Raw genomic sequence first — 226,621 nt, 5'->3', positions numbered from 1 at the left:
GCGACCAGTACACCTGGAAAAGCGATTCCTCGCAGTTGCTGCGCACCGGCAGCCTGCGCTGGGGCAGCAACCTGTTCCACATCGGCGTGCTGTTCCTGTTCTTCGGGCATTTCGTCGGCATGCTCACGCCGCACTTCATCTATGAGCATTTCATCGGTGCGGGCGCCAAGCAACTGATGGCGATGGTCAGCGGCGGCATTGCCGGCGTTCTGGGCATCATCGGCCTGTCGCTCCTGCTGCATCGCCGCCTGACGGATCCCCGGATCCGTGCGACCTCCAAGACCAGCGACATCGTGCTGCTGTGGCTGTTGTGGGTTCAGCTGGCCCTCGGTCTGGCCACCATTCCGCTGTCGGCGCAGCATCTGGATGGCTCCATGATGATGCGCCTGGCCGAATGGGGGCAGCGCATCGTCACCTTCCGCACGGGCGGTGTGGAGCTGTTGGCAGGAGCCGGCTGGGTCTTCAAGGCCCACATGTTCCTGGGCATGACTGTGTTTCTGATCTTCCCGTTTACCCGCCTGGTGCACGTGTGGAGCGGATTTGGCACGCTGGCCTACGTGCTGCGCCCTTACCAGTTGGTGCGTGCACGCCGTTTGAATCTTCCCGCAGGGCACAACCAGCCTGCGGCCAAGTAATCGATCTTGAGCGACTCTTGAGGAGAAACCCATGAGTGGATGTGGATCAGGCGGTTGCGGCTGTGCAACCACCGCCCCTGAAAAAACCAACCCGCTGACACCCGAGCAGCAGGTCGCCTACGACGCATTGGTGAGCAGTTTGGCGGCTGCGGCCCCTCTGGCCGAGCCTGCGGCGGCGACCCGTGTGGAGCCCATGGGCCATGGGCCCGTTGCGCGGGTCAATGGCGTGAGCTTGCATGAGGCAGGCCAGTTGATCGACCCCGAAATGCTGCGCCAGCGCGCCTGCACCGAGCTTCTGCGCCAGGCTGCACAGGAGGCGGGCTTGCTGTCTGCACAAGACCTGCCCGCGACCGATGGCACCACCAGCGAGGCCGCGGCAGCGGCCATCGAGCAGTTGCTGGAACGCGAGCTGCAGGTGCCCGATCCTTCCGAGGAAGCCTGCCGCCGCTACCACGAAGCCCATCCTGGTGCCCATGTGCAGGGAGAGCGCGTGCAATTGCGGCACGTGTTGTTTGCCGTCACGCCTGGCGTTGATGTCAAGCAACTGCGCTTGCGTGCCGAAGCGCTGCTGCTGGAGCTGCGCTGTGCCGACGATGGCGGAGCTACCTTCCAAACGGCTGCGCAGAAGTGGTCCAACTGCCCCAGCGGAGCGCAAGGCGGTGAGCTGGGCTGGCTGACGCGCGCCGACTGTGCGCCCGAGTTTGCACGGGAGGTTTTTGGCGGTGTCGAGATTGGCGTGCTGTCCCGTTTGGTGCACAGTCGTTTCGGCCTGCATGTCGTGGAAGTGGTCGCGCGCGAGGCGGGCGAGCAGCCTTCGTTCGAGCAGGTTCGGGGTGCTGTGGCGCTGTCCCTGCGCCAGCAGACCTGGATGAATGCCTTGCGCCAGTACCTGCAATTGCTTGCCGGTGCGGCCACGCTGGAAGGCGTGGATATCGAAGGCGCAGACACGCCACTGGTTCAATGAGTGGGTCGCCCGCCCGGCTTTGCCGGCGGGCAGAAAGCCGGCCATGCCCGATGACGATCTATTGGAGCGCCTGCGTAGCTTTAACCAGGACGCCTTTCCGCAGTACCGGCAGCAGTTCAAAACCCTCGTCGATGAGGGGCAGCATCCGACCACGCTTTTCATAGGCTGTTCGGATTCCCGCTTGGTACCGCATCTGCTGACGGGTGCGGGGCCGGGAGAGCTGTTCCTGGTGCGCAATGTGGGGGCGTTTGTGCCGCCCTACGACGGATCGTATGGCCTGCATGGAACCGCTGCCGCCATTGAGTTCGCGGTGTTGAGTCTGGAGGTGAGCCGTATCATTGTGTGCGGGCACAGCCATTGCGGGGCCATCAAGGCCATCTATGGAGAGGTTCCCGCCGAAGCGCACAACCTGCGGCGTTGGCTTGATCTTGGACGCAAGGCGGCACTGCCGGTGGTGCCCGGCCCCGAGGCCCTTCGCCGCACCGAACAGCGCGCGGTGGTGCTGCAACTCGAACGTCTGATGGACTACCCCATGGTGCACAGGCGAATCCAGGACGGGAGCATTACCTTGCACGGCTGGCATTACGTGATCGAAGACGGCGAAGTGCATGTCTTCGATGTGCAGACCGGGGGGTTTGTTGCCGCTTCGGTGGCCACCACCTGTGGCACGGGCCCCTATCACCCCTACGTGGAACACGATGGTCAGGTGTTGGGCGATGAATAGCCCGGATGCCGGGCTGGGGTATCGGAGTCGTAACAATAATTTACACTTGGCGCAGAACAAGGCTGGACGCCAGATGGGCGCAGGCGGCAGGTAAACCCCTGACGGTCTGCTGGAATCAAGGCGCTACACTGCCGACTGACTGGCACCCGGCCGATCCGGCTTGGGCCTGCCGCACCTCCGAGCCGCGTGGCTACAGCGAGGTCTTGTCTCCAGCAATATCTACGGGATTGGCACCATGAAGCGAGAAAACCTGGGTCGTGCACACGATCTGACGGCAACCCAACCCATCAGCCTGGATGTGTTGAAGGAAAAATACCTCAAGGCGGGTGAAACCAGCGCCGAAGACCTCTTTCGCCGCGTGGCGCGCGCGCTAGCGTCGGTAGAAGCCGAGGCCGACCGCGAAAAATACGAGGGCTTGTTCCTCGCCAACATGCATGCCGGTGCCATTGGTGCCGGGCGCATCATGAGTGCTGCCGGTACCGACATCCAGGCGACGCTCATCAACTGCTTTGTTCAGCCCGTGGGCGATTGCATCCAGGGCATGGACGACGAAGGTTTTCCCGGCATCTACGAGGCCTTGCGCGAAGCGGCCGAAACCATGCGCCGGGGCGGTGGCGTGGGCTATGACTTCTCACGCATTCGTCCCCGCGGTGCCGAGGTCAAAGGCACGCACTCGATGGCCTCGGGCCCGTGTAGTTATATCAATGTGTTTGATCAGTCATGCTCCACCGTCGAGAGCGCGGGCGCGCGCCGTGGCGCGCAGATGGGCGTGCTGCGCATCGACCATCCCGATGTGCTCGATTTCATCACCGCCAAGCGCACGCCGGGCCGATGGAACAACTTCAATGTGTCGGTGGGTGTGAGCGATGCTTTCATCCAGGCAGTGCAGGACGACCGGCCTTGGGAGCTGGTGCACAAGTCCCGTCCGGGCATTACCGTGATGGAGCAGGGGGCCTACCAGCGCGCCGACGGTCTGTGGGTGTACCAGAGCCTGCCCGCGCGCGAGCTGTGGGACACCATCATGAAGTCCACCTACGACTTCGCCGAGCCGGGCATCCTGTTCCTGGACCACATCAACCAGGACAACAACCTGCGTTACTGCGAGAAGATCGCCGCCACCAACCCCTGCGGCGAGCAGCCTTTGCCGTCCTACGGCTGCTGCGACCTCGGCCCCATCATCTTGACGCGGTTCGTGCGCAACCCCTTCGGTTTTGACGGTGCTGCCGCTTTTGATTTCGAATCGTTTGCGAAATCGGTCGCGCTGCAGGTGCGTGCGCTCGACAACGTGCTCGACGTGACTTTCTGGCCGCTGCCGCAGCAGGACGCCGAGGCCAAGGCCAAGCGCCGTATTGGCGTGGGTTTTACCGGCATGGGCAATACCCTGGCCATGCTGTGCCTGCGCTACGACAGCGATGAGGGGCGCACCATGGCTGCACGCATCGCCGAGCACATGCGCGATTGCGCCTATGCCGCATCGGTGGAGCTGGCACGCGAGAAGGGTGCCTTTCCCCAGTTCAACGCCGACGGCTATTTGGCCGAAGGTACCTTCGCCAGCCGTCTGCCCGCGGCGCTGAAGAAACAGATCCGTACGCACGGCATCCGCAACAGCCACCTGTTGTCGATCGCCCCGACCGGCACTGTGAGCCTGGCCTTTGCCGACAATGCGTCGAACGGCATCGAGCCACCGTTTTCCTGGATGTACAAGCGCAAGAAGCGCGAGGCCGACGGCAGCATGGCCGAGTACGCGGTGGAAGACCACTCCTGGCGCCTGTACCGCGAGCTGGGCGGCGACGTCAACAAGCTGCCCGAGTACTTTGTCTCGGCGCTGGAGATGTCGGCACAGGACCACATCGCCATGATGAAGGTTGTGCAGCCTTTCGTGGACACGGCCATCTCCAAGACGGTCAACATCCCGGCCGACTATCCCTACGAAGATTTCAAGGGGCTGTATTTGCAGGCCTGGCGTGCGCGCCTCAAGGGTCTGGCTACCTACCGCCCGAACAGCATTCTGGGCTCCGTGCTCGAAGTGCACTCGGCGCCGCAGGCCGACCATTCACCAGCCGCTGCGCTCGACGCGCCGCCGGTCGACCCCATGCGAACGGTGATTGAAAGCCGTCCCAAGGGCGCCCTTTCGGCCGTGGCCGAGAAGGTGGACTACTGGACTCAGGAAGGCCAGAAGCGCCTGTACCTCATCGTCTCGTTCTTGCCGGTTCCCAATGCCGAGGGCACCGGTACGGTCGACCGTGCCATCGAATTTTTCATGCCCGTGGGCCAGAGTGGCGAATCGCAGCAATGGGTCACGTCGAGCATGCGTCTGCTGTCGCTGGCCGCACGCGGCGGTTTCCTGGAACGTGCGCTCTCCGACATGCGCAAGGTCGCCTGGGACCGTGGCCCCGTGCGCCTGGGGACGCACCAGAAGGACGACGGCACGCAGGTGCCCAAGTGGCATGACTCCGAAGTGGCCGCGATTGCCTACGCCATCCAGAACATCCTGGCCCGCCGTGCACGACAGCACGGCCCTGTTGTGCAGGAGTCGGTGCAGGGCGATGCGCCGCTGGCCGCCATGCCCCCTGTCATGGCCGGCAAGAAGTGTTCAGAGTGTGGCGCCCATGCCATGATCCGCAAGGACGGTTGCGACTATTGCACCCAGTGCGGCCACCTGGGAACCTGTGGGTGAGTGAGCGGCCGGTCATTCCGGTGCGGCCCGTTGCGGGCAAACCCTCCGCCGAAGCAGTGGCGCAGCAAGATCGGCTCTGGCGTTGGCGTTACTTGATGCTCGCACCGCACCGGCTGGGGTTCTTCCTGGCTATGGTGCTGCTGGTGGCTTCGGGCGCATGGTGGACGCTGGTACAGGTCTCTCGTGTCTCTTCTTGGCCAACGCTGGCCTACCCGCTCTCTCCCTCGGTGGTGCATGCGGCCGCCATGGTGTTCGGTTTCATTCCGCTGTTTTTTTCCGGCTTTCTTTTTACCGCCGGGCCCAAATGGCTAGGCGTTGAGCCCTGGCCGACGCGCACCCTGCGCGCTCCTTTGGTGTTGCAGGCAGTGGGTTGGCTGACCTGGCTGGCTGGCGCGCACCTGTCGGCCGCGGTGTGCCTGCTGGGCGCGGCGCTGGCGTGGTTGGGGCTGACCTCCATGGGTGTGCTGTTCTGGCGTCTGGTGCTGCGCAGCCGGGCCGAAGACCAGGTCCATGCACGGGCGATTGGCGTGGCCACGATCGTCGGCAGCTTGAGCCTGCTGGGCCTGTGTGCCAGCCTTGTGTGGGACGCCCAGGACACCGCACGGGTATTCGTTCTGACCGGGTTGTGGGGCTTTGTGCTGGTGGTGTACGTCACCGTAGCGCACCGCATGATTCCGTTTTTCACCTCCAGCGCGATGCCGCTGGTGACGGTGTTCCGCCCGCTCTGGCTGTTGTGGCTGATGCTGGGGGCCGCGGCCTTTGAAGCAGCCGCCGTCTGGGTGGAATTTGAAGGGCCGCTGCGCGGCCCCGTGGCGCCCGTCTGGATGCTGCTGCGCGGCGTGCTGGAGCTGGGCGTGGGCGCTGTGCTGTTGTGGTTGGCCGGGGTGTGGGGGCTGGTGCAAAGTCTCAAGAACCGTCTGCTGGCCATGCTGCACATTGGTTTTCTCTGGTTGGGCCTGTCCTTTGTGCTGGCCGGTGCTTCCCAGTTGCTGGGGCTGGTGCAAGACACGCCTTTCCTCGGCCTGGGGGCGCTGCATGCCCTCACCATGGGGTGCCTGGCGTCGCTGATGCTGGCCATGGTCACCCGTGTTTCGTGTGGACACAGTGGGCGCGCCCTGGTGGCCGACCGCATTGCCTGGTCCTTGTTCTGGGTGTTGCAGGCGGCCACCGTGCTGCGTATCGTGGCAACCCTGCCGACGGCTTTCTCGGGCAGCCTGCTGCTGGTTGCAGCGCTGCTGTGGACGGGGACCATGGGCGTTTGGGGCGTGCGGCTGGGCATCTGGTATGGGCGCTTGCGCGTGGATGGGCGTCCGGGCTGAGGCCGCACGATGGAAAAACAGGCCTTCACGCAAGCAATGCCGTTTTCGGCAGATTTCGCCGCCATGGCGGCGACGCTCATGCAGGCGCGGCAGACGATTTTGCCCAAGCGGCTGGGCGATCCAGGGCCCGATGCGCAGCAGCTCGACCGTATCGTGGCTGCGGCAGCGCATGCGCCCGACCACGGCCAGTTGCTGCCCTGGCGATTTGTGCTGGTGCCACAGGCGCAGCGCACATTTTTGGCGGATGTTTTTGCCGATGCCTTGCAGGAGCGCGATGCGATGGCCTTGCCCGAACAGTTGGAGCAGGCGCGCGAAAAGGCGTTCCGATCGCCTGTGCTGCTGCTGGCCGTGGTGGATGGCCAACGTGGTGATCCCGAGGTGGATCTGTACGAGCGCCTCATCTCCACCGGCTGCGCCCTGCAGAACATGCTGCTGATGGCCACTGCGCTGGGCTTTGGGTCTGCGCTGACGAGCGGCAAAGCGCTCAAGTCAACGGCTTTACGCCGACTTTTCGGCCTGCAGGAGAGCGAGCATGCCCTGTGCTTCGTCAGCCTGGGGACGGTACTCTCGCGCAAGAGCGCGCGGGTTCGGCCGAGCCCAGCCGACTATGTGCGCACACTGGGCGATCCCCCGCCTGCTAGTGCGGCCCGCTGATTTTTTGGATACCTGGAGTGACCATGGAAATTGCAAGTTTTGATGACCTGTTGCACGCGGCCCGTGCGCAGCCCGAACCCCAGCGGCTGTTGTTTGTTTTTGCCGGTGTGGAACTGCCCGACGACGCCACTCCCGCCCAGCGCGAACGCTTTGCCGCAGGGCAAGGGGGCGCGCTGGTGCCCATGATGTGCGTGGACAAGCGCCCCGAGGAGATTGCCTCCTTCCAGGCGCTGGCCGAAGAGTCTGGCCAGTTCGGGCACGAATGGGCCATGGTGTTCGTTGCCGCCATGTCCGGCACGCTGGACAAGGCGCCCACCAGCGAAGAGGCTGAAGCCCCCCTGCAGCGCATGGTGGACTCCATCAAGCAGGGCGCGCACAGCGCCTTTATCCCGTTCAACCGGCAGGGTGAGCCGGTGCGCTTTGGTTAAGCCACCATGGCCAGCACAGTGCACCTGCCTGGCTTTGGCGCAGCCGCCGTCGGGTTTGATACGCCGTTTGAAATGCTCGAAGCCTGCCACGAGCGCGTGCAGCGCTCGCTGGACTTGCTGCAGCGCCTGACCGACTACCTGCACACCCATGCGTGTGACGACTCGGCCCGCCAGGCTGCGCGCGACGTGCTGCGCTACTTCGACATCGCGGCCCCCTTGCACCATGAGGACGAAGAACTCCACGTCTTTCCCCTGTTGCTGGAACGCGGCACCGCCGAGGTCGCTGCGATCGTGCGGCAGCTACAGGGCGATCACGTTCGCATGGAGACCCACTGGAAGGCTGCGCGCGGGCTTTTGCAGGCGCTTGCTCAGGGTGAAATTGAATGCTGGAGCGTGCAGGACGAAGCCGTGCTGGCCCGGTTTGCGCAGGGTTACGACGCCCACATCCGCAGCGAGGAAGACGTGGTGTACCCGGCTGCCCGTGCGCTGCTGGCACCGAATGCCTTGCAGGCCATGGGGCAGGAAATGCGCCTACGCCGCGGTGCTGCGGCGTAGGTTGCTACTGAATAAATAGCTGCTGACGCTTGTCAGTAGGGCGTTTGGGCCTGTTTTTGCCTAAAATCCACGGACATTCAATGCACCACCACCGGGTTCTGGGCCAGGCCGGTGTAGCTGTCGAGCGTGTCTTCCACCTCCTCCTGGGTGGGGGCGTCGCGTTGCCAGGCGATGATTTGCTGCTGGAACATCTCGGCCCAGGAGCCGTCCAGGTACACCTCTTTGCCTGAGCGCTTGTCCACGATCTCAAAGCCGTGGCGTGCCAGTTGCGGCGGCGTCGGTACGGCGTCCTGGGTTGAGTGGGCGTGGGGTGCAATGGCGTCGGGCAGCATGTGCACCACTACAAAAGATTCCGAGTCGTAGAGCATGTGCATGGTGTGGGTCTCCCTGGTCTGAGTCCTTGTCAGATGGCCGCAGTGGCGGCAAGTTCAAGGCCTGTATGTCTACCGGGCCCAGTATTCCACGAAAACCAGGGATCTGCTGCCGATCAGGGCGCAGCGCGTTCGCGCAGGCTCAGCTCGGCATAGTCGCCGTTGGACTGCGTGATGCGGATGCGCACCGGCAGGTAGCCCAGTTCCGGCGCCAGCCAGAGCTGGGCTTTCTGGTCGTAGTCGCGCCGCGGCAGGCGCTGCAGCGGCACCGCGCGGATGTGGCCCATGGGCAGGTCAAGCTGCTCCGTTTCGCCCACGGTAAACACCCAGGTGTCGGCGGCGCGCGCGCTGACCGTGGGGATGCTGATCTGCGTGCCCGCTGGGTAATGCTCAGGGGCGGCGGCGAGCATGGCGCCCAGTTGCACGAAAACGCTGAGCCGGTCCTGGGCGCCCGGCGCAATGGGCGCTGAAGGCGTGTTGGCGCTGAAGCTCACCTGACCCTGGGCAAAGTCGAAGTGCGCGGCCTTTTCGCTGCGCGAGCGGTCGCCAAAGCGCCGGGGCTGCAAGCCCAAGGGTGTGAGCTCGCCCACGCTGGTCTGCGACCGCGAACCCAGAAACAGCACGCTGATCTCCTGGCGCGCCTGGTATTGCTGGCCGTCGTGCTGCCACACCAGTTCGGCCCTGGCGCTGTACTGGAAACCCTTGGCCTGGCCCGTGACATCGAACCCCAGGCGCGCCGGTGCGGGCAATAGCACCGGGGCAGGCTGGGTGCTTCCCGGGGCGTCGTCCGCACCGGGGGGCGCAATGGCGATGGCACTACCGGGTGCAGCCTTGGCAGCGGGCGCTTCGTCGGCGGGTGCGCTGGCTGCGGCAGCAGCCGGGGTTGCCACGGCTTCCTCGTGGGGCATGCCGGGCGTTTCAAGGTCTGCCGCTGCAACGACCTCGGGGCTTTCCAGTGCCGTGGAGGGGGGCGGCGGCAGGCTTGTCTCTTTCGCATCGGCAGAGGCGGGTCGCGGGGTCGCGGGGCGTGGTTTTTTACGCACGGCGCGCACGGCGGTCTTGGTCGTCTGTGCGGTGGTCTCAACTGCGGCCGGTGCCGCAACGGGAGCGGGCGCAGCAATGGTGCGCGTCATAAAACGCGGAATGGGGGCCGCCTGGCTGGCGCCCCAGTCGGGCAGTGCAACGCCCAGTACCAGGGCGTGCAGCGCCAGCACCAGGGCGAAAATGGTCAGCAGGGAGCGGCGCGGAATCATGGGCAATGCATCGAAAGAACAGGCCAAAGGTTAACCCACGCCCCCGGGCATCGCCCGGACACGGCGCGTATGCGCCCTCGCTGCAGCGGGACATGCGGCGCCCGCTCTGTCCTAGAATGCGCCGTCTGCAACCCGGTGCCCTGGCGCCGCCGCCTTCTTCCACGAACACTCCGCCATGAAACTTGCCACCTTGCAGGACGGTTCTCGCGATGGCCAGTTGGTACTCGTCTCGCGCGACCTGGGCATGGCCCACTACGCCACCGGCATCGCCAGCCGCCTGCAGCAGGTGCTGGACGACTGGGGTTTTTACGCACCGCAGTTGCAGGACCTGTACGACAGCCTGAACGCGGGCCGCGCACGCCACGCCTTTCCTTTTGACCCCCGCCACTGCATGGCGCCCCTGCCGCGCGCCTACCAGTGCCTGCAGGGCAACGCCTACCTGCACGCCACTGAACTGGAATGCAAGGTCCGCAACGTGGAGATGCCCGCCAGCCTGCGCCGTGAGCCGCAGCTGCAACAGGCCGTCAGCGATGCCAGCCTGGGCCCGTGTCACGACATCGTCGTTCCCAGCGCCGCCATGGGCATCGACTTTGGTGCGGGCCTGGCCGTGGTCACGGGCGATGTCGAGCGCGGCTGCACGCCCGCGCAGGCGCTCGATGGCATCCGCCTGCTGATGTTGGCCAACACCGTGTCGCTGCGTGCGCTGGAAACCATCGAGAGCGAGCGTGGCCAGGCGCCGCTGCTCAGCCGCCCCGCCATTTCTTTCAGCCCTGTGGCCGTTACGCTCGACGAGCTGGGCGCTGCCTGGGACCAGGGCAGGGTGCATCTCACGCTGCAGACCACCTGGAACGGCCGCAAGGTGGGTTTGTGCGATGCCGGGCCGGAGATGGGTTTTCACTTCGGCCAGCTCATTGCCCAGGCCTGCACCACGCGTCTGCTGCGCGCGGGCAGCATTGTCTGCAGCGGCCCGGTCAGCAACCCCGCCGTGCAGGCCGCCAAAGGCCGCAACGATTGGCCCCGGGGCTACAGCAGTATTGCCGATAAACGCACGATGGAAACCTTGCAGGACGGCAAGGCCGCTACCCCTTTCATGCAGGAGGGCGACACCATCCGCATCGAGATGAAGGGGCGCGATGGCCACAGCCTGTGCGGCGCCATCGATCAGAACGTTGTGGTGTCGCCCGAACGCATTGCGGCAGGAACGCGGGACGCATGCTGAGAGGCCTTCGGCGCCGCTGTTGGCGTCCTGCAAAAATTCAAGCGAAATAAGGCTTGAACGCTTTCCCAGCCAGCGCAAGCAGCTCCTGAAAACGGAGTGCGCTAGAGCGATAAACGCTTTCGCAAAGGGGGCTTGTATCGGTTGAGCGCGGGTGGCGTACGCCGCGCGCTACAGTCCAGCGTCGATCAGAACAGGATCGTTTCCATGTTCCACGTCGGCATTCTGTCCCCACGATCTTCTCAAGGAGAAAAACATGGCCGATACCTGGTTGCCCTCGCTCATCACCGCCACGCCGCAAGAAGGCTTTGAACTGGCCATCACGCTCAGCCGCCGTGGCGTGAAGTACACCCAGCCCGACATGGAGACGCTCAAGCAGCTGCGCCCCGAGTACGCCCAGTCGGCCGACGGTCTGACGGCCGCTTCGCAGGTGATTGCCATCAACTTCCAGACTGTTTCGGCCGCCAACAACTACTGGCGTGGTTGAGTCGATCGCCTGGAAAAATATGAAAAAATGGCTCTGGCGCTTATTGGGTAAGCGCTAGCAGCTATTTAATTGATAGTATTTTGGGGCGCTGTGTCGCGCTCCACTTCCACCAGGCAATCGTAGAAGGTCGGGCCGCGCCCCAGGTCGGTCAGCGCCTGGCTGGTGAGCTGGTTCACGTTGGTGCCGTCCAGCCCCATCTTGCGCCACCAGATGCCCAGGCCATTGACCACACCGGGCCGGGCGCGCTCGCTCACCGTGGCGTGGCAGCGGTAGCTGCCCCGGTCGTTGAACACGCGCACCACGCTGCCCTCGTGAATGCCGCGCGCGGCGGCGTCTTCGGGGTGGATCTCCAGCAGGGGGCGCTTCTCGATGCCCTGCAGGCTGGGTACGTTCACGAAGGTGGAATTGAGAAAGTTGCGCGCGGGCGGTGAGATCATCGCCAGCGGGTACTGTGTTGATGTGCCCGCAGCCTCGTGGTTGGGCACATGGTCCGGCAGTCCGTCCAGGCCCTGTGCGGCCAGGCGTTCGCTGAAGAATTCGCAGCGGCCCGAAGACGTGGGAAAGCCGCCTTCGGCAAACGGCGCGTCCGGCCCGCCCAGCGGGGCGAAGCCCTGCGCCAGCAACCGGTTGAAATCTACCTGGGCGCCGTAGGCCTGGCGGCACAGGTCTTCGTCGCTGTCGGCGAAGCACGGCTCGGTGAAACCCATGTGCGCCGCCAGGTCGCGGAAGATGTGCGCGTTGCTGCGGGCCTGGCCTTGCGGAGCAATGGCCGGCTGGTTCAGCAGCACGTCGGTGTGGCCGTAGGCCAGGTGCACGTCCCAGTGTTCGAGCTGCGTGGTGGCGGGCAGGAGGTAGTCGGCGTAGTCGGCGGTGTCGGTCTGGAAATGCTCCAGCACCACGGTGAACAGGTCTTCGCGCGCAAAGCCCTGCACCACCTTGCCCGACTCGGGCGCCACGGCCACGGGGTTGCTGTTGTAGACCACCAGCGCCTCGATCTTCGGGCCGAAGGCGGGCGAGGCTGTGCGCAGCAGGTCATCGCCAATCGTCACCATGTTGATGGTGCGCGGGCTGCGGCCGGCCAGCAAATCTGGGCGCTGCAGCGCGGCGCGGTCCACGGGAAAACTGCCGGAGCTCGACAGCAGCACGCCGCCCGCGCGGTGGCGCCAGGCGCCCGTGAGTGCGGGCAGGCAGGCCACGGCGCGCACCGCGTTGGCGCCGCCGTGCACGCGCTGCATGCCGTAGTTCAGGCGGATGGCGGCGGGCCGCGTGGTGCCCCAGTCTCGGGCGAGCTGGCGGATCTGCTCCACCGGCACGCCGCACACCTGCGCGGCGCGCTCGGGCGGCCATTGCAGGGCGCGTTCGCGCAGCAGCTCCCAGCCCACGGTGTGGCGGGCGATGTAGTCGTGGTCGAGCCAGTCGTGCGTGATGAGCTCGTGCATCAGCGCCAGTGCCAGCGCCGCGTCGGTGCCGGGCAGGAGCTGGATGTGCTCCTGGCATTTCTCGGCGGTTTCGCTCTTGCGCGGGTCGATGCACACCAGCTTGGCGCCGCCCCGCTTGGCCTGCTGGGCGATGCGCCAGAAATGCAGGTTGCTGCCAATCGAGTTGCTGCCCCAGATGAGGATGAGCTTGGCCTCGGCGAAGAACTCCACCTTCATGCCCACCTTGCTGCCCAGCGTGTGCACCAGGCCCTCGCCACCCGCCGTGGCGCAGATGGTGCGGTCGAGGAACGAGGCGCCCAGGCGGTGGAAGAAGCGCCGGTCCATGCTCTCGCCCTGCACCAGGCCCATGGTGCCGGCGTAGCTGTAGGGCTGGATGGCCTGCGGGTCGCGCGCGGCGATCGCGCCGAGGCGCGCGGCGATGTCAGAAAGTGCCTCGTCCCAGCCCACGGGCGTGAACTGCCCGCTGCCCTTGGGGCCGCTGCGTTTGAGGGGCGTGAGGATGCGCTCCGCATGGTAGGTGCGCTCGGGGTATTTGGAGACCTTGGCGCACAGCACGCCGCCCGTCTGCGCGTGCGCGGGGTTGCCTTGCACACGCACGGCCATGCCGTTCTCCACCGTGGTGAGCAGGGCGCAGGTGTCGGGGCAGTCGTGCGGGCAGGCGCCGCGCACCTGCCGGGACGGTGTGATGGGGGCGATGTTTTCGCTGGCGGTCGCAGGGGCCGGGGCGGCGGGGGCTTGCACGAGGGTCATGGCGCCATGGTAATGATTCTCGTCCTGGGCCGTAGAATCCCGGGGCTTTCCCCATGACTTCCCGCCTCCACGCCGCTCCCCCTGTGCACTTTGCGCTGCTGCGCCGTGCGGTGTGGTTGTGGCTGGCCGTGTTGCTGGCGGTGTTTGGTGCGCTGGGCTCGACCGTATCGCACGCGCTGGCGCCCAACCGCACGCCGGTGGGCATGGAGATTTGCACCAGCATGGGCATGCAGTGGGTGGATGCGTCGGGTGCATTGGATGCGTCCTCGGGGCAACCGCTGACGGAAATGCCGGTGGACTGCCCGATGTGCCTGCTCTGTGCCGATCGCCTGGCACCCGTGCCCGCATCGTCGCCCTGGAGCCTGCAACGGGCTGCGCTGGGCGCTGCTCCCTTGCCGTCCTACACACCCGTGGCCGCACTCGCGGCGGGCCGGGTCACTGTGCCGCCGCCGCGTGGCCCGCCTGTGCTGTCCTGAACTATCGTTTTTATAGCTGCTTGCGCTCATAAATAGGGCGTCAGAAGCTTTTTTGACTGGTATTTCTGGAGTGCATTCGTGCGAAACCCTCGTTTTTCTTCCGGCCCGGCCCTGCGCCTGGCCCCTCTGGCTGCCGCCCTGGCTTTGTTCCCCGCCTGGGGCCTGGCCCAAGGCATTGCCACCGAATCCCAATTGCAAACCATCAGCGTGACCGAAACACGCTCGCAGCTGGACCCCAATCTGCTCAACAGCACCGCCAGCAAAACCGCGCAAGAGCTGGAGGCGCAAAACATTTTCAACCCGGAAGATGCCGCCAGCCTGCTGCCCAGCACCACCGTGCGCAAGCGCTACCTGGGCGACCGCAATGCCAACATTGGCGGGCGCAGCTTTGGCACGCTGCAACCGGGCCGCGCGCTGGTGTACCTCGATGGCTATCTGATTTCCAACTTTCTCGGGCGCTTTGACGCACCGCGCTGGAACATGATCAACGTGGAGGCCATCGAACGGGTCGATGCCTTGTACGGCCCGTACTCGGCCATCTACCCTGGCAACTCCATCGGCACCACCATGGTGGTGACCGAGCGCAAGCCCCGGGGGCTGGAGGCGTCGGCCAGCATCAAATACAACCGGCAATCTTTCGACGAGTACGCCACCCACGAGAGCTACGGCAGCAAGCAGTTGTCGGCGCGCATTGCCTCGCGCCTCGATTCCGGGCTCTGGGTGGCGCTGGGTGTGCAGCACCAGGACAGCGCAGGCCACCCCATGGGCTACGCCAATGCGGTGCGGGGCGCCACCAGCGGTGCCTTTGCCGCGCCCACCACGGGCACCCCCGTCACAGGCATCCGCTACGACCGCGACCCGCAGGGCCGCGAGCGCGCCATTTTTGGCGCCACAGGCAGCGACCACAGTCTGCAGGACACCGTGAACCTGCGCATGGGCTACGACATTTCTGCCACCCAGGAGATCGAAGGGCGCGTGTCGCTGTGGCGCAGCGACAGCACGGTGCGCAACATGACCTACCTGCGCGACGCCGCAGGCAAGCCCCTCTGGAGCGGGGTGGTGAGCGATGGCGTCAACCGTTTCAACGTGGCGGCCAACGCTTTTGCCCCCAGCCAGCGCGATGAACGCCACCGCCAGCTCGGCGCCACCTGGAAGACCAAGCATGCGACGGGCTGGAATGCCTCGGTGATGCTGACAGATTACAAAATGCTCAGCGATGCCAACCGGCAGGCCGATCTGGCGCAGCCCCTGGCCGATCTGGGCGGCACGGGCACGGTGACGCGGCGCGACGGCACGGGCTGGAACACGCTGGAGTTGCAAACCACCTACACCCCCACGGCCGGCGATTTTGGTGCGGGTCGCCATGCCCTGGTGTTTGGACTGCACCGCAACCAGTACCAGTTGAACAACGTGGTGCACCTGGCCAGTGACTGGCGCACGACCGAGACGACCCTGGACCAGCGCTTCTACGGCACCACCACCGTGACGGCCTTGTATGGACAGGATGCCTGGCGCCTCACGCCCGACCTGGTGCTGACCTCCGGCCTGCGGCTGGAAACTTTTGAAGCAACCGATGGCTCGCAGTTCTTTGCTGGGCCGCCCGTGGCGCAGCAGAACTTTGCCCGGCGCAGCCTGCACTCCACCAGTCCCAAGCTCTCGCTGGCCTGGACGGTGGCCGACGACCTGCTGCTGCGGGCCAGTTATGGGCGCGGTGTGCGCTTTCCGAATGTGGACGAGCTGTTCAACGGCGCCAAGACCGGCAGCAGCATCACCACCAGCGACCCCCACCTGCGGCCGGAAGTGTCGCGCTCGTTCGAGCTGGCGGCAGAAAAATACTGGGGTGAGCACTGGCTGCGCACCAGCTACTTCCGTGACGACGTGAAGGACACCATCTTGCGCCAGACCGACGCCACCGTCACTCCGGGCATCACCCGCGTGAGCAATGTGGACCGCGTCCTGACCCAGGGCATCGAGATGGTGTGGCAGGCACGCGATGTGGGCATCCGGGGCCTGGACATCGGCGGCAGCGCCACCTGGACGGACGCTGTGGTCAAGGCCAATGCCGCCAACCCGGCGCAGGTGGGCAAACAGTGGCTGCGCATCCCCAAGCAACGCTACGCCGTACAGGCCAGCTACCGGCCCAATGCGCAATGGCTGCTGGGCGCCGCCTGGCGCTGGAGCGGCCGTGCGTACAACACCGAGCTGAACATCGACAGCAACCCCGATACCTATGGCGGCGTCTCGCGCGTGAACCAGCTCGATCTGAAAGCCGTGTGGAAGTTTGCGCCGCACTGGGAATGGGCGCTGGGCGTGAACAATGCCACCAACCAGCCATCGTGGCAGGCGCACACCCTGCCCCAGCGTTCGGTGCAGACCGAGCTGCGTTACAGCATGAAGTAGGAGCGGACATGAATCGATCGAAATCGGCTTTGCAATCCCCCGGGCGCTGGGTTTGTGGCCTGGCCCTGGCGCTGTGCTGCAGCGCCGGCGGGGCCCAGCATATGCACTCTGCAGCAGCGTTGGCCGCGCCAGCGGCCAACGCTGCGCCCACCGCCGCAGCCACACAGCGCGTGGCCCGCAAGCCCCGCACGCCGTTGGGGGTGGGGGTCGCGATGGCACCCGATGGCGCGTTGTGGCTGGCAGGCCTCAATGGCCAGGGGCGCCTGTTTGTGCAAAACGCCCCGGCACCGCAGGGCACAGCGCCTTTGCGCTGGAGCGCACCGCGCGTGCTGGATACGGCGGGCGATGCGGTCTCGGCCGACGGCGAAAACCATCCCAAACTGGTTTTTGGCCCCCAGGGCACGGTGCTGATTGCCTACACCCAGCCGCTGGCCAAGCCCAATACGGGCTATGTGCGGCTGCTGCGCTCGGTGGACGGGGGGCAGCATTTTGCGGCGCCCGTCACAGTGCATGCCGACCGCCAGACCATCACCCACCGTTTCGAGTCCATGGGCTTCGACGCCGAAGGTGTTTTGCACACCGTTTGGATCGACAAGCGGGACTTGGAAGCGGCGCCCAAGGTGGGCGGCAAATCCAGCTACCGGGGGGCCGCCATTTACCGCAACATCTCGCGCGATGGTGGTGCCACCTTTGGCCCGGACACCAAGGTGGCCGACCACTCTTGCGAATGCTGTCGCATTGCGCTCGGTGTAGGCAGTGATGGGGCCATGCGGGCCCTGTGGCGGCATGTGTTCGAGCCCAATGTGCGCGACCATGCCTTTGCCGTGCTGCGCGGGGAGGCCCCGGCCGACGTGGTGCGTGCCACCTACGACGAGTGGCGGGTGGATGGCTGCCCGCACCACGGCCCGGCCTTGGCTGTGGCGGCCGATGGTTTTCATACGGTCTGGTTCGGTATCCGCCAGCAAGGCGAGGACAAGGTGCCCGGTGTACGCTATGCACGGCTGGCCCCTGACGGTAAGCCCCGGCTGCAAACGGTGCGCATGCTTCCGGATGCGCGCGCTGAACATGCCGACGTGGCCGCGCAGGGCGAGCGGGTGGCCGTGGTCTGGCGCAGTACCGATGGCATGACCAGCACGCTCAAGGCCTGGATTTCCCTCGACGGGGGGCAGACGTTCCGCGAGCAGGTGCTGGGCCAGGTCGATGGAGACAACGATTTTCCGCGCCTGGTGCAGCAGGACCAGCGCATGGTGGTAGTGTGGCGTAACGCAGCAGAGGTCAGAGTCCATGAAATCGAGTTCTAAACAGCGGCGCAGTGCCTGTGTGACCCTGGCGGTCGGGGCATTGTTTTTTGGCTTCAATCTGCCTCTTGCGTTTGCCAGGTCGCCATCAATAGCTATCAATTCAGTAGCGCATTTTGACAAAACCACCTGGGCCCGGCTGGTGGAAAAAGGCCCACGGCCTGCGGCGTACATCTTCACCACCACTTACTGCTCCACGTGCCCGGACGCCTTCGAGAAGCTGCGCAGTTTTGTCATGGATGCGCACCGGCCAGTCGAGCTGGCGGCCGTGATGATGGATGTGCAAGGCGTGCGCGCCGTGGAACATGCCCGCCACTATCTGGGGCTGACGCGGCTGTATGCCTTTGAGGGGTTTGAGCCCGCGATCCGGCAAAGCGTAGACCCCACATGGCCCAACGTCACGCCCTACGTCGTACTGCTGGGCCGCGATGGATCGGTGCAGCGCAGCATTGGTGCGCCCGATGCTGCCCTGCTGAAAAAATGGCTGCCTTGAAGCGACCAGCGCACGCAGCGGAGTAAAGTGTTGTTACGAGGCCGTGCGCCGCACTGCCCGGGGTTTTTCACCACGACGAAGAGGAGTCTGCATGTTTCCTGAATTCCGCGAACTGATCACCCAGCTCAAGACCACGGACCGTCATTTTGTGCGCCTGTTCGATCAGCACAACGAGCTCGACCAGAAAATCAAGAACATGGAAGCCACCATTTCACCGGCCTCGCACGACGAAATTGAAACCCTGAAGAAGGAAAAGCTGCAGATCAAGGACCAGCTTTACACCATTCTGAAAAAAGCCGCCTGAGCGGCTGCCGGGGCGCAGGGGCTGGTCGTCAGACGGTCTTGCGCCGCGGCATCTGGCTGGCATCGAGCAGGTTCTCGATGCGGGCAAATATTTCGAAGCGCGAGAACGGCTTCTTCATGAAATCGTCGGCCCCGATGCGGTTGGCGTAGAACTGTTCCGTGGCGTGTTCGTTGCCACTGATCATGATGACCGGAACGTGCTGGGTGGCCGGGTTCTTGCGGATCAGCCGCAAGGCGTTGAAACCATTCATGCCGGGCAGGATGATGTCCAAAAAAACCAGATCGGGCGGTTCCTGCTCCATCAGCGCCAGCCCCTTCTCGGCGTCCAAAGCCTCCAGGGTGTTGTAGCCGGCAGAGCGCAAAATTTTGCGCAATGCGGCCACGACGGTGGGCGAGTCGTCAATGATCAGCGCTTTGATGCCTTTGCGCGCATCCTTGCGCTCGCGCTGGCGCCGCTCCACCGTTTCTGCCGGTTCCATGCCGTGCACCGGTGCGCTGGCCGGTGTGCTGGCGTCAGGCTGGGGGGCGGGCTTGCGCGAGGCGCCCCAGAGCCGGTCAAAAATACCCATGGTGCAGTCTTGCCTTGTATGGTCGGTCGATAGTGGCGATTGTCCGCCAAGCAGGGTGGTGGTGGGAAGCGCCCTGTTGCACGGCCACAAATTCAGCCCAGGGCATCGTTCACCTGGTCATTGAATTCCGCCAGGCTTACGGCGTCGCCGATCTCGCGTGGTAGGGCGTCGCGCACCGAAAAAACGCCGAGGATCTTGTCTGCAGGCGACACTATGGGCAGGTGCCGAAAACCCCGCTCGATCATGATCAAAACCGCCTCGGAGACCTTCATGTCCGGGCCCACGGTCTGTGGATGGGGGGTCATCACATCGCAGACCAGGGTGGTTTCGGGGCTGAGCGCCTTGGCCAGCACCCGCGTCATCAGGTCGCGCTCGGTCAGGATGCCCAGCAGGGTGCCCAGGGTGTCGAGGATGAGCACGCTGCCGCAGTTGGCGCGCGTCATCACGCAAGCCGCCTCCCACACGCTGGCCTGGGGCCCCAGGCTCACCACGTGGCGCTGCGAGATCGACTGGAAGACGGTGCGTTCGGCCATGGCAGGGCTCCTTTTGCAGCGGGGCGGTAAGGTCAGCGCAGCGATGCGTTGAGTTTTTCCAGCACCTTCGAGCCGGGGCAGAGTTGGGTCGGCCCCAGGCTATTGAGCGGTGCGTCGCTGGTGTTGAGCGACAGGTGCAGGTCGGTGGCCTGCGGGTCGAGGTAGAGCAGGCCCGTCACTACCTCGCCGCGCGCCTGGTGGGCGTTCATGTAGCTGAGCGCGGCGTAGCGGTCGGTGGGGTCGTAGTCGGTGTGCAGCTTGCGCAGGCGCAGCAGGGCGCCGTCGTGCTGCTGCACGTCGATCACTTCGCCGGGCGCGTACTGCGCCGTGATTTCGCTGTGCCGGGGCATGAAGTCGATGCGGCTCACGGCCTCGTTGTGCTGGCGCACGTAGTCGTAGCTCTTGGTGCTGCCGCCGTGGTTGTTGAAGGTCACGCAGGGGCTGATGACGTCGATGAACGCCGCGCCGCCGTGGCCGATGGCACCTTTGATGAGCGGCACGAGTTGCTCCTTGTCGCCCGAAAAGCTGCGCGCCACATAGGTGGCGCCCAGTTGCAGCGCCAGGCCCACCAGGTCTACCGGGCTGTCGTTGTTGACCACGCCCTTCTTGCTGCGCGAACCCCGGTCCGCCGTGGCCGAGAACTGGCCCTTGGTCAGGCCGTAGACGCCGTTGTTTTCGACGATATAGGCCATGCGCACGCCCCGGCGCATGGCATTGGCGAACTGCCCAAGGCCGATGGAGGCCGAATCGCCATCGCCCGAGACGCCCAGGTACAGCAGGTCGCGGTTGGCCAGGTTGGCGCCGGTCAGCACCGAGGGCATGCGCCCGTGCACGGTGTTGAAGCCGTGCGAGGCGCCCAGAAAGTAGTCTGGCGTCTTGGAGCTGCAGCCGATGCCCGAGAGCTTGGCCACGCGGTGCGGCTCGATGTCGAGCTCCCAGCATGCCTGGATGATGGCGGCCGAGATGGAGTCGTGCCCGCAGCCCGCGCACAGGGTAGAGATGCGGCCTTCGTAGTCGCGCCGCGTGTAGCCCACCTTGTTGTGGGTCAGCGTGGGGTGGTGCAGCCGGGGCTTGGCGAGGTAGGTCATGCGGCCTCCTTGATCAACGCCTGGGCGCCTTGCAGATGGGTCTGAATCGCCTGGGTGATGAAGCGCGCCGTGATCGGCGTGCCGTCGTAGTGCAGCACCTTGACGAGGCGCGCTGGGTCCACGCCCAGCTCGTTGACCAGCAGGGCGTGCATCTGGGCGTCGCGGTTCTGCTCCACCACAAACACCTGCTCGTGCGTGGCGATGAAGCGGTCCACCGAATCGGGGAAGGGAAAGGCGCGCAGGCGCATCGCGTCGATGTCGGTGCCGGAGGCCGTCAGAACGTCCAGCGCTTCCTGCATGGCCGGGCTGGTGGAGCCGAAGTAGATTACGCCCAGCGGCGTGGCATGCGCCGCGCTGCGCAGCACGGGCTGGGGCACCAGGTCAGCGGCAGTGCGGAATTTGCGCAGCAATCGCTCCATGTTGTAGATGTAGTCCGGCCCGCGTTCGGAGTAGCGGGCATAGGGATCGCGCGTGGTGCCGCGTGTGAAAAAGCTCCCCTTGGTGGGGTGCGTGCCGGGGTAGGTGCGCCAGGGAATGCCGTCGCCGTCCACGTCCTTGTAGCGGCCAAAATCCTTGCCCGCCTCCAATTCTTCGGCGGTCATCACCTTGCCCCGGTCGTACTGGCGGCTATCGTCCCAGGCAAAGGGCTTGCACAGGCGTTGGTTCATGCCGATGTCCAGGTCGGTCATGAGAAAAATGGGGGTTTGCAGCTGGTCGGCCAGGTCCAGTGCCGCCGCCGCGTGTTCAAAGCATTCGTACGGGTCTTCAGGGAACAGCAGCACATGCTTGGTGTCGCCGTGCGAGGCGTAGGCGCAGCTGAGCAGGTCCGACTGCTGGGTGCGCGTGGGCATGCCGGTGGATGGCCCGCCGCGCTGCACGTTGATGATGGTGACCGGAATTTCGGCAAAGTAGGCCAGGCCGATGAACTCCGTCATCAGCGAGATGCCCGGGCCCGAAGTGGCCGTGAAGGCGCGGGCGCCGTTCCAGCCGGCACCCACCACCATGCCGATGGAGGCCAGTTCGTCCTCGGCCTGCACGATGGCGAAGTTGCTGCGGCCGGTGTCCGGGTCGATGCGGAACTTGTCGCAGTATTTCTGGAAGGCCTCGGGCACCGACGACGAGGGCGTGATCGGGTACCAAGCCGCCACCGTGGCGCCGCCATACACGCAGCCCAGGGCGGCTGCGCTGTTGCCGTCGGTGAAAATGAGGTCGCCCACTTCGTCGGCCCGGCGCACGCGGATGCCCAGGGGTGCCTGGAGGTGGGCTTTGACGTAGTCGCGCCCTAGATGTAGGGCGCGCACGTTGGAGTCGAGCAGCATTTCCTTGCCCTTGTACTGCTCGGCAAAGAGCTTCTCAAACACCTCTGCCTCCACGTCGAGCAGCACCGAGAGGGCGCCCACGTAGATGATGTTCTTGAACAACTGGCGTTGGCGCGGCTCGGTGTAGGCGTTGTTGCTGATCTCGGTCAGCGGGACGCCAATGACGGTGATGTCCGTGCGGAATTTGGACGCAGGAATAGGCCGGGTGCTGTCGTAGAACAGGTAGCCGCCGGGCGAGATTTCGGCCACGTCGGCGTCCCAGGTCTGCGGGTTCATGGCCACCATCATGTCCACGCCGCCGCGTCGCCCCGAATAGCCGTGCTCGCACACCCGGGCCTCGTACCAGGTTGGCATGCCCTGGATGTTGCTGGGGAAGATGTTGCGCGGGCTCACCGGAACGCCCATGCGCAGGATGGCCTTGGCGAACAGCTCGTTCGCCGAAGCCGAGCCCGAGCCGTTGACGTTGGCGAACTTGATGACAAAGTCGTTGACGGCTTCAATGGGCTTCATGCGGCCTCCAGCGTGTGGCGGGTGATCTGGGCATCGCGGCATTGCGGGCCGGCCTGGGTGGTATCCAGGCGGAACTTCTGCATGTCCCAAGCGCCGGTGGGGCAGCGCTCGGCGCACAGGCCGCAGTGCAGGCAGACGTCTTCGTCCTTGACCATGACGCGCCCGGTTTTGAGCGGCGCGGAAACCATCAACGCTTGCGTCAGGTTCCCGGCGGGGGCCTTGAGCCGCTTGCGCAGATCTTCCTCTTCGCCATTGAAGGTGAACGTGATGCTGTCCATGGGGCAAATGTCCACGCAGGCGTCGCACTCGATGCAGGTGGAGCGGTTGAACACCGTCTGCACGTCACAGTTCAGGCAGCGGCTGGCCTCTTTGAAGGCGGTGGCGGCGTCGAACCCCAGCTCCACTTCCACCCGGATGCTGGCCAGTGCCACCTCGGCCTTGGCCCATGGCACCTTGAACCGCAGGTCGTTCGAGATGTCGTTGTTGTAGCTCCACTCGTGGATACCCATTTTGGTGGACATCAGGTTGGTGTGCGGTGCCGGGCGCTGGCGCACGTCTTCGTCGTGCAGATAGCGGTCGATTGACACCGCCGCCTCGTGCCCCTGTGCCACGGCGGTAATGATGTTTTTCGGGCCGTAGGCCGCGTCGCCGCCGAAGAACACCTGGGGCAGCGTGGACTGGAAGGTGCCCTGTGTGAGCTGCGGCAGGCCCCAGCGGTCGAAGGCAATGCCCAGATCGTCCTCGATCCAAGGAAACGCGTTTTCCTGGCCCACGGCGATCAGCACCACATCGCAGGGCACGCGCACCTCGGGCTCGCCCGTGGGCACCAGGCTGCGGCGGCCTTGTGCGTCGTACTGGGCCTGCACCACCTCGAAGGTCATGGCGGTGAGCTGACCGTTGTCGTGCTCAAAGGCCTTGGGCACATGGAAGTTCAAAATCGGGATGCCCTCGTGCAGGGTGTCTTCCTTTTCCCAGGGCGAGGCTTTCATTTCGTCGAAGCCGCTGCGCACAATGACTTTGACGTCGGTGCCGCCCAGGCGCCGCGCCGAGCGGCAGCAGTCCATGGCGGTATTGCCGCCGCCCAGCACGATGACGCGCGGTGCGATGCGGGTGATGTGCCCAAACGACACCGAAGCCAGCCAGTCGATGCCGATATGGATGTTGTCGGTGATATCGCGCCGACCTGGAATTTCCAGATCGCGCCCGCGCGGTGCGCCGCTGCCCACAAACACCGCGTCGTAGCCTTGCTGCAGCAGCGCGCGCAGCGAGTCCACGCGTTCCTGGTTGCGAAACTGCACGCCCATGCCGAGGATGTAGCCGGTTTCTTCGTCGATCACCGATTCCGGCAGCCGAAAACGCGGAATCTGGCTGCGAATGAAGCCGCCCGCCTTGGCCTCGGCGTCGAACACCGTCACCTCGTAGCCCAGCGGCGCCAGGTCGCGCGCCACGGTCAGGGACGACGGTCCGGCGCCCACGCAGGCCACGCGCTTGCCGTTGCGGGGTGCGAGGGCGGGCATGCGCGCCTTGATTCCGCTGCTCTTGTTGTCGGCTGCCACGCGCTTCAAGCGGCAGATCGCCACGGGCTCGGGGTGGGCTCCATTGCTTTCTTCGACCCGGCCGCGCCGGCAGGCAGGCTCGCACGGCCGGTCGCAGGTGCGGCCCAGAATGCCGGGAAACACGTTGGATACCCAGTTGATCATGTAGGCGTCGTCGTAGCGGCCCTGGCCGATCAGGCGGATGTATTCGGGTACGGGGGTGTGGGCAGGGCAGGCCCACTGGCAATCGACGACCTTGTGGAAGTAGTCCGGCTGCGTGGTGTCGGTAGGTTGCAAGGCAAGCTCCAGTCCTCGGGCCTGCGGCCACGGCGGCGCAGGAATCCACAGTCTATGACCGCGATGTGCGAACGCGCCCTCAGGTGAATCCCTCAGATGCGGCGCCTTGCGCAACAATGTTGACTACGGTCATGCCAACGCAACAGGGAGGGGAGGTGCCGATCAGCAATCAGCGCTTGCGGGCCATGGGATCGAGAGGGCGCTGTGTTGTCTGGCTACAGCCCGCATAATGGCCTTTCGCCGGAGATCGCCGTCATCGCGAGGTGATCCCGCCCCTTACTTAGACCGAGCCGCGATGCAAGCCCGACTACAGAATATTCCGATTGGACAGCGCATTGCGTTGGCGTTGGCTTTGCCGATGGCCGGTTTTCTGTTCTTTGTGGTGTGGGTGCTGGCCAGCCATCAGCGCACGGCCAACGACATGCGCAGCCTGCGCGAAATGGCCGAACTGGCCTCATTTGCCGGGAGCCTGGTGCACGAGGTACAGCTTGAGCGCGGCCTGTCGGCGGCCTATCTAGGTTCGGGCGGCACCGATTTCGTCCTGAGCCAGGCGGTCCGCCATGCTCGGACGGACGAGCAACTGGCTGCGCTACAGCAGGCGCTGCAGCAGCTGGATCTGGACCATTACGATGACCGCCTTCGTTCGCGCATCGAGGATGCGCGGGTGCAATGGAATGCCTTGCCTGCATGGCGCAGGGAGGCGGCGGCACACGATGTGACACCCGAGGTGCAACTGGCGCGTTACAGCGCCGCTATTCATGCGCTGATTGGCATCGTTCAGGAGATGTATTTTTGGGGCGGCGATGCGGATATTTCGCGCACCATCTATGCCTTTGTGAATCTCATGCAGGCCAAGGAACTGGCAGGCATGGAGCGTGCGTTGGGCGCCACCTATTTCGCGGCCCCCCAGGTCAATGCACTTTCGCGCCAGGTGTTTGTTGCGCAGGCCGATCGGCAGGCACATTTTCTGGAGCAGTTCCGTTTTTTTGCCGATGCGGCATCCATGCAGCAACTGGAGCAGTTGCTGGCCGACATGAAGGCCGCAGAGATCGAGCGGTTGCGCGGCTGGATTTTTCAGCGGATGCCAACGCGGCAGGAATCTGCAGAAGGCACGACGGCGCACTGGCTGGCCGTGATGACCTGGAGAATCGACCAGCTCCGCCTGGTAGAAGACCGCATGGCGCAGGCGCTGATCGTGCAAGCGCGCAGCGCCGAGGAGGCGGCGCGCCAAACCGTTTTCTGGAGCGGTGCTGTCGCCTTCGCGGGGATCTTTCTGACGGTGCTGATGGCGGGTGCGTTGGCGCGGGGCATTATTTTTCCGATGGAGCGCATCACCCGCGCCATGAACCGGCTGGCAACGCAGAAGGCCGGAGACACCGATGTCGAAATCATCGACCACCAGCGTGGCGATGAAATTGGCGAGATGGCGCGGGCCACCTTGGTGTTCCGTGACAACTTGGTCCGTATTGCACAGGCAGAAGAGCGACTCAAAAATGAAGACATCTTGCGGTTGCATCACAAGGCGCTGAGCTCCATCTCTCAGGGCGTGCTGATCGTCGATGCGCAAGGCCTGGTCACCTTTGCCAATGCAGCGTTGGGTGAAATCACAGGGTATTCCTCCGGCGAGATTCTGGGCCGGAATCCGGATTTTTTATGTGCGCAGGCGCAGGACAGAGCCTGTCTGGACCGCGGGGACGGAACCCCGTGCATCCTGGAAGGCCAGCGCCGCGATGGGCAGTCGTTCTGGTTCGAAGCCATGGTCAGCCCAGTACAGAATGGAGAGGGCGTGGCCACGCATCGCGTAGTGGTGCTGCGGGACATCACCGAAAGTCGCCGGGTTGAACAAGAGATGCGCATCGCCGCTACGGCATTTGAATCGTTGCACGGCATGATCGTGACCGATGCCCGGGGCACCATCCTGCGCGTCAACCGCGCCTTCACCCGCATGACCGGCTATGGGGCCGACGAGGTGATTGGGCGCACACCGGCCATGTTCAAGTCCGGGCGCCATGACGCGGCGTTTTACGTCCAGATGTGGAAGTCGCTGGCTGACCGGGGTGCCTGGTTTGGTGAAATCTGGGATCGACGCAAAAGCGGCGAGGTGTACCCCCTGCTGCAGAGCATTTCTGCAGTACATGGAGGTGACGGCCAGATCACGCACTACGTGGCTGCGTTCTCTGACATCAGCGAACGCAAGGAAGCCGAGGAAAAGATTCGCCACCTGGCCTTCTACGACCCCCTCACCCACTTGCCCAACCGGCGTCTGCTGCTCGACCGGTTGCAGCAGGCGATGGCCTTGGGCGAGCGCACGGGCGGGCGAGGGGCGTTGCTGTTCATCGACCTGGACCAGTTCAAGGCCCTGAACGACACCCTGGGCCACGATGTGGGCGATTTGCTGCTGGTGGAGGTGGCCCGGCGCCTGCAAGATTCCATCCGTGCCAGCGATACGGCCGCACGCCTCGGGGGGGATGAATTTGTCGTCATGCTGGAGGAGCTTGCCCACGATGCGACCGAAGCGGCTGAGCAGACGCGGGTGGTTGCAGAGAAGGTGCTCACAGCACTCAACCAGTCCTATGTGCTGGCAGGGCATGAACTGCGCAACACGCCCAGCATTGGTGTGACCCTCTTCCATGGGCAGGCGGCCACTGTCGATGATCTGCTGCGCCAGGCTGATTTGGCGATGTACCAGTCCAAGTCGGCGGGGCGCAACGCCCTGCGCTTTTTCGACCCGCAGATGCAGGCCGTCGTATCACAGCGGGTGCAGCTCGATGCGGATTTGCGCACCAGCCTGGAGCAGGGCCATTTTCGGTTGCACTACCAGGCGCAGGTTGACCGCCACGGGCGCATGACCGGCGCTGAGGCGCTGCTGCGCTGGGAGCATCCGCAGCGCGGCACCGTGCTGCCGGGTGATTTCATTCCACTGGCCGAGGAGACCGGCTTCATCCTGCCGTTGGGTGACTGGGTGCTCGAGGCCGCCTGCCTCCAACTGGCTGAATGGGCCGCGAGCCCGACCACCGCAAGCTTGTACCTGTCGGTCAACGTCAGTGCGCGCCAGTTCCAGCAATCGACGTTTGTTGATGGCGTTTTGGCTGCGCTGCGGTTGACCGGCGCCAACCCGCTTCGTTTGCGGCTGGAGCTGACCGAGAGCCTGTTGCTCAGTGACGCTGAAAACGTCATCGCCAAAATGCTGGAACTCAAATCCCACGGCATCGGGCTTGCGCTCGATGATTTCGGCACCGGCTATTCGTCCCTGGCCTACCTTCGGCGCCTGCCGCTGGACCTTCTCAAGATCGATCGCGCCTTTGTGCACGACATTTTGATCGACCCGAATGTCGCCGCCATTGCCCGCACCATCGTGGCATTGGCCCACAGCCTGGGGCTGACCGTGGTCGCCGAAGGTGTGGAGCAGCAAGGACAGTTTGACTATCTGGTGGAACAGGGTTGCACGGGCTACCAAGGCTACCTGTTTGGTCGGCCTGTGCCCGTACAACAACTCATTTCGTCGCGATTGTCCTGAGGCGTTCCGGGGGGAAAGCCTTATCCTCGGGGCTTGCTATGAACCAACTTCAACTCTTTTTACCCTGCGCCGCTGGCGTGGAGGGTTTTCTGGCCGACGAGGTGCACCGTATCACTGGCCTCACGGGAAACGATCTGCTCACCGGACGCGGCGGCGTGCTGCTGCGTGCGTCCTGGCGCGATGCGATGCTGCTCAACCTGCACAGCCGCCTTGCGCAGCGTGTGCTGGTGCAGCTGGCCCACCGCCCCTACCGCAACGAAAACGACCTGTACGAAGCGGCCAGCAGCGTGGCCTGGGAAATCTGGTTTACCACGCGCCAGACCTTCAAGGTCGAGGTGACGGCGCAGCACAGCCCGCTCACCAGCTTGAACTTTGCCGGTCTGCGCGTGAAAGACGCGGTGGCGGACCGTTTCCGTGCCAAGAGCGGCGTACGCCCGGACGTGAACACCCAATGGCCGGACATACGCATCCACCTGCACCTGACCACAGAAGAGGCCACGGTCTATATCGACACCTCGGGCGAGCCCCTGTTCAAGCGCGGCTGGCGCGAGGACAAGGGCGACGCACCGCTCAAGGAAACCCTGGCCGCCGCCATGATCGCCGCCAGTGGCTGGGATCCGCATGGCGATGCGCCCATGCCACTGTATGACCCTTGCTGCGGCAGCGGCACCGTGATCATTGAGGCGGCGCAGATCGCCTGCCGCATCGCGCCGGGCCTGCGTCGCCGGTTTGCTTTTGAGAAACTTCTGCCTTTCCAGTCCCATGTCTGGGGTGCTATAAAAAATGCAGCACATAACGAAGAACAGAAAAGCGCTGTAGCCATTTTTGGCAGTGATGTATCGCACCGCATGGTCGATTTTTCCCAGCGTAACGCCGAGCGTGCGGGCGTGGCTGGTGCCATACAACTGCGTGGCGGTGACGCGCTGCAACGCATGCCACCGTGCGATGCACCAGGCCTGATGCTGCTGAACCCGCCCTACGGTGAGCGTATTGCGGCCGCTGGCGCGGCGGGACAGAACGCCTCTGAGCGTGCTGCCCAGCGCGCCCAGGGCGACGCCGTAGGACGCGAGGCGGCGCACACCGACGATGGCGGCGAATTCTTCAGCCAACTGGCCGCGCACTGGAAGAAAAATTATGCAGGTTGGACGGCCTGGATGCTGACGCCCGACCTCAAGCTCCCCAGCAAGATGCGCCTGAAAGAATCGCGCCGCGTGCCCATGTGGAACGGCCCGATCGAGTGCCGCCTGTTCCGTTTCGACATGGTCAAGGGCGCGGTGCGCGCGCCGCGCGCCGGGCCTGGCGATGGGGGTTGAACTGCAGCAGCTGACCGTGGCAACTTCACAAGGGGTCTCGCGCGCCTTGGTGCTAGATACCAACGTCGTGCTCGACTTGCTGGTGTTTGCCGATCCCGCCACCGCGCTGCTGTCCGATCTGCTGGCTTCTGGGGCGCTGCGCTGGATAGCCACCTCCGGGATGCGCAGCGAACTCTCCAGGGTTCTCGGCTATCCACAGATTGCACCCCGTGTCGCGTTTTACGGCCTCACGCCAGAGGCGGTACTCGCACGCTTTGACGCCGCTGTGCAAACCGTAGGGCCCGCACCGCGCGCCAGTGCTATTTGCAAGGACACCGACGACCAGCCTTTCATTGACCTGGCTGCAGCGCACGAGGCGATTTTGCTGTCCAAGGACAAGGCTGTGCTGTGTCTGCGCAAGCGCCTGAGTGCTTACGGCGCTGAAGTTTCGACGTCCATTGCGCTCATTGGCGCGGTGTGAGCGGGCTCGATTGCAGAGAGCCTTGCTTCACTCAGCGAATTGAAAGTCAGCAGCGGCGTTGAGCTGCCAGGCACCGTCGTCCTTGAACTCCAGCACATGGCTGTGGTACTGCAGCACCGCATGCCGGTGCGCAATGCTCACCAAGGTGATGCCGCTTTCGCGCAGCCGCTGGTAGAGCGCGGTTTCGTTGGCACTGTCGAGCGCGCTGGTGGCTTCGTCCAGAATCACCATGCGGGGACTGCATGCCAGCACCCGCGCAAACGCCAGGCGTTGCTGCTCACCGGTGGACAGCAGTTTTTCCCAATCGTGCACTGCATCGAGCCCGCCGACCCGCTCGGCCAGCGTCTCGAGGTGCACCGCCTGGAGCAGTTCCAGCAGCCGCTCATCTGCAAGTTCGGTCGTGGCCGCCGGATAAACGATCTGGCTGCGCAGCGTGCCACTTTGCATGTAAGGGCGTTGTGGCAAAAAGAACATGTCTTCGATAGGCGGGTGCTGCACCATGCCGCTGCCGCTGTTCCACAAGCCGGCAATGGCGCGCAGCAGCGAACTCTTGCCACAGCCGCTCGGGCCTGTGATAAGTAGCGCCTCTCCGGATGCGATGTGCAGCGACAAGTTCTGTATCAACATGCGGCGGAAATCGGGCGTATACAGTGTGAGCCCCTCGATGGCCAAGGTGTCGCCAGCGCGCCTCCCAATCGTGGGCGAGGGATCTGTCTTCATGACGGCTGCTACCCCGTCCATCGCTGGTGGCTCGGCCCAAGGTGTTGGAGCGGCCGGGGTTTTGAGCACTACCTGCGAGAGCGCGTGCAGCCGGTCAATACCCGCCACAAAGCGGCTCAAGCTCTCGAAGTTGTCCACGATGAGCGAGACGGCCGCCAGCACCGCAGTGAAAGCGCCCGCCGCCTGCACCGCGCGGCCCACTTCCATTTCGCCCGCCAGCACAGCGCCTGCCAGCACGACGCTGGGCACTACCAGGGTGAGTTGGCTGAAGGCGCGCTGGAACAGGTTGAGCGAGAGTTGCTTCTTGATCATTCGGGCAAAGTTGCTGAATGCGGCGTCAAAGCGTTGATTGAGCTGCGCGCGCTCTTGTGCTTCACCGCGGTAGAAGGCTATCGATTCAGCGTTCTCGCGCAGTCGCATCAGGCTGAAACGGAAATCAGCCTCACGGCGCAACTGCCAGAAGTTCAGGCGAATGAGCGGCGTACCGAACAAGTACAGGGCGCCGAAGGTTCCGAGAAAGGCGTAGACAGCCAAGATGGCGACCAGCGTGTGCGAAATGGACCAAAGTACGGCGCTGAAGGCGACGAGTTGCATCAGGGAGCCAATGAAAACCAGCAGAAAGTGGGTGGAGCGCCCGGTGAACGTGTTGATGTCCTCGCTGATGCGCTGGTCCGGGTTGTCGATGTCGCCGCGCGCGCCAATTTCGTAGTACTTGCGCTCACCCAGGTAGCCATCCAAGAAACGCAGCGTTAACCAGCGGCGCCAATAGTTGGAGAACGCATCGCGCATGTAGTAGTAAAACGCATAAACCGGTACCGCAAAGGCCAGCACGTAGAGCGTGGTGCGCACCGCAGCCCAGAAGCGATCCGCATCCCTGCTGGCCAGCGCGGAGGTCATTTCTCCGCTTTTGTCGACCAGCATGACCGCTAACTGCGTCTCGAAGACCATGAGGCCAATCAGCAACGCCAACAGCCCCCACGCCGTGCGTTTCTTGTCGCCCTGCCAATAGGGTCTGGCAACGCCCATGAACTGCTTCCAGGCGGAAAGCGACAAGGCTGGCGTGCGCCTGGGCCGGATTTTTGGGGGTTTTGAGGGATCGCCTGCGCCACGGCCGTCGGGAGGAGTGCCCGACGAGGCAGAGGTAGATAAGGGTGTGGGCATGAAGGTGTGCGGGGACGCGAAGCGAAGAGGATCTCCGGCCGCAAGCGTAGGGCCAACGCCAGCGCCGTGCTGTAGGCCGACGCATGAGGCCTTGTAGTTGATGGCGCTTCCTGTTCAGGTGGGCCCGCACGATCAACGCCGCTGTTGGAGCAGTATGGCCTTGTTTGAGGGGCGCGTGGTTCTTGGCGCTGCTCAAATGATGCGATCAGGGCAGGAATTTGCGCTTACGCATATCATCCAAGACCAGTTCGCTGGCCCAGGCAGCTATGTGGTTGTCATCCCAGTACAGTAGTTTTTTGTCGCGCAAGCCGTAGCAACGTGCGGCGTCGCAGAAAAAATCGATCGGATCGTATACCCTAAGTGCTGGATTGTCGCTGCGAATCTGCTCCACCAAGTCACGGTACACCGCCTGCCTGGCGACGACCTTGGATTTGTCCTGGGTGCAGGTGGAGACGGGTTTTTCGAGAATCGAAACGGGCCGTCTGAACAGGCAGCCTTTCGGATCCTCGCCCAATTCCGGCGGGTCGATGACGAACACTACGTCCTTCTTGCGCAGAAGCAGTTCTTTCACGAACTGCGAATAGCCTTTGCGGAACATGTCGGTCTGGCTGGCCTTGGTGCCGTCCAGCGCGAAAATGGAATAGGTGCTGGGGCCTTCAATGCCGTAGCCATGACCGGAAAAGTACAACGGCCCGCGTGTGGCAAGGGCCACCGTGTGGATGGACGGATAGCGGTCAAGGACCTTGAACGCCTGGTCTGGCAGGGCATTGCAGCCCTTGTTCAGCTTGCCATCCTGAACGGAGTACCCCATGAGGGGAAGGCAGCCGTGGTTTCCGATCAACATCGTCTTGATGGGAACTTTCCCCAATAAGGCGGCGCTGTTCAAAGCCATGGCGTGGCTGTCACCTACCACGAGCACTTCAGGTGCAGCACTGTTTGTTAGGCAGACCGCGCCAGGCCCCATCGCGAAATTGAGAAGTTTTTCGCAGGAGCCATCCGAAAGCTGTGTGTTCGATGGTTCGACGGTCTGGTCCAGCAGTGCCTGGCTGATTTGCGACTGCATGCGAAAGCTCAAGCCGTTCTGGCGGAAGGTGTAGTAGCCCAGTGCGCCCATACCGGCCATCAAAACACACAGGGTGGCAATTGTGAGTCGGTTGTGTGTGCCAAACCGGATGGGTCTCTCGACCAGGCGGTAAGTCAACCAGGCGAACACAATGGCCAGCAGCACAGCCCCCAGACGGATGTCCGCGCGTGGCAGCCCTTCTTCCATGATGCGGGCAAACGAGAGCAAGGGCCAGTGCCACAAATACAGCGGAAAGCTGATCAGACCGAACCAAACGGCCAATCGGCTGGACAGAACGACGCGGTTGAACCAGGCCCCCTGGCCGGCGGAGATGATCATTACGGCGCCCAGCACCGGGGCAATGGCCCATTTGCCGGGAAAGCCAAGCTCCGCTCTGATCTTCAAAAAACCCAATGCGAGCAAAGCCGCTCCAGCCAGGGCCAATGCGTTTGCCAGCGCCGTGCCGTTGCCAGGAGGCAGGCTGCGGTACAGCATGCGGTGAATCCAGCGATCCAGAGTGCTTTTTAGCGCGACTGCCTTGGGGTGGGGATGAAGCGAAGCCCACGCCAGCAGGCTCCCGCAGAGCAGTTCCCAGAACCGGGTTTGGGGCGAATAGAACGTGGCGGTTGGATTTTTTGCTATGCCCTTGAGATTGAGCGCCATGGAGATGGCGCCAAACGCCAGCGTCAGGGTCAAGAGGTTGTACTTCCTCTTCCAGGCCAGCACCAGGAGCACGGGCCAGAGAATGTAGAACTGCTCTTCAATTCCCAGGCTCCACAAATGAAGCAGGGGTTTGGTTTCCGCTGCAATGTCGAAATAGCCGGCTTCGCTCCAGAGCGCAAGGTTAGAGACAAACAGCGCCCCGGCAGTGATGTGCTTGCCAAGTTGCGCGAATTCGCCCGCCAGCAATACCCACCAGCCTATGGCGTACGTTGCCATGAGCACCAGCAGCAGTGACGGAAAAATGCGCTTGATGCGTCGGGCGTAAAACTCTCGCAGGCTGAAGGTGTCGTTCTCCAGATTGCTGAAAAGAATCGTTGAGATCAAGAACCCGGAAATCACGAAGAAGATGTCGACGCCGATGAAGCCGCCATGAATCCAGTCGGGCGCGGCGTGGAAGGCGACCACCGACAGAACGGCAATCGATCGCAGTCCATCAATATCGGCGCGGTATTTCGGGTGCGACAAAGCGTGAGGGGTAGCAGGCATCAGGGTTGTTTTTCTCGGGACGCCTGCTGCGCTTGCCTCAGCAACGCAAGCAAGAGTCTTGCAAAGCGTGCAAGCGAATCATCCAGTGCTAGAAATTCGTCGATTTTATCGGGCACTTGGCGCACACAAGTGACTCCTTCAGTCGTGGCGAAACCCGCGCAATTCGACAAATTCCTCAAACGGCGCGCGCGGCGTGCGTATCTGGTTGATAGGAGCCAGTTCGTCAGCGTAACCCAAGGCAATGCCTGCAAACAGTGTCTGGCGGGCTCCCAGGCCCAGGAATGCCTTCACCGGTTCAGAGCAGAATGCCCAAAACTCTTGCGGGCAGGTGCCAAGGCCTTGCTCTACCGCGAGCAGCATCACATTCTGCAGATAGCAGCCCAGGTCGGCCCATTGCGGCGCGCCCATGTCACGGTCGATGCTGAGAAAAATACCCACGGGCGCGCCAAAGAACCGAGCATTCTTCGCCATCTGCTGCAGGCGTGCGCTCTTGTCTTCGCGCGGGATACCGAGCGTGGCGTAAAGCTGCTCGCCGTTCTCGAACCGTCGGGTGCGGTAAGGCTCCCACAGGTTGGGTGGATAGACCGCATATTCGGGCTTTGCCTGCAGCGGCGCAGCGGCCACCTTCGCCAGCAGCTCGGCCAGGGGAGTGCCGGTGAGCGCATGCACGCGCCAGGGCTGGAGGTTGCCGCCCGAAGGGGCGCGTGCGGCGGTTTCCAGAATGCCGCGCACGGTGGCAGCGGGTGGCGCCTCTGGGCGAAAGGCGCGCACCGACATGCGCCGGGTGATGGCGTCGGTCACCTTCATGGGCGATGCGGGGCGGTGCTGGCGCCAGGCTCCAGCTGCACGGCGCGTTGTGCTGCGGTGTTGACGGCCAGCTGGAACACGTCGGGCCGCGCGTAATGGCCCACGGGGTCGAAATCCATCTGCGCGCGGGGAATGTCGTCGAGGTCGATCTCGGCGGTCAGCAGTACATCCTCACCATAGACTGGCCCGGCCAGCACCTTGCCTGCGGGGCTGATGATGCAGCTGCCGCCACGCATGAGCAGCGTTTCGGGGTCGTCGGGGAGTCGGTTGTGCATCGATGCGCTGGGGAACTGGGCGCGGCGCAGGTGCTGGCAGCTCGACAGCACAAAGCAGCGCCCTTCCATGGCGATGTGCTGCATCGTGCTGATCCAGCTGTCGCGGTCGTCGGCCGTGGGCGCGCAATACAGCGCCACGCGCTGCTGGTACATGGCCATGCGCAGCGCGGGCATGTAGTTTTCCCAACAGATCACGGCGCCGAGCTTGCCAAAGGGGGTTTCCACTGCCTGCAGGGTGGAGCCGTCGCCGTAGCCCCACACCAGGCGTTCCAGTGCCGTGGGCATGAGCTTGCGGTGGTGGCCCAGCACGGTGCCCTCAGGCCCCAGGTACACGGCGGTGCAGTACAGCGTGCCGCCCTCGCGCTCGATGATGCCGACGCAGACGTAGAGCTTGTGCGCGCCTGCGGCCTGGGCCAACTGCGCAATTTCGGGGCCGTCCAGCGTCACGGCCGCCTCGTAGTATTTGAGAAAATCCTGGCGCCCTTCGGGAGTGCGTGCGCCGATGAAGATGTGAAAATCGGCCCCCTTGGGGTAGCCGCCGATGAAGGCCTCGGGAAACACCAGCACCTGTGCGCCACGCGCTGCGGCTTCTGCCATCAGGGTTTCGGCCTTGGCCACGGTCGCGGCGGTGTCGAACATTACGGTGGCGGTCTGCGCCACGGCGGCAATCAGTTTCATCGGGTGTCTCCTATGGGTTGGCAAACGCCAGTGTGCCGCCGTATGCGCACACGGGCTGTCATGCGGGTATCACTGGCGTCAAAAGGGCGTACGCGGCGCGTGCGCGCTGCAGGTCACGCCCCAGGCGACGATTTTGTGGCAGATGGCGCAGCCAGGCCAGGCGTGCAATGCTGTGGTTCAGTGTGGTCTGCACGCTGGCGGGCTGCTGCGCCACCCAGGCCGCCCATAGCAGGCGAGCCGACTCCAGCGCGCCGCTCTCGCGCAGATAGAGGGCGGTGGAATGCACGAAGCACAGCGCGTCGCGCACCTGGCAGTGCGCCAGGGGCAGGGCACTAGTGGGGTCGTCCTCGAAGTCGATGAAACCCACCACACCGTCGGGGCAGCGCACGAGGTTGCGCGCAAAGGCCTGGCTCAGGCTGGTGCCCGTGCTGTGCACCTGTTGCAGTGCTTCCAGGCCCTGGCGCCACAACTCCTGCACGGCCGCAGGGCCCTGCGCAATGGCTGCCTGCATCTCGTCGCCCAGTGAGGGGGCCGGTTCGCCCGGGCGGCCCAGATGGCGCAGCAGCAGGCCGTCATCCTGGCGGGCCAGCAGCACGGGAACCCGCAAGCCCCGCGCTGCCAGGTCGTGCAGGCGCCGGGCTTCGGTGACGATGGCCGCCGTGCCACCCAGATTGGGGACAGGACGCAGCACCTCCAGTTGCGTCCATCGGGCCAGTGCGCCCAGCACGCGGTAGCGCCCCATGCCGTGGCGTGCACCAGCCTTCTTGAGCCAGACCTGCTCTTCGCTGAGCATGTAGCGCGCCACGGTGGGTTGCTGCAGGGCCAGTTGCTGGCGCAGGAAAGCGGCGTAGTCGGGGCGATGGGGGGTGTCGGTGTCGTGCGGCATGGGCAGTGCAATAGGGGGGCGGCCAGCGGGCGTGGGGCGCTACACTTGCCGCCGTGCGCGGGCTGGCCCTGCGCGCCTGCCCCCACGGCGCTGCCATGTGGCACCACCCAGGGCATCATAAAAGCCTTTGCACCATGAACGGAGCCCCCCATGACTGAACCCACCACTCCCGACGCCGGTGCACCGGCCCTTGGCCCCGACGAGCTCGATGAACTCGACGTGCTGCTGGACGATTTGCGCACACGTGGCGAAGAGATTCCGCAGTGGGAGTTTTGCGACGGTTTCATGGCCGCGCTGGTGTGCACTCGGCGGCCCATTGGTCCCGCAGAATACCTGCCCATGCTGTTGGGCGACGGTGAAGCCCTGGAAGTGGCCGAGGGCGAACCCCTGCCGCTGCTGCCGGTGTTTGCCGATGCGGCGCAGCAGGCACGTTTTATCGAACTGTGGATGCTCCGGTGGAACGAAGTGCAGCAGCAACTCGATGCCGATGTGAAGTCGCTGGACGAAGACCAGGCCTACGCCCCCGAAGCCATGGATATGCGCGGCGCTGTGGCCTGCTTGCCCGAGGATGAGCGTGCTGAACTCGAAGGCCAGGAAATTCCCTCTTTTGCCCAAGTGTGGGCGCTGGGCTTCATGTTTGCCGTGGAAAACTGGCCCGACGAATGGGCCGCGCCGCGCGACAAGGAAGCCGCGCAGTGGCTCGATGATGCGATGGGGCACATCGTTGCGCTGACCGAAGACGATACCGGCAAGCCCGAAATCTGCATGTACAGCGACGACGGCCCGCCCAGCACCAGCAAGGCCCGTGTGGAAGCCTTTGGCGAAGCCATCTGGGCCGTGTACGACCTGCGCCAGATCTGGAAAAGCATGGGCCCGCGCGTAGAAACCTTGCGCAAGCCGCCCGAGCCCGGCCGCAACGACCCTTGCTGGTGCGGTAGCGGCAAGAAGTTCAAAAAGTGCCACGGCGCCTGAGGCGCCTTGGCCTTTAGGATGCCATCGCTAGGTTGCGCCCCGCACCTTTGGCTTGGTAAAGCGCCTTGTCTGCGCGCTCGACGATCGCATGGGCGTGGGTGTCGGTGGGGTTCCATACGCTGGCACCGATGCTGACCGTCATGTGGCCGATTTCCGGGAAGTCGGCTGCGGCGATGGCCGCGCGTATTTTTTCTGCCGCCGCCATGCTGCCCTCGCCCCCTGGGGTGTGTGGCAGCAGCACTGCGAATTCTTCGCCGCCATAGCGGGCTACAAAATCGACCGCACGGGTGTTTTCATCCAGCAGGTGCGCCAGTTGTTGCAAGACGGCGTCCCCTGCAGGGTGGCCGTGGGTGTCGTTGACCTGCTTGAAATGGTCGGCGTCGAGCAGCAGCACGGCAAACCCCCTGCCGGTGCGCTGGCTGGTCTGGAAGCATTCGAGAAGCTTGGTATCGAAGTGCCGCCGGTTGTGCACGCCGGTGAGCGGATCGCGGGTGGCCAGCCGTTTGAGTTCGAGGTTGGCGGTTTCCAGCGCTTTGGTGCGCTGCAGCACCTGGGTTTCCAGCGACTGGTTGACGGTGGCCAGTTCGCGTTCATGGGCCAGCAGCGCCGTGGTCATCGACTGGAGGGACTGGCCCAATTGTTCGACTTCGGCCAGGCGATGGTCCACCGGAAAGTCGGCATGGCGGTCGCCCCGCTCGATCTGACCCGCGGCCCGCGCCAACTGCTCAATGGGGCGGCTGAACGAACGGGCCAGCCACAGCGCCACCAGGCTGAACACCATGGCCGCCAGCAAGCCCAGCGCCAGCAGCCTGCTGCGCAGCGCGTGTGCCGGCTGCAGGGCCTGCTCCAGCGGCTGGCGCACCACGATGCGCCATCCCAGACCGTGGGGCGTGCGGGTGTCAACCGTGACCTGGCTGGTGAGGTATTCCTGGCCATCGTCCCAGCGCAGCCGAGCGTAGCGTGCGCCCGTACCCTGGGGCGCTACGGGGGCCAGGTGCGAGTGGTGGACCAGCGACTGCGGGTAAAGCACCTCGCCGTCGGCGTTGGCAATCAGAATCTCGGTGCCCTGGTCCCGGGCGTGCTGGTCGAAGGCGGCCTGCACCGTCTGCGTGACCCAGCGCCAGTGGATGTGGGCGCCCACCACGCCGACCAGGGTGCCTTCCAGGTTGCGGACAGGGGCGGCAATGTCGATGAAGCGCAGCGGTTCGGAAGACGCTTGCTGCGGCAGCAGCTTTTCCAGCAGCAGGGCCTTGTGTACATCACCGGCATAGATCCGCTTTTTCCCTTCAATAAACCAGGGCCGCTGTGCAACGGATTGGCCTTGCAGAATACCGTCCACCGCCTGCACCACGGTGCCTTGGGGGCTGACCACGCCCATCCAGGCATATTCCTCGCGCAGTTGGCGCCGTTGCTCCAGCGAACGCAGCACGGCAGGCTGGGTCAGCTCGCCGCGGGTGAAGTGCGGGGCCAGGCTCAGCAGCACGATGTCGAGCTCGTGTTCGCGCAAGCTGGCCCCCAGCAGATCGGCGGCGGCGCGTGCGGTGGCGTGAATGGAGGCGCCCGCCGTGGCAGCCACCTGCTGTGTGGTCAGCCGACCCACATACAGGCCAACGCTGAGCAGCGTGAGCAGGGAGAGTCCGCCAAACCACAGGGCCAGCTGGCCCCGAAGGCTGCGGAAGAAAAAAAGACGAGCGCGTGGCATCCAGTGCAGCTGTGTGATCACCCTGTCTCCCGCACCGGTTCTGTGCCGCAAGGTGTGCCGGGCGGGGGCGAAGGCCCATTAAAGCAAGTGTGGCGCTGAATGCAAGCGGGTTGCCCCCCAGTGCGTAACCGCTCGCTACGTGTCGCTAGGAGTCTGTTGGGCTTGGAGCGTCGAAAGCGAGAATGGACCGCTGCGGCCGATGTGCAGCCGACGATTTCCAAGGCCGACAGGCTTCTAGGGCCCCAGCAGGTGCGCCAGCTGCACCAGCGCATGCCGCACGGTGGCGGCGCGTACGGCGGCGCGGTCGCCTGCGAAATGCTGGTGCTCGCTGTAGGTGCGCCCGTGCACACACCACGCCAGCCACACCGTACCCACGGGCTTGTCAGCGCTGCCGCCTGTGGGCCCGGCCACGCCCGTCACGGCTACGCTGGCCTGGGCGGCAGAGTGCGCCAGGGCCCCTTCGGCCATGGCGCGGGCCACAGGCTCGCTCACGGCGCCGTGCTGGTCGATGAGCGTGCGGGGCACGGCCAGCATCTCGGACTTGGCGGCGTTGGAATAAGTGACGAAGCCGCGCTCGAACCACTGGCTCGAGCCGGCCCGGTCGGTGCAGACCCCAGCAATCAGGCCGCCCGTGCAGCTTTCGGCCGTGGCCAGCATCTGGTTCTGGGCCAGCAGGAGATCAGAAATATTGGTCAAAATGGCCTCTAGCGCAATACCATCAAGCGCTAGTAGCTCTTCTTTTGATAGTAATTGGTGGTGTGGGTTCACCAGAACCTCCACAGTGCAATCACCAGCAGGGTGCAGAAAGCCGCGACAAAGTCATCCCACAAAATGCCCCAGCCGCCGCGCCAGCCAAAGCCTTTGAACAGACTGTCGGCCCAGCCCACGGGCCCTGGCTTGGCGGCATCAAAGAAACGGAACAGTGCAAATGCCACCAGCTGGCCCCACAAGCCCATGGGCATGGCCAGCCACAGCACCAGCCAGAAAGCCACCACCTCGTCCCAGACGATGCTGCCGGGATCGGACACGCCCATGTGGCGCGCGGTGACAGTGCAGGCCCACCAGCCGCCCAGCGTGCTGGCGGCGATCAAAAGGCCCATTTGCAGTGGCGTGGCAAACCACGGCTGCAGCACCAGGAATGCCAGCCAGGCCCATAGGGTGCCCACCGTCCCGGGCGCCTTGGGCGACAGGCCCGAGCCAAAGCCCAGCGCAATGAAGTGCGCGGGGTGGGCCAGCAAAAAGCGCACCGTGGGGCGCAGGGGGAGGGCGCTGCTCATGGGCGTTCCAGCAGTTCAATGTCCTTGGGGTAGCGGATGGTGTGCTCGGCGCTGAACTGCGCCGTGGCCCCGGCCGCCAGGGGCTGCAGCCAGGCGATGGTGCCTGGCTGCTGGTTCCAGGCCAGGCTGGTGGGCTGCGGCTGGTAGCGCGATTCCACCTCGATTTTTTCGTTGCGCGAGACCGGTGTGGCGTGCAGCACCTGCAGGTCGATGCTGCTCTTGTGGCGGTTTTCTATCTGGTAGCTGCGGCGTGTCTGGCGCTCGGTGCGCGAGCCGGTCAGGCCGGTGGTGCTGGTCATGTCCTGGGGCACCTCGGTGCGCACCAGTACCAGTTCATCGCGGCCAAACGAAAGGCTGATGGTGGGCGGCGCGCCCGGCGTGCGGGCGGCGCTGGCGCTGAAATCCAGGCGCCCGGTGCCCACAAAGGCGCCGTCGCGGTACAGGCCCACGGCGCCAGGCGGCCAGACGCCTGGCGGTGGCGCCATCTCGGCCACCAGGTAGGCGGCTTCTTCCACGCCCGGTGCGGTGCGGGTGAGCAGTTGGGCACTGGTCAGCTGCGTGCCCAGCGCCAGCGTGACGCGCTGTCCGTTCGAGGGCACGGTGATGCGCTGCGGCACCGCAAATTCGGTGGCAAAACCCTTGTCGAGGGTGCTGACGTCAAAGCTGGGCATGGTGTCGGGCACTGCGTTGCCGCGCTCGCGCATTATCGGTGCCGGTGTGGCGGGTGCCATGGCCATCGCCTGGGCTGCCCTCTGGGGCGGCGGTGCCACGTCCAGGGTCCAGGGGTGGGGCAGGCGGCCCTGCGTGGCGCGGTTAGGTTGGCCGGTGGAGAGCGTGAGCTGCACATTGCTCCAGTCCTCGCCGGTGTTTTGCGCCACCAGCGCCAGGCGATCCAGCTTCACGCTGGCCTTGGGGGCATCGAGCGTGGCGCGGTAGCTGGGTTGCCAGCCGGGGCCGCGCACCTGGTAGGTCAGGCGCAGTTCGGCGTCGCGCTCGGTGGCCAGGTTGACGGTGACCGATACCACACGCGTGCGCTGGCTGGCCACGCGGTCGCGCTCGGCCGCCAGGGGCTTGAGCGCCAGTTCCAGCGCCTCCTGGCGGCGCTTGAGCTGGTGGGCGCGGGCCAGCGCATCCTGGCCGGATTTGCGCAGAACATCGGCGGTGGCACTGATCTGCGCCGGGGTGGCGGGCAGGGCGCGGCCCCCCGCGGCGGCCTCGCCCGCGCTGCCAGCGGCAACCCCTTTGAGGTAGCTGTCCACCAGTTGCAGCGCGCCCGATTCAGCCTTGACGGCAGCGATCTGGTCTTCAAGCTCGCGGATGCGACCGTCGAGTGGGCTGGCGCAGGCCGAGGCGACGTCGCGGTCTTCGGTCAGCACATTGAACTCACCCACGCGCACGCCCGCTTCGGCGCTGATCTGCAGGCTTTGCGGGTCCAGTGTGGCGGGCAGGCAGGCCATGGTCAGGCTGCGTGCACCCGCAGCCACCTTGGCGACACGCTCTACGGTGGCGCTGCCAGGGTAGACCGTGACACGGGCGATGCGCGAGGCGCTCTCTTGGGCTGCGACGGCGCCTGCGCTGCACAGCAGCGCGGTGCAGGCCAGTGCGGATACCAGCGGCTGCGGGGAAAACGATGGGAGGTTCACGGGGCGCTCCTGGGATGTGCGGAGTAAAAACTTGCCGCACATGCTACCCCGGGTCATACCTTATTGGGCTGCGGCCCGCGCGGCAGTGGCCTTGGCCTTGGCTTCATCGGCTTTGCGTTGCAGCTCCTGGGCTTCTTTCTCGGCGGCCTGGGCTTCGGCGGCTTTGGCGGCCTTGGCATCCTTCTCGGCGGAGCTGCCACTGGCCAGCGCATTGCCGGCCATGGTGCCGGCCACCGCGCCCACAGCGGCTGCGCCCATGGTGCCCATCATTCCCGGGCCGCGTGCGGCAGGAGCCGCTGCCGCTGCCGGTGCTGCCGCAGCGGCCGGGGCTGCAGGGGCCTTGGGCGCCACCGGGGCCGCAGGGGTGGACGGTGCCTTGCCGATGCTGGCCGGAGGAATGGAGCGTGCTTTACTCCCACCCATGCGTTTGGCGTGCGCCAGCGTGGGGGCGGCCAGGGCGGCGACGGTCAGTGCGATGACAGCGGTAGTGGTGCGGTAGGTGTGGGTCATAAAGGTTCCTTGGGGATTAGTCGTTGCTGCCGAAGCCGAACAGGCTCAGCAGGCTGGTGAACAGGTTGAAAAGCGAGACGAAGAGACCCACGGTAGCCAATACGTAATTGGATTCTCCGCCGTTGACGATGCGGCTGGTCTCGAACAGGATCAGCCCGGCCGACAGCAAGGCCACCATGGCCGATACCGCCAGGCCCAGCGCCGGGATCTGGAAGAACATGGCCGCCAGCCCGGCCAGGATGGCGATCACCATGCCGGCGAACAAAAAGCCACCCATGAAGCTGAAGTCGCGCCGGGTGGCCAGCACCCAGCCTGACAGGGCCAGGAAAGTGGCGCCTGTAGCGCCCAGCGCCAGGGCGATGGTGTGTCCGCCGCCCGGCAAGGCCAAGTGTGCCGAGAGCACCGGCCCCAGGGTATAGCCCATGAAGCCGGTAAGCGCAAAGACGGCCCCCAAGGCCCAACCGCTGTTTTGTACCTTGTGCACCAGGAACAGCAAGCCGAAATAGCCCGCCAAAGTAAGAATCAAGCCCGGTGCGGGCAAACGCAGGGCGACGGCTGTGCCTGCGACGGCGGCGCTGAACAGCAGCGTCATGGACAACAGGGCATAGGTATTGCGCAGCACCCGGTGTGTCGACAGGGTGCTGCCCAGAGAGCTACGGGTGGTGCTTCCCTGGTAGGTGGCAGGATGGTTCATGGGGATTTCCAAAGTCAGAAGAAATCGGAGGATAGAGGATGTGTGATTTCTAAAAAAGCAGATTGAATATGAGATTCACTTCTGTAATATCGGAATATGAGCGCAAACTTCAATTACCGCCATCTCTACTATTTCTGGATGGTGGCCAAGGCGGGCAGCATGTCGCAGGCCGCTGTGCGGCTGGATATGGCGGTCCAGACCGTGAGCACCCAGGTGCGTGAACTCGAGCGCGACCTGGGTTGCCAACTGCTGCGCCCGGCGGGCCGCGGGCTGGCGCTGACCGAGGCGGGGGTGGTGGCCTTGCGGCAGGCCGAACAGATCTTCCAGTTGGGCGAGGCCCTGCCTGAACTGGTGCGCGCCGCCGCCCAGAGCCCCTCGGTACGGCTGGTGGTGGGCATTGCCGATGGCCTGCCCAAATTGGAGGTGCAGCGCCTGTTGCGGCCCGTGCTCCAGGTGGATGGGCTGCGACTGGTGTGCCTGGAGGGTGAAATGCCCGATCTGCTGGCCGAACTGGCTGTGCACAAGCTGGATGTGGTGTTGTCCGACCACCCGGCGCCCTTCAATCCGCGGCTCAAGGTGCACAACCACCCGCTGGGCAGCTCGGCCATGGGCTGGTATGCGGCGGCGCAGTGGTGGGCACAGGCGGTCGAGGGGTTTCCAGAGTCGCTGCAGTCGCTGCCCGTGCTGTTGCCCACGATGCACTCCATCGTGCGCAATCCTATTGATCAGTGGCTGGCCCAGAAGGGCCTGCGCCCGCGGGTGGTGGGTGAGTTCGAGGACAACGCGCTGCTGGAGGCGTTTGGTGGCACCGGTCTGGGCGTGTTTCCTGGTGCGGTGGCGGCCCAGGATGAATTGTTGCAGCGCTGCAAAGTGCGGCTGGTCGGCGCCTGTGACGGGGTGGAAGAGCACTATTACGCCATCAGCACCGAACGCAAGGTGGCGCACCCACTGGTGCTGCAACTGCTCAAGCACTCCCATAGACCTGGCTCTTTGAAATGATCCGTGCGTAGTGCGCCACAACCGGGCTCGGCCCCCGGTGTCCTGGGTCTTAGCCATTGACCGCGTGGGCCGGTCATCCGATACTGAAATGAGCAGGGCCAGCAGGGCTTTTGGTTTTCTTCCACGGCAGGTACCAGTCATCCAGAAACCATGGCAGAACAGCAGCACACACATATCGGTGTTCGCAGGCGCGAGTTGGCATGCCTGATGGGTTTGCTGTGCGGCGGCTGGCGCTTGGCGGGTGCGACGGGCGGGCCGGTGCGCATCCTCACGGAAGAGTTTCCGCCCTATAACTACACCGACGGCGGCAAGATCACCGGCCTGGGTACTGAGGTGGTCGAGGCCGTGCTTCAGGAATTGGGCTTGCAGGGGCAGTTCCAGTCGATGCCCTGGGCGCGCGCCTATGAAACGGCCAGCAACATCCCCGACGTGCTGATCTATTCCATGGTGCGCACGCCAGAGCGTGAAAAGCGCTTCAAATGGGTGGGCGTGATTGCACCGTCCGAGTACTACCTGTTTTCTTTGGCGGACAAGGCGCTCTCCCTTTCGTCGTTGGAGAAAGCAAGGGGCTTGCAGATCGGCACAGTGAACCAGAGTGTGGGCGAACAGTTCTTGCTGTCCAAGGGATTTGTCAAAGGCAAGAACCTGCAAGCCAGCGCCAAGAACGAACTCAACTACGAAAAACTGCGGCTGGGCCGTATTGATTTGTGGATCATGAACCAGCTCACCGCTTATCACCTGGTGCGCCAGGCGGGCCAGAACCCGGAAAAAGCACTGCACAAGGCCTTGGCCATTCCGGAGCTGAGCTCGCAGAGCTACTACATGGCGTTCGGTGCCCAGACGTCCGATGCCACTGTGGAGCGCTTTCGCAAGGCGCTGGAGTCCCTCCAGCGCAATGGCAGCTTTGACAGGCTGCAGCGCAAGTGGCAGTGAGCCCGCCGCCAGAGACGGGCGCGCCCCCTGCACCGGTGCGCCAGCGCTCCCTGGGATGGCGGCTGGTGTGGGCCACGCTGGTGTTTTGTGCCTTGTTCATCCTGGCATCGGTCATGGCGCTGACCTGGTCGGCATGGAATGAAGGCCTGAGCCGGATGGATGCCGAACTGGCGCAGATCGAACAGATTTACGGTGACACCCTGTCCAAGGCCATCTGGGAACTTGACCGGGAGGCACTGCAAGCACAGGTGCAAAGCGCCAAGGGCATTCCGGCAGTGGGGAAAATCGTGTTGAAGGTCACTCTGGCGAATCGTCCGCCTGAAATTTTCGAGAGCGCGCACGAAAGCTGGTCCGGCCTGGGCTGGGCGCCAACGCGCAGCATGCGACTGACCTATTCTCCCTATCCCGGCGCCCGCGAAGAGGTCGGTGAACTGGTTTTGTACGGCGACAAGCATGTCTTATGGCAGCGTCTGCGTAGCCAGTTGTTCACCATCGTGGTGGCGCAGTTGCTGCAATCCCTGATGCTGGCGGGCCTGATCATGCTGGTGTTCAATCGCATGGTTACGGTGCATGTGCGGCGCATCGCATCGCATTTGGAGGGCGTGCGTCCCGGTAACCTGGGTACCCGCCTGAGCCTGCAGCGCAACAGCCAGAACCAGGACGAATTGACCCAACTGGTCTCGGGTGTCAACCAGTTGCAGGGCAGTCTGGCAAACCACCTGGAGCGCCAACAGCGCTATGAGCAGGAACTGGCCGAGCACCGGGATCGATTGGCCCACTTGGTCGATGAGCGCACCGCCGAGTTGCAGGCGGCCAATGGCCAGTTGCAAAGCCTGGCGCGCACCGACCCGATGACGGGCCTGCCCAACCGGCGGCATTTCGACGAAGCCCGAATCATCGAAATGCGCCGCGCTCGGCGGGAGCAACAAAGCCTGGCCCTGCTCATCTGCGATATCGATGATTTCAAGGACTACAACGACCACTATGGCCACGCCATGGGCGACCTGTGCCTCGTTGCCGTGGCCCATGCTTTACAAGCGCAGCTGGGCAGAGCGGGTGATTTGGTGGCGCGCATTGGCGGCGAAGAGTTTGCTGCGCTGCTGCCCGCGACGAGCGGCTCTGCAGCCTTCAAGATGGCCGAGCGCATGCGCGCCGCCGTAGCGGCGTGCGCCATCGAACACCTGCATTCGCAGGCAGCCCAGGTGGTGACGATCAGTTTCGGGTTGGCTGTACTGGAACCCGGCGCGGACCGTGACTTCGAGGCCTTGTTCGAAGAGGCGGATCAGGCGCTGTACCGCGCCAAGGCTGCGGGGCGCAACCAGGTTGCCGGGCCCGATGTGTCGGCACCTTCCGACCCTGTGGGAGAGACCGCATGAAACGTGCCATTCTGTTGTTCTGGATTTTCTGGGCGGGTGCGGCAGCATGCCAAGCGCCGCCCATCCGGGCGGTGACCGAAACGACGCCCTACACCTCCATAGAGGGCGGCAAGGTGGTGGGGAGCGCCACCGAAGTGGTCGAGTTAACCTTGCAGCGCGCCGGTCTCAAAGACTACACAGTGCACCTGTACCCCTGGGCGCGGGCCTATGACATGGCGCTCAAGGAGCCCAATGTGCTCATCTTCCTGATAGCACGCACTCCGGCCCGTGAATCGCAGTTCCGCTGGGTGGGCGAGATCATGAAAATCCAGTACCACCTGTACCGGCTCAAATCCAACGTGCTCAATGTCAGTTCCCTGGAATCGGCCAAGACGTTCACGATTGGCGTCATGCGGGACGATGTGCGGCAGCAGTATCTGCGCGCCAAGGGGTTCAAGCAGCTGGTGGTCTCGGCCCAGCCTCTGGACAATTTCCGCAAGCTGCTGAGCGGCCAGGTGGACCTGGTGCCCCTGACCACCGGCGATGCCCGCCTGATGTGTCAGCAGGCCGCATTCGACTGTGCCGGCCTGGAGCGGGTGCTGACACTGGAGGAAATCTCTGCCGGGCTGTACATGGCCTACAGCCTGCAGACCCCGCTGGAGGTCGCGCAGCGCACGCAGCAGGCCTTCGACCGGCTCAAAGCCGAGGGGCTGGTGCAGCGTGCCATGGCGCGCACGCCCTGAGATTGTGCTGCTCCCCATTCGCGGGGTTGTCAGGCAAAGTGGTCGAACGAGGCGTAGCGGTGGAGCACCGGCTGCCCCTGGCCATCGATCAGACGCACACCGGGTTCGGCCTCGATACGGCCGATGCGTGTGACCGGTGTGCTGCAGGCTTGGCCCGCCGCGGCCACGGCGGCACGGGCGGCAGGGGGCGCGGTGAACAGCAATTCGTAGTCGTCGCCACCAGCCAGGGTGCACTGGTGCAGAAATTCAAGGTCAAAATGGCTTGAAACGCTTTCTGATAAAGCGCTACAAGCTATCAAATTAATAGTTATTGAGGTATCTACACAGGCCCCGACACCCGAGGCGCGCAGGATGTGGCCCAGGTCGCCCAGCAGGCCGTCGCTCACGTCCATCGCCGCGCTGGCCACGCCGCGCAGCGCCAGGCCCAGGGCCACGCGCGGCGTTGGTGCTTCCAGGCGCAGGCGTGCGGCGGTGAGGGTTTCGGCGGGCAGGGCGGCTGCGTCTTGCAAAGCCTCCAGCGCCAGGCGCGCATCGCCCAGCGTGCCGCTCACATAAATGTCGTCGCCGGGCCGCGCACCGCTGCGCAGCAGCGCCTGGTCGGCCGGCACTTCGCCAAAAATGGTGATGCAGATAGTGAGCGGCCCCTGCGTGGTGTCGCCGCCCACCAACTCACAGCCGTGCGCATCGGCCAGCTGCAGCAGGCCGCGCGAGAAGCCCTCCAGCCAGGCTGCGTCCACCTGCGGCAAGGCCAGTGCCAGCGTGAACGCCAGCGGCCGCGCACCGCAGGCCGCCAGATCGGACAAATTGACGGCCAGTGCCTTGTGGCCCAGGCGCTCGGGGTTGGTACCGGCAAAAAAATGCCGGCCCTCAACCAGCATGTCGCTCGACACCGCCAGCTGCATGCCCGGCGCGGGCGCCAGCAGCGCGCAGTCGTCGCCCACGCCCAGGGCCACAGCACCATCGGGGCGCACCGGGCGCGTGAAGTAGCGTGCGATCAGGTCAAATTCACCCATGGGTACGGATTGTGCGGTGTATCGGCTGCAATGCCTTGAGATCGTCAGCGGGGCTTGCAACCGACGCGGCCCAGGCCAGTGGACGCCGCGCAAGGGCCGCCCCGCCGCGCTGGCGGCGTCCCCTGGGGGAAGGCGCGAAGCGACTCAGGGGGAGTCAATTTGTCCCGCGAAAACGCAGCGCTGCCTGGCGGCTGACCTCGGCCAACAGTTGCTCTTCGCGCTGGCGCTCGCGCAGCCAGCGCGCGTCGTTCTGGCCCGCCTGGGTTTCATTGCGCAGCAGGTGCAGCGCCCCGGTTGCGCCATGGGCGGCGGCGTGTCCTGCGATCTGGTCCATGGTCTTGAGGATGTGCTCACGCAGCGGCATGTGGTCGCCCGTGGCCGGGTCGACATACACCGCATCCATGCCGAAGCGGCAGGCCTGGAAGCGGTTGTAGGTGTAGACAAGGTAGTCGTCCTCCTGCGGCAGGAACGGCTGGTCGGCCAGGAACCAGGCGCCCAGCGACTGCACGAAGCCCGACAGCGCGGCGGCGCGTTCGATGGTCAGCGGGGTGTCGAATACGCGGATTTCGATGGTGCCGAATTCGGGCTTGGGGCGGATGTCCCAGTAAAAATCCTTCATGCTCTTGACCACGCCGGTGCGTGTCATCTTGTCGAAATACTGCTCGAACTCGGTCCAGGTGAGCACGCAGGGCGCGCGGCCCGAGAGCGGGAAGGCAAACACCGAATTGAGCCGGGCCGAATCGAAGGCTGTGTCCTGGCCCTGCACGTACGGACTGGACGCCGACAGCGCGATGAAGTGCGGGATGTAGCGCGACATGCGGTGCAGCATGAGCAGGGCGGCGTCGGCGTTGGGGCAGCCAATGTGCACATGCTGACCGAAGATGGTGAACTGCTTGGACAGGTAGCCATAGAGCTGTGAGAGCTCCTGAAAGCGCGGCTTGTCGTAGATGCGCCGCTCGTGCCACTGCTGGAACGGGTGTGTGCCGCCGCCGACCACGGCGATGTTGAGCTTGTCGGCGCTTTTCACCAGCGCATCGCGGATCTGGCTCAGCTGCCCCAGCACCTCGCTCGAAGAGTGGCAGATGCCGGTGGAGATCTCGATCATGCTGTTCGTCATCTCGGGCACCACGCTGCCGGGCAGCGGCGTCTTGTGCATGAGCCGCAGCATGTCCTCGGCATAGGGTGCCAGGTCGTAGTCGTGCGTATTGACGAGTTGCAGTTCCAGCTCGACACCCAACGTCAGCGGTTCGGAATGGTTGAAGGCTTCAAGACTCACGGTTGTCTCCCCGGTTGCCACGGGCCAAAGGCGCCCAGGGCTTGGAACTTTCTCCCGCACGGTAGATGGCCACTGTGGCAATCACCGCGCCCAGCACCTCCATCAGCAAAATGGCGGGCAGGGCCACGCGCGCAATCAGGTGGCCTGTGGAAGGTGAAGCCAGCACAAACTGCGAAGCAATCAGCAGCGCGATGGCTGACATGGGTGTCATCGCACAGCCTACCCACAGTGCCTGCAGCCAACTCGAACCGCTGCCCACATTGCCCACGGCCACACCCAGCGCCTTGGCCAGCAGGCGCACCACGATCAGGGCCAGTACAGCACCGACCACAGGGCCGCTCCAGTCGGCCTGTGCGGCCACGGTGGACACCAGCACGAACATCAGCATGGTCAGCAGCGACGAGGCATTGCCCAACTGGCGTGGCCAGGCCCAGGGGCGTGGGTTGAGCTGCTTGAGCAACATGCCACTCAGTAGCGCGGCCAAGGGCGCGGACCCGCCCATGTGGGCGGCCACGGCAGCCGCAGCGGCGATCAGGGCCAGCAGCAACATGGAGGTGTTCTCGCTCGTCGGGCTCATAAAACGCAGTGCCATGCGCAGCACCAGCGCCAGCACGGCGGCCACGATGATGGAGACGCCCAGCACCACGACGACAGGGTAAACCGTGTCCATGAAGGTGATGCTGGAGCGGTTGATGAGTTCAGCCCGGGCGCTGCCCAGTGTCAGCGCATACAGCGTCGAGAGTGTGGCCAGAACGATGGCGCGCTCTGTCACCGGGCCTGCGGCCCCGGTGTCGGCCACCACGCGGGTCAGCACGGCAGGCGAAGCCGCCAGGGCCACCAGAGCCAGCGGGCCTGCGACCCGGGCGGGCACATCGAGCCACAGCAGCACCCAGTACACCGCGAAATAGGTCAGCGCAGATTCGGCCACGCTTTGCACCAACACCATGGGGTTGTGGCGGAACCAGCGCAGCGGAATCCGTCCACCGCATTCAAACAGCACGATGGAGATGCCCAGCTCCAGCAAGAACAGGCCAATGCCCTGCAGTGGCCAGACCGCACCGCTGAAACCGGCCAGCCCGGCCACCGCGCCCACCAGCGAGTAGCCCACCACCTTGGGCAGGCCGGTGTGGCGCTGCAGCAGATAGCCGGTCATGGCCGCCACGGCGAGCAGCAGCGACCATTGCACCGTGGGTAACCCTGCCGAAGGGCGCAGCCATTGCGCCCAGAAGCTCAAAATCTCGTTCATGTCATGGATTCCTCTCGATCAGGCGGTCAGTCGGCTGCCATGGTGGGGCCGTTCGCCAAAGGCATGTGTTGCGGCCGACATTGCCGGACACCAGCGAATTTACCGTTAGATACTAAAGACGCTTGTAGGACTGTGACACAAGCGGTCGTGGCCCCGTGGCGATCTCTGGATCAACTCCGGAGAAGCCTTTGCGCAGGCTGTGGAGTATCGCCGCATGCCGGAGATCATCGCCCATGTGCCACCAGGGCGCCTCTGGCATGGATATTTTCAACGGGGCCGCGCAGGGGATGGGGTGGGCCCGTCAGCGGATCTCAAGGCGCAGGAACGTCGGGCGCGCTGGCGATTCCATGTGCGCAGACGTCGCCCGTGTCCGGCGCAGGGGTGTTGTCCGCAGCGCCATTTGCGTCGAGCCGATCTCCAGACCAGCGCAGTGCACGGGCCGCGATGGGCGGCCCTATTGTTTCCAGAATGGCCACGGCCGCAAGCACGGTGGAGCCCACAATCAGCCCCTCGTTAGGGAACAGTGTCGTGGTGGTATTGACGAGACCGATGGCGAGACCGGCCATGGGCATCAGCAGGAGGCCGCTGGTGGCCGCTTGTCGCAGGGGCGTACGGCATGCAGACGCGGCCAGCGTGACCCCCAGCCACTTGGCGCCGCTGCGCGCAAACACAAACGCCAATGCAGCGGGCCAGTACTGGAGCATCTCCGACACATGCATATTGGCGCCGGCATAGACGAAGAGAACAATAAAGAACAGTTCGAACGAGGGGCCGAACTCAATGTCTGCCACCAGGTTGGTGCGCTCCAGGCTGCGTACGACCATACCGAGCATCAAGGGGGCGAACAAGGGGGACAAATTGAGCACGAGGGCGGCCCCCACTGTCATCATCACGGCGCCGATCACGAGAGCGAGCTGGTATTGGTGCGCTGCTTTGGTTTTGCGCGCCGCCACGTGCAGGGCCCACCCCATGATGGCACCGAGCGCCGCCGACCCCAGTACCTGGTAGAGCGGCGCGCCGATCATGATGGACACGGGCGCTTCGGCCTGCCCGTACAAGGCTGGCAATACCGCAGCGAAGGCCATGAAGGCGATGACGTTATTCAAGGCGACCAGCGACATGGACCGATTCGTCACCGGCCCGGATGCACCCAGCTCGTGGGCGACGTGGATCAGAACCGCAGGCGAGGAGGAAATGGCGATGGTCGAAATCACCGCTGCAGGCAGCCCCGAGATGCCGATCCATTCCAGGCAAAAGTAGACGGCCACAAAGGTGAGGGCGCTCTCCGCTACAGAAATCACCACCAGAGAGCGGTCGTTGATGAAGCGCTTGACGTCCAACGAAAGACCCAGCCGGTACAGAATCAGCGCCAGCGCGACATCCACAACGATGCGCGATTGCGCCAGCGCCTCGGGGCTGATCAGTCCCAATACGTTGGGGCCAGCGAACAGCCCCACCACCATGAACCCCGTGATACTGGGCAGCCAGGGCCAGCGGTGGGCCACATATCCACCCAGCGAGCCGCAAAAAAGCAAAAAACCGAAAAAAAACAGGGTGTTGACCGGTAGCGGCCAGACAGGGAGGAATTCCATGGGAAACGTGGAAATCAGTGCAATACGTGGGGCTTGGCGCTGTCCGAGGCATCCAGGTAGAAGCGCTCCACGGGCACCTCGAAAGGGGTGCCTTCTTCTGTCACGAAATGAAAGCTCCCGCGCATGGTGCCCGTGGCGGTGCGAAGTCGGCAACCGCTGGTGTATTCAAAGGCCTGCCCGGGCTGCAACAGCGGCTGCTGGCCCACCACGCCCAGGCCCTTGACTTCCTCGACATGCCCCAGCGCGTCGGTAATGATCCAGTGGCGGGAAATCAACTGCGCCGGTGTCCCACCGGGGTTGGCAATCTCGATGGTGTACGCAAAGTGGTATTCGCAAGCATCGGGATCGGACTGCTCCGCCAGATATTCGGGGCGCACGTGAACGTCGATGGTAGGTTTCGGCATCCCGGAATGGTAACTGCGACAATGGCGGCATGAGCCGTACCTTTCGCATTGCCCCTTCGATCCTCTCTGCCGACTTCGCACGTTTGGGTGAAGAAGTGCAGAACGTCGTCGCCGCCGGCGCCGACTGGATCCATTTCGACGTGATGGACAACCATTACGTGCCCAACCTCACTTTTGGTCCCATGGTGTGCCAGGCCCTCAAGCCCCATGCAAAAACGCCCTCGGGTGTCGCCGTGCCTATTGATGTGCACCTGATGATCCAGCCTGTGGACGCTTTGGCGGCGGCCTTTGCCGAGGCAGGCGCTGATTACGTCAGCTTCCACCCGGACGCATCGGGCCATGTGCACCGCAGTATCCAGGCGATCCGCTCCAAGGGCGTCAAACCCGGGCTGGTGTTCAACCCTGCCGAGCCGCTGGATGTGCTGGACTGGGTGATTGACGACATCGACCTCATTCTCATCATGAGCGTCAACCCCGGTTTTGGCGGCCAGAGCTTCATCGACTCGGCGCTGCGCAAGATCGAGGCCGTGCGCAAGCGCATCGATGCCAGTGGCAAGGACATTCGCCTGGAGGTGGATGGCGGCATCAAGCAGGACAACATCCGCCGCGTGGCCGATGCCGGGGCCGACACTTTTGTGGCGGGCAGCGCCATTTTCGGCAAAACCGACTACCGTGGTGTCATCGACGCCATGCGTGCGCAACTGGCGGCTTGAGCCGCTTTGATCCCGGGCGCTGAAACGCCAGCGTTGCTGCCCGGTCTGCCCAGCGGCATTCAGATGTGCCGCGCCATGCTGTGGCCAGCAGGCCCGCAAGGACATCCACAGTCCAGCCGTGATTGCACACCGGCCGCCCGGGCGCTGACTGTCTTTGTCGGGGTGAGCAAAAAAGACCCGTCCGACGAAGACCAGAGCGCCTACAACGACGCGGCCATGCAGGTGGGTGTCGTGCGCTGGGCGCGGATCCGGATAATCCATCACCGTATGAAAAAAGACCTCTATGACGCCGCCATCATCGACCTTGATGGCACCCTGATCGACACCCTGGGCGACTTTGCAGAGGCCCTCAACCGCATGCTGCGCGAACTGGAACTGCCCGGCATTGCTGCGCAACAGATCGAAACCATGGTGGGCAAGGGCTCCGAGCATCTGCTGAATTTAGTGCTAAAACATGCTCTAGGGCAAGCAGGGAAAGCGCTGTCAGCTATTGAAATAGAAGCGTTGTATGCGCGTGCATGGCCCAGCTACCAGCAGCACTACCTGGCCATCAACGGCCACCACGCCACGGTTTATCCCGGTGTGGTCGAAGGGCTGCAGGCGCTGCGCGCCGCAGGGCTGCCACTGGCCTGCCTGACCAACAAGCCCACCGCCTTTGCGCTGCCGCTGCTGCAGGCCAAAGGGCTGGACGGTTACTTTACCCAGGTGTTTGGGGGCGACGCTTTCGAGCGCAAGAAACCCGACCCGCTGCCGTTGCTGAAAACCTGCGCGGCCCTGGGCACCCTGCCTGCGCGCACGCTGATGGTGGGTGACTCCAGCAACGACGCCCAAGCTGCGCGCGGCGCAGGCTGCCCTGTGGTGCTGGTGACCTATGGCTACAACCACGGCCAGCCGGTGACGGCCGTGGATGCCGATGGCTGGGTGGGCTCGCTACAGGAGCTCGTGCTCGCTTGAGGTTGTGCCGCAGCGGGCTCGCGCCCGCGTGTGGCTTATGGGGTGCTGTTGCCGAGCTGGCGCTGTGCCGGACGGCCCTGCACGCTGCGCGGCGCGGCGGCACGCGCCACCGGGGCACCGCCTGCCAGTGACTGCACGGAAGCGCTGCTGCCTGTGCCGGTGTGGAACACCGACATGGCCTGCACCAGTTGTGCGGCCTGCGTGCGCAGGCTGTCTGCAGCGGCTGCGCTTTCCTCGACCAGCGCGGCGTTTTGCTGGGTGGCCTGGTCCATTTGCGTGATGGCTTCGCCGACCTGGCCTACACCTGCGCTCTGCTCGCTGCTGGCAGCGCTGATTTCGCCCACGATGTCGGTCACACGGCGGATGGCCTGAACCACCTCGGTCATGGTGGCGCCAGCGCGATCGACCAGGGCCGATCCCGCCTCCACACGCTCCACGCTGGCGCCGATGAGGGCCTTGATTTCCTTGGCGGCATCGGCGCTGCGTCCGGCCAGGCTGCGCACCTCGCTCGCCACCACGGCAAAGCCCCGGCCCTGCTCGCCCGCGCGCGCTGCTTCGACGGCCGCGTTGAGCGCCAGGATGTTGGTCTGGAAGGCAATGCCATCGATCACGCTGATGATGTCGGCAATCTTCTGGCTGCTGTCGTTGATGCCCTTCATGGTCTGCACCACCTGGGCCACCACCTCGCCCCCCTGTGCTGCGACGGTGGACGCGCTCACGGCCAACTGGTTGGCCTGGCGCGCGTTGTCGGCGTTCTGGCGCACGGTGGAGCCCAGTTGTTCCATGGAGGCTGAGGTTTCTTCCAGCGCGCTGGCCTGCTGCTCGGTGCGTGCGGACAGGTCGTTGTTGCCGTGGGCGATCTCGGCACTGGCAGTTGCCACGCCTTCGGCGTTGCGGCGCACGTTGTTGACGATGCCTGCCAGCTTGCCCTGCATGGTGGCCAGGGCTTGCAGCAGTTGGCCGGTCTCGTCGCTGGCGGTGGTGTCCAGCGGCTGCGTCAAGTCGCCGTCGGCAATGCTTTCTGCCGCTTTGCGGCCTTGCTGCATGGGCAGCACGATGGAGCGCGTGACCAGGATGGCCAACAGAGCACCCAGGGCCACAGCCACTGCGGCGCCCACGCCCAGCAACATTTGGCTGGCCGACGCCAGGCTGTTGGTGTTGCGCTGGCTCTCGGCCAACTGCGCCGCCATGAAGCTGCGCAACCCGTCCAGAGTTTGCAGGTATTTGTCGGCCAGTGGGCGCAGATCGTTGTCCACCATGGTGGGTACGCTGGGTTCGCCGCCGCGGTGCAGATCGCGGATTTCGTTCAGCTTGGTACTGTAGGTGGTGCGCGCAGCGGCGATATCGGCCAGCAGGGATTTGCCTTTGTCGCTTTGCAGCAGTTCTTCGATGCGCTTGGCCTTGGTCTCTGTGGCGGTCGAGGTGGCCTGGGTATCCGCGGTGAGCTTTTCCATGTAGCCGGGGTCGATGGCCTTGAGGAAGGCTTCAGTGCGCACCCAGTTCAGCCGTACGTCGGCAGCCCATTCGTCCACCAGGGTGTGCAACTCGATTTCGCGTGTTGCCACCTGTTCGCTGGCGTCCTTGAGCGCGCCAATGCGCCAGATGCCCGTCAGGGCAAGCAATGCGGTAATGAGCAGGATGGCGCCAAAACCCAGGCCCAAACGGGGGCCGACACGGAGGTTGCGGAATTTCATGGTGGTCTCAGAGCGCAAGGGGTGGCAGAAAAATCGACGGCGGTATCTCAGGGCGCTGCGAAAGCGGGTGTGGGGTGACCACGGTGGGGGAGGGGCGAAGGTGCAGCCATTGCAAGGGAGAGGTGTGTCCCATGCAGATGCGGATCAGCGTAACCCAAGGGGCACGCTGGCGGCATAGGCGCAGTCCTCTAACTGTCGGGTCGGTGACAGCCTGTCCTTGCACAGGCGTCTCACCCAAAAGGCAGACGGCCCTATGCGGGCCGCGCTGCATCACTTGATGCCGAGCATCTGATCCTTGAGTTTCCAGTCCGCCGGGGTGTGGCCGAACCAGATGGACATCAGTGCGCGGAAAAAGGCAGGGTCCTTGAAGGGTTCGGCCTGCAATTTGCCTTTGGCCCAGATGCTCAGGCCCTTGGCAGGGTCCCATTCCAGGGCGCAGACGTCGCCTGTCTCAAAGGATTTGTTGGCAGCAAAAATTTCCCCCATTTTGATCATGCCGGGAATGATTTTGGAGAGGTCGCTCTTGCTGACGTTGTCCTCGATGCCGCGCGTGAGCAGTTTGCCGAAATCAGCGGAATTGATTTCGCGCAGAAAAGTCATGGACAGTCGTTTGGGGCCCGGAGCCGCCATCAGTTCATCCAGGGATTTGACCGGCTGGGTGGTGTAGAGGTCGCCCACATAGACCTTGAAGGGGCCTTTGTAGCGGATGCCTGCGCCGTTGAGCTGCAGCTTGGCTCCCGCGATGGTGACAGAGTCTTCAACCTTGACCCCGGCGAGCTCCACCATGGAAAAGGCCGCGGTGCTCACGCACAGGCCAGCAGCAATAAACAGGGTGCGCAACGTCTTGATCATGTCACTCCTTACAAAAAAGAACGATCGTTCGTAAACTGCAACAAATTGTGCCGCTGATGGCGGAAAACCACATCAGGGTTTGCCCATGGGTTTTCCCGGGGGGGAGCGCCGCAGCCTTTGCGCAGGCGCAGGCGTGTATTTGCTACACTTTATGGCATGTTCATTCACCGCGTGTTCATTACAGGTCGCAGCGACCGGGGGGCCTGGCCCTGGCGTAAGCCTGTCTGCCTGAACACCTGATGGCACCTGGGGTACTTCCCGGCGTGCAGTTTCTGCCCCTGCCAGGGGGCCCGTCCATGAACAGCGGCGCCTGACCCCACCCTTGCGGTTTGCGCGCCACCCCAGCAGGGAGTCTCCCCCGTGATCACCGAACTTGAATTTCAGAGCCTGGCGCGCGAAGGCTACAACCGTATTCCGCTCATGGCGGAAGCCTTCGCCGACCTGGAAACCCCGTTGTCGCTCTATTTGAAGCTGGCACACACGCGCGATGGCGGCAAATACAGCTTCCTGCTCGAATCTGTAGTGGGTGGCGAGCGCTTTGGCCGCTACAGCTTCATCGGCCTGCCTGCGCGCACGCTGCTGCGCGCGCGCGGCTTTGGCGCCGCCGCCGTGACCGAGGTCGTGACCGACGGCCAGGTGGTGGAAAGCGCGCCGGGCAACCCGCTCGACTTCGTGGCGGCTTACCAGAAGCGTTTCAAGGTGGCGCTGCGCCCCGGCCTGCCGCGCTTTTGCGGCGGCCTGGCGGGTTATTTTGGCTACGACGCGGTGCGCCATATCGAGAAGAAGCTGGAAAACTCGTGCCCGCCCGACACCCTGGGCATGCCCGACATCTTGCTGCTGCAATGCGAAGAACTGGCCGTGATCGACAACCTGTCGGGCAAGCTCTATCTGATCGTCTACGCGGACCCGGCGCGCCCTGAGGCCTATAGCAACGGCAAAAAACGCCTGCGCGAGTTGCGCGAACAGCTCAAGTATTCGGTCAGCGCGCCCCAGGTACAGGCGACGCAAGGCCACCCGGCGCAGCGCGATTTTGCCAAGCAAGATTATCTGGCCGCCGTCGAGCACGCCAAGGAGCTGATTGCCGCCGGTGACTTCATGCAGGTGCAAGTCGGCCAGCGCATCCACAAGCGTTACACCGAGTCGCCGCTGTCGCTGTACCGCGCGCTGCGCGCGCTCAACCCCAGCCCCTACATGTACTACTACCACTTTGGCGACAGCCATGTGGTGGGCGCCAGCCCCGAGATTCTGGTGCGCCAGGAGAGTACGCCCGAGGGGCAGAAGGTCACCATCCGCCCGCTGGCGGGTACGCGCCCGCGCGGTGCCACGCCCGAGCTGGACAAGGCCACCGAGGTGGAACTGGTCAACGACCCCAAGGAACGTGCCGAGCATGTGATGCTGATCGACCTGGCGCGCAATGACATCGGCCGCATCGCCAAGACCGGCAGCGTGAAGGTGACCGAGGCCTTTGCCGTCGAGCGCTACAGCCATGTGATGCACATTGTGAGCAACGTCGAGGGCATTCTCAATGACGGCATGACCAGCATGGATGTGCTCAAGGCCACGTTCCCGGCGGGTACGCTCACAGGTGCGCCCAAGGTGCACGCCATGGAAATCATCGACCAGCTCGAACCCACCAAGCGCGGCCTGTATGGCGGCGCCTGCGGCTACCTCAGCTATGCCGGTGACATGGACCTAGCGATTGCCATCCGCACCGGCATCGTGAAAGACGGAACACTCTACGTGCAGGCTGCCGCAGGCGTGGTGGCCGACTCGGTGCCCGAGATGGAGTGGAAAGAAACAGAACACAAGGCCCGCGCCCTGCTGCGCGCCGCCGAACTCGTGGAAGAGGGCCTGGAATGACGCGCGCCATTGACAACACACAGTACTGCGCCACCATGGAAGACGTGCGTCGCCACATCGATGCGCTCGATGATGTGCTGGTGCCTCTTCTGGTTACGCGCGGCGGCTACATGACACAAGCCGCGCGCATCAAGCAGGATGCGGGACAGGTGCGCGACGAAGAGCGCATCGAAGCCATCATCCAGCGGGTGCGCTCCCGCACTGCGGCAGAGGGCGGCCAGCCCGAGGTGCTCGAAGCCATCTACCGCAGCATGATGGAAGCCTATATCGATTTTGAACACCGCGAGTTCGCGCGCCTGCGCGCGCCTGCGCAAGGGAGCCAGCCATGAAGCTCTTGATGGTCGACAACTACGACAGCTTTACCTGGAACATCGTCCAGTATTTCGGTGAACTGGGTGCGCAGGTGGAAGTGTTCCGCAACGATGAAATCACCGTGGAAGGGATCGCCGCACGCGCCCCCGACCGGCTGGTGGTATCGCCCGGACCGTGCTCGCCGTTGGAGGCGGGTATCTCGGTCGCGGCCATCCAGCACTTTGCGGGCAAGCTCCCCATCCTGGGGGTGTGCCTGGGGCACCAGAGCATTGGCGCGGCCTTTGGCGGCACCATCGTGCGCGCGCAGCAGCTCATGCACGGCAAGACCAGCGTCATCACCACCACGCAAAAGGGCGTTTTTGCAGGGCTGCCAGCGCAGTTCACGGTCAACCGCTACCACTCGCTGGCCATCGAGCGCGCCACCTGCCCCGCAGTGCTGGAAATCACCGCCTGGACGGATGACGGCGAGATCATGGGCGTGCGCCACAAAGAGCTGGCCATTGAGGGCGTGCAGTTCCATCCGGAGAGCATCCTGACCGAGCACGGCCACGCCATGCTCAAGAACTTTCTCGAGCAGGCGGCATGACGATGGAGGCGCACCAGCTACTGCTATTCATCGCAGCGGGCTGGTTGCTCAACCTCACGCCCGGGCCGGACGTGCTGTATATCGTCTCGAACGCGCTGCGGCATGGCGCGCGGGCCGGGGTCGTGGCGTCGCTGGGCATTGCACTGGGCTGCATGGTGCATGTCGCCGCCGCCGCCGTGGGTGTGGGTGCGCTGCTGGCGGCATCGGCCACGGCATTCACGGTGCTCAAAGTGCTGGGCGCAGCCTACCTGCTGTGGATGGGCGTGCGCATGCTGCTGTCCCGGGCGTCGGGGGGTGGCAGTGGCGCGGCGCTGGCTGCGGCGCAGGCCGAACCGGTGACAACGCCTTCGCTGGCCCGTGTTTTCATGGGCGGGTTCTGGACCAATGTGCTCAACCCCAAAGTCGTCATTTTCTTTTTGGCCTTTGTGCCGCAGTTCATCGCACCGGGCACCACCAACAAGGCGCTGGTCTTCGTGCTGCTGGGCGTGTTGTTCAGTGTGAATGCGATTCCCGTCAATGTCGGCTGGGCGCTAGCCGCTGCGTGGATGGCGAAGCGCGCAGGTGCAGTGCAGCGTGGCATGCACTGGCTGGACCGCGCCGCCGGTGCCCTGTTCATCGGCTTCGGGCTCAAACTGGCCTGGACGGACGCGCCCTCGGCCTGACTCTTATGGAGAAAAAAACCATGTCCATCACCCCCCAGGAAGCGCTGCAGCGCACCATCGAACACTGCGAAATTTTCCACGACGAAATGCTGCACCTGATGCGGCTCATCATGCAGGGCGAGCTCTCGCCCGTGATGACGGCGGCCATCATGACCGGCCTGCGCGTGAAGAAAGAAACCATCGGTGAGATCACGGCCGCCGCGCAGGTGATGCGCGAGTTTTCCACCAAAGTGCATGTGCACGACCGCACGCACATGGTCGACATCGTGGGCACGGGCGGCGACGGTGCCGGTACCTTCAATATCTCCACCTGCGCCACCTTTGTGGCTGCTGCTGCAGGCGCACGGGTCAGCAAGCATGGCGGGCGCAGCGTTTCCAGCAAGAGCGGCAGCGCCGACGTGATGGAGGCGCTGGGCGTGCACATCAACCTCAAGCCTGAGCAGATTGCGCAGTGCATCGACGAAATCGGCATCGGCTTCATGTTTGCCCCCAACCACCATCCGGCCATGAAAAACGTGGCGCCGGTGCGCAAGGAGCTGGGTGTGCGCACCCTCTTCAACATCCTGGGGCCGCTGACCAACCCGGCCGGCGCGCCCAATATTCTCATGGGCGTGTTCCACCCTGACCTGGTGGGCATCCAGGTGCGAGCGCTGCAGCGCCTGGGCGCTGAGCATGCGCTGGTGGTCTATGGGCGCGACGGCATGGACGAGATCAGCCTGGGCGCCGCCACGCTGGTGGGTGAGCTCAAGAATGGCGAGATCACCGAGTACGAAGTCCACCCCGAGGACTTTGGCCTCGCCATGGCCAGCAACCGGGCGTTGAAAGTGGAAACGCCCGATCAGTCGCGTGATCTGCTGCTGGGCGTGCTCAAGGGCGAGACCGGCGCAGCGCGCGACATCGTGTGCCTGAACGCCGGTGTCGCCCTCTACGCCGCCAACGTGGCTGCGACCATGCTGGAGGGCATTGCCCAGGCCCGCGCGGCCATCGACTCCGGCGCAGCGCTCGCCAAGCTGGAGCAGCTCGTTACGCGCACCCATGCGCTGGCTGCTGCGTGAGGGAGAGAGTGATGCAACCGTCTTTCTGGACCTACCCTGGCACCTGGATTGTCATCGTCTTCACGCTGCTGCTGGTGGGCGGCGGTATCGCCTTGGCCGTGGTGCTGCGCCGCGTCCTGCGCAAGCCGCCGCAGGAGTCCCATTTGCCCCCTTCTTCCCCTGAAAAGAACCGCCCCCATGAGTGACATCCTCAACAAAATCGTGGCCGTCAAGCACGAAGAAGTGGCCGCCGCCAAAAAGCGCCTGCCGTTTGACGCCATGCGCGCCGATGCCGAGAGCCGCGTGCTCACGCGCAATTTCGAGGGCGCGCTGCGGGCCAAAATAGCCAAGGGCCAGGCGGCGGTGATCGCCGAGATCAAGAAAGCCAGCCCCAGCAAGGGCGTGCTGCGCGCCGACTTCATCCCGGCCGACATCGCCCAGAGTTACGCCGACGGCGATGGCGCCGTGAGTGCGGCCTGTCTCTCCGTACTGACCGACCGGCAGTTTTTCCAGGGCAGTGTGGATGCCCTCAAGCAGGCGCGCGCCAGCTGCCAGCTGCCGGTGCTGCGCAAGGATTTTCTGGTCGACCCGTACCAGGTTTACGAGGCCCGTGCCATGGGCGCCGACGCCATTTTGCTGATTGCCGCCTGCCTGGACGATGCGCAAATGGCAGACTTTGAAGCCATCGCCCGCAGCCTCGATATGGCGGTGCTGGTGGAGGTGCATGACCGCCCCGAGCTGGAGCGCGCATTGAAGCTCAAGACGCCGCTGGTCGGCATCAACAACCGCAACCTGCGCACCTTCGAGGTCACGCTCGAGACCACGCTGGGCATGTTCAAGGATGTGCCCGCCGACCGCCTGCTGGTGACCGAGTCGGGCATTCTCAAGCCTGCGGACGTGAAGACCATGCGCGACGCCGGTGTGCACGCCTTTTTGGTGGGCGAGGCCTTCATGCGTGCCCCAGAACCCGGCCTGGAGCTGGCCAAGCTGTTTGCCTGAATATCAAAAACAATAGCTGCTTGCGCTTTATGGGTAAGCGTTGGAGGCCATTTTGACCATAAATATTGTTCAAGGCGGTACCGGGCTTGCACCCACGCAGTTGCAAAGTGCCGACCCCGCCGACTGGCCTGTGGCGCCCGGTTGGCAATCGCTGGCACAAGATTTTTTTGCCAGCACAGAGGGCCGCAAGCTGCTGGACTTTTTGCAGGCACGGCTGGATGCTGGAGCCACCGTTTTTCCGCCGCGCCCCTTGCGTGCGCTGGAGCTCACGGCGCCTGAAGATGTGCGCCTGGTCATCCTTGGCCAGGACCCCTACCACGGCCGGGGCCAGGCCGAGGGGTTGGCGTTTTCGGTCGCGTCCGGTGTCGCATTGCCGCCCTCGCTGCGCAACATTTTCAAGGAAATCGAGCGCGACCTGGGCCAGCCGCCGCCGGCGTTTCCGGTGCCCGGCGGCAGTCTGGTCGCCTGGGCCGAGCGCGGCGCCTTGCTGCTCAACACCACCCTCACCGTCGAAGAAGGCCAGCCCGCCAGCCACGCCCGGCGCGGCTGGGAGCTGCTGACCGACGCGCTCATCGCCCACGTCGCCGCACAGCCCCAGCCGGTGGTCTTCATGCTCTGGGGCGCGCACGCGCAGTCCAAGCGCGTGCTCATCACCGCACCGCAGCATTTGGTGCTGTGCGCCAACCATCCATCGCCCCTGTCGGCCCTGCGTCCGCCCGTGCCTTTTATCGGTTGCGGGCACTTCGGCCAGGCACGGGCGTTTCGGCGGGCGCATGGGGGCTGAAGGCACTGCGAGTCCGTAGGATCTCAGCCCTCGGGGCAGTCTGGAAACCGTTGTTTCAGATCTGCTGCGGACATGGTTTCGGCCAGATCCATGTTGCGCACGATAGGGATGTATTCGCCCGGCTCGGTAAAGCGGATCAGGGTGGTCACGGTCCGGTTGTGAGCGCCCTTTTGTTGGCAGCCAGCCAGTTCCAGCCCCAGACCCAGCGCGCGTTGCCCGCCATCCGTTCCTTTCCAGCTCAGCGCTCTCGCACGCAGGGCCTGCAGCCGGGGCAGGGCGGCGGGGTCGACGCGCCAGATCTGCGTTGTGGTCTGGGGGCTGTCGTACTCTGCCAGCAGGCTGCGTTCGGCCGTGCTGCGCAGCTCCTGCAGGGGAAGTTTCTCTTCCAGTTGCTCGGTCACGGTGCCGCCGTTGGGCTGGCGCAGCTTGCGCGACACGCTCACGGTCAGCACCAGGCCCTGGCCATGGAGTTGCACGCCGGGCTGGTGCACCACCGCAGCGCGCAGCGCTGCGGGGTCCAGCGTCTCCAGGTTGAGCTTGCGCAGTTTCCACAGCGAGGTTACGGGTACGCTGCCACAGGCGGCCAGCACGGCCGACGCCATGGCAAGCGCTGGCAAGACACGCCAGAGGGCGCGCAGCGCAGAGGCAGTCTGCCGCGCGGGCGGACGCTCGACGCGATCGGGTGGGGTGAGCAGGTCCAAGGCCATTGTTCGATGGTATTTCTGTAAAACAGTATATTATTATTGTTTTACAGAAATTTCATCAGGTGCACACCATGTTTCCTTCCATGGCCTCTCAAGGTTCGCCGGTGCAGGATCCCTCGTTTCGGCGCCTCGCCTGGGGTTTGCTGGTTGCCAGTTGGGTGTGTGCGCTGGTGTCGTTCGGGATTTCTCTGGCGCGCTGGGCGGCGATTGGGCAGGAGGGCGGCTGGAGTGGCTGGATGCCCCTGACCGTGGTGCCTGCACAGGCCTTGCTGGCCGGCCTGACGCCACCACAGTCCATGGACTTGCCATGGCGCTGGGTGGGGGTGGGGCTCGAGTGCATCCCCGCACTGGCCATGTTCTATGCCGTGTGGTGCGTGCACCGTATTTGCCGTGCCTTTCTGGCCGGAGAGGTGTTCGGGCCCGTGGTGGTGCGCGGATTTCGTGGTGTCGGCTGGGGTTTTCTGGCGATGTTTGTGACCTCGCTGCTCTACCAGATGGGGGTGACGGTGCTGCTGTCGTGGCTCGCGTCCGGGAAGAACGGCGGGCTGATTGTGCTGGGCCTGGGTTCGTTTGAAATGAGCATGCTGGTGGTGGGGCTCATGATGATGCTGCTGGCCCATGTGCTGGCCGAGGGCTGCCGCCTGCAGGCCGAAGCCAACGCGTTTGTGTAATTCATCCAAGACACCCACCCATGGCGATTGTTGTCACGCTGGATGAGATGCTTGTGCGTCGCAAGGTCAAGTCGCGGGATCTCGCGGCCCATGTGGGCATCACCGAGGCCAATTTGTCCCTGCTCAAGAGCGGCAAGGTCAAGGGCGTGCGTTTTGAGACCCTGTCCGCCATCTGCAGCTACCTGCAGTGCCAGCCAGGGGATCTGCTGACCTGGATTCCCGATGAAGGGGCGGCGCCACCGGCCGCTCTTGCGGGTGCTTCTTAGCAAGAGTAAGCCGGTGTGCGCTGCCCCGGTACGCCAGCGCCTGGTCGGGGCGGTGGCTGGGTCACTGATGCTGCATGCCATCGGGCTGGCGGTGCTGTGGCGGACGCTGGTGCCCCCGCCCGTCCTGCCGACGCCATCGCAGGTGCCGCTATCGGCCATGCTGTGGGTGGCGCTGGCACCCACGCCCACGCCTGTGCCCGCACCGGCTGCCGGGGTTGTGCCGGGCGAAACTGGCGAATCGGCCGGGGCGCGCTCCGTAGCGCCGAGGGCCATGAGGCGTGCCACGGTGGCCATCGTCCGGCCGCTTCCAAGGGGGCGCGTGCGCCAGTCCACCGCAAGCCCTGAGAGGGAGCGCCAGTTGTCGCCGCCGCTGCGCCAGCGCCAAGCCTGCCCGCTTCTGCTGCGCAACCGCAGGCCGTTCTTCGGCCGGACGTAGTGGCGCTCGCGCTGGCGCGGGAGAGGGCCTGGCAGCGCCGGCAAGGGCTGGTCCATGCGCCACAGACCTGGGCAAGGGAGGCGCCCGTCACCATGGGAGCGGAGGCTGTAGTGCGCGACCTGCGTGGCCCTGGGGGCTCACGCACCACGAAGGTGTCGGGGCCGTGGGTCGACTATTGTGTGGAACTGCCTTCCGCCAACCAGCCTCCCGCCATGGGGGCGGTGCCCCGCATGGTTCCTGCGCGTACCTGTCGTTGACGCGCCGTGCACCGTAGGTGCGCCGAACCCATAGGACATTCGCCAGCCAATCCCATCCGGGACCGTGACTCGCGCCGCATCAAGTCCGGACATAGAGGTGCAATCTTTTCCTTCTGTGCATCAAGTGAATGAGGGATTGGCATATTCGGCGTGTCAATGCGTTCTGCGTCCGTCGCAGGGCCCTGCCAAACGGACAGGAAGTGTTCAAAGGGTTGCTCCGGCCGACTTGTCGCAGCCATCCAGCGGATCTTCCTCGTGGCGGCGACACCTGTCGCGTCGCGCTGCGACAGGTGGAGCAGATGTCGCAATGCCATGTCGCATTGCATGGCTCCCACCGGGATCAGCCATGCCAGAAACCCGCTCTGGCTGACGCCAAACAGCGTCTTTTGACCCTTTTGTCTCAGGGTTTTCCCGCCAATTTGACCTGTTGGCTGCAGATGGCATGCCCATTGCGTAGTCCTCTGTGCAGAACACGGGCACAGGCCCTTTCAGCGCACTGTCTCCGCCGGTAAACGCGTGCGGGGAATCCTTAGACAACGACACGGAGATCTCGATATGAATGCGACTACAGAGCAACAACTCTGGATGTACGAAAAAATGATAGAGATCCGGGAATACGAAGAGACGATGGCCCGGATCTATCTAGAAGGCAAGCTGCCCCCGCACATCCAGAAGGGGCTGGCTTTTGATATCGGCGCCGGCCCGATACCCGGTGAGATGCACCTGGCCGCCGGGCAGGAGCCTGTGGCCGTGGGCGTCTGCGCGCATCTGCACGACGATGACACGGTGGTGGGCTCGCACCGTCCTCATCACTTTGCCATTGCCAAGGGCGTTCCGCTCAAGCCCATGACGGCGGAAATATTTGGCAAGGATACGGGTTTGGGGCGTGGCAAGGGGGGCCACATGCACCTCTTCGATCCCGCGCACAAGTTCAGTTGCAGTGGCATCGTCGGTGCCAGCATGCCGCCGGCCTGTGGCGCGGCCCTTGCGGCCAGGAAGCGTGGCAAGAACTGGGTGGCTGTGGCCTTTTTCGGCGAAGGGGCGGCCAACCAGGGCGCCTTTCATGAGTCCATGAACCTGGCCGCGCTGTGGAAGCTTCCGGTGCTGTTTGTGTGCGAAGACAACAAGTACGGCATCTCAGTCGAGAAGTCTGAATCCACCTCAGTCGCCTGGAATGCCAGTCGCGCCGCCGCCTATGGCATGCCTGGTGTGCTGGTGGAGCAAAACGATGCGCTGGCGGTGTATGCAGCGGCTGGTGCCGCGATTGAGCGGGCGCGGCGCGGTGAAGGTCCGACCTTGCTTGAGGTGAAGACCGACCGCTATCTCGGCCACTTCCAGGGTGATCCAGAAACTTACCGCCCTAAAGGCGAGGTGGAGTCCTTGCGCCGCCACGACCCTATTCCGCTTCTGGGTGAGCACCTGCGACGCGCAGGGCTGTTGGACGACGCTGCGGACAAGGCGCTGCGAGCGCGTGTCGGCGTACGCATCGCAGAGGCCTACGAATACGGTCGCACCAGCCCCTATCCCAAGGCGGAAGACGCGCTGATGCACGTCTTCTCCTGACACCGCCATCACTCAGAACAGGAGACGCGATATGACTACCCAGACAGCACGCAAGCTGACCATGGCGCAAGCCATCTCAGAGGCCATCGATCAGGAGATGGAGCGCGACAACGAGGTCTTTGTGATGGGCGAGGACGTGGCCAAGTACGGAGGCATTTTCAGTGCCACCGGTGGCCTGCTCGCCAAATATGGCAAGGACCGCATCATGGACACCCCGATTTCGGAGACAGCGTTCATCGGTTCGGCAATTGGTGCCGCAGCCGAAGGCATGCGCCCGATTGCCGAGTTGATGTTTGTCGACTTTTTTGGTGTGTGCATGGACATGATCTACAACCACATGGCCAAGAACACCTATATGGCGGGCGGCAACATCCGCCTGCCCATGGTGCTCATGGCTGCTATCGGCGGGGGCTACAACGACGCGGCGCAGCATTCGCAATGCCTGTACGCAACGTTTGCGCACATGCCTGGCATGAAGGTGGTGGTGCCCTCAAACGCCTACGACGCCAAGGGGCTGATGACCCAGGCCATCCGCGAAGACAACCCGGTGGTGTTCCTGTTCCACAAAGGGATCATGGGGCTCCCATGGATGTCGTATTTCGAGGGCAGCACAAATGCGGTTCCGCTGGAACCCTACGTGATTCCGTTCGGTCAGGCAAATGTGGTGCGCGAGGGCCGCGACCTGACCATCGTGACCCTCAGCCAGATGGTGCAGAAGTCGCTGATTGCGGCGCAACAGCTGGCCGCTGCCGGCATTGAGGCCGAGGTGATTGATCTGCGCACGGTCGTGCCGCTTGATCGTGAGGCCGTGCTGCGGTCGGTGCGCAAGACGGGTCGCCTGCTGGTGGCCGATGAGGACTACCTGAGCTTCGGCCTTTCCGGCGAAATCGCCGCGTTGATTGCCGAGAACCTGGACACGGTGAAGCTGAAGGCCCCTGTGTACCGACTGGCAGTGCCCGATGTGCCGATCCCCTACAGCCGGCCATTGGAGCAGTTTGTGATCCCGCAGGTCGAGGGCATCGTCGTCGCCTCGCAACGGCTGATGGGGGCGCCCCAGCTTGAAGGAGCGTCCGCATGACCGCAATTGTGCTCAACGCTGACGCCTGGCAGGACGTAGAGCCAGGCACCGAAGCCCTTGTAGAGGATTGGCTGGTGAAAGAGGGGGACCACGTCAGTGCAGGGCAGCCAGTTGTCAGCGTGGTGGTCGTCAAAGCCAATCATGAAGTGCTGGCGCCGATGGATGGCGTGATCGGGAAGATTCTGGTGGCCGCAGAAGAGACCTTCAAACCAGGCCAGGCACTGGCGACACTGCAATGAGCGCAGTGGCCACCGATACCGAATCTGCTGAATCTGCCGAATCCCGGCAGCCTGCGCCGTTGATTGCGCTCAAGGGCCTGCGCGGCAGCATCGCGCGCAACATGACGGCGGGCTGGCAGGCGCCGCGCGTTGCCATGGGTGCCGAAGTTGATCTGTCGCACGCCTTGGCGCTGCTGGCAGAGCGCCAGGCGGCGCCCGGTGCGCCGCTGCGCATGACGGTCACTTCGCTGGTGCTGCGCGCCGTGGCGCTGGCGCTGCGCGAGCACCCTGCGCTGAATGCCTGGATGCGTGAGGGTGGCATTGAGCGGGCAAGTGCGATTCATCTGGGTCTGGCGGTAGCCTTGAGCGACGGCCTGGCGGTGCCGGTGATTCGGAATGCCGACACCCTGTCCATCGAGCAGCTGGCGACGGCGTCACGGGAGCTAGCCCAAGGCACCCGCGACGGCCGCTTGCCGCCCAAAACTTACCAGGGTGGCAGCTTCACCGTCACCAATCTTGGCATGACGGGAATCGACTGGTTCACGCCAATCCTGAACCCGCCCCAAGTTGGCATCCTGGGCCTGAGCCGCGTGACGGACCGGCCTGTTGTGCGCAACGGGTCGCTTGCGATCGCTCCCATGAGTACCCTAACCTTGGTGTTTGACCACCGGGCGGTGGACGGCCATCCCGCGGCGCTGTTCCTGCGCAGTGTGCGTGAGTACTTGGAAACCTGCGATGGACTATGAGCGTGCCATAGGCGACCTCCCCATGGCCGTGCATGAGCAGCTATGGAATGAGCAGCAACTGGCCGAGCCGGTACAGCTGCCTGCCTGGCGCCTGTGGCGCTATGCACAGCCGGTGGTGGTGCTGGGTTGCTCACAGCGGCGCCTGCTCTCCGGCGCCGATGAGTTGGTGGGTATGCCGGTACTGGTTCGTGCCTCTGGTGGTGGCGCCGTGCTGACGGGGCCCTGGATGCTGGGGTTGTCGGTTGCTCTGCCGCCGGACCATCCCCTGGCTACCTCGGGCCCGGTCGGCAGCTACCGGTGGCTGGGCGAAGACCTGGCACAGGTGCTGCGTGGTGCCGGCCTGGTTGGTGCACACGCGGTGTCACCCGAGAGCCTTCGGGCAACCGGTCCGCCGCAGCGGCCACAAGGTGTGGACTGGGCTTGCTTCGGTGGCCTATCGCCTTGGGAAGTGCTGACAGCCGATGGCCGCAAGCTGGTCGGGCTGGCACAGGTACGCAAGCGCACGGGCGTATTGCTCGTAGGGGGCGTGCTGCTGGAGGCTTCTCCCTGGGCGCTGCTGTGCCGCACGCTGGCACGCGGTTCTGGCGATGCGCAGCAACTGGCGCAGCTCACCAGCAGTTGCCGCGAGGAGCTTGACGCCAGCTTTGATGCACAGGCGCTGGAGCGCTCGGTGGCAGAGGCTCTCAGGAGACGGCTTGAACGCCAGAACTGCACACAGTGACGTAGCGATTTTTACAACAAGGAGACATTCATCATGACCCACGATTCCCGTCTAACCGTTGCCACCGCGCCGGAGACCGTGTCGCCTGCGGCTGTGCCCATGCGCATGCTTGACAAGCGGCCCCAGATCGCCCGCCGCAGCTTTCTGCGTGGCAGCGGGCTTGGCGCCCTTGGCGCTACGGTGGCGCCGCTGTCGGTACTTTCGATGGCGCCCGCGAGCGCGCAGGCGCAGTCTTTCCCGGTGTTGGGCGCCGAGACCGGGAACACCCTGGTACGCATGGCCCGCGACATCTTTCCGCATGACAAGCTGCCCGATCGGTACTACCTGCATGCCGAGGCCCCCTACGACGCAGCGGCGGCGAAAGACCCGGCGCTGCATGCCCTGCTTCGCGACGGGGTGGCAGCGCTCGACGCGAGCGCCATGAAGCTCTACGCAAAGCCCTATGTGCAGGTGCCCACCGAGCCAGAACGCGTGGTGCTGCTCCAGGCAATAGAAGGCACCCCTTTCTTCAAAAAAATACAGGGCGACCTGGTGACCGGCCTCTACAACAACAAGGAGCTGTGGCCGCTGTTTGGTTACGAAGGCTCGTCCTGGCAAAAGGGCGGCTACCTCACGCGCGGCTTCAACGACCTCGACTGGCTCTGAGCCAGCACCCTTAGCAGGAGACACAACATGGCAAAAGAAACAAAATTCGCCTTCGACGACACCAGCGTGGTGGTAATCGTCGGCTCGGGCGCCGGCGGCGGAACACTCGCCAACGAACTGGCGCAGCGCGGCGTCAAGTGTGTGGTGCTTGAAGCGGGAAAACATTTCACACAGGCTGACTTCGAGAACGATGAATGGGGCATGTTCAACAAAATTTCGTGGCTGGACAAGCGTATCTCGGCAGGCGGATGGCACCACACCAAGACCTATCCCAACCTGCCGGCATGGATCGTCAAGGGCGTGGGTGGCTCCACCATCCATTGGTCCGGCGTGGCACTTCGGTTCCAAGAGCACGATTTTCGGACACGCACCCACTACGGCACCATAGAAGGGGCCAACGTGCTGGACTGGCCCATTACCCTCAAGGATCTTGCGCCTTACTACTTCCAAGCCGAGAAGAAGATGGGTGTGACGGGAACCCAGGCCAGCGGTCTGCCCGCCATGCCGCCCAACAACCACTACAAGGTGATTGACGTTGGCGCACGCAAGGTGGGCTACAAAAAAATCATTCGCCCGGTCGCATCCAATTCGATTCCCTATGACGGGCGACCGGGCTGTCAGCAGATCGGCTTTTGCATGCAGGGCTGCAAGATCGGCGCCAAATGGTCCACGCTCTACACCGAAGTTCCCAGGGCATTGGCTACTGGCAACGTTGAGCTTCGGCCGGAGTCGATGGTGCTGCAAATCGTGCATGACAAGTCGGGCAAGGCCAGCGGCGTCCTGTACATGGACAAGGACGGCAAACGCCAGTTGCAGAGTGCGCGCGTGGTCTGTGTGGCCGGCAACTCTATTGAGTCACCCCGCCTGCTGCTTAACTCGGCCTCCAGCATGTTCCCTGACGGTCTCGCCAACTCCTCGGGCCAGGTCGGCAGGAACTACATGAACCATGCCACGGCAGCAGCGGTCGCCATCCACCGCAAGCCGGTTTATATGTACCGTGGGTTCGACATTGCGGCCGTGGTCGCCGACGAAGTGGCCCCAGATACCCAGCGAGGTTTCTTCGGCGGCTACTACCTTGAAGGCCTGGCGCTGCACCTGCCCTACACCGCAGCGTTCATGAAGCCCGGCGGCTGGGGCCGTGATGTGACGTCGGCACTCGAGATGTACGACCACATGAGCTGCGTCTGGGTCTGTGGCGAAGACCTGGCGCGCGAGCAAAACAGCATCACGCTGCACCCGACCGAGAAGGACCAGTACGGCCTGCCCATACCGATCGTCACCAAGACCTACCATGCAAATGACGACCGGATCACGGCGCACGGACTGGTGCAATGGCGCAAGCTGTCGGAGGCAGTGGGCGCCACGCGCGTGGTCGATATGCCGGCCTATCCCGCCAGCCACAACATGGGCACCAACCGCATGAGTGCCAAGGCGCGTGACGGCGTGGTCAACCGGTGGGGCCAGTCGCACGATGTGAAGAACCTTTTCGTCTCCGACGGAAGTCAGTTCACGTCGAGTTCCGCGGCCAATCCGACCTTGACGATTGTCGCCCTCGCAATCCGCCAGGCCGAGTACATCGCCGGGGCCATGAACCGGCGTGAGCTCTAAGGGCAGCGGTGGGTGGCGGGTCTGCATTTCCCCCGGTTGCCAGCCATCCGCCGGTACGGCTTGCCTGGCGCAGCTATGGCGCAGGCCCACCGGTGCTACTGCTGCACGGCCTGTTTGGCTCGTGCGCGCAGTGGCACCACATAGCCGTTCCGCTGGCGCGGCGCTACCGCGTGCTGGCGGTGGATTTGCGCAACCACGGTGCATCTCCCCACACAGCGCGCATGGACTATGACCTGATGAGCGAGGACCTGCGTGAGCTGCTTGATGCCCATGCCATAGAGCAGGCAGCCCTGGTGGGCCACAGCATGGGCGGCAAGCTCGCAATGGCCTTTGCGCTGCGCTACCCGCAGCGCATAAGCCGCCTGGCGGTGGTGGATATTGCCCCAGATATCTACCCTGACAGATTCATGCCCCTGATCCATGCCGCACTGCGACTTGATCTGTCCAGCGTCACCAGGCGCGAAGATGCGCACGCACAATTGGCCCGCTACCTGCCGTCGGAGCGTCTTCGTGCGATGCTGCTGCAGAACCTGGTGCGTTGCGGCGCTGGATGGGCATGGCGTATCCACTGGCACAGTATTGCCGCAAGCATGCCGGAACTGCTGCGCTTTGCGGTGCCGGCGCGTCAGCGCAAATCCCGGGTGCCTGCGCTGTTCATTGCCGGAGCCTCTTCTTGTTACCTGCGTGAGCATCACATGCCGCTGATCCGTACGCTGTTTGCCGATGCCGTTTTTGAGAATATTGCCGGTGCTGGCCATTGGGTGCATGCGGACCAGCCGGCGGCGCTTGTTCGGCAGCTGGACGACTGGCTAAGTCTGACGCATTGCTCTGTAGCGCCGCCCGTGTCGGTTTGAAGGGGGCGGCGCTTCCGAGGTTGCGGAAGGTGATTGCCGTAATATGGGGCAGCATCCATGACAGCAGACGCAAGATGATGTGTGGGCCCACGACGCCCACCGCAGGAGACAGAACCATGGCCCAGGCCTCTCGCTTCACGGCCTTTGCTCGGCCGGACAACCCGCCGATCAATGTGTCGATAGACGCTGATGACGTGATCATCGAACGTTCGCGGCAACGTTCGATCAGTCTTTACCAGTTGGACCCGGGGCGCTGCGACCCTCCGCGCGTGCTGCCCGTCAGCGCCGTGCGTGAGCACCGCACACCGATAGAGCCACTTCTCGCGGTGGCACAAAGCGGCACCGAGTCGCTGTTCATGCAGATTCGCGATGCTGGCTATGTTGTGCTCCTGACCGATGCGCAAGGGGTGACGGTGGATTTCATCCACAACCCAGTCATCGATCGTGATCTGCGGCGCGCGGGCCTCTACCTGGGAAGCTGCTGGTCTGAGGAAAAGGAAGGCACTTGTGCCGTGGGTTTGGCGACCACCGAACGACAGCCGATCACGGTGCACCAGACAGAGCATTTCAGGGCACTGAACCATGCGTTGACTTGCAGCGCGGCGCCCATTTTTTCGCCCAACGGCGAGCTTCTCGCAGTGCTTGATGCCTCGGCCCTGCAGTCCCCTGGCGACAAGCGCAGCCAGTACCTGGTGTTGCAGATGGTCAAGTACACCGCACGCATGGTGGAGAACGCGAATTTCCTGCGTCAGTACGAAAGCCTCCTGGTCTTGCGTATCTCCAGCCGGCGGGAGTTCATGGAAGTTGCGACCGAGGGACTAATCGCATTGGACGAAGGCGGGCATATCGTGGCAGCCAACCAGCGGTTTTTGCAGGACGTGGGGGCAACACCTGCCTCCTTTGCGCAGGCCCATGTGGAGGACGTGTTTGGAATTCGCTTCGACGCCCTGGAGGCTCTGACACAGTCAACGCTTGATCCGTTCGCATTGCGCTTGCTGCACTCGGGGAGCCAGTGTTTCGCCTTGGCACGTCAACCGCGCCGCCGCCCGTTGGCGAACCTATCCGCGCCGATTTTTACACCGCAGCGTGCAGACTCCTCAAGCGCCGCCCTGAGGCGGCTGGCAGGCGACGATGCCCGTATGGAGCGCAACGTCCAGCAGGCGCTGCGTGTGCTGGGTAAAGGGCTGCCTGTACTGTTGCACGGCGAATCGGGCACCGGGAAAGAGGCGTTTGCCAAAGCCATGCACGAAGCCAGCGAGCGTGCTGCCCAGGCCTTTGTGGCACTCAACTGTGCCGCCATTCCTGAGACTCTGATCGAGAGCGAGCTGTTTGGCTACCGGGATGGTGCGTTCACCGGAGCCCGTTCCAAAGGGGTGCGTGGCCAGATACTTCTGGCGCACAAGGGCACCTTGTTTCTGGACGAAATCGGCGACATGCCACTGGCCCTGCAAACGCGGCTGCTGCGGGTGCTCGCCGAGCGCGAGGTGATGCCCCTGGGTGCCGAGCAACCCACGCCCGTGGATCTGCAAGTCATTTGCGCAACCCACCGCGATCTTGGGGATCTGGTGGCATCGGGAGCGTTCCGCCTGGACCTGTATTACCGGCTTGCGGGGTTCACGCTGGCGCTGCCTGCCTTGCGGGATCGGTTGGACAAGGAATCACTGATTCAGGCGGTTTTGCATGCCGAAGCCAGTGACCTGGGTGGCTGCACGCCAGGTTTTTCCGCGGATGTGCTGCCCTTGCTGGTCGGCTATGCATGGCCGGGCAATATCCGCCAGCTCAAGAACACCTTGCGGGCCGCGCTGGCCTTGAGCGGTGGTGAGGCCATTGGTGTGCAGCATCTTCCCGCCGAAATCACCGGGACGGTCTGCACGGCACTGCCACCGCCCAGGCTGTTGTCGCTGGGTATCGATCCTGGCGTGCCGACCTATGCGTCCTCAACCCCCGAGAGTGCACGAGACGTACTTCTGCGGACCTTGCGCCAGTATCAGTGGAATGTGACGGAAACTGCCCGCAGTCTTGGTATGTGCCGGGCGACGGTCTACCGCCGGATGCAAAGGTACGGCATCGTTTCGCCTAATCAGCGTGAATGAGGGTGTGGCGTGATGGTGTCGATTGCGACAAACATCCCGTGTTCGTACGCGGTTCGTCGTCGCGAGAGATCTCAAGCTTTGTGAGGCGGAATCAATAACACCTAGCTGGCAGAACTGCGCCCACAAAAAGGCCCTAAGATTTCACGGTTTTTTTACCACACAGAGGGACATCGCATGGCACAGCAGTTTCTGGAAATGCCCGACAGTCAGGGCTACTTTGGCGAGTACGGCGGGCAAATTCTTCCCCCCGAGCTCAAGGCCGTGATGGACGACATCAACGTCGCCTATGAAGAGGTCCGCAAGACCCCGGCCTTTCAGGAAGAACTGGCAGATTTGTACGCGCACTACGTGGGTCGGCCCAGCCCGATTTTTTATGCCAAGCGTCTGTCCGATCGCCAGGGCGGCGCGCACATCCACTTGAAGCGCGAAGACCTGAACCACACCGGGGCGCACAAAATCAACCACTGCCTGGGCGAGGCGCTGCTGGCCAAGCACATGGGCAAGACCAAGGTGCTGGCCGAAACGGGCGCTGGCCAGCATGGGGTGGCGCTGGCGTCGGCCTGTGCGCTGGTGGGTATCGAGTGCGAAATCCACATGGGCGAGATCGACATCGCCAAGGAGCACCCCAACGTCACCAAGATGAAAATTCTGGGCTGCAAGCTGGTACCCGTGACGCGCGGTACGCGCACCCTCAAGGACGCGGTGGACAGCGCCTTCGAGGAGTACATGAAAGACCCGGTCCATTTCTTCTATGCCATCGGCTCGGTGGTGGGCCCGCACCCGTTCCCGAAGATGGTGCGCGACTTCCAGAGCATCGTCGGGCGCGAGGCGCGTGCGCAGTTCCTGGCGCAGCACAAGCGCCTGCCCGATGTGGTGACGGCCTGCGTGGGCGGCGGCTCGAACGCCATGGGCATCTTCACGGAATTCCTGCCCGACGCTGGTGTGCAGCTCGTGGGTGTCGAGCCGGCCGGTCGCGGCTTGGACACTCCCGACCACGCGGCTACCATGACGCTCGGAACCAAGGGCGCCATCCATGGTTTCATTTGCTACAACCTGCAGGACGAAAAGGGCGAGCCGCTGCCGGTGTATTCGATCGCATCAGGGCTCGATTACCCCGGTGTCGGCCCGCAACACTGCTATCTGAAAGATGTAGGCCGCGTGCAGTACGAGGCGGTGACCGACGACGAGTGCCTGGACGCCTTCATGACGCTCTCGCGCACCGAGGGCATCATTCCGGCACTCGAGAGCGCCCACGCCGTGGCCTACGCCATGAAGGTGGCAAAAACCATGTCGCCCGATCAGAATATTCTGGTCAACCTCTCGGGCCGGGGTGACAAGGATGCCGATTTTGTGGCGCAGCACCTGGGGCTGTAAAATTTAAGCAAAAAAGGCTGCTATCGCTTGATGCATAAACGCTAGCAGCTATTTTTTTGATAGTAGCAATGCAGCCCTGAGCGCGCAATGCCGCTACAGGCGGGCCGTGGGCGCTCCGCGCTCCAGCAGCATCGCATCCCCGTAGCTGAAGAACCGGTACTCCTGCGCAATCGCATGGCGGTACAGCTCCATCACCTGGTCATAGCCCGCAAAGGCGCTCACCAGCATCATCAGCGTGCTTTTGGGCAGATGGAAGTTGGTGACCAGCAGGTCCACCACCTGGAACGCAAACCCCGGCGTGATGAAGATATTGGTGTCACCCGTCGCCAACCCCGAGCGCGCCCACGATTCGAGTGTGCGCACCGTCGTTGTCCCCACGGCCACCACGCGGCCGCCACGCTGGCGGCAGCGCTCCAGCGCGGCCAGTGTGGGCAACGGGATCTCGTACCACTCGCTGTGCATCTGGTGCTCGGCCAGGTTCTCGGTCTTCACCGGCTGGAAGGTGCCGGCGCCCACATGCAGCGTCACGCTGGCGCGCTCGATGCCCTGCGCAGCCAGGTCGGCCAGCACGGCGTCATCAAAGTGCAGCGCCGCTGTGGGCGCTGCCACGGCGCCCGGTGCGCGGGCAAAAATGGTTTGGTAGCGCTGGCTGTCCTCGGCGGCGTCGGGGTCGTTACCGGTGTTTTGCTGGCGCTCGATATACGGGGGCAGGGGCAGGTGGCCGTGGCGCTCCATCAGGTCCCAGGGGCTTTCTTGTGCGGGGCCATGCAGGGCGAAGCGAAACAGGGGCCCCTGCGCGTCGGGCCAGCGGCTCAGCAGCGTGGCATCAAAACCACCGGCGCTGCGGCCGCCGGCCATGTGCACCGTGCTGCCGGGCAGGGGTTTTTTGCTGACCTTCATGTGGGCCACCACCTCGTTGCCGGTGAGCACGCGCTCGATCAGCAGTTCGAGCTTGCCGCCGCTGGCTTTCTCGCCAAAGAGGCGCGCCTTGACGACGCGGGTGTCGTTGAAAACCAGCAGGTCGCCTGCGCGCAGCAGGCCGGGCAGTGTGTGGAAGATGCGGTCCACCGGGGGCCGGTTGCGGCCATCGAGCAGGCGTGAAGCGCTGCGTTCGGGGGCAGGGTGCTGGGCGATGCGTTCTGGGGGCAGAACGAAGTCGAAGTCGCTGAGGGTGAAAGTGCGGGGCGCGCTGGCGGGTAGATCGGTCATGGGGTTTGAGGGCGTATTTGCGATTTTTTCATGGTGCTCGCAAGACAACAGAACTGCCGTTTTCAGAAGACGACGGTACGTAAATTCAGAAGGGGCTGCACTTACAGGCTGCTGAAATGCTGGTCCCGTGCGGGAAATTCGATTGAATCAAGAGTATCCACTCGGCAGGATGCGCGATAAAAGCGGGTGCAGCACCTTGCGCGCTGTGTAGATCAGATGAAACTCCTCCTGCACTTCGTTGCAGCTACCGATCAGCTCCAATTTGTGGGTCTTCAGCAGGTCTTCGTGGATGGACACTGGCGCCGGAAAGACGCCCATTCCGGCTGCTCCAAAGGTCATCAGCAGCGCACTGTCCTCAAACTCCCCTGTGATCAGTGGCCTGATGCGCTCACGCTCCAACCAATGGTCGATGCGCAGGCGCACGGCAGAGTGCGGTGTCGGTAACAAAAGGGGAACGGTAGCAAAGCTGTGCGGAAAATCGCTACGCGCCGCCTCCAGCCATTTCTGGGGTGCGTACCAAGCGACAGGGCTGCTGGTGAGCAATTGGCTAGTAAAGCGCAGCTCCGATTTGGTGGGTGCCGCGCGGTCGGACAATACGGCATCAAGCTTGTGCAAAGCCAGCTCCGCCAGCAGTTGCCCAAACTCCCCATCGTGGCACAACAGACGCAGCTTGGGCTCAGCTAAAACCGGTGCCAGCATGCGGTGCACGGCCAGCTTGGCAATGCCGTCCGAGATGCCAACGTTAAAGCGCACGTTGCTTCCACTCACGGCCTCTCGTACACGATGCGGCAGGCCCTCACCCAAAGAAAATATCTGATCGGCCTCGCGCATGGCGGCTACACCGGCCTCGGTCAGCACCAGGTTGCGGCCCTGGGCTTTGAGCAAGCTCACACCCAGTGACTTCTCCAACTCGCGCACCTGGGTGCTAATGGTGGGCAGTGACATGTCCAGCCGCTCTGCAGCGCGGGCCATGCCGCCCTCTTTGGCGACGATCCAAAAATAATAGAGATGGCGGTAGTTGAAGGTTTGGCTCATGGGTTGGCGCTGCAAATAGTAAGGTATTTGCTTTCCAATAGAAAGATATTACATGCTTTTTTCTTTCTATTATGGGATCTACATTCGACATCTGCAGACATTGAACACCCTCACCTTTGGAGCCAACCATGCAAATTGTTTTTGACGCCAAGCCCACCGAGGCCAAGCCCCTGAAAGGCATTGCCACGGAACGTTTGCGCTTTGCCCTGCGCCGCATGGCGCAGCAGGTGAGTACGGCCAGGGTGAGCTTTACCGACGTGAATGGCCCGCGCGGCGGGGTAGACAAGCACGCCCAGATTCAATTGCACTTGGAATCCCACGGTACCGTGATCGTTGGTGCAACCGCCAGCAACTGGCGCACAGCCTTGGAAGACGTTCTGCGCCGCATTGTCGCCAAGATGGTCAAAACACTGACCAAAGCCAAGCGGCCCAAACGCCAGTCCATGAAAAAACTGGTGCAGCCCCAGAGCGACGGGTGAACCCAACCTAAACCTTCGGAGAAAACACCATGAACGACTCAACCCGACACAACCAGGACCGCGCCATCGCGTGGCCCGGATCCGATGTGCAGCAGTCCGAACACAGCCACGGCGAAGGCCAGACTTCCCCTGCGCTGCAAAACCGTGTGGTGCGCAACACCTATGCGCTGCTGGCCATGACGCTCTTGTTCAGCGCTGGTGTGGCCACAGCCGCTATGGCGCTGCAGGCGCCAAGCCCCGGCATCATCATTACGCTGGTGGGTTACTTTGGCCTGTTGTATGCGGTGCACAAACTACAAAACAGCGCCTGGGCCTTGGCGGCCGTATTCGGGCTCACCGGATTCATGGGCTACACCCTGGGGCCGCTATTGACCCGCTATAGCGGATTGCCCAATGGCGGAGAGGTGATTGGCATGGCGCTGGTCGCCACAGGTGTGACGTTCTTGGCACTCTCGGCCTATGTGCTGACCACCCGCAAGGACTTCAGCTTCATGGGCGGCTTTCTGTTCGCTGGCATGGTCATCGCCTTGCTGGCGGGTGTGGGTGCCATGGTGTTTGAGGTGCCCGCACTGGGCTTGGCGGTGTCGGCCATGGTGGCTTTGCTGTCGGCAGGATTGATCCTGTTCGAGACCAGCCGCATTGTGAACGGCGGCGAAACGAACTATGTGCTAGCCACCGTCGGCCTGTTCGTATCCCTTTTCAATCTATTCACCAGTTTGCTGAGCTTGTTTGGCTTTGGCAGCAGCGACGACTAACTTTACAAAGGAAAAAATATGAAATGCCCCACCTGTACTGATGTGGCTCTTGTGATGGCCGACCGCCAGGGTGTCGAAATTGACTACTGCCCGCAATGCCGCGGCGTGTGGCTGGACCGTGGCGAACTCGATAAGCTGATCGATCGTGCAGCCACAACCACGGCACCAACCGCTGCTGCTGCCGCGCCCACACACCGCGGACGCCCTGATTTTTCGGACTCCGACTATGGCCGTTCGCAGGGATACCCCCATAAGCGCAAGAAGTCCTGGCTCAGCGAGATCTTTGACTAAAGGATGACGATGGAAACGATAGGAACGTGGTGGATGTGGGTGGGCTTTGCCGTCTTTGTGGTGGTGGCCATTGCCGTTGACCTTCTGGCCATGGAGAAGCAAGGATCCCACAAAGTCACCATGAAGGAAGCCGCTCTGTGGAGCGTCCTGTGGTTTTCGTTATCGTTTGTGTTTGTGGGCTTGCTGTGGTGGTACCTCAATGACTCGCAGGGGCGCGAAGTCGCCAATACGGTGTCCATGCAATTCATCACCGGCTACCTGGTGGAGAAGAGTCTGTCGATCGACAACATCTTTGTCTTCCTGATGATCTTCAGCTACTTTGCCGTGCCTGAGCAGTACCAAAAGCGTGCGCTCATCATCGGCATCATCGGTGCCATCGTGTTGCGCGCAATCCTGATTCTGGCAGGCGCCTGGCTGCTGGCGACCTTCCATTGGCTGCTGTATGTGTTCGGTGCTTTCCTGGTGATCACCGGCGTGAAGATGTGGATTGCAGCGGGCCAAGAGCCAGATATTGCCGATAACCCCGTGCTGAAATTTTTGAAGAAGCACATCAAAATCAGCGACCGCTTTGACGGCGAAAAACTAACAACGGTGGTAAACGGAGTCAAGCTCTATACCCCCTTGTTTGTGGTGCTCGTGATGCTTGGTGCCACTGATGTCATTTTTGCAGTAGACAGCATCCCTGCCATCTTTGCCATCACCAGCGATCCGTTCATTGTGCTCACGGCCAACATCTTTGCCATCCTGGGCCTGCGCGCGCTGTACTTTTTGTTGGCCGACATGGCCAGCCGCTTCCATTTGCTGGCCTATGGCTTGGCGCTGGTTCTGGTGTTCATCGGCGGCAAGATGCTTCTGGTTGATTTTTACAAAATCCCGATTGGTGTCGCGCTGATGGTGACTGCGGGCTTGATCATCGCGTCTGTGGTTGCATCGGTGGTGAGCAGTCGATCGGGACACAGTACGCCCTCTAGGCCTCAGACAATGGGCAGGGTACGCGCAATTCCACCGTCACGCAATGAACAGCGCGATAGCGACGGTCGGTTGATCGCTGTGACATTGGAGTCTGAGCGACTCCCTGCCTCCTTGCCTGCGGGTGCCTGTTGGCTTGTCGCACTCGACGGCTCAGGGCACGCACTGCATGCGCTGACCCAGGCCATGCGCCTCGCCAAAGAGTCCGGTGTGCCTGTGCTGGACCTTGTCAATGCGCAACCTTGGCTGAGCAAGGAGGCCTCCGAATCCCATTTGGCCCAGTACGGCTGGGCTGTGGCGACTGATGCGTGCGCCATCCTTGATGCCAACGGAGTAGGGTGGCGACTCCATGTGCGTATGGGAGAAGCGGTCGATAGCATCGTCCAACAAGCCGCTTCTTTGAGTAGCCGAGGTATCGTCATCGGTGCGCGTGGTCTGAGCACCACTGAAAACCTGCTGCTGGGCTCTGTCGCGCAGCAGGTGATTCATGCCGCACAAGGGGTGGTGCTGGTTGTGCGCGCCCCTTCTGGCCTACGCCCTTGCACCGCAGAGGGTTCATTGGTCAATGCAAATTTTTGACGGCATGAGCCAGGCGCGTCGATTCAGGTCATGGCTGAGGCATCTGGAGCCCCGCGTTCTGGATAGTTTGAATAATCGCTGGCTGGGCAGGCTACGCCCTTGGCTAGACCAGCACGATGTCTTCAGCTTCACCCGCGAGCCACTGGCCCGGGGCGTTGCCATTGGGATGCTTTGCGGTCTCATCCCGGGGCCTTTGCAAATTCTGGGCTCTTTGGGAATCTGTGCCTGGCTGCGGGGTAACGTCATCGCCGCTGTCATCGCGACGGCTTACACCAACCCGTTGACCATCGTCCCCTTGTATTGGCTCGCCTTTCAGATCGGGGCATTCCTCTTGCCGGGGCAGCAGATCATGCCGCCGTTTGTTGCACCAGAGGGGGGCATGGGCGACTGGGCTGTGGGGCTGGGTGCGTGGATGAGCGCGTTGGGTTGGCCATTGCTGGTGGGGCTACCGGTTTTGGCCTGTTTGCTGGCAGCCAATGCCTATGCGCTGGTGCAAATCTTCTTCTTGACGCCCGTGATTCGGCGGGCACGGCGCATGGGCTCCAACATAAAGCGCTGCAGCCCCGATGTTCTACCGCCGCATTGAGCACGATGGATTTTCCCTCGGCCATGTGCGCGTCGGACTCGGCTATTTTTATGCAAAGCGGCAGCAGTTGCTTGCGCAGTGCTGGCGACTGTAAGTAGCCCATGAGTTGCGCCAGCGTTGCATTGTCCACTGGGCATGCTTCTGCAGCGTTGCAAATCCTCGCCGGGCCGCCAGCCCGGCTGTAACTTTCGCCTTGCATTCACCACCTTTGCGGGGCAATGATCGCCAAGAGAAATCGTAGACACGTTCTGATGGCCGAACAGGCACGTTCCCAGGAGGTATGAAAGGCGGCATTGTGGCATTGCCACCCCCCGCACGCGCGGATGCGCGTAAGCTAAAGCCTGTTCACACCGACTTGCGAGGACAGCAGCAATGGATGCTTTTGTATGGGATCAGCATTTCATCACCGGCGTGGAGGATATGGATGACCAGCACCATGCGCTGGTCGATCTGTTCAATGAGCTGAGCAAAACCTTCTACAGCACCGAGCGCAACCGCGACGAAGTCCTGGCGGCCACGTTTGTGCGGCTGGTGACATACACCGAATACCACTTCCATGATGAAGAGGCCCTGATGCGGGGCGTGGGTATCGACCCGCGCCACATCGCCTTGCACAAGGCGCAGCACGACCAGTTTGTCGAGCAGATCAAGGCCATCTGGACGGTGCGCGAGACGCTGCCCAACGCGGCCGAATCTATCGTGGGATTTTTGACCTCATGGCTGGGTCTGCACATCCTGGGCACCGACCAGTCGCTGGCGCGCCAGATCGTGGCTATCACCGCCGGGGCCACGCCCGAGCAGGCCTGGGACAGCGAGGCCAGCGCCGGGGCCAGCAACAGCACCCAGGCGCTGCTCAAGGTGATTGCGCGGCTCTACCACGCGCTGGCCAAGCAGAACGCCGTGCTGATCGCTGCGAACCAGGATCTGGAAAAACGGGTGACGGATCGCACAAACGCCCTCGCGCGCACCAACGCTGAGCTGCGCATCGCCAACCAGCAGCTCGAAGCCTTTTCGCGCACCGACGGCCTGCTAGGGATTGCCAACCGTGCCTACTTTGACGAACGCCTGGCGCAGGCTTGCGCAGCGGCCTTCCGGCGCGAGCAGCCGGTGGGCGTGTTGATGATCGATGTGGACCATTTCAAGCAGTTCAATGACCGCCATGGCCACCCGCAGGGCGACGCCTGCCTGCAGGCCGTGGCCCGGGCCGTGGAGCAAAGCATGGTGCGCAGCACCGATATCGTTGCGCGCTATGGCGGCGAGGAACTGGTCGTCATCCTGCCCGACACCGATGCTGCGGGGGCCGCAGTCGCTGCGGCGCGGGTGGTCGAAAAAGTGGCTGCCCTGGAGCTGCCGCATGGCGACTCGCCCACGGCGCCGCAGGTGACCGTGAGTGTGGGCGTGGCGGCGCAGGTACCCATGTCGCGTGATGGTGGCGCCGCACTGGTGCAAGAGGCCGACGCCGCTTTGTACGAAGCCAAGGCCGCAGGACGCAACCGCTGGGTGATGGCGCAGCATTGAGGGCGCCCGCGCCGGTTTATCCCGGCTGCGGCAGGTCTGTGGCCCGGTCAAACTGGCGCCGCACCTCGGCGGCATCGGCCAGTGCCGTGCCCGGTGCCAGCAGGGCTGCCGCGCCACCTGCCAAGCCCCAGCGCAGTGCGGTGGGCGCAGGGTCTTTGCGGTCCAGCGCCGACACCAGCGCGGCCAGAAAACAGTCCCCTGCACCCGTTGTGCCCTTGGTGGCCTGCACGGGCAGGGCGGGGGCTTGCCACACACCGTCGGGCGTTGCCAGTACAGCGCCTTGCGCACCCACCGACAGTGCCACGACCTGCGCCTTGTGTTGATGCACCAGGGCTTGCGCTGCGGCGTTCCAGTGCGCGGCATCGGCCAGGGGCTGGCCGGTGAGTTCGCGCATTTCACGCAGGCTGGGCTTGACCAGGTACACGCCTTCCTCCAGCGCGGCGGCCAGGGCCGGGCCGGAGCTGTCGAGCGCCATGCGGCTGCCCTGCAGGCGGGCGATGCGCGCCAGCCGCGCATAAAAATCATCGGGCACGCCGGGCGGCAGGCTGCCACTGGCCACGATCCAGCGCGCTGGTGTGGCCTGCTGCGCCACCGCGTCCAGGCAGGCCTGCCATTCGGTGGTGGCCAGTGAGGGGCCGGGCATCACGAAGCGGTACTCTTCCCCGGTGCCTTGCTCCACCACCGAGAGGTTTTCCCGCGTTTCGCCCGCAATCGGCAGGCAGCGCTCGGGAAGGGCTTCGGCTGCCAGTAGCTGGGCCAGTTGTGCGCCTGCCAGACCACCCGACAGATGCCAGGCCTGCACCGCATGGCCCAGGCGGTGCAGTACCCGCGCTACGTTGATCCCGCCACCGCCCGGGTAGCGCTGCAGGGTGGCGCAGCGCAGCTTGTGCGTGGGCTCCACCCGGGCGGTGGTGGTGGCCAGATCGAGCGCGGGATTGGGGGTGATGGTGAGGAAGTCGGGCATGACCGCACTGTAATGCCGCGCAGATGAACTACAGTCCCCCGCAGAGTTTTCGCCACATGCCATGCCCCCTCCATCGTTTGACCGTTCCCCCCTGCAAACCGGCCTGATTGCGCTGCACAGCAACCGCACCGAACAGCTGGCCGAGGCCACTCTGGCGTGGCTGCGCCAGAACCCGCTGGCGCCGCTGGAGGACGAGGTGGTGCTGGTGCAAAGCAACGGCATGGCCGAGTGGTTCAAGATGGAAGCGGCTGCCCGCAGCGGCGTGTGCGCTGCCATGCGGGTAGAGCTGCCGTCGCGGTTTTTGTGGCGCACCTACCGCCAGGTATTGGGCCGCGCCCAGGTACCCACACGCTCGCCGGTCGACAAGGATGCCCTGGCCTGGCGGCTGGTGCGCTTGCTGCCGGGCTTGCTGCACGAGCCCGGCTACGAGCCCATCGCCGGGTTTTTGGCGGCGGGCGATGACCCCGACCGGCTGTTCCAGCTTGCCACGCGCCTGGCCGATCTGTTCGACCAGTACCAGGTCTACCGGCCTGACTGGCTGGGCGATTGGGCCGCAGGGCAAGACCGCCTGGCTGCGCCCGATCGCCCCCCGCTGGAGCTGCCCTCTGACCAGCGCTGGCAGCCCCTGCTGTGGCGTGCCGTGCTGGCCACGCTGGACGAACGTGAGCGCCAATGCACCCGCCCGCACATCCACCAGCGTGTGTTGGACGCGCTGCATGGTGACACGCCGCTGGCCAGCCCCGTGGCCCGCCGTATCGTGCTGTTCGGCATGGCGCATGTCCCTCTGCCGGTGCTGCAATTGCTGGCGGCGCTCGCCCGGCACAGCCAGGTGCTGCTGGCCATACCTAACCCTTGCCGCTTTCATTGGGCCGACACCATCGACGGCCGCGAGCTGCTGCGCATGGCGCAGCGCCGCCAGCCGCTGCGGGCCGGGCGCGACTTGGCTGCGCTGCCGCTGGAGGAAATGCATGCCCATGCGCATCCGCTGCTGGCCGCCTGGGGCCGCCAGTCGCGCGATTTTGTGCGCCAGCTCGATGCTTTCGACGATGCCCAGCAGGCCCAGGCCCGCTTCGGCCTGCCGCGGGTTGACCTGTTCGACGAGCATGAGCGCGCCGACGCACCGCTGCTGCTGCAGGTGCAAAACCGCATCCGCGACCTGGTGCCGCTGGCCGAGCACGACCGGCGAGCAGCCCTGGCGTCCGACCGCTCCATTGTTTTTCATGTGGCGCACAGCGCGCTGCGCGAGGTCGAGGTGCTGCACGACCAGTTGTTGCACCTGCTGGCCCAGCCCCCCGGCGGTGCGCCGCTGCAACCGCGCGACATCGTGGTCATGGTGCCCAGCATTGACACCATGGCACCTGCCATCCGGGCCGTGTTTGGCCAGTACCCGCGCGGCGATGCGCGCTATATCCCGTTTGACATTGCCGACCTGAGTGCGCGCGCCAGCCACCCGCTGGTGGGCGCGCTGGAATGGTTGCTGCGCCTGCCGCAGCAGCGCTGCACCTTGAGCGAGCTGCGCGATCTGCTCGATGTCCCCGCCATCGCGGCGCGTTTTGGCGTGGACCCGGGCTCCATGGCGCGCCTGGCACAGTGGATGGCTGGCGCGGGGATCCGCTGGGGGCTGAACGCGGCGCAGCGCGACCACCTGGGCCTGGGGGCGTGCGGTGACCAGAACACCGGCGCCTTCGGCCTGCGCCGCATGCTGCTGGGTTATGCCGGAGGCGATGCGGCGTTTGCCGGCATCGAGCCCTACACCGAAGTGGGCGGGCTCGACGCTGAACTGGCGGGCGCGCTCGCCGGTCTGCTCGAACAGCTCGAGCACTGGTGGCGCACGTCGCTCACCCCGGCCACGCCCGAGGGCTGGGCCGTGCGTTGCCGCGCGCTGCTGGCGGGCATTGCCCAGGCCACCAGTGAGGACGACCGCCAGGTGCTGCAGGCCCTCGACGCCGCGCTCACCACCTGGCAGGAGACCTGTGCGCAGGCCGGTTTTTCGGAGGAGCTGTCCCTGGTCGTTGCACGCCAGGCCTGGCTCGATGCCTTGCAGCAGCCTTCGCTGAACCAGCGTTTCCGGGCGGGTGGTGTCACCTTCTGCACGCTCATGCCGCTGCGCGCCATTCCGTTCGAGGTGGTCTGCCTGCTGGGTATGAACGACGGTGACTACCCGCGCCGCGCGCCGCGCAGCGACTTCGACCTGATGGCCCTGGGCGGCCAGGCGCGCCCTGGCGACCGCTCGCGCCAGAGCGACGACCGCCAGCTCATGCTCGAAGCCTTGCTGTCGGCGCGGCGCGTGCTCTACGTGGGCTGGACCGGGCGCAGCGTGCGCGACAACAGCCTGCAGCCCCCTTCGGTGCTGGTGTCGCAGTTGCGCGACTACCTGGCCGCAGGCTGGAGCGGCGAGGTGCTGGCCCAGCGCACCACCGAGCACCCGCTGCAGCCCTTCAGCCGCCGTTATTTCGAGGGCGATGCCGCGCTGTTCACCTATGCGCGCGAATGGCGCGCAGCGCACAGCGCCGAGCCGTCTGCACAGCCCCCCGCGCCACCGTTGCCCGCGTTTGTGCCCGATCCACGCGTACCGCTGGGCGTGGCCTCGCTGGCCGCGTTTTTGCGCAACCCGGTGCGGGCTTTTATGCGCGAGCGGCTGGGCGTGGTGTTTGACCCGGCGCAGGACGAGGGCGACGACGATGAGTCTTTTGGCCTGGCCGGTCTGGAGGAGTACAGCACCGTGCGCGATCTGCTGGACGGTGTGCTGGCTGATCTGCAGAGCACGCCGGGCGATGCGCCGGTGGATGCTTTGCTGGAGCGCCGCCTGCAGCGCCTGCGCCGTGCCGGCAGCCTGCCCCTGGGCGGCCTGGGGGATCGCGCCCAGGCCCGGCTGGCAGAGAGTCTCTTGCCTTTGTTGCATGCCTGGCAGCAAGCGCAGGCCGACCATCCCCATGCCACCGACCGATTGCCTCTGCACTGCACGACACAAGAACAGAGTGCTATTGAAGTAGTAGCTGTTGGCGCTTTGCCAGTAAGCGCTAGCGGTGCTTTTTATTCAAATTCTGAACAAACACCTGTCGTGCTGGAAGACTGGCTGGAGCACCTGCGCCATGGCCAGGATGGCTTGCCCGTGTGGCTGGACCTGACACCCTCGCGCCTGCTGCAGGACGCCAGCAATGGCACGGTGCGCGCCGATGCGCTGCTGGTGTCCTGGGTGCGCAGCCTGGCGGCTGCCGCCAGTGGTGCCCGCGTGCACGGCCTGCTGGTGGGGCGCGATGCCGCGCTGCACTGCACGCCCCTCGCGCCCGACAGCGCGCGCGCCACCCTGGTGCACCTGCTGCAGGTGTGGTGTGAGGGCATGCAGGCGCCGCTGCCTTTTGCATTGCGCAGTGCACTGGCCTGGGTGAGCGGGGGCGACGCAGCCAGCACCTACGAAGGCGGATTCAACCGGGAGGGCGAAGGCACCGAGCCCTGCCTGGCGCGGCTCTACCCCGATTACGAGGCGCTGATCGACGACGGTCGCTTCGAGGCCCTGGCCGCGTCCGTGTGCGGGCCGCTGGCCGAATGGGCCCGAGAGCAGGTGCAGGTCCGCATCCACCCCGAGGCGGGCAGCCCTGCTCACGCCACCGGAGACGCCGCATGAGCCCGCCCCTGGACAATGGTGCCGACAGCACGGCGCTGCACGCCATCGATTTCCCGCTGTGGGGCAGCCGCCTCATCGAGGCCAGCGCGGGCACGGGCAAAACCTGGACCATTGCTGCGCTCTACCTGCGCCTGGTGCTCGGCCACGGGGGCGGGCAGGCCTTTGCCCGCCCGCTGCGCCCGGCCGATATTCTGGTGATGACCTTCACCCGCGCCGCCACGCGCGAACTGTCGGACCGCATCCGCGCCCGCCTGATCGAAGCGGCGCAGTGCTTTCGCGGCGAGGCGGTGGTGCCCGCGCACGATAGCTTTTTGGCCGATCTTCTGGCCGCCTACCCCGACGGCGCGGCGCGCACCCAGGCCGCCTGGCGCCTGGCCCTGGCCGCCCAAGGCATGGACGATGCGGCCGTGCACACCATCGACGCCTGGTGCCAGCGCATGCTGCGCGAACATGCGTTTGACAGCGGCAGCCTGTTTGACGAAGAACTGTGCGCCGATGAAACCGCCGTACAAACCGAAGCTGCGCAAGACTACTGGCGCCAGCAGTGCTACCCCTTGGACGGCCCCACGCTCGACGCCGTGCTGGCCGTGTGGGGCGGCGTGCAGGCATTGGTGGACGACATGCGCGGCCTGGCCGCGCAAGACCTGCCGCCCGGTGCCGGCGCGGGCACGCTGGCCGAATGCGTGCAGCAGGCCCAGCAGGCGCGCTGCGACGCCGTAGCCGCGCTGAAACACGGCTGGGCCGGGCGCGCGCAGGAAATGCGCCAGTGGCTGGACGACCAGACCGCGCCCAAGGAATGCGACTGGAACCGCACCCGGCTCAAACCGGCGAGCTACGGTAAATGGCTGGACCAGATCGTGGCGTGGGCCGACAGCCCCGAGCCGCAGTTGCTGGAGCTGACCACCGCTGCATGGAGCCGTCTCACTCCCGAGGGCCTGCTGGATGCGCGCAAGGACGGCGCGCCGCCCATGGCCTTGCCCGAACACTTCCAGGCCCTGGCCGATCTGCTGGCGGCCCAGCAGGCGCTGCCCGACCCCACCGTGGCGCTGCGCCTGCATGCCGCCGCCTGCGTGCAGCAGCGCGTGGCGCAGCTCAAGCGCCAGACGGGCAGTTTTGGCTTTGCCGACATGCTGCAGCGGCTCGACCAGGCCCTGGCCGGGCCGAATGGCGAACGCCTGCGCGCGCGCATCACGGCGCAGTACCCGGTGGCGTTGATCGACGAATTCCAGGACACATCGCCGCTGCAGTACCGGTTGTTCGACCAGCTCTACCGCACGCAGGAGCACTGCCCGGAGACGGCGCTGCTGCTCATCGGCGACCCGAAACAGTCCATTTATGGCTTTCGCGGCGCCGACATTCACAGCTATCTGGCGGCGCGGCGCGCGACCGCCGGGCGGCATTACGTGCTGGGCACCAACCACCGCTCCACGGCCGCGCTGGTGGCGGCCGTCAACCACGCCTTTGTGCGCGCCGAAGAGCGCCTGGGCGAGGGCGCTTTCCGTTTCCGCACGCCCGGCGCGGCGCACAACCCGCTGCCCTTTGTCGCGGTGCAGGCGCGCGGCCGTGCAGAGCAGTTCCAGACCGCAGGCGGCCTGGTGCCGGCCCTCGCCATCCACCACGACCTGGAGCTGCTCAGCGCGGGCGAGCACCAAAAGCGCGCTGCCGCACGCTGCGCCGAGCACATCGTTGGTTGGCTGGGTGATGCGCAGGCGGGTTTCGCGCAGCCGGGCCAGCCCTTGCAGCGCCTGCGCCCGGCAGACATCGCCGTGCTGGTGCGCACTGGACGCGAGGCCGAGGCCATTCGGCGCGAACTGCACCGGCGCGGCGTGGCTTCGGTGTATCTGTCCGACAAGGATTCGGTGTTTGGCAGCGACGAGGCGCACGACCTGTGGTACTGGCTGCAGGCCGTGGCTGAGCCGCTCGATGCCCGCAAGGCCCGCGCCGGCCTGGCCACGCGCACCATGGGCTTGGCGCTCGAAGAGCTGGCCTGGCTGGCGACCAATGACGAGGCTTTTGATGCCCGTAGCCTGCAGTTGCGCGCGCTGCACAGCGTGTGGCAAAGCCAGGGCGTGCTGACCATGCTGCGCCAGACCCTGCACCAGTTCGGGCTGCCCGCACGCTGGCTGCAAGAGAGCGGGGGCGAGCGCCGCCTGACCAACTATTTGCACCTGGCCGAACTGCTGCAGGACGCCAGCGCCTTGCTCGATGGCGAGCACGCACTCATCCGCTGGCTGCACGATCAAATGCAGGAAGGGCGGCCCACGGGCGACGAGCAGATCGTGCGCCTGGAAAGCGATGCCGATCTGGTGAAAGTGGTCACCGTGCACAAAAGCAAGGGCCTGGAATACCCCGTGGTGTGCCTGCCGTTTGCCTGCAGCTTTCGCGCCATGGCGCGCCGCTCCAATAGCTTTGTCCGCCTGGTGGATGCGGACGGCCAGCGCAGCCTGCACCTGCAACTGGACGCCGCCGCACTCGCCCAGGCCGACCACGAACGCCAGCGTGAAGACCTGCGCCTGCTCTATGTGGCGTTGACCCGCGCTCGCCATGCGTTGTGGCTGGGTTTTGCGGCGCTGAAGGTGGGCAATGGTGCCCAGTGCCGCACCCACCAGAGCGCGCTGGGCTATCTGCTCAGTGGTGGCGCGGCCCTGGAGGCGGGCGATTGGCTCGCCCCCCTGCAGCAGTTGGCACAGGGGCAGAGCGGCATCGTGCTGCACGCAGCCCCTGCCGAGGTGCCCCGCACACGGCTGGCCGCGCGCGCGGCGCCTGCGCCGCTGCACGTGCAGGCCGCCTATGCCGCCGTGTTCGAGCGCCGCTGGGGCATTGGCAGTTTCTCGCAACTGGTGCGACCGAGTTCCGCCGCGGCCCCTGCGCTGGCGCCCACACAGGCCTTGCGTCCAGCCGACGACGAGCCAGGCCTGGCGGCACAGGCGACGGGGCCGCTCAGCGCTCCCGCATGGGCCGCCACGCCGCCGCCCGAGCATCCCCGGGGCTGGACGGAGGACCTGTTCGCTTCGCCCGTACCTGCGCCCGATGCCGCCTGGCACCGCTTTCCGAGGGGGCCGCTGGCGGGCAATTTTCTGCACGACCAGCTCGAATGGCTGGCGGACGAAGGCTTTGACCTCCAAGGCACGCCCGCACTGGCCGAACGCCTGCGCCGCCGCTGCGAGCGCGCGGGCCATGGCGAGCGTGCCGACGATGTGCTGCAGTGGTTGGGCGCCGTGGTGGGTACACCGCTGCCGGGTGTGGGCGCGCCCCTGCAGGCGCTCGGAGCCTTGCTGCCCGAGATGGAATTCTGGCTGCCCGCCCACGCCTTGCGCGCCGCCGACGTCGATGCGCTGTGCTGCAAACACCTTTTGCCCGGCCTGGAGCGGCCTGCGCTGCCCGAGCGGGAGCTGCGCGGCATGCTCATGGGATTTGCCGATCTGGTGTTCGAGCACAACGGCCGCTACTGGGTGCTGGACTACAAGTCCAACCACCTGGGCGTCAACGGCAGCGCCTACACCGCGCAAGCGCTGGACGCGGCCATGGCCGCGCACCGCTACGACGTGCAGGCCGCGCTCTACCTGCTGGCACTGCACCGCCTGCTGCGCGCGCGTTTGGGCGCGGCCTATGTGCCCGCACAGCACCTGGGCGGCGCCCTGTATTTCTTTTTGCGTGGCATCGACGGCCCCGTGCAGGGCGTGCACCCTGTGCCGCCGCCGCTGGAGTTGCTCATCGCGCTTGACGACTTGCTCGCCCTCGCGGAGGACCGCGCATGAAGACCACCTTGACAATCCTGCGCCAGTGGAGCGACGCAGGCTGGCTGCGCCGGCTCGACAGCGCACTGGCCGCCCTGGTGGCCGAACTGGACCCGCAGGCCGCGCCCGAGGTACTGGTCGTCACGGCCCTGCTGGCCCACATGGAAGGGCGCGGCCACACCTGCCTTGCACTGGCGTCCCAGCTGCGCGACCCCGGCGCGCTGCTGGGCTGGCCGCCCGATGCGCAAGCCGCCTTGCAAGACTTTTGGCACACCCTGCCCGATGGGCTGCAAACCTGGGTCGCTGCACTGCAGGCCAGCCCTGCTGTGCGCCAGGCCGGGCTGCAGGCCGATGCAGGCCAGCCCCTGGTGCTGGGCGGCAGCCCTGATGCACCGCTGCTTTACCTGCGCCGCTACTGGGTCGACGAAACCCGGGTGGCCCAGGCCCTGCGGGCGCGCACCGCCGCACCCTTGCCGGTGGACGAAGCGCTGGCGCGCCAGTGGCTCGATCGTCTCTTTGCCTCTGATGCACCGGTACCCGATCGCGGTGTGGACTGGCAGAAAATCGCCTGTGCGATAGCGCTGCGTTCGCGCTTGTCCGTCATCACCGGGGGGCCGGGTACGGGCAAGACCTATACCGCCGCACGCCTGCTGGCGCTGCTGGCGGCGGTCGACGCACAACCCGAACGCTTGCGCGTGGCCCTGGCTGCGCCCACGGGCAAGGCAGCGGCGCGCCTCAAACAGTCCATTGATGCAGCCCTGGAGGAATTGCAGCAGCGCCTGGGCGATACCCTGGACCTGCATGCTTTTGCCCGGCGCATGGGCGCGGCGCGCACCCTGCATGGCCTGCTGGGTGCGCGGCCGGATACGCGGCGCTTTCGCCGCCACGCGGCCCATCCGCTCGATGTGGATGTGCTCATCGTGGATGAAGCCTCCATGGTGCACCTGGAAATGATGGCTGCGCTGCTCGACGCACTGCCCGCCCGTGCGCGTGTGGTGTTTCTGGGCGACAAAGACCAACTGGCCTCGGTGGAGGCCGGTGCGGTGCTGGGCGACCTGTGCCGTGATGCGCAGGCCGGACGCTACAGCCCGGAGACCGCGCGCTATGCGCTGCAGGCCGCAGGTGAGCGCATTCCGGCGCCGTGCCTGCAAGCCCAGGGCACGCCGCCCGCGCTGGCCCAGCACACCGTGATGCTGCGCGAGAGCCGCCGCTTTGGCGGTCCCATCGGCCAACTGGCACTGGCGGTGAACCGGGGCGATGGCGCTGCGGCCCGCCAACTGCTGGCGGGCGACGCCACCCTCGCCGTGCAGGCGCTGGAGGGGGTGGATGCCGTGGCGGTGGTGCGGCTGGCGCTGCAGGGGCGTCCCGGCGCACCCGCCTGTTACCGTGACTACCTGGCCTGCATGGCGCAGCCGCCCACGGATGCCTCAGCAGGCCTTGCGCACGAGGACTGGGTGCGCAGCGTGCTCACTGCGTTTGAGCGCTTTCGCCTGCTGTGCGCCGTGCGCGAGGGCGAGTGGGGCGCCGCTGGACTCAACCGCGCTGTCGAGGCTGCGCTGCGCGCTGCAGGCCTGCTGGGTGGGCGTGGCGAGTGGTATGCCGGGCGGCCCGTCATGGTCACGCGCAATGATGCGGCGCTGGGGGTCTTCAACGGCGACATTGGCATTGTGCTGCCTGGCGCCAGCACGCAGTCGGGTCTGCGCGTGTACTTTGCCGACGGTGCGCAACTGCGCTCGGTCGGGGTGGCGCGCCTGGCGCATGTGGAAACGGCCTTCGCCATGACGGTGCACAAAAGCCAGGGCTCGGAGTTTGAACACACCGTGCTGGTGCTGCCGCCGCGCGCGGGTGCGGTGCTGGGGCGCGAACTGGTCTACACCGGCATTACCCGCGCACGCCAGGCCTTCACCCTGGTGGCCGCGCAACCAGGCCTGCTGGCCCAGGCTGTGCAAGCGCGCACCTATCGTGCCAGCGGGCTGCGCGAGCGGCTGGAGCGACCGCTGGAGCCAGACGGCGGATGCTGACCGCGCAGCGGTGCCGTTGCGGTGGGTGCACAACGGCCTTCTACAATGGATCTATGCAATCCCTGCGCCGCTCCCGTTGGCTGGCCTGTCTTGTGCTGGCATGGTTCGTCCTGTCTGCCGGGGTGGCCACGGCGTCGCCTTGGCTGGCGATGGCGTCACTGGAACGCATCTGCTCGGGCACGGGCGAGGCCCGGTTCGTGCTATCTGGGCCCCCTGCGCTGCCGGCCCTGGGCCATGCGCTCGATTGCCCGCTGTGCAGCCCCGCTGTTGCGCCCCCGCCGTCCGCAGTGGCCGCCTTGCCCCGGCTGGCGCCCCCTGCGTACGCCAATCCGCCCCGGGTGCTTGCGCATGTAGCCGTTCCCACGGCGGTACCCCAGCCTGCGCGCGGCCCGCCCGTCCGCGCATAAGCTCCTGAAACAATAGCTGCTGGCGCTTGATGGTAAAGCGCTGCAGCCTGTTTTGTCTCTATTTTTTGCCTGCGCCGCGTCTGCGGTGCCCTTCGTTGCTCGTTTGTTTATTGGGAGAAATCCATGTCACTGTCACGTATCACCACCCCCTTGTTCCTCGCTGCGGCCTTGCTGAGCGGCGCTTCCCATGCCCAGACTGCGGCTCCTGTCGCCGTGGATGGCGCCTGGGCCCGTGCCAGCGTGCCGGGCCAAAAAGCCACGGGCGCCTTCATGCGCCTGACCGCTGCCCAGGCCACCAGCCTGGTGCGCGCCGAATCGCCCGCCGCTGGTGTGACCGAGGTGCACGAGATGAAGATGGAAGGCGATGTCATGAAAATGCGTGCTGTTCCTTCCCTGGAACTGCCCGCAGGCAAGGCTGTGGAGCTCAAGCCCGGCGGCTACCACGTCATGCTGATGGATTTGAAGGCCCCGCTGGCCAAGGGCGCGACAGTGCCCCTGACCCTGGTGTTCAAGGATGCCCAGGGCGCTGAGAGTCAAATGCAGCTGCAGCTGCCCGTGGCGGCACAGGCCCCTGGGGCCGCCGCCGGCCATGGCATGGGCATGAAGCACTGAGCCTGGATGCCGGTCGCTGCGCGCGCAAGGGCATGGTGTTTGCAACATGCCCTTTCGCACCGGGTCGCCGTTGGAGTAAGCTGCGGGCATCCTTGTTCACATCCAACCCAGCGGAGCGGCCATGAGCGACACATCAACCACCGGTTTCGGTAAATTCGTGCCAGGTTTTGACTTTCTGCAGAACCTTGCCAAGGGCGCATCCAGCAATATTCCGCAGATGCCCAATCTGTCCAGCTGGGTCGCGCCGACCATCAACGTTGAAGAGCTGGAAAAGCGGGTCGATGAACTCAAGGCCGTGCAGTTTTGGCTGGAGCAAAATTCACGCGCGCTGGCGGCCACTATCCAGGCCCTGGAGGTGCAGAAGATGACCCTGGCCACGCTCAAGGGCATGAACTTCAGCATGGGCGACGTGGCCAACGCTTTCAAACTCAAAACGGCCGATACCGTGATGGATGGCGTGCACAAAGCCGGTGAAACCCTGGCCAGCGCGGCCCAGGCTGTCTCGGGCGTGGCGCATCGTGTGTCCGATATGGCGGCGCCCGAACCGGCTGCCCATGCCGCACCCGCCAAGAAATCCAAAGCTGCCGCAGCACAGGCGGCGAGCATGGTCGACCCCATGCAGTGGTGGGGGGCACTCACACAGCAGTTCCAGCAAATTGCCACCGACGCCATGAAGGACGCCGCGAAGCAGACCGCCCTTGATACCACCCGCAACCTGGCGACAGGCCTGGCCAAGGAGGCTTTCCGTACAGCCACCGGCATGGCCGGTCAGATGGCGGCCAAGGGGGTGCAAAGCGCATCCCGCCGCGTGATGCCCGCCAAGGCGCAGAGCGCCGCACCGGCGCCTGCGCGCAAGGCAGCGCCCCGCAAGGCTGCAGCCAAAAAGACGACGGCGGCGAAGACCACCGCACGCCGACCCGCAGCCAAGAAGGCACGCTGACTGTGCCTGGCCTGCACACCATGCAGGCAGGCCCTGTGCAGTCCGCAACCCCATGAAGCTCTGTCCAACAGGTCACGCCACGCACCCGCAGTGGCGCATGGCAGCTGCATTGGCGCTGGCGCAGGTGCGCGCGCAGATGGCGCTGCCCGCCTACGCCAAGGCGCCTGCCTTGGGGCTGCTTTACATCACCGACCACTTCGCCGCACAGGCGCAGGAGTTGCTGAACTACCTGTCCGCCGAACTGCCGGAAATTACCGACTGGAGCGGCACCGTGGGCGTGGGTGTGTGCGCCAGCAATGCCGAATATTTTGACGAACCCGCCCTGGCGCTGATGCTGCTGGAATTGCCTTGCAACGAGTACCGGGTTTTCTCGGGCGTGGCCCCTTTGCCGCGCGCAGGCACCAGTGACTTCGTGGCGCACACGGCGCTGGTGCATGCCGATGGCCGCACGCCCGACGTGGCGGGCCTGATCGCCGAAATGGCGGAGCGCACCACCAGTGGCTATGTGTTCGGCGGTCTTTCGGCCAGCCGGGGCGCCAGCGTGCAGTTCGCCGTCGGCGGCAGTGGCAACCTGGCAGGGCACGGCGCTGCCGGCGGGGTGTTTGCCGGCGGGCTGTCGGGGGTCGCCTTCAGTGCTGATGTGCCCCTGCTCTCCCGTGTCACCCAGGGCTGCCAGCCCGTGGGGGCCACGCACCGTATCACGGCGGCCCAGGACAACGTGGTGCTGCAGCTCGATGGACAGCCTGCACTGGATGTGTTGCTGGACACATTGGAAGTGTCGCTCGATGGCGACCCGCAGCATGCGGTAGAGCGCGTGCGCCACACGCTGGCCGGGCTCATGGATGCCGATGGTGCGTCCCAGGCGGGGCGCACGGGCCACTTCGGCACCGACACCCGGGTACGGCACATCATTGGCCTGGATGGTGCGCGCCATGGCGTGGCACTGGCCGACCAGGTTGAGACGGGGATGCGCCTGGCCTTCTGCCAGCGCAATGTGGCGGCCGCCCGTGCCGACCTCATGCGCATTTGCGCCGAAATTCGCGAAGAACTGGCACCGCAGGAGTTAGAGCCCGTGTCCCTGAACGCCCCTGCGGATGCAGGCCTGGCACCGCTGCATGGGGCCTTGGGTGCCACTTCGCTGCCCCAGCCGGGCCGCCATATCACAGGGGCCATTTACGTGAGTTGTTCAGGGCGGGGCGGAGCGCATTTTGGGGCCCCGGGGGCTGAATTGCAGATTGTGCGCCACGCCCTGGGCGACGTGCCGCTGGTGGGTTTCTTTGCCGGGGGTGAGATTGCGCACCAGCATCTGTATGGCTACACCGGGGTGCTGACGGTGTTCTGCACGGGCTCCTCACCTTGAGAGCGACTCACAAAACTCCTCTGGCGTCGTTGTCGCGTCTTGTCGTACGACTCGTACTGCCTGCGACACAGTGCCTGGCCAGAACCGCTTCGCTGCGTTTTGTGATCCGCTCTTAGCTCCCCTCGGTGGGCAAGCCGTCTGCAGCCCATTCAGGCACGCCGCCGCGCAGCCAATACACCTTCTTGAAGCCCTTGCTGGCGGCGACCTTGGCGGCCTTGTACGACTTCCAGCATTCGGCTCCATTGCAGGCAAAAACCACGGGCTTGTCCTGGCTGCCCGCGGGCAGCTTGTCGAGCGCGCTGAAGTCGTCCTGCGCGGCATTGAAGGCAACGTCCTTCAGGCTTTTCTCGATATAGGCCGCCCACAGGGCGCCCTTGATACGGCGGGCCTTGAATTCCTTTTCCGTCCGGGTATCCACGAAGAGCGCGCCCTGCAGTTGCTGCGCCTCTTTGGCAGTGATCCGCTGCACCCCGGGCAGGCTGGAAGGCGTGAACAGACCCAGCTCGGCCACGCGCTGGTATTCGGCTGCGTCGGGTCGCAAGATCACCGGCGCCAGTCCCGCCTGGGTGCTGGCGCTGCCAAACCATTGGGCGAGCTTGGCGCGCACATCGGCTGGCAGGTCTTTTTTGACCACCACCGTAAAGCCGCCGGGCACAGGTTGGCTGGTGGCCAGCACTTTCGCGCTGCCGGGGTGGGCGGTGTTCCACTCAGCCCATTCATCGGCGCGCACCACGGTGGCATCGGTGGCGCCCAGCGTGATGGAGCTCAGTCCCGCCTGTGGGTGCTTCTCATGCTGCACGGTTTTGAGATCTTTGAAAGACAGCCCGGCTTCGTTGAGCATGCCCCGTGCCATGTAGGTGTAAATCGAATCCTGCTGCGGCAGGTACAACCTGCGTCCCTTCATGGCGCCAGTGTTGTCCACCTGTGGTGTGCTGACCAGCAGATATTGTTCAGACTTGTGCGTGGCGCCGATCAGCTCATACCCGCGCGGCAGTGTGGAGGCCGCCACCTGCGCAGGTCCGATGAACACGTCGTAACCCGCGCTGCGGGTGGCGCGCATCACATCGGCAAGATCTTCGCTGGTGGAAACGGTCGCCGTCAGCGAGGTGGCCTTGGACAGGCCTGACTCCATGGCGCTGCGAAGAATGGTGTGCGCCGCCTTGCGGGCCGTGGGTTCCACGGCCACGATGACCGTCAGTTGCGCGTGCACAAGCTGCGCGGCCAGCAGCAAGGCCAGGCTCGACAGAGAGTTGCGAGCAATGGATCGGAGGTTCATGGCTTTTCTCTAGCAGGGTAAAAAAACAGGCGTTACCGTGGCCGAAGCCGACAACTCTAAATGTGCTCCAGCCTAGCTTGCGAATAACGGATGTTTCCATTTTTCATTTAATTATTACAATTATTGACATTTGTCAATGTTTTGTTTTTTGCTTGAACAGTCCAGAATGGGCGCCAGCGCGCGGGCAGAAAAGCATTGCGCGTCTCTTTTTGTATTTCTCATATTCACCTCTTGCGAAGGAGCGCGCCATGAAATCCCCCCAGTCAATGCCTCGCCGCCACATGTTGGCCGGCAGTGCCGCCGCCCTTGGAACTTTGGGCCTGGCCAGCTGGACAACTGGCGCGCATGCTCAGGCCGCTGCGCCCAAACCTTTGCCCGCCTATGTCAGCTGGAAAGACCCCAAGGCGCTGATCGTGCACAGCAACAACACCATGGAAACGCGGCGTTCTTCGTTTGGCACCAGCGTGTTGACCCCGACAGACCAGTTGTATGTGCGTAATAACCTGCCGCCGCCGGATGCGTCCATTCTGGACAACCGGGATGCCTGGACCATCAGCATCGAAGGGGTGAAAACTCCACGCGAATTTACGCTGGCAGAACTCAAGACAATGGGTCTGGAAACGGTGGCTACGGTGCTGCAGTGCTCGGGCAACGGACGGGGGTTCTTCCCCAGCAAGCCCAGCGGTACGCAATGGACTGTGGGTGCTGCCGGCTGTGTGTTCTGGAGCGGCGTGCCCGTGCGTGCGGTAGTGGCCGCGCTGGGCGGGGTGGTGGATGGCGCGGTGTATCTCACCGGCACGGGCGGTGAAAAACTGCCTGAAGGCGTGGATCCGCTGACGGTACTCGTGGAGCGATCAGTGCCCGTCGCCGCTTTGGGCGACGCCATTTTGGCTTGGGAGCTCAATGGCGAGCCCATCCCTCTCGCCCATGGTGGTCCGCTGCGTCTGATCGTGCCGGGCTACCAGGGGGTGAACAACATCAAGTACATCAAGCGGCTGGCGCTGACCCCGCAGCAATCCCCGGCGCGCATCATGGCCAGCAGCTACCGGCTCTCGCCCCCCGGCACCAAGTCCAGTCCTGACCAGCGTTCGGTCTGGGAAATTGTGGTCAAGTCCTGGATCAATGGCCCCCTTTCCGAGCAAGGGCCTCTGAAGGCCGGTATGACCCAGATCCACGGTGTGGCGTTTGCCGGTACCCAGCCGCTACAAGGCGTGGAAGTCTCCGTCGACGGGGGCGCCACCTGGAGCCGGGCGCAGCTGATCGGCCCCGACCTGGGGCGTTTTGCCTGGCGCCAGTTCGTGCTGCCCGTGCGGTTGGCAGCAGGAACCCATGTGCTGGCCAGCCGGGCCACCGATGCGGCGGGCCACGCGCAGCCTGCCGAGCGCGAGGAAAACATCCGTGGCTACAACAACAACAGCTGGCGTGACCACGCTGTCACTGTGACGGTGGCCTGAAGTCATGCTGAACAAGTTTCCCTCGCGCCATGCAGGCCCTGCAGCCTGGCTGTTGTGTTCGTTTGCCATGGCTTTGCCGGTACCTGCCCTGGCGGATGACGCCGAGCTTGTGGCACGGGGGAAAGCCCTGTTCACCACCGTGAAACCCGCCTGCGCGGTCTGCCACACACTGGCTGCCGCAGGCTCTGAGGGGCAGGTGGGCCCCGTACTGGATGAGCTCAAACCAGATGCGGCCCGTGTGCTGCAGGCTTTGCAGTCTGGCCTGGGTGTCATGCCGTCTTATGCGGAGCAGCTCAGTGAAACGGACATGCGGGCCCTTGCCGCCTTTGTCTCCCACTCCACGGGTGGGGCCCCCCTGGCGCGCTGATTTTTCCGTTCGGGCAGAGTCGTTTTTTGGATGTGGGCTGTAGCACTGCGAAGGCAGTGTCACCTGTCCCATCATCACTGAGTTCGTTCGCCTGTTTGCGGTATTTACCCGCCAGGTGCTGTGCGGGCTGCTGTCCGGTTGCTGTGAATCAATAAAGCGATGCACATCGTGCAGCGCATTGCCGGATGCCGTCGGATGAAAGGGCAGGCAGACGCCTGGGCGCATATGCAACTGGTTTATAGTAACAAGTTGTGTGGCGCCAAGGATGGGCTCTGGACTGCTGCGCTTTTCGCGCGGTGGACAGTAATCCAGCCGCCATCTGGGTTACGCGCCCTGATGGGCTGTGGTGCAGCGCCTACCGGCACTGCCCGCTACCGCCTTTCCACCGGTACTTACCATGTCCTTATTGCATCGATTGAGCCTGGCCCAGAAATTCATGATCCTGGGCCTGTTGGCCTTGGTGATGGTGATCTTCCCTGCCGCGCTGTACTTGCGGCTGGCTTTTCAGGGTGCCGCCCTGGCCGAGCGTCAGGTGCAGGGCGCGCAGGTGCTGGTGGAGATCAATGGTGTGATCCAGTCCAGCCAGAAGCACCGCGGAATGTCCGCTGGCATGCTGGGAGGCAACGCGCAGCTGGAGCAGCAGCGTCCGGCAGTAGCCAGCGTGCTGGCTCAGGGCTACGACAAGGTGGATAAGGCTCTGGCATCGAACCGTGCAGCGCAGCCAACCGTTGCGCAATGGGCAGAGCGCCGCAAGGAGTGGACTGCCTTGGAGCAAAAGGTCGCCGCCAAGCAAATGCCGGCCCCTGAAAGCACCCGATTGCACACCGCATTGATCGACCAGTTGTTTTTGGTGGGCGAAGGTGTTCTCGATGGATCAGGCCTGTCGTTGGATTCCCACTTCGATACCCACATGCTGACACAGGTGGCGTTGGTCAAGGCCATGGTGCTGACAGAGCATATGGGGTTGATGCGTGCGCGGGGTGCCATGTATCTGGCGCAAGGCACGCTGCCGCCCGAAGGCCAGGCCACGCTGCAAGCCGGTTTGCGGCAGATTGACCAGGTGCAGGCGGACCTGCAGCGCCACTTGGCCAAGGCTGGCGGCGACAACGCCGTATTCCGTAAGGCTCTGGAGGGTCCTGCCCGTGCGCTGAACGAGCAGATCGGAGCGACGCTCAAAATGACCCGGGAGGGCCTGGTTGACGCGCAAACCATCACGCTGACACCCACAGCCTATTTCGACGACTTCACCCGCACCATCGACGCCATCTACAGCTTTAACGATGGCGCGGTTCGTCTGCTCAATCTGACCCTGCAGGATCGCAAAAACCAGGCACAGCAGCTGGCTTACGGCATGGTGGCGCTGCTGGGGCTGGGTGTGTTGGGGGCTGCGGCGCTGGCGCTGGCGTTTGTGCGCAGCATTACGCGCCCGGTCCAGGATGCGGTACGGCTGGCGCAGGCGGTTGCGGCGGGCGACTTGACGACCGCGGTCGAGGTGCAGGGCACGAACGAGATTGCGAGCCTGATGAATGCCCTGGTCGAAATGCAGGTGCAGCTCTCCGGCGTGGTGGGGCAGGTGCGAGAGGGTGCCCAGGCAGTGGCGAGCGCCAGCGTACAGATTGCACAAGGAAACCACGACCTGGCGTCGCGCACCGAGAGCCAGGCCAGTTCGCTGGAAGAGACAGCGGCTTCCATGGAGCAACTCAACTCCACTGTGCAGCAAAACGCGGACAACTCCCGCCAGGCCAACCAATTGGCTGCCAGCGCCAGCCAGGTCGCGGTCAAGGGCGGCGAAGTGGTGTCGCAGGTGGTCGCCACCATGCAGGGCATCAATGAGAGCTCGCGCAGGATTGCGGACATCATCGGTGTGATCGACAGCATTGCCTTTCAAACCAATATTCTTGCGCTGAATGCAGCGGTTGAAGCGGCCCGTGCGGGTGAGCAGGGTCGGGGTTTTGCCGTGGTCGCCACTGAGGTGCGCAGCCTGGCCAGCCGCTCAGCCGAGGCCGCCAAGGAAATCAAGCACCTCATCAGCGCCAGCGTGGACCGCGTCGAACAGGGTACGGCCCAGGCGGACCAGGCCGGTGCCACCATGTCCGAGGTGGTCAGCGCGATTCGGCGCGTGACCGACCTCATGGGCGAAATCAGTGCGGCCAGTACGGAGCAGAGCCTGGGCGTGTCCCAGGTGGGCGAGGCCGTTACGCACATGGACCAGGTCACGCAGCAGAATGCGGCCCTGGTCGAGGAGATGGCCGCCGCAGCGGACAGCCTGAAGTCGCAGGCGCAGCAACTGGTGGCTGGGGTCGATGTCTTCAAGCTGGGGCATGCACCGGTCGCTGCGCAGCGACCGCATTCCTCGTTTGCGCCGCGCCTGGCCGGTCCGAATCATTCTGAGGAACGGAGAAGGTTTTGAGATCCAAGGTATGTCCACCCTGACCGGGCGAGCCACAGCCAGACAGTTTTTAGCGCTGATCTGTGCGCTGGCCATGCTGTTGCCGTTGACCGGGTGGATGGTCGTGCGCATACAGGCGCCCAAGGCAGAGGCGGAGGCGTTGGCCAATATGGCCGCCATTGCGCGCCTCAAGTCCGACCAGATCGAAAACTGGCTGGGCGAGCGGCAGAAGAATGCCCAGATGCTTTCGGATGACGCGGTCTTTGCCCAGCAAGTCGTCGCGCTCCAGGTGGATCCGGCGCGCAGCACCGCACAACAGGCGGCCGTCATGCAGCGTTTTGCATTGCTGCGAACCGCCTTTGACTACGACGCCATTGATCTGCTCGATCTCGACGGCCATGTACTGGCCAGCATGGCGGCGCAAGACGGCACGCCAGAATCCCAGGGCCGCTTTGTTCCCCAACTGGTGCAGGCCGAGCAGGCCGTGCGTCTGGACCTGAACGTCGATGCCCAAGGACATGCGCAGTTGCGCTGGTTGCTGCCGATTTATGACATCAGCAGTGCACAGCGGCGCATGGTGGCGGTGGTGCAAATGGGTATTTCGCCGGAGAGGTTCCTGTTTCCGGTCATCCAGGCCTGGCCGACCTTGAGTCCCAGCGGCGAAACTTTGCTGGTGCGCAGGGAGGGTGACGCAGCGGTGTTCATGAACGAACTGCGCCACCGCAGCGGCACCGCCATGCGCTTGCGCTTGCCTATGGCCAACGATACCTTGCCCGCAGCGGCGGCGTTGCGTGCCAGCGAGCCTGGACAGATGGCCGGCCGGGACCACCGCAATGTCGAAGTGCTCTCTGCCTTCCGGCCTGTGGCCAACACGGACTGGCACGTGGTGGCCAAAATCGACCGGGCCGAGGTGCTGCAGCCCGTGCATGTGCTGGCTTGGTGGGTCAGCGCGGTGACCACGCTCGCAGTCATCGCACTGGCATTGGTGCTGGCGCTATTTTGGCGGCAGCTGCGGCGTGCACAGCGGTTGGAGATGCTGGTTCAGAAGACCCGTTCAGACCAGTTGATGGGGCAGTTTTTTTCTCTGCCATTTATCGGCATTGCGACAGGCGATCTGTCCCATGCCCGCTGGGGGCGCTTTAACCGGCATTTTTGTAGCATCGTGGGCTTTGCGCCCGAACAGGTTGAGCGACTGGCCTGGGCCGATCTGGTCAGCCCGGACGACCTGGTACAAGACCTGGAGGGGGTGGATCGTCTGGTGCGCGGCGACATCAAGGCCTATGCCGTGGACCGGCGCATTCGCCGGGGTGATGGTGCGCAGGCGTTTGTCAGCGTGCAGTTGCGCGTGCTGGAGCAGGACGATGGGCACAAGCAATGCATCGTGGCGCTCCAGGACATCACCCGCAGGCATGAAGACGAACTTCGGATCAAACAGCAATCACGGCTCTATGCGGCCCTGAGTGCTTGCAACCAGGCGATCGTGCAATGCTCTACGGCGCAAGCGCTTTTCGCGCGTATTTGCGAGGCCGCTGTTCCGCTGGGAGGGATGCATCTGGCCTGGATTGGCATGCGCGAACCAGGCTCGCCGGCGCTGCAATTGGTGGCTGCGCATGGAGCGGGCGCGCCGGACATGGGTGCTGATCTGGTTGTCGGCGCCGACATGCCGGGTCTGGGGTGTGCGTGGACGGCACTGCGCGAGGGCCGTGAGGTCTGGATTAACGACAGACCAAACACCCGACCTGCCGTGGCTTTCCCCTTGCACCGGTCGGGTGAAGTGGTCGGAGTGTTTGTGCTGATCGCCGGGTCGGCCGACAGCTTTTCACCGGATGCACGCACCTTGCTTTCGCAAATGGCGTCCGATGTGGATTTCGCGCTGGACTATTTCGCCAATGAAGCGCAGCGCCAGCGGGCCGAGGAACTGCTGCGCCATTCCCAGGCGCAACTGGAGTTGGTGCTCAAAGGATCGACCGACGCCCCGTGGGAATGCCAGTTGCCAAGCCTGCAGACCGAGTTTTCTCCCCAAGGTTGGCACATGCTCGGCTATGGGGTGGACGACATGCCCCAGGGCCCCCTGCGCATCAAGGCGCTCGTCCATCCGCAGGACCTGGCGCGGATGGCTTCCTTGCAGGGGCGTTTGCTGGCATCGGAGGATAACGTGGTGGTCGAAGAGGTGCGGCTGCGCCACCGGTCCGGCCGCTATGTGCCGGTGCTGGCACGCGGGTTTGTCTCACGCGACCCGGCCGGGCGGCCCGTCCGGGTGACCGGAACCGCCATGAACCTCACCGCGCAGCACCAGACCCGGCAACTGGAAGCGCTGCGTGCTTTTGCACTGGAGCTGATTGCCAGCGAGCCCGATATCGACCAGATCCTGAGCCGTCTGGTGGGCCACTTGGAGGAGCTTTTGCCCTCTGTGCGTGGCTTGGTGTGGCTCCTGGATGAGCGTTCAGGCCAGCTGGAGCCGCAGGCGGCGCATGGCCTTGAGGGGGTGTTGGCGAAGGCGCGAGCCGTTTTTCCGGGGCATGCGCAGAACGATGTTGCTGGTGTCGTGGAGTTCAGTGGGGCGCAAGGCATTGCCCCGCTGCTGGACAATACCCCCCTGCGTTCACTGGTCCTGTCCATGGCCCACCAGGAGCGCTGGATGGATTGCACCTCGGTGCCCATCCTGACGGATTCGCGCACGGTCGTTGGCGTGCTGGACACTTTCAGCCGCCGCAAAAACGCGCTGGACCACCACGACACCACGCTGGTGGAGCGGGTGAGCCACTTCATGGGGAGCGCCATCCAGCGCAAGTCGTTCGAATCACAAGGGCGCCTGGCGTCCGAGGTGTTCCAGAACAGCCACGACGGCATCATGGTGACCGATGCACACCAGAAGATCCTGCTGGTTAACCCGGCCTTCACGACCATTACCGGGTTCACTTTTGACGATGTGCGGGGCCGCAACCCCCGGCTTCTGGCGTCGGGGCGCCACGACGCCGCGTTCTATGCAGCCCTTTGGCGCGCCGTACAGACCGAGGGACTGTGGCAGGGGGAGATCTGGAACAAGCGCAAGAACGGCGAGGTGTATCCGCAGTGGCTGACCATGAGCCGCATCGGCAACGCCGAGGGCGATGCCAGCCATTTCATCGCCATTTTTTCGGATGTGAGCCAGCGCAAGGCAGACGAGCAGCGTATCCGCTGGATGGCGCACTTTGACTTGCTGACGGGTCTGCCCAACCGCGCCATGCTGCGGGATCGTTTTGCCCATGACCTGTGCCTGGCCCAGCGCAGCGATGAGCCGATGGCGCTGATGTTCCTGGATCTCGATCATTTCAAGAACATCAACGATTCGCTCGGGCATGGCATTGGCGACGAATTGCTGATCGCGGTATCGCGGCGGATGCGCCAGCAGGTGCGCGAGCAGGACACCGTCGCGCGCATGGGTGGCGACGAGTTCGTGTTGGTGCTGCCGGGTACGGATGCCGATGGCGCCGCACACCTGGCGCGCAAGCTGATTGAATCGATTGCGGAGCCCCTGCAGGTGCGTGAGCATGAATTGATGGTGACCCCATCGATTGGCATTGCCATGTTTCCGGAGGATGGCCATGACCTGGACACGCTGGCGCAATACGCCGATGCGGCGATGTACCGCGCCAAGCTCGACGGGCGCAACGCCTACCGTTTCTATTCCTCCGACATGCATACGCAGGCTGCGCGCACCTTGCTGCTGGAAGGCGCACTGCGCCGCGCGCTGGAGCGTGAGCAACTGGCGCTGCATTATCAGCCGCAATGTTGCCTTCAGGATGGGCGCGTCGTGGGCGTAGAAGCCTTGCTGCGCTGGCAGCACCCGGAATTGGGCATGGTCTCGCCAGCAGAGTTCATTCCCATTGCCGAAAAAAGCGGGCTCATCTTGCCGATTGGTGAGTGGGTGCTGCGCACCGCCGTGCAGCAACTGGCCCGTTGGCAGGCCAGCGGGCTGCAGCAGATCACGATGGCAGTGAACGTGTCGGCGGTGCAGTTCCGCCACCCCAACCTGCCGGGCCTGGTGAGCCGCATCCTGGCCGAGGAGGGCGTGCTGCCCGATTGCCTGGAGCTGGAGTTGACCGAGGGCGTGGCCAGCAACGACCCCGAACGGGCCATTGCCATCATGGCGGACCTGCGGGCTCGGGGTGTGCGCATGTCGATCGACGACTTTGGCACCGGTTATTCGTCACTCAGCTACCTCAAGCGCTTCCAGGTTTGTAAGCTCAAGATCGACAAGTCCTTTGTGCAGGACATTACGGTGAATGCGGAGGACCGTGCCATCGTCTACGCCATCATCGGCATGGCCAGCAGCCTGGGGCTGCGCACGATTGCCGAAGGGGTGGAAACGCAGGAGCAGCTCGATGCCCTGCGTGCGCGGGGCTGCGATGAAATCCAGGGCTATTTTTACAGCAGGCCCTTGCCTGCACAGGAGTGCGAGCAGTTCCTGCGCACGCACCGCCCTGCGGCGGTGCTTACGGTCGCCTGATTCCATTTCTAAACCATCCGTGTCGATGTTGCTTCGCCTTGCCGTGCTACAGCACTGTCTGCGGCTTCGCGCCCAGGAGGCTGTCGGACTTGGAAATCGTCGGCTGCAAATCCAGTAAAAACTGTCCTCGCTGGGACCGATTCTCGCTTTCGACGCTCCAAGTCCGACAGCCTTCTAGACACGAATGATTTGGAAGCAGAATGAGAACGCGCTCAGGTGGCTGGCTGCAGGCGGGGCTGGCGCTGGTCTTTCATGCCAGCAAAGGCAAAGTCGACTTCTGGCACCTGGCCGCTGACGATGTCGGCCAGTGCCTTGCCCGAGCCGCAGGAATGCGTCCAGCCCAGCGTGCCGTGCCCGGTGTTGAGGAACAGGTTGCCCAGCTTGGTGCGGCCGATCAACGGCACATTGCTCGGCGTGGCCGGGCGCAAGCCCGTCCAGAACTGCGCCTGGGTGGCATCGCCTGCCCCGGGAAAAAGCTGCTCCACACGCCGCACGATGGCCTCGCAGCGGGCTGCGTTCAGGTCGCGGCCGTAGCCATTGAGTTCGGCCGTGCCTGCAATGCGCAGGCGGTCGCCCTGCTCGCTGGTGTAGCGCGAGAAGACGAGTTTGAATTCATCGTCCGTCAGGCTGACCTGGTGGGCCATGGCAGCGTCTTTCACCGGCATGGTCACCGAATAGCCCTTGGCCGGGTAAATCGGCAACGACACGCCCAGCGGTTGCGCCAGCAATGGGCTGTACGAGCCCATGGCCAGCACAAAGGCGTCGCCGCGCACCCGCTCAAAACGGCCCTCGGCGTTGGTGACTTCCACGTGGTCGATTGCATCTCCCGCCGCACGCAGCGCGGTAATGTGCTCACCCAGGCGGAACTGCACTCCGGCTTGTGCACATAGTGCGGCCAGTTCGCGCACGAACAGGTTGGCGTCGCCCGATTCATCTTCGGCGGTAAAGGTGGCGCCCGCCAGCTGCGGGCGAATGTGGGCCAGGGCGGGTTCGATGCGCACGGCCTCGTCGGCGCTGATCACCTGGCGCTCGCAGCCTAGTTGGCGCATTTGCTCGGCCGGGCCGAGTGCGCCGTCAAATTCTTTCTGGTTGGTATAGAAATGCAGGATTCCCTGGGTGCGCTGGTCGTACTGGATGCCGGTGTCGCGGCGCAGCTGTTGCAGGGCTGCGCGGCTGTAAGTGCCCAGGCGCACGATCTGCTGGATGTTGTGGCGCGTGCGTGCTGGCGTGCATTCGCGCAAAAATTGCAGGCCCCACAGCCATTGGCGCATATCGGCGCGCACGCGAAACAGCAGGGGAGCGTCTTCCTGGCCCAGCCACTGCAGCACCTTGAGCGGCGCGCTCGGGTTGGCCCAGGGCTCGGCATGGCTGACCGAAATTTGCCCGCCGTTGGCGAAGCTGGTTTCGGCGCCGGGCGTGGCCTGGCGGTCGATGACGGTCACATCGTGGCCGCGTTGTTGGAGGTAATAAGCCGAAGTGACACCGAGCAAGCCGGCGCCGAGAACGATCACGCGCATTTTTGGAGCCTTTCAGGGTTCCAGCGCTTGATGGATAAGCGGTAGCTGCTATTAAATGAATAGCATGCAGCCGACGTGTCCGCCAAGCTGCCGCTCCCCCTGTCCTTGTGACCTGAGAGATTCACCCCCTGCCAGCATGGCGTGGGGTTTGCTCCTTCGGTGCGCCACGGTGGTGGCGGCTCTCCAGACGGCTGTGATGAAAGGTGCAGTACGGAACCTGAGCGTGTATGGGAGTTTGCGCCTTCGGTGCAGCGGACGGTGCCGCCAAGCTCTCCTGCAGTGCGCGATTCTAGGCGCGCCCGGGGCCCTGCGTGGGGTGCGCAGGGCCTTATGCCATACAACAGTTGCTTATGGAGAGGCCCAAGCGCCTCGCACGCGCAGGGTTTTATTGGCGGTACGGATTGTTGGGTTGGCGGTCGTGCCGGTTGGAAACGCCATCGCCGTCGCTGTCACGGCGGTGGGGTGGGGCGCCGCGGCTGTGTGGGGGCCGGTGCGGGGGGGCGTTGTAATGGGGCTGGCGACCGTCAGGTGTCCGGTCGTAGCGGTTGGGAATGCCGTCACCGTCACGGTCCCAGCGGCCGGGCTCCATATACCAACGCCCACCGCGCTCGCGCCACTGGGGGGCGTTGTAACGGTAACCAGGGCGGGCTTTGAGCCAGTAGCCGTCGATCCAGCGGTAGCGGTCGTGGCGCCATTCCCAGTGGCCCGGTACCCAGACCATGCCGCGCCGAGCCCGGGGCGCGGCCTCGTAGTGCACGGGGGGTGGGGCTGTCTGGATGACGATGGTGGCCGAGGTGGCCGCCTGCGCGGTGGGCGCCAGGGCGCACAGTGACAGCAGGGCGATGCTTGCGGCGGCGAGGGCGATGCGTGCCATGGGAATACTCCTTTGAAATGGTCCCGAAAGGAACCAATGAAAGGCATTGTGTGGTGCTCTTCGTCAAGCCCGTGTAGTCGTTTGGCGAAGGCGTGTGAGCAAATGTTTCGGCGGCCTGCACCAATGCGCCTGACCGTGATGGATGTCACGCAAGGCTCCTGGTAGAGGACGGATGGGTGTCTTTGCCCTGAGATGGCTGTATTTTGGGCGATTTTGGTGGCTAGCGCTTGCTGGTAAAGCGCAATCAGCTATCAAAAATAGAGCGTTTTGGGCTGCTCGTCGACGTTGACGCTGTCTCAACGCCGCATCTGGGCAAAGGCCTCGAACTCCCAACTGCGCAGCGCCAGCAAAAGCGTGTAGCCCTCACGTTCGTGCTCAGGCAATTTCTGGTCGGCCAGGTGTTGTTGGGCAAAGTCCTGGGCCACGCGCTGCATGCGTTCCATGAAGGCAGGAGCCAGGGAGCGGCTGATGTTGCCATGCACCAGCAGCACACCTTCGCCTGTGCCGTCAAACCCCCCTGCAAAGTAGTCCAGCAAAGCGTGCTCGCGGAAATAGTTCATCACTGGCCCGTGGGGGCGCCAGCGGAAGGTCTTGGCCAGCTTCAGGCGGTAGCGGTTCAGGGGGCGCAACTCGATGATGCCGATCCGGTCGAGCTGCACCAGGTAGCGGATGACCTCGGCCTCGGTCAGCCGGTAGGCGCTGGTCACCTGCTCCAGCGTCCACTGGCTCAGTACGCAGATGGCCATGAGCAGCAGTTTCTTGTCGGCCACCACGGCCTTCTCCTGGTCGTGCGTCAGCTCCTTGAGCAAGGGTTGCGCGTCGGCCACGCGCCGGGCGAGGTCGGCAAAGTCCAGCGCCAGGGCGCGGCAGATGGTGTCGATGCGCGAGAGCGGCATGTCGCCTTTGGCCAGCATGCGCTTGACGCTCGATTCGGCCATGCCCAACTGCCGCGCGAGGTCGGCATAGGTCATCTGGGCGGATTTGAGTTCCTTCTTCAGGGCGGTCACGAGGTCGGCGGTGGTGCTCATGGGTATCGATTATCAATACTCCAGGTGCCATCAGTAGCTGTTTAAGCAGCTTTTTGGCGGTGCAATGGGTTGTGCTGAACACACTGCGGGGCATCGACCACTGACGGATGCGACGACCATGACCTTTTCTGTATCCCCCTCAGGCCAGTGCGCGCAGCGCCCTCTGTGCCGCCCGGTCCTGTCACGCGCTGAAATGGGTCTGCTGCTCGGCATGGCTGCGCTGCTGGCGCTGGCATGCCTCGGGCCGGTGTTGTCTGCACTTGTGACATTGCGCAACAGGAGGGTTCCAGTCATGCTGCGCGCCCCTGTGTCCGGGCAGAATCGCGCCCACATCGTCGGCGGCCTACGCTGGCTGTGCGCTTGAGGTGCGGGCAATACCAAAAAAACACAACAAACCTGTCGAGAACGAGGAGAAACGCATGAAGATCGAAAACCCCTCCGCCAGTGCTGCGCAGGCGCACGAGGACCCCAACCAGTTCGCCCTGCTGCGCCAGCGCCGTTTTGCGCCGTTCTTCTGGACGCAGTTCTCTGGTGCGGCCAATGACAACCTGTTCAAGTTTGCCTTCACGGTGATGGTGACCTACCAGATCAGCGTGTCGTGGATGCAGCCGGCCATGGCCGGACTGGTGATTGGCGCACTGTTCATCCTGCCGTTTCTGCTGTTCTCGGCCACCAGCGGTCAGCTGGCCGACAAGTACGACAAGAAGCGGCTGATCCGCTTCGTCAAGCGGCTGGAGATCGGCATCATGGCGCTGGCCGCGTGGGGGTTTTTCTCGGCCAACGTACCCATCCTGCTGGGCTGCACCTTTCTGATGGGGCTGCACTCCACGCTGTTTGGCCCCGTCAAGTTCGCCTACATGCCCCAGGTGCTGACCGAGCGCGAGCTGACGGGCGGCAACGGCATGGTGGAGATGGGTACTTTTGTGGCCATTTTGCTGGGCAATGTGGCAGGCGGCCTCATCATCGCCGTGCCAGAGATCGGCGCGCACCATGTGGGCCTGGCCTGTGTCGGCATGGCCCTCGTGGGGCGTGTGGTGGCCGAGTTTATTCCCTCGCTGCCAGCGACAGACCCGCACCTGAAGATCAACTGGAACCCGGTCACGGAGACCTGGCGCAACCTCCAGCTGGCACGCGAAAACACCGTGGTGTTTCGCTCGCTGCTGGGCATCAGCTGGATGTGGTTTTTTGGCGCGGTGTTTCTATCGCAATTTCCCAGCCTGGCCAAAGAGGTGCTGCACGGCAATGAGCAGGTCGCTTCACTCCTGCTGGTGGTGTTTTCGATCGGCATCGGCATCGGCTCGCTGCTGTGCGAGGTGCTCTCGCGCCGCCATGTGGAGATTGGCCTGGTGCCGCTGGGGGCGATGGGCATGAGCACTTTTTCCATTGATCTGTATTTCGCTGCCCGGGGTCTGCCCCCGGCCGAGATCATGGGCCTGGCGGCCTTTATGGACCAGGGTGCGCACTGGCGCATCATGCTCGACCTGGCGCTGCTGAGCCTGTTCGCCGGCCTGTACAGCGTGCCCATGTACGCGCTCATCCAGATGCGCGCCCAGCCCACGCACCGCGCGCGCATCATTGCGGCCAACAACATCCTGAACGCGCTGTTCATGATCGCCAGTTCGCTCATCGTCGGGGCTTTGCTGGGCGCGGGCTTTACGGTGCCGCAAATTTTCCTGTTCACCGGCCTGGCCAATGCCGTGGTGGCGGCCTACATCTTCTTGCTGGTGCCCGAATACCTGCTGCGTTTCGTGGCCTGGGTGCTCTCGCGTCTGGTGTACCGGTTCAGGGTGCAGGGTGACGAAAACCTGCCGGTGCAAGGCGCGGCCATTCTGGCCTGCAACCATGTGAGTTTTGTCGATGCCGTGCTGCTCATGGCGGCCAGCCCCCGGCCCATCTACTTCGTGATGGACCACCGCATCTTCCGCGTGCCGGTGCTGGGTGCGCTTTTCCGGCTGGCCAAGGCCATTCCGATCGCGTCCTACAAGGAAGACCCGGCCACTTACGAAGCTGCGTTTGAGCGGGCCGCGCAGGTGTTGCGCGAAGGAGATTTGCTGGCGATCTTCCCCGAGGGTGGCATCACGCGCGACGGGCAGTTGCAGCCGTTCAAGGGCGGCATCGTCAAGATCCTGGACCGCGCGCGGGCCGACGGGCTGGATGTGCCCGTGATCCCCATGGCGCTGACCAATCTGTGGGGTTCGTACTTCAGCCGCGTCGAGCGCGGGAGCGCCATGGTGCGACCCTTCCGCCGCGGCATGTTCAGCCGCGTGGGTCTGAACGTGGGCGCGCCCATGGCTCCGGCCGAGGCGCAGCCCGAACTGCTACAGACCCGCGTGGCGCGGCTGCTGGAGGCGTGACAGGCCCTGGCGTCAGCGCGCGGGCCGCGCCAGCCCGCGCCGTTCGATGGGGGTGGAAAACACGATCGAGGTGCGCGTCTCGCCGTAGCCGTTGATGCCGGCGAGGAAGCGTTCCAGGTCTTGCAGCGTGGTGGCCACTACCTGCATCACATAAGAATCTTCACCCGCCACATGGTGGCACTCCAGCACCTCGGGCAGGCTCGCCAGCTTGTCCAGCAGCGCCCGCTTGCCCGGCTGGGGGACATGGATGCCGACGATGGCCCGCACCCCATAGCCCACGGCGGCAGGATCCACCTGGGCCTGGTAGCCACGGACCACGCCGGCCTCCTGCAGCCGCTTGATGCGTTCGGCCGTGGCGGGCAGGGACAGGCCCGCGGCATCGGCTAGGGCCTTCAGCGGAGCGCGGGCATCGGCCTGCAGCGCCTGCAGCAGCAGCCAGGCCTTGTCGTCGAGTGGGAGGGCTGAATCTTTTGCCATGGCGGTGCTTTTCCTGAAAAATTTAGGCAACAAAGTTTTTGGGCGGAATTTTTTGCCTGTTGTCTTGGCTGCATTCTTTCTACCATGGCGGCATGACCTCTTCTGCCATCCCGCTCTTCGCCGAAGCCCTGTGGGTGGGCTTCTCCATTGCCGCGCCGGTGGGGCCGATCGGCCTGCTGACCATCCAGCGCACGCTGGAACGTGGCGTGCGCGCCGGGCTGGCCACGGGCCTGGGCGCAGCCACGGCCGATGCGCTGTACGGGGCGCTGGGCGCGCTGGGGACGCGCTTGCTGATCGATGCGCTCGTGGGCGCACGCGTGCCCCTGGCGCTGCTGGGTGGTCTGGTGCTGCTGTGGATGGCCTGGCGCGTGGCGCGCCAGCCGCTGGCACGGCAGGTGGCGGTCACGCCCGCGTCCGGGGATTTGCTCGGCTATTTCGGGGGCACGCTGGTGCTGACGCTGTCGAACCCGGTCACCATCCTCTCGTTCATCGCCATCTTCGGTGCGATGGCGGGCGGCGCGAGGACGGTGGCCGTCCTGCCCATGGTGACAGGCGTGTGGCTGGGTTCGGCGCTGTGGTGGCTGTTGCTGGCAGCCCTGGTGGCGCGCTGGCGCTCACGCATCGATGATGCCTGGCGCCTGCGCATCCAGCGCGGCTCCGCCCTGCTGCTGGCCGGCTTCGCGCTGTGGCAGTGGTGGGGCCTGGTGCGGGCCTGAGCTTCAGAGCGTTTCGACGGCGAAGCGCAGCCCGGCATGGACCTGCAGCCGGTCGATCAGCGCCTGGCCCAATGCCGGGGCCGTGGTCCAGATGCCGCCGGGCGTGCTGCGGTTCTCCAGCAGGCATACGGCGGCCTCGGCGATCATCTTGGAGGTGGAGCCGTAGCCGGGGTCGCGGTCACCGGTCACGGACACGCTCAGGCGGTGGCCCTGGGCATCTTCTCCGAGGAACAGCACGTCGTAGTGCCCGGCCTCGCGCTCTTCGCGCGAAGGGCCTTCGCCCTGCTTGGGTCCGGCGTCCGAGCCGAGCGATTTGTCAGAGGCCACGGCGTTGGCAATGGCCTCGCCCTTGGCGCCGGGGCCGGTGACCAGCATCTCGTCATAGACGAAATCGGACCCGTAGGCATGGCCCAGCAGGAAGTTGGAACGGTGCACGTTGCGCGTATTGATGGCCGCCATGACGAACGGCGCCACCCACACGCCCTCGCCCAGCGCCTCGTCCACCATGGGCTTGCTGCCCGAGGGTTGGCGCGGGCCGGTGAAGCCCGGCGTGAGCGCGAAAGGGTCGCGCAGCAGATCGAGTACGCCGGGCTCGCTGGCGGCAGCGGCCAGCGTGGCCTTGAGGCTCGCCGCGGTACCGCCTGAGAAAGTGCCTTTCATTTTGCGCACCCGGCCGCGCACGCGGCTGGCGGGGTGGCCAAAGCGCGCCTTCATTTCGTTTTGCAGCAGGAAAACACCCAGGTCGAACGGGATCGAGTCGAAGCCGCACGAGAACACGATGCGCGCGCCGCTGGCTTTGGCCGTGGCCTCGTGCGCGTCGATCATGTGGCGCATCCAGGCGGGCTCGCCGCACAGGTCCACGTAGTCCACGCCGGAAGCCGCGCAGGCGGCCACGAGTTCGTTGCCGTAGAGCTGGTAAGGGCCCACGGTGGTCAGCACCAGGCGGGTCTGGTCCATCAGGGTTTGCAGGCTGGCGGGGTTGCTGGTGTCGGTGACAACGAGTGGCGTGTCGGCGGGGGCACCGATTTCATCGCGCACGGCGGCCAGCTTCTCGGCGTTGCGCCCGCCCATGGCCCAGCGCAGGCCGCTGCCTGCGGGGTAGCGCTGCAGCAGGTATTCGACCACCAAACGGCCTGTGAAGCCGGTGGCGCCGTGGACGACGAGGTCAAAGGGTTTTGTCATGGTGTGTCTCTTTCTTGGGCGGTGATTCCAGGGTGTCTGGCGCGGCATGAGAGGGCATTGTCGAAGACCGGCCCAAGGCATGGGTGTCGCGCAGGCGCCGACCGGCAGTGGCCTGGGGTTTTTCGGCAATGGCGGACAAAAAGTATCAAAAAACGATACCCCAATGCTTTGTATGCGCTGCTTTGGCATGCCAAAGCAGACAGCAGGGTCGACGGGCAGCACCATGCGTTCCATGTTCAACCATGGCCCCCGGGCCTCTACCGCAATGTCTTCATCTTCCCGCATCGTCCCGCGTGACAGCCGTGCCTGGCAGCTCCAGGTGTGGGTCTCCTTCGGTATCGCCGTGTTTCTGTGCGTCGTCGGTTTGGCCTGGCTGCCCGGCGAGCCGCTGGAGCAGGTGTTCATGGTGATGGGCTATGTCTTCTGCCTGTCTACCGCGTTGGTGCTGGCCAAGTTTGTGCGTGACAACGAGGGCAGCCGCCAGGGTGCGAAAGATGTGCCGATGTGGAAGCTGGTGGTCTGGGGTGGCTTTGCCGTCGCCATGGGCCTGACGGGCTGGGGCCTGCTGGGCATGGACATCAACGTGACCTACAAGGCCTTCCTCGGCGTGGGCTGGCTCTACCTCATCACCACCGCCTTCACGCTGGCCAAGATGCTGCGTGACCGCCACGAGGCCGACCTGCTGGAAGCCCGCTGGCAAGGCCGCCGCGAAGCCAGCACGGCCCACGCCACTGAATGACCCCTACAACCCTTCATCCAACGAAACTTCCATGACGACAAACATTTACAAAAAGCGGGTCTGCCTGCTGGCCGCGGCGGGCCTGGCCTGTGTCCTGGTGGCAATGCCCGCACAGGCCCAGAGCGAGGCCTCGGCTGCGCTCTCTCTGTTGCCTGTGGCGTCGGTGGTGGGCACGGCCTCGGTCGGCGCGGCGGCATCCGGCGCGGTGCTGGCGCTGCCGGTCGCCCTGTCGGTAGCGGGTGCAGTGCTTACCGTGAAAACGGTCGAAGCCTCCGCAACTGGCACGGTGTACCTGCTCGAACGGGCTTCGGATGGTGCACAGGTCAGTGTCGAAGTCGTGGGGCGTGGTGTGGCCGCATCGGCCCATGGCGTGGGCACGGTGGTGGCTTGCAGCGTGATCGGCACGGGTGTCGTCCTGTCGGTCGCGGGCGAGGTGCTGGCCTTTATTCCCAATGCCCTGGGCCAGGCCCTGCTGCACAACGAACGTCTTTAAGGAGCCGCACCATGCTTTATCCGAACACGTGGCGGCGCACCGCCCTGGCGGTTTTCTTTGTCGCAGCCGCCGTGGTGCTGGCTGCTGCACCGGCCCATGCCGGCCGCTCGTGTGAGGCGCACAAACCCACGCCGCAGCTCATTGAGCGCGGCATGCAGCTGGCGCAGCAGACCGCCGCCGCGCTGGATGCCGAACATGCCCGCAGCGGTGCCCAGGTGGTGGTGCTGGGCCGTGCGGGGCAAGACCTGGGTAAATATGGTCTGCGCTACTCGCACCTGGGCTGGGCCTACCGCACCGCTGAAGGCCCTTGGCGCGTGGTGCACAAGCTCAACGAGTGCGGCACCGCCGTGGGGCATTTGTACCGCCAGGGGCTGGGCGAATTCTTCCTGGACGACCTTTGGCGTTACGAGGCCGTATGGGCCGTACCCACCCCCGAGGTGCAGCAACGCCTGCTGCCTGTGCTGCAAGACCGGCTGCGCGCCCGCGCCCTGCAGCATTCGCCTTACAGCATGGTGAGCTATGTGTGGGGGCGCACATACCAGCAATCGAACCAGTGGGCGCTGGAAACCCTGGCCGTCGCCATGGAACCCGCCAGCGTGCGCACGCGCAACCAGGCGCAGGCCTGGCTGCAGTTCAAAGGCTATGAGCCCAGCGTGCTCAAGATTGGTGCCCTCACGCGGCTGGGCGGCCGCGTGGGCTCGGCCAACATCGCCTTTGACGACCATCCGAGTGACAAGCGCTTTGCCGACCGCATTGAAACGGTCACTGTGGATTCGGTGCTGGCCTGGCTGCAGCGTGCGCAGTTGGCATCGGCACCTGTCGTGCTGCGTCTGGAATCTCGATAAAAATAGCCTCTAGCGCCTAACAGCAAAGCGCCTTAAGCTATCAATTCAATAGTTGATAATTTCCAGAGAACAACATGAGCAAATCCTTGCGACTGTCCGAAAAATGGTTTCGCCGCGGCCTGTGGCTGGTAGCGCTGGTGTTTGCCAGCTTTCTCATTGGCCTGGGCGGCACCGTCGTGGGTGATCTGCCCAAGGTCGAAACACCGCTGGCGCTGGACGACTTTCTGGACCGGCCTGCGGCCCAGGCATTGCGCACGCAGGTGAAAGAGGCGCGCCAGGCCGAGCAGGACGCCCAGACCGCGCTGGAGCAGGCGCAATTGCAGCGCAACAAGGCGCGCAGCGAAAGCTCTGCCGAGCGGGAAACGTTCAACAACTGGCTGGCGGCCCGCAGCGTAACGCAACGGGCCGAGCACGACCCCGAGGTGCTGGCGCGCACCAGGGCCCTCGATGCACTCAAACAGGCCGAGCGCAGCACCCAGAAGGCGGTGGAGCAGCAGCAGCAGGCGGCACTGGATGCGCGCCAGGCCGCAGCAGCGGCGCAGCAGCGCCTGGGCCAGATGGAATCTGGGGCCTACGACAAACTGCACGCCGAGCGCCGCAAGGTTGAGCTGCGCGTGTTTCTGTACCGCCTGGCGCTCACGCTGCCGCTGCTGGCCATTGCCGCCTGGCTGTTCGTCAAAAAGCGCAAGGGCACCTATTGGCCTTTTGTGTGGGGCTTCATCTTCTTCGCGCTGTTTGCGTTCTTCGTCGAACTGGTGCCCTACCTGCCCAGCTATGGCGGCTATGTGCGCTACGTGGTGGGTATTGGTATCACGGCGCTGGTCGGGCGCTACGCCATCCTTGCGCTCAACCGCTACCTGGAGCGGCAGAAACTGGCCGAAGCCCTGCCCGATCAGGAACGCCGCAAGGAACTGAGCTACGACGTGGCGCTGGCGCGCCTGGCCAAAAATGTGTGCCCCGGCTGCGAGCGGCCGGTGGACCTGAAAGACGGCAAGACCGACTTTTGCCCGCATTGCGGCATTGGCCTGTTTGACCACTGCGGCCAGTGCAGCACGCGCAAGAGCGCCTTTGCCAAGTTCTGCCATGCGTGTGGAACGGTGGCCAGCGGCAGACCCGGCGCGAGCGAGGCGCATTGACGTCGGATGGGCTCTGCATGCGCCCGTTGCCAGCTCCTACGTAGAACTACGTCAACACAAGCCCCTGTAAGTAAACGTACGACTGGCGTAACGCCGGTGCGGGCTCTAGGCTCACGCTCCTTACGACAAGGAGACCCCATGAGCCGACAGACTACGCCCGGTGCACTGCATCCGACGAATCCGCCCGCTGTGCGACCCCCGAATCCAGTCCACGCATCAGCCGAGTGGCAAGGTGCGGCACAAAGTGCGGCTGATCCCGGGCTTGTGGGACGGGCGGCCCAGCGCATCGGCCTGTGGGGCGCTGCCAGCATGCTGGCCCTCGTTCTGCCGTGGTCGGCCGCCCGGGCCGATGTCGTCATTGGTCAGGTGGCCCCCCTGTCGGGCGTGCTGGCCAGTACGGGTAAGCAAATGGTGCTGGGCGGCAGCATCTATTTCCGGCATATCAACGCCCAGGGTGGCGTGCATGGCCAGAAGATCGCGGTGAAAGTGCTGGACGACGGCTACAAGGTGGACGACACCGTGCGTTTGACAAGCGAGCTGTTGGCCGACCCCGAAGTGGTCGCGCTGTTTGGCTTTGCGGGCACTTCAAACATTGGCAAGCTGCTGAGCGATGGCGTGCTGGAAAAGGGCGGCGCCGCGCTGGTGGCGCCCTATACCGGCGGTGAGCCGCTGCGCAACCCCTTCAACCCCTGGATATTCCATGTGCGCGCCGGTTATGCCGACGAGACCGAGCACATGGTGCAGCAGGTGACCACGTTGGGCATGAAGCGCATTGCGGTCATGTACCAGGACGATGGTTTTGGCAAAGCGGGCCTGGAAGGTGTGCAGAAGGCGCTGGCCCGGCGCCAGCTGGAGCTGTCGGCCGCCGCGCCCTACGACCGGAATACCGATAACGTGGATGCGGCCGTGCAGCAGATCATGAAGTCCGATGCGCAGGCGATCATCATGATTGCGGTGAACAAACCCACGTCGGCCTTCGTCAAGCGTTACCGCGAGATGGGCGGCGGCGCCCAGCTGTACAACATCTCCGTGGTGGACGCGGCCGAGATCGTCAAGCTGGCCGAGTTGAAGAACGCGCATGGCCTGGGCATCAGCCAGGTGGTGCCTTTCCCGTACCAGCCCAACTTGCCCGTGGTGCGTGAGTACCAGACCCTGCTGAAAAAATATGCGCCCGATGAACACATCAACTACACCAGTTTCGAAGAATTCCTTGGTGCCAAGGTGCTCGTCGAGGGGCTGCGCCGTGCGGGACCCGCGCCGACGCGGGCCAAGGTCATCAAAGCACTGGAGAGCCTGGGCCACTACGACCTGGGCGGGGTCTCGGTGAATTATTCGCCCGACAACCGCGTGGGTTCGCGTTATGTGGAGGTGACGGTGATCGGACGCAGCGGGCGTTTGATGAAGTAAACGCAGCCCCTGCGGCCGGGCGCCGTCAACCGGGGTGGCCCAGCAGCCGGGCAACCAGCTCGCCCGTGGTGGTGGCGTCCAGCTTGCGCATCAGGCGCGCCCGGTGGGCCTCGACGGTGCGGTGGCTGATCTCGAGCAGGCGGGCGATCTGCTTGCTGGTCGCGCCGGTCACGATATGCTGCGCTATCTCGCGTTCGCGCATCGTCAGCGCCGCGCCGACCGGGCGGCGCAGCGAAATGTCCTCGAACATCCACACGGCATGGGCAAAAGGGTCGGCCCGGTCGAGCGCACGGCCTGCCACATGGCACCAGAAAAGGGTGCCATCGGACCGGCACATGATGCGTTCGTCGCTGTAGTTGCCGGTGGCCTGCATCTCGGGCAGGCCGAGCTTGCCAATGTGGGTGAACTCGTCGAGAGAAGGGTATAGCTGGGCGAGGGAATGGCCCATGAGATCGGTCTGGGCATACCCGAAGATCTGCGCCAGCGCCTCGTTGCAGATCTCGATGGTCCGGTGGCGTGAAACGCACAGGCCCACCGGCGCCAGGTGGAAGGCCAGTTCCAGCGTTTGCTGAAGTTCGGAGGAGGAATCCATGACGCCTGATTCTGCCCCATGGACTGCTGCGCAGGGCTAGGGGGAAATGACCTGCTTGGGCTGGGTCGCTTCATCACGCAGCAATGGGCGCAGCGCCAGCAGGCCCAGTGCCGGGCCCAGCGCCAGCCACGGCAGCAGCGCGCCCAGTGCCACGATCTCCGCCAGTGACACGAACAGCAGAATGCTGGCAATCGAAATGGCAAATCCGATGCTGTTGGTGAGCGTCAGCACACTGCCCACGGCCTGTGCGGGAGCGTTGCGCGCCGTCAGGGTGGAGAGCTGGGGAGAGTCCCCGGCCACCGTGACGCCCCACAGCAGCAGCCAGCCAAAGAACAGGCTCGCGCCGGCATCCAGCATCCACGGTGTGGCCAGGCAGCACAGACCGCTGGTGGCCAGCTGCACGGCGGCCACACGCGCGCTGCCCCAGCGCTGCGCCACCCATCCGCCGAAGGCACAGCCGATGGCGCCCGCACCCAGCACGGCAAAAGCCGCCCACGACAGCGCCAGGCCTTGCACCCGCGTGGCCAGCACCAGCGGCATCATCACCCACATGGTGTAGAGCTCCCACATGTGGCCAAAGTACGCCAACACCGAGCTGCGCACCCGCGCATCGGTCCACACCGTGGCCAGGGCGCGCCACTGCAGCGTGGTCACACGCGCCTGCGCACCGGGTGCATCGGTGGTGCCCAGGAACAGCAGCAGGCCGCCCGCTGCCGCCAGCCCTGCTACGCCCAGCATCAGCGTGGGCCAGGGCAGGGCGTTGCCCAGCGCACGCAGTGCGTGGGCGCTGGCCGAGCCCAGCACCAGCGCGCCTATCAGCAGCCCCAGCGCACCCCCCAGGCCGCGCGTGTACCACTGGGCGGCGATCTTCATGCCCACCGGGTAAATCCCGGCAAGGAAGAAACCGGTGGCAAAACGCCAGACCAGCAGGGCGGAATAGTCGCGCACCATGGCCCAGGCCCCCACGGTGCAGGCTGCACCGGCCAGCGAACACAGCAGGAACACCCGGCGCGCCGAAAACCGGTCGGCAATGGCGAGCAGTGCGAAGACCAGCGTGCCCACGATGAAACCGAACTGCAGCCCCGAGGTGAGCGTGCCCACCGCCGCAGCGGGCCAGCCCAGCTCGCGCTGCAGGTCAGGCATGACCGCGTTGACTGCAAACCACAGCGAGGTGCCCGCAAACTGCGCGGCCACCAGCACGGGCAGCACGTGGCGTGGGACCGGGGCTTGCATGGGTGTCACTGCACCCAGTTTTCAACCTGACGGTTAGGCACGCGCTCATATTCGCGGGTGTTGCGGGTCATATTTTGCATAAAATTTTCATACAACAATGGCTGCACCGCTTACTGGTAAAGCGTGAGCGGCTATAAAAATAAGAGTGTTTTGGAAGTGGTTATTGAGTTCAGGTTGGTTTGGGCATGGCGTCTGTCAATGCAACAGCGCGAGGTACTCGGGGCGTTTGGCTGCCAGGCCTTTGAAGCTGCGCAGCAGGTGGGCAAATTCGGCGTCGGTCATGCCGTACAGGCGGGCTACGGTGCGATCGTTCTCGGCGCGCAACTGGTCGCGGGCCTTGGCGGTGGAGGGCACGTCGCCCGGTTGCACGTTGAACAGCGGGGCCAGCTCGGCAAAATCATCCCAGCTTGCGGCCAGGCTCAGCAGCAGGGCGTTTTGGGCGAGTTGGGCGTAGTCGGGGTGGGCGAGAATTTCGTCGTCGCTGGGCTGGGGTGTGGGCAGGCGGAACAAGTAGGTCTTGTTGGCGTGGATCTGGATCATGAAGCGCGCCAACCAGTCCACCGGCAGGCTGTTGAACCAGGCCAGTGCAAACAGCAGGCGTAGCGGTGAGGTGGCCTGTGTGGTGACGCCGCCTTTGGCATCCCGCAGGTAGGTTTTGGGAATGCTGATGTTGATGGTGTTGCCTACGCCCACGTTCTTGGGCAGCAGGCCAAAGATCAGGGTGCGTTCGTCAGTGTCTCTGGCGATGTCCCGAAAGCCTAGGCGCACAAATTCGCGGTCATAGCGCACCGCAGATGCGTGCTTGCCGGCCTCGGCTTTGGGTACGCCCAGGTCTTGCGCCATGCGGTACAGTTCTTTGCTGTGCAGCCTTGCGTCAAACGCTTGAGGATTCACCCAATACTGCGGTTCCTCGAACACATGGCTGTATTGCCAGATCATCTTGCCCTCGTACAACGGCAGTAGCCCCTGGATGGTTTGCTCGATGAACAATTCCTTGTCGCTGGTCATGTGAAGTTCATTACGGAAATCCAGCCAGTTGGGTGACAGCGAGGGGAAAGCGCTGTAGCACTTTTGCAGGATGGGCAGGTCGGTGCCGTCGCGCAGCTCCATCAAGGCCCATTGCTCGGGTGATAGCGCCTTGACTGTGTCCAGCGGGTACGGCACATGGGTTTCAGGCCGTTGCAGATCAGCGGCATCAAGCACGTAAAAGGCCGTGTCGATGGGGGCCTGGTCTGCTGTGGGCGGCGTGTTGACCACCTGCATCAGGGCAAATTTGTAGCTGCGATGCACGTCCTGGAAGATGCCTTTGTTGTTCTCAAAGCTGTGGAAGAACCGCAATTGCGCTTGGTTGAAGATATGCAGGCGCAGGCCCATGGAGCCTTCTTCGAACATCAGCGCGCTGGGCAGCACGTAGTTCAGGCTGCCGCCTGCGTTGAGCAGTCCGAGGTTGCGTTCGACAAAAAAGCGGAACAGATTTCCGTCGCCTGCACCTCTGTTGAGCGGGTAGGCCGACTTGTAGTAGTTGTTGGCCACCTCTGCATCGTGCTGCACGCTTTGGTACGCGGCGGCGATGTGGGTGCTTTCCAGCAGGCGCTTTTGCACAGCGGCCTTCTCGGTGTTTTTCAGGCTGCGGTAGTTGCTGTGGTACTGGGGGAAGAAGTCGGTGTCAGAGAACTTGGTCTTGTCCCACGGCGGGTTGCCAACGATCACGTCAAAACCTTTGCGCCCTCCAGCAAACGCTTAGGGAAAGGCCACTTCATAGTGAAAGAAGTGAAAGCGCTGGGCATAGGCCTCGACCTGGCGCAGCGCGGCGGTTTTGGTTTTGGCTTCGTCAAACAGCTGTGCCAGAAGGTCGGGCGTTTTGTCCAGCGCCTCGCAGGCGGCCTTGTTTCCTTCGGCCAGCAACGCACGGCGGGTACAGATGAAACTGAGCGCACGCGATAGCAGCTGCAGTTTGGGTGCAATAGAGGTTTTCCACAGCCGCTTGGATTGCTCCACCTCTTGCGCGGTGGTATCGCGCATGGCGTCTAGCTCGTCCATCACGCTGCGCAGCTCGTCAAAGCGGGCGCTGAGGTTGTCCACAAACAGGTCGTTTTGCCGGACTTCGGTGGCGTTGTAGTCAATAAACTCTTGCACGCTGGCGCCCATGAGGGCGTTGCCATGCTGCACATGGTGTTCGATGAACGACAGCGGCGTGCCAAAGATGAAGCTGTCCATCCACAGTGAAAGGCGTGCCAGCTCTACGGCAAAGGGGTTCAGGTCAACGCCAAAGATGCAGCGCTTGAGCAGCGCGCGCTTCAAAATTTGCGCGTCTTCGGGTACGTAGTCGAGGTTTAGAAACTGCAGCTGCTCGGCAATTTTGGCGCTCTCGGTGGCCACCAGCTGTTGCAGGTCGGCATCGGTTTCCAGGCGTTCGAGTGCCAGGTCGGTGAGGGTGCCCAGGGCTTCCACCAAAAAATGGCCGCTGCCGCAGGCGTTGTCCAGAATCTTCAGGTCCATCAGGGCCTTGCCCTGTGCGCTGGCAGCAGTCAGGGCTTGCTGCATGGCCGCTTGCACCAGCGGCTGCGACAGCGAGGGCGGCGTGTAGTAGCTGGCCGAGGTTTTGCGTGAGTTGCTGGCGCTTTTGAGGTACACGTCGCCTTTTTTCACGCTGATCTCGCGCAAGGCGCGAAAGCCTTTTTCCTTGCGCAGGATGGCGCTGTCGTAGGCGTCGAAATAGGCTTCGACGGATTTTCCGCGCGTGGCGGTGGTTTCGTATTCGAGGTATACGGCGGCTTCGCTGGCTTTTTCGAAGCGGAACTCCAGCAGCCCCTCGTAGATGCGCCCCAGGTGGGTGACGCTCATGTTTTTAAAGTCGCGCCGGGTGTCAAACAGCGTGGTGCCCCGGTGGGTTTTGTAGAGCAGTTTTTCCAGAATGGCACGCAGCGTGGTGTTGTCGAATATTTTGGGCTGCAGTAGCAATGCGGCACGCTGGGGGTCGAACAGGCCACCGTTGAACAGCGGGATGTCGATGTCTTCGGCGCCTTCGTCGAGCATTTCAAAAAGCTGCTTGAGGGCATACACGCCGTCGTGCAGGCCACTGCGAGGGCCGGGCTTGCTGGGCAGGGTTTGGTAGATCTGCTCCAGGCTGTAGCGGTTGTAGAACGGGTGGCGGGCGAGCAGTTCGCGGTTTTTGTCTTCAAAGTAAACCACGAACAGCAGCCGGAACAGCAGTACCACGCTGTTTTCATACACGCTGGCCATGCTGGCTTTGGGGTTGGCGCGGTGGATGGCGCGGCCCATGATTTCAAACAGTGAATCTTCGCCCGCGTAGCCGTAAATGACGGCTTTGAGGTTTTCTTCCACCGCCAGCGTGAAGTCGGCCGATGCAGCAATGGCCTGCTCAATGGCGTTGCTGGCACCGGCGGTGGTGGGCGGCACGTAGGTGTCCCGTCCGAAGAAGAACGCAAAAAGCGCCAGCGCCTGCGCCTTCTCCTGGCCGGGCTCCAGTGCGCAAATGGCTTCCAGGTCAAACTGGATGTAGGTTTTTTTGGCCGTGACCTTGTCGGTGTCGTAGATGCGCCAGACGCGGCCATTGGTCAAAAAGCCGAAGCGCACGCGCAGGGTGCTCAGGTAGTCCTGCAGTTGGTGGTGCGGGTTGTGGTTGCGGTCGGCTTTGCCGGTGTCGAGGGTTTTGGACCAGGCCTTGGATTCGCAGATGGCGGTGACCAGGGTGTGGTCCTTGCTCGCCATCAGGGCGTGGTCTTGGTTCGGATGCAGCAGGAGACACCAGTCGGGTTTGGCCTGTTTGCCCTGCACGATGAGGGGTTCCTGAGTGACGCTGACCCAGCCCAGCTGTTTGAGCAGGGGGCCAATAAACTTTTCTTCCAGTTGCGCTTCGCTGCGGATGGACAGTGCTGCCACATTGAAGTGTTGTTCCAGCCAGGTGCCAAGGCTGTAAGGCAGTGCAGCTTTTCCCAATGCTTCGCGCTTCTGTGCGATGTAGCCCTCGTCCAGCAAGGTGTTGACCAACCAGGGATGGGGGAAAAGGTCTTGCATGTGCGGTGCTTCGGTGTGCTGCGCTGGCAGACTGGTTAGTGCGTCAGTTTTTAGTATAAAAATTGCTTCTACCCATTGTCTGGCAATCGGTTGAAGCTATTATTTTTGCATCGCTACGGATGATCAGTCATACTGTTTATCCTTGCATTTCACGCATCGGCATGTCGAAAATGCAAGGATAAGAACGCCCGCAGAACTACACCCCCCGCGCCCGATCCGCCTTGAACTGCGCGCGGAACTCGCCAAAGCGTCCGGCGTCCAGGGCTTCTCGCACTTCGCGCATGAGGTTCAGGTAGTAGTGCAGGTTGTGCACCGTGGTAAGCATGGGCCCCAGCATCTCGCCGCAGCGGTCGAGGTGGTGCAGGTAGGCGCGCGAGAAGCCGCCGCGCCCGCCCGCGTCCCACGCCACACCCGATGCGCCTGCGCAGGCGTGGCAGGTGCAACTGGTGTCCAGGGGTTGGTGGTCGGTCTTGTGGCGCGCGTTGCGGATTTTCAGATCGCCAAAGCGCGTGAACAGCGTGCCGTTGCGTGCGTTGCGGGTCGGCATCACGCAGTCGAACATGTCCACACCATCGGCCACGCCCTGCACCAGGTCTTCGGGCGTGCCCACGCCCATCAGGTAGCGGGGTTTGTGGGCGGGCAGGCGGTGGGGGGTATGCGCCATGATCTGCAGCATCTGCTCCTTGGGCTCGCCCACGCTCACGCCACCAATCGCGTAGCCGGGGAAGTCCATTTCCACCAGCGCCTCAAGCGACTCCTGGCGCAGGTGCTCGAACATGCCGCCTTGCACAATGCCGAACAGCGCGTTCGGGTTGCCCAGGCGCTCGAACTCGACCTTGGAGCGCAGTGCCCAGCGGCGGCTCATCTCCATGGACTTGCGCGCCTCGGCCTCGGTGGTCAGATGCCCCTTGGTCTCGTAGGGCGTGCACTCGTCAAGCTGCATCACGATGTCGGAGTTGAGCGTGGTCTGGATCTGCATGCTCACCTCGGGCGACATGAACAGCTTGTCGCCGTTGACGGGGCTGGCAAAGGTCACGCCTTCTTCAGTGATTTTTCGCATGTCGCCCAGGCTCCAGACCTGGAATCCCCCCGAGTCGGTCAGGATGGGCTTGTGCCACTGTTCAAAGGCGTGCAGCCCGCCAAAGCTTTGCATCACGTCCTGGCCGGGGCGCATCCACAAATGGAAGGTGTTGCCCAGGATGATTTGCGCGCCCATGTCGTGCAGGCTTTGCGGCATCACGCCCTTGACGGTGCCGTAAGTGCCCACGGGCATGAAGATGGGTGTCTGGACCACGCCATGGTTGAGCGTGAGTGTGGCGCGCCGGGCGTGGCTGGAGGGGTCGGTGGTGAGAATCTGAAACTGCAGCATGGGCGCGATTGTCCCAGATGGCCGCCAGGCCGCCCACATGTGTGGCGCGGGCATGCTGGGCCGCTACACTGGTCTGAACAGAACACACAACAAAGGAATTGCCATGCCCAGAATCCTCATCGCCGTCGACGGATCGGAACTCTCGCTGGACGCCGTGCACCATGTGTTGCAACTGGTGCAGGACGGCCTGCGCGTCGATTGCGTGCTGGCCAACGTGCAGGAGCCCGCCTCGCTGTACGAACTGGTGGTCTCGCGCGACCCCGACCTGATCGTTGCAGCCAGCCTGGAGGCAGGCGAGCACCTCATGGCCTCGGCCCGTGCGCTGCTCGATGCGGCCGGGCTGGCCTACACCACCGAGATCGGGGTGGGCGACCCGGCGCACACGCTGGTGGACATCGTCGAAAGTACAGGTTGCGACCTGGTAGTGATCGGTGCGCGCGGCCAGGGTGCCATCAGCAGCGCGCTGTTGGGTTCGGTGTCGCAGGAGTTGGTGCATGCCAGTCCCGTGCCGGTGACCATCGTCAAGCATGCCGAGGTGATGGAATTGGACGACGAAGCCACCGAAGAGCCGCTGGCCTGAAAAAGAAAAGCCGACGCGCGTTGCGGCGGCTGGCTGGGGCTTTGGAGGTGGTCTCAGCTTTCCATGGAGCTGCGCTTCATCAGTGGCGTAAGAAACCGGCGCGGCCCAGACCAGCGGCCCCCGCGCAAGGGCCGTCCCGCCGCGCTGGGGGCGTCCCCCTTCCGCATCGCGTAGCGATGCCAGAGAAGGGGGAAGGAGCGAAGCGAGATAGGGGGGTGTTGTCCTTCACGCGGCTTTGCGCCAGGGCTCTGCCGGGCGCTGCAGCTTGCCATGGGGCAAGGTGGCCAGGCGTTTGAACATGCGGCCGCAATAGCCGCGAATCCACAGGCATTTATTCAATTCATCCACGGGCAGCGGGCCCGAGACCACGACGATGTCGTTGGCGACGTCTTGTGCGCCCGCAGCCCGCAGGCGGCGGCGCGTGTTGTTGGCCCACGACTGGATGCGCGTGGGGCTGCCATGCTGGTGTACCTCGCCGGTGTGCGCATCGAAGGCAATGGCCACGGTATCGGTCTTGAGCTTGAAGCGTCGCTCCCCCGTGACGACACTGGGCGCTTCGCGCATGTCATACAGGTAGTAGCTGCCGGCCTTGAGCTGGTATTGCATGTCCATGGTGTTGTTCCTCTTGGCTGCATTGTCGAGCGTGTGCCGCATCGCCAATGGCGGGGAAAACGGTGTGAAACAGGCTCTTTTCAGGAGCGCGCCACAAGGCAGGTGATGCCGCAAGTGGTGCGGCTGCCATTGTGGCGGCTGCCTGAGACCGATTCAAGAAACAGCGCAGGTATTGCGTAACGGGATGTTGTCCCGGCAGAGCCTCAGAAATCGACCAGGCTCAATCCCACCGTGAACACGGTGCGCTTGCGGTTGTAGTCGATCATGCTGTCGCCGTAGCCCGAGAACAGCTGGGTGTGCAGCCGCAGATTGCTTTTGCCCCCACCGAGGGCGGTGCCCAGGGTCTGCATCCATTCAATTCGTGCCGAGCCGCGCGAGTTGCTTTTCAGCGCGCTGCGCACCGTCAGGCCCAAGGTATTGCCCTGGTCCATGTTCCAGAACGCTGACAGTTCGCCGCGACCGACGAAGTCGCTGATGCCCGGGTTGTCGTCGCTGGTCGTGCTCTCGCCAATGCGCTTCCACAGCCGGGCGTTGACCGTCCACCGGTTGTCCAGTTCCATGCCGGTCATCAGGTAGGCGCGGTTCCAGCTGCGCGACAGGGGCAGGCTTTGCCCGTTGGACTGGTGTGCCACGCCGATGCCGCTGAAGCGCCAGCGCCAGCCCCAGGGCAACTGCGCGTCTGTGGGGTAAACGTACATCACCTCAGGCTCGTGGTCGGTGGTGCGGAACGGGCGCGAAATTTGGGGCGAGAACAGCTGCCAGTACGACTGCTGCGTGTAGCCAAACCACAGCGAATCCTTGCGCGTGGGGTGGCCCTGGGTAAGCAGGCCCTGGGCGATTTTGGTGCGCACGGAGAGCTGCAGGCGCGCCTCGGTGCGGCGGAAAGGTGTGGACTCCTGCGCCGTATGGTCGGCCGAAGGCGAACCGGGCTGGCGGTTCACATTGCTGGCCGCCACCACAGAGGCGGTGATGGGCCGGTAGCCGCGAAAACTGAAGGTGCCGCAGTCGCTGCCCGACTCCAGCTCCCAGAAGCGCGAGAGGGTGCTGTACTGCGGGTCGCGGCAACCGGCAGTCTGCGCCACCTCGATGATGCGCGTGGCCGGCAAGGTGGTGTCTACCAGTGAGGGAGCTGCTGGCGGGTCGTCCTGGGCCGCCGATGCCGCAGGTGCCTGCCAGGCCTGCTGGCCTGCCCACTGGTCAAAGCAGGCCAGGCGGGCAGCACTGTCGCTGGTCGCGGCGCAGCGCTGCCATGCCGCGCTGGGTACCTGTGCCTGTGCGGCCGGGTTGGCCAGCAGGGCGACCAGTGCCAGTGCCACGGGGGAGGCTTTCAAGGGGTAAGCAAGAGAAGGCATGGGCAGAGTCTTTCGCACGGGTAGAAAAAATTTCAATAAAAATGGCTTGTAACGCTTTATAGGTAATCGTTACAAGCTACAAAATAGAGAGCGAATTGCGCCTGCGATTCAAGCCACATGGGTGGCCTTCTATGTTTGGAGCGCCTGGGCTTTGCGCGCAAATTCGGCGCGCAAAGCCTTGAGTTTTTCACGCGGGTCCTCGCGCGCAGTGGTCTTGTCGAGCGCCATTTCCGCAATGAAGCGGCTGGGCTGCGCCGCCACCATCTCGCGGCCCTTTTTGCGCTTCTTGGTCCAGCTCACGGCCAGCGTGCGCTGGGCGCGGGTGATGCCCACGTACATCAATCGGCGCTCTTCCTGCAGGCGGGACAGCGTTTCGTCGCTGACCTTGAGTTGCTTGCCCCCGTCGTCGTCCAGCTTGAAAGGCAGCATGCCCTCCGTGACCCCGGCCAGGATGACGTGCGGCCACTCCAGGCCCTTGGAGGCGTGCAGGGTCGAGAGCGTGACCACGTCCTGGTCCTTCTCGCGGTCCGACAAGGTAGAGAGCAGTGCGATGGTCTGCGCCACTTCCAGCAGGCTTTTGGACTCGCTGGCGACCACGCTGCCCGCCGTGTCGTCGATCTGGCCCCCGGCGCGCTGCGCCATCCAGTCGCAAAACTCCAGCACGTTGGTCCAGCGCGCGGCAGCGACCTTTTCGCTGTCTTCGCCGTCGTAGAGGTGTTTTTCGTAATCGATCTCTTTCAGCCAGTCGCAGAGAAAGGTTCGGGCGTTTTCCGCGCCCATGGTGTGCCGCGCCCGGTATTCCAGGTCGTTCACGTAGCGGCCAAATTCGTGCAGGCTCTCAAGCGCGCGGCGCGGCAGGGCGGCGGGCAGCATGGGCGAGAACAGGGCAGTGAACAGGCCTTGCTTGTGCTGCGTGGCGAAAGCGCCCAATGCCCCCAGCGTGGTGTGGCCAATGCCGCGCTTCGGCGCGGTAATCGCCCGCAGGAAGGCCGGGTCGTCGTCCTGGTTGATCCACAGCCGAAACCAGGCGCACAGGTCGCGGATTTCTGCGCGGTCAAAAAAGCTGGTGCCGCCCGACACCTTGTACGGAATGTTGGCGCGACGCAGGGCCTTCTCGAACGGTTTGGCCTGGTGGTTGGCGCGGTAGAGGATGGCAAAGCTCTTCCAATCCGGCGGCGGGTTGGCGGCGGCACGCAGGCTCTGGATGCGGGCCACGGCGCGGTCGGCCTCGTGCTCTTCGCTGTCGGCATCGACCACGCGCACCGGCTCGCCCTCGCCCAGTTCACTGAACAGCGTTTTGGGGAAAAGCTTGGGGTTGGGGCCGATGACGTTGTTGGCGGCGCGCAGGATGGCGGAAGTCGAACGGTAGTTCTGCTCCAGCTTCACGATCTGCAGTTGGGGATAGTCGAGCGGCAATTTTTTCAGGTTGTCCAGCGTCGCGCCGCGCCAGCCGTAGATGCTTTGGTCATCGTCGCCCACGGCGGTGAAGTGGCCTTGTTCGCCCACCAGGAGTTTCAGCAACTCGTACTGCGTGGCGTTGGTGTCTTGGTATTCGTCCACCAGCACATGGCCGAGCTGGCGCTGCCATTTCTCGCGCACCGCGGGGAAGTCGCGCAAGAGTTTGAGCGGCAGGCCGATCAGGTCATCAAAATCCACGCTCTGGTAGGCCGTCAAACGTTCTTCGTAGCGTTGCATCAGCACGGCAATGCTGCGCTCGTGGTCGTCCTTGGCCTGCGCCAGGGCCTGCGCGCCAGTGAGGCCCATGTTCTTCCACAGGCTGATGGTCCATTGCCATTGGCGTGCGGTGGCGGCGTCGGTGGTGCCGCCGGCAGCATCTTTCAGGATGCTGGTGACGTCGTCGCTGTCCATGATGCTGAACTGGGGTTTGAGGCCCAGGAGCTTGCCGTCTTCCCGCACCAGGCGCACGCCCAGCGAGTGGAAGGTGCAGATCAGCACGTCTTTGGCCTGCCGCCCGATGAGGCTCTTGGCGCGCTCGCGCATCTCCGCCGCCGCCTTGTTGGTGAAGGTGATCGCGGCGATGGCCTTGGGCTCCATGCCGCGCTCGATCATGTGTGCAATCTTGTGCGTAATCACCCGCGTCTTGCCCGAGCCCGCGCCGGCCAGCACCAGGCAAGGGCCCTCGGTGTAATGCACGGCGCGCAGTTGGGCAAGGTTGAGACCAGAAGACATGGGGGAGGTGGAGCGAACGGAAACCGCGCAGGCGGGCGTCCAGGCAGAGAGGGTCGGGCGGCAATGATACCGGCGCAGCATTTTGCATGGCGCCAAGGGGTCATGGCGGGGCCGCCAGTTTCTTGCAAGCGCGCCGCCGCCGCTACCCCCACAATAGCGCCCGTGCTGTCTGTCCTGCTGATCACCTTCCCCTTCTTTGCGCTGGTGCTGTGCGGCTATCTGGCCGCGCGCGGCGGCATTTTGCCGCAACCGGCCATTCCGGGGCTCAATGCCTTCGTGCTGTATTTCGCGCTGCCGTGCATGCTGTACCGCTTTGGTGCCACCACGCCCATTGGGCAGCTCCTGGACCCGGCGGTGGCTGGCGTGTATCTGCTGTGCGCGTCGGTGATGGTGGCGGGCACGGTGCTGGCCACGCGCGGGCCGCGCATCGGCTGGAACGACGCCGCCTTCGGCGCCCTGGTGGCGGCATTCCCGAACACGGGGTTCATGGGGGTGCCGCTGCTCGTCGCTCTGCTGGGCGCGCAAAGTGCGGGTCCGGCCATCGTCACCATCGTGGTGGACATGGTGTTCACCAGTTCGCTGTGCATCGCGCTCTCGCGCCTCGATGGTGCGGGCTCCCACGGCGTGGGTGTCGCACTGCGCAATGCCTTCCGGGGCATGGCGACCAACCCCATGCCCTGGTCGATTGCGTTGGGTGCGCTGGCGTCCGCCCTTCAGTTCACCTTGCCCGGGCCGGTCGATAAAACCGTGGCCATGCTGGCCGATGCTGCCTCGCCAGTGGCTCTGTTCACCATTGGTGCCGTGCTGGCACGCTCGCAGATGAACCAGCACGAGCGCGTGCTGGTGCGCGACTACGTGCCCGTGGCGCTGGCCAAGCTGCTGGTGCACCCGCTGCTGGTGTGGGGGGTGGGCCGCGCGGCCATGGCGCTGGGGGTGCCGCTGGACCCGTTTGCCTTCACCGTGCTGGTGCTGCTGGCCGCGCTGCCCAGTGCCAGCAATGTGTCGTTGCTGGCAGAGCGCTTTGGCGCGCACAACGGACGCATCGCGCGCATCATTCTGGTGTCCACAGCGCTGGCGTTCCTGAGCTTCTCTGCAGCGGTGGCGCTGCTGACCTGAGCGCGTGTTTTTGCGCCGCCCTACACGCGGTTTGGGTTTTGTGGCTGCTAACGCTGTGTGCATAGGCGCCACGCATCAAAAAGATTGAAATATCAGCCGGTGGTACGGGGCCGTATCCATCGATCCACCATGGCTTGCAGCTGCGCAAAGTTCACTGGCTTGGCGAGGAAGTCATCCATTCCGGCGCTCTGGCAGCGCTCGCGGTCTTCGGCGTAGGCGTTTGCGGTCAGCGCGATGATGGGCACGCGCGCATGGTTTTGTGTTTTTTCCTTGGCACGGATGTGCTGCGTGGCGGCCAGGCCGTCAAGCACGGGCATCTGCATATCCATGAAAACCAGTGCTGGCGGCGTGCCGTTGCACTGCAGCCGCTCCAGTTGTTGCGCGGCCTGTTGGCCGTCTTCGGCGACCACGGCGGTCAGGCCTATGCGTTCGAGCATGGCGGTGATCACGACGCGGTTGATGGCGTTGTCTTCCGCCACCAGCACCATCGCGCCTTGAGTGGTCGGCGGCTGCAACATGCCCTGTGGGCTTGCGGGCACCAGCACGGCTGCGGGCGCCGCAGCAAAGCCCACCTGTACACGGAACCAGAAACGTGCGCCCTGGGCCGGCTGGCTTTGCACCCCGGCGTCGCCGCCCATCAGGCGCGCCAGGCGGCGCACGATGGACAAGCCCAGGCCGCTGCCGCCGTATTCGCGCGTGATGGAGTTGTCAGCCTGCGAGAACGGCATGAAAAGCCGCGCGCTCTGCTCTTGTGACAGGCCGATGCCGGTGTCGGTGACGGAAAATTCCAGCACGGCACCGACTCCGGTCTGCGCTAACTCACGCGCCTCAATGCGCACCTCGCCTTGGGGCGTGAATTTGATCGCATTGCCGACCAGGTTCGACAACATCTGGCGCAGCCGCATGGCGTCTGCGGTGTAACGGGCGTCTTGTGGGCCGATCCAGTCTGAGAGCAGGCGCAGGCCTTGGTTGCGCGCGCATTCGGCGAACAGGCTCTCGATTTCGCAGATCAACTGATGAGGCTCGAAAGACACGGGTGCCAGCTCAAACTTGCCGGCTTCGACTTTGGAAATGTCCAGGATGTCGTTGAGCAGTGTCAGCAGGGTTTGACCCGACTGCACGATGACCAGCGCCGCTTCTTGTCGCGCCGATGAGTCCATGGTGGGCTGTTGCAGCATTTGCGCCATGCCCAGAATGCCGTTCATGGGCGTGCGAATCTCGTGGCTCATGGTGGCCAGGAAGCGGCTCTTGGCCTCGTTGTCGGCATCGGCACGGTCACGCGCCTGCGCCAGATCCCGTTGCAGCCGCTCGCTGACGGTGAGCGCGATGGCAATGGGGATCCAGACGTTGTACAGAATGCACCAGAGGTAGGGCGCGGCGTACAAAGGGCTTGATGCAAAGATCGACTTCGATTCGGTCAGGTTGTATGCGGCATAGACCAACCGCCAAATAAAAACGCCCGCGCCGCCCGCAAACACCAGCAGCATCAGCCGGTTGACCCATTGCAGGCGTCCTGGTTCGCGCGTTTGTTCATTGCGCCAAACGGCCCACGCTGATGCGATCAGGGGTATTGCCAATAACAAGGAAACCACCACTACGCGCGCCGAAAAGCTGGGTTGCACATAGGTGGCCCACAGCAGCGACGGCACGCTGATACATGCGACCGCCCATGGCAGCCAGCGCGGCTGCGGCTGGCCCAGCAGCCCGCACAGGGCCAAGAACAGCACGCCGCCGCCTGCACACAGCAGCGTATTGCCAGCGATGAGGGATGCGATACCTGACGTCGGCGTGCCCCAGGCGTGTAACGCGCTGCCGAGCAGGCACAGCACGGCACCCAGCGTCCAGTCGCGCAGGTGAGTCTCTTTGGGGTGTACGCGCGCCATGACCATGGTGGTCAGCGCAAACACGACCCAGGCCATGCCTTGGAGCACAGAGAGAGTCCGGATATCGAATTCCATGCGGTCAATGGTATTCGGTCAACGCTGGCGTTGCGGGTGAAGCGGGCGACCAAGCGGGTGAATCGCTTGTAATTCAATAGCTGTCCGCGCTTATTCGGCAAGCGCTTAAGACCCAAAATCTATCAAATCGCTAGCGGATCCACATCCACCAGCCAGCGGATCAGTCCCTTGTGCTCGGGCTGGCCCCGCGTGGCCTGCAGCACCGGCTGCCATGCGGTCAGAAAGCGCTGCAGCGCGGTGCGGCTGCTGCCCTCGACAAGCATCTGGGCGCGCTCGACCTGGGCCACGCGCTGGATGGTCAGCGGCACCGGGGGGTAGAGCGTGACCTGGTCCAGCCCTGGCAGGCCGTGGGCGTGCGCGGCGCTGCTCGCTGCGGCGAGGAAGCCTTGGGCCACCTCCTGCGTGCGCGCATCGGCGCGCACCAGGGCCTGGAAGGCAAACGGCGGCATGGCGGCCTCCTCGCGTTCCTTGAGCTGCTGCGCGGCAAAAGCCGGGTAGTCGTGCGTGCGCAGGGCCTCGAACACGGCGTGCTGCGGGTGAAAGCTTTGCACCCACATTTCGCACTGCGTTCCCTGCGCTGCCATATAGGCCGCGTCGCGCCCGGCCCGGCCTGCCGCCTGCATGAGCAAGGCCAGCAGGCGCTCGGGCGCGCGAAAGTCGCTGGAGAACAGGGCGCCGTCGGGCTGCACCGCCGCCACCAGGGTGATGCGGCGAAAGTCGTGGCCCTTGGCGATCATTTGCGTACCCACCAGCACATCGACCTCGCCCGCGTGCACCTGGGCCAGCTGGCTTTGCAGCGCACCCTTGGCGCGGGTGCTGTCGGCGTCGATGCGCGCCACGCGCACGGGGCCGCCGTCCGGGCGCTGCACGTGGGCCATCAGGGCGGCCAGTTGTTCTTCGAGCTGCTCGGTGCCCCGGCCCAGGGCCACGATGTCGGGGCTGCCACAGCCGGGGCAGGCGTGCGGCACGCGCACGGCAAAGCCGCAGTGGTGGCAGCGCAGGCTGCGGTCGATCTTGTGGAACACCTGGTGTGCGCTGCAGTGCGGGCAGTCGCTTTTCCAGCCGCAATCCTGGCAGTGCAGCACCGGGGCATAGCCCCGGCGGTTGAGCAGCACCATGCACTGCTCGCCACGCGCGATGCGCTGCGTCATGGCGGCCAGCAGCGGGGCCGAGAACACGGTGCGCCGGGGCTGGTGGTTCATGTCCACGCGGCGCACGCGGGGCAACTGCGCGGCGCCAATGCGGCTGGGCATGGCCAGCCGCTGGTAGCGACCGCCCTCGGGGTCATCCGCGCTGGGCGGGCGGCTGGCATGCCAGCTCTCCAGCGAGGGCGTGGCCGAGCCGAGGAGGACCTTGGCGCCCTGTTCGCGCCCGCGCCACACCGCCAGGTCGCGCGCCGAGTAGCGGGCGCCTTCCTGCTGCTTGTAGCTGGGGTCGTGCTCCTCGTCCACGACGATCAGGCCCAGGCCCGGCAGCGATGCAAACACCGCCATGCGCGTGCCCAACACAATGCGTGCCTGCCCGCTGTGCGCCGCCAGCCAGCTTTTGAGGCGCTGCGGGTTCGTCATGCCGCTGTGCAGCGAGACGACGCTGCCCCCGCCAAAGCGGGCCACAAAACGCTCTTCCAGTTGCGGCGTGAGGTTGATCTCGGGCACCATCACCAGCGCCTGGGCGGTGGGGCTGCGCGCTAGCAGGTCCTGCACGCAGCGCAGATAGACCTCGGTCTTGCCGCTGCCGGTGCTGCCAAACAGCAGGAACGGGCCTTTTTTAGCATCAATTTCGGCTCTAGCGCTTTCCTGTTCTGCGCTGAGCGCTATCAAAGGCGTAGCGTTGAAGGTGTCGCCCTGTGTGCTGGCGCGGCGCAGGCGGCGTGCCAGCTGTTCGGGCTGCAGGTCGCGCAGTTGCGGGGGCAGCGCGGCCAGGGCCACCTCGCCCAGGCTGCGCTGGTAGTAGCGCGCCGCAAAAGCCACCAGACGGCGCCAGGGGGCGTTCAGCGGGGCCAGGCCTTCCAGCACCCCAGCCACGGCGCGCAACTGGTGGGGGGATGTGCCCGGGGCATTGGCCGGTGTGTCCCACACCACGCCCAGCACCTCGCGCCGGCCCAGGGGCACCCGCACCAGCGTGCCGGGAGCAAGCGGTTGTGTGCTGGTGTAGTCGAGCAGGTCGTCCACGCCGCTGTGCGACGGGGTGTTGACGGCCACCTGCACGGTGTAGGTGAGGGCGGTCACGGAGGGGCGATCAGGGCAAATGCCTTGATTTTCAGGCATTTGCACAGGCCGGGCCGCATTCTGTGGATAACTTTGTTGACATCCTGTCCGCCAGGCCGTATGGAGCTTGGCCGCGTTGTATCGGTGCTAGAAGCAGAAAATTGCTGCGGTGCAAAAAATACCTTTTGAATCAATGACTTGCTACGACAGCATGCGCCTTGCAGGGCATGGGGTGGGTCGCAGCAATGCCGCTCCCCCAGAAATGTGCACAAGTCAAGTGTCCGTGGCGCGTCAGCGGGCGGCGGTGGATCGCAATAGCGTCAATCAGGGTGTCCAGTTCACTCATTTTTTTGCATTTCGGCCGCAAGTGCTTGTGGCGACAAGGGTTTTTGGAGTCATCCCACTTTTCTGTGGATAACTTTGTTGATATCCCGTTGGTGGGTCGCGCAAGCCCTTGTGCCGTCGTGCTTTGGTCGCTTTGCCTGCCAAAAAGGCATTGCCTTTGCCGCCTTATGAATCAACCACTTACGTTGATGCCATGGATTGGCTGCCACTTTGCACGCATGCGGCCAGGAGAACCGGCTGCAGTGCCCGCTGGGCCGTCCGTGTGCATAAGTGGCGCCGCGCGGGCGACGTCCAGGCTCAACGCTGGCGCAGCGCGCGCGAATAGCTGTGCACGGCTTCGACCAGCGCGGTCACATGCTCGGGCGGGGTGAACTGGCTGATGCCGTGGCCCAGGTTGAAGATGTGCGTCGGGCCGGTCGTCGTGCGGTCGGTGTGGGGCTTGCCAAAGCTGTCGAGCACGGCGTGCACCTGGCTCGCAATCTGCGCGGGCGGGGCGAACAGCACGTTCGGGTCGATATTGCCCTGCAGCGCCTTGCCGGGGCCACCCACCTGGCCACCCACGATGGCGCGCGCCTTGCCCAGGTTGGCCGTCCAGTCCAGGCCCAGCACCTCGCAGTCGATGTCCTTCATGTCTTCGAGCCAGATACCGCCGCCCTTGGTGAAGACGATGCGCGGCACGTCCTGGCCATCGACGCCGGTGCGCTTGAGCTGCGCGAGCACGCGGCGGGTGTATTCCAGGCTGAACTGCTGGAACGCGCCATCGGCCAGCACGCCGCCCCAGCTGTCGAACACCATCACGGCTTGGGCGCCCGCGTCGATCTGGGCGTTCAGGTACTGCGCCACGGCGTCGGCATTCACGGCCAGGATGCGGTGCATCAGGTCGGGGCGGCTGTACATCAGGCTTTTGACGAGGCGGTAGTCGTCGCTGCCCTTGCCTTCGACCATGTAGCAGGCCAGCGTCCAGGGGCTGCCCGAGAAGCCGATCAGCGGCACGCGGCCATTCAATGCCTTGCGGATGCTGGTGACGGCGTCGAACACATAGCGCAGCTTGTCCATGTCGGGTACGGCGAGTTCGGCCACAGCGGCTTCGTCGCGCACCTGCTTGGCAAAGCGCGGGCCTTCACCCTCGGCGAATGTCAGGCCCAGGCCCATGGCGTCAGGCACGGTCAGGATGTCGCTGAACAAAATGGCGGCGTCGAGCGGGAAGCGGTCGAGCGGCTGCAAGGTCACTTCAGTGGCGTAGTCCACGTTGGTGGCCAGGCCCATGAAGCTGCCGGCGCGCGCGCGCGTGGCCTTGTATTCGGGCAGGTAGCGGCCCGCCTGGCGCATCAGCCACAGGGGGGTGTAGTCGGTGGCCTGGCGCCGGCAGGCGCGCAGGAAGGTGTCATTGGTCAGGGGGGCGTAACTCATCCCCCGATTGTCGCCTAGCTCGCCGGGCGTCCCTGTGCGGCTCCGTCCAGGGCGTTGAGTCGCTGGTGTTCCACCAGGGTGCATTTGTCCTGCACCACAGCCAAGCCGGCGGCGCGGGCGTGCTCGCAGGCAGCGTTGTGGTGCACGCCCAACTGCAGCCACAGGCCCCGCGCGCCGATGGCAATGGCTTCATCGGCAATGGCTGGAACCTCGTCGCTCTGGCGAAAAACGTCCACCAGGTCGATCTGCACATGCCGGGCGGCCTCGGTCAGCGAAGGCCAGCAGCGTTCACCCAAAATTTCGGTGGCCAGCGGGTTCACCGGCACGATGCGGTAGCCCTGCTGCTGCAGGTACAGCGCCACATGGTGGCTGTCGCGGTGCGCCTTGGGCGAGAGGCCCACCACGGCAATGGAGCGGCACTCGCGCAGCAGGGTGGTGATGGCTGCGTCGGTGTCGACGTTGGGAGGTAAGGGTGTTGTCATTGGCTGGGTTATAGCGCAGTGCAGACACCGTCGACCCTCCATGGTTGGCACAGGCGTGTGGTTCCACGCGGAAGGGGGGTGCAAAATTTTGCATTAGCGGCCATTCCAACGCGGGCACAAACCCGCATGTCCGCAAGCAACATGACCCAGAAAGCGCAGGAGGGCCTTCAAAAATTGCGCCCAGCCCGCTGTCAACGACAAAAAGCAAGAAGGCGCCATGGGGCCGGAGCCCTCTGTTGGCGACCGCCATTGAAACGGCCACAAGGCCCGTCGTTTCCTCGCTGCAATGCCCCTGTGCGATCGCCTTCCAGAATGGCCATCGCCTTGCACGCGGCAACACGGGCGGTCGCCCCGTGCGCTGCGCTTTGGTCATGCCCATGTCATGCGCCGGGCACACAATAGCGCCAGCAACGCCGTGTGAGCAGGTCAAACCCTTTGTTGAGGGTGACAAGGGCGCCCGGTGTGTGCGAGGGACTTCATTGCGAGCGACCGGGAAAAGAGCTGCTTCATTGGCGGCTCTTTTTTTTGCCGCCGGGTCGCCCCAAGGCAAAAAACGGCCCCTTGGTGGGTAGCGCACCGCGTGGGAGCGTGTGGGGGGGCCTGAAAAGTGCTAACGCCGCGCAAGGCGCGGCGTTAGCTAAAGCTTGCCGCCCCCGCAGGCAACGGCAGGAAGAGGTCGGCGGCATGCGCCGCCGCGGGTCAGAACTTGTGCACCAGGCCCAGGCCGAAGGTGTTGGAGCCGGTCGTGCCCTTGACCGCCTTGCCGGCGCTGTCGAGGCCGCCGTAGCCCGCGTAGAGCATGGTGCGCTTGGACAGGTAGTAGTTGGCGAACAGCTCGTAGGCCGTGGCGTCTTCGCGGGCGGGGTTGGGGTTGTCCGTCACGCGGGCCACCTGCGCGCCCAGTACCCAGGCCCCCAGCGGCATGGCCACACCCAGGCCAAAGCCCTTGCCGGTGCTCCTGGATTCGTCCTGCGTGTACAGCGCGCTGACCAGGAAGGACTGGAAGTCGTAGCGTGCGCCCAGGGCATAGCCGGTGCGGTTGTTGGCGCCTTCGGCCAGCTTGCTCTGCACCACGGCGCCCAGGCTCAGCGGGCCGCTCTTGTAGCTGGCAGCCAACTGGTACGAGCCCTTGCGCGTGTCGGCAGCGCCGGCGGCGGGGGCGGCCTTGTCTTCCTTCATGATCACCGATGCACGCGCCTGGAAGCCGCTCAGATTGGGCGAGGTGTACATGAACTGGCTGTTGGCGCGGTTGCCGCCCAGCGAACCGTCGGCGTCCAGGCCGAGGTTCTTCAGCGCCGAGGTGTTGTTGGCCGTGCCGTTGAGGTCGAACATGCCCATGGTGCGGTTCTGCGCCGTGGTCATGCGGCCCATGGCGAACTCGCCAAAGCCGCCGCCGACGGCCAGCCAGGCCGCGCGGTTCCAGGCGCCTGCCGCGCCGCCCGTCAGGGCGCCGTCTTCAATGTTGATGCCTTGTTCGAAGTTGAAGGACGCCTTCAGGCCGCCACCCAGGTCTTCCACGCCGCGCACGCCCAGCATGGAGGTTTCCTTGTAGTTGCTGATCATTTGCGACTTGCCGCCAAAGGGCTTGCCCAGTGCGGCGTCGGCGCGCCCGTACAGGGTGACATTGGATTGGGCCGCGGCGATGCCCGCAAATGTGCCGAGCACGGCCAGGGCGATCAGGGATTTTTTCATGGGAACAATTCCGATAGTTGTTGAAAAGGTCAGGGATGACCTGCACAACTCCCTGCGGTCTGCGATAGCGCGGCCTCGGGCGGTCCACTGCGTTGCTTTTCTTGCCAATAGCCGAGCTATTGGCCGCAAAAAGACGCCTTGTGGCCCATCCCGATCCGCACTACCACCGACTCGCGAGGGTTGTGCAGGTCATCCCAAGCGCAACAGGGCCTTCGCACAGAAGGCGCCGATGGCTTCCTGCCATTGCAACAACCGGATGTGACAGCCTGACTACATGACCCCACAAAGGCCTGCGGAAATCGGCCGGGACTCTTTCAGAGCAGGGCCAGCGCGGCCCGCAGTTCCGACACGCTGAGGATCTCGCTCATCACCACGGGCGCGCGGCCGGGGGCCAGCAGCACGTACACCGGCACGCCGTTGCGGCCCAGCTGGGCCAGCGCGGTGGTGATGGCGCTGTCGCGCCGCGTCCAGTCGGCGCGCAGCAGCGTCACGCCGCGCTTGTCAAAGTCGGCCAGCACGCCAGCGTCCTGCAGGGCGTTGCGCTTGTTGTACTGGCAGGTCACGCACCAGGCGGCGGTGAAGTCCACGAACACCGGTTTGCCTTGCGCCGTCAGTTCCTGCACACGCTGGGCCGACCAGGGTTGCCACAGCGCACCGGGGGCGCTGCCCACGCCCGCCACGGGGGCCGGTGCCTCCATGGGTTGGAGCACATTCGGGCCGATGGTGCCCGCCAACCATGCGCTAAATGCTATCAAAACAGAAGCAATAACGATGCGCGTGCGGCCCCGCAGCGTCAGTGCCCACACCACGCTGCTGCCCGCCACCAGCAGCGCCAGCAGGGCGCCGGCGCCATCGATGCCGCTTTGCTGGCCCAGCACCCACACCAACCACACCACGGTGGCAAACATGGGGAAGGCCATGGCACGGCGGAAGGTGTCCATCCACGCGCCGGGGCGCGGCAGCCAGCCCACCACGGCAGGAACCCAGGCGGCCAGCAGGTAGGGCAGGGCCATGCCGACGCCCAGCGCGGCAAACACGGCCAGCGCCTGCGGCGCGGGCATGTCGATGGCAAAACCCAGGGCCGCGCCCATGAAGGGCGCCGTGCACGGCGAGGCGATGGCCACGGCCAGCACGCCGGTCAAAAAGGCATCGCCCGCCGGGTGGCGCGCCTGCAGCGTGGCCAGGCGCCCGGGCACGAACTGGCCGAACTCGAACACGCCTGCCAGGTTCAGCCCGATCAGCGTAAAGAGCAGCGCCAGCACCGCCACCACGGTGGGCGACTGGAGCTGAAAGCCCCAGCCCAGTTGCTCGCCCGCCGCGCGCAGGGCCAGCAGCAGGCCGCCCAGCGCCATGAAGGACAGCACCACGCCAGCGGTGTAGGCCACGCCGCCCAGGCGCTGCGCGCGCTGGTGGTTGCCATGCCGGGCAAAGCCCATCACCTTGATGGCCAGCACCGGGAAGACGCAGGGCATGAGATTGAGCAGCAACCCGCCAATCAGGCCGCCCAGCAGGGCCGTGAGCAGCGCGCCGCCGGATGCGGCAGGGGGTTGCGGGGTGTTTTGGTTGGCCGCCAGGGCCGCGGCCAGCGCGGGGGACACGCCCGTGAGCGGCGCCGCACGGCTCCATTGCCCCTCGACGGCGGCCACGGTATGCCAGCCCTGGGGCGCGTCGCCCGCACTGCGGCCCTCGGGGGCCAGCACCAGCGGCAGTTGTACCGGGCTGGCGCCGCGTTCGGGCGAGAGCGGCAGGCTGGCCGTCCAGGTGTCGCCCTGCCAGACCTGCGTCCAGTCCTGGCCGGGCACGGCGGCGGGCACCAGCACGGCCGGGGTTTCGGCAAACACTTCGAGCGGCTGGCCGTGCACGCTGGCAGGCAGGCCGGTCACGCGCAGTTGCAGGCGTTCGCCCTCCACGGTGATGTGGCTCTGGCCCTGCAGGGGCTGCGGCTGGGCACCTTGCGCCTGTGCGAACAGGGCGCTGTGCATGGCGGTAGAGCTGCGCACCGGCAGTTGCAGCACGAAGCTGCCCTCTTCGGGGATGCATTCCACGCGGCAGGCCAGCCAGGTGGCGCGCAGGCGGATGTCGATCTGGCCCATGCCGCCCGGCGGGGGTTTGAAGCTGGCGGGTACCTGCATCGGCGCGGCCAGCAGCACCTGTCCGTCGTAGCCGTAGTTGGCCAGCTTGCCGATGCGGAACAGCCGGGGCACAGGCCAGGCGGTCTCGCCCATGTCCAGGCCGGGCGGCAGCTCCCAGGTCAGCTCGGTGGGCAGGCCCGAATCGCCGGGGTTCTTCCAGTAGGTATGCCAGTCCCTCTGGTGCGTCAGCCACAGGCCCACCCACACGGTCTGGCCCGGTGTCAGCCCCTCGGGGGCATGGGCCACCAGCTCGGCGCGTACCTGCGGCGTGCTCACCACGCTGCTGGTGGCAAGGGCGGGTTTGTTACTGAATTGGGCGTTGGCGCTTGTCCATCCTGCGCTGGCAGCTATGAAAACAAGAGCGAACAGAAAACGGTGGAAGGTGCGATGGGACATGGTCGTCCTGTGGGAGCCGGGGGCGTGTGTTTTGGTTCCGGGGGCTCAGGCGGCAAAGTCCCAGACGACCCGGTGGGCGGAGGCGCATTTTTTCTCGATTCCGAAGGTGTGGGCCACAAGGGCGCCATTGCCCAGTGGGTAGAGCATGGTGCGGTTCCGCCCAATGCCAGCGTCGGTGCAGGCGGTAATGCGGGCGCTGCATGCGTGCAGCCGGGCGTCCTGGCGGAACAGTTCTTCGGTCATGGGGCGATGGTAGCGGGATGTGGGTGCGCCACAGCGCAGCCGTCTCCACTACCATGCGGGGCATGACTTCCAATGCGCCCCTTTCTGCCTTGCCCTCGCGCTTCTGGGCCGATCTGACCACGCGCGACTTTGCGCGCCTGCAGGCCAGCGGCCAGGCCGCGCACACCGTGGCCGTGCTGCCCGTGGCTGCCATCGAGCAGCACGGGCCGCACCTGCCGCTCAGTGTGGATGCCACGCTGCTGCAGGGCGTGATCGACGCCGCGCTGCCGCTGCTGCCCGCCAACCTGCCGACGCTGTTCCTGCCGCCGCAGGTGGTGGGTTTGAGCACCGAGCACCTGGCCTACCCCGGCACGCTGTCGCTCGCGCCCGCCACGGTGATCGCGCTGTGGACCGAGATCGGCGCCTGCGTGGCGCGTGCCGGGGTCAAAAAGCTCCTGCTGCTCAACGGCCACGGGGGCCAGGTCAGCGTGATGGACATCGTTGCGCGCGAGCTGCGCCAGCACCACGGCCTGCTGGTCTACAGCAGCAGTTGGTTCAGCCTGCCGCTGCCGGGCGACGTGCAGGCGCTGTTCAGTGCGCAGGAGCACCGTTTCGGCATCCATGCGGGCGAGATCGAGACGTCGATGATGCTGCACCTGGCGCCCCAGACGGTGCGCATGGACCAGGCGCGCGATTTCCGCTCCACCTCGCAGGACCGGGCCGAACGCTACGCTCTCCTGGGCAACGGCAAGAGCGCCAAGATGGGCTGGGCCATGCAGGACTACCACCCGGCGGGCGCGGTCGGCAATGCGGCCGAGGCGACGGCCGAGAAGGGGCGGGCGGTGGTGGAGGCGGCGGGTGTGCAACTGGCGGCGTTGCTGGGGGAGTTGTGTGCGTTGCCGTTGGAATCGCTGGTGGCGCGGTGCGATGTTTGATGGATTTTTGGCTGTTGGCGTTTGTTAGGTAAGCGCTGGTAGCTATTGTTTTAATAGTTGACGTAGTGTTTTTTGAGGGCGGGAGCCGGGACTCGCCCCGGCGGGCGACCTCCTTTCTTGTCGCGCGACAAGAAAGGAGGCAAAGAAACGCGCCCCCCAGTCTGCGACCCCTTCGCTGTGCGAAGGGGCAAACCTGCGTCGGGGCGCTTGCGGGGTGCGCCGCGTAACTCACTTCGCGCTGGCGCGCTCCATTCAGACAGACGCGGCAAGTCAGTTCACGAAGCATGCGCGCGGGGGCGCGCATGCCACCCCGCAAGCACCCCGCCGCAGGCGCAGCCACAAGGGGTGGGGAGAAAACAGCCCTTTCGGGCCATCGCTGCGCTCGGCCCCGCGTTCGCGGCGCGTAGCGCCTGCGCCCCTTGGGGCCGAGCGCAGCGATGGCCCGTGTGGATGTTGGGCTACCACCCCCTTCTGTATGCGCCTGCGGCGCACTGGGGTTGGCGGATCAGGGCTCGCGATTGTCTGAGCGCCGCAGGCGCGAGTTCGAGCGAGACCCCGCCAGCACCAAGCACCGCAGGTTGCCCGGAGCGAAGCGGAGGGTCGCAGACAGTAGGGTCGCTTTCTTTTGCCTTCTTTTCTTGGCGAGACAAGAAAAGAAGGTGCCCCGCCGGGGGCACATCCCGGCACCCGCCCTCAACAAAAGCACCACATCAACTATCGAAACAATAGCTGCAAATGCAATATCAATAAGCGCAAAAGCCTAAATCAGGCGTGCGTCACCATTCCCGCATGCTGCGCGTCATTGAGGTGCGGCAGCGTGTTGAAGGTCTGCAGCATCAACCGCTTGGGCGACACGCTGAACTCGGTCACCGCGCTGTTGCGGATGCGCATGTTCAGCGCGATGGTCACTTCCGGCGCCGTGCCCAGTACCTCGCCGACGGCCGTGGAGATAGGGCCGCCGCTGCTCACCAGCAGCACGTTCTGGCCCGCGTGGTCGTGGCGCACCTTGTCGAGCGCGCCGCGCACGCCGGCCGAGAAATCCTCCCAGCTCGGCATGCCCTGCGGGCTGATGACGCCGGCCATCCACTGCGCAATGGCATCGCACAGCAGGCGGAAGTGGTGGCGGTACAGCTCGGGCGTGTCGGGCTTTTGCAGTGGTTCGTTGTGGATGGCGCGGATCAGCGCCAGGCTGTCGTATTCGTTCAGGCCCGGCAAGGCGATGGAAGGGGGCAGGCCCGGCAGGCCTTCGGCAATACCCTCCAGGGTTTGCGTGTGGCGGCGCAATGTGCCCAGCAATACCGCATCAAAGCGCTGGCCGCGTTCGCGCCAGTATTCACCCAGGCGCACCGCTTGCTGGCGGCCCAGGGGGCTGAGCTGGTCGTAGTCGTCCGCGCCAAACGAGGCCTGGCCATGGCGCACAAGGTAGAGGGTTCCCATGGGAGAGATTGTCAGCAGTGGTCACCCCCGGGCCTGTCTCCGCAGCGACGAGCCAGGCCCGGGCGTGGTTTTGAGACACGTTATTCCATTTCTAAGAGCGACTCACAAAACTCTTCTGGCGTCGTTGTTGCTCCGCCTTGCCGTGCACAGCACTGTGTGCGGCTTCGCGCCTGGACGCGAATGATTTGGAAACAGAAGTACATCCCATTGCCAGGTGCGCCGAACGCGCATTGCTCCTACATACCTAGACACCTGTCGTTCCGACAATGGAGGCGTCGTTGCCGGTCTTTGAGACCTCGAAAGGGAAACGTATGAAACAGGCACTCTATCGCGCAGGTATTGCATCTGTGGCCGTTGCAATGCTGGCGACTTCGTCGTTGGCATTCGCCCAGCCGAACAACCACCGCGGTCAAAGCGATGACAGGCAGCAAGAGCGCCGTGTACAGCAAGAGCGCCACGTGCAGCCAGGGCGCCATGTGCAGCAGAGACCGTCACATGGACCCAGCAATGCACGGCCAGGCAACCGCCCGCAGATGGCCCCGTCGTACCGCCCGGGTGAACCGCCACGGGGCCCCCGCATGCACAGTGAACGTGGCGCGGGGCCGGAGCACAACTGGTACCGTGGCGGACGTATGCCGCCCCAGTATCGCACCAACCATTACGTGGTGAACGACTGGCGCGGCCACCACCTTTCCCCGCCTCCGCGTGGGTATTACTGGGTCCAAAATGGACCGGACTACCTGCTTGTGGCAATTGCCACGGGCGTGATTTTTCAGATCATCCTGAGCCAGTGACGGGTGACGGACGTGGGTCGCTGCCGCGTGGATCGGGTGCAGCTTCTTTGACTCCGCGCCCCCGCCCGGGCCATCGACCGTATGGGGGTATTACGTCCATTTCCAAATCATTCGTGTCTAGGCGCGAATCCGCAGACAGTGCTGTAGCACGGCAAGGCGAAGCAACAACGACACGGGTGATTTAGAAATGGAATTACCTGTTGCCGCTCATGCGGACAGGACTTTGCTGAATACCGGGGCGTCCACGTTCCCTCCCGTCAGAGCCAGCCCCACCACTTTCCCTTGGATTTGCGTGCGCTCCTGCAGCGCGGCGGCCAGTGACGCGGCACCCGCACCTTCGGCTACGTTGTGGGTGTCCGCAAACAGGGCGCGCATCGCGGTAGCCACTTCAGCGTCGCTGACCTTTACGATGTGATCGATGTGCGGGGCCATCACGGTCAGGGCTTCGGGGTCGGCCACACGGCAGGCCATGCCGTCGGCCAGCTCGGTGGTGACGGGCGCCTCGACCACGCGGCCTGCGGCCAGTGAGTCGGCATAGGTGGTGGCATGGCTGCTGACTACGCCTACCACGCGGGCGCTGTGGCCCAGCGCCAGTTTGGCGGCGATGGCCGAGCAGGCGCCCGAGCCCTGGCCAATGGGCACATACACCACGTCGAGCTGCGGCACGGCGCGCAGAAACTCCCACCAGTAGGTCGCAACGCCGCGCAGCAGGTCAGTGTGGAAGCTGGGCACCATGTGCGCGCCGCGCTCTGCGGCGATCCGCATAGCGTGCTCACGGGCTTCCTGGAAGTCTTCGCCGTGCTCGATCAGCGTGACGCCCAGTGCGCGCATGGCCGCATTCTTTTCGACCGAGTTGCCGCGTGGCACGACGATGGTGCAGGCCACGCCATGGCGTCGCGCGGCCCATCCCATGCTTTGCCCGTGGTTGCCGCGCGTGGCGCTGATCACTTCACGCGGCAGCGCGCCGCGCTGGGCCAGTTGGTCGAAATAGGTCAGGCCGCCCCGGATCTTGAAGGCGCCCACGGGCGTGTGGTTTTCGTGCTTGAGCCAGCAGTCGGTGCCCAGGCGTTCGCTCAGCAGTGCCCAGCGGTACTGCGGTGTGGGCGCGAAGTCGCGGTAGACCACCTCGGCGGCGGCTTCGATGTCTTGCAGGGTGGGCAGAGGCATTGTTTCACTCCTTTTTTGAGAGCTACCAGCGCTTGCTGCACAAGCGCTGGAGGCGTATTTTGCTTGTATTTAAAACCGCACTGTGCCGCTGATGCAGGTGATGCTGTGGCCGCCCACCCAGATTTCGCTGCCGTCCTGCTCCACATGCACGCGTCCGGAGCGCCCCAGCGCTGTGCCCTGGCTGGCCACGTAGCGCGTGGGCGCCAGGCCCGCGCCGATGAGCCACTGCGCCAGCGCGGCGTTCAGGCTGCCGGTGACCGGGTCCTCGGCCAGGCCGTTGCTGCCGGGGAAGAAGGCGCGCACCTCAAAGGCAATACCCTCGGCGTCGCTCGCGCCCACCACGCCCACGTCCAGGCCGGCCAGCACGGCGGCGTCGGGCTTCAGCCCCAGCACCTGCTCGGCCGAGCGCAGCATCACGCCGCGCCAGTTCGGGCCGTTGTCGCACCAGGCGTGGTGCAGGATGTCGGTGCGCGCCACGCCCAGGCCGCGTGCGATGCGCTGCACGTCGTCTTCGGCGAGCGGGCCGCTCTGGATCAGGGGCGGCGCGGCAAAGGCCAGGCGCTCGCCGTCCTGGCGCAGCGGCACCAGGCCCACGCCGCATTCCTGCACGATGCGGCCCGGCGCGCGCGGCTGGCCGCCCGCGGCAAGCCAGGCATGGCAGCTGCCCAGCGTGGGGTGGCCGGCGAAGGGTAGCTCGCGCCCCGGACAGAAGATGCGCACGCGGTAGTCGGCCCCGGCGGCGCGGCCCTCGGGCGTGGGCGGCAGCACGAAGGTGGCCTCGGAGAGGTTGGTCCAGTGCGTGAACTGCTGCATGGCCTCGGTGGAGAGGCCTTCGCCATCGAGCACCACGGCCAGCGGGTTGCCCAGGCAGGGCGTGGCGGTGAACACATCGACTTGCTGGAAGGGGCGCTGGTGCATGGTGGATGGGCCTTGGTGTGTGGATGAGCGGTGTTTTCGGAGAGGGCCAGACGATGGGGTGTGCCGTGAGCGTGAGGCACGCCGGGGGCTTGCCGTCGTGCGGCCGCCTGTTGCCAGGCGTTGCGGCGGCGCCTGTGGCGCCGGGTGCTCAGGGGAAAAGGACTTCGCCCTCGATGCAGGTGATGGAGTTGCCGCCCACCCAGACCTGGCCGTCGGCGTCTTGCGTAATGCGCACACGCCCGGCGCGGCCCAGGCATTCGCCCTGGGCCACCACGTACTGGCGGGGCGCCAGACCCTCGGGAATCAGCCACTGCGCCAGGCTGGCGTTGAGGCTGCCGGTGACCGGGTCTTCCGGGTTGCCCATGGGGGCGGCAAAAGCACGCACCACCACGCCGGGCTGGCGGGTGTCGCTGGCGGTGGGGGCGACATGCACTACGCCCACGTCCTGGCCCAAGTCTTTCAGGCGGGCGTGGTCGGGCTGCATGCCCAGCACAGTGTCGGCGCTGTCGAGCAGCAGGCCCAGCCAGCGCGGGCCATTGTCCAGCATCTGCGCGGCCTGGATTTGCCCGGAGCGCAGACCCAGCGCACCCGTCACCAGCGCCAGCATGGCGGGGTTGGGTGCGCTGCGCTGCATGGGCGGTGCGGCAAAAGCCAGGGTTTCGCCCTGGCGCCGGATACGCACCAGCCCCCGGGCCGACTCCTGCACGATGGTGTCGGGGTCGTGCGGCTGGTGGCCTGCCTGCAGCCAGGCATGGCATGTGCCCAGCGTGGGGTGGCCGGCAAAGGGCAGCTCGCCGCCGGGGGTGAAGATGCGCACCCGGTAGTCGGCACCCGCTGCGCGGCCTTCGTCGGTGGGCGGCAGCAGAAAGGTGGTTTCCGACAGGTTGGTCCAGGCGGCAAACCGCTGCATGGTCCGCTCGGGAAGACCGTTGCCGTCCATGATCACGGCCAGGGGGTTGCCGTCGCCAGGGCGATGGCTGAACACGTCGATCTGCTTGTAAGAGCGCTTGTTCATGGGGGCTCCTGGTCGTGTGCGGAGAATTCAGGTACTGCGCGGGTAGGCCCGGATGGCTGCGGCCAGGGCGGTAATGCCGGTGTTGATCTGTGTGCTGCTGGCGGTCACGAACGACAGGCGCAGCGTGCGCGGGTCGGCGTCCGAGGCGTAGAACGCCGCGCCGGGCACGAAGGCCACGTTGCGCTCCACCGCCAGGGGCAGCAGCTCGATGGCGTTCATTCCTTCGGGCAGGCGCAGCCACAAAAACATGCCGCCCTCGGGGCTGTTCCACTCCACCTGCAGGCCGGCCATCTCGCGCTGCAGCGCTTCGAGCATGGCGTCGCGCTGGTGCTTGTACAGCGCACGGATGGTGGGCACATGGCGGTCCAGGAAGCCGCCCTTCATGACCTCGGCCACCAGGCGCTGGTTGAAGCCGGGGGTGTGCAGGTCGGCGGCCTGCTTGGCCTGCAGCAGCTTGGGGAACACGGCCTTGGGCGCCACGACGTAACCCAGGCGCAGGCCCGGTGCCAGCACCTTGGAGAAGCTCCCCATGTAGATGCAGCCCTCGGGGTTGCGCGCGGTCAGGGGTGCGGGCGGCGGGTTGTCGAACCACAGGTCACCGTAGGGGTTGTCCTCGACCAGCGGCAGGCCCAGTTGCGCGGCTTTTTCTACCAGGGCGGCGCGGCGCGACTCGCTCATGGTGCGGCCCGTGGGGTTCTGGAAGTTGGGCAGCACGTACAGGAAGCGGGCCTTGTCGGCACCGCTGCCCACTTTGGCGTCCAGGTCGTCGATGAGCACGCCTTCGTTGTCACTGGCCACGGCCACCACTTGGGGCTCCATGGGGGCGAAGGCCTGCAGCGCGCCCAGGTAGGTGGGGGTTTCCACCAGTATGCGGCTGTCGGTGTCGATCAGCACCTTGGCGATCAGGTCCAGCGCCTGCTGCGAGCCCGTGGTGATGAGCACCTGGGCGGGATCCACGTTCCAGGGCAGAAGGTCGGCAATCGCCTCGCGCAGGGGGGCGTAGCCTTCGCTGGCGGCGTACTGCAGGGCGGCAGCGCCGTCGTGGCCCAGCACCACTTCGCAGGCCTTGGCAAAGGCATCGACCGGAAAGGTCTTGGGCGAGGGCAGGCCGCCAGCCAGGCTGATGATGCCGGGCTTCTCGGTCACCTTGAGGATCTCGCGGATCACCGAGGGGTTCATCTTTGCGGCGCGTGAGGCCAGGGTCCAGTTCGTCATTCCAGTCATCTCCATTGTGTGCGCCTGTGGGTGGGGCGCAGCGTTTTCAGTCAATAAAGCCATTGTGCGGCCTTGCGGCGACCCGGGGTCGGGCGCCGGACCAATAGCTTAACCGCAGGGCCGCTTTCAATCTGTTCATGCTGTGGGCTCTTTGCGCGAGACATGCAACCGACGCGGCCCAGGCCAGGGCTCCCGCGCAAGGGCCGCCCCGCCGCGCTGGGAGCGTCCCCCCTCCGCGAGCGAAGCGAAGCAGAGAGGGGGGAAGGCGCCGAAGGCGCCACAAGGGGGTGTTCATCCTCTTCCACGCACCGGCATGCGCCGACCTGCCAAAACGGTGACCATGACCGCCAAGCCAAAGCCCAGGCTGACGGCGTCGAGCCGCTCGCCCAACAAGGGCACGGCAAACAGCATGCCCAGAAACGGCTGCACCAGTTGTACCTGGCTGACGCGCACCGTGCCGCCCAACGCCAGACCCCTGTACCAGGCAAAAAACCCCAGCCACATTGAAAACACGGACACATAGCCAAACGCAGCCCAGGCCACAACCGGCACCGCCACCTGTGGCCAGGACAGCGCCGCCAGTGGCACCGTGACCGGCAGCGACAGCACCAAGGCCCAGCAGATCACGGCGTCGGCGCGCATGTGGTGCGACAGGCGTGCGCCATAGCCATAGCCCACCGCCGCACACAGCATGGCGCCCAGCAAGAGCAGATCGGCCGGGTGCAGCGCCAGGCCCGCGCTGCCCGAACGCAGCAGCGCAAACGCCACCACCAGTGCCGTGCCCAGCAGCGCGCAGGCCCAGAAGGCGGGCGACGGGCGCTGGCGGTGCAGCAACGCCCCCACGGCCGCCGTAGCCAGGGGCAGAACGCCCACGATCACACTGGCATGCACGGCGCCTACATGGCGCATGGCAATGGAGGTCAGCAGCGGAAAGCCAAACACCACACCCAGCGCCGTCAGTACCAGGGGCCACCAGTCTGCGCGCTGGGGCCAGGGCGCACGCTGCGCCCACAGCAGCATGGCCGAGAGCGCCCCTGCCACGGCCGCGCGGCCCATGGCGATGAACAGGCCCGACATCAAGGGCGCCTCGGGCGTGCCCACGGCCAGCCGTGTCATGGGCAGCGTCAGGGCAAAAATTACCACGCCCAAGAGGCCCAGTGCCAGGCCCCGGGTTTCGGCGGTATGGCGGGCCGACGTGGTTGCGTGTGGTGTGGCGGATGGGCGGATGCTCATGCGGTGGTCATCCAGGCGGCGGTGAGCACCAGCACCAAGGCCATGCAGCGGTTGAACCACAGCAGGCGATTTCCCTGCGCCAGCCACTGGCGCAGCAGAGCGCCGGTAGCGGCATAGGTGAGGTTGCTGGTGAAGGCAAAAAACACCATCACCGGCAGCACGATGGCCAGGCGCGGCAAAGCGTCTTCGCGCCCGGCGATCCACCCAGCCACGATGGTCAGGGCCAGCAGCCAGGCCTTGATGTTGACGAACTGCAGTGCCGTGCCCTGCCAGAAGCCCACGCTCAACTGCGCCGTGCTGGCTTCGGTCAGGCGGGCGCTTTGCGCCAGTTTCCAAGCCAGCCACAGCAGGTATCCAATGCCCAGGCCCTTGATGGCCAGGCGCAGCAGCGGCACTGCCACCACCATGGCGCCCAGCCCCCCGGCGCAGAGCAGCAGCAACGCCGACCAGCCCACGGGTACGGCGCAGACAAAGCGCATGGCCTGGGGAAGCCCCCGGTTGGCCGCCAGCGCGGTCGAGAGTGTGGTGTTGGGGCCGGGCGTGAAGCTCATGGCTGTGGCCAGAACCAGCAGGGCGGTGAATTCGGCAAAGGGCATGGAGAAAGGAGAGGAAAAGAGCCGTGCGATGCAGCCCACTGTAGAGAAATTACCATTACAGTGCCAGTACAGATTTTTTGACAAACAAGCAAACTGTGCTGGTGTTCGCATCGGCACAGCTGCACTGATTCTTCCCATGCTGACCCGCACTGCCCACCGCACTCTGACCGAACAACTGGCCGACCGCTTTGCCGAGCGCATCCGTTCGCGCCTGTTGCCCGCCGGGGCACGCCTGCCGTCGGTGCGCGATTGTGCGCGCCAGCAGGGCGTAAGCCCCTACACCGTGGTTGCGGCCTACGACCAATTGCTGGCGCAAGGGCTGGTCGAGGCACGGCGCCAGCGGGGCTTCTATGTGCGTGATTTAGTACAAAATGTGCCTGCAACGCCCATTGATAAAGCGCAAACAGCTATTGAAAATGTAGCAAATAAAGGGCAACTGCTGCGCGAGGCAACGGGGGCCTTGCCCTCGGGCGCGCACATCAACGCCACGGCGCTGATCCGGGGCATGTTCCACCAAGGGGCCAACCTGCCGCAGCCGGGCTCGGGGGTGTTTCCCGGTGTCTGGCTGGAAGAGGCACGCTTCATGCTGGCAGCGGTGCGCAAGGTGACGGCGGGCAGGGCGCTGCAGGAGGGCACCTTCAGCTATGGCGAGCCCCTGGGTGACGCCGGTTTGCGCCAGGTGCTGGCACGCCGCCTGAGTGACCTGAATGTACCGGCACGCCCGGCCCAGATCATGACCACCGTGGGCGCCACGCATGCGCTGGACATCGTGAGCCGCACGCTGCTCAAGGCGGGCGACCCGGTGATGGTCGAAGAGCCGGGCTGGTCGGTGGAGTTTGCACGGCTTGCCGCCCTGGGCATGCGGGTGCTGCCGGTGCCGCGCCGGGCCGAAGGGCCCGACCTGGAAGTGATGGCGCGCTACTGCGAGGTGCACGCGCCCCGGCTGTTTGTGAGCGTGAGCGTGCTGCACAACCCCACGGGCTACAGCCTGGCGCCAGGGTGCGCGCACCAGTTGCTGCAACTGGCACAGCGGCACAACTTCCACATCGTCGAGGACGACACCTACAGCCACATTGCGCCCGACCATGCCACCCGTCTCAGTGCGCTGGACGGTCTGCGCCGCACCATCTATGTCAGCGGTTTCGCCAAGGTCCTGGCGCCCAGCTGGCGTGTGGGTTACCTGGCGGCGCCGGCGGATCTGACCGAGCGCCTGCTCGATACCAAGCTGCTGTCGACCTTGACCACGCCGTCCATCCTGGAAAAAGCGCTGGCGCTGTGCATCGAGCAAGGGCAACTGCGCCGCCATGCCGAACGCATGCGCCTGCGGCTTGCCCAGGCCCGCGCGCGCAGCGTGCAACTGGCGCTGGACGCGGGCTGCCGCTTCGTGACCGAGCCTGCGGGCCTGTTTGGCTGGGTGGATACCGGGGTGGACACCGATGCGTTGGCGCAGCGCATGCTGGACGAGGGCTACCTGCTTGCGCCCGGCTCGCTGTTCCATGCCAGCCGCCAGCCGGGCACGCTGATGCGCATCAACTTCACCACGACGCAGGAGGCGGTCTTCTGGCGGGTGTTTGAGCGCGTGCGCGCGCAGTTGAAGTGATTCATCCTTCCTCTTGTTCATCGCTGCGCGATGCGCAAGGGAGACGCCACCAGCGCCCCCTGTGCATCGAGGGATTGGCGGCCCTGGCGCAGTGGTTGCTGGTTGTGGGCAGCGCCAGTGTCAGAGACTTCTGTCGCATGGTAGGTCGGCTGCCTGGGTTCAGTGGCCGGGGCGGATGACTTCCAGGCTGGAGAGCACGCGCAGCAGGGCACGGTTGACCTCTTCGAGGTCCATCTCGTGGGTTTCGCACAGCTGGCGAATGGCGCTGGCATCCTCGGTTTCGAGGGCACAGGCCATCTCCAGGCTGGCGGCGTAGGGGCCGGTGTGCATCACGATGGCGTCGTAGATGCGCTCGGACAGCGGAATGCGGTGCAGGATTGTGCCCAGAGGTTCGCGCATCAGCTCATCGAGTTGCGAGAAAAGGCCGCACAGATACACCTCGCGGCGCAGGTCGTTTTGCACGCCCGATTGGAGCAGGTGCTCGGTGAGCCGTGCACGCAGCACGCTGGCCTCGCGCACCGGGCGCAGGCTGGCTTCGGTGTTGGCGTGCGGAAGTTGATCCGAAAGCCAGCGCTTGATCGAGCTGTAGCCCATCATCACCAGCCCACGGCGCAGCGAATCGATGCCGGTGCGCAGGCCCAGCGAGGCCGAGTTGGTATAGACCATGAAGCGGTAGGCCAGCAGCGGGTCTTCGTTCAGGATGTCTTCGAAGACCTCCAGCGACTGCTCGGCCTCGATGGCCTTGAGCAGTTTGAGGATGATCGCGTGCGCTGGCTGCATCTGCTGGTGGCGCAGGCTGTAGAGCACATCTTCCGTGGGCCAGCCCGCCAGTGCCATGGCTTTGCGCTCGTCCAGGCAATGCTCCATCAGTGCGCGGCTGGCGACGTTTTCGTACATCTGGCCGCCAATCACCGGGCTGGAGCCTTGTGGCACCGCGGGCGGCATGCCCGGGCGGGGGGGCGGTGGTGCGGCCTGCAGCGCGGCCACGGCATCCTCGGGGCGCAGGCTGAGCAGGCTGTTGTCAAAACAGCGGGCGATGTCAGGCTCGGGCAGGCTGCCCAGCTCACCCCGCCACACCATGCGCAGGCCACGCCGGTGCGCCGCTTGCACGCCGGCATGAATGGCGGACTCGGCCAGCCAGGGGCCAGGTACGCTGATCCAGGGGGCGTTGCGCGGGGCATGCTCCAGCATGTCGCCCAGCAACTGGCGCGTCTGGGGGGTTATGAGCAGCGGGGGGGAGCTGGCGCTCCACATTTCCTGCAAGGAGTGCAGCAGGTGGGCGGTGTCGACCTGGGCCGTGCCTTCGCTGCGCACAAACAACTGGATGCCCACCAGGGCCCGCTCCCGTCCCCAGAGCGGGCGATAGCCAAGAATCAGACTACCCAGGACGGATTGAACCATGGTCAAGAAATGAAATTGAACAGCGATAACTTCTGAACCATGGAGTAGGACTTGAGGGCGGCTTCGTAGCCCACCTGCTGGTTCTGGAAGTCGGAGAGACCCTTGATCATATCCAGGTCCTCGGCCCGAGAACGGTCGGCTTCGAGCTGCACGGCGCGCGTGTCCAGATCCCCTTCGATGCGGTCGGCCCGGTTGAGCAGGTCGCCCGCCAAGCCGCGCGATGCCTGCAGCCGGTTCATGGCGGAATCGATCTCCGTCAGGCCCCGGGTGATGCCGTGGGTCAGGCCGCCAAAGTCGGTACTGCCATCCAGGTTGCCGCCGTTGCGGATGGTGCCGATGACGTTCTCCAAAACCTGGAACACATTGCTTTGCTCGCTGGGGCTGATGTCAAAACTATCGCCATTGTTCGGTACGCCGGTCATTTTCAGCGACATGCCATCGAAGGCGATGGTCGATGGCGAGGTGTAGGGTTGGCCCGAGAGCACGGGCGTCGCGGTCGTGGTGTTCACAACGTCGTAGGTTGTCACGCCACCCACCACCGAGAACGTGATGCTGTAATCCTGTCCCGTCAGCGCAGACGGGTTGGTGACCTGCCCCACCTCGGCCCACGCCTTGCCAGTGTTGCCGGCATTCAGCGCGACCTGGAAAACACCATTGCCGGTGGGGACGCTCATCCAGGCGGCTTCTCCGTCGAGCACTTTGGCAATCTGGGTGTTGCTACTGGCATTTTGTCCCGGCAGACCGGCGAAGTTGAATGCGGGAGTGGTTCCGTTGAAGGGCGTCTGCGCGCTGCCCAGGGCCTGGAACAGCGGAAGGCCGTTGGCATCGTTGCGGTTGGCGTAGCCCAGAATCTGGTCGCGCAGGCTCACAAGCTGTTGAGCGATGGCGTCGCGTTCGGTCTGGGTATGCGTTCCATTGCCCGCGCTGACCACCAGTGCCCGGAATGCCTGCATGGCATCACCGGCTTCGCCCAGGGTGGATTCCGCCAGGGCCATGGTATTGCGCTGCATGTCCAGGGCGCGCAAATCGGTGGTGTTGCGGCTGATGCGGGTTTGTGCGCGCTCGGCCTGCGCTGCCGCCACCGGGTCGTCGCTGGCACGCACCACGCGCTTGCCAGAGGTCAGGTTTTCCTGCAGGTTGGACAAGGACGTCTGGCGCTGGCCGATGTTGCGCAGTGCCATGTCGTACTGGTTTGCCGTGCCCAGCCGATAGAGATTGTTGCTCATGGCGAACTCCTTTCAACCGCCTTAGCGGCCCAGGCCCTGTATCAGGGTGTCGAAGATATTTTGCGCGATCTGGATCATTTTGGCCGAGGCCTGATAGGCCTGCTGGTACTGGATCAGGCGCGCGGCCTCCTCGTCGAGGTTGACGCCAGAGATGGCCGTGCGGTCGCGCTCCAGGTTGGCAGCGATGGAGGAAGACAGCGCTGCTGCGAATTGCGCACTTTGTGTGCGTGTGCCAATCTGTGCCATGGCGCTGGCAAAACCGTCGGACAGCGTGGCGCCGTCGAACATCGGCACATCGCGCAAACCCATCAGTGCGCTGGCATTGCCCGCATCACGCTTGTACCAATCGCCATAGGCAGGATTCAGGGCGTTGTCCACGGTGATGGTGTCGCCCGCTTTGGGTGCGCCATTGACAGTGAGTGACCAGCCCGTGGGCGGCGTGGCGTTGTCGTAGGTAATGGGCTGACCCGAGACATAGGTATAGCTGGTGGGACCAGTGTCCGAGCGGGTGTAGGTGTTGGCCCCTGTGAAGGTGATGGTCACCGGGGCTGTGGTGCCCGGCGGATTGGTCAGCGCCTTGAGGTTGACCATCTGCAGGGTGCCCGAGTTGGTGGGGCCCATGGCGGCATTGATCGGGTTGGCGGCTGCCAGATCGACCGGTGAATACTGCAATGCTTGGAGCAGCGCCGCGCCTCCTTGCAGTGATGTGATCATGAACCTGTCACCGGCGTTGGGTACACCGGAGAGCGTGACGCCCAGCCCCTGTGCAGAAAAGACATCTGCCAACGTGACCGGAGGCGCCCCAGAAGCGTTGAAACTGAAGACTTTGCCGTCCGAGCTGCGCGTGATGGAGCCAGCGTCAGCCGCCGAGAAGTTGATGGTGTAGTTGGAAGCCTGTAGCAACGCAGGGTCCGTCACCGTCAGCCCCATGGTGGCGGCCGAGGTGTTGAAGCTGCTGCGTGCGGCGTCGCTCAGGCTGATCGGTGCGAACAAATTTTCGCCGGGGGTACCGTCCAAGGTCAGGCCCAGGCGGTTTTGTGTGTTCATGGATTCGCTGATGGCAACCGCCATGCGTCCCAGCAGGTTGCGGCCCTCGGCCAGGTCGTTGTTTTGAAAGCGCAGCAACCCCGCGACCTCGCCGCCGCCGAGCATGCTTTCGTTCAGCTCCACCTTGGTGCTGGAGCCTGGGGCGCGAAAATTCAAAACTTTTTTTCCGCTGCCGGCACCAAAGTCGGCGGGGTCGTCGATCGACAGCGTGGCCGCCTGGTTGCCGAGCACCAACGGCTGGCTGCCGGCCACAAAAATGCTGATGCTGCCATCGTCGGCCTCAACCTGGGAGGTCTGAATGTGCTGGTTGAGCTCGCGGATCAATTGGTCCCGCTGGTCGAGCAGGTCATTGGGGGGCTGGCCGCTGCCCTTGGCGCGGGCAATTTGTTCGTTGATGCCTGCAATACTTTTGGCCAGGCTATTGACGGTGACCATGCTGCCCTTGAGCTGCTCGGCCACGGTGTAGCTGATTTCGTCCAGGCGCTGCGATGCATCGCGCATGCGTGCGGCCATTTCATCCATGCGCGTGAGGGCTACGCTGCGTGCGGTGAGGTCGGTAGGACTGTTCACCACGTTGGAGAGCGCGTTCATCATGTCGTTGATGGATGCGCCGAGGCCAGTGGCCCCGCCACTGAAGACATCCTGCAACTGGCGCAGTCGATCCATGCGGGCGGTGTCTCCGGCATCCACGGCGGATGCCGCAGTGGCCTGGCGGGTGAGCAGTTCGCTGTGGTTGCGCAAAATGGTTTGCACATCGACGCCCTGGCCGATGTAGCCCCCGCCCGTGAACTGGCCTTGCACGGTCTGCAGCACTACGGTCTGGCGCGAGTAGCCAGGCGTGCTGACATTGGCGATGTTGTGGCCTGCGGTTTGCAGCGCAGTTTGGTTGGCCAACAAGGCCCGGGATCCGACGTTGAGCAGGCTCATGGTGTTTCTCCCGGGGTCATGCCATGGCGCGCAGCGCGCTCTGGATGGCGCCGCTCAGTTTGCGGGCGTAGGCGGGGTCGGTGGCGTAGCCGGCCTTCTGCAGTTCCATGGCATAGGCGGTGGCCGAATCGGTCTGGGCCCGGGCTTTTTCGTAGCGCGGGTTGTTGTTGATCAGCTTGGCGTAGTCCCGGAACGAATCCTCATACGAGTCGTAGGCGCGAAATTTAGCGACCACTTTGCGGGGAGTGCCATCGATGTATTCGGTGGTCGTCACTTCGGCCACCTTGCCGGTCCAGCCCTTGCCCGCCTTGATGCCGAACAGGTTGAATGAGCTGGAACCATCGGCATTTTTGATCTCGCTTTTGCCCCAGCCGGTTTCGTGCCCGGCCTGGCCGAGCATGAAGCTGGCCGGAATGCCGCTGTCCTGGGCAACGCGCTCGGCCGTGGCACCCAGGTGCTGCACAAAATCGTCGCGACCCTTGGGGGCTGGCCCACTGGCGGGCGCTGCAGGGGCGGCGGCCGGGGTGCGCAGGCTGGGGGCAGCGAGGCTGAGCGTGGAAGGGGGCGAGGATTGCAACGCACCGCCGCCCATCAGCATCGAGAGCTGGCGTGCAATGGCCTCGGACAGGCCACCCGGCTGGCCAGACATCTGCACAGAAAGCTGCTGGTCCAGCAGGTCGGTGCTCAGATCGCCCTGGGCGCTGTCGAGCAAGCCTGACTTCATGGTGGCCTCGCGCATGCTCTTGATCATCTCGCGCATGAAAAGCGATTCGAACTGTTTGGCCGCCTCGCGCGTGGCTTGCGGACTATCGCCTGCGGAAAACTTCAGGCGGTCGAGTGACCGTACGTCTGCCGCAAGCGCATTGGAGGTGTTGAGGCTGTTGGAGGAAGGAAGGGAAAGGGCCATGACTTAGCACTCCTTGGGCGGTGCTTCTGCAGGCACAGGGGGCTGTGCATGCATCAGATGACCTCCAGCTCTGCGTTGAGCGCGCCAGCGGCCTTGATGGCTTGCAGGATGGCGAGCAGGTCGCCGGGCGTGGCACCCAGCGCATTGAGCGCGCGCACCACATCGGTCAATTGGGCTGACGGAGGAACCTGGATGACGTTGCCGGGTTCCTGGTTGATCTGGATGTCGCTTTGTTGCGCAACCACCGTTTGCCCTTGCGATAACGGGTTGGGCTGGCTGATCACGGGCCGCGAGCTGATGATGATCGACAGGTTGCCATGCGCCACGGCGCAGGGCCCCAGCGTGACGGCCTGGTTCAGCACGACCGATCCGGTGCGCGCATTGATGACCACCTTGGCGGCCGGCACCATGGCCTCCAGCGGTAGTTCTTCGATCTGGGCAATGAAGCCGACCCGCTCCCCGGGTGCGGATGGCGCCTGCACCTGCACCGTGCGGCCATCGATGGCGGTGGCACGCCCCGCACCCATGCGGGTGTTGATGGCCTGGGCCACGTGCTGCGCCGTTTGGAAGTCGGAGGCGTTCAGGCCCAGGGTGATCGAATCGCCCTCGTGTAGTGGCGTCGGCACCGAGCGTTCAACCTGCGCGCCCTGCGGAATGCGGCCTGCGCTCAGGTGGTTGATCTGCACCTTGCTGCCGCCCGACGATGCGCCTGCGCCACTGACCGCGAGATTGCCTTGGGCCAGTGCGTAGATTTCGCCATCGGCGCCGCGCAGCGGGGTGGTCATGAGCATGCCGCCCTTGAGGGATTTGGAATTACCCATGGAGGAAACGTTGACGTCAATCAGCTGGCCGGGTTGGGCGAATGCCGGCAACTGGGCCGTGACGATCACCGCTGCCACGTTCTTCAACTGCAGTTGCCCGGCGGCGCTGGGAGGCAGGCTGATACCGATGTTTTGCAGGTAGTTCTGCATGGCCTGCGTGGTGTAGGGCATTTGGGTCGTTTGGTCGCCCGTGCCGTCCAGGCCGACCACCAGACCGTAACCCGTCAGCTGGTTGCTTCGCACGCCTTGAACAGCGGCCACTTCCTTGATGCGCAGCGCGTGGGCCGGCACCATGCCGCACAGTACTGCCGTGGCCAGCAAGACGCGCAGCAGGCGCAAAGGGCGCGGCAAAAAGGAGCAGGACGGGGCTTTCATGCCTCGATTGTGGTTCTCTGCCGCCAGAACTAAAACCCAAAAAGAAGCCGGTTCACCGGTCTATTGCCTGTGCCAAGGGCTTGTAGATGGTGCTTCTTCACGATAAGAAAAAACACATAAAAACAGCCACTAGCGCTTATACAGTAAGCGGTAGCAGCTATTGTTTTTGATGTTTTGGAGTGTGTTTCTTAGAACGGCAATATCGTGAGGAAGAACCGGCCTAGCCAGCCCATCACCTGCGCTTCGCTTTGTGCGCCGCGGCCCCGAGATTCCACGCGCACGTTGGCTACCTGGGTGGAGTTGATGATGCTGCCGGGCTGCAAGGCGCGCGGGTCGATGGTGCCCGAGAAGCGCAGCACATCCACGTTCTGGTTCACGCCGATCTGCTTTTCTCCGGCCACCACCAGGTGGCCGTTGGGAAGCACATCGATGACGGTGGCCGTAATCGATCCCGAGAAGGTATTGGCGCTTTCAGTGCCGCCCTTGCCTGCAAAGGTATTGTCGGACTTGGCCCCCAGCGTGGTCTTGTCGGTGAGGGATTTGTTCACGAAGGGCAGGGCGCTGATACCGGCAGAAATTTCAGAGTTGCGATCTACGCTGGACGAGGATTTCTGGCTCGCCGTTACGTTTTCCACGATCTGGATGGTGACGTTGTCGCCCACCATGCGAGCGCGCCGGTCTTCAAAGGCGGGTCGGTAGCTGGCCTGCTGGTACAGACTGCCTGTGACCGGCGGTGGTGTGCGGGGCACGACGGCCAGCGGCGGCGGTGTCGTGGGCAGGATATCGACCGGCGGCGTGGGCGAAAGGCTGGCGCAGCCTGGCAAGACCAGTGCGGCCACCAGGGCCAGGCAGCCTGCGCGCAGACGGGCCATGGAGGGGGAAATTGTTCTCATGGTGGTGCTCTCCCAATCCTGTGATCAGAGCTGGCTGAGCTTGGCCAGCATCTGGTCGGAGGTCTGGATGGCTTTGGAATTCATCTCGTAGGCGCGCTGGGTCTGGATCATGGTGACCAGTTCTTCCACCACATTCACGTTCGATGCTTCCAGAAAACCCTGGCGGATGTAGCCCAATCCGTTGGAGCCTGGTGTTCCCTGCTGGGGCTGGCCCGAGGCGGCCGATTCCTTGAAAAGGTTCTGCCCGATGGGCTCCAGGCCCGCTGAATTGATAAAGCTGGACATCGCCAGGTTTCCCAGCGGCTGGGGTGCTGGGTTGTTGCCCACGATGGCCGATACCGCGCCTTCCGTGCTGATGCTTACGCTGGTGGCGCCCGTCGGAATCGTGATGCCGTTGGCCACGGGCAGGCCGCTGGAGGTGACCAGGCGGCCTTGGGCATCGACCTGGAAGGAGCCGTCGCGTGTGTAGCCGATGCTGCCGTCGGGCATGGTGACCTCGAAGAAGCCGTTGCCGTTGATGGCGACGTCCAGGTTGTTCTTGGTCTCCTGGAGCGAGCCTTGCGTGAAATTACGGCTGGTCGCGACCGTGCGCACACCCAGGCCCAGGTGCAGGCCGGTGGGCAGCTGGTTTTGCTCGGTGGTGTTGGAGCCGACCTGGCGCAGGTTCTGGTAAATCAGGTCTTCGAACACGGCGTTGTTGCGCTTGAAGCCGGTGGTCGATACGTTGGCCAGGTTGTGCGAGATGACGTCGAGCTGTGTCTGCTGGGCAGACATGCCGGTCTTGGCGATCCAAAGGGAGTTGATCATGGTGGATTACCTCGGTCGTATCAATGTTTCAGTGCCTGTGGGACTGGCGTGGCCAAAGTCGCTCGGGGCGCTGTCGTTTGCCTCTTCAGCCGTTCATGCCCAGCAGCTGGCTGGCGGATTTATCGTTGGTTTCGGCGGTTTGCAACAGGCGCATCTGCTGCTCGAACTGGCGTGACGCGGCAATCATGCCGACCATGCATTCGACCGGGTTCACGTTGGAGCCTTCAATGGCGCCGCTGAGCATGCGTGCGTTGGCATCGCTGGGAATCGGGTCGCCCGATGCTGCGCGGAACAGCCCGTCGTCGCCGCGTTTGAGGGGGTCTTCCAGCGTGGGAGTGGCCAGCTTGAGACGCCCGACAGCGGCTGCCGGCTGCCCCGCCGATTTGGCCGTTACGGTGCCGTCAGAACCCAGCGAAACCTCTGCGCCCGGTGGAATGTCGATGGGCGCACCACCATCGGAGAGCACGGGCAAGCCGGTGGACGTGAGCAACTGCCCTGCAGCAGAAACTTCGAAACCGCCGTTGCGGGTGTAGGCCTCGGTACCGTCGACGCCCTGTACGGCAAACCAGGCGTTGCCCACGGCCATGGCATCGAGGTTGCGCCCCGTGCGCTGTACCGGACCAGCGGTGTCCCGGTGGCCCGAGGTGGCTTCCAGCGCGAAGACGCGCGTGGATGCCCCATCGCCCTGCAGGGGTACGGAGCGAAAGGTCGACATCTCGGCACGAAAGCCGTTGGTCGAGATGTTGGCCAGGTTGTTGGACAGCACCGCCTGCCGGTGTGCGGCAGCGTTGGCGCCGGTCATGGAGGTGTAGATGATGCGGTCCATGGTGACTCCGTTGTCTCAGGCGGGCGCGTTAGCGCAGGTTGACCAGGGTGGACATCACCTGGTCCTGGGTTTTGATGGTTTGCGCGTTGGCCTGGTAGGTGCGCTGCGCCGTCATCATGTTGACCAGCTCGGCGGTCAGATCGACGTTTGAGTCTTCCAGTGCGCCCGAGCGCAGCGCGCCAAAGTTGCCGTCCGTGGGGGTGCCGATGACCGACGCGCCGGATTCAAATGTTTCGACCCAGGCGTTGTCGCCAACGGCAAGAAGGCCTTGCGGGTTGCGAAAATTGGCCAGGGCAACCTGGCCTTCTGCGCGCGTCACGCCGTTGGAGTAACGGGCCATGACCATGCCGCTGGCTTCCACGTTGATGCCCGTCAGCGTTCCCGAGGCATAGCCGTCCTGGCTCAGGTCGGAGACAGAAAACTTGCTGCCGAACTGGGTCACGCCATCGAGGCTGATCTCCACATCAAAGGGCGGGAGATTGTTGGGGTTGGGCGGACTGGGATTGATGCCCGTCAGAGGCAGGATGAATCCTGTGGCGGGGGGCGTGGCGGCCGGGCCGGTGATGGCGCCGTTGTTGTCGAACGTGATCTGGCCAATCACAACGCCCACCACGGGTGGTGTGGCCGAGGGGTCGTCCAGCGTGTCGTACACGTCCCAGGTGTTGGCGGTGGCGGTTTTCTGGAAATAAAGGTTCACCGGCTTGGCAACGCCCTGGCTGTCGTAGACGTTGATGGAAGTGCCGTAAGTGGCGCGGGGTGTGGGGGCTACGGGCGGTACAGCGGCCGGGTCTCCAGCAGCATCCTTGGCGCGGGCGTCGAGGTTGAACTCGGCGACGATCTTGGTGGTCTGCTTTGCCGGAATGGGCGCGCCCGTGGGAAAGCTGAGTGGCGAGGGGTCGCTGGCGGTTCGCAGGCCCGTGATCGGATCAATTGGAAAGCCCATGACCTTGGCGCCATTGTTGGTCACCAGGTTGCCTATCTTGTCGAGCTTGAAGTTGCCGGCCCTTGTGTAGGCGGAAGAACCGTCAGGCTGCTGCAGCTTGAAAAAACCGCTGCCGTTGATGGCCACGTCCAGCGTATTGCCGGTGATGGTGATGTTGCCCTGGCCGAACTGCTGCGCCACGGCCGACACTTCCACCCCGATGCCGGCATTGCTGCCGCCGGCAGCGCCGATGGCCGAGGCCACCATTTCTGCAAATTCGGCGCGCGATGCCTTGAACCCTACCGTGTTGGTGTTGGCGATGTTGTGGCCGATCACGTCCAGGTTCTTGCTGGCAGCGTTCAGGCCCGAGAGACCTTGTTGAAAACCCATGGTGTGCTCCTGAAAATGTGACGTGAGGGTGGTTAGAGAATGGCCTTGATGGCGTTGTAATTGGTGCTGCCACCGCGCGAGAGTTGCAGGGACAGCGTGCCGTTGTCCAGGCTGACCGCAGTCACCTGATCGACCGAGAGTGCGGTGGCATCGACAGCCGTCTTGCCGTTGGCGGCGAGCACCTTGAAATGCAGCGGGCTGGTGCCGGTGTATGTCGAGGCATCCCATTCGAAGTTGTAGCGGCCTTCCTTGAGAGCGCCCAGTTCCACGGTGCCCACCAGCTTTTCATTGGCGTCGAGCACCTGCACAGACACGCTGGCGGCAGAACCTGCCAGGTCGAACGCGCCGCCGCCTACGTGGTTGGTGGTGTCCATGGCGAGGGTGTTGTCTGCGATCAGCACGTTGCGACCGACCATGGCGCTGCCCTGCATGAGTTGCTGGGCTGCGAACTGGCCTGCCAGGCCCTTGACGGTCTCGTTCAACTGCTGGATACCGGTGACGGTATTGATCTGCGCGATCTGCGATGTCATCTGGGCGTTGTCCAGCGGGTTCATCGGGTCCTGGTTGTTCAGCTGGGCTACGAGCAGCTTGAGAAAGCGGTCCTGGGCCGCCGCCGGGTCGGAGGCTGCGTCGGCTTTGGTCGTGCTCGTGCTGGTAGTTGCTGAAGTGGCGGCGGTGGCGCTGGTGATCATGGGGAAACTCCTGCAGGCTTACTGGCCCATTTGCAAAGTCTTGAGCAGCAGCGTTTTGGCTGTGTTCATGACTTCAATGTTGTTCTGGTAGGACCGCGAGGCAGAAATCATGTTCACCATTTCCTCCACCGCGTTGACATTGGAATGCGTCACATAGCCCTCGGCATCCGCGGACGGATGGCTGGGGTCGTGCACGCGGCGGCCTGGTACTTCGCTTTCCTTGACGGCGCTCACGCGCACGCCCGCAGCGTTGTCGGGCCCCATGGGCGTGGTCTGAAAAACCAGTTGCCGTGCCTTGTAAGCCTGACCGTCGGGGCCGGCCACAGCGTCCACGTTGGCCAGGTTGCTGGCCACGGTGTTCAGGCGCTGGGATTGCGCACTCACGGCGCTTCCCGAGACATTGAAGATGGAGAACATTGACATGGCAGTACCCGCTTCTCAAAGAATGTCACTGGCCTTGAATGGCGCTCAGCATGGTCTTGGCCTGGCCGTTGAGGAAGCGCAGTGTGGCTTCGTAGCGCACTGCGTTGTCCGTGAAGTTGGCACGTTCGCGATCCATGTCCACGGTGTTTTTGTCCAGAGACGGTTGTGTCTGCACGGTGTAGCCCAGCTTGTTATCGGTGCTGCTGCTGCTGCCGGGCAGGGTGGACGACAAGGGTATGTGACGTGGGCTGGTGGCGCCTGTCTGGGGATTGGCTGCACCAGGCGACTGGCTGCCCGCTGCATTCGCTTCGCGCAGTGCGTCGGTGAAATGCATGTCGCGGCCGACATAGCCGGGGGTGTCAGCGTTGGCGATGTTGCTGGCAATGATGCGCTGACGCTCGCCACGCAGGATCAGTGCGTTGCTGTGGAAATTCAGCTGGTTGGTCATCTTGTCAAGCATGGGGCGCCTCACACCGTAAGTTGCAGTAACGCCAGGGCCCTGAATGGACTGCTGGCGTGGGCTGATTATGGAAACGCCACGTTTTTTCTAAAGGGGGAAGAACGGAGGAATTGGTGTGCAGTTCGGTGTTTCCCCGGGCGGTGTGCCGCCTATAGTTCAATGGCTTGTGGCTTGCTTGCGGGCACCGAATTTCCAGGAGGCCTCCCATGACATACCGATTTGCCTATTTACTGCGCGCCGTAGGGGCGGCTGTCTTGTGTGTGGCTGCGAGTGCTGCTCAAGCGCAGGTGAACCTGGAGCAGATGACCCAGCAATGGCTGGATGAGGCCCTGGCGCGCAACATGCCTGCGCAATCGCCCTTGCGCATGGAGGTGAGCGTGGGTGCGTTGGACGAGCGCCTGCGTCTAGCGCCATGTACCCGTGTGGAGCCCTACCTGCCCGCAGGTGCCCGTCTGTGGGGGCGCACCCGTTTGGGTTTGCGGTGCCAAGACGCTGCAGTGCGCTGGAATGTGTTTCTCCCCGTGACGATCAAAGCTTACGGCCCTGCCTGGGTTCTGACGGGTGATGTCACCATGGGCTCAGTGCTCACTGCGGCCGACGCGACCGAGACCGAAGTGGATTGGGCGGCGGAAAATGCCTCCATCGTTGCCGAGCCCAGCTTATGGGTTGGACAGGTCGCTGCGCGCCACCTGAAGGCAGGCCAAGCCCTGCGTCAGCCAATGTTGCGTGCGCCCCAAATCTTCCAGGCGGGTGCTCTGGTGAGGGTGGTGGCCCAAGGACGGGGCTATGCCATCAGTGCGGGAGGGCAGGCAATGACGGCCGGAGCCGCAGGCCAAACTGTGCGCATTAGAATGGATAATGGGAAGATAGTGACCGGCATTGTGAATGATGACGGGACGATAGGCGTCCAGCTTTAGGTTGTTTTTGCGATTTACCGCTAAAGTCTGCGCACGACAGGTCGAAAACATTGCTACCTGGTCCCATATTTCAAGGGGCAGCGGAGAGAGCGATGAAAATAGGACAAAAACCGGAACTGCCGGGCGCACTAGCGCAGGCAGCGCCTGCCAAGCAGCAGGCAAAAGCGGCCGCACAGGCCGCAGGAGGGTTGGCTGCAAGCGCTTCGTCCGCTGTGGCCGCCGCCGGTGTGCCGGTAACCTTTTCATCGGCAACCAAGTCGCTCGATCAAGCCAGTCGCAATCAGGGCGATTTTGACGCGGGTAAGGTCAAAGCCGTACGCTCTGCCATCGAGAGTGGCTCCTTCAAGGTGAATGCCGAAGTCGTGGCAGACAAAATGCTGGCGAATTCCCAGGAATTCTTTTCCCGCGCAAAGGGCTGATGGTCTAGCATTCTGAGTCGCGCCTGAATCGATCACTTTTTACTCGAAAGACCGTTAAAGGCGCGCGCACACCATGCTTCTTGTCCAGGCTTTGGAGGCCGTTGAGGAACAACTGACTCAGGCATCGGCTGCACTCAAGTCGACAGATGCATTGGCACTGGAGAAATTCAGCAGCTCGCTACGGCAGGCTGCTGTTGATTTTTCCAATGCCATGGAGCGTGTGCAAGGTGAAATGCCTGCTGAACTGGTTCCCAGAATCCGCCAGGTAAGTGCCGAGTTGGCATTGCAGAGAGACCAACTGGCCCGCGTGGCCGCCCTGGTAGAAAAACAGCTTGCGGTGGTTTTGCCCCCTGTCGACAATGCGTCGACCTACGGTAGCCCAGGTCGGGGCGGCTCTTCAGGTGCGCGTATTTACCGGTCTGCCGGGTGATTGTGCCGCCCTGCTGGTAGAGATACTGGGACGCAAGATCAGTGGCTGCGCATTTTTGCGCGTAATCGGGCAATCGACTGGCTGTGCAACTGGCAAACCCGTGATTCGGTCACACCCAGCACAGCCGCAATTTCCTTGAGATTCATGTCGTGTTCGTAGTACATGCCCATGATGTACTGTTCGCGCTCGGGCAATGATTGAATGGCAGTGACCAGTGAGGAGCGCAGGCGCTGGTTACGCAGCATGGCCATGGGGTCGCCTGCGGGATCTGCGGCATCGTGGTGTTCCAGGAACCCGTCGTCATCTTCGCTGTGCGACATGTCTTCCAGATACACCAGTTGGGTGCCGCGCACCTTGCTCAGCAGGCTTTGGTAGTCGACCAGTGCCATATCCAGTTCGGCAGCGATTTCAGACTCCAGCGGGCTGCGCCCCAGCTTTTGCTCCAGGCGGCGCAGGGCTTTTTCAATATCTTTTTGGCTTTTGCGCGAGCTGCGCGACATCCAGTCGCTCTCACGCAATTCATCGAGCATGGCGCCGCGGATGCGCTGTGTGGCAAAAGTTTCGAACTGCACACCTTGTGCCACCTCATAGCGTGTGAGTGCCTCAGACAATCCGATCATTCCTACCTGGATCAGATCGTCCAGCTCTACATTGGCAGGGAGCTTGGCAATCATATGGTGCGCCAATCGACGAACCAGCGGAAGGTACTGGCGAATCATCGCGTCGCGATCGAGATGGCCCTTGGCGGTGTATGTCACTTCAATGGCTTTGAACAATGGGCGAGGAAAAACCTGCCGCAGCGGCAGATGGTAGCGCAGTTCCCAAGCCCGAGGCACTGATGGTGCTCGCGTTTTCCAGCAGTTGCAAGGCCAGCCGCTGTAGATCCTGGGCGCTATTGGTTTGGATGAGTGACGTTCGTATCTTTTGGCCCAGGTGGCGTGCAGCAGTGTCGCGCAGCGAAAGCAGCGCTTGGCGGGTCAGTGCATGCTGTCCTGGTTGCTCTGGGGGAGTGACGCAGGCCACCGTGCCTGTCAGGCCCGCGTGCAATGCCAGGTGTTTGAGTTGGCGATAGCTGTCCACGGAACCTTTTTTCCCAGGGGACATGAGTAGCAGAGGGGAGACCATGGTTCCCTCAAGCAGCGGTGATGCCAGCAGCCCCACGGGGGCATGGATAACGACCAGCGCATAACGCCGGAACAGCGGGTGCAAAGCCTGTAGCGGGTGCTGATGTTGCGGAGGCGGGTTCGCCAGGCTTTGTAGCCCGAGCATGGAAGGCAGCACGGCCAGCGACGAGGCATTGCGTTGGCGGGCGGGAGGCATGCTTTCGCTCCAGGGTGCATTCGCCAGCAGATCGATCAGCCCGGGGCTGTCTTCGTTTTCCCGGGCCGTGCCGTCCAGCACCACCACCGGATAGCCCAGCCGCTGTAAATGCAGGCAGACTTGCCAGAGAATCTCCAGTCCATGCGTCTCCGTTTGCGGGCTGGCTACTGCGATCAGCCGCAATTCATCCTGTGGCGCATGGCTGTACAGGCTGGCACCTTGGTGAAAGCCAACGTCAAGCATCGACCAACCCCTTTTCGTATGAACTCTCTGGAGAATGTGAGAAGAAGAAGTTCAAATCCGTAGCTTTCGGGTCGAACGCCGAGCGCACCGACGCACGCATGGATGCGCTGACCAGCTTGTGTGCATCAGCAGCTTCCCAGTCTTCTGGAACGCGCTGGCCGTTGGTCACGCCGCGCAGCATCATCTGGTGGCGGATCAATGCATCAATGGCGGGGCCCAATTTCACGGTTTCGTCCACTTTGGACAGGATGGCCTGCTGTGATCCATCGGTCTTGAAGGCGCCCAGCGTGTCGTCGAGTGTGTCGCCATGCGAGCCCGCGTTGAGCACCAGCAGGCGGTTAACCTGGGGCAGGTTCAATACTTCCAGCATGTCGCGCTTGCGCGGGTCTCGTGGCGCTACACCGGTGGTGTCGATCAGCACCATTTTTTTGCCACTGAGGAGTCCGAGAAGATCTTGCAGCGCAGCACGGTCATGGGCCAGGTGGGCGACGATGCCGAGCATGCGGCCATAGCTGCGCAGCTGATCGTGCGCACCCACGCGGTAGGTATCCAGCGTGATCAATCCCACACTGCCGGGGCCGTGGATGCGGGCACACATGGCTGCAAGCTTGGCCGTGGTGGTGGTTTTTCCCACGCCAGTGGAGCCCACCAGCGCGAAGATGCCCCCTTCTTCGTAGAGGGGGGGCATGCCTGCGTCGGTTCTGAGGTTGCGTTCCAGCACCTCCATCAGCCAACGCACTGATTCGGCGGCATCCATTTCTTCGGGCATGCGCTCCAGAATGGCGCGCGCCAGAGATGGCGAGTAGCCTGCGCGGATCATTTTGAGCATGAGGTTCGATTGAATCGGGTTTTGCCGTGCCTGGCCCAGCCAGGACAGCGTATTGAAACGGTCCTCGATCAGATCTTTCATGGACTGCAGCTCATGCATGAGCCCCTGGGAATCCATGGACGGAGCCATGAAAGGCGCCACACTGTTTTCGCGCCGGGCCGTGCGTGGCGTGGTCTCTTGGGGAGGGTGGATTGGTCGCAGGGGGTTGTGCCGCACCACTGGCGCGGGAGTAGGGCGCTCACGGAGTGTTTCGGGTTCGCGCTCTGCCAGAGCTGTCGCCAAGGGGTTTGCTTCTTGCAGGGCCTCATGGCGGCGACGCAGCATGCGTTCGCGCACATAGTCCTGGAACGAGAGCGTACTCATCGCCAACTGCTCGGTATCCTCTTTGACCGGATTTCGAGTTTCCAGGGCTGCACGTTCCTGCAGTGAGCGCCGTGCAGGGGGCATTGCCTCGGGCCGGTGTTCGATTTGCAGGCTTTCCTTGCCTTGATCAATGTTGCCCAACGTGTCTTCGGCTGTGGCAACCACCTCGACGCCGTTGGCGGTGGGCCGGTTGGACAGGATCAGCGTGCCATCGCCAAAAGCCATGCGGGCTTTCGCCAGAGCTTCACGGGACGTGGCAGCGTGGAAGCGTTTGATGTTCATGCCGATGCTCCTTTGAGGATGGGGCCAATGCGGATGGTGTGGGTCTCAGGAATCTCGCTGTGTGCGAGCACCTGTAGGCGAGGCGCTACACGGCGCACCAGGCGGGAGATGGCGCCGCGGATCTGGTCAGGCACCAGCAGGCAGGCGGGAAGCCCCATCTCCTCCTGCTTGAGTGCCACTTCAGCGGCTTTTTGGGTCAGAATGTCGGCCACGCCAGGGTCAAGTGCAGGGCCTGCGGCATTGCCCAGGGCCTGCACCAACAGACGTTCCAGGCCAGGTTCAATGGCAATGACATTGAGTTCACGGGTGGGGCCATAGATCTGCTGCACGATGGCTGGTGACAGGGCGATGCGCACGCGCCGTGCCAGTTCTACCGGGTCGGTGATGCTGCCAGCAAACTCGGCCAGGGTTTCGATGATGGTGCGAATGTCGCGGATATGCACGGATTCCTCCAGCAGCAACTGCAGCACCTTCTGGAACGTTGCGATCGAAACCATTTTTGGAACTACTTCTTCAATGAGTCGGGGGGCCAGCTTGGCCACATGCTCCACCAGCTGTTGTGTTTCTGTGCGGCTGAGGAGCTTTGCGGCTTGAACTTGCATCAAGTGTGACAAATGCGTCGCCATCACGGTTTCCGAATCAACCACGGTAAAACCAGCCATTTGCGCCGCTTCTTTCTGGCGTTCATCAATCCAGTGCGCGGGGAGCCCAAAGGCAGGGTCAGTGGTGGGTGTACCGATCAGGGGGGTGGTGATGCCGCCAGGATTGATGGCCAGGTGCATGCCGGGGAATGCCTCGCCCTCACCCACGACCACGCCACGCAGGGTGATGCGGTAGCCGCTGGGCTTGAGTTCCAGGTTGTCGCGCACATGCACGGGGGGCGGCAGGAATCCAACCTCTTGGGCAAACTTGCGCCGTACTCCCTTGATGCGCGTGAGCAAGTCGCCCTGGCGCGTCTTGTCCACAAGCGCAATCAGGCGATAGCCCAGCTCGAGGCCCAGCAAGTCCACCGGTTGCAGGTCATCCCAGGTGGCTTCGCCATCGCCCGCAGGGGCGGGTGGGGCCTCGACAGGAGGAGGCGTCTTTGCCTTCTGTAGCAGTGACCATGCCAGGTAGCCCAGCAGCGATCCGATGGCGAGAAATACCACATGCGGCATGCCGGGGATGAGGCCCAGGAAAATCAGAATTCCTGCAGTGACGCCGAGTACGCGGGGCGACGTGAACAGCTGGTGCACGATCTGATGCCCCATATCCGTGTCCTTGCCAACGCGCGAAATCACCATGGCTGCGGCCACCGAGATCAGCAGGCCCGGAATCTGTGCCACCAGCGCGTCACCGACGGCCATCAGGATATAGGTGTCGGCAGCCTTGCTTGCCGAGAGCCCGTGCTGCAGCATGCCGATGGCAAAGCCGCCCACGATGTTGATCAGCAGGATCAGGATACCGGCGACGGCATCTCCGCGGACAAATTTCGAGGCGCCGTCCATGGAGCCGAAAAAATTGGCTTCTTCGCCCACCTCTGCGCGCCGTCTTTTGGCTTCGGCCTCATCGATCAAACCTGCATTCAGATCGGCATCCACCGCCATCTGTTTGCCGGGCATGGCATCCAGGGTGAAGCGTGCGGAGACCTCGGCGATACGCTCGGCCCCCTTGGTGATCACGATGAAGTTGATGACCACCAGGATGGCGAACACGATCAGACCCACGGCAAAGTTGCCGCCAATCAGAAAATGCCCAAAGGCCTCGATCACGGCTCCCGCAGCGCCGGGGCCGGTGTGGCCTTCCAGAAGCACCACGCGGGTGGAAGCCACGTTCAGCGACAAGCGCATCAAAGTGGTCAGCAACAGGACGGACGGGAATGCCGCAAAGTCCAGCGGCTTGAGCATGTAGGCCGCCACCATCATCACCATCAGAGCCACCGCAATGTTGATGGTGAAAAAAGTATCCAGTAACCAGGGGGGGATGGGCAGCACCATCAGTGCCAGGATGGCAACCACCAGCAAAGGAGCCGACAAGCCTTGGGCTGCCGCTGCATTGGCTCCAGCCCACTGCCGGGCTGAATTCATGGAAATGTTCATGGTTGTTTGCCTTTGCGGGGAATTTTCTGCAGCGGATCGAGTTCAGGCGGGATGTAAGGATCCGGCTGGTCATCAGGCATGCGGCCCTCACCGCGCAGGGCTGCCTTGAGGCGATAGACATAGGCCAGCACCTGTGCCACGGCGGTGTATAGCGTGGCCGGGATGGGCTGGTCCAGGTCGGCGTGGGCGTATAAGGCCCGTGCCAGCATGGGAGACTGGAGCACCGGTACGGCATGGGCCTTGGCGAGATCGCGAATCTTCATGGCGATCAGGTCGGTTCCCTTGGAGATGACCTGGGGTGCACTCATGGTGTCGTCGTAACGCAGCGCAACGGCATAGTGCGTAGGATTCATCACGACGAAATCCGCCTTGGGTACGGCACTGACACTGGCGCCGTCGGCGATCTCTCGCTGGCGCTGGCGCATGCGGCCTTTGATTTGCGGGTTGCCGTCCGACTCCTTGTGTTCCTGCTTGACTTCCTGGTGCGACATCTTCAGGCGGCTCTTGAAGAAGAACGCCTGTAGCGGGACGTCGACGATCGCGGCGAGGAACACCACCAGTAGCAGCAAACCGATGCCTGTGGTCAGCCAGTCGGCCGCATGGCGAATGGCGATAGGCGAGGGTTGCAGTACCAGCATGGCGACCTGGTCAATGCTGCTGCCCAGGTACTTCCAGGCGACAGCCGCGAGGATGCTCGTCATGAGCACCATCTTGGCCACGTTGGTCATTTGCTGCTTCGAAAACAGGTTGGCAGCCCCGGAAATAGGATTGAGGCGGTTGAATTGCGGCGTGATGGGCTTAAGGCTGAAAATCCAGCCCCCTGCTCCAACCGCACTGATCAAAGCCGCAGCACTGGTCATGATGGCAAAGGCCGCGCTGGCGAGAATGCCTACAAATGCCATGCCCTGCAGCCGTGTGAGCATGTAGGCTGGGGTGTGCACTGTGGTGGCGTCGAACACCAATTGCTGCCCCATGGCGCGTAGCAGTTGGTCAAACAAGGGTTGTGCAAACACCAGCATGCCCGCCGCACCCGTGCCCAGGATGGCCAGGTGCGACAGGTCGCGTGAACGTGCTCCCTGGCCGTCCGTGCGGGCCTTTTGGAGCTTGCGCTCGGTGGCGGGTAAGTTGCGGTCTTGACTGGATTCCATGATGGCATGACGCGGGTGTCATGCCATTGTCGTGAGGGGGGGCGGAATCTAAAGCCCGATAAGCGGGCGCAGTCTGCGCTTATTCAGCCATGGTGGCACTGCAGGCTTTGCCGCAAGAGCCACCATGGCCCGTGTTCAGAAACCCAGGCTGGCGAGCAGGTCGTCCACCTGGGACTGGTCTGTGACCACGTCGGTACTTTTTCCAGGATCGACCACCGGGCCGGACAGCGGTGCGTGGGTGGTCTCGATGGTCGGCGGCGGCACTGCATTGGGGGGTGCAGTTTGTATGACCAGTTGAACGAGCTGCTGCTCGATGGTTGCTGCCAGGGCTACCACGCGGGCAATCACCTGCCCGGTCAGATCGTGGAAATCCTGGGCCATCATGATTTCCGTGAGATGTTCATCGGAAATCTTGGTGATGTGCTCCACATCGGTCAAGAAATTCATGATCTCGCCCTTGGCCACTGCGGCCACCGGATCCTTGACCATGGACGCAATGGTCTGCCGCGACTGTTCGGCCAGAAAATCGTTTTGGGTTTTTGCCTGCTCGACGCGGGTCAGTACCTTTTCAGCGGCTTCACCCGTGAGGCGGGCAATGTAGGACAAGCGGCTTTGCGCGTCGGGCAGCTCGCCCATCGTGCCACGCAATTGATCGGCATAGCCCAGCTCCTTCAGCGCATCATGGAGCTGGCGGGTCAATGCACCGATCTTGAGGTGAACATCGCCATCCGGCGCGGGCGGACTCTTTGAAAGGTGGTTGTCGGAATCCATGGCGCCTACAACCCTGCTTTCTTGATGATGAGAGTCACCTTTTCTTCCAGCGTCGCTTTGGTGAAGGGTTTGACGATGTAGCCTGCGGCGCCGCCCTGGGCTGCGGCAACGATGTCTTCCTTGCGTGCTTCGGCTGTCACCATGAGAACAGGCAGGTGCTTGAGCTTTTCGTCAGCCTTGATCTCGCCCAGAAGCTGGAATCCGTTCATGTTCGGCATGTTGATGTCAGTGACGACGAAATCAAACTTGCTGTTGCGCAATTTGTTCAAGGCAGCGACGCCGTCTTCAGCCTCGTCGGCCTCGGTAAACCCGCTTTCCTTGAGCAGGTTACGAACAATGCGCCGCATCGTGGAGAAGTCGTCAACGATCAGGAAGCGAAGGGCAGTGGCCACGTGGGACCCTTTCGGTCGGAAATTACAGTGTTGATTGTCAAGGATGTGAGCGAAGGTGACAAGTTGTTACCTTGCTTCGCCATCCGGGGGCATTTCGTTTTTTTCTTCCAGCAATTGTGCCGCAGGCAGGCCGGGAATGTTTTTTCCCAACAATCGTTCCTGTGCTTCGCGGGTAAGTACTGTGATGGTGATGCGTCGATTGGCGGGTGCGCGCGGGTTTTCGGTGTCGAGCAGGTCACTGGCAGCAAGCCCCACTACGCGCGCTAACTTGGCGTCGGGCATGCCGGCCGCCACCAGTTCACGGCGCGAGGCATTGGCGCGGTCGGCTGAGAGCTCCCAGTTGCTGTAGCCGCGCTCGCTGTTGCCGTAAGGGACAGCATCTGTGTGTCCCGACAGGCTGATGCTGTTTTCAACCCCGGCAAGGGCCGTGCCAATACCGCGCAGAATGTCACGCATATAGGGTTTGACCAGTGCGCTGCCGCTGTCGAACATGGGGCGGTTTTGCTCGTCCACGATCTGGATCTGCAGGCCATCGGGCGTCACATCCATCCGTATCTGTGAGCGGTATTCGTTGAGTATCGGACTGGCGGTGATGATGGCGTCAATCTTGGCCTGCAGCGCCTTGATGCGCTCTGCGTCCTGGCGCGCAATATCGGCACGCATTTGCTCTGCCGACATGCGGCGTTGTTTTTTCGTGTCGGCGTCAGAGCGGCGCACCTGTCCATGCACCTTGCTCAGGTCGTTGCCGCCGCCGGGGATGACGCTGGAGCTGTTGCCCGCGCCATCGCCACCCACCATAGCCACCTTCAGAGGTGCATTGAAGTAATCCGCAATACCTTGCAGTTCTCCCTTGGCGGTGGAGCCCAGCAGCCACATCAGCAGAAAAAAGGCCATCATGGCCGTCACGAAGTCGGCGTAAGCGATCTTCCAGGCACCGCCATGCACGGCATGGCCGCCTTTCTTGATGCGCTTAATGATGATGGGCTGGAGTTTCTTTTCTGCCATTGCGGCGCGTGCCTATTTTTTGCCCTTCACATGGCTCTCCAGCTCGGTGAAACTGGGGCGATCGCCTGAGAAAAGCACTTTACGGCCGAATTCAATCGCCGTGGCAGGGTTGTAGCCCTGCATGCTGGCCAGCAAGGTGGATTTGATGCACTGCAATTCTTTGGCTGCATCCTCGGTCTTTTGCTCGACCAAGCCGCCTAAAGGTTCCACTACGCCATAGGCCAGCAAAATACCCAGGAAGGTACCCACCAGAGCCGAGCCAATCATGCCGCCCAGCACCGATGGTGGCTGCCCCACGGAGCCCATGGTGTTGACCACCCCCAGCACGGCGGCAATGATGCCGAAGGCGGGCAGGGCACCGGCCAGGCGCGCCAGTGCTGCGACCGGAGCGTGGGCCTCTTGGTGGTGCGTTTCGATCTCGCTGTCCATCAAGGCTTCAATTTCGTGTGAATTGAGATTGCCCGACACCATCATGCGCAAATAGTCGGTGGTGAATTCAATCACGTGGTGATCTGATCCTACGGTGGGGTATTTTTTGAAAATCTCGGACTCGTGCGGCGCCTCGACATCCTTTTCTATGGCCATCAGCCCTTCTTTGCGCGCCTTCTGCAAGATTTCATAAAGCATGGCCATAAGCTCCATGTACCGCGCTTTGGTGTACTTGGAGCTTTTGAGGGCCATAGGAATGGCTGCCATGGTGGCTTTGAGAACCTTGGGCTGGTTGTTGACCACGAAAGCGCCGAGGGCGCCCCCCAGAATGGTGACCGTCTCGAACGGTAGCGCCTTCAGGATCACGGCAATGTTGCCGCCGTGAAGGATGTACATCCCAAAGATGCAGCCGAAGGCGACGACGTAACCAATGATGACAAACATGGGGTTATTTTTACAGAGAGAGGAATGACGTTAAGCCAAAACAAACCTAAATATGTATGCCTTCTACCGCGAACGGATGAACAGCTTAAATGTATCGGATCGTTTGTGGGTGATTCTGCGGTTTTGGTTAAGCGGTTTCAAAATGCTGGGTAAAGACAACTCATATCCGAGACTTCGACGAAGTGTGTGCAGCTATTCTCGGGGCTCATCGTACGTTTTACGGGTGTCCGGCGACACCGATACCGCAAAAGGCTCCCTCCATGCTTGAGGAAAATCATCTTCCCGCCCCTGCATCCAAAGCTCCATTGGACCGGTGGCTTGCCGATGCAATGCAGTGCCATGCTCGGTGGCAGTTTGACGAGGCCCGTTCGCTGTACGAAGCCGTCCTTCAAGAGGAGCCCGGTCATCCCGACGCTAATCACAACCTCGGTGTGCTGCTGGCGGTGCAGTTGCTTCGCCCCAAGGAGGCGTTGCCCTATTTCGAAGCGGCGCTCAGTACCGCTTCCAAGCAACCGCAGTTTTGGTATAGCTACATCGATGCGCTCACCAAAGCAGAGTCATTCGACATGGCGCAACAGGTGCTGCCTTTAGCGCAGATCTATGGTCTGGACGATGCCCGCTACGAGCAACTCGCGCGCGACCTTGCGCAGGCGCGAAGCGGTGAGCAGGTGGTTTCGCCGGTAGTTGCATCGCCTGTTGCAGGCGTGCCAGTGCGTTTGGGGGTGCGCAAGGCGCCCACTGCACTGCATCGGCAATCTGATCCGCCCTCGCGAGAGCTTCAGCCGGTCATTGATCTGTTCAATCGAAAAGACTATGCAGCGGGCGTGAAGCTTGCCAAACGCCTTTCACACCGTTTTCCAGCGTCGGGCGCTGTGTGGAAGTTGTTGGGAGCGATGGAGCAGCAGCTGGGCCGCTTGCCAGAGGCTTTGGTGGCTAAGCGACGGGCTGCCCAATTGCTGCCGGGGGATGCCGAGGCACATTGCAATCTCGCCAATACATTGGTGGCTCATGGATTTTTCGACGAAGCGCGGGCTTCTTTCGAGCAATCTCTGCAGCTCGATGATGGCTATGCCGAGGCGCATTTCAATTTTGCCAATGCCTTGGTCGAAATGCACCAGTGGCCCGAAGCCGAAGCCGAGTATCGCCGAGCCTGCGAGTTGGCTCCCGGGTGGGCTGATGCGCACAGCAATCTGGGTTTTTTGCTGAAGAAACAAGAAAGACTCGCCGAGTCGGCCGAGAGCTACTTGCAAGCGCTTGCCGCCGCACCAGGCGATCCTGTGGTTCTTCAGAATCTGGGTATTGTCAGGAGCGCGCAGGGTTTGACGGTAGAGGCACTGCAATGCTTCAAGGCAGCGGTTACCAGCTCGCCCGCGTCAGCGGATCTGCAAGGGGCCTATGGTGAGATGCTGCATGCCATGGGGTGGCTGTCTGCCGCGGAAACCGCATTCCGCCGCGCACTGCAATTGCAGGCTGACCACCCCACGGCGCTGCGCCGCCTGGGGCACCTGCTGCAGCACCAGGGGCGTCTCAAAGAAGCCGAAACCTGCCTGCGGCGTTGTCATGCGCTACAGCCGGACGACGTGGTGATCCTCTTCGAAGTGGGAACCAACCTGTCGGAGCAAAAGCGCTGGGACGAGGCGCTGCAGGTCTTTCGTGAGGCCATCGCTCTCAAACCCGATTTCGCTGAAGCGCACATCAACCTCAGCAAGGCGTTGTATGAGCGCGGCGACCTGACGAGCGCGGCGCGCGAGGTGCAGGCCAGTCTGAGCGTCCTGCCCGACGTCGCGCAGTTGCACAGCAACCTGGGCGTCATCAACACCATGCAAGGCCGGGTGGATGAAGCCCTGGGCAACTTCAGGCGGGCGCTAGAGCTGAATCCCGATTTCGACTTTGCGCGTAGCTGCATGCTGTATGCACTGAGCCACAGTACCGATGTGGACCTGGAGGCGCTGACACGCGAGCACCTGCTTTTTGGTGAGAGGATCTCGCAGCGGGTGGGTAACCGTGTGTGTACGGCTCATAGCAATGACCGCAATCCCGAACGGGCATTGCGTATTGGTTTTGTGTCGGCGGATTTTCGGCAGCATGCGGTTGCCAAGTTCTTCATTCCCTTCATGGAGGCTTTCGGGAAGCGCCCGGAATTCATCTGCCATGCGTACTACAACCATGCGGCACGCGATATGGACACGGAGGCCATCGAGCGCCATTTTGCGGTCTGGCACCCTGTTGTGGGCCTGTCGGATGAGAGCTTGGTAGCGCAGATCCAAGAAGACGCCATTGACATCCTGATCGACCTGAGCGGGCATACGGCGGGCAATCGTCTTGCCATGTTCGGGCACAAGCCCGCGCCGGTGCAAGTGACCTGGGGCGGCTACCCTGGCACCACGGGCGTGCGGAGCATTGATTACCGCCTGGTAGAGCATGCTTACATGGATCCGGAGACGTTCAGGCGCCAGTTCGTCGAGCACATGGCCGAGCTGCCCGCCGTGTCGGCGTTTCATGGTCTGGAGGCCATGCCTGATGTGAACGACGCCCCTGTGTTGCGCAACGGCTATCTGACCTTCGGGTCGTTCAACCGCCTGAGCAAGATCAATCGCGAGGTGATCGCGGCCTGGTGCTGCGTGCTGCGGGCGCAGCCGGAGTCGAAATTGTTGATGGCTGGCATGACGGGTGCAGGATGTCCTCCCCAGATGCTGGAATGGTTTGTGCAGGAGGGCATCGGAGCCGACAGACTGTCCTTTCATCCGCGCACCAGCTTCTACAACTACTTGAACTTGCACCGCGAGGTGGATATCTGCCTCGACACTTTTCCTTACACGGGCGGCACAACCACCAACCATGCGCTGTGGATGGGAGTGCCTACGCTGACCGTGGCGGGCGACACCTACCCCAGCCGCCAGTCGGCCATGTTCCTGCGCCGAGTGGGGCTAGAGTGTGGAGTTGTTTCCACCAGCGTGGACGGGATGCTCGAGCAAAGCCAACAATGGGCGCAGCATGCCGACCAGTTGCAGGAAATACGCAGCCGCCTGCGCGGGTATTTGCTGCAAACGCATGCAACACACCTGGATGTTGTCGTCGCCGGCTTGTCGCAGGCATTGCGCGTGATGTGGCGGCGCTGGTGCGCCGGGCAGGCAACCGAGCGCCTGCGTGTGGAGTACGAAGACATTGGCATCGAGCGACTGCCGCCCCTGATGGAGAAACAAGCATGAACACCGGTATCCCGCCAGCCGCGCCCATGGTATATGTCACCCAGCCCAGCCTGCCGCCGCTGGAGGAATTTCTGCCCTACTTGGAGCAGATTTGGAGCAGCCGCAAGCTGGCGAACAATGGCCCGTTCCACCAGCAGCTTGAAAGTGCTTTGTGCGAGTACTTGGGCGTACCCTACATCTCGCTGTTCACCAACGGCACCATTGCCCTGGTGACGGCGCTGCAGGCGCTGCGCATCACGGGTGAGGTGATCACCACGCCATATTCCTTCGTCGCAACGGCGCACTCGCTGCTGTGGAACGGCATCAAACCGGTGTTTGCTGATATCCACCCCGGCACGCTTAACCTTGACCCCGCCAAGATCGAGGCGGCCATCACTCCGCAGACCACGGCCATCATGCCTGTGCACTGCTACGGCCACCCCTGCGACGTGGACCGCATCGAGGCGATCGCCGACAACTACGGGCTCAAGGTGATCTACGACGCGGCCCATGCTTTTGGCGTGCAGTGGCAGGGGCACAGCGTGCTGGCCCACGGTGATCTGTCAGTGCTGAGCTTTCATGCAACCAAAGTGTTCAACACCTTCGAGGGGGGCGCCATCATCTCGCCCGATGCCAAGACCAAGCGGCGCATCGACCATCTCAAGAACTTCGGCTTCGTCGATGAGGAGACCGTCGTCGCCCCCGGCATCAACGGCAAGATGAGCGAGTTCAACGCGGCACTGGGGCTGGTGCAGTTGCGCCACATCGATGTGGCGCTGCAAAAGCGCCAGGCCATCGACTCGCGCTACCGCGAAGGCCTCGCGCAGGTGCAGGGCGTGCGCTGCCTGGCCGATGCTGGCGAGACGCGGGCCAACTTCGCCTATTTCCCCATCCTCATCGAACCAGTCTACCCGCTGGCGCGTGACCACCTGTACCAGATGCTCAAGGAGCGCGGCATTTACGCGCGGCGCTACTTTCATCCGCTCATCAGCGAATTCCCCATGTACAAGGCGCTCCCCTCGGCCAACGCCGAAAATCTGCCCGTGGCACGACAGGCCGCCGCCCAGGTGTTGTGCTTGCCGATCTATCCGGATCTGGAGATGGACGTGGTGGACAAGGTGATCGGCTTGATCAGCCGTCCTTGGTAGGGGATGATTCGAAAACAATAGCTACATGCGCTTGATGGGAGAGCGTTAGAGGTCGATTTGAATTAGATTTTTGCCTGCGCCTGGCGCACCCTGTCATATACGCGCCGCGCATTCTCGTGGTCGCGGTGGGCGAAGAACAGCTTCTGCGCCGTGGCCATGCGCTCGCCCACGACCGGGGCGTTATCGCCCAGCAGCGCGTCCAGTTCCCGCAGTACCGTGTCAAAGTCCTGGCACACCGGGCCTGGGAAGGCCAGGTCCATGTCGTAGAGCAGGCCGTCCTGCTCGGTCCGGTAATTTTCCAGATCGTAGGCAAAGCATACGGCGGGTTTGCCCAGGTACAGCGTCTCGATGTAGACGCTGGAGTAGTCTGTGACCAGTACGGCACACTCACGCGCCACGGCTGAGAACTCGGGTACTGCAGTCTGCGACAGGTCAATAAGCTCGTCGCCATCGAGATACTGGTCAAGATTGAAATACTCGGTACTGTTTTTGAAGTAGTGCGGCCGGTAGCCCAGCACCGCGCCATGTCGGCGCAGCACGGTCTTGAGTGCGTCGATCTCGTGCGGCGTGAACTGGTAGTAGCGGGCGCTGGCGCTGACCGCTGTCTGCCGGTAGGTGGGTGCATACACCACCAGCCGCCGCCCGCACTGGAGGGTGCGTATGCGATCCAGTGAGTCACGGATATAGCTTGGCAGCCGACTGGCTTCGCAACTCAGGAAATCGTTGCGCGGCAGGCCCGTTAGCCATATCTGTCGGTAGTTCAGCGGGTAGAACATCGCGGCCATCGCATAGCTGTCCACGTCGGACGATGCGATCAGGCCCGCATAGCCCAGTCGCTCCTGGCGACGGTACGGCACGCGCTCGGTGTGCTGGTGGGTGCCCTCGTTGGCAGCATAGAGCAAGCGCTTGAGTGGAATGCCGTGCCACAAGTTGACTACCACGCGCCGACGCAGTGTGAGCTTGAGCACCGCGAAGGCCTTGGCGCCCCAGCGCAACGAGAAATCCATGGAGATTGAATGGGTCAGAAAAACCACCTGGCAGCGTGCCAGCAGGTGTAGGCTGCGCAGCGTGCCGTGCTCCACGATCTCGTAGTTGACGGCATCCTCGATCTGGAAGTCCTCGCGCTGACCCCGGTAGAAGACGATCTTGCGGATGCTGGGGTCGGCCTTGATGTGCTCGAACATCGCGCGCTGGTTCTCGATGAAGCGGCCCGTGTGTAGGTGGTGCGTGGCAAATGCCCAGTGGTCCGCGCGCTTGGGCACCAGAGCGTCGTAGAGTCGCCACAGGGGATGCAATAGGCGAAAGACGCTCTGGCGCATATTTATTCGAAGCGATCGACGATGGACGCGATCAAGTCCAGCGCATGTTTGAGTTCTTGTACGTGGCTGCGATCCAGTACTTGCAGGGTCTTCTTGATCTGGGTACTGGAGACGCCTTCGGTGCGCGGGAGGTAGATCACTTCGCAATGCGCCTTCAGCTCGTCGAAGCGCCCCTCCCAGTCGCTGCCCATGCCGAAGACCTGCACGCCGTGGCGGCGGATGTCGTCTGCCTTCTGTGCCCAGTTCTCTTCCGGGACAGCCAGATCCACGCACTGGAGGCTGCGTACGATCTCGATGCGGTCTTCGAAGCCAATGATGGTTTTTTTGCCCTTAAGCGCGTTGAACTCGTCCGTGGAGACGCCGACGATGAGTCGGTCGCCCAGTGCGCGCAGGCGCCGCAGCAGGTTCAGGTGGCCGACGTGGAACAGGTCGAAGGTGCCGTAGGTCAGTACGGTGCGGGCTGCCATGGCAAACCTACTCGCCGTACACGGCCCAGGCGCAGTATGGGTGCAGCGGGCTGCGGCGCAGGCGCAGGTTGTTCAGGCCCATGACCTCGTTTAGTGCCTGCGTCTCGCCGGGAAAGAACTTGCAGTTAAGCTCATCGAAGGCGATCACTGAGCCGCGCGTGAGCCGTGGGATCAGCTTTTGCAGCACCTTGAGCGTGGGCTCGTACAGATCCATGTCGAAGATCGCCAGCGACACGATTGCATGCGGGTTCTCGTCCAGCCAGTGATCGATGGTGACCGAAGCGTCGCCTTTGACCAGTTCGAACTTCTTGAGGTGCGACAGCGGCGGGAAGGACTCGATCAGCGTGAGAATGCGCTCGAGCGTTTCCTCGTAGTTGGCCTGCGTGGCCAGGTCGCCGGGCTGGTAGTGCCCTCCATCCTTTTCATGCACCGAGGGGAAGCCGCCAAAGGTGTCGAAGCCGTGGATGGTGCGGCTGTGGTTGAACGGTTCGTAGATGCTACGCAGGTTGATGAGCTGCGTGAGCGTGGCACCCCACTGTACGCCGAACTCGCACACGACGCCGGGCACGTCGATGATCTTCTGGTACAGGTCGTTAAGGTACAAAAGGCGTGAAAGCACGGTGACGTTGGCTGTCACCAGGCTGTGCCGGTTCCAGCCGTGCTCACCGAAGTGCGGCAGGAGCGCCTGCGTGGTGGCGAGCAGCTCGTTCAGGGACGAGAGCGTTTTATCTGTGCGAAAGGATACGAGGTGCTTCTTGGTGGCGTCTGCTGCGGCGGGTGTCTGGTTCATGGTTTTCTTGCTCTCCTTGGAATACTTGCTTCACAACAGCGCTTCGACCATGTCGGGGGCGAAGACGGGGATATTCAGGTGCTCGGCCACGTCTTGCCGCTCGGCAAAGGAGTCGTCGATGAAGATGGCCGCCGTGTGGTCTATATGGTCGGACTTTTGCTCGCCACCGGTCAGGTGGATAACCCGGTCAAACAGCGCTTCTATGCGGAGCTTGCGCAGGGTGGACGTGAGCGACCGTGCGTGGCGTGTGAGCAGTGTGACGCCCTTGCCTTCGGAGATCGTCTTGTACAGAAAACCCACCAGTTGGTGGTTGATGGCCCCGCGCAGCAACAGACAGTCGTCCAGATCCACGTATACATGGGTGTAGTGCAGGCCGTCGATGCGGTAGCGATTGTCCAGCGCTCGGTCCAGCGTGATCTGGTAGTGATTGGGCGCGATGTGCACGTCTTGGTCAAAGGCGTCGAAGGCGCTGAGCAGTGCGAAGTTCACGCCCATGCACCGGAACAAGCCGGAGGACCCTCCCAGGCGGGAGGCAACCTCCAGCAGGCGGGGTTGGCCGCTGGCGTCCTCGCGGGCTTGGAAGAACCAGGCTCCGCGCGGCAGGATGGCATCGTGGATGCGTTGGGCCCAGTCGGCAAAAGCAGCCGTGAAATCGTTGCTCGGGGCAGTGCGCACACTGATGCCATTGCTGATGCGGTCACGCCCGCGTGCCGCGTGAAATCTCAGAATACCGTGCCGGTCGGAAAAACAATCCACGGTCCACTCTTTGCCGGGCAGGTATTCCAGCAAAAGCATTGCTTGTCCAGAATGACGCGAGAGGAATTCGTTTGCTGCCGTCGGTGTGCGGGCCCATTGGCTATTACGCGCGCCATAGCCTCGGTCGGGCTTGATGAAGAGCGGGTACTGGGTGGCTAACTCAGGCGAGGTATAGCGTTGGGGCAGCGGAATGCTGCCTTGCAGCAAATCGTAGGTGGCGTTCTTGGATGCACACAGGGACGTGGCGCGCAGGTTGCTGCCAATCACTCGGCAATCAAGCCTGCTCCCTAAACTCACCAGAGTTTCGGCGACAGCGTCCATCGTGGGGTAAATGGCGTCTATTTGATGTTCCACCACGATTTTTTCCAGCTGGTCTGCAAAGGCTGGGGCATCGTGCATGGGCAGATCACCAATGTAGTCGTCAAAGACGAAACGTCCATGATCGTCCACGCTGGATGCACCAATTAACTGGAAATGGGTGGAGTAGCGGAGGGAGCGGTGAATCTCCAGCCCAATCTCAGAGCCACAAGGAAAAACCAAGATGCGGTGAGGTGAGGGCATGGACGAGCGTGGAACTGGCAGTCAATAAGACTAGGTATTCTGTATGACCCCGGTCAGCAGGAAGAGATTCCTGACCGCGGCTCACCCCTTCAGCAACTGGAGCACCTGCTGCGGCAACTGGTTCGCTTGCGCCACCATGGCAGTGCCGGCCTGCTGCAGTATCTGAGTCCTCGAGAGGTTGGCCGTTTCCTTGGCGAAATCGGCGTCTACGATGCGGCCTCGCGACGCCGCTACGTTCTCCACCATGATATCGATGTTGGCCACTGAGCTTTCAAAGCGGCTTTGCAGCGCGCCCAAGGACGCTCGGGATGAGTTCACCTGGTCGATAGCGCTGTCGATCTTCTTGAGTGCCACCCAGGCATTGGGCTGTGTGGATACGTCCACTGTGTCTACGCCTGTCACCCCAGTTCCGGTAGCGGCGGCGATCGCAACGCTGGCAAAACCTGTGGTGGAGACACTGAAACCGGAGAGGGTAATGGTGGTGATGGCATTGCCCGTGGCGTCCACCATGCCCGAGCGCATTTCAACGGTAAATCCTTTGACGGAATCGCCCGCCAAGTAAGCGGTGATACCGGTATCCGAGGATTTGCGGTTGATTGCCTCGACGACCTGGCCCATGCGCTCTTGCATGGAGCTGGCCTTGGCCAGTTTGCCCAGGTCGGAGGTGACGCCGTCCACAGTGATTGACAGGGAGCTGGTGCTGGCAATGAGACCTGCTGCGGTCACCGCATTGGCTGCGATCCCGGTGATGGACGAAATGCCGTAGTTCACGCTGGCAAGTCCCTTGGCCGTGGTGTTTGTCAGCGCGCCTACGGTGATATTGTCTCCGGAGTTGGCGCCCACCTGGAACACTGCGCCCGAGAAGCTTCCATCCAAAATCTTGGTGCCGTTGAACGTGGTTTGCTTGGCCACACGGTCAATTTCATCGCGCAATTGGGCTACTTCGGCCTGCAGCGCTTCACGGTCGGACTTGCTATTGGTAGCGTTGCTCGATTGCACAGCCAGTTCGCGCATGCGCTGCAGCATGTCGCCCACTTTGCCCAATGAGCCCTCGGCTACCTGTGCCAGCGAGATACCGTCGTTGGCATTGCGCGCCGCCACGGTAAGCCCCTTGACCTGGGTGTTCATGCGCTCGGAAATGGCCAGGCCAGCCGCGTCGTCCTTGGCGCTGTTGACCCGCAGACCCGAAGACAGGCGTTGCATGGAAGTGGCCAGTGAACTGGCCGAGAGGCCCAGATTGCGCTGGGCATTGAGCGAGGCAATATTGGTGTTGATGGTTGCAGCCATGAAAAGCTCCTTGGGGCTAAAGAACCGGCTTATCCACCGGAGGTAATGCCAGCGCCAAGGCTGACTCTGGTTTTCACCGTGGCTCCATTTTGGAGATACGCACAAAAGCTATCGCCTGGAAAAGTGCGCCAAAAACCAGTCAATTCCACGTGCAGAGGGAGGTTGTGGAGTGTTTGCCTGGTTTTTTTCTCAGTGATAAGTAAAAAAATTGTTACGAAGGCTCTCAAGTTTTGGTCTGGTGCTCCGAAAACATATCCAACGGATTCAAGGGAGTTCGTTGACCGGACAGCGACGGAGAAGTCTCGTTACTGCCGCACCGGTCTTGGCTGTCAGCTGAGAGGCTGACGTTGCGATCGGCGGCATGCCGGACCATAGTTTCAAAGGAGCATTTCAATGGCCTCGACCATCAACACCAACATTCCCTCGCTCAATGCCCAGCGCAATCTGAGTCTTTCGGCGAATTCGCTTTCCACCTCCATGCAGCGCCTGTCTTCGGGTCTGCGGGTCAACAGCGCCAAGGACGACGCGGCTGGCCTGGCCATTTCCGAGCGCATGAACACCCAGGTCAAGGGGCTTACCGTGGCGGCGCGCAATGCCAACGACGGTATCTCGCTGGCACAAACGGCCGAAGGTGCTTTGGGCAAAGTGGGCGACATGCTGCAGCGCATGCGCGAACTGTCTGTGCAATCGGGCAACGCTACCAATAGCAAGTCCGATCGTGAAGCGCTGCAGGCTGAAGTGACCCAATTGCGCGATGAAATTGACCGTGTGGCCAAGCAGTCGAGTTTCAACGGCACCAAGATTCTGGATGGCAGTTTTGCGGGCGCAGTATTTCAAGTGGGTGCTAATTCCGGCGAGAACATCACTGTGGGCGCTTTGACCAATTCCAGCGCCAAGGGGTTGGCCAATGTGAACTATGGCACTGCCAGCGTGACGGGTATCGTTGCTTCTGGCATCACCACATCAGGCTTGGCTGCCACCAGTTCCCTGTCGATGACTGTGGATGGCGTTGAAACCGATCTGGGCAAGCTGGCCAAGGCCAGTTCCGCGCAAGAGCGCATGGGCCAAGTGGTTGAGGCGATCAACCGCAAGTCATCGGATACCGGTGTCACCGCGTTCCTGACAGGCGATGCCGTCAAGGGTTTTTCTGTGGATATGAAGTCGTCCAAGGTGGATGCGTCGGGCAATGCCGTCACTGGCATTAGTTTCTCGGGCTTTACTGCTGCCACCACCGGGCTTACTGGCGCAACCATCGTGGCTGCCACCGGAACCTCCGTCACGGGTATCGACACGATCAGCATCGAAACACAGGCAGACGCCTGGGTAGCGTTGAAGAAGATCGATAGCGCCATTGATCAGGTGAACTCGGCACGCGCCAACCTGGGTGCCTTGCAAAGCCGTTTTGAGAACTCGGTGGGTAACATCGATATCATGACGGAGAACATCTCCGCATCGCGTGGTCGCATCGTGGATGCCGATTTCGCCAAGGAAACGGCCAACCTCTCGCGCACCCAAATTCTGCAGCAGGCAGGTGTGGCGATGGTGGCGCAGAGTAATCAGCTGCCGCAGCAAGTGCTGTCGTTGCTGCGTTAAGCAGGCTCGCCATCGGGTCAAGCCCGGTTTTTGACTCGCCAAAGCGGCAACAGGGCAAAACCTGTTGCCGCTTTTCCGGCTTTTGTATGCGGCCGGATCTGCAAAAATCATGTAGTGTTTTTTGCGAGGCCCGCCTGACGGGCCTGATAAGGAGATTGAAATGGCTATTTCATCCGCAGGCATCGGTAGTGGGTTGGATGTCGAAAGCATCGTGTCGCAACTCGTCACGCTGGAGAAGCGGCCTATCGTTCAGCTCCAAACGACGGCGGCCTCTATCCAAACCAAGCTCTCCACCTACTCGCAGGTGAAGTCGCTCATGTCGACGCTGTCGGACGCGGCGGCCAAGCTTACGCGCGATGGCTCATGGAATGGCATGACAGTCTCATCGGCGAACAGCGCGGCTGTGTCTGCTACTGTCACGGGGATTGCCAGCGCCACGACGCTCGGCATCAGCGTGCAGCAGTTGGCTCGTGCGCAAACTGTCGCCTCGTCGCCCGTCGCCAAGGATACGCCGATGGGCGCAGGCACGATGACCATTCAACTGGGCACCTGGCTGCACACAACTCCGCCACCTTCGTTTACGCCCGGTACCGATTCGCCATTGAAGGTGACTGTGGGGGCTGGCGACTCGCTGTCCACCATCGCTTCAAAAATCAATGATGCCAATGGTGGTGTAACAGCCACGGTGTTGAGTGATGCCACGGGGGATCGCTTGTTGGTGCGCTCCAAGGCAACGGGTGAAACCTCTGGGTTCCGCATCCAGGTGGAAGAAGACAGCGGAACTCCAGGCCTGTCTGGGTTGGCATTCGACCCGGAGAATTCTGCGGGTATTGGCATGGCCGCAAATGCGGCGCAGTATGCGCAGAACACACTGGCAAAGATCAACGGGATCGACATCACATCTGCCAACAACACCTTCGCTAACACCATTCCTGGGCTATCGATCACCGTGTCGCAGGTATCTGTGGATGAAGTGGGAATGACAGTGGGCGCGGACACGGCTTCGATGAAGAAGAACATCCAAGACTTCGTGGACGCCTACAACGCCGTTAACGACCTGCTCAGTAGTTCCGTTAAATATGATGCCGAAAAGAAAACGGCGGGTGCGCTTCAGGGGGATAACACGGCTGTGGGTCTGCAAAATGCGCTGCGCATGTTGACCATGGGATCGTCCTCTGGCGCTGGTGTATTCCAGCGCTTGTCCGACGTGGGTATAAGCATGCAAAGCGGCGGAAAACTGAGCGTGGATGGCAGCAAGATGGATGCGGCGCTCAAAAATCCTGTCGCGCTCAAGTCATTGTTTGCCACGGCGGCTGCTGGAGCGAGCGGGGGAGGCGGGATTGCCGTGCAGTTCAAGAGCTTCACGTCAGGCCTGTTGTCGCTCGACGGATTGATGAATAACAAGACCGATGCGCTGGAATCAGCCAGCAAGCGCAACATCGCCGAACAGAACAAGGTGAATGACCGTGCTTCAGTTTACGAGAAGCGCCTGCGTGCACAGTACTCGGCGCTGGACGCCAAGATGGGGTCTCTGTCTGCGCTCAATAGTTATATATCGCAGCAAGTTAGCCAGTGGAATAAGAGCAATGGTTGACGAGTTGGCAGCCTTTTATTGCATCGATGCAGCTATCAAAGGCATACCGCTGTAAAGCGCTGGATCAATACCCTGATTGCCGCCCAAAAACTCCTCAGGAATTACTTGAGTTTTTCCACCAACTGCCGATATTGACTACAAGTAGCACATGAAGGAGCCGTCGATGTTCACCCCAGTCAGTTCTCGCGCAGCCTCCGCATATCGGCAAGTAGGAGTTCAGTCCGGCGTCGATGGCGCAACGCCGCACATGCTGATCAAGATGCTGTTTGACGGTTTGATGCAGTCTTTGAATGCCGCACGCGGCGCTGTGCAGCGCGGTGAAATTGAGGAAAAAGGGCGTCACCTGGGCAAGGCGGTGCGCATTTTGGAGGAAGGGCTGAAGGGTGGCCTTAATTCAGAACAGGGCGGTGAACTGGCAAAGAATTTGCGTGCGTTGTATGACTATTGCATCAAGCGTCTAACGCTGGCCAATCTGCGCAACGATCTTGGGATGGTGGAGGAAGTGGTCCAGCTGATCGCCCCGGTTGCGCAAAGCTGGGAGCAGATCGGTGGTAGTAACAATGCGGCATCCAGCCAAGAGGGAGCCTGAACTATGTCCACTCTGATCGAATACTACAAAGCCATCGAAGACAGCAGCTGCAAAATGCTGGAAGCCGCCCAAGCCCGGGATTGGGATGGTGTGGTGCGCTACGAAGGGGCCTGTGCCGTGCTGATCGAAGAGCTGCGCTACAAGGCCCAAGAGCATGAGTTGCTGCCCGAGCAGCGCAAGGAAAAAACGGTGATCATGCAGCGCATCCTGCGCAACGATGCGCAGATTCGCTGCCTGGCCGAGCCGTGGCTGGCGCAGTTTGAACATATGTTTGAAGGCCAGCCGCAGATGATGCACTGAGAGTGGTGCCCAAAAACGAAGCCCCGCATAGCGGGGCTTCGTTTTTGATGCTATTGTTTTGTGAGCTTCTGGCGCTTGATTTAATTGAAATCTAGAGGTTTTTGTATTTGAATTGCTTGTCTATCAAGCGCGGGCAGCTCTTTTTTAGATAGCAGTTTTGCGGTTTACACCTGCATGTTCATGATGTCGGTATAAGCCTGCACCATGCGATTGCGCACATGCATGGTGGCCTGGAAGCCGATTTGCGCTTTCTGGATGGCCACCATGGTTTCTTCCAGGCTGACCGAGGGGTTTTCCAGCTGCACTTCCTTCTGCAGGTTGGCGGAGTTGTTTTGCGCCGCACTGACCGATTGCAGTGCGCCCTTGAGGGCGCCTGAGAAGCCTGCGTCTTTGGTTTCAATGGAAGGTGCTGCGGCACGGCGCGCCAGGCCGGCGCCCGCCAGCGGGGCGGGAGAGCTTGAAATGCGAAGATCCATGGCAGTGTCCGGTGGGAATGGGGGATGACGCAATCCTAGTGGGGATGGGGGCGATCATCCGGGGGAATTGATGGTCAAATGCGCGGCTTATCCAGCGAACATGGTGGGGTGCGCGCCCGAATAATCGACACCACGCCAGGATCGTCGCCGGGCCTGCCATACTGGAAAGCAAGATGTCCGCAGTTGTCGAAGCTCCCTTGACCCCCCCCGCTAGCCCCACGTGGCTGCAGCGGCTGTCCGCCCTGGATCGGGCGCAGCGCATGCGGCTGGGTGTGGGTGTGGTGCTGCTGGTCGCCGCTGCCCTGGCCGCGGTGGTGCTGGGGCGCCAGCCCGACTATCGGGTGCTTTTCTCGAATTTGTCGGACAAGGATGGCGGCGCTATCGTGGCGCAGCTGTCTCAAATGAATGTGCCCTACAAGCACGCTGACGGTGGCGGTGCAATTCTGGTTCCTTCGGACCGGGTGCACGATGTGCGCCTGCGCTTGGCCTCCCAGGGGTTGCCCAAGGGATCGATTTCAGGCTTTGAGCTGATGGAAGCCAATCGCTTTGGCATGACGCAGTTCCAGGAGCGGCTCAATTTTCAGCGGGGTCTGGAAGGCGAGCTGACGCGGTCCATCCAGGCGCTGTCATCGGTACAAAGTGCGCGTGTGCACTTGGCACTGCCCAATCAAAACGGATTTTTCCGTGAACAGCAGAAGCCCTCGGCCTCCATCCTGGTCAGTCTGTACCCCGGCCGTTTTCTCGACCGCGCACAGTTGGCAGGTATCGTGCACCTGGTGGCTTCCAGTGTTTCTGAACTGGCACCTTCGGCTGTCAGCGTGCTGGATGACACGGGTAAGTTGTTGTCGCAATCGCCCGATGGCGGCGCGAGCAACGGTGTCGATGCGCAGCAGTTGCAATATGTTCAGCAGATCGAGCAGCAGTACACCCGCCGGATCATGGATATTCTGGAGCCGGTGGTGGGCCGCGACAATGTCAAGGCGCAGGTTACGGCGGAGCTGGATTTCAGTCAGACCGAATCTACCTCGGAGCAATACCGGCCCAACCAGACGCCGGACACGGCGGCCATTCGCAGCCAGCAGGTGCTTGAAAATAATGAAACCGCCAGCTCGCAAGCGGCTGGCGTGGCAGGGGCAGTCGCCAACCAACCACCCGCACCGTCGGCCGCGCCGATCAATGGCGCCAACCCGGCACCCACCGCAGCGGGCCAGCAGGCGACGACTGATAAGGGCACTGCGAAGCGTGAATCCACCACCAACTACGAGGTGGACAAGACCGTGCGTGTGGTGCGGGGTAACAATTGGGCTGTCAAGCGCGTGAGCGCCGCCGTGGTGGTCAACTACCAGTCGGCGGAAGAAAAAGGCAAGGCCGTTACCAAAGCGCTGACCCCAGAGCAGATGGAGCAGATGACGGCGCTGGTGCGCGAGACCATCGGTTTCAATAAAGAGCGGGGCGACTCGGTCAACCTGATGAATGCGCAATTCCGCATGGATGCGCCCGCTGCCGACAATACTCCGCTGTGGAAGCAGCCTGAGACCCTTGAGTTGGCACGCAGCTTTGCCTGGCCTGTGGGCATGTCCTTGTTTGCCGCGCTGGTTCTGCTGGGCCTGGTGCGCCCTGCACTCAAAACGCTCGGCAAACCGCGCGCCATTCCGATGGCCGGTGCCCAGCTCGATGCGCTGGAGGCCGAGACCATGCAGCGCCCGGCGCTGCCCGCACCGGCAAGGGATGGCGAGCCCCAGCCAGTGACGCCAGAGCAGCAGCGGCTGGAAGACGCACGTGCGTTGGTGCGCCAAAATCCGATGGCAGTGGCCAATATTGTGAAAAACTGGGTCAACGGCGATATCGGCGGGTGACCCGCAGACTGAACGGCAAGAAGCACCATGGACGATCAGGGTCTCAACGACGCCGCGATTTTTTTGATGTCTCTTGGCGAGGAGGAAGCCGCCGAGGTATTCAAGCATCTGTCACCTAAAGAAGTGCAGAAGCTGGGGGAGACCATTGCCCATATGCGCAGCGTGTCCCGCGAAAAGGTGGACGAAGTCGTCAGCAAGTTTTCTAACGCTGCGGCGGCACAAAGCCTGTTGGTTTCGGATACCGGCAACTACGTGCGTGCGGTGCTCAGGCGGGCGCTGGGCGATGACAAAGCAGGTTTGCTGATTGACCGCATTCTGCAGGGTGGCGATGTTTCGGGCATCGAAAGCCTGAAATGGATGGATCCGCTCTCTGTTGCAGAGCTGCTGCGCAATGAGCATCCACAAATCGTGGCAGCAATTCTTGTGCACCTGGACCACGAGCAATCTGCCGGGGTGCTCATGCAGTTTACGGATCGCCAGCGCAGCGAAATTTTGCTGCGCGTTGCCACGCTGGAGGGCATTCAGCCCACGGCGCTCAAGGATCTCAACGAGGTGCTCTTCAAGGTGCTGGCGGGCGGCGACAAGATTCGCAAGGCGTCGCTCGGTGGCGTGAAGGCTGCGGCCGAGATCATCAACATGCTGACCTCGAACGTCGATGCGGTCGTGCTGGAGTCGATCCGCAGCCACGACCCTGACCTGGCCCAGAAGATCATGGACAAGATGTTTGTGTTCGACGACGTGGCCAAGCTCGACGACCGTGCTATCCAGACGGTGCTCAAAGAAATTGCATCGGAGACCCTCATCGTCGCGCTCAAAGGTGCGGTGCCCGAGTTGCGCGAGCGCTTCCTGTCGAACATGTCGACCCGCGCGGCCGAAGCCCTGCGCGAAGATTTGGAGTCGCGCGGACCCATGCGCCTGTCCGAGGTGGAGGCGCAACAGAAGGAAATTCTGAAGACCGTTCGGCGTTTGTCGGATGAAGGCCAGATCGTGATTGGAGGCAGTGGTGACGACGCATTCGTCTAAAAACCGTCTCTATGCCCGTTTTATTCCGAGCGAGGAAGTGGGCGATGTGATCCAGTGGCATTTTGGTGCCGTCGATGGCACCGATGCCGTTGTGGAAGTGCCCGAGGCAGAGGCCCAGGTCGAAGTGGATGTGGAATTGGAAGAGGCTGCACGGCAGGAGTTGCTGGAGCAGGCCTGCGCAGAAGCGTTTGCAAAGGGTCAGGAGCAAGGCTCCGCCCAAGCTGCGCTGCAGTGGCAACAGCGCCTGGATGACTACATCGCAGGGCAAGGCCTGGAGGCGGCCCAGCGGCTCGATGCGCTGGTGCAAACCCTGCAGGCGCGCTCGCAAGACCTGCAGCAGAACATGGCGCAGGAGGTGCTGGAGCTGTCTTGCGAGATTGCGCGCCAGGTGGTTCGGCAGGAACTGCGCTGCAACCCGCTGGTGCTCAAGCCCGTCGTACAGGAAGCGTTGGGCATGCTGGTCGCCGATGGGCGCCCTGCAACCGTGCGGCTGCATCCGCAAGACCATGCCCTGGTGGCCGACGCCTTGGCGCAGCAACTGGCAGCGACATCCGTGCAGTGGGTGGCCGATGCCGCCGTTCCGCCGGGCGGCTGTGTTGCAGAGCAGGCCGGCATGGTGGTCGATGGCACGCTGGAAAAGCGTTGGCAGCGTGCTATCGCCCCCCTGGGCCTGGCGTCAGTCTGGGAGGAAAGCGCGCATGACGACGACCACTGACACGACATCGCCCTGGTCGCGCTACCTGGCCGATGCACAGCGCAGCGTTTCGCAGCCGCATGCCCTGGAGTCATACGGGACACTGACGCGGCTCACAGGCTTGGTGCTGGAAGCGGTGGGTATCCGCGTTCCTGTGGGATCGCAGTGCCTGGTGCAGCAGGCTGGTCATGATCCGGTGTTGGCTGAAGTGGTCGGTTTTTCGGGGGATCGTGCGTTCCTGATGCCTGCAGGCGATATCCATGGTCTCTCCAACGGGGCCAGCGTGGTGCCCACGGTGCCGTATGCACCGGTACCCCGTCTGGAAGATGCAGGTGTCTGGCGTGCGCACAACCGGGTTGGTAGCTTGCGTGTGCCCATAGGCGAGGGCTTGCTGGGGCGCGTGGTCGATGCCCAGGGAATTCCTCTGGACCATGGCGGCCCCTTGCAGGATGTTGTGGCTGAGGCCATGGACCGGCGGCAAATCAATGCCATGGATCGCGACCCGGTGCGCGAGCCCATGGATACGGGTGTGCGCACCATTAATGCCCTGCTTACCGTGGGGCGTGGGCAGCGGCTGGGTCTTTTTGCCGGATCAGGCGTGGGTAAAAGCGTGTTGCTGGGCATGATGGCGCGCTACACGCAGGCCGATGTGATCGTGGTGGGCTTGATTGGTGAACGGGGCCGCGAAGTCAAAGAATTTGTCGAAGACATTCTGGGTGCCCAGGACCGTGGCCGTGCCGTAGTGGTGGCCGCACCGGCCGATGCCCCGCCGCTTTTGCGCATGCAGGGTGCCGCTTATGCCACGGCGGTGGCCGAGCATTTTCGTGACAAGGGCAAGCATGTCTTGCTGCTGATGGATTCCCTCACCCGGTATGCAATGGCCCAGCGTGAAATTGCCTTGGCCATCGGCGAGCCGCCTGCCACCAAAGGCTATCCGCCATCGTGCTTTGCCAAGTTGCCCCAGCTGGTAGAGCGCAGTGGTAATGGCCTGCATGGCGTGGGCTCCATTACTGCTTTTTATACCGTGCTGTCTGAAGGCGACGACCAGCAAGATCCCATTGCCGACGCTGCGCGGGCCATTCTAGATGGGCATATCGTGTTGTCCCGGGCGTTGGCCGAGACGGGGCATTTTCCGGCCATTGATATTGAGCAATCGGCCTCTCGGGTCATGCACAACGTGGTTTCGCGAGAGCATTTTGAGGTGGCACGGCAGTTTCGTGCCATCTATTCACGCTACCAGAAGAGCCGTGATCTGGTGCAAGTGGGGGCCTATATGAGTGGCTCTGACCCCTTGCTGGATGAGGCGATCCGCCTGCAGCCCGCCATGGTCGGGTTTTTGCAGCAAGACATGTTTGAAGCCGCGACATTGCAAGAGAGTTGCAACGCCATGGCCGATGTGCTGAGTTGATGGCAAAGGGGGGTGCACGCAATGGCAACTTCCAATGCACTGTCCGTCGCTGTCGAAATGGCAGTGCGCCAGCGGGACGAGGCTCGCCGGGTTCTGCAGGATGCGTGCAGCGCCCGCCAGGCGGCTCAAGACCAGTTGAACCAGCTCGAAGGCTACGCGCGGGAGACGCAAAACCGTTGGGGTATGCGCCCGGATGCCGTAGTGATGCCGGAAGTGATGCACCACCATTACCACTTTATGGACCGGCTGGACCATGCCGCAGGTTTGCAGACGGGCGTGGTGGGGGATCAAACTGAACGGGTGGATGTGGCGCAGCAGGCGCTGCTGGCCACAGAGCTGCGGCTGGCCAGTTTGCAGAAGCTGGTGGAAAAGCGCCATAGAGAAGCCTTGCAAACCCAGGCACGGCGTGAGCAGAAACAAACCGACGAGCGCGCTGCAATGCAGTTGCGCAAAACGTTCAATGGCTCTTGAGGGGCCGGGAGCAAAGCACCATGGAACAGGCACGTATCACCACTCAACAACCCAGCCAGGGACACCAGGCTGTGCGAGGTAAACAGGCGAGTCAGTCGCGCGATCCTTCGGGCCAGGCGCAAGACAGCGCAAATGGGGGGTTCCTTTCTCTGTTGGCGGCTTTGGGTGACAGCGTTTCACTGGACGGCACGATGCTCCAGGACGGCAGCCTGGTGCCGGATGAAAAGGGGGCCGTGGCGACGGACGGGGCTGGCCAGAATGGAGCTATTGCATGGCCCTGGATGTCGGCACAAGCCTTAATGCCGGTGGATGCAAATGCGGCCTCTCGCCTTCCGCTGGCGCCGTCAGCAGGGTCCCCCTTGTCATCGACCGAAGCATTACAGGACGGCGTTCTGGGAGGTGCGAGTGGTTTTCGAGCGACATCGGCGCTGGGAAGCCTCGGCAGTTTGGAGACTCTGCCGCAGAATGGTTTGGTTGCCCAGACGGCGCTGCTGGATTCTGCGGTGAAGAGCCGTGAAGGAGAACTAGAGAGCGACGGCATGGACGCGCCGCAGGCAGCGGTTGCGGGCGGAGTGCGCCGCGCACCTTCGCGTGCAAGCGGTGGTCTGGTCTTGGTGGGTGGTTTGTCCGCCATGACCGGCGCCCAGGGTGCGCAAGCGTTGAAGAGTCTGGGGGGCGCGAAAGATCCGAACGTGATGCAGGCCGTGCAAGCGGCGGCGGGGCAGAGTTCGGCTGCTGAACACCGTGGTGGTGCCGCGCAGTCCCGGGAGGGAGTGCGGTTTATGGACCAAGACCCCGCCACGTCTCTGGCGCCGCCCGCCACCTTTGTGCCGGGTTTCTCGGAAGCGGGAGGGCGTTTCACACAGCACAATGGCGATCAGAATGGCTCTGCCACACCAGGTTTCGGTGCCCCTGGGGCCAACGCAGAATCCCAGGGGGCGCCGTCGGCCGATATCGCAGTCGTCGATACAGGCATGGCAGGAGCTGAAGACGCTGTGGCAGAACAGGTGGCCTTCTGGGTGCACCAGAATATTCAGAATGCGGAAATGACCATACAGCACGATGGCCAACCCGTGGAGGTGAGTGTGTCACTGTCCGGCAATGAGGCCCATGTGGCATTCGGCAGCGATCAGGCGGAGACACGAAGCCTGTTGGATGACAGCGTGGCCCAGTTGCGGGAGATGCTGCGCCAGGAGGGGTTGTCGCTGTCCGGGGTGACCGTGGGAGAATCTGGCCAGCGGCAGGCTTCCGAAGAGTCGGGTCGCAACAATCAGCAGGGCGGGCCCAGGCAGACAGTGGTTGAAGTGTCTGCCGCGCCACAGACGCAGCTGAGCCCCAAAGCGGGGTACCAGACCGATCGTTCGATCGATATCTTCGTTTGATCAGGCATTTGCCTTGCGCGCGAGTGGCAAGCGTTGCGCAACCCACGGGAATGCCATGGTTTTGCTCTTTTATTCTGGCTATTATGGGCCGGTGTGCGCCCAATAATGGGCCATGTGCAAAGGTCGGGCGTTCATGCCGGGCCTGTGCTGACCGTATCCGACGCTAGGAAATTTCAACGTGTCCTCCAATGTCTCCGCAGACGACTCTGCAAAGAAACCTGGCAAAAGCAAGAAGCTGATCGTCATCATTGCCGTGGTCGTGCTGCTGCTGGCCGTTGTGGGTGGTGGAGCCGCATGGTTTTTGTCGAAGCGCAATGCTGCAGATGAGGATGGAGAAGCTGTCTCCGCGAAATCACATGAGCCCGTCGTGGCGCCCACTTTCCTGCCAATCGACACCTTGGTGGTCAACCTCGCCGATAACGGTGGTGAACGGTTTGTGCAGCTGGGAATTACCCTGGAACTGGCCGATGGTAAAACCGCAGATCTCGTCAAACAGCATATGCCCAGCGTTCGCAATGGCATCATCATGCTGGCTTCGCAGCGCACTTCCGATGAGCTGCTGGCCCGCGAGGGCAAGGAAAAGTTGGCGGCGGATATTTTGCGCGAGGTGTCGCAGACTTTGGGCATTGATGCGCCTGTGTCAAAGAAGCGTGCGAAGCAAAACGATGATGATGGCGCGGAGGACGTGCAGTCACGAAGCCGCAAGGCCGCTCCCAATCCCGTTCGGCGTGTGCTTTTTTCCGGTTTTATCGTTCAGTAGGCGTCCAAAGGCATTGCCATGAGCGAATCATTTTTATCCCAGGAAGAAGTCGATGCCCTTTTGGAGGGTGTGACGGGGGAGAGCCAGAAGACGGAAGAAGAAGTCTTCGATAAAGGCGAGATACGCAACTACGACATCTCCAGCCAGGAGCGTATCGTTCGTGGCCGCATGCCGACGATGGAAATCGTCAATGAACGGTTTGCGCGCAATTTCCGTATCGGCTTGTTCAATTTTATTCGCCGCAGCCCCGAAATTTCGGTGGGTACCGTTGCGGTGCAACGCTACAGCGCGTTCTTGCGGGAACTGGCGGTACCAACCAATTTCAATATTGTGGCGATCAGGCCGCTGCGCGGTAGCGGCTTGATCGTGTGCGAGCCGTCACTGGTTTTTGGCATCATCGATACCCTTTTTGGCGGCGTGGGGAAATTCCAGACCCGGATCGAGGGACGCGACTTTTCCCCCACAGAGCAACGCATCATCAATCGACTAGTCGATGTGATCTGCTCCGAATACAAGAAGGCATGGCAAGGTATCTATCCCCTTGAGCTGCACTACCAGCGCTCGGAGATGCAACCCCAGTTTGCCAATATCGCTACACCCAGTGAAATCGTGGTTTCCACGGCTTTTCAGCTTGAAATTGGGGACCTCTCGGGTGCGATTCATATCTGTATGCCCTATGCCACGCTGGAGCCGATCCGCGATGTGCTTTATTCCTCCACTCAGGGGGATTCGATTGAGGTGGATCGTCGCTGGGTGCGTGTGCTGACGCGAGAAATCCAGTCGGCAGAGGTCGTCCTTGTGGCAGAGCTGGCCCGTGCCGACGCCACGGTGGAACAACTGCTCGCCATGAAGCCGGGTGATTTTATTGAACTGGATCGCGAGCCGCGCATACGCGCTTCGATTGGTGGGGTGCCGGTATTTGAGTGCCAGTATGGGACCCACAACTCCAAATATGCAATTCGCATTGAGGAGTGTCTGCGCAATTCAGACATGAACTGGATGGGAGAAAAAGATGTCGGCTGAAGATAATCCGGAAAACAAAGAAGGCGCGGAAGCCGCAGACGATCCCTTTGCGGGTTGGGCTGAGGCGCTGGAGGAGCAGAAAACCGCGGATGCGGCGCCTGGTGATGCGGAGCAAGGCGGGCCTTTGAGTGGTGAGCCCGCTCGCCCGTTTTCTGCTGGCGGCGTTGATGGTACGTCGCATGACATCAGCATGGTGCTGGATATTCCGGTTCAGCTGTCGGTCGAATTGGGGCGGACCAAGGTGCCCATCAAATATATTCTGCAACTGGCCCAGGGGTCGGTGGTGGAGCTTGATGCGCTTGCGGGCGAACCGATGGATGTGCTGGTCAATGGCTACCTGATCGCGCAGGGTGAAGTGGTGGTGGTGAACGATAAATTTGGTATTCGCCTGACCGACGTGGTGACCCCCTCCGAGCGTTTGCGTCGGGTCAGTCGTGGGTAACGCGGACATGTCGCAGACGCTGTGGGTCGTGGTGCTGTTCGTCGCAGCCATGGCAGCTTTGCCCTGGCTGGTGCGACGCATCCAGCAGCGGCAGGCTGGTGCAGGCTTGGCGCCGGGTGCAACGGCCAGAGTTCTGTCTGCGGTGGCCGTAGGGCCGCAGCAGCGCGTGGTGACTGTGGAGGTGGGGCCAGAGCATGCCCGCATCCAGATGGTGCTGGGTGTGACTGCGCAGCACATCACTTGCCTGCATGTTCTACAAGATGCGAGTGTTGCACCGCCGCGTGCTGATTTTTCTCAGGAAATGCAGAAACACCATTCTGCCCTTGCTGCTCACAGCGCCCTGGATGTAGGGAGTGCGCCCCCATGACAGCGGGAGTGCTCCAATACAGGTCTGCCGCTTTCTCTTGGACTGCCAGGCTACTGGTGCCCAGTTTTTTCTTGCTGGCCGTTCACTCGCCTGCGTTGGCGCAAGCGGCCGGTTCGTTACCGGTACTAGTGGGTTCCGGGAGCAATGGCACGAGCTTCTCCGTGCCTATTCAGACCTTGCTGTTCTTTACGGCGTTGTCTTTTTTGCCCGCCATTTTGTTGATGATGACCGGGTTCACGCGCATTGTCATCGTGCTTTCGCTGATGCGGCAGGCGATTGGCACGCAGTCGGCGCCTCCCAATCAGGTCATCATCGGTCTATCGCTTTTTCTGACCCTGTTTGTCATGGGGCCGACCCTGGACAAGGTGTACCAGGATGCCTATCTGCCGTACACCACTAATGCCATCAGTTTCGAGCAGGCGATTGAGAAGGCTGAAGCCCCTATGCGGCAATTCATGCTCAAGCAGACGCGGCAGTCCGATTTTGCGTTGTTTGCCCGGCTGGCGCGGCTGGAGGCCTCGGTGACCGCGGAGACTGCGCCTTTGCGGGTTGTGGTGCCTGCGTTTGTCACCAGCGAGCTCAAGTCGGCATTCCAGATCGGGTTCATGATCTTTATTCCCTTTCTGGTGATCGATATGGTGGTGTCCAGCATCTTGATGTCGCTGGGCATGATGATGCTGTCTCCCGTTTTGGTGGCTCTGCCGTTCAAGTTGATGCTATTCGTCCTTGCTGACGGATGGAATTTGCTCATCGGGTCCCTGGCCGCCAGTTTTGTGACGTGAAGGAGCCGCCATGACATCACAAATGGTTTTGACCATTGGGAGTGAGGCGTTAACGCTTTTGTTGATGATTGCGATGCCTGTTCTTGGCGTGGTGATGGCGGTGGGCTTGCTGGTCAGCATCTTTCAGGCAGTGACGCAAATCCATGAGGCGACGCTGGCTTTCGTTCCCAAGCTGATTGCCGCCATGGTGGTCTTTGCAATCGCAGGTCCGTGGATGGTGAGCACGCTGGTGGATTACATACGGCGCACCATTGAGTCCATCCCGTCAATGATTGCTTAAGCGTTTTAGTCATACTGTGATCACGTTTTCTGAATCGCAGTTGGTCGCTTGGCTATCGCCTATTCTGTGGCCCTTTTTACGGATTTTGGCCGTGTTTTCGGTGGCGCCTTTGTTTTCTCTGCGCGCTATCCCCATGCGCGCCAAGATTGGGCTCGCGTTTTTCGTCGCACTGTGCGCGCAGGCGGCGCTGGTAGATCAGCCCGTTATTTCCTTGAACGGTCCTGAAGCATTCGGCGCGGTTGCACAACAGGTTGCCGTAGGCTTGGCCATTGGCTTTGCGGTCCGGTTGGTGTTTGCTTCCGTCGAGCTTGCGGGGGAAGTCATTGGCTTGCAGATGGGTTTGAACTTTGCTTCCTTTTTCGATCCAGCCAGCAATGCCCAGGTCAGTGCTGTGGCGCGGTTTTTTGGAAACATGGCCATGCTCTTGTTTGTGGTGATCAACGGCCATTTGATGGTGTTGATGGCCGTGGTCAAGAGCTTCGACCGTTTTCCTGTTGATGGAAACGCCTTGCATGGGCTGGCCCAGATGCGGCTGTATGAAATGGGGGGGGCATTATTTTCCAGCGCGCTGTGGATTGCCCTACCCATGGTCGCCTTGTTGCTGTTCGTCAACTTGACGCTGGGCATCATTTCACGAGTGGCACCGCAAATGAATATCTATGCGGTGGGTTTTCCTGTCACGCTGACGGTGGGGCTGTTGGGCATTGCTGCCACGCTACCGATGCTGGAACAGCCGGTATTGACGCTCATGCAGCAGGCCATCGACCTATTTGCTGCGCAGCGCTAAAGTGTTTTAAACGAGCTGATTGCGGATGGCGTAAACCGTTAATTCCGCATTGTTGTTCAGCTTGAGCTTTTCTAGCACCCGGGCACGGTAGACGCTGACGGTTTTAGGGCTCAGCATCAACTCATCAGCGATCTCGGATAGACGCTTGCCCGAGGCGATTTTGAGAAGCGTCTGGAGTTCCCGCTCCGAAAGCGCTGCATGGGGGACTTCCTGCTCGGGTTGAGAAACACTATCGGCCAGCATTTGGGCCACTTCCGGCGTGAGGTATTTGCGGCCCTGTGAGATGGTGCGGACCGCATCGATGAGGGCGACCGGATCGCTAGCCTTGCTGGCATAGCCTTGGGCCCCTGCACGCAGACAGCGCACGGCATATTGATCTTCCGGGTTCATAGAGACCACCAGTACCTTGATCGATGAATCCGTCTCGCGCAGACTTGCCAAGACTTCAAGGCCATTGCGGCCAGGCATGTTCAGGTCCAGAAGCAACACATCACATTCAGCCGTGCGTAGCACTTCGCGTAATTCGGGGTAGCTTCCTGCTTCTCCAGTAATTGCAATGTCGGGCGCCTCGGTCAATGTGTCCCGGATGCCTCGCCGTACCACAGCGTGGTCATCGCACAGTACCACCCTGATCATGGTGTGTTGTCCTTTTCAGACGGCGGGCGCAGAGGCACCGATAGGATGATCGAAGTGCCCTGTCCGCTAAGGCTACTGATGTCTAGCCAGCCGTCGACTGTTTTGGCACGCTCGCGCAGACCCGTCAGGCCGAAGGACTTGGGTTTTGTGAGTGCGCCGTCTTCCAGTCCACGTCCGTCGTCACTGATCTCCAGCGTAAAAACGCCCCCGGTGTCCGCCATGTCGATGTGAATGGTTTGGGCTTGTGCGTATTTGGATGCGTTGGTCAGCGCTTCTTGTGCCGTGCGATAGGCTACCAGTTGAACCTCCGGAGGAAGATGGATCACCGTGGCATTAGAGCGTACCTGTGTTGCTACGCCGCTACGCCGCTCAAACCCACTAGCCAACCACTGCACTGCGGCAACCAATCCCTGGTCCAGAACAGGCGGGCGCAGATTCATCATGATGCGTTGGCTTGCCCCCAGCGCATGTTGCAGCATGTTCGTAGCGGCTTGCGCATGCTCACAGACCTCGGTTTGCTGAGCGTGGCGACCAATCCAGGCAAGATCAAACAATATGGCGGTCAGTGACCCACCAATGTCGTCATGAATTTCCCGTGAAATGGCTGCACGCTCTTGCTCGATGGAGCTTTGTAGGTGTTCGGTCAGTTCAGCCAGGCGTTGTTGCGAGTGGGCCAGTTCTTGCACTGCCTGCTCTCGCGCAATGCGTGCTTCGTGTACTTCGCGTGCACGCTCAATCACATGGGGAAGCCGGGCGATTTCGTCCTTCAGAACATAGTCTGCAATCCCCAGGCGCATGGCATCTACTGCGGCGGCTTCACCAATGGCCCCGGACAGAAGAATGAAGGGTGGATGCCCCGGTTGCCCGGAAATCAGTGCCCAGGCATCCAATGCCGTAAAGCCCGGCAAGTTGTAGTCCGCCAAAACCACATCAAAGGATTCTTGGCCGAGGCTGTCCCGAAATCCCTCCAGCGTGTCCACCCGGTGCAGGGTATGCCCCAAACCGGCGCGGCGTAAAGTCAAGCGGGCCAGTTCGTGATCCGCAGTCGAGTCCTCAAGATGCAGGATGCGCAATGGCAGGCTATTGGAGTGGGGTGCCATGGGAGCGGCTATCATAGGATACAAATTGGAACAATCAAGGGGTGCTTGTCCTGTAGGTCGGTCTCTTGTTCTGCGGTTGAATGACGCAAAGCTCAGGGAGTGTGCGAGATGTTTATTGTTCTTGAGCGTACGACGTTATCTGGGATTCGTGTATCTTGTCGCTATCTGCGTCAGGGGAGAAGCGATGCAATCAATGCAAACAGGATCTGATGGGCCCGGGGTTCGTCTGCCGGTGATGGTGGCTGCAGAATTGCAGGATTCATTGCTGGTCGTGATGCATGATTTGCACCGCCTGGAGGGCCTGCTCAGCCACGCCACGGACAATCTGCTTGAGCGGTTCGGGGAGGCCAACGAGTCTTTGACGGACTCCGTCGTTGGCGACTCCCCCGAGTTGGCCGCAGCGCGAACAGCGTTGCGCAGCGCCGTGACAGAGCTGCAGTTCCAGGACATGGCATCGCAGCTGATCTGGCATACCACCAAGGTACTGCAAAGCTGTGCTTTTCGGCTTGCCGCGGAATCCATGGGCTCCGAGGACGGCGAAGAAGCAGCGCCTTTTGCGGAAATGGCCCCTGATCGCCCCAATCCAGTGACGCAAAGTGAGATGGATGCTGGATCCATCGACCTGTTCTAGTGCGATCAGAATCCTGATCTAATCAATAAATTGAAGCCTGTTGGAGTTCTAAATGCAATCGATCCTTGCCGTTGATGACTCTCCGTCCATGCGGAAGATGGTGTCTTTTACCCTCTCGGGTGCGGGCTACCATGTAGTCGAGGCGGTAGATGGTCAAGATGCGCTTGAAAAGGCCCAGAACCACGCCATAGACCTTGTTCTGGCAGACCAGAACATGCCGCGTCTGGATGGCATCGGGTTGACCCGTAAGCTGCGCGAAGACCCCAAGTTCAAAACCATACCCATTCTTATCCTGACAACGGAATCCAGCGATCAGATGAAGCAGGCAGGACGTGCAGCCGGGGCCACTGGGTGGTTGGTAAAGCCATTTGATCCCAATCGATTGATCGAAGTGATCAAAAAAGTGATCCGTTAGATCCATTGTTGACCATACAGCAAGTACACAGGAGCGCCATATGGGTGAAACCTATCAAGAAGGATCCGGATCGGGTGCAGACTTTGACCTGACCCAGTTCTATCAGATTTTTTTTGAGGAAGCGAGTGAAAACCTGGATCAGATGGAGAGCATGCTTCTCGATCTTGATCTGGAGAAGGCGGATGATGAAGAGCTCAACGGTATTTTCCGTTGCGCGCACTCCATCAAGGGCGGTGCAGCGACTTTTGGCTTCTCTGATGTGGCGGAATTGACGCACCAGATGGAGTCGTTGCTCGACAAGTTGCGGCGCCATGAGTTGCAGCCTGTTCCGCAGATGGTGGATGTGCTGCTGGAGTCCGCTGACGCCTCGCGCAATCTGCTGGCGCGGCACCAGTCGGGAGCGCAGGATGAACCCCCTTCCTCCGCTGATCTCGTGCGCCGTATCAGCGAGTTGGCGGCAGGAGGCGTTCCTGTGCAGAGTGCTGCTGTCGCGGCGCCCGTGGCGCCCAGCGCGCCCCCACCGCCGCCCGCGCCCGTTGTTCAGGCTGCGCCCAGTGCGCCGTCAACAGCCCAGGGGCCGCGCAGCCTGCAGGTGCGTATTGGACCTCTGGAGCGCATAGACCAGGCCGATGCCATCAAGGAGTTGTTCCGCGATATTCCCGGGCTGGGCACGATTGCGGATCTGCCCTCTGGAGACGGTGCAACAAGGTTTTTTGCGGTGGAAACATCGTCATCTGACAGTGACTTGCTGGATCTGTTTGCGTTTCACGTGGCAAAGGAGCAGGTGCACATTGCGACAGTGTCGGCGGCACCAGACGATGAGTTGCTAGAGGTGGCTGCAGTCCCCGCATCTGCGGAGGAGGCTTATGGGTTTTTCGATAATTCACCGGGTATGCCTGCCGGCAACGCCATGGCGGCTGTGCAAGCCATCGAGCCTTCTTCGGCCGTTACCCGCATAGCGCCCAAACCTGCAGGTGACACCAAAGGTGGAAGCCAGGCGCAGGTGGAGTCCACCACCATTCGAGTGGCCGTCAACAAGGTCGATCAGCTGATCAATCTGGTGGGCGAGTTGGTCATTACCCAGGCCATGCTGGCGCAGAACAGCCTGGGACTGGACTCGGCTGTGCACCAGCAGCTGCTGGCCGGGCTGGCCGATCTGGACCGCAATACGCGCGATTTGCAGGAATCGGTCATGTCCATCCGGATGATTCCGATGTCCATCGTGTTCAGCCGTTTCCCACGCATGCTGCGCGACCTGGCCAACAAGCTGGGTAAAAAGGTTGAATTGGTGACGTTGGGCGAGGCCACTGAGCTCGATAAGGGACTGGTGGAAAAGATCACAGACCCTCTCACCCATCTGGTGCGCAACAGCGGCGACCATGGCATCGAACTGCCTGCCGAGCGTTTGGCCAACGGCAAGCCTGAGCACGGAACCATTACGCTTTCTGCCTCGCACCAAGGCGGTTCTATCGTCATCGAGGTGAAAGATGATGGAAAGGGCTTGTCACGCCAAAAAATCCTGAGCAAAGCGCGCGAGCGTGGCATTGATGTCTCGGATCAGATGAGTGACGCTGATGTTTGGCAACTCATTTTTGCTCCGGGTTTTTCAACAGCCGATGTGGTGACCGATGTGTCAGGCCGAGGTGTTGGAATGGACGTCGTGAAGCGCAATATCGCAGCGCTCAATGGCTCGGTCGAGATTGATTCATCGGAGGGATATGGCACCAAGGTTTCGGTGCGGCTTCCTTTGACTTTGGCCATCATGGACGGGATGTCCGTCGGTGTCGGGGAAGAGGTATACATCCTGCCCTTGTCCTCGGTGGTGGAGTCATTCCAAGTGAACGCCAGTGATGTGAATACTGTCGCTCAAGGCTCCCAGTTGGTCAAGGTTCGTGATGAATACATGCCCGTCATAGGGCTGGAGCGCATTTTTGAAGTGCCGCGTTTCGATCTCGAAAAATCCAGCACCATCATGGTGGTGGTAGAAGCCGATGGCAACCGGGTGGCCTTGCTGGTGGATGAGTTGTTGGGACAGCACCAGGTGGTGGTCAAAAACCTCGAATCCAACTACCGTAAAGTGCCTAACGTTTCGGGCGCGACTATTCTGGGCGACGGCAGAGTGGCCCTGATTCTTGATATTGGTGGCTTGGTGCGCAGAGCGCGCCATTAAACGCGCAAGCCTCACCATCGACCCCACCACTGCAACGTAAGGAGAATTCACATGAGCGTGATTGGCAAAGCAGCAGAAACAGTGTCATCGGGTGCCCGGGAATACCTGACGTTCCGGCTGGACCAGGAAGAATACGGAATCGATATCCTCAAGGTCCAGGAAATCAGAGGCTACGAGCCGCCCACCCGGATCGCGCATGCTCCTGAGTTCATCAAAGGGGTGGTCAATCTCCGGGGGACCATTATTCCCATCGTGGACATGCGCTTGAAGTTCAATTGCTCGCAGGCAGAGTACAACGACTTCACCGTGGTCATCATCCTGAACCTGCGCAATCGCGTCGTGGGCATCGTGGTGGACTCCGTGAGCGATGTCATGGAATTGGCTCCCGACAATATCCGGGCGGCTCCGGATATCGAAAGCGTGATCGAGAACGATTGCATTCTCGGTCTGGGCTCGGTGGGCGAGCGTATGCTGATTTTGCTGGATATCGAGAAACTGATGTCCAGCGTCGATATGGGACTGGTAGCTGCTGGCGGATGATTGCCATGGCCTGAGAAGGCTGTGCAGCGAAGCAATGCGACGGGGCTGCGCTTGCTTCCGTTGCGGGTGTTTCGGGTCATTGAGTTCATCAAAACTGCTCCAGGAAATTTCATGCTTCGCAACCCCCATTCCGATCTGGCAGACCGTGCCGAACGTGGCAGCGCCACGCGGGCCGCTGCAGGAGGAGGGGGGAATGGCCCTTTGGCGCAGGGACGCGAGTTTGTCTGGACGGATGCTGACTTTTCCCGCGTGCAAGCGCTGATTTACCAGCGTGCTGGCATCAATCTGCATGAGGGCAAGCACGCCATGGTGTACAGCCGTCTTTCACGCCGCTTGCGTGAGACGGGGCACACCAGTTTTAAGGACTACCTCGGGTGGCTGGAAACGCACGATGGTTCAGAGTGGCAGGAGTTCATCAACGCCCTCACCACGAATCTCACGGCGTTCTTCCGTGAACAACACCACTTTGAGATTTTTGCTTCACATCTGAAATCTAAACCGGCAGGAACGCCGTGGCGGGTATGGTGCAATGCTGCATCCACCGGTGAAGAGCCCTACTCGATTGTTATGACAGCCTTCGAGACCCTGGGGGCCAACGCAAACTTCAAACTCACCGCCAGTGATATTGATTCACGTGTGCTGGCAACGGCCGCCCAGGGCGTTTACAGGCTCGACAGCTTGAAGGGGCTGACGCAGGCGCATCTGCAGCGTTTCTTTATGAAAGGCAAGAGCGGTAACTCCGGCTTGGTTCGTGTCAAACCAGAGTTGATCAAGGCGATCGATTTCATCAGCGTGAATCTGATTCGTGACGATTGGCCTTTCAGAGACCCTTTTGATGTGGTTTTTTGTCGTAATGTGATGATTTATTTCGATGCGGCGACCCAGCGTCGGGTACTGGAGCGTATCCACAGGGTGCTTAAACCAGGGGGCATGCTTTTTGTCGGGCATGCGGAGAATTTCAGTGAATCTCGGGATTTGTTTACTTTGCGTGGGAAAACGGTGTACGAGCGTCGCTGACCCTCACAGGCTGTTATTTTTCTCAAACTCATGACCACATCAAAATCCGGTCCAACCGACTCGACTGCTTCATCCGCAGCGTCCAGAACCTCTGGAACTCCGGAACGACGGCGGGCACCACGGATTGCCCCGCTAGGGGCTGATGTTTATCCTGTCAATGCGGGAGTGGCGCCGGAATCATCGCTGCAGGAATTGAAGTCCAGATCCGTCAAGCCAGGGCAGGCCTCCTTTTTCTATTACGACCCCCACTTCCAATACAACGCCGTCAAGGTATTGCCCGGTGAATACTTCGTTTCCAACGAAAACCTGGTGATCATGACCGTGCTGGGTTCTTGCATCGCCGCATGCCTATGGGACAGCCGTGTGCGTGTGGGGGGAATGAACCATTTCATGCTGCCCGATGGTGATTCGATCGATGTCTCGGGGCGCTATGGCTCGTATGCCATGGAGTTGTTGATCAACGAAATGCTCAAGCTCGGTGCCCGGCGAGAAACCATGCAGGCCAAAATTTTTGGCGGGGCGCAGGTCATGCACAGCTTTACCACGATGAACGTGGGCGAGCGCAATACGCAGTTTGTTGTCAACTATCTGCACACCGAGCGTATTCCCGTGGTGTCGGAGGATGTGCTGGATATCTACCCGCGAAAAGTCGTTTTTTTCCCAGTGACGGGCAAAGCCATGGTCAAGCGTTTGGCGCATTCCCACCCCGAAGAACTCGTCGCGCAAGACAAGCGTGGCAATGCTGCGGTGGTCGCCAAGACGACGTCCGGTGGATCTGTTGATTTGTTTTGAATGTGAAGGTGGGCGATGGGTAAGAAGATCCGGGTGATTGTTGTCGATGACTCCGCGCTGGTGCGCAGTTTGCTCGCCGAGATCATCAACCGACAGCACGACATGGAATGCATTGGCACGGCCAATGACCCCTTGATTGCGCGCGAAATGATTCGGGAACTGGACCCCGATGTCATCACCCTGGACGTTGAAATGCCGCGCATGGATGGCATCGACTTCCTCGGCCGCCTGATGCGTTTGCGGCCGATGCCGGTGGTGATGATCTCGACATTGACCGAACGCGGTGCGGAAGTCACCTTGAAGGCGCTGGAACTAGGCGCTGTCGATTTTGTGGCCAAACCCCGGGTAGGCCTGAGCAGTGGCCTGAACGACTTGGCGGGGCACATTGTCGAAAAAATCCGCGTGGCAGCGGTCGCCAAGGTACGCCGTATCCAGCGCGATCCCTCGGCGCCTGGAACTGTCTCTCCTTCGCCCTTGCCTGCCGCCGGGCTGCTGGGGCGGCTTTCTACCGAAAAACTGATTTTCATTGGCGCATCAACCGGGGGCACTGAAGCCATCAAGGAAGTTCTGGTGCACTTGCCTGCGGACATGCCCGCCATTCTCATCACCCAGCATATGCCGCCGGGCTTTACGACCAGCTTTGCTGCCCGTCTGAACGGTTTGTGCCAGATCACGGTCAAAGAAGCGGTGCACGGGGAGCGCATTTTGCCGGGGCATGCGTACATTGCTCCCGGCGGAAAGCAATTCCATATCAGCCGCAGTGGCGCCAATTACGTTGCCGTCGTGGACGATGGTCCTGCCGTCAACCGCCATAAACCTTCTGTGGAGGTTTTGTTCAAGTCAGGCGCGGCCCTCGCAGGACGCAATGCCTTTGGCATCATGCTGACCGGAATGGGCAACGATGGCGCAGCTGCCATGCGTGAAATGAAGAATGCAGGCAGTTATAACTATGTGCAGGACGAAGCCAGCTGTATTGTGTTCGGCATGCCGCGTGAAGCCATTGCCCATGGCGCTGCCGATGAGGTTCTTCCCTTGGCACAGATAGCGCCCGCACTGGTTGCCAGGTTGCGTGGGGGTTCAGATCGTGTCCACCACCGCATCTAAGGATCAGTGGACTTGACGCCATACTCTGTCAAAAACAATAGCATATAACGTTTTTTGCACAATGGTTTCCAATGGAAAACGCATTGAAATCTAATAGATACAAGCGGTAGCAGCTATTCTTTTTGATGGTTTTGAGGGGCCTTACAACCGATAGCACACTACAGACCTACCTGGGGCAGGACTGTAGTGTGCCCAAATTGGTTCTGACGCAGTCATTCTGAAAGCTGTGACCACCGCTCCAGCGCATTCATCAATGCGGTTTCAATTTCTCCCTCGCGCACATGCAGCGCTGCAGCACGTGCACCATCACTGCTGTAAAGAGATCCGTCGGCAAGCGTCTCTTGTATCGACTTTTGCTCTTCTTCCAGAGCCGCAATATGACCAGGCAGTTGATCGAGCTCGCGTTGGTCCTTGTAGCTGAGTTTCTTTTTTGTCGGCGTTTCGCGCTTTTCCGGGGGGGAAATCTCGGCCGTTTTGTCGCTGCTCGCTAGTGCGACGGTCGACTGACTTGCCAAAGGTGCTGCGGCCGCGATCTCTCGGCTGCGCCGGGATTGCAGCAGCCAGTCCTGAACACTGCCTTCATATTCGCGCCAAAGCCCGTCGCCTTCAAAGGCAATGGTGCTGGTAACCACATTGTCCAGAAAAGTGCGGTCATGGCTGACCAGGAAGACCGTTCCGTCATAGGTCTGCAGCAACTCTTCGAGTAGGTCGAGTGTTTCGATGTCCAGATCATTCGTCGGCTCGTCGAGCACCAGCACATTGGCAGGCCGTGCAAAAAGCCGCGCAAGCAAAAGCCGGTTGCGCTCTCCGCCAGACAGCGACCGCACAGGCGAATGCGCGCGGGCGGGAGAAAAAAGAAAATCGCCGAGGTAGCTCTTGACGTGCTTGCGTTGCTTGCCAATTTCTATCCATTCACTGCCCGGGCTGATGAAATCCTCCAGGGTGGCGTCAAGATCAATGGCATGGCGCATCTGGTCAAAATAGGCCACCTCCAGATTGGCACCCTGGCGAATCCGCCCGCTATCGGCCTGCAACTCGCCCAAAATGAGTTTGAGCAATGTTGTCTTGCCGGCGCCGTTCGGGCCGATCAGGCCAACCTTGTCGCCACGAAGAATCGTGCCGGTGAAGTTGCGGACGATGGTCTTGTCGCCAAAGGACTTGGAGACACCCTCCAGTTCAGCGACGATCTTTCCGCTGGGCGCTCCGGCGGCCAGGTCCATCTTCACGCTGCCCAAGGTTTCACGACGGGCTGCCCGATGAGAGCGCAAGTCTTCAAGCCGTGAAATACGGCTTTGGCTGCGCGTGCGGCGTGCCTCGACCCCTTTGCGAATCCAGATTTCTTCTTGAGCCAGCAGTTTGTCTGCCTTGGCCGAAATGGTCTCCTCTTGGGCCAATTGATCCTGCTTTTGCACAAGATATTGCGCGAAGTTGCCCGGATAGGAGCGCAACTGCCCCCGATCCAACTCAACGATGCGTGTGGCCACGCGATCTAGAAAAGTTCGATCGTGGGAAATAGTCACCACGCTGCCCGGAAAATCCACGAGCAACTCCTCAAGCCATTCAATGGAATCGAGGTCCAGGTGGTTGGTCGGCTCGTCCAGCAACAACACGTCCGGGCGGGTGACCAGGGCCTGGGCCAAGGCAACGCGCTTTTTTGTGCCGCCAGATAAGTCTCCAACGCGCCCGAGAGGATCTAGATGTAGTCGCTGCAAGGTCTCCTCCACGCGCTGCTCCCAGTTCCATGCGTCATAGGCTTCGATCTGGGTTTGCAGCGCATCGAGATCCAACCCTTCCGCACCAGACAAGTACTGGTCGCGCAACGCGATGACTTTGGACAGGCCCTGCGAAGTCGCTTCAAAAACCGTCGCAGTAGGATCGAGCTCAGGTTCTTGTGCGACGTAAGCAATGCGCACGCCCTGCTGAACGTGGCGCGCCCCATCGTCAAAATGTGCAAGCCCCCCCAGTATTTTTAGCAGGGAGGACTTCCCGGCGCCATTTCTGCCGATCAGGCCGATGCGCTCGCCAGTCTCCAGCGAAAAAGTAGCGTGGTCGAGCAAGGCCACATGCCCGAAGGCGAGTTGAGCGTTTAGTAGAGTAATCAATGCCATAGCGCCCATTATCAGGGCCATGACATAAATATTTCGTACTGAAGTCGGATTCCTCTTCGCCCTGTGCTACAGTCGAGGGCTTCGCTGCACAGAAGTTCTTCCTAGGAAGAGCGACTGAGCCGATGTGGTCTGGGGGCTGAAGAGCCTGGGCTGAGATTGTTGAGAGGGGCGGATAAAAAATCTTCGGTTTTGCGTGGTGGGGAGTAAAAACCCGGTATACAATGCAAGGCTTCGCTGAACGGAAGTGCTGCTTGCGGTGCTGATGGGAAGTGAAAAGATGCAGGGGGTTGAAAGACCCCTTGTGTTGACAGGAAATAAAAAAACCTGTTATAATTTGAGGCTCTGCTGATCGCGGCGGAGTTGGCAAAAACAAAGATGCAAATCTGGTTTTTGCGGGAACATTAAAAATATACAGCCGATAAGCGTGGGCGTTTGAAGCGAATTGCGAAGTTCTTTTGGAACTGAAGTCGCAAGACTTTAAACGCTCATGGAGATAGAAGTGAAGTTCACTTCAATTCCGTTTTTATGAGTGAAGTCGGAAGACTTTAAATTTATCAAGATCGAACTGTAGAGTTTGATCCTGGCTCAGATTGAACGCTGGCGGCATGCCTTACACATGCAAGTCGAACGGTAACAGCACTTTGGTGGCTGACGAGTGGCGGACGGGTGAGTAATACATCGGAACGTGCCCGATCGTGGGGGATAACTACTCGAAAGAGTGGCTAATACCGCATACGATCTACGGATGAAAGCGGGGGATCGCAAGACCTCGCGCGGACGGAGCGGCCGATGGCAGATTAGGTAGTTGGTGGGATAAAAGCTTACCAAGCCGACGATCTGTAGCTGGTCTGAGAGGACGACCAGCCACACTGGGACTGAGACACGGCCCAGACTCCTACGGGAGGCAGCAGTGGGGAATTTTGGACAATGGGGGAAACCCTGATCCAGCCATGCCGCGTGCAGGATGAAGGCCTTCGGGTTGTAAACTGCTTTTGTACGGAACGAAAAGACTCTTTCTAATACAGAGGGTCCATGACGGTACCGTAAGAATAAGCACCGGCTAACTACGTGCCAGCAGCCGCGGTAATACGTAGGGTGCAAGCGTTAATCGGAATTACTGGGCGTAAAGCGTGCGCAGGCGGTTATATAAGACAGATGTGAAATCCCCGGGCTCAACCTGGGAACTGCATTAGTGACTGTATAGCTGGAGTGCGGCAGAGGGGGATGGAATTCCGCGTGTAGCAGTGAAATGCGTAGATATGCGGAGGAACACCGATGGCGAAGGCAATCCCCTGGGCCTGCACTGACGCTCATGCACGAAAGCGTGGGGAGCAAACAGGATTAGATACCCTGGTAGTCCACGCCCTAAACGATGTCAACTGGTTGTTGGGAATTTACTTTCTCAGTAACGAAGCTAACGCGTGAAGTTGACCGCCTGGGGAGTACGGCCGCAAGGTTAAAACTCAAAGGAATTGACGGGGACCCGCACAAGCGGTGGATGATGTGGTTTAATTCGATGCAACGCGAAAAACCTTACCCACCTTTGACATGTATGGAAGATCGCAGAGACGCGATTGTGCTTGAAAGAGAGCCATAACACAGGTGCTGCATGGCTGTCGTCAGCTCGTGTCGTGAGATGTTGGGTTAAGTCCCGCAACGAGCGCAACCCTTGCCATTAGTTGCTACATTTAGTTGGGCACTCTAATGGGACTGCCGGTGACAAACCGGAGGAAGGTGGGGATGACGTCAAGTCCTCATGGCCCTTATAGGTGGGGCTACACACGTCATACAATGGCTGGTACAAAGGGTTGCCAACCCGCGAGGGGGAGCTAATCCCATAAAGCCAGTCGTAGTCCGGATCGTAGTCTGCAACTCGACTACGTGAAGTCGGAATCGCTAGTAATCGTGGATCAGAATGTCACGGTGAATACGTTCCCGGGTCTTGTACACACCGCCCGTCACACCATGGGAGCGGGTCTCGCCAGAAGTAGTTAGCCTAACCGCAAGGAGGGCGATTACCACGGCGGGGTTCGTGACTGGGGTGAAGTCGTAACAAGGTAGCCGTATCGGAAGGTGCGGCTGGATCACCTCCTTTCTGGAAAACTGCAGTTCTAATTGAACGCCCACACTTATCGGTTGTTGGAAAAAGTCGCTGCAAGCGCATATGTGAAAGCATGTGAGTGAGTAGAGGCAGGCCTGGGTCTGTAGCTCAGTTGGTTAGAGCACCGTCTTGATAAGGCGGGGGTCGGTGGTTCGAGACCACCCAGACCCACCAAGTGCTGCGGGCGACACGTGAGAAGACAATGCGGTTCCTGGGGGATTAGCTCAGCTGGGAGAGCACCTGCTTTGCAAGCAGGGGGTCGTCGGTTCGATCCCGTCATCCTCCACCAACATCCAAAGTTGCACAAGGCAGTGCAGCAAATCAACACCAAAGCAGCTTTGCAAAAGGCTGTTTTGTTGTTGATCGAGATAGTTCGATCAATCGGCTGTTCTTTAAAAATTCATAGAGTCGAATCAGCGTTGCTGATGGAAAGCATCGAAAGATGCACCGTGCCATCAGCAACATGAAATTTGATTGCGTCAACACGAATGAAACTTTGTTTTATTCAAGTAATGACGAATTGTTCTCTAGGTAGCAATACCGAAGAAACATTCATATTACGGCATAACGCGCAAGGTGAAAGACCTTGCAAGTCCTTGAAAAATTAGATGGAGATGTTTCGCAAGAGACGTCAAAGTTATAGGGTCAAGTGACTAAGAGCATGTGGTGGATGCCTTGGCGATGATAGGCGACGAAAGACGTGATAGCCTGCGAAAAGCTTCGGGGAGCTGGCAAATAAGCTTTGATCCGGAGATATCTGAATGGGGAAACCCACCCTTAGGGGTATCGCAACCTGAATACATAGGGTTGCGAGGCGAACCGGGTGAACTGAAACATCTCAGTAGCTCGAGGAAAAGACATCAACCGAGATTCCGAAAGTAGTGGCGAGCGAAATCGGAGAAGCCGTGCAGTGATAGCACGACGGTTAGCAAAATGGGATGGAAAGCCCAGCCATAGCAGGTGATAGCCCTGTATGCGAAAACCGACGTGTGGTACTAGGCTGCAGACAAGTAGGGCGGGGCACGAGAAACCCTGTCTGAATATGGGGGGACCATCCTCCAAGGCTAAATACTCATCATCGACCGATAGTGAACCAGTACCGTGAGGGAAAGGCGAAAAGAACCCCGGGAGGGGAGTGAAATAGATCCTGAAACCGCATGCTTACAAAAAGTAGGAGCCTCGAAAGGGGTGACTGCGTACCTTTTGTATAATGGGTCAGCGACTTACATTCAGTGGCAAGGTTAACCGAATAGGGAAGCCGTAGAGAAATCGAGTCCGAATAGGGCGAACATAGTCGCTGGGTGTAGACCCGAAACCAAGTGATCTATCCATGGCCAGGATGAAGGTGCCGTAACAGGTACTGGAGGTCCGAACCGACTAATGTTGCAAAATTAGCGGATGAGCTGTGGATAGGGGCGAAAGGCTAAACAAACTTGGAAATAGCTGGTTCTCTCCGAAAACTATTTAGGTAGTGCCTCAAGTATTACCGTCGGGGGTAGAGCACTGTTTAGGCTAGGGGGTCATGGCGACTTACCAAACCTATGCAAACTCCGAATACCGACGAGTACAGCTTGGGAGACAGAGCACCGGGTGCTAACGTCCGGACTCAAGAGGGAAACAACCCAGACCGCCAGCTAAGGTCCCTAAAATTGGCTAAGTGGGAAACGAAGTGGGAAGGCTAAAACAGTCAGGATGTTGGCTTAGAAGCAGCCATCATTTAAAGAAAGCGTAATAGCTCACTGATCGAGTCGTCCTGCGCGGAAGATGTAACGGGGCTAAGCCAGTTACCGAAGCTGCGGATGTGCAATTTATTGCACGTGGTAGGAGAGCGTTCTGTAAGCCTGTGAAGGTGCCTGGTAATGGGTGCTGGAGGTATCAGAAGTGCGAATGCTGACATGAGTAGCGTTAAAGGGGGTGAAAAGCCCCCTCGCCGTAAGCGCAAGGTTTTCTACGCAACGTTCATCGGCGTAGAGTGAGTCGGCCCCTAAGGCGAGGCAGAGATGCGTAGCTGATGGGAAACAGGTCAATATTCCTGTACCGATCAATAGTGCGATGTGGGGACGGAGAAGGTTAGCTCAGCCAACTGTTGGATATGTTGGTTCAAGCCTGTAGTCGTGCCCGGTAGGCAAATCCGCCGGGCTTAGATGAGGGGTGATAACGAGTCTGCTTGCAGACGAAGTGAGTGATACCCTGCTTCCAGGAAAAGCCACTAAGCTTCAGCTATTGACGACCGTACCGCAAACCGACACTGGTGCGCGAGATGAGTATTCTAAGGCGCTTGAGAGAACTCAGGAGAAGGAACTCGGCAAATTGATACCGTAACTTCGGGAGAAGGTATGCCCCAAGTAGGTGAACCTGTACAAGGCGAGCCCAAAGGGGTTGCAAAAAATCGGTGGCTGCGACTGTTTACTAAAAACACAGCACTCTGCAAACACGAAAGTGGACGTATAGGGTGTGACGCCTGCCCGGTGCTGGAAGATTAAATGATGGGGTGCAAGCTCTTGATTGAAGTCCCAGTAAACGGCGGCCGTAACTATAACGGTCCTAAGGTAGCGAAATTCCTTGTCGGGTAAGTTCCGACCTGCACGAATGGCGTAACGATGGCCACACTGTCTCCTCCTGAGACTCAGCGAAGTTGAAATGTTTGTGATGATGCAATCTCCCCGCGGAAAGACGGAAAGACCCCATGAACCTTTACTGTAGCTTTGTATTGGACTTTGAACGGATCTGTGTAGGATAGGTGGGAGGCTTTGAAGCCAGGACGCTAGTTCTGGTGGAGCCAACGTTGAAATACCACCCTGGTGCGTTTGAGGTTCTAACCTAGATCCATTATCTGGATCGGGGACAGTGCATGGTAGGCAGTTTGACTGGGGCGGTCTCCTCCCAAAGCGTAACGGAGGAGTTCGAAGGTACGCTAGTTACGGTCGGACATCGTGACGATAGTGCAATGGCATAAGCGTGCTTAACTGCGAGACTGACAAGTCGAGCAGATGCGAAAGCAGGACATAGTGATCCGGTGGTTCTGTATGGAAGGGCCATCGCTCAACGGATAAAAGGTACTCTGGGGATAACAGGCTGATACCGCCCAAGAGTTCATATCGACGGCGGTGTTTGGCACCTCGATGTCGGCTCATCTCATCCTGGGGCTGTAGCCGGTCCCAAGGGTATGGCTGTTCGCCATTTAAAGAGGTACGTGAGCTGGGTTTAAAACGTCGTGAGACAGTTTGGTCCCTATCTTCCGTGGGCGCTGCAGATTTGAGGAAGCCTGCTCCTAGTACGAGAGGACCGGAGTGGACACACCTCTGGTGTACCGGTTGTCACGCCAGTGGCATCGCCGGGTAGCTAAGTGTGGAAGAGATAACCGCTGAAAGCATCTAAGCGGGAAACTCGTTTCAAGATGAGATCTGCCGGGGGCTTGACCCCCCTAAAGAGTCGTTCTAGACCAGGACGTTGATAGGCTGGGTGTGGAAGTGCAGCAATGCATTAAGCTAACCAGTACTAATTGCTCGTGCGGCTTGACCCTATAACTTTGATCTCTCCAGATCAGGGATGTTATGCCAAGTTGTCGCAATCAAAATATAAGCTGATTCCAAACTCTATGAATTCGCCAGGCAGTCCTCAAAAACTGCCCAGCACCAAGTTATGCCTGATGACCATAGCAAGTTGGTACCACTCCTTCCCATCCCGAACAGGACCGTGAAACGACTTTGCGCCGATGATAGTGCGGGTTCCCGTGTGAAAGTAGGTCATCGTCAGGCTCTTACAGCGCAGCAACGCCCCTCTCAGCAATGAGCGGGGCGTTCCTGTTTCTGGGACTGGATAATCATCTCTCAGGTGCCCATAGATGATGCAATTGCAGGACATTCTTTATTCGCAGGGTTTTGGAACACGCCGTGTTTGTGCCGGGCTGGTGCAGCAGGGTTGGGTGGAGGTGCTGCAAAAGGGTGTGGATAGCACTCTCGTACCGTGTCGTGACTCTACGATGCGCTTCAACACCGACGGTTTGCAACTCTGCGTACAAGGCATATGGTGGCCTTACAAAGAAAAAGCGTATTTGATGCTGCACAAGCCAGCAGGCACAGAGTGTTCGCAAAAACCATCGACCTACCCCAGCATCTATACCTTGCTCCCTGTGCCTTTGCGTCAGCGGCCTACGAAGTCAGCCGTACAGGGTGTTCAAGCCATCGGCCGTCTGGATCAGGACACAACCGGCCTGATTTTGCTCAGCGACGATGGGCAGTTCATTCACCGCATGAGTTCACCGAAGAAGCATGTACCGAAGCTGTATGAAGTGCGCTTGAAGCACGAAGCAACGGCTGAACAGGTCGATCGCTTGCTGGCAGGTGTTGTTCTGGACGATGATCCCGCTCCCGTGAAGGCCGCGGCTTGCGTCCAAGTAGATTCCACGCTTGTGCACCTGACGTTGACCGAGGGGAAGTACCACCAGGTCAAGCGCATGATTGCGGCGGTGGGCAATCGGGTGGAGGGCTTGCATCGCTCAAGAATCGGGGGCTTGCAACTGCCTGCTGACTTGGCACCAGGCCAGTGGTGTTGGCTGGACGATACCGATTTGGCGTTATTGAAACCAGCACCTTGACGAAATAATGGGCAGCGCCAAGCCGTTGGTATCCGCTCGCTGGTGCACTGGTGGTTTGCTGTAGCATTGACGTAACGTCAACATTACAAGGCGATGCCAGAGCGGCGGCGATTCACGCCGCCATCGCACCGCCAGAATCCAAGCATGGCCTCCACCTTTACCATTCGTGATCTTGCCAAAGAATTCGATCTTACGACGCGGGCCATGCGTTTTTATGAAGATATGGGCTTGCTGCAACCCGAGCGAACAGGGCCCGGTGGACGGACACGGACCTATAGCGCACGGGATCGCACCAGGCTCAAACTGACGTTGCGCGCCAAGCGGCTGGGCCTTTCTCTCACGGAAGCGAAAGACATCATCGATCTGTACGACAGCCCCAGGGACACTGGTGTGCAGCTGCAGAAGTTTCTCGCGGTACTGGCCCAGCACCGCAAGCAGCTCGAGGAGCAGATGGCCGATCTCCAGGCCAATCTGGACGAAGTACGGGAACACGAAAAGGAAGCGCGCGCCTTGCTCGCCAAAGTGGCCAAAAATATCGGATAATTGACGTTTACGTAAACGTCAATCAGGAGCCTGCATGACGATACCCCGGTTCGAGCCCCGAGATTCACAGTATGCCGAGCGCGTGCAACAGAGTTTTGCGCGCCAAGGGATTATGAAAACCCTGGGCGCCACCCTCGGACTCCTGGAGCCGGGAGCCGTCGATATTCACCTCGACTGGGCGCAAGGCCTCACCCAGCAGCATGGATTCTTGCATGCAGGGGTCGTTTCCACAGGGCTGGACTCTGCCTGCGGCTACGCCGCATTTACCTTGATGCCCGCAGAGGCTGCGGTGCTGACCATCGAATTCAAGATCAACCTGCTAGCCCCTGCAAAGGGCCAGCGCTTTCGGATGGAAGGCCGGGTACTCAAGCCTGGTCGCACCATTTCGGTGTGCGAAGGTCGCGCGTACGCGCTGCAAGACGGACATGAAACACTGGTGGCCACCATGGGTTGCACCCTGATGGCGGTGACCGGACGCCCGGATGTTCAGGGCTGATCAACCCATTTACTTCAACACAGGAGAACACCATGAGCATTCCCGGCAACCTTCCTGGCCTTAATTTTCAACTGGGCGACGATATCGATGCTTTGCGCGACGCCGTGCGGGACTTCGCGCAGTCTGAAATCGCACCGCGCGCCACAGAAATCGATCACTCCGACCAGTTTCCCATGGACCTCTGGCGCAAGATGGGCGATTTGGGCGTGCTGGGCATTACGGTGTCTGAAGAGCACGGCGGTGCCAATATGGGTTATCTGGCCCACATGGTCGCCATGGAAGAGATCTCGCGTGCATCGGCCTCGGTGGGTTTGAGCTATGGCGCGCACAGCAATCTGTGCGTCAATCAGATCAACCGCAACGGCAATGAGGAGCAGCGCAAAAAATACCTGCCCAAGCTGATCAGCGGCGAACATGTGGGCGCGCTGGCGATGAGCGAGCCAGGGGCGGGCTCCGACGTCATCAGCATGAAGCTCAAGGCCGAGGACAAGGGCGGCTACTACCTGCTCAACGGCAACAAGATGTGGATCACCAACGGTCCCGACGCCGACACCCTGGTGGTCTATGCCAAGACCGAGCCCGAGATGGGCGCGCGCGGCGTCACTGCCTTCCTGATCGAGAAGGGCATGAAGGGCTTTTCCATTGCGCAAAAGCTCGACAAGCTGGGCATGCGCGGCAGCCATACCGGTGAACTGGTGTTTCAGGACGTTGAAGTCCCTGCGCAAAACGTATTGGGTGGCGTGAATATGGGGGCCAAGGTGCTGATGAGCGGCCTGGACTATGAGCGTGCTGTGCTGACCGGCGGGCCGCTGGGCATCATGCAGTCCGTCATGGACAACGTGATTCCCTACATCCATGACCGCAAGCAATTTGGCCAGAGCATTGGCGAGTTCCAGCTCATCCAGGGCAAGGTCGCCGACATGTATACCGTTCTGCAGGCAGGGCGCTCGTTTGCCTACACGGTGGCAAAGAACCTGGACATGCTGGGTACCGAGCACGTGCGCCAGGTGCGCAAGGACTGCGCCAGCGTCATCCTGTGGTGCGCCGAGAAAGCCACCTGGATGGCGGGCGAAGGCATCCAGATTTTCGGCGGCAATGGCTACATCAACGAATACCCCTTGGGTCGTCTGTGGCGCGACGCCAAACTCTATGAAATTGGCGCCGGTACCAGCGAAATCCGCCGCATGCTGATTGGTCGCGAGCTCTTTGCAGAGACTTGTTAAGGCCCTGCAGAATAGGTTCCCGCTCGATCATTGCGGGCGGCTTGTTCTGCCTTGACCCTCCTGCCGCCGGGCACAACAACACTCCTCCAGGAAAACACTGTGACCACCGATTCCATTGAAGACCTGTTTGTCCACAACCGTGAATGGGCTGCTCAAATGCAGCGCGATCGGCCCGGGTTTTTTACCCTCCTCCTGGAGCAGCAAAAGCCGCGCTATATGTGGGTGGGCTGCTCAGACAGCCGCGTGCCCGCCAACCAGATCACGGGGCTGGAGCCTGGAGAGGTATTCGTGCATCGCAACATCGCCAACGTGGTGGTGCCGACCGACCTCAACTGCCTCTCGACCATTCAGTACGCCGTTGATCAGCTGCATGTGCAAGACCTCATGGTCGTGGGGCACTACGGGTGTGGCGGCGTGCTGGCCGCGCTGCAGGATTTGCGGGTCGGCTTGTCCGACAACTGGATCCGTCACGTCAAAGATGTGCGCGACCGGCACCGCGAGCTGATCGCGGCGACAGAGCCCGAGTGGCGCCATGACGTCCTGTGTGAGTTGAACGTGATCGAGCAGGTCATCAACGTGGCACAAACCACGGTGTTGCAGGACGCCTGGGCTCGGGGGCAGAAAGTGCACCTGCACGGCTGGTGCTATGGGCTCAAAGACGGGCTCATCAACAACATGCATATCACGCTGGCGGGCAACCAGGGCATTGATTCGCTGTACAAGGCCGCCATCGACGGTGTGCGCGCCGCGCGGCGCTAAAGTCGCAGGGCCGATAGCATTCACAGGACGCCCAGCCCATGTTTCCCCAGCGCCTCGATTCGCCCCAAGCCTACGACATCGCGAAGGCGATGATGGACGGGTTCAACCGGCACTACCGCCTGTTCCGTACCGAATCCGCGCGCGCCAAACACCGCTTCGAAACCGCCGACTGGCACGGTCAGCAGCGTGCCCAGCGTGAGCGGATCGAGTTTTATGACCTGCGCGTCAAGGAATGCACGAAGCGACTGGAAAAAGAATTCAAGGCCGGCAGCCTTCCTATGGACGTGTGGCACCAGATCAAGCTCCACTACATTGGTTTGCTGGTCAACCACCACCAGCCCGAACTGGCCGAGACCTTCTTTAACTCGGTCACCTGCCGCATCCTGCACCGCACGCACTTTCACAACGATTTCATCTTTGTGCGCCCGGCGGTCAGCACCGAATACATCGAGAACGAAGAGCCCGAGGCCCGTCCGACCTACTGGTCGTACTATCCTTCGCGTGAAAATCTGTTCGACACCATGCTGGGCATCGTGGAAAACTTCCAGCTGCAGCGTGAGTTTGAAGACTTGCCCCGAGATATCCGCTACGTGCTCGCGGCCATGCAGGGGCGTCTGGACAAGGTGCGCCTGCGCGCCAACTTCCAGATCCAGGTGCTCTCCGGCCTGTTCTTCCGCAACAAGGGCGCCTATGTGGTGGGCAAGATCATCAACGGCTTTCATGAAGTGCCGTTTGCGCTCCCCATTCTGCACAACGATGCGGAGCAGCTCTACATCGACGCGGCGCTGTTTGGCGAAGACGATTTGCAGATGTTGTTCAGCTTTGCGCGTGCGTATTTCATGGTGGACATGGAAATCCCCAGCGCCTATGTGCAGTTTCTGCGCAGCCTGATGCCGCGCAAGCCGCGCACCGAGCTCTACAACGCGCTGGGTTTGGCCAAGCAGGGCAAGACGCTTTTTTACCGCGACTTTCTCTACCATCTCAAGCATTCCAGCGACAAATTCCGCATTGCTCCCGGTATCAAGGGCATGGTCATGCTGGTGTTCGACCTGCCCAGCTTTCCCTTCGTGTTCAAGCTCATCAAGGACTACTACCCGCCACAAAAAGAGACCACGCGCGAACAGATCAAGGGCAAGTACCTGCTGGTCAAGCAGCACGACCGCGTGGGCCGCATGGCCGATACGCTGGAGTACAGCGAAGTCGCCTTTCCGCGCGTGCGCTTCGATGATGAGTTGATCGCAGAGATTGAAAAGTTTGCCCCCAGCCAGCTCGAAATCAGCGACCGTGACGGCGATGGTCACCAGGAAGTCATCATCAAGCACCTGTATATCGAGCGGCGCATGATTCCGCTCAATATTTATCTGCAAGAGTCCTTCGACACCGGCCTGGACGATCCGCGCGCACGCCAGCAGATGGAGCACAGTGTCATCGAGTATGGCAACGCCATCAAAGACCTGGTGGCGGCCAACATCTTCCCTGGCGACATGCTGTGGAAGAACTTTGGTGTCACGCGCAATGGCAAGGTCGTGTTCTACGACTACGACGAGATCGAATACATCACCGACTGCAACTTCCGCAAGGTACCCCAGCCGCGCAACGAAGAAGAAGAAATGAGCGGCGAGATCTGGTACACGGTAGGCCCGCACGATGTGTTTCCCGAGACGTTCGGCCCCTTCCTGCTGGGCAACGATGCAGTGCGTGAAGCCTTCATGCGGCACCATGCCGACCTGCTGGGCGTGGAGTTCTGGCAGCAGCACAAGGAGCGCATTCTTGCGGGCCATGTCTACGACGTGTTCCCTTATGACGTAAACCGCCGTTTCTCGCACGGGCACGAGGAGCGCGGCATCTGACGCCTTTTCCACTTTTCATTCAGGAGTGATTTACATGACTACACCATCCCAGGACCCCATCGTCATCGTCGGCGCAGCGCGCACCCCCATGGGGTCTTTCCAGGGCGATTTTTCGGCCCTCGCGGCGCATGACCTGGGCGGCGCCGCCATTGCTGCTGCTGTCGCACGTGCAGGGGTGTCGCCCGACCAGGTGGGCGAAGTACTGTTTGGCAACTGCCTGATGGCTGGCCAGGGCCAGGCACCTGCACGCCAGGCCGCCTTCAAGGGCGGTCTGCCCAAAGAAGCCGGTGCCGTGACGCTGAGCAAAATGTGTGGCTCTGGCATGAAGGCTGCGATGTTTGCGCACGACATGTTGCTGGCCGGTTCGCATGAGGTCATGGTCGCCGGGGGGATGGAAAGCATGACCAATGCCCCCTACCTGCTGCAAAAAGGCCGTGGCGGCTACCGCCTGGGCCACGACCGCATCTTCGACCACATGATGCTCGACGGCCTGGAAGACGCTTACGAACCCGGCCGCTCCATGGGCACCTTTGGCGAAGACTGCGCCGCAAAATACGGTTTCACCCGTGCCCAGCAGGACGCCTTCGCCACAGCCAGCGTCGAGCGTGCCAAGGCCGCCACGGCATCGGGTGCCTTTGCTGCTGAAATCACCCCCGTCACCGTCAAGACCCGTGCGGGCGAAGTGGTGGTGTCGGTGGACGAAGGCCCGGGCAAGGTCAAGCTGGACAAAATCCCCAGCCTCAAGCCTGCCTTCAAGAAGGACGGGACGATTACCGCCGCGTCCAGCTCGTCCATCAACGACGGTGCCGCTGCGCTGGTCATGATGCGCCAGTCCACCGCCGCAAAACTCGGCTGCAAGCCGCTGGCGCGCATCGTCAGCCACGCCACGCACGCGCAAGAACCCGAATGGTTTGCCAC

Annotated in this window: 199 protein-coding genes, 2 tRNA genes, 3 rRNA genes, 1 pseudogene and 1 riboswitch (2 of these 206 running past the window's edge); of the genes and pseudogenes, 117 read left to right on the top strand and 88 right to left on the bottom strand. The window is 62.8% G+C overall.

Going from position 1 to position 226,621, the window contains the following annotated elements; translation table 11 throughout:
- The 8 genes from narI to C8D04_RS11885 all read left to right on the top strand — a co-directional run.
- On the top strand, nucleotides 1–635 hold the 3' portion of the coding sequence (gene narI, locus C8D04_RS11920) for a respiratory nitrate reductase subunit gamma (RefSeq protein WP_116005044.1). It extends 91 nt beyond the left edge of the window; the window shows 635 of its 726 coding nt (coding positions 92–726); the start codon falls outside the window, past its left edge; its stop codon occupies nucleotides 633–635.
- A gap of 193 nt (nucleotides 636–828) precedes the next feature.
- Nucleotides 829–1,599, top strand: a complete 771-nt coding sequence (locus C8D04_RS11915) for a peptidylprolyl isomerase (protein ID WP_233521255.1) — start codon at nucleotides 829–831, stop codon at nucleotides 1,597–1,599.
- Nucleotides 1,600–1,642: 43 nt separating this feature from the next.
- Complete coding sequence (locus C8D04_RS11910) at nucleotides 1,643–2,323, top strand: carbonic anhydrase (RefSeq protein WP_116005042.1); 681 nt, start codon at nucleotides 1,643–1,645, stop codon at nucleotides 2,321–2,323.
- 235 nt (nucleotides 2,324–2,558) lie between these two features.
- Nucleotides 2,559–5,000, top strand: a complete 2,442-nt coding sequence (locus tag C8D04_RS11905; protein ID WP_116005041.1) for an adenosylcobalamin-dependent ribonucleoside-diphosphate reductase — start codon at nucleotides 2,559–2,561, stop codon at nucleotides 4,998–5,000.
- A 95-nt stretch (nucleotides 5,001–5,095) separates the two neighbouring features.
- Nucleotides 5,096–6,319 carry an NnrS family protein gene (locus C8D04_RS11900; protein WP_116006164.1) on the top strand — a complete coding sequence of 408 codons (1,224 nt, stop codon included), beginning with the start codon at nucleotides 5,096–5,098 and terminating at the stop codon, nucleotides 6,317–6,319.
- 9 nt (nucleotides 6,320–6,328) lie between these two features.
- Nucleotides 6,329–6,973: a nitroreductase gene (locus C8D04_RS11895; protein WP_199562999.1), complete on the top strand. Its 645-nt coding sequence runs from the start codon at nucleotides 6,329–6,331 to the stop codon at nucleotides 6,971–6,973.
- Between the two features lie 23 nt (nucleotides 6,974–6,996).
- Nucleotides 6,997–7,401, top strand: coding sequence for a ribonucleotide reductase subunit alpha (locus C8D04_RS11890; RefSeq protein WP_116005040.1), 405 nt, complete (start codon nucleotides 6,997–6,999; stop codon nucleotides 7,399–7,401).
- Between the two features lie 6 nt (nucleotides 7,402–7,407).
- Nucleotides 7,408–7,956, top strand: a complete 549-nt coding sequence (locus C8D04_RS11885) for a hemerythrin domain-containing protein (RefSeq protein ID WP_116005039.1) — start codon at nucleotides 7,408–7,410, stop codon at nucleotides 7,954–7,956.
- 77 nt (nucleotides 7,957–8,033) lie between these two features.
- On the opposite strand, the gene C8D04_RS11880 is transcribed toward C8D04_RS11885, so the two are convergent.
- Nucleotides 8,034–8,330, bottom strand: a complete 297-nt coding sequence (locus tag C8D04_RS11880) for a DUF3567 domain-containing protein (RefSeq protein WP_116005038.1) — start codon at nucleotides 8,328–8,330, stop codon at nucleotides 8,034–8,036.
- A gap of 113 nt (nucleotides 8,331–8,443) precedes the next feature.
- Nucleotides 8,444–9,580 carry a DUF3108 domain-containing protein gene (locus C8D04_RS11875; RefSeq protein ID WP_347708422.1) on the bottom strand — a complete coding sequence of 379 codons (1,137 nt, stop codon included), beginning with the start codon at nucleotides 9,578–9,580 and terminating at the stop codon, nucleotides 8,444–8,446.
- Between the two features lie 175 nt (nucleotides 9,581–9,755).
- Here C8D04_RS11875 and C8D04_RS11870 point away from each other — a divergent pair, with 175 nt between their 5' ends.
- Together C8D04_RS11870 and C8D04_RS11865 are read left to right on the top strand one after the other, a co-directional pair.
- Entirely contained in the window at nucleotides 9,756–10,799 is a 1,044-nt protein-coding gene (locus C8D04_RS11870; RefSeq protein ID WP_116005037.1) for a fumarylacetoacetate hydrolase family protein, read from the top strand.
- 253 nt (nucleotides 10,800–11,052) lie between these two features.
- The gene (locus C8D04_RS11865; RefSeq protein ID WP_106446443.1) at nucleotides 11,053–11,283 is read left to right on the top strand and encodes a hexameric tyrosine-coordinated heme protein; all 231 of its coding nucleotides are present in this window, start codon (nucleotides 11,053–11,055) and stop codon (nucleotides 11,281–11,283) included.
- 65 nt (nucleotides 11,284–11,348) lie between these two features.
- On the opposite strand, the gene C8D04_RS11860 is transcribed toward C8D04_RS11865, so the two are convergent.
- Entirely contained in the window at nucleotides 11,349–13,472 is a 2,124-nt protein-coding gene (locus C8D04_RS11860; protein ID WP_116005036.1) for a molybdopterin oxidoreductase family protein, read from the bottom strand.
- Nucleotides 13,473–13,525: 53 nt separating this feature from the next.
- Between C8D04_RS11860 and C8D04_RS11855 the strand changes: the two genes are divergently transcribed.
- The 5 genes from C8D04_RS11855 to C8D04_RS11835 all read left to right on the top strand — a co-directional run bounded on the left by C8D04_RS11855 (nucleotide 13,526) and on the right by C8D04_RS11835 (nucleotide 18,443).
- A complete protein-coding gene (locus C8D04_RS11855; protein WP_116005035.1) occupies nucleotides 13,526–13,948 on the top strand; it encodes a DUF2946 family protein in 423 nt (140 codons plus the stop codon).
- Nucleotides 13,949–14,026: 78 nt separating this feature from the next.
- The gene (locus C8D04_RS11850) at nucleotides 14,027–16,348 is read left to right on the top strand and encodes a TonB-dependent receptor (protein ID WP_116005034.1); all 2,322 of its coding nucleotides are present in this window, start codon (nucleotides 14,027–14,029) and stop codon (nucleotides 16,346–16,348) included.
- Nucleotides 16,349–16,356: 8 nt separating this feature from the next.
- Nucleotides 16,357–17,649, top strand: a complete 1,293-nt coding sequence (locus C8D04_RS11845; RefSeq protein WP_116005033.1) for an exo-alpha-sialidase — start codon at nucleotides 16,357–16,359, stop codon at nucleotides 17,647–17,649.
- Nucleotides 17,633–18,139: a hypothetical protein gene (locus tag C8D04_RS11840; protein WP_133243633.1), complete on the top strand. Its 507-nt coding sequence runs from the start codon at nucleotides 17,633–17,635 to the stop codon at nucleotides 18,137–18,139. The genes C8D04_RS11845 and C8D04_RS11840 overlap by 17 nt, the downstream gene beginning before the upstream one ends.
- 91 nt (nucleotides 18,140–18,230) lie before the next feature.
- Complete coding sequence (locus tag C8D04_RS11835; protein ID WP_116005031.1) at nucleotides 18,231–18,443, top strand: YdcH family protein; 213 nt, start codon at nucleotides 18,231–18,233, stop codon at nucleotides 18,441–18,443.
- A 28-nt stretch (nucleotides 18,444–18,471) separates the two neighbouring features.
- Here the strand turns inward: C8D04_RS11835 and C8D04_RS11830 are convergent, their stop codons facing one another.
- From C8D04_RS11830 to C8D04_RS11810, 5 genes are all read right to left on the bottom strand, one after another.
- On the bottom strand, nucleotides 18,472–19,011 hold the full coding sequence (locus C8D04_RS11830) for a response regulator (protein ID WP_116005030.1): 540 nt from the start codon (nucleotides 19,009–19,011) through the stop codon (nucleotides 18,472–18,474).
- A 92-nt stretch (nucleotides 19,012–19,103) separates the two neighbouring features.
- Complete coding sequence (locus tag C8D04_RS11825; RefSeq protein ID WP_116005029.1) at nucleotides 19,104–19,544, bottom strand: CBS domain-containing protein; 441 nt, start codon at nucleotides 19,542–19,544, stop codon at nucleotides 19,104–19,106.
- Between the two features lie 32 nt (nucleotides 19,545–19,576).
- Nucleotides 19,577–20,632 carry a 2-oxoacid:ferredoxin oxidoreductase subunit beta gene (locus tag C8D04_RS11820; RefSeq protein ID WP_116005028.1) on the bottom strand — a complete coding sequence of 352 codons (1,056 nt, stop codon included), beginning with the start codon at nucleotides 20,630–20,632 and terminating at the stop codon, nucleotides 19,577–19,579.
- The gene (locus tag C8D04_RS11815) at nucleotides 20,629–22,461 is read right to left on the bottom strand and encodes a 2-oxoacid:acceptor oxidoreductase subunit alpha (protein WP_116005027.1); all 1,833 of its coding nucleotides are present in this window, start codon (nucleotides 22,459–22,461) and stop codon (nucleotides 20,629–20,631) included. Before C8D04_RS11815 ends, C8D04_RS11820 begins: the two co-directional genes overlap by 4 nt.
- Nucleotides 22,458–24,293 carry an FAD-dependent oxidoreductase gene (locus C8D04_RS11810; protein WP_116005026.1) on the bottom strand — a complete coding sequence of 612 codons (1,836 nt, stop codon included), beginning with the start codon at nucleotides 24,291–24,293 and terminating at the stop codon, nucleotides 22,458–22,460. Before C8D04_RS11810 ends, C8D04_RS11815 begins: the two co-directional genes overlap by 4 nt.
- 295 nt (nucleotides 24,294–24,588) lie before the next feature.
- On the opposite strand from C8D04_RS11810, the gene C8D04_RS11805 reads away from it, so the two are divergent.
- Genes C8D04_RS11805 through C8D04_RS11795 form a run of 3 tightly spaced genes read left to right on the top strand, consistent with a single transcriptional unit; the run spans nucleotide 24,589 to nucleotide 29,583 of the window.
- Nucleotides 24,589–27,810: an EAL domain-containing protein gene (locus C8D04_RS11805; protein ID WP_158550309.1), complete on the top strand. Its 3,222-nt coding sequence runs from the start codon at nucleotides 24,589–24,591 to the stop codon at nucleotides 27,808–27,810.
- 38 nt (nucleotides 27,811–27,848) lie between these two features.
- Nucleotides 27,849–29,123: a THUMP domain-containing protein gene (locus C8D04_RS11800; protein ID WP_116005024.1), complete on the top strand. Its 1,275-nt coding sequence runs from the start codon at nucleotides 27,849–27,851 to the stop codon at nucleotides 29,121–29,123.
- 16 nt (nucleotides 29,124–29,139) lie between these two features.
- Nucleotides 29,140–29,583: a PIN domain-containing protein gene (locus tag C8D04_RS11795; RefSeq protein WP_347708421.1), complete on the top strand. Its 444-nt coding sequence runs from the start codon at nucleotides 29,140–29,142 to the stop codon at nucleotides 29,581–29,583.
- A 27-nt stretch (nucleotides 29,584–29,610) separates the two neighbouring features.
- On the opposite strand, the gene C8D04_RS11790 is transcribed toward C8D04_RS11795, so the two are convergent.
- The 5 genes from C8D04_RS11790 to C8D04_RS11770 all read right to left on the bottom strand — a co-directional run bounded on the left by C8D04_RS11790 (nucleotide 29,611) and on the right by C8D04_RS11770 (nucleotide 36,382).
- Nucleotides 29,611–31,329, bottom strand: a complete 1,719-nt coding sequence (locus C8D04_RS11790; RefSeq protein ID WP_116005022.1) for an ABC transporter ATP-binding protein/permease — start codon at nucleotides 31,327–31,329, stop codon at nucleotides 29,611–29,613.
- Between the two features lie 340 nt (nucleotides 31,330–31,669).
- Nucleotides 31,670–33,715, bottom strand: a complete 2,046-nt coding sequence (locus C8D04_RS11785; RefSeq protein ID WP_165829130.1) for an acyltransferase family protein — start codon at nucleotides 33,713–33,715, stop codon at nucleotides 31,670–31,672.
- A 159-nt stretch (nucleotides 33,716–33,874) separates the two neighbouring features.
- Entirely contained in the window at nucleotides 33,875–34,543 is a 669-nt protein-coding gene (locus tag C8D04_RS11780) for a nitroreductase (RefSeq protein WP_116005020.1), read from the bottom strand.
- Nucleotides 34,540–35,496, bottom strand: coding sequence for a carbon-nitrogen hydrolase family protein (locus tag C8D04_RS11775; RefSeq protein ID WP_116005019.1), 957 nt, complete (start codon nucleotides 35,494–35,496; stop codon nucleotides 34,540–34,542). The genes C8D04_RS11780 and C8D04_RS11775 overlap by 4 nt, the downstream gene beginning before the upstream one ends.
- Before the next feature lie 58 nt (nucleotides 35,497–35,554).
- Nucleotides 35,555–36,382, bottom strand: coding sequence for a hypothetical protein (locus C8D04_RS11770; RefSeq protein WP_116005018.1), 828 nt, complete (start codon nucleotides 36,380–36,382; stop codon nucleotides 35,555–35,557).
- 150 nt (nucleotides 36,383–36,532) lie between these two features.
- Between C8D04_RS11770 and C8D04_RS11765 the strand changes: the two genes are divergently transcribed.
- Complete coding sequence (locus tag C8D04_RS11765) at nucleotides 36,533–37,354, top strand: UPF0149 family protein (RefSeq protein WP_116005017.1); 822 nt, start codon at nucleotides 36,533–36,535, stop codon at nucleotides 37,352–37,354.
- 13 nt (nucleotides 37,355–37,367) lie between these two features.
- Here the strand turns inward: C8D04_RS11765 and C8D04_RS11760 are convergent, their stop codons facing one another.
- From C8D04_RS11760 to C8D04_RS11730, 6 genes are all read right to left on the bottom strand, one after another.
- The gene (locus tag C8D04_RS11760) at nucleotides 37,368–39,056 is read right to left on the bottom strand and encodes a GGDEF domain-containing protein (RefSeq protein ID WP_116006161.1); all 1,689 of its coding nucleotides are present in this window, start codon (nucleotides 39,054–39,056) and stop codon (nucleotides 37,368–37,370) included.
- A gap of 234 nt (nucleotides 39,057–39,290) precedes the next feature.
- Nucleotides 39,291–39,713 carry a CinA family protein gene (locus C8D04_RS11755; protein ID WP_165829148.1) on the bottom strand — a complete coding sequence of 141 codons (423 nt, stop codon included), beginning with the start codon at nucleotides 39,711–39,713 and terminating at the stop codon, nucleotides 39,291–39,293.
- A gap of 107 nt (nucleotides 39,714–39,820) precedes the next feature.
- Nucleotides 39,821–40,333 carry a phosphatidylglycerophosphatase A gene (locus tag C8D04_RS11750; RefSeq protein ID WP_116005015.1) on the bottom strand — a complete coding sequence of 171 codons (513 nt, stop codon included), beginning with the start codon at nucleotides 40,331–40,333 and terminating at the stop codon, nucleotides 39,821–39,823.
- Nucleotides 40,330–41,976 (bottom strand): DUF4139 domain-containing protein, encoded by a 1,647-nt coding sequence (locus C8D04_RS11745; RefSeq protein WP_233521162.1) that lies wholly within the window; start codon nucleotides 41,974–41,976, stop codon nucleotides 40,330–40,332. The genes C8D04_RS11750 and C8D04_RS11745 overlap by 4 nt, the downstream gene beginning before the upstream one ends.
- Nucleotides 41,977–42,036: 60 nt before the next feature.
- On the bottom strand, nucleotides 42,037–42,486 hold the full coding sequence (locus tag C8D04_RS18705; protein ID WP_158550308.1) for an ABC transporter substrate-binding protein: 450 nt from the start codon (nucleotides 42,484–42,486) through the stop codon (nucleotides 42,037–42,039).
- A gap of 16 nt (nucleotides 42,487–42,502) precedes the next feature.
- The gene (locus C8D04_RS11730; protein WP_116005011.1) at nucleotides 42,503–43,180 is read right to left on the bottom strand and encodes a Bax inhibitor-1/YccA family protein; all 678 of its coding nucleotides are present in this window, start codon (nucleotides 43,178–43,180) and stop codon (nucleotides 42,503–42,505) included.
- A gap of 96 nt (nucleotides 43,181–43,276) precedes the next feature.
- Between C8D04_RS11730 and C8D04_RS11725 the strand changes: the two genes are divergently transcribed.
- The 4 genes from C8D04_RS11725 (at nucleotide 43,277) to C8D04_RS11710 (ending at nucleotide 47,210) form a co-directional block, all read left to right on the top strand.
- Nucleotides 43,277–44,179, top strand: a complete 903-nt coding sequence (locus C8D04_RS11725) for a LysR family transcriptional regulator (RefSeq protein WP_116005010.1) — start codon at nucleotides 43,277–43,279, stop codon at nucleotides 44,177–44,179.
- Nucleotides 44,180–44,386: 207 nt separating this feature from the next.
- Nucleotides 44,387–45,112, top strand: a complete 726-nt coding sequence (locus C8D04_RS11720) for a transporter substrate-binding domain-containing protein (RefSeq protein ID WP_116006160.1) — start codon at nucleotides 44,387–44,389, stop codon at nucleotides 45,110–45,112.
- The gene (locus C8D04_RS11715) at nucleotides 45,109–46,488 is read left to right on the top strand and encodes a GGDEF domain-containing protein (protein ID WP_199562997.1); all 1,380 of its coding nucleotides are present in this window, start codon (nucleotides 45,109–45,111) and stop codon (nucleotides 46,486–46,488) included. Before C8D04_RS11720 ends, C8D04_RS11715 begins: the two co-directional genes overlap by 4 nt.
- Entirely contained in the window at nucleotides 46,485–47,210 is a 726-nt protein-coding gene (locus C8D04_RS11710; protein WP_116005009.1) for a transporter substrate-binding domain-containing protein, read from the top strand. The genes C8D04_RS11715 and C8D04_RS11710 overlap by 4 nt, the downstream gene beginning before the upstream one ends.
- A gap of 29 nt (nucleotides 47,211–47,239) precedes the next feature.
- Here C8D04_RS11710 and thiL read toward each other — a convergent pair whose 3' ends face one another.
- The 5 genes from thiL to apaG all read right to left on the bottom strand — a co-directional run bounded on the left by thiL (nucleotide 47,240) and on the right by apaG (nucleotide 52,741).
- The gene (thiL, locus tag C8D04_RS11705; protein WP_116005008.1) at nucleotides 47,240–48,223 is read right to left on the bottom strand and encodes a thiamine-phosphate kinase; all 984 of its coding nucleotides are present in this window, start codon (nucleotides 48,221–48,223) and stop codon (nucleotides 47,240–47,242) included.
- A 154-nt stretch (nucleotides 48,224–48,377) separates the two neighbouring features.
- On the bottom strand, nucleotides 48,378–49,499 hold the full coding sequence (locus C8D04_RS11700) for a YbdK family carboxylate-amine ligase (protein WP_116005007.1): 1,122 nt from the start codon (nucleotides 49,497–49,499) through the stop codon (nucleotides 48,378–48,380).
- Nucleotides 49,489–50,745, bottom strand: coding sequence for a cation:proton antiporter (locus C8D04_RS11695; protein WP_116005006.1), 1,257 nt, complete (start codon nucleotides 50,743–50,745; stop codon nucleotides 49,489–49,491). Before C8D04_RS11695 ends, C8D04_RS11700 begins: the two co-directional genes overlap by 11 nt.
- A 311-nt stretch (nucleotides 50,746–51,056) precedes the next feature.
- Nucleotides 51,057–52,337 (bottom strand): cation:proton antiporter, encoded by a 1,281-nt coding sequence (locus tag C8D04_RS11690; RefSeq protein ID WP_116005005.1) that lies wholly within the window; start codon nucleotides 52,335–52,337, stop codon nucleotides 51,057–51,059.
- 14 nt (nucleotides 52,338–52,351) lie between these two features.
- On the bottom strand, nucleotides 52,352–52,741 hold the full coding sequence (gene apaG, locus C8D04_RS11685) for a Co2+/Mg2+ efflux protein ApaG (RefSeq protein WP_116005004.1): 390 nt from the start codon (nucleotides 52,739–52,741) through the stop codon (nucleotides 52,352–52,354).
- Nucleotides 52,742–52,770: 29 nt separating this feature from the next.
- Here apaG and rpe point away from each other — a divergent pair, with 29 nt between their 5' ends.
- Together rpe and gph are read left to right on the top strand one after the other, a co-directional pair.
- Nucleotides 52,771–53,454: a ribulose-phosphate 3-epimerase gene (rpe, locus tag C8D04_RS11680; protein WP_116005003.1), complete on the top strand. Its 684-nt coding sequence runs from the start codon at nucleotides 52,771–52,773 to the stop codon at nucleotides 53,452–53,454.
- 267 nt (nucleotides 53,455–53,721) lie between these two features.
- Nucleotides 53,722–54,408, top strand: a complete 687-nt coding sequence (gene gph / locus C8D04_RS11675; RefSeq protein WP_116006158.1) for a phosphoglycolate phosphatase — start codon at nucleotides 53,722–53,724, stop codon at nucleotides 54,406–54,408.
- Nucleotides 54,409–54,443: 35 nt separating this feature from the next.
- On the opposite strand, the gene C8D04_RS11670 is transcribed toward gph, so the two are convergent.
- Nucleotides 54,444–56,102, bottom strand: coding sequence for a methyl-accepting chemotaxis protein (locus tag C8D04_RS11670; RefSeq protein WP_116005002.1), 1,659 nt, complete (start codon nucleotides 56,100–56,102; stop codon nucleotides 54,444–54,446).
- 270 nt (nucleotides 56,103–56,372) lie between these two features.
- Nucleotides 56,373–56,954 (bottom strand): chalcone isomerase family protein, encoded by a 582-nt coding sequence (locus tag C8D04_RS11665; RefSeq protein ID WP_233521161.1) that lies wholly within the window; start codon nucleotides 56,952–56,954, stop codon nucleotides 56,373–56,375.
- Nucleotides 56,955–57,314: 360 nt separating this feature from the next.
- Between C8D04_RS11665 and trpE the strand changes: the two genes are divergently transcribed.
- From trpE to C8D04_RS11630, 8 genes are read left to right on the top strand one after another with little or no spacing between them, the layout of a single operon-like run.
- Nucleotides 57,315–58,814 carry an anthranilate synthase component I gene (gene trpE / locus C8D04_RS11660; RefSeq protein ID WP_116005001.1) on the top strand — a complete coding sequence of 500 codons (1,500 nt, stop codon included), beginning with the start codon at nucleotides 57,315–57,317 and terminating at the stop codon, nucleotides 58,812–58,814.
- Nucleotides 58,811–59,143: a chorismate mutase gene (locus C8D04_RS11655; RefSeq protein ID WP_116005000.1), complete on the top strand. Its 333-nt coding sequence runs from the start codon at nucleotides 58,811–58,813 to the stop codon at nucleotides 59,141–59,143. Before trpE ends, C8D04_RS11655 begins: the two co-directional genes overlap by 4 nt.
- A complete protein-coding gene (locus C8D04_RS11650; RefSeq protein WP_116004999.1) occupies nucleotides 59,140–59,712 on the top strand; it encodes an aminodeoxychorismate/anthranilate synthase component II in 573 nt (190 codons plus the stop codon). Before C8D04_RS11655 ends, C8D04_RS11650 begins: the two co-directional genes overlap by 4 nt.
- The gene (locus C8D04_RS11645; RefSeq protein ID WP_116004998.1) at nucleotides 59,709–60,374 is read left to right on the top strand and encodes a LysE family translocator; all 666 of its coding nucleotides are present in this window, start codon (nucleotides 59,709–59,711) and stop codon (nucleotides 60,372–60,374) included. The genes C8D04_RS11650 and C8D04_RS11645 overlap by 4 nt, the downstream gene beginning before the upstream one ends.
- Before the next feature lie 20 nt (nucleotides 60,375–60,394).
- On the top strand, nucleotides 60,395–61,429 hold the full coding sequence (gene trpD / locus C8D04_RS11640; RefSeq protein WP_116006156.1) for an anthranilate phosphoribosyltransferase: 1,035 nt from the start codon (nucleotides 60,395–60,397) through the stop codon (nucleotides 61,427–61,429).
- A gap of 11 nt (nucleotides 61,430–61,440) precedes the next feature.
- A complete protein-coding gene (locus tag C8D04_RS18700) occupies nucleotides 61,441–61,614 on the top strand; it encodes a hypothetical protein (RefSeq protein WP_165829129.1) in 174 nt (57 codons plus the stop codon).
- Nucleotides 61,607–62,407: an indole-3-glycerol phosphate synthase TrpC gene (gene trpC / locus C8D04_RS11635; protein WP_116004997.1), complete on the top strand. Its 801-nt coding sequence runs from the start codon at nucleotides 61,607–61,609 to the stop codon at nucleotides 62,405–62,407. Before C8D04_RS18700 ends, trpC begins: the two co-directional genes overlap by 8 nt.
- Before the next feature lie 58 nt (nucleotides 62,408–62,465).
- Nucleotides 62,466–63,191, top strand: a complete 726-nt coding sequence (locus C8D04_RS11630) for a uracil-DNA glycosylase (protein ID WP_116006155.1) — start codon at nucleotides 62,466–62,468, stop codon at nucleotides 63,189–63,191.
- A 23-nt stretch (nucleotides 63,192–63,214) separates the two neighbouring features.
- Here C8D04_RS11630 and C8D04_RS11625 read toward each other — a convergent pair whose 3' ends face one another.
- Nucleotides 63,215–63,898 carry a hypothetical protein gene (locus tag C8D04_RS11625; RefSeq protein WP_116004996.1) on the bottom strand — a complete coding sequence of 228 codons (684 nt, stop codon included), beginning with the start codon at nucleotides 63,896–63,898 and terminating at the stop codon, nucleotides 63,215–63,217.
- A gap of 68 nt (nucleotides 63,899–63,966) precedes the next feature.
- Between C8D04_RS11625 and C8D04_RS11620 the strand changes: the two genes are divergently transcribed.
- From C8D04_RS11620 to trpB, 13 genes are all read left to right on the top strand, one after another.
- Nucleotides 63,967–64,566, top strand: coding sequence for a DUF2975 domain-containing protein (locus C8D04_RS11620; protein WP_233521160.1), 600 nt, complete (start codon nucleotides 63,967–63,969; stop codon nucleotides 64,564–64,566).
- Nucleotides 64,567–64,586: 20 nt separating this feature from the next.
- On the top strand, nucleotides 64,587–64,832 hold the full coding sequence (locus tag C8D04_RS11615) for a helix-turn-helix transcriptional regulator (protein WP_116004995.1): 246 nt from the start codon (nucleotides 64,587–64,589) through the stop codon (nucleotides 64,830–64,832).
- A 13-nt stretch (nucleotides 64,833–64,845) separates the two neighbouring features.
- On the top strand, nucleotides 64,846–65,268 hold the full coding sequence (locus tag C8D04_RS11610) for a hypothetical protein (protein WP_116701316.1): 423 nt from the start codon (nucleotides 64,846–64,848) through the stop codon (nucleotides 65,266–65,268).
- An 812-nt stretch (nucleotides 65,269–66,080) separates the two neighbouring features.
- On the top strand, nucleotides 66,081–67,088 hold the full coding sequence (locus tag C8D04_RS11605; RefSeq protein WP_116004993.1) for a thiamine pyrophosphate-dependent dehydrogenase E1 component subunit alpha: 1,008 nt from the start codon (nucleotides 66,081–66,083) through the stop codon (nucleotides 67,086–67,088).
- A gap of 31 nt (nucleotides 67,089–67,119) precedes the next feature.
- Entirely contained in the window at nucleotides 67,120–68,166 is a 1,047-nt protein-coding gene (locus C8D04_RS11600; protein ID WP_116004992.1) for an alpha-ketoacid dehydrogenase subunit beta, read from the top strand.
- Nucleotides 68,163–68,405, top strand: coding sequence for a lipoyl domain-containing protein (locus C8D04_RS11595; protein WP_116004991.1), 243 nt, complete (start codon nucleotides 68,163–68,165; stop codon nucleotides 68,403–68,405). The genes C8D04_RS11600 and C8D04_RS11595 overlap by 4 nt, the downstream gene beginning before the upstream one ends.
- The gene (locus tag C8D04_RS11590) at nucleotides 68,402–69,130 is read left to right on the top strand and encodes a dihydrolipoamide acetyltransferase family protein (protein ID WP_116004990.1); all 729 of its coding nucleotides are present in this window, start codon (nucleotides 68,402–68,404) and stop codon (nucleotides 69,128–69,130) included. The genes C8D04_RS11595 and C8D04_RS11590 overlap by 4 nt, the downstream gene beginning before the upstream one ends.
- On the top strand, nucleotides 69,099–69,851 hold the full coding sequence (locus tag C8D04_RS11585; RefSeq protein ID WP_233521159.1) for a ligase: 753 nt from the start codon (nucleotides 69,099–69,101) through the stop codon (nucleotides 69,849–69,851). The genes C8D04_RS11590 and C8D04_RS11585 overlap by 32 nt, the downstream gene beginning before the upstream one ends.
- Nucleotides 69,852–69,884: 33 nt before the next feature.
- Nucleotides 69,885–70,496 (top strand): gluconate 2-dehydrogenase subunit 3 family protein, encoded by a 612-nt coding sequence (locus C8D04_RS11580; RefSeq protein ID WP_233521158.1) that lies wholly within the window; start codon nucleotides 69,885–69,887, stop codon nucleotides 70,494–70,496.
- A 27-nt stretch (nucleotides 70,497–70,523) separates the two neighbouring features.
- Entirely contained in the window at nucleotides 70,524–72,104 is a 1,581-nt protein-coding gene (locus C8D04_RS11575; RefSeq protein WP_116004988.1) for a GMC family oxidoreductase, read from the top strand.
- Between the two features lie 92 nt (nucleotides 72,105–72,196).
- Entirely contained in the window at nucleotides 72,197–72,958 is a 762-nt protein-coding gene (locus C8D04_RS11570; RefSeq protein WP_158550307.1) for an alpha/beta fold hydrolase, read from the top strand.
- Between the two features lie 116 nt (nucleotides 72,959–73,074).
- Entirely contained in the window at nucleotides 73,075–75,051 is a 1,977-nt protein-coding gene (locus C8D04_RS11565) for a sigma-54-dependent Fis family transcriptional regulator (RefSeq protein ID WP_116004986.1), read from the top strand.
- 174 nt (nucleotides 75,052–75,225) lie between these two features.
- Nucleotides 75,226–76,425 carry a tryptophan synthase subunit beta gene (trpB, locus tag C8D04_RS11560; protein ID WP_116004985.1) on the top strand — a complete coding sequence of 400 codons (1,200 nt, stop codon included), beginning with the start codon at nucleotides 75,226–75,228 and terminating at the stop codon, nucleotides 76,423–76,425.
- Between the two features lie 93 nt (nucleotides 76,426–76,518).
- Here trpB and queA read toward each other — a convergent pair whose 3' ends face one another.
- Nucleotides 76,519–77,634: a tRNA preQ1(34) S-adenosylmethionine ribosyltransferase-isomerase QueA gene (gene queA / locus C8D04_RS11555; RefSeq protein ID WP_116004984.1), complete on the bottom strand. Its 1,116-nt coding sequence runs from the start codon at nucleotides 77,632–77,634 to the stop codon at nucleotides 76,519–76,521.
- 147 nt (nucleotides 77,635–77,781) lie between these two features.
- A complete protein-coding gene (locus tag C8D04_RS11550) occupies nucleotides 77,782–78,669 on the bottom strand; it encodes a LysR family transcriptional regulator (protein ID WP_116004983.1) in 888 nt (295 codons plus the stop codon).
- 128 nt (nucleotides 78,670–78,797) lie between these two features.
- Between C8D04_RS11550 and C8D04_RS11545 the strand changes: the two genes are divergently transcribed.
- The 7 genes and pseudogenes from C8D04_RS11545 (at nucleotide 78,798) to C8D04_RS11520 (ending at nucleotide 83,846) form a co-directional block, all read left to right on the top strand.
- Nucleotides 78,798–79,148 (top strand): HPF/RaiA family ribosome-associated protein, encoded by a 351-nt coding sequence (locus C8D04_RS11545; RefSeq protein ID WP_116004982.1) that lies wholly within the window; start codon nucleotides 78,798–78,800, stop codon nucleotides 79,146–79,148.
- A gap of 29 nt (nucleotides 79,149–79,177) precedes the next feature.
- Nucleotides 79,178–79,903 (top strand): Bax inhibitor-1/YccA family protein, encoded by a 726-nt coding sequence (locus C8D04_RS11540; protein ID WP_116004981.1) that lies wholly within the window; start codon nucleotides 79,178–79,180, stop codon nucleotides 79,901–79,903.
- 18 nt (nucleotides 79,904–79,921) lie between these two features.
- Entirely contained in the window at nucleotides 79,922–80,194 is a 273-nt protein-coding gene (locus tag C8D04_RS11535) for a zf-TFIIB domain-containing protein (protein WP_116004980.1), read from the top strand.
- 9 nt (nucleotides 80,195–80,203) lie between these two features.
- Nucleotides 80,204–81,139: pseudogene (locus tag C8D04_RS18995) on the top strand (TerC family protein); the annotation flags it as partial.
- 36 nt (nucleotides 81,140–81,175) lie between these two features.
- Entirely contained in the window at nucleotides 81,176–81,742 is a 567-nt protein-coding gene (locus C8D04_RS18990) for a universal stress protein (protein ID WP_255415527.1), read from the top strand.
- Nucleotides 81,651–82,328: a DUF2062 domain-containing protein gene (locus tag C8D04_RS11525; RefSeq protein WP_347708420.1), complete on the top strand. Its 678-nt coding sequence runs from the start codon at nucleotides 81,651–81,653 to the stop codon at nucleotides 82,326–82,328. The genes C8D04_RS18990 and C8D04_RS11525 overlap by 92 nt, the downstream gene beginning before the upstream one ends.
- 372 nt (nucleotides 82,329–82,700) lie before the next feature.
- Nucleotides 82,701–83,846: a bacteriohemerythrin gene (locus tag C8D04_RS11520; protein ID WP_116004977.1), complete on the top strand. Its 1,146-nt coding sequence runs from the start codon at nucleotides 82,701–82,703 to the stop codon at nucleotides 83,844–83,846.
- Nucleotides 83,847–83,862: 16 nt separating this feature from the next.
- Here the strand turns inward: C8D04_RS11520 and C8D04_RS11515 are convergent, their stop codons facing one another.
- Entirely contained in the window at nucleotides 83,863–84,810 is a 948-nt protein-coding gene (locus C8D04_RS11515) for a 1-phosphofructokinase family hexose kinase (RefSeq protein ID WP_116004976.1), read from the bottom strand.
- Between the two features lie 61 nt (nucleotides 84,811–84,871).
- Between C8D04_RS11515 and recC the strand changes: the two genes are divergently transcribed.
- From recC to C8D04_RS11480, 7 genes are all read left to right on the top strand, one after another.
- A complete protein-coding gene (gene recC, locus C8D04_RS11510; RefSeq protein ID WP_116004975.1) occupies nucleotides 84,872–88,435 on the top strand; it encodes an exodeoxyribonuclease V subunit gamma in 3,564 nt (1,187 codons plus the stop codon).
- Nucleotides 88,432–92,193, top strand: a complete 3,762-nt coding sequence (gene recB, locus C8D04_RS11505; protein WP_116004974.1) for an exodeoxyribonuclease V subunit beta — start codon at nucleotides 88,432–88,434, stop codon at nucleotides 92,191–92,193. The genes recC and recB overlap by 4 nt, the downstream gene beginning before the upstream one ends.
- On the top strand, nucleotides 92,190–94,193 hold the full coding sequence (recD, locus tag C8D04_RS11500) for an exodeoxyribonuclease V subunit alpha (RefSeq protein WP_116004973.1): 2,004 nt from the start codon (nucleotides 92,190–92,192) through the stop codon (nucleotides 94,191–94,193). The genes recB and recD overlap by 4 nt, the downstream gene beginning before the upstream one ends.
- A 53-nt stretch (nucleotides 94,194–94,246) precedes the next feature.
- Nucleotides 94,247–94,600, top strand: coding sequence for a DUF2946 family protein (locus C8D04_RS11495; protein WP_116004972.1), 354 nt, complete (start codon nucleotides 94,247–94,249; stop codon nucleotides 94,598–94,600).
- 123 nt (nucleotides 94,601–94,723) lie between these two features.
- Complete coding sequence (locus C8D04_RS11490; RefSeq protein WP_116004971.1) at nucleotides 94,724–95,212, top strand: copper chaperone PCu(A)C; 489 nt, start codon at nucleotides 94,724–94,726, stop codon at nucleotides 95,210–95,212.
- 121 nt (nucleotides 95,213–95,333) lie between these two features.
- On the top strand, nucleotides 95,334–96,152 hold the full coding sequence (locus tag C8D04_RS11485) for a PhaM family polyhydroxyalkanoate granule multifunctional regulatory protein (protein WP_116004970.1): 819 nt from the start codon (nucleotides 95,334–95,336) through the stop codon (nucleotides 96,150–96,152).
- A 52-nt stretch (nucleotides 96,153–96,204) separates the two neighbouring features.
- Entirely contained in the window at nucleotides 96,205–97,512 is a 1,308-nt protein-coding gene (locus C8D04_RS11480; RefSeq protein WP_116004969.1) for an FIST N-terminal domain-containing protein, read from the top strand.
- Between the two features lie 112 nt (nucleotides 97,513–97,624).
- Here the strand turns inward: C8D04_RS11480 and C8D04_RS11475 are convergent, their stop codons facing one another.
- The gene (locus C8D04_RS11475) at nucleotides 97,625–98,788 is read right to left on the bottom strand and encodes a rhodanese-like domain-containing protein (RefSeq protein ID WP_116004968.1); all 1,164 of its coding nucleotides are present in this window, start codon (nucleotides 98,786–98,788) and stop codon (nucleotides 97,625–97,627) included.
- A 248-nt stretch (nucleotides 98,789–99,036) separates the two neighbouring features.
- On the opposite strand from C8D04_RS11475, the gene C8D04_RS11470 reads away from it, so the two are divergent.
- From C8D04_RS11470 to C8D04_RS11455, 4 genes are all read left to right on the top strand, one after another.
- On the top strand, nucleotides 99,037–100,242 hold the full coding sequence (locus tag C8D04_RS11470) for a sulfite oxidase (RefSeq protein WP_116004967.1): 1,206 nt from the start codon (nucleotides 99,037–99,039) through the stop codon (nucleotides 100,240–100,242).
- A 67-nt stretch (nucleotides 100,243–100,309) separates the two neighbouring features.
- Complete coding sequence (locus C8D04_RS11465; protein ID WP_233521253.1) at nucleotides 100,310–100,609, top strand: c-type cytochrome; 300 nt, start codon at nucleotides 100,310–100,312, stop codon at nucleotides 100,607–100,609.
- Nucleotides 100,610–101,006: 397 nt separating this feature from the next.
- Nucleotides 101,007–103,019 carry a methyl-accepting chemotaxis protein gene (locus tag C8D04_RS19125; RefSeq protein ID WP_116004965.1) on the top strand — a complete coding sequence of 671 codons (2,013 nt, stop codon included), beginning with the start codon at nucleotides 101,007–101,009 and terminating at the stop codon, nucleotides 103,017–103,019.
- Nucleotides 103,020–103,029: 10 nt separating this feature from the next.
- Nucleotides 103,030–107,487: an EAL domain-containing protein gene (locus C8D04_RS11455; RefSeq protein ID WP_158550306.1), complete on the top strand. Its 4,458-nt coding sequence runs from the start codon at nucleotides 103,030–103,032 to the stop codon at nucleotides 107,485–107,487.
- 212 nt (nucleotides 107,488–107,699) lie between these two features.
- Here the strand turns inward: C8D04_RS11455 and C8D04_RS11450 are convergent, their stop codons facing one another.
- The 3 genes from C8D04_RS11450 to C8D04_RS11440 form a co-directional block, all read right to left on the bottom strand.
- Nucleotides 107,700–109,004, bottom strand: a complete 1,305-nt coding sequence (locus C8D04_RS11450; protein WP_116004963.1) for a D-amino acid dehydrogenase — start codon at nucleotides 109,002–109,004, stop codon at nucleotides 107,700–107,702.
- Between the two features lie 89 nt (nucleotides 109,005–109,093).
- Nucleotides 109,094–109,201, bottom strand: a riboswitch (glycine riboswitch).
- A gap of 188 nt (nucleotides 109,202–109,389) precedes the next feature.
- The gene (locus C8D04_RS11445; RefSeq protein WP_116004962.1) at nucleotides 109,390–109,878 is read right to left on the bottom strand and encodes a YXWGXW repeat-containing protein; all 489 of its coding nucleotides are present in this window, start codon (nucleotides 109,876–109,878) and stop codon (nucleotides 109,390–109,392) included.
- Nucleotides 109,879–110,174: 296 nt separating this feature from the next.
- Nucleotides 110,175–110,906: a helix-turn-helix transcriptional regulator gene (locus C8D04_RS11440; protein ID WP_116004961.1), complete on the bottom strand. Its 732-nt coding sequence runs from the start codon at nucleotides 110,904–110,906 to the stop codon at nucleotides 110,175–110,177.
- A 419-nt stretch (nucleotides 110,907–111,325) separates the two neighbouring features.
- Between C8D04_RS11440 and C8D04_RS11435 the strand changes: the two genes are divergently transcribed.
- Complete coding sequence (locus tag C8D04_RS11435; protein WP_116004960.1) at nucleotides 111,326–113,260, top strand: MFS transporter; 1,935 nt, start codon at nucleotides 111,326–111,328, stop codon at nucleotides 113,258–113,260.
- Nucleotides 113,261–113,272: 12 nt separating this feature from the next.
- Here C8D04_RS11435 and C8D04_RS11430 read toward each other — a convergent pair whose 3' ends face one another.
- On the bottom strand, nucleotides 113,273–113,737 hold the full coding sequence (locus C8D04_RS11430; RefSeq protein ID WP_116004959.1) for an Lrp/AsnC family transcriptional regulator: 465 nt from the start codon (nucleotides 113,735–113,737) through the stop codon (nucleotides 113,273–113,275).
- A 92-nt stretch (nucleotides 113,738–113,829) separates the two neighbouring features.
- On the opposite strand from C8D04_RS11430, the gene C8D04_RS11425 reads away from it, so the two are divergent.
- Nucleotides 113,830–114,453, top strand: coding sequence for a LysE family transporter (locus C8D04_RS11425; RefSeq protein WP_116006152.1), 624 nt, complete (start codon nucleotides 113,830–113,832; stop codon nucleotides 114,451–114,453).
- Between the two features lie 3 nt (nucleotides 114,454–114,456).
- On the opposite strand, the gene C8D04_RS11420 is transcribed toward C8D04_RS11425, so the two are convergent.
- Nucleotides 114,457–115,635 (bottom strand): saccharopine dehydrogenase NADP-binding domain-containing protein, encoded by a 1,179-nt coding sequence (locus C8D04_RS11420; protein WP_116004958.1) that lies wholly within the window; start codon nucleotides 115,633–115,635, stop codon nucleotides 114,457–114,459.
- A 265-nt stretch (nucleotides 115,636–115,900) separates the two neighbouring features.
- Here C8D04_RS11420 and C8D04_RS11415 point away from each other — a divergent pair, with 265 nt between their 5' ends.
- The 5 genes from C8D04_RS11415 (at nucleotide 115,901) to C8D04_RS11395 (ending at nucleotide 120,255) form a co-directional block, all read left to right on the top strand.
- Entirely contained in the window at nucleotides 115,901–116,374 is a 474-nt protein-coding gene (locus tag C8D04_RS11415) for a YiaA/YiaB family inner membrane protein (RefSeq protein ID WP_116006151.1), read from the top strand.
- Nucleotides 116,375–116,477: 103 nt separating this feature from the next.
- Nucleotides 116,478–116,867: a hypothetical protein gene (locus C8D04_RS11410; RefSeq protein ID WP_233521252.1), complete on the top strand. Its 390-nt coding sequence runs from the start codon at nucleotides 116,478–116,480 to the stop codon at nucleotides 116,865–116,867.
- Nucleotides 116,868–116,878: 11 nt separating this feature from the next.
- Nucleotides 116,879–117,712, top strand: a complete 834-nt coding sequence (locus C8D04_RS11405) for a DUF2145 domain-containing protein (protein WP_116004956.1) — start codon at nucleotides 116,879–116,881, stop codon at nucleotides 117,710–117,712.
- Nucleotides 117,713–117,786: 74 nt separating this feature from the next.
- Nucleotides 117,787–118,848, top strand: a complete 1,062-nt coding sequence (locus C8D04_RS11400) for a zinc ribbon domain-containing protein (RefSeq protein WP_116004955.1) — start codon at nucleotides 117,787–117,789, stop codon at nucleotides 118,846–118,848.
- A gap of 309 nt (nucleotides 118,849–119,157) precedes the next feature.
- Nucleotides 119,158–120,255 carry an ABC transporter substrate-binding protein gene (locus C8D04_RS11395; protein ID WP_116006150.1) on the top strand — a complete coding sequence of 366 codons (1,098 nt, stop codon included), beginning with the start codon at nucleotides 119,158–119,160 and terminating at the stop codon, nucleotides 120,253–120,255.
- 25 nt (nucleotides 120,256–120,280) lie between these two features.
- On the opposite strand, the gene C8D04_RS11390 is transcribed toward C8D04_RS11395, so the two are convergent.
- The 5 genes from C8D04_RS11390 to tgt all read right to left on the bottom strand — a co-directional run bounded on the left by C8D04_RS11390 (nucleotide 120,281) and on the right by tgt (nucleotide 127,487).
- A complete protein-coding gene (locus C8D04_RS11390) occupies nucleotides 120,281–120,847 on the bottom strand; it encodes a PAS and helix-turn-helix domain-containing protein (RefSeq protein ID WP_116004954.1) in 567 nt (188 codons plus the stop codon).
- 36 nt (nucleotides 120,848–120,883) lie between these two features.
- Nucleotides 120,884–122,080 (bottom strand): MFS transporter, encoded by a 1,197-nt coding sequence (locus tag C8D04_RS11385; protein ID WP_116004953.1) that lies wholly within the window; start codon nucleotides 122,078–122,080, stop codon nucleotides 120,884–120,886.
- A gap of 195 nt (nucleotides 122,081–122,275) precedes the next feature.
- A complete protein-coding gene (locus C8D04_RS11380; protein WP_116004952.1) occupies nucleotides 122,276–123,790 on the bottom strand; it encodes a class I SAM-dependent DNA methyltransferase in 1,515 nt (504 codons plus the stop codon).
- Between the two features lie 30 nt (nucleotides 123,791–123,820).
- The gene (locus C8D04_RS11375) at nucleotides 123,821–126,118 is read right to left on the bottom strand and encodes a DNA methyltransferase (RefSeq protein WP_116004951.1); all 2,298 of its coding nucleotides are present in this window, start codon (nucleotides 126,116–126,118) and stop codon (nucleotides 123,821–123,823) included.
- Nucleotides 126,119–126,314: 196 nt separating this feature from the next.
- Nucleotides 126,315–127,487 (bottom strand): tRNA guanosine(34) transglycosylase Tgt, encoded by a 1,173-nt coding sequence (gene tgt / locus C8D04_RS11370; RefSeq protein ID WP_116004950.1) that lies wholly within the window; start codon nucleotides 127,485–127,487, stop codon nucleotides 126,315–126,317.
- A 103-nt stretch (nucleotides 127,488–127,590) separates the two neighbouring features.
- Here tgt and C8D04_RS11365 point away from each other — a divergent pair, with 103 nt between their 5' ends.
- A complete protein-coding gene (locus C8D04_RS11365) occupies nucleotides 127,591–128,067 on the top strand; it encodes a universal stress protein (protein ID WP_116006149.1) in 477 nt (158 codons plus the stop codon).
- Nucleotides 128,068–128,292: 225 nt separating this feature from the next.
- Here the strand turns inward: C8D04_RS11365 and C8D04_RS11360 are convergent, their stop codons facing one another.
- The 3 genes from C8D04_RS11360 to C8D04_RS11350 all read right to left on the bottom strand — a co-directional run bounded on the left by C8D04_RS11360 (nucleotide 128,293) and on the right by C8D04_RS11350 (nucleotide 132,221).
- Complete coding sequence (locus tag C8D04_RS11360; protein WP_116006148.1) at nucleotides 128,293–128,679, bottom strand: hypothetical protein; 387 nt, start codon at nucleotides 128,677–128,679, stop codon at nucleotides 128,293–128,295.
- A gap of 203 nt (nucleotides 128,680–128,882) precedes the next feature.
- Entirely contained in the window at nucleotides 128,883–130,031 is a 1,149-nt protein-coding gene (locus tag C8D04_RS11355) for a phospholipase A (RefSeq protein ID WP_116004949.1), read from the bottom strand.
- Nucleotides 130,032–130,160: 129 nt separating this feature from the next.
- Nucleotides 130,161–132,221: a UvrD-helicase domain-containing protein gene (locus tag C8D04_RS11350; protein ID WP_116004948.1), complete on the bottom strand. Its 2,061-nt coding sequence runs from the start codon at nucleotides 132,219–132,221 to the stop codon at nucleotides 130,161–130,163.
- A 162-nt stretch (nucleotides 132,222–132,383) separates the two neighbouring features.
- Between C8D04_RS11350 and C8D04_RS11345 the strand changes: the two genes are divergently transcribed.
- The gene (locus C8D04_RS11345) at nucleotides 132,384–133,337 is read left to right on the top strand and encodes an AEC family transporter (protein WP_116006147.1); all 954 of its coding nucleotides are present in this window, start codon (nucleotides 132,384–132,386) and stop codon (nucleotides 133,335–133,337) included.
- Between the two features lie 92 nt (nucleotides 133,338–133,429).
- Here C8D04_RS11345 and C8D04_RS11340 read toward each other — a convergent pair whose 3' ends face one another.
- The 7 genes from C8D04_RS11340 to C8D04_RS11310 all read right to left on the bottom strand — a co-directional run bounded on the left by C8D04_RS11340 (nucleotide 133,430) and on the right by C8D04_RS11310 (nucleotide 144,202).
- Complete coding sequence (locus C8D04_RS11340; RefSeq protein ID WP_116004947.1) at nucleotides 133,430–135,295, bottom strand: ATP-binding protein; 1,866 nt, start codon at nucleotides 135,293–135,295, stop codon at nucleotides 133,430–133,432.
- Between the two features lie 122 nt (nucleotides 135,296–135,417).
- A complete protein-coding gene (gene priA / locus C8D04_RS11335) occupies nucleotides 135,418–137,562 on the bottom strand; it encodes a primosomal protein N' (RefSeq protein WP_116004946.1) in 2,145 nt (714 codons plus the stop codon).
- Between the two features lie 582 nt (nucleotides 137,563–138,144).
- Nucleotides 138,145–139,257: a uroporphyrinogen decarboxylase gene (gene hemE / locus C8D04_RS11330; protein WP_116004945.1), complete on the bottom strand. Its 1,113-nt coding sequence runs from the start codon at nucleotides 139,255–139,257 to the stop codon at nucleotides 138,145–138,147.
- A gap of 14 nt (nucleotides 139,258–139,271) precedes the next feature.
- Complete coding sequence (locus C8D04_RS11325; RefSeq protein WP_116004944.1) at nucleotides 139,272–139,739, bottom strand: CoA-binding protein; 468 nt, start codon at nucleotides 139,737–139,739, stop codon at nucleotides 139,272–139,274.
- 699 nt (nucleotides 139,740–140,438) lie between these two features.
- Nucleotides 140,439–141,431 (bottom strand): porin, encoded by a 993-nt coding sequence (locus C8D04_RS11320; RefSeq protein WP_116004943.1) that lies wholly within the window; start codon nucleotides 141,429–141,431, stop codon nucleotides 140,439–140,441.
- A gap of 314 nt (nucleotides 141,432–141,745) precedes the next feature.
- Entirely contained in the window at nucleotides 141,746–143,959 is a 2,214-nt protein-coding gene (locus C8D04_RS11315) for a thioredoxin family protein (protein WP_116004942.1), read from the bottom strand.
- A 45-nt stretch (nucleotides 143,960–144,004) separates the two neighbouring features.
- Nucleotides 144,005–144,202, bottom strand: coding sequence for a hypothetical protein (locus tag C8D04_RS11310; protein ID WP_116004941.1), 198 nt, complete (start codon nucleotides 144,200–144,202; stop codon nucleotides 144,005–144,007).
- Nucleotides 144,203–144,264: 62 nt separating this feature from the next.
- Here C8D04_RS11310 and C8D04_RS11305 point away from each other — a divergent pair, with 62 nt between their 5' ends.
- On the top strand, nucleotides 144,265–145,116 hold the full coding sequence (locus C8D04_RS11305; protein ID WP_116006146.1) for a creatininase family protein: 852 nt from the start codon (nucleotides 144,265–144,267) through the stop codon (nucleotides 145,114–145,116).
- Between the two features lie 765 nt (nucleotides 145,117–145,881).
- Here C8D04_RS11305 and C8D04_RS11300 read toward each other — a convergent pair.
- Nucleotides 145,882–146,553, bottom strand: coding sequence for a histidine phosphatase family protein (locus tag C8D04_RS11300; RefSeq protein WP_116004940.1), 672 nt, complete (start codon nucleotides 146,551–146,553; stop codon nucleotides 145,882–145,884).
- 311 nt (nucleotides 146,554–146,864) lie between these two features.
- Between C8D04_RS11300 and C8D04_RS11295 the strand changes: the two genes are divergently transcribed.
- Complete coding sequence (locus C8D04_RS11295; RefSeq protein WP_116004939.1) at nucleotides 146,865–147,347, top strand: RcnB family protein; 483 nt, start codon at nucleotides 146,865–146,867, stop codon at nucleotides 147,345–147,347.
- Nucleotides 147,348–147,554: 207 nt separating this feature from the next.
- Here C8D04_RS11295 and C8D04_RS11290 read toward each other — a convergent pair whose 3' ends face one another.
- The 6 genes from C8D04_RS11290 to C8D04_RS11265 form a co-directional block, all read right to left on the bottom strand.
- Entirely contained in the window at nucleotides 147,555–148,514 is a 960-nt protein-coding gene (locus C8D04_RS11290) for a threonine dehydratase (protein WP_116004938.1), read from the bottom strand.
- 69 nt (nucleotides 148,515–148,583) lie between these two features.
- The gene (locus C8D04_RS11285; protein WP_116004937.1) at nucleotides 148,584–149,432 is read right to left on the bottom strand and encodes a PhzF family phenazine biosynthesis protein; all 849 of its coding nucleotides are present in this window, start codon (nucleotides 149,430–149,432) and stop codon (nucleotides 148,584–148,586) included.
- Nucleotides 149,433–149,580: 148 nt separating this feature from the next.
- Entirely contained in the window at nucleotides 149,581–150,447 is an 867-nt protein-coding gene (locus C8D04_RS11280) for a PhzF family phenazine biosynthesis protein (protein WP_116004936.1), read from the bottom strand.
- A gap of 27 nt (nucleotides 150,448–150,474) precedes the next feature.
- On the bottom strand, nucleotides 150,475–151,662 hold the full coding sequence (locus C8D04_RS11275; RefSeq protein WP_116004935.1) for a PLP-dependent aminotransferase family protein: 1,188 nt from the start codon (nucleotides 151,660–151,662) through the stop codon (nucleotides 150,475–150,477).
- A 291-nt stretch (nucleotides 151,663–151,953) separates the two neighbouring features.
- Entirely contained in the window at nucleotides 151,954–152,895 is a 942-nt protein-coding gene (locus tag C8D04_RS11270) for a DMT family transporter (protein ID WP_116004934.1), read from the bottom strand.
- On the bottom strand, nucleotides 152,892–153,491 hold the full coding sequence (locus C8D04_RS11265; protein ID WP_116004933.1) for a LysE family transporter: 600 nt from the start codon (nucleotides 153,489–153,491) through the stop codon (nucleotides 152,892–152,894). Before C8D04_RS11265 ends, C8D04_RS11270 begins: the two co-directional genes overlap by 4 nt.
- A gap of 136 nt (nucleotides 153,492–153,627) precedes the next feature.
- On the opposite strand from C8D04_RS11265, the gene C8D04_RS11260 reads away from it, so the two are divergent.
- Nucleotides 153,628–155,091 carry a PLP-dependent aminotransferase family protein gene (locus C8D04_RS11260; protein ID WP_116004932.1) on the top strand — a complete coding sequence of 488 codons (1,464 nt, stop codon included), beginning with the start codon at nucleotides 153,628–153,630 and terminating at the stop codon, nucleotides 155,089–155,091.
- Between the two features lie 159 nt (nucleotides 155,092–155,250).
- Here C8D04_RS11260 and C8D04_RS11255 read toward each other — a convergent pair whose 3' ends face one another.
- The 12 genes from C8D04_RS11255 to flgB form a co-directional block, all read right to left on the bottom strand.
- Nucleotides 155,251–156,492 (bottom strand): HDOD domain-containing protein, encoded by a 1,242-nt coding sequence (locus tag C8D04_RS11255; protein WP_116004931.1) that lies wholly within the window; start codon nucleotides 156,490–156,492, stop codon nucleotides 155,251–155,253.
- Between the two features lie 2 nt (nucleotides 156,493–156,494).
- A complete protein-coding gene (flgL, locus tag C8D04_RS11250) occupies nucleotides 156,495–157,718 on the bottom strand; it encodes a flagellar hook-associated protein FlgL (RefSeq protein ID WP_116004930.1) in 1,224 nt (407 codons plus the stop codon).
- A 21-nt stretch (nucleotides 157,719–157,739) separates the two neighbouring features.
- Nucleotides 157,740–159,692, bottom strand: coding sequence for a flagellar hook-associated protein FlgK (gene flgK, locus C8D04_RS11245; protein WP_116004929.1), 1,953 nt, complete (start codon nucleotides 159,690–159,692; stop codon nucleotides 157,740–157,742).
- 16 nt (nucleotides 159,693–159,708) lie between these two features.
- A complete protein-coding gene (flgJ, locus tag C8D04_RS11240) occupies nucleotides 159,709–160,599 on the bottom strand; it encodes a flagellar assembly peptidoglycan hydrolase FlgJ (RefSeq protein WP_116004928.1) in 891 nt (296 codons plus the stop codon).
- A gap of 53 nt (nucleotides 160,600–160,652) precedes the next feature.
- Nucleotides 160,653–161,795 carry a flagellar basal body P-ring protein FlgI gene (locus tag C8D04_RS11235; protein ID WP_116004927.1) on the bottom strand — a complete coding sequence of 381 codons (1,143 nt, stop codon included), beginning with the start codon at nucleotides 161,793–161,795 and terminating at the stop codon, nucleotides 160,653–160,655.
- Between the two features lie 188 nt (nucleotides 161,796–161,983).
- On the bottom strand, nucleotides 161,984–162,688 hold the full coding sequence (locus C8D04_RS11230; protein ID WP_199562996.1) for a flagellar basal body L-ring protein FlgH: 705 nt from the start codon (nucleotides 162,686–162,688) through the stop codon (nucleotides 161,984–161,986).
- 24 nt (nucleotides 162,689–162,712) lie between these two features.
- Nucleotides 162,713–163,495, bottom strand: a complete 783-nt coding sequence (gene flgG / locus C8D04_RS11225; RefSeq protein ID WP_116004925.1) for a flagellar basal-body rod protein FlgG — start codon at nucleotides 163,493–163,495, stop codon at nucleotides 162,713–162,715.
- A gap of 85 nt (nucleotides 163,496–163,580) precedes the next feature.
- Nucleotides 163,581–164,321: a flagellar basal-body rod protein FlgF gene (gene flgF, locus C8D04_RS11220; protein WP_116004924.1), complete on the bottom strand. Its 741-nt coding sequence runs from the start codon at nucleotides 164,319–164,321 to the stop codon at nucleotides 163,581–163,583.
- A gap of 28 nt (nucleotides 164,322–164,349) precedes the next feature.
- On the bottom strand, nucleotides 164,350–165,633 hold the full coding sequence (flgE, locus tag C8D04_RS11215) for a flagellar hook protein FlgE (protein WP_116004923.1): 1,284 nt from the start codon (nucleotides 165,631–165,633) through the stop codon (nucleotides 164,350–164,352).
- A 32-nt stretch (nucleotides 165,634–165,665) separates the two neighbouring features.
- The gene (locus tag C8D04_RS11210) at nucleotides 165,666–166,325 is read right to left on the bottom strand and encodes a flagellar hook capping FlgD N-terminal domain-containing protein (RefSeq protein ID WP_116004922.1); all 660 of its coding nucleotides are present in this window, start codon (nucleotides 166,323–166,325) and stop codon (nucleotides 165,666–165,668) included.
- An 18-nt stretch (nucleotides 166,326–166,343) separates the two neighbouring features.
- Complete coding sequence (gene flgC, locus C8D04_RS11205; protein ID WP_116004921.1) at nucleotides 166,344–166,748, bottom strand: flagellar basal body rod protein FlgC; 405 nt, start codon at nucleotides 166,746–166,748, stop codon at nucleotides 166,344–166,346.
- 25 nt (nucleotides 166,749–166,773) lie between these two features.
- Nucleotides 166,774–167,208 carry a flagellar basal body rod protein FlgB gene (gene flgB, locus C8D04_RS11200; protein ID WP_116004920.1) on the bottom strand — a complete coding sequence of 145 codons (435 nt, stop codon included), beginning with the start codon at nucleotides 167,206–167,208 and terminating at the stop codon, nucleotides 166,774–166,776.
- 206 nt (nucleotides 167,209–167,414) lie between these two features.
- Between flgB and flgA the strand changes: the two genes are divergently transcribed.
- From flgA to C8D04_RS11185, 3 genes are all read left to right on the top strand, one after another.
- Nucleotides 167,415–168,125 carry a flagellar basal body P-ring formation chaperone FlgA gene (gene flgA / locus C8D04_RS11195; RefSeq protein WP_116004919.1) on the top strand — a complete coding sequence of 237 codons (711 nt, stop codon included), beginning with the start codon at nucleotides 167,415–167,417 and terminating at the stop codon, nucleotides 168,123–168,125.
- A 92-nt stretch (nucleotides 168,126–168,217) separates the two neighbouring features.
- Nucleotides 168,218–168,544 carry a flagellar biosynthesis anti-sigma factor FlgM gene (gene flgM / locus C8D04_RS11190; RefSeq protein ID WP_116004918.1) on the top strand — a complete coding sequence of 109 codons (327 nt, stop codon included), beginning with the start codon at nucleotides 168,218–168,220 and terminating at the stop codon, nucleotides 168,542–168,544.
- Between the two features lie 73 nt (nucleotides 168,545–168,617).
- On the top strand, nucleotides 168,618–168,974 hold the full coding sequence (locus C8D04_RS11185) for a hypothetical protein (protein ID WP_116004917.1): 357 nt from the start codon (nucleotides 168,618–168,620) through the stop codon (nucleotides 168,972–168,974).
- Nucleotides 168,975–169,012: 38 nt separating this feature from the next.
- On the opposite strand, the gene C8D04_RS11180 is transcribed toward C8D04_RS11185, so the two are convergent.
- The 9 genes from C8D04_RS11180 to motA form a co-directional block, all read right to left on the bottom strand.
- The gene (locus C8D04_RS11180) at nucleotides 169,013–169,732 is read right to left on the bottom strand and encodes an RNA polymerase sigma factor FliA (RefSeq protein WP_255415513.1); all 720 of its coding nucleotides are present in this window, start codon (nucleotides 169,730–169,732) and stop codon (nucleotides 169,013–169,015) included.
- 1 nt (nucleotide 169,733) lies between these two features.
- Nucleotides 169,734–170,537: a hypothetical protein gene (locus C8D04_RS11175; protein WP_116004916.1), complete on the bottom strand. Its 804-nt coding sequence runs from the start codon at nucleotides 170,535–170,537 to the stop codon at nucleotides 169,734–169,736.
- A complete protein-coding gene (gene flhF, locus C8D04_RS11170) occupies nucleotides 170,530–172,011 on the bottom strand; it encodes a flagellar biosynthesis protein FlhF (RefSeq protein ID WP_116004915.1) in 1,482 nt (493 codons plus the stop codon). Before flhF ends, C8D04_RS11175 begins: the two co-directional genes overlap by 8 nt.
- Nucleotides 172,008–174,089, bottom strand: a complete 2,082-nt coding sequence (gene flhA, locus C8D04_RS11165; protein WP_116004914.1) for a flagellar biosynthesis protein FlhA — start codon at nucleotides 174,087–174,089, stop codon at nucleotides 172,008–172,010. The genes flhF and flhA overlap by 4 nt, the downstream gene beginning before the upstream one ends.
- Nucleotides 174,086–175,237, bottom strand: coding sequence for an EscU/YscU/HrcU family type III secretion system export apparatus switch protein (locus C8D04_RS11160; RefSeq protein ID WP_116004913.1), 1,152 nt, complete (start codon nucleotides 175,235–175,237; stop codon nucleotides 174,086–174,088). Before C8D04_RS11160 ends, flhA begins: the two co-directional genes overlap by 4 nt.
- 135 nt (nucleotides 175,238–175,372) lie before the next feature.
- Entirely contained in the window at nucleotides 175,373–176,008 is a 636-nt protein-coding gene (locus tag C8D04_RS11155; RefSeq protein ID WP_116004912.1) for a protein phosphatase CheZ, read from the bottom strand.
- 5 nt (nucleotides 176,009–176,013) lie between these two features.
- Nucleotides 176,014–176,400: a chemotaxis response regulator CheY gene (cheY, locus tag C8D04_RS11150; RefSeq protein WP_116004911.1), complete on the bottom strand. Its 387-nt coding sequence runs from the start codon at nucleotides 176,398–176,400 to the stop codon at nucleotides 176,014–176,016.
- A gap of 66 nt (nucleotides 176,401–176,466) precedes the next feature.
- Nucleotides 176,467–177,405 (bottom strand): flagellar motor protein MotB, encoded by a 939-nt coding sequence (motB, locus tag C8D04_RS11145; RefSeq protein ID WP_116004910.1) that lies wholly within the window; start codon nucleotides 177,403–177,405, stop codon nucleotides 176,467–176,469.
- Nucleotides 177,406–177,417: 12 nt separating this feature from the next.
- Nucleotides 177,418–178,278: a flagellar motor stator protein MotA gene (motA, locus tag C8D04_RS11140; RefSeq protein WP_116004909.1), complete on the bottom strand. Its 861-nt coding sequence runs from the start codon at nucleotides 178,276–178,278 to the stop codon at nucleotides 177,418–177,420.
- 260 nt (nucleotides 178,279–178,538) lie between these two features.
- On the opposite strand from motA, the gene C8D04_RS11135 reads away from it, so the two are divergent.
- Together C8D04_RS11135 and C8D04_RS11130 are read left to right on the top strand one after the other, a co-directional pair.
- The gene (locus tag C8D04_RS11135) at nucleotides 178,539–181,487 is read left to right on the top strand and encodes a tetratricopeptide repeat protein (protein ID WP_116004908.1); all 2,949 of its coding nucleotides are present in this window, start codon (nucleotides 178,539–178,541) and stop codon (nucleotides 181,485–181,487) included.
- The gene (locus C8D04_RS11130; protein WP_116004907.1) at nucleotides 181,484–182,614 is read left to right on the top strand and encodes a DegT/DnrJ/EryC1/StrS family aminotransferase; all 1,131 of its coding nucleotides are present in this window, start codon (nucleotides 181,484–181,486) and stop codon (nucleotides 182,612–182,614) included. The genes C8D04_RS11135 and C8D04_RS11130 overlap by 4 nt, the downstream gene beginning before the upstream one ends.
- Nucleotides 182,615–182,676: 62 nt before the next feature.
- Here C8D04_RS11130 and C8D04_RS11125 read toward each other — a convergent pair whose 3' ends face one another.
- The 5 genes from C8D04_RS11125 to C8D04_RS11105 form a co-directional block, all read right to left on the bottom strand.
- Nucleotides 182,677–183,933 (bottom strand): CDP-glycerol glycerophosphotransferase family protein, encoded by a 1,257-nt coding sequence (locus tag C8D04_RS11125; protein ID WP_116004906.1) that lies wholly within the window; start codon nucleotides 183,931–183,933, stop codon nucleotides 182,677–182,679.
- Between the two features lie 2 nt (nucleotides 183,934–183,935).
- Nucleotides 183,936–184,400 (bottom strand): adenylyltransferase/cytidyltransferase family protein, encoded by a 465-nt coding sequence (locus C8D04_RS11120; protein WP_116004905.1) that lies wholly within the window; start codon nucleotides 184,398–184,400, stop codon nucleotides 183,936–183,938.
- 7 nt (nucleotides 184,401–184,407) lie between these two features.
- Nucleotides 184,408–185,190, bottom strand: a complete 783-nt coding sequence (locus C8D04_RS11115; protein WP_116004904.1) for a TylF/MycF/NovP-related O-methyltransferase — start codon at nucleotides 185,188–185,190, stop codon at nucleotides 184,408–184,410.
- Between the two features lie 30 nt (nucleotides 185,191–185,220).
- Entirely contained in the window at nucleotides 185,221–186,396 is a 1,176-nt protein-coding gene (locus C8D04_RS11110) for an ATP-grasp domain-containing protein (RefSeq protein WP_133243632.1), read from the bottom strand.
- A gap of 192 nt (nucleotides 186,397–186,588) precedes the next feature.
- Complete coding sequence (locus tag C8D04_RS11105) at nucleotides 186,589–187,794, bottom strand: flagellin (protein ID WP_116004902.1); 1,206 nt, start codon at nucleotides 187,792–187,794, stop codon at nucleotides 186,589–186,591.
- Between the two features lie 393 nt (nucleotides 187,795–188,187).
- Between C8D04_RS11105 and C8D04_RS11100 the strand changes: the two genes are divergently transcribed.
- The 4 genes from C8D04_RS11100 (at nucleotide 188,188) to C8D04_RS11085 (ending at nucleotide 191,870) form a co-directional block, all read left to right on the top strand.
- Nucleotides 188,188–189,387 carry a flagellin gene (locus tag C8D04_RS11100; RefSeq protein WP_116004901.1) on the top strand — a complete coding sequence of 400 codons (1,200 nt, stop codon included), beginning with the start codon at nucleotides 188,188–188,190 and terminating at the stop codon, nucleotides 189,385–189,387.
- 160 nt (nucleotides 189,388–189,547) lie between these two features.
- Entirely contained in the window at nucleotides 189,548–190,981 is a 1,434-nt protein-coding gene (gene fliD, locus C8D04_RS11095) for a flagellar filament capping protein FliD (RefSeq protein ID WP_116004900.1), read from the top strand.
- 163 nt (nucleotides 190,982–191,144) lie between these two features.
- Nucleotides 191,145–191,570: a flagellar export chaperone FliS gene (fliS, locus tag C8D04_RS11090; protein WP_116006144.1), complete on the top strand. Its 426-nt coding sequence runs from the start codon at nucleotides 191,145–191,147 to the stop codon at nucleotides 191,568–191,570.
- A gap of 3 nt (nucleotides 191,571–191,573) precedes the next feature.
- Nucleotides 191,574–191,870, top strand: a complete 297-nt coding sequence (locus C8D04_RS11085; protein ID WP_116004899.1) for a flagellar protein FliT — start codon at nucleotides 191,574–191,576, stop codon at nucleotides 191,868–191,870.
- 164 nt (nucleotides 191,871–192,034) lie between these two features.
- Here C8D04_RS11085 and fliE read toward each other — a convergent pair whose 3' ends face one another.
- Entirely contained in the window at nucleotides 192,035–192,346 is a 312-nt protein-coding gene (fliE, locus tag C8D04_RS11080; protein ID WP_116004898.1) for a flagellar hook-basal body complex protein FliE, read from the bottom strand.
- 173 nt (nucleotides 192,347–192,519) lie between these two features.
- Between fliE and fliF the strand changes: the two genes are divergently transcribed.
- From fliF to fliR, 13 genes are all read left to right on the top strand, one after another.
- A complete protein-coding gene (fliF, locus tag C8D04_RS11075; protein WP_116004897.1) occupies nucleotides 192,520–194,202 on the top strand; it encodes a flagellar basal-body MS-ring/collar protein FliF in 1,683 nt (560 codons plus the stop codon).
- A 27-nt stretch (nucleotides 194,203–194,229) separates the two neighbouring features.
- On the top strand, nucleotides 194,230–195,225 hold the full coding sequence (gene fliG / locus C8D04_RS11070; protein WP_116004896.1) for a flagellar motor switch protein FliG: 996 nt from the start codon (nucleotides 194,230–194,232) through the stop codon (nucleotides 195,223–195,225).
- Nucleotides 195,206–195,940, top strand: coding sequence for a flagellar assembly protein FliH (locus tag C8D04_RS11065; RefSeq protein WP_116006143.1), 735 nt, complete (start codon nucleotides 195,206–195,208; stop codon nucleotides 195,938–195,940). The genes fliG and C8D04_RS11065 overlap by 20 nt, the downstream gene beginning before the upstream one ends.
- Nucleotides 195,924–197,327, top strand: coding sequence for a flagellar protein export ATPase FliI (gene fliI, locus C8D04_RS11060; RefSeq protein ID WP_116004895.1), 1,404 nt, complete (start codon nucleotides 195,924–195,926; stop codon nucleotides 197,325–197,327). The genes C8D04_RS11065 and fliI overlap by 17 nt, the downstream gene beginning before the upstream one ends.
- Nucleotides 197,328–197,348: 21 nt before the next feature.
- Complete coding sequence (gene fliJ, locus C8D04_RS11055) at nucleotides 197,349–197,798, top strand: flagellar export protein FliJ (RefSeq protein ID WP_116004894.1); 450 nt, start codon at nucleotides 197,349–197,351, stop codon at nucleotides 197,796–197,798.
- A 20-nt stretch (nucleotides 197,799–197,818) separates the two neighbouring features.
- Nucleotides 197,819–199,180, top strand: a complete 1,362-nt coding sequence (locus tag C8D04_RS11050) for a flagellar hook-length control protein FliK (protein WP_116004893.1) — start codon at nucleotides 197,819–197,821, stop codon at nucleotides 199,178–199,180.
- A gap of 178 nt (nucleotides 199,181–199,358) precedes the next feature.
- Nucleotides 199,359–199,940 (top strand): flagellar basal body-associated FliL family protein, encoded by a 582-nt coding sequence (locus tag C8D04_RS11045; RefSeq protein ID WP_116004892.1) that lies wholly within the window; start codon nucleotides 199,359–199,361, stop codon nucleotides 199,938–199,940.
- 18 nt (nucleotides 199,941–199,958) lie between these two features.
- Nucleotides 199,959–200,963: a flagellar motor switch protein FliM gene (gene fliM, locus C8D04_RS11040; RefSeq protein WP_116004891.1), complete on the top strand. Its 1,005-nt coding sequence runs from the start codon at nucleotides 199,959–199,961 to the stop codon at nucleotides 200,961–200,963.
- Nucleotides 200,953–201,405 carry a flagellar motor switch protein FliN gene (gene fliN / locus C8D04_RS11035; RefSeq protein ID WP_116004890.1) on the top strand — a complete coding sequence of 151 codons (453 nt, stop codon included), beginning with the start codon at nucleotides 200,953–200,955 and terminating at the stop codon, nucleotides 201,403–201,405. The genes fliM and fliN overlap by 11 nt, the downstream gene beginning before the upstream one ends.
- A 7-nt stretch (nucleotides 201,406–201,412) precedes the next feature.
- Nucleotides 201,413–201,772 carry a flagellar biosynthetic protein FliO gene (locus tag C8D04_RS11030; RefSeq protein WP_116004889.1) on the top strand — a complete coding sequence of 120 codons (360 nt, stop codon included), beginning with the start codon at nucleotides 201,413–201,415 and terminating at the stop codon, nucleotides 201,770–201,772.
- Nucleotides 201,769–202,554, top strand: coding sequence for a flagellar type III secretion system pore protein FliP (fliP, locus tag C8D04_RS11025; RefSeq protein ID WP_233521157.1), 786 nt, complete (start codon nucleotides 201,769–201,771; stop codon nucleotides 202,552–202,554). Before C8D04_RS11030 ends, fliP begins: the two co-directional genes overlap by 4 nt.
- Nucleotides 202,555–202,564: 10 nt before the next feature.
- Complete coding sequence (gene fliQ / locus C8D04_RS11020; RefSeq protein ID WP_116004888.1) at nucleotides 202,565–202,834, top strand: flagellar biosynthesis protein FliQ; 270 nt, start codon at nucleotides 202,565–202,567, stop codon at nucleotides 202,832–202,834.
- 16 nt (nucleotides 202,835–202,850) lie between these two features.
- On the top strand, nucleotides 202,851–203,621 hold the full coding sequence (gene fliR, locus C8D04_RS11015; protein WP_116004887.1) for a flagellar biosynthetic protein FliR: 771 nt from the start codon (nucleotides 202,851–202,853) through the stop codon (nucleotides 203,619–203,621).
- Nucleotides 203,622–203,627: 6 nt separating this feature from the next.
- Here fliR and C8D04_RS11010 read toward each other — a convergent pair whose 3' ends face one another.
- Together C8D04_RS11010 and C8D04_RS11005 are read right to left on the bottom strand one after the other, a co-directional pair.
- Nucleotides 203,628–204,257, bottom strand: coding sequence for a response regulator transcription factor (locus tag C8D04_RS11010; protein ID WP_116004886.1), 630 nt, complete (start codon nucleotides 204,255–204,257; stop codon nucleotides 203,628–203,630).
- On the bottom strand, nucleotides 204,254–205,357 hold the full coding sequence (locus C8D04_RS11005; protein ID WP_116004885.1) for a histidine kinase: 1,104 nt from the start codon (nucleotides 205,355–205,357) through the stop codon (nucleotides 204,254–204,256). Before C8D04_RS11005 ends, C8D04_RS11010 begins: the two co-directional genes overlap by 4 nt.
- A gap of 184 nt (nucleotides 205,358–205,541) precedes the next feature.
- On the opposite strand from C8D04_RS11005, the gene C8D04_RS11000 reads away from it, so the two are divergent.
- The 7 genes from C8D04_RS11000 to C8D04_RS10970 all read left to right on the top strand — a co-directional run bounded on the left by C8D04_RS11000 (nucleotide 205,542) and on the right by C8D04_RS10970 (nucleotide 212,026).
- Entirely contained in the window at nucleotides 205,542–205,988 is a 447-nt protein-coding gene (locus C8D04_RS11000; protein ID WP_116004884.1) for a hypothetical protein, read from the top strand.
- 52 nt (nucleotides 205,989–206,040) lie between these two features.
- The gene (locus C8D04_RS10995) at nucleotides 206,041–206,403 is read left to right on the top strand and encodes a response regulator (protein WP_116004883.1); all 363 of its coding nucleotides are present in this window, start codon (nucleotides 206,041–206,043) and stop codon (nucleotides 206,401–206,403) included.
- Nucleotides 206,404–206,443: 40 nt separating this feature from the next.
- Entirely contained in the window at nucleotides 206,444–208,573 is a 2,130-nt protein-coding gene (locus tag C8D04_RS10990) for a chemotaxis protein CheW (protein ID WP_116004882.1), read from the top strand.
- A 51-nt stretch (nucleotides 208,574–208,624) separates the two neighbouring features.
- The gene (locus C8D04_RS10985) at nucleotides 208,625–209,113 is read left to right on the top strand and encodes a chemotaxis protein CheW (RefSeq protein WP_116004881.1); all 489 of its coding nucleotides are present in this window, start codon (nucleotides 208,625–208,627) and stop codon (nucleotides 209,111–209,113) included.
- A 111-nt stretch (nucleotides 209,114–209,224) separates the two neighbouring features.
- Nucleotides 209,225–210,130: a CheR family methyltransferase gene (locus C8D04_RS10980; protein ID WP_116004880.1), complete on the top strand. Its 906-nt coding sequence runs from the start codon at nucleotides 209,225–209,227 to the stop codon at nucleotides 210,128–210,130.
- Nucleotides 210,131–210,160: 30 nt separating this feature from the next.
- A complete protein-coding gene (gene cheD / locus C8D04_RS10975) occupies nucleotides 210,161–210,922 on the top strand; it encodes a chemoreceptor glutamine deamidase CheD (RefSeq protein WP_116004879.1) in 762 nt (253 codons plus the stop codon).
- A 15-nt stretch (nucleotides 210,923–210,937) separates the two neighbouring features.
- Complete coding sequence (locus C8D04_RS10970) at nucleotides 210,938–212,026, top strand: chemotaxis response regulator protein-glutamate methylesterase (RefSeq protein ID WP_116004878.1); 1,089 nt, start codon at nucleotides 210,938–210,940, stop codon at nucleotides 212,024–212,026.
- A 212-nt stretch (nucleotides 212,027–212,238) separates the two neighbouring features.
- Here C8D04_RS10970 and C8D04_RS10965 read toward each other — a convergent pair whose 3' ends face one another.
- A complete protein-coding gene (locus C8D04_RS10965; RefSeq protein WP_116004877.1) occupies nucleotides 212,239–214,134 on the bottom strand; it encodes an ATP-binding cassette domain-containing protein in 1,896 nt (631 codons plus the stop codon).
- A gap of 562 nt (nucleotides 214,135–214,696) precedes the next feature.
- Here C8D04_RS10965 and C8D04_RS10960 point away from each other — a divergent pair.
- The 12 genes from C8D04_RS10960 to C8D04_RS10905 form a co-directional block, all read left to right on the top strand.
- Nucleotides 214,697–216,229, top strand: a 16S ribosomal RNA gene (locus C8D04_RS10960).
- 103 nt (nucleotides 216,230–216,332) lie between these two features.
- Nucleotides 216,333–216,409, top strand: a tRNA-Ile gene (locus C8D04_RS10955).
- A 39-nt stretch (nucleotides 216,410–216,448) separates the two neighbouring features.
- Nucleotides 216,449–216,524 (top strand) — tRNA-Ala (locus C8D04_RS10950).
- 354 nt (nucleotides 216,525–216,878) lie between these two features.
- Nucleotides 216,879–219,758: ribosomal RNA gene (locus C8D04_RS10945) — 23S ribosomal RNA — on the top strand.
- A gap of 122 nt (nucleotides 219,759–219,880) precedes the next feature.
- A 5S ribosomal RNA gene (gene rrf / locus C8D04_RS10940) occupies nucleotides 219,881–219,993 on the top strand.
- The 16S, 23S and 5S rRNA genes sit together here with 2 tRNA genes alongside, the layout of an rRNA operon.
- Nucleotides 219,994–220,082: 89 nt before the next feature.
- Nucleotides 220,083–220,832, top strand: a complete 750-nt coding sequence (locus tag C8D04_RS10935; RefSeq protein ID WP_116006141.1) for a 16S rRNA pseudouridine(516) synthase — start codon at nucleotides 220,083–220,085, stop codon at nucleotides 220,830–220,832.
- A 144-nt stretch (nucleotides 220,833–220,976) separates the two neighbouring features.
- Entirely contained in the window at nucleotides 220,977–221,375 is a 399-nt protein-coding gene (locus C8D04_RS10930) for a MerR family DNA-binding transcriptional regulator (protein WP_116004876.1), read from the top strand.
- A gap of 34 nt (nucleotides 221,376–221,409) precedes the next feature.
- On the top strand, nucleotides 221,410–221,871 hold the full coding sequence (locus C8D04_RS10925) for a PaaI family thioesterase (RefSeq protein WP_116004875.1): 462 nt from the start codon (nucleotides 221,410–221,412) through the stop codon (nucleotides 221,869–221,871).
- Between the two features lie 32 nt (nucleotides 221,872–221,903).
- Nucleotides 221,904–223,094 (top strand): isovaleryl-CoA dehydrogenase, encoded by a 1,191-nt coding sequence (locus tag C8D04_RS10920; protein ID WP_116004874.1) that lies wholly within the window; start codon nucleotides 221,904–221,906, stop codon nucleotides 223,092–223,094.
- A gap of 99 nt (nucleotides 223,095–223,193) precedes the next feature.
- Nucleotides 223,194–223,853, top strand: a complete 660-nt coding sequence (can, locus tag C8D04_RS10915; RefSeq protein ID WP_116004873.1) for a carbonate dehydratase — start codon at nucleotides 223,194–223,196, stop codon at nucleotides 223,851–223,853.
- 38 nt (nucleotides 223,854–223,891) lie between these two features.
- A complete protein-coding gene (gene aceK, locus C8D04_RS10910; RefSeq protein ID WP_116004872.1) occupies nucleotides 223,892–225,703 on the top strand; it encodes a bifunctional isocitrate dehydrogenase kinase/phosphatase in 1,812 nt (603 codons plus the stop codon).
- Nucleotides 225,704–225,737: 34 nt separating this feature from the next.
- On the top strand, nucleotides 225,738–226,621 hold the 5' portion of the coding sequence (locus C8D04_RS10905; RefSeq protein ID WP_116004871.1) for an acetyl-CoA C-acyltransferase. Its footprint extends 310 nt past the window's final position; the window shows 884 of its 1,194 coding nt (coding positions 1–884); its start codon is at nucleotides 225,738–225,740; its stop codon lies beyond the right edge, outside the window.

Origin of the sequence: Simplicispira sp. 125, from assembly GCF_003096555.1 — a bacterium.
Classification (GTDB): domain Bacteria; phylum Pseudomonadota; class Gammaproteobacteria; order Burkholderiales; family Burkholderiaceae_C; genus Simplicispira.
Note: the sequence above shows the minus strand (reverse complement) of the source record. Positions and strands in the feature narration are given on the sequence as shown.

What these genes read in the sequence shown, in the direction of transcription:
- C8D04_RS11915 (WP_233521255.1), top strand. Translation starts at nt 829, where the DNA reads ATGGGCCATGGGCCCGTTGCGCGGGTCAATGGCGTGAGCTTGCATGAG.
- C8D04_RS11910 (WP_116005042.1), top strand. Translation starts at nt 1,643, where the DNA reads ATGCCCGATGACGATCTATTGGAGCGCCTGCGTAGCTTTAACCAGGAC.
- C8D04_RS11905 (WP_116005041.1), top strand. Translation starts at nt 2,559, where the DNA reads ATGAAGCGAGAAAACCTGGGTCGTGCACACGATCTGACGGCAACCCAA.
- C8D04_RS11900 (WP_116006164.1), top strand. Translation starts at nt 5,096, where the DNA reads ATGCTCGCACCGCACCGGCTGGGGTTCTTCCTGGCTATGGTGCTGCTG.
- C8D04_RS11895 (WP_199562999.1), top strand. Translation starts at nt 6,329, where the DNA reads ATGGAAAAACAGGCCTTCACGCAAGCAATGCCGTTTTCGGCAGATTTC.
- C8D04_RS11890 (WP_116005040.1), top strand. Translation starts at nt 6,997, where the DNA reads ATGGAAATTGCAAGTTTTGATGACCTGTTGCACGCGGCCCGTGCGCAG.
- C8D04_RS11885 (WP_116005039.1), top strand. Translation starts at nt 7,408, where the DNA reads ATGGCCAGCACAGTGCACCTGCCTGGCTTTGGCGCAGCCGCCGTCGGG.
- C8D04_RS11880 (WP_116005038.1), bottom strand. Translation starts at nt 8,330, where the DNA reads ATGCACATGCTCTACGACTCGGAATCTTTTGTAGTGGTGCACATGCTG.
- C8D04_RS11875 (WP_347708422.1), bottom strand. Translation starts at nt 9,580, where the DNA reads ATGATTCCGCGCCGCTCCCTGCTGACCATTTTCGCCCTGGTGCTGGCG.
- C8D04_RS11870 (WP_116005037.1), top strand. Translation starts at nt 9,756, where the DNA reads ATGAAACTTGCCACCTTGCAGGACGGTTCTCGCGATGGCCAGTTGGTA.
- C8D04_RS11865 (WP_106446443.1), top strand. Translation starts at nt 11,053, where the DNA reads ATGGCCGATACCTGGTTGCCCTCGCTCATCACCGCCACGCCGCAAGAA.
- C8D04_RS11860 (WP_116005036.1), bottom strand. Translation starts at nt 13,472, where the DNA reads ATGACCCTCGTGCAAGCCCCCGCCGCCCCGGCCCCTGCGACCGCCAGC.
- C8D04_RS11855 (WP_116005035.1), top strand. Translation starts at nt 13,526, where the DNA reads ATGACTTCCCGCCTCCACGCCGCTCCCCCTGTGCACTTTGCGCTGCTG.
- C8D04_RS11845 (WP_116005033.1), top strand. Translation starts at nt 16,357, where the DNA reads ATGAATCGATCGAAATCGGCTTTGCAATCCCCCGGGCGCTGGGTTTGT.
- C8D04_RS11840 (WP_133243633.1), top strand. Translation starts at nt 17,633, where the DNA reads ATGAAATCGAGTTCTAAACAGCGGCGCAGTGCCTGTGTGACCCTGGCG.
- C8D04_RS11835 (WP_116005031.1), top strand. Translation starts at nt 18,231, where the DNA reads ATGTTTCCTGAATTCCGCGAACTGATCACCCAGCTCAAGACCACGGAC.
- C8D04_RS11830 (WP_116005030.1), bottom strand. Translation starts at nt 19,011, where the DNA reads ATGGGTATTTTTGACCGGCTCTGGGGCGCCTCGCGCAAGCCCGCCCCC.
- C8D04_RS11825 (WP_116005029.1), bottom strand. Translation starts at nt 19,544, where the DNA reads ATGGCCGAACGCACCGTCTTCCAGTCGATCTCGCAGCGCCACGTGGTG.
- C8D04_RS11820 (WP_116005028.1), bottom strand. Translation starts at nt 20,632, where the DNA reads ATGACCTACCTCGCCAAGCCCCGGCTGCACCACCCCACGCTGACCCAC.
- C8D04_RS11815 (WP_116005027.1), bottom strand. Translation starts at nt 22,461, where the DNA reads ATGAAGCCCATTGAAGCCGTCAACGACTTTGTCATCAAGTTCGCCAAC.
- C8D04_RS11805 (WP_158550309.1), top strand. Translation starts at nt 24,589, where the DNA reads ATGCAAGCCCGACTACAGAATATTCCGATTGGACAGCGCATTGCGTTG.
- C8D04_RS11800 (WP_116005024.1), top strand. Translation starts at nt 27,849, where the DNA reads ATGAACCAACTTCAACTCTTTTTACCCTGCGCCGCTGGCGTGGAGGGT.
- C8D04_RS11790 (WP_116005022.1), bottom strand. Translation starts at nt 31,329, where the DNA reads ATGGGCGTTGCCAGACCCTATTGGCAGGGCGACAAGAAACGCACGGCG.
- C8D04_RS11780 (WP_116005020.1), bottom strand. Translation starts at nt 34,543, where the DNA reads ATGAAGGTGACCGACGCCATCACCCGGCGCATGTCGGTGCGCGCCTTT.
- C8D04_RS11775 (WP_116005019.1), bottom strand. Translation starts at nt 35,496, where the DNA reads ATGAAACTGATTGCCGCCGTGGCGCAGACCGCCACCGTAATGTTCGAC.
- C8D04_RS11770 (WP_116005018.1), bottom strand. Translation starts at nt 36,382, where the DNA reads ATGCCGCACGACACCGACACCCCCCATCGCCCCGACTACGCCGCTTTC.
- C8D04_RS11765 (WP_116005017.1), top strand. Translation starts at nt 36,533, where the DNA reads ATGACTGAACCCACCACTCCCGACGCCGGTGCACCGGCCCTTGGCCCC.
- C8D04_RS11760 (WP_116006161.1), bottom strand. Translation starts at nt 39,056, where the DNA reads ATGCCACGCGCTCGTCTTTTTTTCTTCCGCAGCCTTCGGGGCCAGCTG.
- C8D04_RS11755 (WP_165829148.1), bottom strand. Translation starts at nt 39,713, where the DNA reads ATGCTGGCCACGGCCGAAAGCTGCACGGGCGGCCTGATTGCTGGGGTC.
- C8D04_RS11750 (WP_116005015.1), bottom strand. Translation starts at nt 40,333, where the DNA reads ATGAGCAGCGCCCTCCCCCTGCGCCCCACGGTGCGCTTTTTGCTGGCC.
- C8D04_RS18705 (WP_158550308.1), bottom strand. Translation starts at nt 42,486, where the DNA reads ATGACCCACACCTACCGCACCACTACCGCTGTCATCGCACTGACCGTC.
- C8D04_RS11730 (WP_116005011.1), bottom strand. Translation starts at nt 43,180, where the DNA reads ATGAACCATCCTGCCACCTACCAGGGAAGCACCACCCGTAGCTCTCTG.
- C8D04_RS11725 (WP_116005010.1), top strand. Translation starts at nt 43,277, where the DNA reads ATGAGCGCAAACTTCAATTACCGCCATCTCTACTATTTCTGGATGGTG.
- C8D04_RS11720 (WP_116006160.1), top strand. Translation starts at nt 44,387, where the DNA reads ATGGGTTTGCTGTGCGGCGGCTGGCGCTTGGCGGGTGCGACGGGCGGG.
- C8D04_RS11710 (WP_116005009.1), top strand. Translation starts at nt 46,485, where the DNA reads ATGAAACGTGCCATTCTGTTGTTCTGGATTTTCTGGGCGGGTGCGGCA.
- thiL (WP_116005008.1), bottom strand. Translation starts at nt 48,223, where the DNA reads ATGGGTGAATTTGACCTGATCGCACGCTACTTCACGCGCCCGGTGCGC.
- C8D04_RS11695 (WP_116005006.1), bottom strand. Translation starts at nt 50,745, where the DNA reads ATGAACGAGATTTTGAGCTTCTGGGCGCAATGGCTGCGCCCTTCGGCA.
- C8D04_RS11690 (WP_116005005.1), bottom strand. Translation starts at nt 52,337, where the DNA reads ATGGAATTCCTCCCTGTCTGGCCGCTACCGGTCAACACCCTGTTTTTT.
- apaG (WP_116005004.1), bottom strand. Translation starts at nt 52,741, where the DNA reads ATGCCGAAACCTACCATCGACGTTCACGTGCGCCCCGAATATCTGGCG.
- rpe (WP_116005003.1), top strand. Translation starts at nt 52,771, where the DNA reads ATGAGCCGTACCTTTCGCATTGCCCCTTCGATCCTCTCTGCCGACTTC.
- gph (WP_116006158.1), top strand. Translation starts at nt 53,722, where the DNA reads ATGAAAAAAGACCTCTATGACGCCGCCATCATCGACCTTGATGGCACC.
- C8D04_RS11670 (WP_116005002.1), bottom strand. Translation starts at nt 56,102, where the DNA reads ATGAAATTCCGCAACCTCCGTGTCGGCCCCCGTTTGGGCCTGGGTTTT.
- C8D04_RS11665 (WP_233521161.1), bottom strand. Translation starts at nt 56,954, where the DNA reads ATGATCAAGACGTTGCGCACCCTGTTTATTGCTGCTGGCCTGTGCGTG.
- C8D04_RS11655 (WP_116005000.1), top strand. Translation starts at nt 58,811, where the DNA reads ATGACGCGCGCCATTGACAACACACAGTACTGCGCCACCATGGAAGAC.
- C8D04_RS11650 (WP_116004999.1), top strand. Translation starts at nt 59,140, where the DNA reads ATGAAGCTCTTGATGGTCGACAACTACGACAGCTTTACCTGGAACATC.
- C8D04_RS11645 (WP_116004998.1), top strand. Translation starts at nt 59,709, where the DNA reads ATGACGATGGAGGCGCACCAGCTACTGCTATTCATCGCAGCGGGCTGG.
- trpD (WP_116006156.1), top strand. Translation starts at nt 60,395, where the DNA reads ATGTCCATCACCCCCCAGGAAGCGCTGCAGCGCACCATCGAACACTGC.
- C8D04_RS18700 (WP_165829129.1), top strand. Translation starts at nt 61,441, where the DNA reads ATGCAACCGTCTTTCTGGACCTACCCTGGCACCTGGATTGTCATCGTC.
- trpC (WP_116004997.1), top strand. Translation starts at nt 61,607, where the DNA reads ATGAGTGACATCCTCAACAAAATCGTGGCCGTCAAGCACGAAGAAGTG.
- C8D04_RS11625 (WP_116004996.1), bottom strand. Translation starts at nt 63,898, where the DNA reads ATGGCCTTGGACCTGCTCACCCCACCCGATCGCGTCGAGCGTCCGCCC.
- C8D04_RS11620 (WP_233521160.1), top strand. Translation starts at nt 63,967, where the DNA reads ATGTTTCCTTCCATGGCCTCTCAAGGTTCGCCGGTGCAGGATCCCTCG.
- C8D04_RS11615 (WP_116004995.1), top strand. Translation starts at nt 64,587, where the DNA reads ATGGCGATTGTTGTCACGCTGGATGAGATGCTTGTGCGTCGCAAGGTC.
- C8D04_RS11605 (WP_116004993.1), top strand. Translation starts at nt 66,081, where the DNA reads ATGAATGCGACTACAGAGCAACAACTCTGGATGTACGAAAAAATGATA.
- C8D04_RS11600 (WP_116004992.1), top strand. Translation starts at nt 67,120, where the DNA reads ATGACTACCCAGACAGCACGCAAGCTGACCATGGCGCAAGCCATCTCA.
- C8D04_RS11595 (WP_116004991.1), top strand. Translation starts at nt 68,163, where the DNA reads ATGACCGCAATTGTGCTCAACGCTGACGCCTGGCAGGACGTAGAGCCA.
- C8D04_RS11590 (WP_116004990.1), top strand. Translation starts at nt 68,402, where the DNA reads ATGAGCGCAGTGGCCACCGATACCGAATCTGCTGAATCTGCCGAATCC.
- C8D04_RS11580 (WP_233521158.1), top strand. Translation starts at nt 69,885, where the DNA reads ATGACCCACGATTCCCGTCTAACCGTTGCCACCGCGCCGGAGACCGTG.
- C8D04_RS11575 (WP_116004988.1), top strand. Translation starts at nt 70,524, where the DNA reads ATGGCAAAAGAAACAAAATTCGCCTTCGACGACACCAGCGTGGTGGTA.
- C8D04_RS11565 (WP_116004986.1), top strand. Translation starts at nt 73,075, where the DNA reads ATGGCCCAGGCCTCTCGCTTCACGGCCTTTGCTCGGCCGGACAACCCG.
- trpB (WP_116004985.1), top strand. Translation starts at nt 75,226, where the DNA reads ATGGCACAGCAGTTTCTGGAAATGCCCGACAGTCAGGGCTACTTTGGC.
- queA (WP_116004984.1), bottom strand. Translation starts at nt 77,634, where the DNA reads ATGACCGATCTACCCGCCAGCGCGCCCCGCACTTTCACCCTCAGCGAC.
- C8D04_RS11550 (WP_116004983.1), bottom strand. Translation starts at nt 78,669, where the DNA reads ATGAGCCAAACCTTCAACTACCGCCATCTCTATTATTTTTGGATCGTC.
- C8D04_RS11545 (WP_116004982.1), top strand. Translation starts at nt 78,798, where the DNA reads ATGCAAATTGTTTTTGACGCCAAGCCCACCGAGGCCAAGCCCCTGAAA.
- C8D04_RS11540 (WP_116004981.1), top strand. Translation starts at nt 79,178, where the DNA reads ATGAACGACTCAACCCGACACAACCAGGACCGCGCCATCGCGTGGCCC.
- C8D04_RS11535 (WP_116004980.1), top strand. Translation starts at nt 79,922, where the DNA reads ATGAAATGCCCCACCTGTACTGATGTGGCTCTTGTGATGGCCGACCGC.
- C8D04_RS18990 (WP_255415527.1), top strand. Translation starts at nt 81,176, where the DNA reads ATGGGCAGGGTACGCGCAATTCCACCGTCACGCAATGAACAGCGCGAT.
- C8D04_RS11525 (WP_347708420.1), top strand. Translation starts at nt 81,651, where the DNA reads ATGCCGCACAAGGGGTGGTGCTGGTTGTGCGCGCCCCTTCTGGCCTAC.
- C8D04_RS11520 (WP_116004977.1), top strand. Translation starts at nt 82,701, where the DNA reads ATGGATGCTTTTGTATGGGATCAGCATTTCATCACCGGCGTGGAGGAT.
- C8D04_RS11515 (WP_116004976.1), bottom strand. Translation starts at nt 84,810, where the DNA reads ATGCCCGACTTCCTCACCATCACCCCCAATCCCGCGCTCGATCTGGCC.
- recC (WP_116004975.1), top strand. Translation starts at nt 84,872, where the DNA reads ATGCCCCCTCCATCGTTTGACCGTTCCCCCCTGCAAACCGGCCTGATT.
- recB (WP_116004974.1), top strand. Translation starts at nt 88,432, where the DNA reads ATGAGCCCGCCCCTGGACAATGGTGCCGACAGCACGGCGCTGCACGCC.
- recD (WP_116004973.1), top strand. Translation starts at nt 92,190, where the DNA reads ATGAAGACCACCTTGACAATCCTGCGCCAGTGGAGCGACGCAGGCTGG.
- C8D04_RS11495 (WP_116004972.1), top strand. Translation starts at nt 94,247, where the DNA reads ATGCAATCCCTGCGCCGCTCCCGTTGGCTGGCCTGTCTTGTGCTGGCA.
- C8D04_RS11490 (WP_116004971.1), top strand. Translation starts at nt 94,724, where the DNA reads ATGTCACTGTCACGTATCACCACCCCCTTGTTCCTCGCTGCGGCCTTG.
- C8D04_RS11485 (WP_116004970.1), top strand. Translation starts at nt 95,334, where the DNA reads ATGAGCGACACATCAACCACCGGTTTCGGTAAATTCGTGCCAGGTTTT.
- C8D04_RS11480 (WP_116004969.1), top strand. Translation starts at nt 96,205, where the DNA reads ATGAAGCTCTGTCCAACAGGTCACGCCACGCACCCGCAGTGGCGCATG.
- C8D04_RS11475 (WP_116004968.1), bottom strand. Translation starts at nt 98,788, where the DNA reads ATGAACCTCCGATCCATTGCTCGCAACTCTCTGTCGAGCCTGGCCTTG.
- C8D04_RS11470 (WP_116004967.1), top strand. Translation starts at nt 99,037, where the DNA reads ATGAAATCCCCCCAGTCAATGCCTCGCCGCCACATGTTGGCCGGCAGT.
- C8D04_RS11465 (WP_233521253.1), top strand. Translation starts at nt 100,310, where the DNA reads ATGGCTTTGCCGGTACCTGCCCTGGCGGATGACGCCGAGCTTGTGGCA.
- C8D04_RS19125 (WP_116004965.1), top strand. Translation starts at nt 101,007, where the DNA reads ATGTCCTTATTGCATCGATTGAGCCTGGCCCAGAAATTCATGATCCTG.
- C8D04_RS11455 (WP_158550306.1), top strand. Translation starts at nt 103,030, where the DNA reads ATGTCCACCCTGACCGGGCGAGCCACAGCCAGACAGTTTTTAGCGCTG.
- C8D04_RS11450 (WP_116004963.1), bottom strand. Translation starts at nt 109,004, where the DNA reads ATGCGCGTGATCGTTCTCGGCGCCGGCTTGCTCGGTGTCACTTCGGCT.
- C8D04_RS11445 (WP_116004962.1), bottom strand. Translation starts at nt 109,878, where the DNA reads ATGGCACGCATCGCCCTCGCCGCCGCAAGCATCGCCCTGCTGTCACTG.
- C8D04_RS11440 (WP_116004961.1), bottom strand. Translation starts at nt 110,906, where the DNA reads ATGAGCACCACCGCCGACCTCGTGACCGCCCTGAAGAAGGAACTCAAA.
- C8D04_RS11435 (WP_116004960.1), top strand. Translation starts at nt 111,326, where the DNA reads ATGAAGATCGAAAACCCCTCCGCCAGTGCTGCGCAGGCGCACGAGGAC.
- C8D04_RS11430 (WP_116004959.1), bottom strand. Translation starts at nt 113,737, where the DNA reads ATGGCAAAAGATTCAGCCCTCCCACTCGACGACAAGGCCTGGCTGCTG.
- C8D04_RS11425 (WP_116006152.1), top strand. Translation starts at nt 113,830, where the DNA reads ATGACCTCTTCTGCCATCCCGCTCTTCGCCGAAGCCCTGTGGGTGGGC.
- C8D04_RS11420 (WP_116004958.1), bottom strand. Translation starts at nt 115,635, where the DNA reads ATGACAAAACCCTTTGACCTCGTCGTCCACGGCGCCACCGGCTTCACA.
- C8D04_RS11415 (WP_116006151.1), top strand. Translation starts at nt 115,901, where the DNA reads ATGTCTTCATCTTCCCGCATCGTCCCGCGTGACAGCCGTGCCTGGCAG.
- C8D04_RS11410 (WP_233521252.1), top strand. Translation starts at nt 116,478, where the DNA reads ATGCCCGCACAGGCCCAGAGCGAGGCCTCGGCTGCGCTCTCTCTGTTG.
- C8D04_RS11405 (WP_116004956.1), top strand. Translation starts at nt 116,879, where the DNA reads ATGCTTTATCCGAACACGTGGCGGCGCACCGCCCTGGCGGTTTTCTTT.
- C8D04_RS11400 (WP_116004955.1), top strand. Translation starts at nt 117,787, where the DNA reads ATGAGCAAATCCTTGCGACTGTCCGAAAAATGGTTTCGCCGCGGCCTG.
- C8D04_RS11395 (WP_116006150.1), top strand. Translation starts at nt 119,158, where the DNA reads ATGCTGGCCCTCGTTCTGCCGTGGTCGGCCGCCCGGGCCGATGTCGTC.
- C8D04_RS11390 (WP_116004954.1), bottom strand. Translation starts at nt 120,847, where the DNA reads ATGGATTCCTCCTCCGAACTTCAGCAAACGCTGGAACTGGCCTTCCAC.
- C8D04_RS11385 (WP_116004953.1), bottom strand. Translation starts at nt 122,080, where the DNA reads ATGCAAGCCCCGGTCCCACGCCACGTGCTGCCCGTGCTGGTGGCCGCG.
- C8D04_RS11375 (WP_116004951.1), bottom strand. Translation starts at nt 126,118, where the DNA reads ATGCAAGACCTTTTCCCCCATCCCTGGTTGGTCAACACCTTGCTGGAC.
- tgt (WP_116004950.1), bottom strand. Translation starts at nt 127,487, where the DNA reads ATGCTGCAGTTTCAGATTCTCACCACCGACCCCTCCAGCCACGCCCGG.
- C8D04_RS11365 (WP_116006149.1), top strand. Translation starts at nt 127,591, where the DNA reads ATGCCCAGAATCCTCATCGCCGTCGACGGATCGGAACTCTCGCTGGAC.
- C8D04_RS11360 (WP_116006148.1), bottom strand. Translation starts at nt 128,679, where the DNA reads ATGGACATGCAATACCAGCTCAAGGCCGGCAGCTACTACCTGTATGAC.
- C8D04_RS11355 (WP_116004949.1), bottom strand. Translation starts at nt 130,031, where the DNA reads ATGCCTTCTCTTGCTTACCCCTTGAAAGCCTCCCCCGTGGCACTGGCA.
- C8D04_RS11350 (WP_116004948.1), bottom strand. Translation starts at nt 132,221, where the DNA reads ATGTCTTCTGGTCTCAACCTTGCCCAACTGCGCGCCGTGCATTACACC.
- C8D04_RS11340 (WP_116004947.1), bottom strand. Translation starts at nt 135,295, where the DNA reads ATGGAATTCGATATCCGGACTCTCTCTGTGCTCCAAGGCATGGCCTGG.
- priA (WP_116004946.1), bottom strand. Translation starts at nt 137,562, where the DNA reads ATGCCTGAAAATCAAGGCATTTGCCCTGATCGCCCCTCCGTGACCGCC.
- hemE (WP_116004945.1), bottom strand. Translation starts at nt 139,257, where the DNA reads ATGAGTTACGCCCCCCTGACCAATGACACCTTCCTGCGCGCCTGCCGG.
- C8D04_RS11325 (WP_116004944.1), bottom strand. Translation starts at nt 139,739, where the DNA reads ATGACAACACCCTTACCTCCCAACGTCGACACCGACGCAGCCATCACC.
- C8D04_RS11320 (WP_116004943.1), bottom strand. Translation starts at nt 141,431, where the DNA reads ATGAAAAAATCCCTGATCGCCCTGGCCGTGCTCGGCACATTTGCGGGC.
- C8D04_RS11315 (WP_116004942.1), bottom strand. Translation starts at nt 143,959, where the DNA reads ATGTCCCATCGCACCTTCCACCGTTTTCTGTTCGCTCTTGTTTTCATA.
- C8D04_RS11310 (WP_116004941.1), bottom strand. Translation starts at nt 144,202, where the DNA reads ATGACCGAAGAACTGTTCCGCCAGGACGCCCGGCTGCACGCATGCAGC.
- C8D04_RS11305 (WP_116006146.1), top strand. Translation starts at nt 144,265, where the DNA reads ATGACTTCCAATGCGCCCCTTTCTGCCTTGCCCTCGCGCTTCTGGGCC.
- C8D04_RS11300 (WP_116004940.1), bottom strand. Translation starts at nt 146,553, where the DNA reads ATGGGAACCCTCTACCTTGTGCGCCATGGCCAGGCCTCGTTTGGCGCG.
- C8D04_RS11295 (WP_116004939.1), top strand. Translation starts at nt 146,865, where the DNA reads ATGAAACAGGCACTCTATCGCGCAGGTATTGCATCTGTGGCCGTTGCA.
- C8D04_RS11290 (WP_116004938.1), bottom strand. Translation starts at nt 148,514, where the DNA reads ATGCCTCTGCCCACCCTGCAAGACATCGAAGCCGCCGCCGAGGTGGTC.
- C8D04_RS11285 (WP_116004937.1), bottom strand. Translation starts at nt 149,432, where the DNA reads ATGCACCAGCGCCCCTTCCAGCAAGTCGATGTGTTCACCGCCACGCCC.
- C8D04_RS11280 (WP_116004936.1), bottom strand. Translation starts at nt 150,447, where the DNA reads ATGAACAAGCGCTCTTACAAGCAGATCGACGTGTTCAGCCATCGCCCT.
- C8D04_RS11275 (WP_116004935.1), bottom strand. Translation starts at nt 151,662, where the DNA reads ATGACGAACTGGACCCTGGCCTCACGCGCCGCAAAGATGAACCCCTCG.
- C8D04_RS11270 (WP_116004934.1), bottom strand. Translation starts at nt 152,895, where the DNA reads ATGAGCATCCGCCCATCCGCCACACCACACGCAACCACGTCGGCCCGC.
- C8D04_RS11265 (WP_116004933.1), bottom strand. Translation starts at nt 153,491, where the DNA reads ATGCCCTTTGCCGAATTCACCGCCCTGCTGGTTCTGGCCACAGCCATG.
- C8D04_RS11260 (WP_116004932.1), top strand. Translation starts at nt 153,628, where the DNA reads ATGCTGACCCGCACTGCCCACCGCACTCTGACCGAACAACTGGCCGAC.
- C8D04_RS11255 (WP_116004931.1), bottom strand. Translation starts at nt 156,492, where the DNA reads ATGGTTCAATCCGTCCTGGGTAGTCTGATTCTTGGCTATCGCCCGCTC.
- flgL (WP_116004930.1), bottom strand. Translation starts at nt 157,718, where the DNA reads ATGAGCAACAATCTCTATCGGCTGGGCACGGCAAACCAGTACGACATG.
- flgK (WP_116004929.1), bottom strand. Translation starts at nt 159,692, where the DNA reads ATGAGCCTGCTCAACGTCGGATCCCGGGCCTTGTTGGCCAACCAAACT.
- flgJ (WP_116004928.1), bottom strand. Translation starts at nt 160,599, where the DNA reads ATGGCCCTTTCCCTTCCTTCCTCCAACAGCCTCAACACCTCCAATGCG.
- C8D04_RS11235 (WP_116004927.1), bottom strand. Translation starts at nt 161,795, where the DNA reads ATGAAAGCCCCGTCCTGCTCCTTTTTGCCGCGCCCTTTGCGCCTGCTG.
- C8D04_RS11230 (WP_199562996.1), bottom strand. Translation starts at nt 162,688, where the DNA reads ATGAGAACAATTTCCCCCTCCATGGCCCGTCTGCGCGCAGGCTGCCTG.
- flgG (WP_116004925.1), bottom strand. Translation starts at nt 163,495, where the DNA reads ATGATCAACTCCCTTTGGATCGCCAAGACCGGCATGTCTGCCCAGCAG.
- flgF (WP_116004924.1), bottom strand. Translation starts at nt 164,321, where the DNA reads ATGGACCGCATCATCTACACCTCCATGACCGGCGCCAACGCTGCCGCA.
- flgE (WP_116004923.1), bottom strand. Translation starts at nt 165,633, where the DNA reads ATGGGTTTTCAACAAGGTCTCTCGGGCCTGAACGCTGCCAGCAAGAAC.
- C8D04_RS11210 (WP_116004922.1), bottom strand. Translation starts at nt 166,325, where the DNA reads ATGATCACCAGCGCCACCGCCGCCACTTCAGCAACTACCAGCACGAGC.
- flgC (WP_116004921.1), bottom strand. Translation starts at nt 166,748, where the DNA reads ATGTCAATGTTCTCCATCTTCAATGTCTCGGGAAGCGCCGTGAGTGCG.
- flgB (WP_116004920.1), bottom strand. Translation starts at nt 167,208, where the DNA reads ATGCTTGACAAGATGACCAACCAGCTGAATTTCCACAGCAACGCACTG.
- flgA (WP_116004919.1), top strand. Translation starts at nt 167,415, where the DNA reads ATGACATACCGATTTGCCTATTTACTGCGCGCCGTAGGGGCGGCTGTC.
- flgM (WP_116004918.1), top strand. Translation starts at nt 168,218, where the DNA reads ATGAAAATAGGACAAAAACCGGAACTGCCGGGCGCACTAGCGCAGGCA.
- C8D04_RS11185 (WP_116004917.1), top strand. Translation starts at nt 168,618, where the DNA reads ATGCTTCTTGTCCAGGCTTTGGAGGCCGTTGAGGAACAACTGACTCAG.
- C8D04_RS11175 (WP_116004916.1), bottom strand. Translation starts at nt 170,537, where the DNA reads ATGCTTGACGTTGGCTTTCACCAAGGTGCCAGCCTGTACAGCCATGCG.
- flhF (WP_116004915.1), bottom strand. Translation starts at nt 172,011, where the DNA reads ATGAACATCAAACGCTTCCACGCTGCCACGTCCCGTGAAGCTCTGGCG.
- flhA (WP_116004914.1), bottom strand. Translation starts at nt 174,089, where the DNA reads ATGAACATTTCCATGAATTCAGCCCGGCAGTGGGCTGGAGCCAATGCA.
- C8D04_RS11160 (WP_116004913.1), bottom strand. Translation starts at nt 175,237, where the DNA reads ATGGAATCCAGTCAAGACCGCAACTTACCCGCCACCGAGCGCAAGCTC.
- C8D04_RS11155 (WP_116004912.1), bottom strand. Translation starts at nt 176,008, where the DNA reads ATGGATTCCGACAACCACCTTTCAAAGAGTCCGCCCGCGCCGGATGGC.
- motB (WP_116004910.1), bottom strand. Translation starts at nt 177,405, where the DNA reads ATGGCAGAAAAGAAACTCCAGCCCATCATCATTAAGCGCATCAAGAAA.
- motA (WP_116004909.1), bottom strand. Translation starts at nt 178,278, where the DNA reads ATGTTTGTCATCATTGGTTACGTCGTCGCCTTCGGCTGCATCTTTGGG.
- C8D04_RS11135 (WP_116004908.1), top strand. Translation starts at nt 178,539, where the DNA reads ATGCTTGAGGAAAATCATCTTCCCGCCCCTGCATCCAAAGCTCCATTG.
- C8D04_RS11130 (WP_116004907.1), top strand. Translation starts at nt 181,484, where the DNA reads ATGAACACCGGTATCCCGCCAGCCGCGCCCATGGTATATGTCACCCAG.
- C8D04_RS11125 (WP_116004906.1), bottom strand. Translation starts at nt 183,933, where the DNA reads ATGCGCCAGAGCGTCTTTCGCCTATTGCATCCCCTGTGGCGACTCTAC.
- C8D04_RS11120 (WP_116004905.1), bottom strand. Translation starts at nt 184,400, where the DNA reads ATGGCAGCCCGCACCGTACTGACCTACGGCACCTTCGACCTGTTCCAC.
- C8D04_RS11115 (WP_116004904.1), bottom strand. Translation starts at nt 185,190, where the DNA reads ATGAACCAGACACCCGCCGCAGCAGACGCCACCAAGAAGCACCTCGTA.
- C8D04_RS11105 (WP_116004902.1), bottom strand. Translation starts at nt 187,794, where the DNA reads ATGGCTGCAACCATCAACACCAATATTGCCTCGCTCAATGCCCAGCGC.
- C8D04_RS11100 (WP_116004901.1), top strand. Translation starts at nt 188,188, where the DNA reads ATGGCCTCGACCATCAACACCAACATTCCCTCGCTCAATGCCCAGCGC.
- fliD (WP_116004900.1), top strand. Translation starts at nt 189,548, where the DNA reads ATGGCTATTTCATCCGCAGGCATCGGTAGTGGGTTGGATGTCGAAAGC.
- fliS (WP_116006144.1), top strand. Translation starts at nt 191,145, where the DNA reads ATGTTCACCCCAGTCAGTTCTCGCGCAGCCTCCGCATATCGGCAAGTA.
- C8D04_RS11085 (WP_116004899.1), top strand. Translation starts at nt 191,574, where the DNA reads ATGTCCACTCTGATCGAATACTACAAAGCCATCGAAGACAGCAGCTGC.
- fliE (WP_116004898.1), bottom strand. Translation starts at nt 192,346, where the DNA reads ATGGATCTTCGCATTTCAAGCTCTCCCGCCCCGCTGGCGGGCGCCGGC.
- fliF (WP_116004897.1), top strand. Translation starts at nt 192,520, where the DNA reads ATGTCCGCAGTTGTCGAAGCTCCCTTGACCCCCCCCGCTAGCCCCACG.
- fliG (WP_116004896.1), top strand. Translation starts at nt 194,230, where the DNA reads ATGGACGATCAGGGTCTCAACGACGCCGCGATTTTTTTGATGTCTCTT.
- fliI (WP_116004895.1), top strand. Translation starts at nt 195,924, where the DNA reads ATGACGACGACCACTGACACGACATCGCCCTGGTCGCGCTACCTGGCC.
- fliJ (WP_116004894.1), top strand. Translation starts at nt 197,349, where the DNA reads ATGGCAACTTCCAATGCACTGTCCGTCGCTGTCGAAATGGCAGTGCGC.
- C8D04_RS11050 (WP_116004893.1), top strand. Translation starts at nt 197,819, where the DNA reads ATGGAACAGGCACGTATCACCACTCAACAACCCAGCCAGGGACACCAG.
- fliM (WP_116004891.1), top strand. Translation starts at nt 199,959, where the DNA reads ATGAGCGAATCATTTTTATCCCAGGAAGAAGTCGATGCCCTTTTGGAG.
- fliN (WP_116004890.1), top strand. Translation starts at nt 200,953, where the DNA reads ATGTCGGCTGAAGATAATCCGGAAAACAAAGAAGGCGCGGAAGCCGCA.
- C8D04_RS11030 (WP_116004889.1), top strand. Translation starts at nt 201,413, where the DNA reads ATGTCGCAGACGCTGTGGGTCGTGGTGCTGTTCGTCGCAGCCATGGCA.
- fliP (WP_233521157.1), top strand. Translation starts at nt 201,769, where the DNA reads ATGACAGCGGGAGTGCTCCAATACAGGTCTGCCGCTTTCTCTTGGACT.
- fliQ (WP_116004888.1), top strand. Translation starts at nt 202,565, where the DNA reads ATGACATCACAAATGGTTTTGACCATTGGGAGTGAGGCGTTAACGCTT.
- C8D04_RS11010 (WP_116004886.1), bottom strand. Translation starts at nt 204,257, where the DNA reads ATGATCAGGGTGGTACTGTGCGATGACCACGCTGTGGTACGGCGAGGC.
- C8D04_RS11005 (WP_116004885.1), bottom strand. Translation starts at nt 205,357, where the DNA reads ATGGCACCCCACTCCAATAGCCTGCCATTGCGCATCCTGCATCTTGAG.
- C8D04_RS11000 (WP_116004884.1), top strand. Translation starts at nt 205,542, where the DNA reads ATGCAATCAATGCAAACAGGATCTGATGGGCCCGGGGTTCGTCTGCCG.
- C8D04_RS10995 (WP_116004883.1), top strand. Translation starts at nt 206,041, where the DNA reads ATGCAATCGATCCTTGCCGTTGATGACTCTCCGTCCATGCGGAAGATG.
- C8D04_RS10990 (WP_116004882.1), top strand. Translation starts at nt 206,444, where the DNA reads ATGGGTGAAACCTATCAAGAAGGATCCGGATCGGGTGCAGACTTTGAC.
- C8D04_RS10985 (WP_116004881.1), top strand. Translation starts at nt 208,625, where the DNA reads ATGAGCGTGATTGGCAAAGCAGCAGAAACAGTGTCATCGGGTGCCCGG.
- C8D04_RS10980 (WP_116004880.1), top strand. Translation starts at nt 209,225, where the DNA reads ATGCTTCGCAACCCCCATTCCGATCTGGCAGACCGTGCCGAACGTGGC.
- cheD (WP_116004879.1), top strand. Translation starts at nt 210,161, where the DNA reads ATGACCACATCAAAATCCGGTCCAACCGACTCGACTGCTTCATCCGCA.
- C8D04_RS10970 (WP_116004878.1), top strand. Translation starts at nt 210,938, where the DNA reads ATGGGTAAGAAGATCCGGGTGATTGTTGTCGATGACTCCGCGCTGGTG.
- C8D04_RS10965 (WP_116004877.1), bottom strand. Translation starts at nt 214,134, where the DNA reads ATGGCATTGATTACTCTACTAAACGCTCAACTCGCCTTCGGGCATGTG.
- C8D04_RS10935 (WP_116006141.1), top strand. Translation starts at nt 220,083, where the DNA reads ATGCAATTGCAGGACATTCTTTATTCGCAGGGTTTTGGAACACGCCGT.
- C8D04_RS10930 (WP_116004876.1), top strand. Translation starts at nt 220,977, where the DNA reads ATGGCCTCCACCTTTACCATTCGTGATCTTGCCAAAGAATTCGATCTT.
- C8D04_RS10925 (WP_116004875.1), top strand. Translation starts at nt 221,410, where the DNA reads ATGACGATACCCCGGTTCGAGCCCCGAGATTCACAGTATGCCGAGCGC.
- C8D04_RS10920 (WP_116004874.1), top strand. Translation starts at nt 221,904, where the DNA reads ATGAGCATTCCCGGCAACCTTCCTGGCCTTAATTTTCAACTGGGCGAC.
- aceK (WP_116004872.1), top strand. Translation starts at nt 223,892, where the DNA reads ATGTTTCCCCAGCGCCTCGATTCGCCCCAAGCCTACGACATCGCGAAG.